The 226,029-nt window shown below is 64.0% G+C and carries 208 protein-coding genes, 1 pseudogene and 1 riboswitch (2 of these 210 only partly in view); of the genes and pseudogenes, 95 read left to right on the top strand and 114 right to left on the bottom strand.

Annotated elements, in window-relative coordinates:
• The 9 genes from AC07PQ_RS17725 to AC07PQ_RS17685 all read right to left on the bottom strand — a co-directional run.
• A protein-coding gene (locus AC07PQ_RS17725; protein ID WP_053262917.1) for a DUF2780 domain-containing protein crosses the window boundary here: on the bottom strand, positions 1–397 show its 5' portion. 176 nt of this gene lie to the left of the window's left edge; only the first 397 of its 573 coding nucleotides appear in the window; the start codon lies at positions 395–397; its stop codon lies off the left edge, out of view.
• A 322-nt stretch (positions 398–719) separates the two neighbouring features.
• Positions 720–1,919, bottom strand: a complete 1,200-nt coding sequence (gene fdhA / locus AC07PQ_RS17720; RefSeq protein ID WP_007931017.1) for a formaldehyde dehydrogenase, glutathione-independent — start codon at positions 1,917–1,919, stop codon at positions 720–722.
• A 205-nt stretch (positions 1,920–2,124) separates the two neighbouring features.
• Positions 2,125–2,982, bottom strand: a complete 858-nt coding sequence (gene purU, locus AC07PQ_RS17715) for a formyltetrahydrofolate deformylase (protein ID WP_007926386.1) — start codon at positions 2,980–2,982, stop codon at positions 2,125–2,127.
• A gap of 114 nt (positions 2,983–3,096) precedes the next feature.
• Complete coding sequence (locus AC07PQ_RS17710) at positions 3,097–3,729, bottom strand: sarcosine oxidase subunit gamma (RefSeq protein ID WP_007926384.1); 633 nt, start codon at positions 3,727–3,729, stop codon at positions 3,097–3,099.
• Between the two features lie 156 nt (positions 3,730–3,885).
• On the bottom strand, positions 3,886–6,903 hold the full coding sequence (locus AC07PQ_RS17705; protein ID WP_493185971.1) for a sarcosine oxidase subunit alpha: 3,018 nt from the start codon (positions 6,901–6,903) through the stop codon (positions 3,886–3,888).
• Complete coding sequence (locus tag AC07PQ_RS17700; protein ID WP_007926380.1) at positions 6,900–7,229, bottom strand: sarcosine oxidase subunit delta; 330 nt, start codon at positions 7,227–7,229, stop codon at positions 6,900–6,902. The genes AC07PQ_RS17705 and AC07PQ_RS17700 overlap by 4 nt, the downstream gene beginning before the upstream one ends.
• A gap of 14 nt (positions 7,230–7,243) precedes the next feature.
• Complete coding sequence (locus AC07PQ_RS17695; RefSeq protein WP_007926378.1) at positions 7,244–8,494, bottom strand: sarcosine oxidase subunit beta family protein; 1,251 nt, start codon at positions 8,492–8,494, stop codon at positions 7,244–7,246.
• A gap of 23 nt (positions 8,495–8,517) precedes the next feature.
• Complete coding sequence (gene glyA / locus AC07PQ_RS17690; RefSeq protein ID WP_007926375.1) at positions 8,518–9,771, bottom strand: serine hydroxymethyltransferase; 1,254 nt, start codon at positions 9,769–9,771, stop codon at positions 8,518–8,520.
• A 446-nt stretch (positions 9,772–10,217) separates the two neighbouring features.
• A complete protein-coding gene (locus tag AC07PQ_RS17685; protein WP_493185970.1) occupies positions 10,218–10,961 on the bottom strand; it encodes a TraX family protein in 744 nt (247 codons plus the stop codon).
• A 224-nt stretch (positions 10,962–11,185) separates the two neighbouring features.
• On the opposite strand from AC07PQ_RS17685, the gene AC07PQ_RS17680 reads away from it, so the two are divergent.
• The 4 genes from AC07PQ_RS17680 to AC07PQ_RS17665 all read left to right on the top strand — a co-directional run bounded on the left by AC07PQ_RS17680 (position 11,186) and on the right by AC07PQ_RS17665 (position 15,622).
• Positions 11,186–12,226: a threonine aldolase family protein gene (locus AC07PQ_RS17680; RefSeq protein WP_007926372.1), complete on the top strand. Its 1,041-nt coding sequence runs from the start codon at positions 11,186–11,188 to the stop codon at positions 12,224–12,226.
• Between the two features lie 167 nt (positions 12,227–12,393).
• A complete protein-coding gene (locus AC07PQ_RS17675; protein ID WP_493185969.1) occupies positions 12,394–13,839 on the top strand; it encodes a purine-cytosine permease family protein in 1,446 nt (481 codons plus the stop codon).
• Positions 13,836–14,660 carry a nitrilase-related carbon-nitrogen hydrolase gene (locus AC07PQ_RS17670; protein ID WP_493185968.1) on the top strand — a complete coding sequence of 275 codons (825 nt, stop codon included), beginning with the start codon at positions 13,836–13,838 and terminating at the stop codon, positions 14,658–14,660. Before AC07PQ_RS17675 ends, AC07PQ_RS17670 begins: the two co-directional genes overlap by 4 nt.
• Positions 14,661–14,797: 137 nt before the next feature.
• On the top strand, positions 14,798–15,622 hold the full coding sequence (locus tag AC07PQ_RS17665; RefSeq protein ID WP_007926369.1) for an SDR family oxidoreductase: 825 nt from the start codon (positions 14,798–14,800) through the stop codon (positions 15,620–15,622).
• Positions 15,623–15,751: 129 nt separating this feature from the next.
• Here AC07PQ_RS17665 and gbcB read toward each other — a convergent pair whose 3' ends face one another.
• A complete protein-coding gene (gene gbcB, locus AC07PQ_RS17660) occupies positions 15,752–16,852 on the bottom strand; it encodes a glycine betaine monooxygenase reductase subunit (protein ID WP_007926368.1) in 1,101 nt (366 codons plus the stop codon).
• A 330-nt stretch (positions 16,853–17,182) separates the two neighbouring features.
• Between gbcB and gbca the strand changes: the two genes are divergently transcribed.
• Entirely contained in the window at positions 17,183–18,478 is a 1,296-nt protein-coding gene (gene gbca, locus AC07PQ_RS17655; protein ID WP_007926366.1) for a glycine betaine monooxygenase oxygenase subunit, read from the top strand.
• A 30-nt stretch (positions 18,479–18,508) separates the two neighbouring features.
• Positions 18,509–18,925, top strand: coding sequence for a hypothetical protein (locus tag AC07PQ_RS17650; RefSeq protein ID WP_493185967.1), 417 nt, complete (start codon positions 18,509–18,511; stop codon positions 18,923–18,925).
• Between the two features lie 439 nt (positions 18,926–19,364).
• Here AC07PQ_RS17650 and etfB read toward each other — a convergent pair whose 3' ends face one another.
• The 6 genes from etfB to AC07PQ_RS17620 all read right to left on the bottom strand — a co-directional run bounded on the left by etfB (position 19,365) and on the right by AC07PQ_RS17620 (position 27,190).
• Positions 19,365–20,135 carry an electron transfer flavoprotein subunit beta gene (gene etfB, locus AC07PQ_RS17645; protein ID WP_007926363.1) on the bottom strand — a complete coding sequence of 257 codons (771 nt, stop codon included), beginning with the start codon at positions 20,133–20,135 and terminating at the stop codon, positions 19,365–19,367.
• A gap of 16 nt (positions 20,136–20,151) precedes the next feature.
• Positions 20,152–21,372 (bottom strand): electron transfer flavoprotein subunit alpha, encoded by a 1,221-nt coding sequence (gene etfA / locus AC07PQ_RS17640; RefSeq protein ID WP_101339320.1) that lies wholly within the window; start codon positions 21,370–21,372, stop codon positions 20,152–20,154.
• Positions 21,372–23,321 carry a dimethylglycine demethylation protein DgcB gene (gene dgcB, locus AC07PQ_RS17635; protein ID WP_007926357.1) on the bottom strand — a complete coding sequence of 650 codons (1,950 nt, stop codon included), beginning with the start codon at positions 23,319–23,321 and terminating at the stop codon, positions 21,372–21,374. The genes etfA and dgcB overlap by 1 nt, the downstream gene beginning before the upstream one ends.
• Positions 23,322–23,461: 140 nt before the next feature.
• A complete protein-coding gene (gene dgcA / locus AC07PQ_RS17630; RefSeq protein ID WP_493185966.1) occupies positions 23,462–25,522 on the bottom strand; it encodes a dimethylglycine demethylation protein DgcA in 2,061 nt (686 codons plus the stop codon).
• A 15-nt stretch (positions 25,523–25,537) separates the two neighbouring features.
• Positions 25,538–26,068, bottom strand: coding sequence for a DUF5943 domain-containing protein (locus AC07PQ_RS17625; protein ID WP_007926354.1), 531 nt, complete (start codon positions 26,066–26,068; stop codon positions 25,538–25,540).
• A gap of 144 nt (positions 26,069–26,212) precedes the next feature.
• Positions 26,213–27,190: a dipeptidase gene (locus tag AC07PQ_RS17620; protein WP_007926352.1), complete on the bottom strand. Its 978-nt coding sequence runs from the start codon at positions 27,188–27,190 to the stop codon at positions 26,213–26,215.
• A gap of 227 nt (positions 27,191–27,417) precedes the next feature.
• On the opposite strand from AC07PQ_RS17620, the gene AC07PQ_RS17615 reads away from it, so the two are divergent.
• The 4 genes from AC07PQ_RS17615 to AC07PQ_RS17600 all read left to right on the top strand — a co-directional run bounded on the left by AC07PQ_RS17615 (position 27,418) and on the right by AC07PQ_RS17600 (position 29,003).
• A complete protein-coding gene (locus tag AC07PQ_RS17615) occupies positions 27,418–27,819 on the top strand; it encodes a lysozyme inhibitor LprI family protein (protein WP_009045953.1) in 402 nt (133 codons plus the stop codon).
• A gap of 172 nt (positions 27,820–27,991) precedes the next feature.
• Positions 27,992–28,246, top strand: a complete 255-nt coding sequence (locus tag AC07PQ_RS17610) for a type II toxin-antitoxin system RelE family toxin (protein WP_009051238.1) — start codon at positions 27,992–27,994, stop codon at positions 28,244–28,246.
• Positions 28,185–28,553 carry a helix-turn-helix domain-containing protein gene (locus AC07PQ_RS17605; RefSeq protein WP_051003931.1) on the top strand — a complete coding sequence of 123 codons (369 nt, stop codon included), beginning with the start codon at positions 28,185–28,187 and terminating at the stop codon, positions 28,551–28,553. The genes AC07PQ_RS17610 and AC07PQ_RS17605 overlap by 62 nt, the downstream gene beginning before the upstream one ends.
• A 33-nt stretch (positions 28,554–28,586) precedes the next feature.
• Complete coding sequence (locus AC07PQ_RS17600) at positions 28,587–29,003, top strand: DUF3010 family protein (protein WP_493185965.1); 417 nt, start codon at positions 28,587–28,589, stop codon at positions 29,001–29,003.
• A 99-nt stretch (positions 29,004–29,102) separates the two neighbouring features.
• Here AC07PQ_RS17600 and AC07PQ_RS17595 read toward each other — a convergent pair whose 3' ends face one another.
• Positions 29,103–30,050 carry a GlxA family transcriptional regulator gene (locus AC07PQ_RS17595; protein ID WP_492570642.1) on the bottom strand — a complete coding sequence of 316 codons (948 nt, stop codon included), beginning with the start codon at positions 30,048–30,050 and terminating at the stop codon, positions 29,103–29,105.
• 193 nt (positions 30,051–30,243) lie between these two features.
• On the opposite strand from AC07PQ_RS17595, the gene AC07PQ_RS17590 reads away from it, so the two are divergent.
• The 7 genes from AC07PQ_RS17590 to aac(6') all read left to right on the top strand — a co-directional run bounded on the left by AC07PQ_RS17590 (position 30,244) and on the right by aac(6') (position 36,217).
• The gene (locus AC07PQ_RS17590) at positions 30,244–31,188 is read left to right on the top strand and encodes a choline ABC transporter substrate-binding protein (RefSeq protein WP_101339326.1); all 945 of its coding nucleotides are present in this window, start codon (positions 30,244–30,246) and stop codon (positions 31,186–31,188) included.
• Between the two features lie 73 nt (positions 31,189–31,261).
• Positions 31,262–32,149 carry a 3-dehydrocarnitine:acetyl-CoA trimethylamine transferase CdhC gene (cdhC, locus tag AC07PQ_RS17585; protein WP_102679137.1) on the top strand — a complete coding sequence of 296 codons (888 nt, stop codon included), beginning with the start codon at positions 31,262–31,264 and terminating at the stop codon, positions 32,147–32,149.
• A 140-nt stretch (positions 32,150–32,289) separates the two neighbouring features.
• Positions 32,290–33,255 carry an L-carnitine dehydrogenase gene (locus AC07PQ_RS17580; protein WP_493185964.1) on the top strand — a complete coding sequence of 322 codons (966 nt, stop codon included), beginning with the start codon at positions 32,290–32,292 and terminating at the stop codon, positions 33,253–33,255.
• A gap of 147 nt (positions 33,256–33,402) precedes the next feature.
• Complete coding sequence (locus tag AC07PQ_RS17575; protein ID WP_493185963.1) at positions 33,403–33,879, top strand: thioesterase family protein; 477 nt, start codon at positions 33,403–33,405, stop codon at positions 33,877–33,879.
• A 23-nt stretch (positions 33,880–33,902) separates the two neighbouring features.
• Entirely contained in the window at positions 33,903–35,066 is a 1,164-nt protein-coding gene (locus tag AC07PQ_RS17570; protein ID WP_493185962.1) for a gamma-butyrobetaine dioxygenase, read from the top strand.
• A 381-nt stretch (positions 35,067–35,447) separates the two neighbouring features.
• Entirely contained in the window at positions 35,448–35,708 is a 261-nt protein-coding gene (locus AC07PQ_RS17565; RefSeq protein ID WP_007925996.1) for a hypothetical protein, read from the top strand.
• Between the two features lie 62 nt (positions 35,709–35,770).
• Positions 35,771–36,217, top strand: coding sequence for an aminoglycoside 6'-N-acetyltransferase (aac(6'), locus tag AC07PQ_RS17560; RefSeq protein ID WP_007925994.1), 447 nt, complete (start codon positions 35,771–35,773; stop codon positions 36,215–36,217).
• Here aac(6') and gbdR read toward each other — a convergent pair whose 3' ends face one another.
• Positions 36,218–37,312 (bottom strand): choline metabolism transcriptional regulator GbdR, encoded by a 1,095-nt coding sequence (gene gbdR / locus AC07PQ_RS17555; RefSeq protein ID WP_007925992.1) that lies wholly within the window; start codon positions 37,310–37,312, stop codon positions 36,218–36,220.
• A gap of 558 nt (positions 37,313–37,870) precedes the next feature.
• On the bottom strand, positions 37,871–39,247 hold the full coding sequence (locus AC07PQ_RS17550; RefSeq protein WP_101339330.1) for an L-serine ammonia-lyase: 1,377 nt from the start codon (positions 39,245–39,247) through the stop codon (positions 37,871–37,873).
• Positions 39,248–39,673: 426 nt separating this feature from the next.
• Here AC07PQ_RS17550 and AC07PQ_RS17545 point away from each other — a divergent pair, with 426 nt between their 5' ends.
• The 3 genes from AC07PQ_RS17545 (at position 39,674) to choV (ending at position 42,708) form a co-directional block, all read left to right on the top strand.
• Positions 39,674–40,621, top strand: a complete 948-nt coding sequence (locus AC07PQ_RS17545; RefSeq protein ID WP_007925988.1) for a choline ABC transporter substrate-binding protein — start codon at positions 39,674–39,676, stop codon at positions 40,619–40,621.
• Between the two features lie 66 nt (positions 40,622–40,687).
• Positions 40,688–41,533: a choline ABC transporter permease subunit gene (gene choW, locus AC07PQ_RS17540; RefSeq protein WP_007925985.1), complete on the top strand. Its 846-nt coding sequence runs from the start codon at positions 40,688–40,690 to the stop codon at positions 41,531–41,533.
• Entirely contained in the window at positions 41,530–42,708 is a 1,179-nt protein-coding gene (gene choV / locus AC07PQ_RS17535) for a choline ABC transporter ATP-binding protein (RefSeq protein ID WP_493185961.1), read from the top strand. Before choW ends, choV begins: the two co-directional genes overlap by 4 nt.
• Before the next feature lie 230 nt (positions 42,709–42,938).
• On the opposite strand, the gene betT is transcribed toward choV, so the two are convergent.
• Positions 42,939–44,936: a choline BCCT transporter BetT gene (gene betT / locus AC07PQ_RS17530; protein WP_007925980.1), complete on the bottom strand. Its 1,998-nt coding sequence runs from the start codon at positions 44,934–44,936 to the stop codon at positions 42,939–42,941.
• 425 nt (positions 44,937–45,361) lie between these two features.
• Here betT and betI point away from each other — a divergent pair, with 425 nt between their 5' ends.
• From betI to yccS, 9 genes are all read left to right on the top strand, one after another.
• Positions 45,362–45,955, top strand: a complete 594-nt coding sequence (gene betI / locus AC07PQ_RS17525; RefSeq protein ID WP_007925978.1) for a transcriptional regulator BetI — start codon at positions 45,362–45,364, stop codon at positions 45,953–45,955.
• Positions 45,956–46,068: 113 nt separating this feature from the next.
• A complete protein-coding gene (gene betB, locus AC07PQ_RS17520) occupies positions 46,069–47,541 on the top strand; it encodes a betaine-aldehyde dehydrogenase (protein ID WP_007925976.1) in 1,473 nt (490 codons plus the stop codon).
• 154 nt (positions 47,542–47,695) lie between these two features.
• Positions 47,696–49,399 carry a choline dehydrogenase gene (gene betA / locus AC07PQ_RS17515; protein WP_493185960.1) on the top strand — a complete coding sequence of 568 codons (1,704 nt, stop codon included), beginning with the start codon at positions 47,696–47,698 and terminating at the stop codon, positions 49,397–49,399.
• 396 nt (positions 49,400–49,795) lie between these two features.
• A complete protein-coding gene (locus tag AC07PQ_RS17510; RefSeq protein ID WP_007925973.1) occupies positions 49,796–51,238 on the top strand; it encodes a TldD/PmbA family protein in 1,443 nt (480 codons plus the stop codon).
• Positions 51,238–52,575, top strand: a complete 1,338-nt coding sequence (locus AC07PQ_RS17505) for a TldD/PmbA family protein (RefSeq protein WP_007925972.1) — start codon at positions 51,238–51,240, stop codon at positions 52,573–52,575. The genes AC07PQ_RS17510 and AC07PQ_RS17505 overlap by 1 nt, the downstream gene beginning before the upstream one ends.
• A gap of 16 nt (positions 52,576–52,591) precedes the next feature.
• On the top strand, positions 52,592–54,112 hold the full coding sequence (gene mdtD, locus AC07PQ_RS17500) for a multidrug transporter subunit MdtD (protein ID WP_337999672.1): 1,521 nt from the start codon (positions 52,592–52,594) through the stop codon (positions 54,110–54,112).
• Between the two features lie 213 nt (positions 54,113–54,325).
• A complete protein-coding gene (gene dbpA, locus AC07PQ_RS17495) occupies positions 54,326–55,663 on the top strand; it encodes an ATP-dependent RNA helicase DbpA (protein WP_238437657.1) in 1,338 nt (445 codons plus the stop codon).
• Between the two features lie 157 nt (positions 55,664–55,820).
• Entirely contained in the window at positions 55,821–56,999 is a 1,179-nt protein-coding gene (locus tag AC07PQ_RS17490) for a BaiN/RdsA family NAD(P)/FAD-dependent oxidoreductase (RefSeq protein ID WP_493185959.1), read from the top strand.
• 375 nt (positions 57,000–57,374) lie between these two features.
• The gene (yccS, locus tag AC07PQ_RS17485) at positions 57,375–59,567 is read left to right on the top strand and encodes a YccS family putative transporter (protein ID WP_007922296.1); all 2,193 of its coding nucleotides are present in this window, start codon (positions 57,375–57,377) and stop codon (positions 59,565–59,567) included.
• Between the two features lie 108 nt (positions 59,568–59,675).
• On the opposite strand, the gene AC07PQ_RS17480 is transcribed toward yccS, so the two are convergent.
• On the bottom strand, positions 59,676–60,413 hold the full coding sequence (locus AC07PQ_RS17480; RefSeq protein ID WP_007922297.1) for a substrate-binding periplasmic protein: 738 nt from the start codon (positions 60,411–60,413) through the stop codon (positions 59,676–59,678).
• Between the two features lie 275 nt (positions 60,414–60,688).
• Here AC07PQ_RS17480 and AC07PQ_RS17475 point away from each other — a divergent pair, with 275 nt between their 5' ends.
• Positions 60,689–61,141 carry a GNAT family N-acetyltransferase gene (locus AC07PQ_RS17475; RefSeq protein WP_007922299.1) on the top strand — a complete coding sequence of 151 codons (453 nt, stop codon included), beginning with the start codon at positions 60,689–60,691 and terminating at the stop codon, positions 61,139–61,141.
• 66 nt (positions 61,142–61,207) lie between these two features.
• On the opposite strand, the gene AC07PQ_RS17470 is transcribed toward AC07PQ_RS17475, so the two are convergent.
• Genes AC07PQ_RS17470 through AC07PQ_RS17460 form a run of 3 tightly spaced genes read right to left on the bottom strand, consistent with a single transcriptional unit; the run spans position 61,208 to position 64,203 of the window.
• On the bottom strand, positions 61,208–61,504 hold the full coding sequence (locus tag AC07PQ_RS17470) for a winged helix-turn-helix domain-containing protein (protein WP_007922307.1): 297 nt from the start codon (positions 61,502–61,504) through the stop codon (positions 61,208–61,210).
• 20 nt (positions 61,505–61,524) lie between these two features.
• Positions 61,525–62,037 carry a M48 metallopeptidase family protein gene (locus AC07PQ_RS17465; protein WP_493185958.1) on the bottom strand — a complete coding sequence of 171 codons (513 nt, stop codon included), beginning with the start codon at positions 62,035–62,037 and terminating at the stop codon, positions 61,525–61,527.
• 42 nt (positions 62,038–62,079) lie between these two features.
• Complete coding sequence (locus AC07PQ_RS17460; RefSeq protein WP_007922311.1) at positions 62,080–64,203, bottom strand: putative bifunctional diguanylate cyclase/phosphodiesterase; 2,124 nt, start codon at positions 64,201–64,203, stop codon at positions 62,080–62,082.
• A 319-nt stretch (positions 64,204–64,522) separates the two neighbouring features.
• Between AC07PQ_RS17460 and AC07PQ_RS17455 the strand changes: the two genes are divergently transcribed.
• On the top strand, positions 64,523–65,194 hold the full coding sequence (locus AC07PQ_RS17455) for a polysaccharide lyase family 7 protein (RefSeq protein WP_007922313.1): 672 nt from the start codon (positions 64,523–64,525) through the stop codon (positions 65,192–65,194).
• Between the two features lie 166 nt (positions 65,195–65,360).
• Here the strand turns inward: AC07PQ_RS17455 and fba are convergent, their stop codons facing one another.
• From fba to tkt, 6 genes are all read right to left on the bottom strand, one after another.
• Complete coding sequence (gene fba / locus AC07PQ_RS17450; RefSeq protein ID WP_003229012.1) at positions 65,361–66,425, bottom strand: class II fructose-bisphosphate aldolase; 1,065 nt, start codon at positions 66,423–66,425, stop codon at positions 65,361–65,363.
• Positions 66,426–66,643: 218 nt separating this feature from the next.
• Entirely contained in the window at positions 66,644–66,973 is a 330-nt protein-coding gene (locus AC07PQ_RS17445) for an MliC family protein (RefSeq protein ID WP_007922315.1), read from the bottom strand.
• Positions 66,974–67,033: 60 nt separating this feature from the next.
• Positions 67,034–67,252 carry a hypothetical protein gene (locus AC07PQ_RS17440; RefSeq protein ID WP_007922316.1) on the bottom strand — a complete coding sequence of 73 codons (219 nt, stop codon included), beginning with the start codon at positions 67,250–67,252 and terminating at the stop codon, positions 67,034–67,036.
• Positions 67,253–67,283: 31 nt separating this feature from the next.
• Positions 67,284–68,447: a phosphoglycerate kinase gene (locus AC07PQ_RS17435; protein ID WP_062824365.1), complete on the bottom strand. Its 1,164-nt coding sequence runs from the start codon at positions 68,445–68,447 to the stop codon at positions 67,284–67,286.
• Positions 68,448–68,489: 42 nt separating this feature from the next.
• Positions 68,490–69,545, bottom strand: coding sequence for an erythrose-4-phosphate dehydrogenase (gene epd, locus AC07PQ_RS17430; protein ID WP_009045982.1), 1,056 nt, complete (start codon positions 69,543–69,545; stop codon positions 68,490–68,492).
• 184 nt (positions 69,546–69,729) lie between these two features.
• Complete coding sequence (tkt, locus tag AC07PQ_RS17425) at positions 69,730–71,727, bottom strand: transketolase (RefSeq protein WP_007922335.1); 1,998 nt, start codon at positions 71,725–71,727, stop codon at positions 69,730–69,732.
• Between the two features lie 273 nt (positions 71,728–72,000).
• Between tkt and AC07PQ_RS17420 the strand changes: the two genes are divergently transcribed.
• The 4 genes from AC07PQ_RS17420 (at position 72,001) to AC07PQ_RS17405 (ending at position 76,630) form a co-directional block, all read left to right on the top strand.
• Positions 72,001–72,996: an ArsR/SmtB family transcription factor gene (locus AC07PQ_RS17420; RefSeq protein WP_037033913.1), complete on the top strand. Its 996-nt coding sequence runs from the start codon at positions 72,001–72,003 to the stop codon at positions 72,994–72,996.
• Between the two features lie 19 nt (positions 72,997–73,015).
• A complete protein-coding gene (gene metK / locus AC07PQ_RS17415) occupies positions 73,016–74,206 on the top strand; it encodes a methionine adenosyltransferase (protein WP_007922339.1) in 1,191 nt (396 codons plus the stop codon).
• A gap of 245 nt (positions 74,207–74,451) precedes the next feature.
• Positions 74,452–76,137: an NAD-dependent DNA ligase LigB gene (ligB, locus tag AC07PQ_RS17410; RefSeq protein WP_493185957.1), complete on the top strand. Its 1,686-nt coding sequence runs from the start codon at positions 74,452–74,454 to the stop codon at positions 76,135–76,137.
• Positions 76,138–76,234: 97 nt separating this feature from the next.
• The gene (locus tag AC07PQ_RS17405; protein ID WP_062824362.1) at positions 76,235–76,630 is read left to right on the top strand and encodes a DUF1090 domain-containing protein; all 396 of its coding nucleotides are present in this window, start codon (positions 76,235–76,237) and stop codon (positions 76,628–76,630) included.
• A 52-nt stretch (positions 76,631–76,682) separates the two neighbouring features.
• Here AC07PQ_RS17405 and AC07PQ_RS17400 read toward each other — a convergent pair whose 3' ends face one another.
• On the bottom strand, positions 76,683–77,132 hold the full coding sequence (locus AC07PQ_RS17400) for a c-type cytochrome (protein ID WP_007922344.1): 450 nt from the start codon (positions 77,130–77,132) through the stop codon (positions 76,683–76,685).
• A gap of 128 nt (positions 77,133–77,260) precedes the next feature.
• Between AC07PQ_RS17400 and mltA the strand changes: the two genes are divergently transcribed.
• The gene (gene mltA, locus AC07PQ_RS17395; protein ID WP_493185956.1) at positions 77,261–78,436 is read left to right on the top strand and encodes a murein transglycosylase A; all 1,176 of its coding nucleotides are present in this window, start codon (positions 77,261–77,263) and stop codon (positions 78,434–78,436) included.
• Positions 78,437–78,488: 52 nt separating this feature from the next.
• Here mltA and AC07PQ_RS17390 read toward each other — a convergent pair whose 3' ends face one another.
• Positions 78,489–78,875, bottom strand: coding sequence for an MAPEG family protein (locus tag AC07PQ_RS17390; RefSeq protein WP_007922347.1), 387 nt, complete (start codon positions 78,873–78,875; stop codon positions 78,489–78,491).
• A 36-nt stretch (positions 78,876–78,911) separates the two neighbouring features.
• Positions 78,912–79,745: an EamA family transporter gene (locus AC07PQ_RS17385; protein ID WP_493185955.1), complete on the bottom strand. Its 834-nt coding sequence runs from the start codon at positions 79,743–79,745 to the stop codon at positions 78,912–78,914.
• Between the two features lie 209 nt (positions 79,746–79,954).
• Between AC07PQ_RS17385 and AC07PQ_RS17380 the strand changes: the two genes are divergently transcribed.
• Positions 79,955–81,124: an MFS transporter gene (locus AC07PQ_RS17380; protein ID WP_009045990.1), complete on the top strand. Its 1,170-nt coding sequence runs from the start codon at positions 79,955–79,957 to the stop codon at positions 81,122–81,124.
• Between the two features lie 181 nt (positions 81,125–81,305).
• A complete protein-coding gene (locus AC07PQ_RS17375; protein WP_007932521.1) occupies positions 81,306–82,565 on the top strand; it encodes a cation:proton antiporter in 1,260 nt (419 codons plus the stop codon).
• Here the strand turns inward: AC07PQ_RS17375 and AC07PQ_RS17370 are convergent.
• Together AC07PQ_RS17370 and AC07PQ_RS17365 are read right to left on the bottom strand one after the other, a co-directional pair.
• Positions 82,559–83,446: a formate/nitrite transporter family protein gene (locus AC07PQ_RS17370; protein WP_037036221.1), complete on the bottom strand. Its 888-nt coding sequence runs from the start codon at positions 83,444–83,446 to the stop codon at positions 82,559–82,561. The two genes, AC07PQ_RS17375 and AC07PQ_RS17370, sit on opposite strands and share 7 nt — an antisense overlap.
• Before the next feature lie 100 nt (positions 83,447–83,546).
• Positions 83,547–83,951 (bottom strand): acyl-CoA thioesterase, encoded by a 405-nt coding sequence (locus tag AC07PQ_RS17365; RefSeq protein ID WP_493185954.1) that lies wholly within the window; start codon positions 83,949–83,951, stop codon positions 83,547–83,549.
• A gap of 197 nt (positions 83,952–84,148) precedes the next feature.
• A riboswitch (S-adenosyl-L-homocysteine riboswitch) is annotated at positions 84,149–84,255 on the top strand.
• 22 nt (positions 84,256–84,277) lie between these two features.
• Here AC07PQ_RS17365 and ahcY point away from each other — a divergent pair.
• The 5 genes from ahcY to rhlE2 all read left to right on the top strand — a co-directional run bounded on the left by ahcY (position 84,278) and on the right by rhlE2 (position 90,840).
• Positions 84,278–85,687 carry an adenosylhomocysteinase gene (gene ahcY / locus AC07PQ_RS17360; protein WP_493185953.1) on the top strand — a complete coding sequence of 470 codons (1,410 nt, stop codon included), beginning with the start codon at positions 84,278–84,280 and terminating at the stop codon, positions 85,685–85,687.
• Positions 85,688–85,876: 189 nt separating this feature from the next.
• Complete coding sequence (gene metF / locus AC07PQ_RS17355; protein WP_007932530.1) at positions 85,877–86,722, top strand: methylenetetrahydrofolate reductase [NAD(P)H]; 846 nt, start codon at positions 85,877–85,879, stop codon at positions 86,720–86,722.
• An 82-nt stretch (positions 86,723–86,804) separates the two neighbouring features.
• Positions 86,805–87,887 carry a hypothetical protein gene (locus AC07PQ_RS17350; protein WP_007932531.1) on the top strand — a complete coding sequence of 361 codons (1,083 nt, stop codon included), beginning with the start codon at positions 86,805–86,807 and terminating at the stop codon, positions 87,885–87,887.
• Between the two features lie 55 nt (positions 87,888–87,942).
• Entirely contained in the window at positions 87,943–88,758 is an 816-nt protein-coding gene (locus AC07PQ_RS17345) for a substrate-binding periplasmic protein (protein ID WP_493185952.1), read from the top strand.
• Between the two features lie 225 nt (positions 88,759–88,983).
• Positions 88,984–90,840 carry an RNA helicase RhlE2 gene (gene rhlE2, locus AC07PQ_RS17340; RefSeq protein WP_007932533.1) on the top strand — a complete coding sequence of 619 codons (1,857 nt, stop codon included), beginning with the start codon at positions 88,984–88,986 and terminating at the stop codon, positions 90,838–90,840.
• Positions 90,841–90,947: 107 nt separating this feature from the next.
• Here rhlE2 and AC07PQ_RS17335 read toward each other — a convergent pair whose 3' ends face one another.
• Complete coding sequence (locus tag AC07PQ_RS17335; protein WP_007932534.1) at positions 90,948–91,547, bottom strand: YceI family protein; 600 nt, start codon at positions 91,545–91,547, stop codon at positions 90,948–90,950.
• A gap of 32 nt (positions 91,548–91,579) precedes the next feature.
• Positions 91,580–92,131 carry a cytochrome b gene (locus AC07PQ_RS17330; RefSeq protein WP_493185951.1) on the bottom strand — a complete coding sequence of 184 codons (552 nt, stop codon included), beginning with the start codon at positions 92,129–92,131 and terminating at the stop codon, positions 91,580–91,582.
• 280 nt (positions 92,132–92,411) lie between these two features.
• On the opposite strand from AC07PQ_RS17330, the gene AC07PQ_RS17325 reads away from it, so the two are divergent.
• Both AC07PQ_RS17325 and AC07PQ_RS17320 read left to right on the top strand, forming a co-directional pair.
• A complete protein-coding gene (locus AC07PQ_RS17325) occupies positions 92,412–93,818 on the top strand; it encodes an adenosylmethionine--8-amino-7-oxononanoate transaminase (RefSeq protein ID WP_493185950.1) in 1,407 nt (468 codons plus the stop codon).
• 94 nt (positions 93,819–93,912) lie between these two features.
• Positions 93,913–94,632: a 16S rRNA (uracil(1498)-N(3))-methyltransferase gene (locus AC07PQ_RS17320; protein ID WP_007932537.1), complete on the top strand. Its 720-nt coding sequence runs from the start codon at positions 93,913–93,915 to the stop codon at positions 94,630–94,632.
• 124 nt (positions 94,633–94,756) lie between these two features.
• Here the strand turns inward: AC07PQ_RS17320 and AC07PQ_RS17315 are convergent, their stop codons facing one another.
• The 3 genes from AC07PQ_RS17315 to AC07PQ_RS17305 are packed head-to-tail and all read right to left on the bottom strand — an operon-like array spanning position 94,757 to position 97,306.
• Positions 94,757–95,659, bottom strand: a complete 903-nt coding sequence (locus AC07PQ_RS17315; RefSeq protein WP_493185949.1) for a transporter substrate-binding domain-containing protein — start codon at positions 95,657–95,659, stop codon at positions 94,757–94,759.
• A 27-nt stretch (positions 95,660–95,686) separates the two neighbouring features.
• Positions 95,687–96,037 carry a RidA family protein gene (locus AC07PQ_RS17310; protein WP_007932539.1) on the bottom strand — a complete coding sequence of 117 codons (351 nt, stop codon included), beginning with the start codon at positions 96,035–96,037 and terminating at the stop codon, positions 95,687–95,689.
• Positions 96,038–96,064: 27 nt separating this feature from the next.
• Complete coding sequence (locus tag AC07PQ_RS17305) at positions 96,065–97,306, bottom strand: D-amino acid dehydrogenase (protein WP_493185948.1); 1,242 nt, start codon at positions 97,304–97,306, stop codon at positions 96,065–96,067.
• 107 nt (positions 97,307–97,413) lie between these two features.
• Here AC07PQ_RS17305 and AC07PQ_RS17300 point away from each other — a divergent pair, with 107 nt between their 5' ends.
• Positions 97,414–98,328 carry a LysR family transcriptional regulator gene (locus AC07PQ_RS17300; RefSeq protein WP_009051293.1) on the top strand — a complete coding sequence of 305 codons (915 nt, stop codon included), beginning with the start codon at positions 97,414–97,416 and terminating at the stop codon, positions 98,326–98,328.
• A 124-nt stretch (positions 98,329–98,452) separates the two neighbouring features.
• Here AC07PQ_RS17300 and trhA read toward each other — a convergent pair whose 3' ends face one another.
• Positions 98,453–99,070: a PAQR family membrane homeostasis protein TrhA gene (gene trhA, locus AC07PQ_RS17295; RefSeq protein WP_493185947.1), complete on the bottom strand. Its 618-nt coding sequence runs from the start codon at positions 99,068–99,070 to the stop codon at positions 98,453–98,455.
• Positions 99,071–99,223: 153 nt separating this feature from the next.
• On the opposite strand from trhA, the gene AC07PQ_RS17290 reads away from it, so the two are divergent.
• A complete protein-coding gene (locus AC07PQ_RS17290) occupies positions 99,224–100,135 on the top strand; it encodes a LysR family transcriptional regulator (RefSeq protein ID WP_087089537.1) in 912 nt (303 codons plus the stop codon).
• An 87-nt stretch (positions 100,136–100,222) separates the two neighbouring features.
• Here AC07PQ_RS17290 and madM read toward each other — a convergent pair whose 3' ends face one another.
• The 16 genes from madM to pilG form a co-directional block, all read right to left on the bottom strand.
• Positions 100,223–100,987 carry a malonate transporter subunit MadM gene (madM, locus tag AC07PQ_RS17285; protein ID WP_007932567.1) on the bottom strand — a complete coding sequence of 255 codons (765 nt, stop codon included), beginning with the start codon at positions 100,985–100,987 and terminating at the stop codon, positions 100,223–100,225.
• Between the two features lies 1 nt (position 100,988).
• Positions 100,989–101,405 carry a malonate transporter subunit MadL gene (gene madL / locus AC07PQ_RS17280; RefSeq protein WP_007932568.1) on the bottom strand — a complete coding sequence of 139 codons (417 nt, stop codon included), beginning with the start codon at positions 101,403–101,405 and terminating at the stop codon, positions 100,989–100,991.
• A gap of 66 nt (positions 101,406–101,471) precedes the next feature.
• A complete protein-coding gene (mdcH, locus tag AC07PQ_RS17275) occupies positions 101,472–102,407 on the bottom strand; it encodes a malonate decarboxylase subunit epsilon (RefSeq protein ID WP_493185946.1) in 936 nt (311 codons plus the stop codon).
• Positions 102,404–103,024, bottom strand: a complete 621-nt coding sequence (locus AC07PQ_RS17270) for a malonate decarboxylase holo-ACP synthase (protein WP_493185945.1) — start codon at positions 103,022–103,024, stop codon at positions 102,404–102,406. The genes mdcH and AC07PQ_RS17270 overlap by 4 nt, the downstream gene beginning before the upstream one ends.
• 5 nt (positions 103,025–103,029) lie before the next feature.
• Positions 103,030–103,833 carry a biotin-independent malonate decarboxylase subunit gamma gene (gene mdcE / locus AC07PQ_RS17265; RefSeq protein ID WP_493185944.1) on the bottom strand — a complete coding sequence of 268 codons (804 nt, stop codon included), beginning with the start codon at positions 103,831–103,833 and terminating at the stop codon, positions 103,030–103,032.
• A complete protein-coding gene (locus tag AC07PQ_RS17260; RefSeq protein ID WP_007932572.1) occupies positions 103,830–104,681 on the bottom strand; it encodes a biotin-independent malonate decarboxylase subunit beta in 852 nt (283 codons plus the stop codon). Before AC07PQ_RS17260 ends, mdcE begins: the two co-directional genes overlap by 4 nt.
• Complete coding sequence (locus tag AC07PQ_RS17255; protein ID WP_007932573.1) at positions 104,674–104,973, bottom strand: malonate decarboxylase subunit delta; 300 nt, start codon at positions 104,971–104,973, stop codon at positions 104,674–104,676. Before AC07PQ_RS17255 ends, AC07PQ_RS17260 begins: the two co-directional genes overlap by 8 nt.
• Positions 104,973–105,848 carry a triphosphoribosyl-dephospho-CoA synthase gene (locus AC07PQ_RS17250; protein ID WP_493185943.1) on the bottom strand — a complete coding sequence of 292 codons (876 nt, stop codon included), beginning with the start codon at positions 105,846–105,848 and terminating at the stop codon, positions 104,973–104,975. Before AC07PQ_RS17250 ends, AC07PQ_RS17255 begins: the two co-directional genes overlap by 1 nt.
• Positions 105,849–107,519: a malonate decarboxylase subunit alpha gene (mdcA, locus tag AC07PQ_RS17245; protein ID WP_493185942.1), complete on the bottom strand. Its 1,671-nt coding sequence runs from the start codon at positions 107,517–107,519 to the stop codon at positions 105,849–105,851.
• 144 nt (positions 107,520–107,663) lie between these two features.
• Positions 107,664–107,969: a hypothetical protein gene (locus AC07PQ_RS17240; protein WP_493186016.1), complete on the bottom strand. Its 306-nt coding sequence runs from the start codon at positions 107,967–107,969 to the stop codon at positions 107,664–107,666.
• A gap of 401 nt (positions 107,970–108,370) precedes the next feature.
• Entirely contained in the window at positions 108,371–108,826 is a 456-nt protein-coding gene (locus AC07PQ_RS17235) for a chemotaxis protein CheW (protein ID WP_009046013.1), read from the bottom strand.
• On the bottom strand, positions 108,819–114,773 hold the full coding sequence (locus AC07PQ_RS17230; RefSeq protein WP_493185941.1) for a hybrid sensor histidine kinase/response regulator: 5,955 nt from the start codon (positions 114,771–114,773) through the stop codon (positions 108,819–108,821). The genes AC07PQ_RS17235 and AC07PQ_RS17230 overlap by 8 nt, the downstream gene beginning before the upstream one ends.
• Before the next feature lie 30 nt (positions 114,774–114,803).
• Positions 114,804–116,867: a methyl-accepting chemotaxis protein gene (locus tag AC07PQ_RS17225; RefSeq protein ID WP_037035562.1), complete on the bottom strand. Its 2,064-nt coding sequence runs from the start codon at positions 116,865–116,867 to the stop codon at positions 114,804–114,806.
• A 97-nt stretch (positions 116,868–116,964) separates the two neighbouring features.
• The gene (locus AC07PQ_RS17220) at positions 116,965–117,504 is read right to left on the bottom strand and encodes a chemotaxis protein CheW (RefSeq protein WP_087089552.1); all 540 of its coding nucleotides are present in this window, start codon (positions 117,502–117,504) and stop codon (positions 116,965–116,967) included.
• An 11-nt stretch (positions 117,505–117,515) separates the two neighbouring features.
• Positions 117,516–117,881: a twitching motility response regulator PilH gene (gene pilH / locus AC07PQ_RS17215; RefSeq protein WP_007929961.1), complete on the bottom strand. Its 366-nt coding sequence runs from the start codon at positions 117,879–117,881 to the stop codon at positions 117,516–117,518.
• Positions 117,882–117,924: 43 nt separating this feature from the next.
• A complete protein-coding gene (pilG, locus tag AC07PQ_RS17210; protein WP_007929962.1) occupies positions 117,925–118,332 on the bottom strand; it encodes a twitching motility response regulator PilG in 408 nt (135 codons plus the stop codon).
• A gap of 236 nt (positions 118,333–118,568) precedes the next feature.
• Between pilG and gshB the strand changes: the two genes are divergently transcribed.
• The 7 genes from gshB (at position 118,569) to AC07PQ_RS17175 (ending at position 124,671) form a co-directional block, all read left to right on the top strand.
• A complete protein-coding gene (gene gshB / locus AC07PQ_RS17205; RefSeq protein ID WP_053262978.1) occupies positions 118,569–119,525 on the top strand; it encodes a glutathione synthase in 957 nt (318 codons plus the stop codon).
• 120 nt (positions 119,526–119,645) lie between these two features.
• Complete coding sequence (locus tag AC07PQ_RS17200) at positions 119,646–120,545, top strand: energy transducer TonB (RefSeq protein WP_007929970.1); 900 nt, start codon at positions 119,646–119,648, stop codon at positions 120,543–120,545.
• Positions 120,546–120,737: 192 nt separating this feature from the next.
• Positions 120,738–121,307, top strand: a complete 570-nt coding sequence (locus AC07PQ_RS17195) for a YqgE/AlgH family protein (RefSeq protein ID WP_053262979.1) — start codon at positions 120,738–120,740, stop codon at positions 121,305–121,307.
• On the top strand, positions 121,307–121,744 hold the full coding sequence (gene ruvX / locus AC07PQ_RS17190) for a Holliday junction resolvase RuvX (protein ID WP_009046019.1): 438 nt from the start codon (positions 121,307–121,309) through the stop codon (positions 121,742–121,744). The genes AC07PQ_RS17195 and ruvX overlap by 1 nt, the downstream gene beginning before the upstream one ends.
• A gap of 121 nt (positions 121,745–121,865) precedes the next feature.
• Positions 121,866–122,372, top strand: a complete 507-nt coding sequence (gene pyrR, locus AC07PQ_RS17185; protein ID WP_493185940.1) for a bifunctional pyr operon transcriptional regulator/uracil phosphoribosyltransferase PyrR — start codon at positions 121,866–121,868, stop codon at positions 122,370–122,372.
• Between the two features lie 26 nt (positions 122,373–122,398).
• Positions 122,399–123,403, top strand: a complete 1,005-nt coding sequence (locus tag AC07PQ_RS17180) for an aspartate carbamoyltransferase catalytic subunit (RefSeq protein ID WP_007929978.1) — start codon at positions 122,399–122,401, stop codon at positions 123,401–123,403.
• Entirely contained in the window at positions 123,400–124,671 is a 1,272-nt protein-coding gene (locus AC07PQ_RS17175; protein WP_007929979.1) for a dihydroorotase, read from the top strand. Before AC07PQ_RS17180 ends, AC07PQ_RS17175 begins: the two co-directional genes overlap by 4 nt.
• A 105-nt stretch (positions 124,672–124,776) precedes the next feature.
• On the opposite strand, the gene AC07PQ_RS17170 is transcribed toward AC07PQ_RS17175, so the two are convergent.
• Positions 124,777–125,196: an NINE protein gene (locus AC07PQ_RS17170; protein WP_493185939.1), complete on the bottom strand. Its 420-nt coding sequence runs from the start codon at positions 125,194–125,196 to the stop codon at positions 124,777–124,779.
• 250 nt (positions 125,197–125,446) lie between these two features.
• Between AC07PQ_RS17170 and AC07PQ_RS17165 the strand changes: the two genes are divergently transcribed.
• Positions 125,447–126,079 (top strand): C40 family peptidase, encoded by a 633-nt coding sequence (locus AC07PQ_RS17165; protein WP_007929981.1) that lies wholly within the window; start codon positions 125,447–125,449, stop codon positions 126,077–126,079.
• 76 nt (positions 126,080–126,155) lie between these two features.
• Here the strand turns inward: AC07PQ_RS17165 and AC07PQ_RS17160 are convergent, their stop codons facing one another.
• Positions 126,156–127,190 carry a type IV pilus twitching motility protein PilT gene (locus AC07PQ_RS17160; RefSeq protein WP_493185938.1) on the bottom strand — a complete coding sequence of 345 codons (1,035 nt, stop codon included), beginning with the start codon at positions 127,188–127,190 and terminating at the stop codon, positions 126,156–126,158.
• Between the two features lie 57 nt (positions 127,191–127,247).
• Here AC07PQ_RS17160 and AC07PQ_RS17155 point away from each other — a divergent pair, with 57 nt between their 5' ends.
• The 10 genes from AC07PQ_RS17155 to AC07PQ_RS17110 all read left to right on the top strand — a co-directional run bounded on the left by AC07PQ_RS17155 (position 127,248) and on the right by AC07PQ_RS17110 (position 134,281).
• Complete coding sequence (locus tag AC07PQ_RS17155) at positions 127,248–127,946, top strand: YggS family pyridoxal phosphate-dependent enzyme (protein WP_493185937.1); 699 nt, start codon at positions 127,248–127,250, stop codon at positions 127,944–127,946.
• Positions 127,947–127,980: 34 nt separating this feature from the next.
• On the top strand, positions 127,981–128,799 hold the full coding sequence (proC, locus tag AC07PQ_RS17150; RefSeq protein ID WP_493185936.1) for a pyrroline-5-carboxylate reductase: 819 nt from the start codon (positions 127,981–127,983) through the stop codon (positions 128,797–128,799).
• A gap of 10 nt (positions 128,800–128,809) precedes the next feature.
• Positions 128,810–129,400 (top strand): YggT family protein, encoded by a 591-nt coding sequence (locus AC07PQ_RS17145; protein ID WP_007929986.1) that lies wholly within the window; start codon positions 128,810–128,812, stop codon positions 129,398–129,400.
• 13 nt (positions 129,401–129,413) lie between these two features.
• On the top strand, positions 129,414–129,707 hold the full coding sequence (locus AC07PQ_RS17140; protein WP_007929988.1) for a DUF167 domain-containing protein: 294 nt from the start codon (positions 129,414–129,416) through the stop codon (positions 129,705–129,707).
• 209 nt (positions 129,708–129,916) lie between these two features.
• On the top strand, positions 129,917–131,056 hold the full coding sequence (gene metX, locus AC07PQ_RS17135; RefSeq protein ID WP_493185935.1) for a homoserine O-succinyltransferase MetX: 1,140 nt from the start codon (positions 129,917–129,919) through the stop codon (positions 131,054–131,056).
• Positions 131,057–131,063: 7 nt separating this feature from the next.
• Entirely contained in the window at positions 131,064–131,684 is a 621-nt protein-coding gene (gene metW / locus AC07PQ_RS17130) for a methionine biosynthesis protein MetW (RefSeq protein WP_007921185.1), read from the top strand.
• 24 nt (positions 131,685–131,708) lie between these two features.
• Complete coding sequence (locus tag AC07PQ_RS17125; RefSeq protein ID WP_007921193.1) at positions 131,709–132,143, top strand: DUF4426 domain-containing protein; 435 nt, start codon at positions 131,709–131,711, stop codon at positions 132,141–132,143.
• Positions 132,140–132,736, top strand: coding sequence for an RdgB/HAM1 family non-canonical purine NTP pyrophosphatase (gene rdgB / locus AC07PQ_RS17120; RefSeq protein ID WP_493185934.1), 597 nt, complete (start codon positions 132,140–132,142; stop codon positions 132,734–132,736). The genes AC07PQ_RS17125 and rdgB overlap by 4 nt, the downstream gene beginning before the upstream one ends.
• A complete protein-coding gene (hemW, locus tag AC07PQ_RS17115; protein ID WP_493185933.1) occupies positions 132,733–133,935 on the top strand; it encodes a radical SAM family heme chaperone HemW in 1,203 nt (400 codons plus the stop codon). Before rdgB ends, hemW begins: the two co-directional genes overlap by 4 nt.
• A gap of 22 nt (positions 133,936–133,957) precedes the next feature.
• The gene (locus AC07PQ_RS17110; protein ID WP_007921199.1) at positions 133,958–134,281 is read left to right on the top strand and encodes a DUF3392 domain-containing protein; all 324 of its coding nucleotides are present in this window, start codon (positions 133,958–133,960) and stop codon (positions 134,279–134,281) included.
• Between the two features lie 121 nt (positions 134,282–134,402).
• Here the strand turns inward: AC07PQ_RS17110 and trmB are convergent, their stop codons facing one another.
• From trmB to AC07PQ_RS17090, 4 genes are all read right to left on the bottom strand, one after another.
• Positions 134,403–135,128, bottom strand: a complete 726-nt coding sequence (gene trmB / locus AC07PQ_RS17105) for a tRNA (guanosine(46)-N7)-methyltransferase TrmB (RefSeq protein ID WP_493185932.1) — start codon at positions 135,126–135,128, stop codon at positions 134,403–134,405.
• Between the two features lie 9 nt (positions 135,129–135,137).
• Positions 135,138–135,932, bottom strand: coding sequence for a thiazole synthase (locus AC07PQ_RS17100; protein WP_007921204.1), 795 nt, complete (start codon positions 135,930–135,932; stop codon positions 135,138–135,140).
• A 209-nt stretch (positions 135,933–136,141) separates the two neighbouring features.
• Entirely contained in the window at positions 136,142–136,342 is a 201-nt protein-coding gene (gene thiS / locus AC07PQ_RS17095) for a sulfur carrier protein ThiS (RefSeq protein ID WP_007921206.1), read from the bottom strand.
• A 90-nt stretch (positions 136,343–136,432) separates the two neighbouring features.
• Entirely contained in the window at positions 136,433–136,804 is a 372-nt protein-coding gene (locus AC07PQ_RS17090; protein WP_101336195.1) for a DUF423 domain-containing protein, read from the bottom strand.
• 73 nt (positions 136,805–136,877) lie between these two features.
• On the opposite strand from AC07PQ_RS17090, the gene mtgA reads away from it, so the two are divergent.
• Positions 136,878–137,600, top strand: coding sequence for a monofunctional biosynthetic peptidoglycan transglycosylase (gene mtgA / locus AC07PQ_RS17085; protein ID WP_493185931.1), 723 nt, complete (start codon positions 136,878–136,880; stop codon positions 137,598–137,600).
• 149 nt (positions 137,601–137,749) lie between these two features.
• On the opposite strand, the gene rpoH is transcribed toward mtgA, so the two are convergent.
• The 4 genes from rpoH to ftsY all read right to left on the bottom strand — a co-directional run bounded on the left by rpoH (position 137,750) and on the right by ftsY (position 141,993).
• On the bottom strand, positions 137,750–138,604 hold the full coding sequence (gene rpoH, locus AC07PQ_RS17080) for an RNA polymerase sigma factor RpoH (protein WP_007921212.1): 855 nt from the start codon (positions 138,602–138,604) through the stop codon (positions 137,750–137,752).
• A gap of 115 nt (positions 138,605–138,719) precedes the next feature.
• Positions 138,720–139,742 carry a permease-like cell division protein FtsX gene (gene ftsX, locus AC07PQ_RS17075; RefSeq protein WP_007921215.1) on the bottom strand — a complete coding sequence of 341 codons (1,023 nt, stop codon included), beginning with the start codon at positions 139,740–139,742 and terminating at the stop codon, positions 138,720–138,722.
• Complete coding sequence (gene ftsE, locus AC07PQ_RS17070; RefSeq protein ID WP_007921216.1) at positions 139,739–140,410, bottom strand: cell division ATP-binding protein FtsE; 672 nt, start codon at positions 140,408–140,410, stop codon at positions 139,739–139,741. Before ftsE ends, ftsX begins: the two co-directional genes overlap by 4 nt.
• A complete protein-coding gene (ftsY, locus tag AC07PQ_RS17065; RefSeq protein ID WP_493185930.1) occupies positions 140,407–141,993 on the bottom strand; it encodes a signal recognition particle-docking protein FtsY in 1,587 nt (528 codons plus the stop codon). Before ftsY ends, ftsE begins: the two co-directional genes overlap by 4 nt.
• Positions 141,994–142,349: 356 nt before the next feature.
• Here ftsY and AC07PQ_RS17060 point away from each other — a divergent pair, with 356 nt between their 5' ends.
• From AC07PQ_RS17060 to AC07PQ_RS17040, 5 genes are all read left to right on the top strand, one after another.
• The gene (locus tag AC07PQ_RS17060) at positions 142,350–143,705 is read left to right on the top strand and encodes a M16 family metallopeptidase (protein WP_493185929.1); all 1,356 of its coding nucleotides are present in this window, start codon (positions 142,350–142,352) and stop codon (positions 143,703–143,705) included.
• The gene (locus AC07PQ_RS17055; RefSeq protein WP_493185928.1) at positions 143,698–145,188 is read left to right on the top strand and encodes a M16 family metallopeptidase; all 1,491 of its coding nucleotides are present in this window, start codon (positions 143,698–143,700) and stop codon (positions 145,186–145,188) included. The genes AC07PQ_RS17060 and AC07PQ_RS17055 overlap by 8 nt, the downstream gene beginning before the upstream one ends.
• A complete protein-coding gene (gene rsmD, locus AC07PQ_RS17050) occupies positions 145,188–145,808 on the top strand; it encodes a 16S rRNA (guanine(966)-N(2))-methyltransferase RsmD (RefSeq protein ID WP_009046042.1) in 621 nt (206 codons plus the stop codon). Before AC07PQ_RS17055 ends, rsmD begins: the two co-directional genes overlap by 1 nt.
• 63 nt (positions 145,809–145,871) lie before the next feature.
• Positions 145,872–146,876 carry a hydrolase gene (locus tag AC07PQ_RS17045; RefSeq protein ID WP_493185927.1) on the top strand — a complete coding sequence of 335 codons (1,005 nt, stop codon included), beginning with the start codon at positions 145,872–145,874 and terminating at the stop codon, positions 146,874–146,876.
• Entirely contained in the window at positions 146,873–147,706 is an 834-nt protein-coding gene (locus AC07PQ_RS17040) for an AraC family transcriptional regulator (RefSeq protein ID WP_007921226.1), read from the top strand. The genes AC07PQ_RS17045 and AC07PQ_RS17040 overlap by 4 nt, the downstream gene beginning before the upstream one ends.
• 120 nt (positions 147,707–147,826) lie before the next feature.
• Here AC07PQ_RS17040 and AC07PQ_RS17035 read toward each other — a convergent pair whose 3' ends face one another.
• Both AC07PQ_RS17035 and AC07PQ_RS17030 read right to left on the bottom strand, forming a co-directional pair.
• Positions 147,827–148,681, bottom strand: a complete 855-nt coding sequence (locus tag AC07PQ_RS17035; RefSeq protein WP_493185926.1) for a sulfurtransferase — start codon at positions 148,679–148,681, stop codon at positions 147,827–147,829.
• A 39-nt stretch (positions 148,682–148,720) separates the two neighbouring features.
• Positions 148,721–149,392: a TetR/AcrR family transcriptional regulator gene (locus AC07PQ_RS17030; RefSeq protein WP_007921228.1), complete on the bottom strand. Its 672-nt coding sequence runs from the start codon at positions 149,390–149,392 to the stop codon at positions 148,721–148,723.
• Positions 149,393–149,537: 145 nt separating this feature from the next.
• Here AC07PQ_RS17030 and AC07PQ_RS17025 point away from each other — a divergent pair, with 145 nt between their 5' ends.
• From AC07PQ_RS17025 to AC07PQ_RS17005, 5 genes are all read left to right on the top strand, one after another.
• Positions 149,538–150,968: a coniferyl aldehyde dehydrogenase gene (locus AC07PQ_RS17025; protein WP_102680472.1), complete on the top strand. Its 1,431-nt coding sequence runs from the start codon at positions 149,538–149,540 to the stop codon at positions 150,966–150,968.
• Between the two features lie 26 nt (positions 150,969–150,994).
• The gene (locus tag AC07PQ_RS17020; protein WP_007921252.1) at positions 150,995–151,540 is read left to right on the top strand and encodes a hypothetical protein; all 546 of its coding nucleotides are present in this window, start codon (positions 150,995–150,997) and stop codon (positions 151,538–151,540) included.
• 156 nt (positions 151,541–151,696) lie between these two features.
• The gene (locus tag AC07PQ_RS17015; protein ID WP_007921255.1) at positions 151,697–153,292 is read left to right on the top strand and encodes a GMC family oxidoreductase; all 1,596 of its coding nucleotides are present in this window, start codon (positions 151,697–151,699) and stop codon (positions 153,290–153,292) included.
• A gap of 115 nt (positions 153,293–153,407) precedes the next feature.
• Positions 153,408–153,887, top strand: coding sequence for a pantetheine-phosphate adenylyltransferase (coaD, locus tag AC07PQ_RS17010; RefSeq protein ID WP_003229157.1), 480 nt, complete (start codon positions 153,408–153,410; stop codon positions 153,885–153,887).
• 157 nt (positions 153,888–154,044) lie between these two features.
• Positions 154,045–154,296, top strand: coding sequence for a YfhL family 4Fe-4S dicluster ferredoxin (locus AC07PQ_RS17005; protein WP_007921257.1), 252 nt, complete (start codon positions 154,045–154,047; stop codon positions 154,294–154,296).
• A 98-nt stretch (positions 154,297–154,394) separates the two neighbouring features.
• Here AC07PQ_RS17005 and mutM read toward each other — a convergent pair whose 3' ends face one another.
• Positions 154,395–155,207: a bifunctional DNA-formamidopyrimidine glycosylase/DNA-(apurinic or apyrimidinic site) lyase gene (gene mutM / locus AC07PQ_RS17000; protein ID WP_053263003.1), complete on the bottom strand. Its 813-nt coding sequence runs from the start codon at positions 155,205–155,207 to the stop codon at positions 154,395–154,397.
• 34 nt (positions 155,208–155,241) lie between these two features.
• Positions 155,242–156,054, bottom strand: a complete 813-nt coding sequence (locus AC07PQ_RS16995; protein WP_164485824.1) for an HDOD domain-containing protein — start codon at positions 156,052–156,054, stop codon at positions 155,242–155,244.
• Positions 156,055–156,329: 275 nt separating this feature from the next.
• On the opposite strand from AC07PQ_RS16995, the gene AC07PQ_RS16990 reads away from it, so the two are divergent.
• Entirely contained in the window at positions 156,330–157,526 is a 1,197-nt protein-coding gene (locus AC07PQ_RS16990) for a class I SAM-dependent rRNA methyltransferase (RefSeq protein ID WP_007921262.1), read from the top strand.
• Between the two features lie 78 nt (positions 157,527–157,604).
• On the opposite strand, the gene AC07PQ_RS16985 is transcribed toward AC07PQ_RS16990, so the two are convergent.
• A complete protein-coding gene (locus AC07PQ_RS16985; protein WP_274304940.1) occupies positions 157,605–158,168 on the bottom strand; it encodes a hypothetical protein in 564 nt (187 codons plus the stop codon).
• 310 nt (positions 158,169–158,478) lie between these two features.
• On the opposite strand from AC07PQ_RS16985, the gene ilvD reads away from it, so the two are divergent.
• A complete protein-coding gene (gene ilvD / locus AC07PQ_RS16980) occupies positions 158,479–160,320 on the top strand; it encodes a dihydroxy-acid dehydratase (protein ID WP_007921265.1) in 1,842 nt (613 codons plus the stop codon).
• Positions 160,321–160,489: 169 nt separating this feature from the next.
• Here the strand turns inward: ilvD and AC07PQ_RS16975 are convergent, their stop codons facing one another.
• Complete coding sequence (locus AC07PQ_RS16975; RefSeq protein WP_493185925.1) at positions 160,490–161,545, bottom strand: HAD family hydrolase; 1,056 nt, start codon at positions 161,543–161,545, stop codon at positions 160,490–160,492.
• A 240-nt stretch (positions 161,546–161,785) separates the two neighbouring features.
• On the opposite strand from AC07PQ_RS16975, the gene AC07PQ_RS16970 reads away from it, so the two are divergent.
• Positions 161,786–163,177 (top strand): L-cystine transporter, encoded by a 1,392-nt coding sequence (locus AC07PQ_RS16970; protein WP_007921267.1) that lies wholly within the window; start codon positions 161,786–161,788, stop codon positions 163,175–163,177.
• A gap of 172 nt (positions 163,178–163,349) precedes the next feature.
• On the opposite strand, the gene AC07PQ_RS16965 is transcribed toward AC07PQ_RS16970, so the two are convergent.
• A complete protein-coding gene (locus AC07PQ_RS16965) occupies positions 163,350–163,862 on the bottom strand; it encodes a dihydrofolate reductase (protein ID WP_101336205.1) in 513 nt (170 codons plus the stop codon).
• Between the two features lie 96 nt (positions 163,863–163,958).
• On the opposite strand from AC07PQ_RS16965, the gene AC07PQ_RS16960 reads away from it, so the two are divergent.
• Together AC07PQ_RS16960 and AC07PQ_RS16955 are read left to right on the top strand one after the other, a co-directional pair.
• On the top strand, positions 163,959–165,338 hold the full coding sequence (locus AC07PQ_RS16960) for a DUF2868 domain-containing protein (protein WP_493185924.1): 1,380 nt from the start codon (positions 163,959–163,961) through the stop codon (positions 165,336–165,338).
• Positions 165,331–166,719, top strand: coding sequence for a GTPase/DUF3482 domain-containing protein (locus tag AC07PQ_RS16955; protein WP_253366247.1), 1,389 nt, complete (start codon positions 165,331–165,333; stop codon positions 166,717–166,719). The genes AC07PQ_RS16960 and AC07PQ_RS16955 overlap by 8 nt, the downstream gene beginning before the upstream one ends.
• A 117-nt stretch (positions 166,720–166,836) precedes the next feature.
• Here AC07PQ_RS16955 and AC07PQ_RS16950 read toward each other — a convergent pair whose 3' ends face one another.
• The 7 genes from AC07PQ_RS16950 to AC07PQ_RS16920 all read right to left on the bottom strand — a co-directional run bounded on the left by AC07PQ_RS16950 (position 166,837) and on the right by AC07PQ_RS16920 (position 176,007).
• Positions 166,837–167,391, bottom strand: a complete 555-nt coding sequence (locus AC07PQ_RS16950) for a phosphonate degradation HD-domain oxygenase (RefSeq protein WP_274335418.1) — start codon at positions 167,389–167,391, stop codon at positions 166,837–166,839.
• Positions 167,391–168,524, bottom strand: a complete 1,134-nt coding sequence (locus AC07PQ_RS16945; RefSeq protein WP_493185923.1) for a TIGR03364 family FAD-dependent oxidoreductase — start codon at positions 168,522–168,524, stop codon at positions 167,391–167,393. The genes AC07PQ_RS16950 and AC07PQ_RS16945 overlap by 1 nt, the downstream gene beginning before the upstream one ends.
• Positions 168,525–168,644: 120 nt before the next feature.
• Positions 168,645–169,670: a putative 2-aminoethylphosphonate ABC transporter substrate-binding protein gene (locus tag AC07PQ_RS16940; RefSeq protein WP_493185922.1), complete on the bottom strand. Its 1,026-nt coding sequence runs from the start codon at positions 169,668–169,670 to the stop codon at positions 168,645–168,647.
• A 50-nt stretch (positions 169,671–169,720) separates the two neighbouring features.
• On the bottom strand, positions 169,721–171,445 hold the full coding sequence (locus AC07PQ_RS16935; RefSeq protein WP_493185921.1) for a putative 2-aminoethylphosphonate ABC transporter permease subunit: 1,725 nt from the start codon (positions 171,443–171,445) through the stop codon (positions 169,721–169,723).
• 1 nt (position 171,446) lies between these two features.
• On the bottom strand, positions 171,447–172,523 hold the full coding sequence (locus AC07PQ_RS16930) for a putative 2-aminoethylphosphonate ABC transporter ATP-binding protein (RefSeq protein WP_007921288.1): 1,077 nt from the start codon (positions 172,521–172,523) through the stop codon (positions 171,447–171,449).
• A gap of 230 nt (positions 172,524–172,753) precedes the next feature.
• Positions 172,754–173,617, bottom strand: a complete 864-nt coding sequence (locus AC07PQ_RS16925; protein WP_053263014.1) for a LysR family transcriptional regulator — start codon at positions 173,615–173,617, stop codon at positions 172,754–172,756.
• 20 nt (positions 173,618–173,637) lie between these two features.
• Positions 173,638–176,007, bottom strand: coding sequence for a heavy metal translocating P-type ATPase (locus AC07PQ_RS16920; RefSeq protein ID WP_493185920.1), 2,370 nt, complete (start codon positions 176,005–176,007; stop codon positions 173,638–173,640).
• An 85-nt stretch (positions 176,008–176,092) separates the two neighbouring features.
• On the opposite strand from AC07PQ_RS16920, the gene cadR reads away from it, so the two are divergent.
• Positions 176,093–176,542: a Cd(II)/Pb(II)-responsive transcriptional regulator gene (gene cadR / locus AC07PQ_RS16915; protein WP_007930346.1), complete on the top strand. Its 450-nt coding sequence runs from the start codon at positions 176,093–176,095 to the stop codon at positions 176,540–176,542.
• Between the two features lie 138 nt (positions 176,543–176,680).
• Here the strand turns inward: cadR and AC07PQ_RS16910 are convergent, their stop codons facing one another.
• From AC07PQ_RS16910 to AC07PQ_RS16900, 3 genes are all read right to left on the bottom strand, one after another.
• Positions 176,681–177,652: a thymidylate synthase gene (locus tag AC07PQ_RS16910; RefSeq protein ID WP_493185919.1), complete on the bottom strand. Its 972-nt coding sequence runs from the start codon at positions 177,650–177,652 to the stop codon at positions 176,681–176,683.
• A gap of 47 nt (positions 177,653–177,699) precedes the next feature.
• Complete coding sequence (gene lgt / locus AC07PQ_RS16905; RefSeq protein WP_007927350.1) at positions 177,700–178,521, bottom strand: prolipoprotein diacylglyceryl transferase; 822 nt, start codon at positions 178,519–178,521, stop codon at positions 177,700–177,702.
• A 79-nt stretch (positions 178,522–178,600) separates the two neighbouring features.
• Positions 178,601–179,383, bottom strand: a complete 783-nt coding sequence (locus tag AC07PQ_RS16900) for a sulfite exporter TauE/SafE family protein (protein WP_493185918.1) — start codon at positions 179,381–179,383, stop codon at positions 178,601–178,603.
• A 123-nt stretch (positions 179,384–179,506) separates the two neighbouring features.
• Between AC07PQ_RS16900 and AC07PQ_RS16895 the strand changes: the two genes are divergently transcribed.
• Positions 179,507–180,253 carry an NRDE family protein gene (locus tag AC07PQ_RS16895; protein WP_493185917.1) on the top strand — a complete coding sequence of 249 codons (747 nt, stop codon included), beginning with the start codon at positions 179,507–179,509 and terminating at the stop codon, positions 180,251–180,253.
• Positions 180,254–180,355: 102 nt separating this feature from the next.
• Here AC07PQ_RS16895 and ptsP read toward each other — a convergent pair whose 3' ends face one another.
• The gene (gene ptsP, locus AC07PQ_RS16890) at positions 180,356–182,635 is read right to left on the bottom strand and encodes a phosphoenolpyruvate--protein phosphotransferase (protein WP_007927345.1); all 2,280 of its coding nucleotides are present in this window, start codon (positions 182,633–182,635) and stop codon (positions 180,356–180,358) included.
• A gap of 22 nt (positions 182,636–182,657) precedes the next feature.
• Positions 182,658–183,137, bottom strand: coding sequence for an RNA pyrophosphohydrolase (locus tag AC07PQ_RS16885; RefSeq protein WP_007927344.1), 480 nt, complete (start codon positions 183,135–183,137; stop codon positions 182,658–182,660).
• Positions 183,138–183,280: 143 nt separating this feature from the next.
• Between AC07PQ_RS16885 and AC07PQ_RS16880 the strand changes: the two genes are divergently transcribed.
• On the top strand, positions 183,281–183,937 hold the full coding sequence (locus AC07PQ_RS16880; RefSeq protein WP_007927343.1) for a histidinol-phosphatase: 657 nt from the start codon (positions 183,281–183,283) through the stop codon (positions 183,935–183,937).
• 50 nt (positions 183,938–183,987) lie between these two features.
• Here AC07PQ_RS16880 and AC07PQ_RS16875 read toward each other — a convergent pair whose 3' ends face one another.
• On the bottom strand, positions 183,988–184,416 hold the full coding sequence (locus tag AC07PQ_RS16875; RefSeq protein WP_087092477.1) for a DUF2269 family protein: 429 nt from the start codon (positions 184,414–184,416) through the stop codon (positions 183,988–183,990).
• Between the two features lie 40 nt (positions 184,417–184,456).
• Positions 184,457–185,971 (bottom strand): threonine ammonia-lyase, biosynthetic, encoded by a 1,515-nt coding sequence (ilvA, locus tag AC07PQ_RS16870; protein WP_007927333.1) that lies wholly within the window; start codon positions 185,969–185,971, stop codon positions 184,457–184,459.
• Positions 185,972–186,257: 286 nt separating this feature from the next.
• On the opposite strand from ilvA, the gene rpiA reads away from it, so the two are divergent.
• Both rpiA and AC07PQ_RS16860 read left to right on the top strand, forming a co-directional pair.
• Positions 186,258–186,929, top strand: coding sequence for a ribose-5-phosphate isomerase RpiA (gene rpiA, locus AC07PQ_RS16865; RefSeq protein WP_007927332.1), 672 nt, complete (start codon positions 186,258–186,260; stop codon positions 186,927–186,929).
• 297 nt (positions 186,930–187,226) lie between these two features.
• Positions 187,227–189,179: an autotransporter domain-containing protein gene (locus AC07PQ_RS16860; RefSeq protein WP_493185916.1), complete on the top strand. Its 1,953-nt coding sequence runs from the start codon at positions 187,227–187,229 to the stop codon at positions 189,177–189,179.
• 182 nt (positions 189,180–189,361) lie between these two features.
• Here the strand turns inward: AC07PQ_RS16860 and AC07PQ_RS16855 are convergent, their stop codons facing one another.
• The 4 genes from AC07PQ_RS16855 to AC07PQ_RS16840 all read right to left on the bottom strand — a co-directional run bounded on the left by AC07PQ_RS16855 (position 189,362) and on the right by AC07PQ_RS16840 (position 193,610).
• Positions 189,362–190,273 (bottom strand): SdiA-regulated domain-containing protein, encoded by a 912-nt coding sequence (locus AC07PQ_RS16855; RefSeq protein WP_009046073.1) that lies wholly within the window; start codon positions 190,271–190,273, stop codon positions 189,362–189,364.
• A gap of 115 nt (positions 190,274–190,388) precedes the next feature.
• Positions 190,389–191,318, bottom strand: coding sequence for an SdiA-regulated domain-containing protein (locus AC07PQ_RS16850; RefSeq protein ID WP_007932844.1), 930 nt, complete (start codon positions 191,316–191,318; stop codon positions 190,389–190,391).
• Between the two features lie 176 nt (positions 191,319–191,494).
• Positions 191,495–192,160: a fumarylacetoacetate hydrolase family protein gene (locus tag AC07PQ_RS16845; RefSeq protein ID WP_493185915.1), complete on the bottom strand. Its 666-nt coding sequence runs from the start codon at positions 192,158–192,160 to the stop codon at positions 191,495–191,497.
• 55 nt (positions 192,161–192,215) lie between these two features.
• Positions 192,216–193,610, bottom strand: a complete 1,395-nt coding sequence (locus AC07PQ_RS16840; RefSeq protein ID WP_037036309.1) for an FAD-binding oxidoreductase — start codon at positions 193,608–193,610, stop codon at positions 192,216–192,218.
• Between the two features lie 204 nt (positions 193,611–193,814).
• Here AC07PQ_RS16840 and serA point away from each other — a divergent pair, with 204 nt between their 5' ends.
• Entirely contained in the window at positions 193,815–195,044 is a 1,230-nt protein-coding gene (gene serA / locus AC07PQ_RS16835) for a phosphoglycerate dehydrogenase (RefSeq protein WP_007932850.1), read from the top strand.
• Positions 195,045–195,117: 73 nt separating this feature from the next.
• On the opposite strand, the gene AC07PQ_RS16830 is transcribed toward serA, so the two are convergent.
• Positions 195,118–195,552 carry a DUF4399 domain-containing protein gene (locus AC07PQ_RS16830; RefSeq protein WP_101336220.1) on the bottom strand — a complete coding sequence of 145 codons (435 nt, stop codon included), beginning with the start codon at positions 195,550–195,552 and terminating at the stop codon, positions 195,118–195,120.
• 133 nt (positions 195,553–195,685) lie between these two features.
• Here AC07PQ_RS16830 and AC07PQ_RS16825 point away from each other — a divergent pair, with 133 nt between their 5' ends.
• Positions 195,686–196,459: a transporter substrate-binding domain-containing protein gene (locus AC07PQ_RS16825; protein WP_493185914.1), complete on the top strand. Its 774-nt coding sequence runs from the start codon at positions 195,686–195,688 to the stop codon at positions 196,457–196,459.
• Positions 196,460–196,566: 107 nt separating this feature from the next.
• On the opposite strand, the gene AC07PQ_RS16820 is transcribed toward AC07PQ_RS16825, so the two are convergent.
• A complete protein-coding gene (locus AC07PQ_RS16820; RefSeq protein ID WP_277589802.1) occupies positions 196,567–197,049 on the bottom strand; it encodes a 2-thiouracil desulfurase family protein in 483 nt (160 codons plus the stop codon).
• A gap of 2 nt (positions 197,050–197,051) precedes the next feature.
• Positions 197,052–197,684, bottom strand: a complete 633-nt coding sequence (locus tag AC07PQ_RS16815; RefSeq protein WP_037034054.1) for a 2OG-Fe(II) oxygenase — start codon at positions 197,682–197,684, stop codon at positions 197,052–197,054.
• A gap of 171 nt (positions 197,685–197,855) precedes the next feature.
• On the opposite strand from AC07PQ_RS16815, the gene AC07PQ_RS16810 reads away from it, so the two are divergent.
• On the top strand, positions 197,856–198,608 hold the full coding sequence (locus AC07PQ_RS16810) for a DUF2059 domain-containing protein (RefSeq protein WP_007923106.1): 753 nt from the start codon (positions 197,856–197,858) through the stop codon (positions 198,606–198,608).
• Positions 198,609–198,731: 123 nt separating this feature from the next.
• Here AC07PQ_RS16810 and bipL read toward each other — a convergent pair whose 3' ends face one another.
• Positions 198,732–199,655, bottom strand: coding sequence for a phospholipase BipL (gene bipL / locus AC07PQ_RS16805; protein ID WP_493185913.1), 924 nt, complete (start codon positions 199,653–199,655; stop codon positions 198,732–198,734).
• Positions 199,656–199,764: 109 nt separating this feature from the next.
• On the opposite strand from bipL, the gene AC07PQ_RS16800 reads away from it, so the two are divergent.
• The 3 genes and pseudogenes from AC07PQ_RS16800 to AC07PQ_RS16790 all read left to right on the top strand — a co-directional run.
• Entirely contained in the window at positions 199,765–200,343 is a 579-nt protein-coding gene (locus AC07PQ_RS16800) for a DUF6436 domain-containing protein (protein ID WP_007932728.1), read from the top strand.
• 106 nt (positions 200,344–200,449) lie between these two features.
• Entirely contained in the window at positions 200,450–202,861 is a 2,412-nt protein-coding gene (locus tag AC07PQ_RS16795) for a penicillin acylase family protein (RefSeq protein ID WP_493185912.1), read from the top strand.
• A gap of 44 nt (positions 202,862–202,905) precedes the next feature.
• Positions 202,906–203,091 (top strand): annotated as a pseudogene (locus AC07PQ_RS16790) (hypothetical protein); the annotation flags it as partial.
• A gap of 143 nt (positions 203,092–203,234) precedes the next feature.
• Here the strand turns inward: AC07PQ_RS16790 and AC07PQ_RS16785 are convergent.
• The 8 genes from AC07PQ_RS16785 to AC07PQ_RS16750 form a co-directional block, all read right to left on the bottom strand.
• Positions 203,235–204,125, bottom strand: coding sequence for an ABC transporter permease subunit (locus tag AC07PQ_RS16785; protein WP_023967929.1), 891 nt, complete (start codon positions 204,123–204,125; stop codon positions 203,235–203,237).
• Positions 204,122–205,003, bottom strand: a complete 882-nt coding sequence (locus tag AC07PQ_RS16780; protein WP_169916015.1) for an ABC transporter permease subunit — start codon at positions 205,001–205,003, stop codon at positions 204,122–204,124. The genes AC07PQ_RS16785 and AC07PQ_RS16780 overlap by 4 nt, the downstream gene beginning before the upstream one ends.
• Before the next feature lie 35 nt (positions 205,004–205,038).
• A complete protein-coding gene (locus AC07PQ_RS16775; protein WP_007928322.1) occupies positions 205,039–206,181 on the bottom strand; it encodes an ABC transporter ATP-binding protein in 1,143 nt (380 codons plus the stop codon).
• Positions 206,182–206,255: 74 nt separating this feature from the next.
• On the bottom strand, positions 206,256–207,350 hold the full coding sequence (locus AC07PQ_RS16770) for a polyamine ABC transporter substrate-binding protein (RefSeq protein WP_009051375.1): 1,095 nt from the start codon (positions 207,348–207,350) through the stop codon (positions 206,256–206,258).
• Positions 207,351–207,536: 186 nt separating this feature from the next.
• Entirely contained in the window at positions 207,537–208,631 is a 1,095-nt protein-coding gene (locus tag AC07PQ_RS16765; protein WP_037035226.1) for a polyamine ABC transporter substrate-binding protein, read from the bottom strand.
• A gap of 186 nt (positions 208,632–208,817) precedes the next feature.
• Complete coding sequence (locus AC07PQ_RS16760; protein ID WP_087092489.1) at positions 208,818–210,182, bottom strand: aspartate aminotransferase family protein; 1,365 nt, start codon at positions 210,180–210,182, stop codon at positions 208,818–208,820.
• Between the two features lie 57 nt (positions 210,183–210,239).
• Positions 210,240–211,598 (bottom strand): glutamine synthetase family protein, encoded by a 1,359-nt coding sequence (locus AC07PQ_RS16755; RefSeq protein ID WP_007928318.1) that lies wholly within the window; start codon positions 211,596–211,598, stop codon positions 210,240–210,242.
• Positions 211,599–211,628: 30 nt separating this feature from the next.
• Positions 211,629–212,426 carry a gamma-glutamyl-gamma-aminobutyrate hydrolase family protein gene (locus AC07PQ_RS16750; RefSeq protein ID WP_274304961.1) on the bottom strand — a complete coding sequence of 266 codons (798 nt, stop codon included), beginning with the start codon at positions 212,424–212,426 and terminating at the stop codon, positions 211,629–211,631.
• Between the two features lie 268 nt (positions 212,427–212,694).
• Between AC07PQ_RS16750 and AC07PQ_RS16745 the strand changes: the two genes are divergently transcribed.
• Positions 212,695–214,071, top strand: coding sequence for a glutamine synthetase family protein (locus AC07PQ_RS16745; RefSeq protein WP_007928314.1), 1,377 nt, complete (start codon positions 212,695–212,697; stop codon positions 214,069–214,071).
• Positions 214,072–214,281: 210 nt separating this feature from the next.
• Positions 214,282–214,917 (top strand): TetR/AcrR family transcriptional regulator, encoded by a 636-nt coding sequence (locus tag AC07PQ_RS16740; protein WP_007928305.1) that lies wholly within the window; start codon positions 214,282–214,284, stop codon positions 214,915–214,917.
• A gap of 65 nt (positions 214,918–214,982) precedes the next feature.
• Here the strand turns inward: AC07PQ_RS16740 and AC07PQ_RS16735 are convergent, their stop codons facing one another.
• The 10 genes from AC07PQ_RS16735 to argE all read right to left on the bottom strand — a co-directional run bounded on the left by AC07PQ_RS16735 (position 214,983) and on the right by argE (position 225,360).
• A complete protein-coding gene (locus AC07PQ_RS16735) occupies positions 214,983–215,198 on the bottom strand; it encodes a TOBE domain-containing protein (RefSeq protein ID WP_007928303.1) in 216 nt (71 codons plus the stop codon).
• A gap of 37 nt (positions 215,199–215,235) precedes the next feature.
• On the bottom strand, positions 215,236–216,042 hold the full coding sequence (gene ssuB, locus AC07PQ_RS16730) for an aliphatic sulfonates ABC transporter ATP-binding protein (RefSeq protein ID WP_007928301.1): 807 nt from the start codon (positions 216,040–216,042) through the stop codon (positions 215,236–215,238).
• Positions 216,039–216,827, bottom strand: coding sequence for an aliphatic sulfonate ABC transporter permease SsuC (gene ssuC / locus AC07PQ_RS16725; protein WP_007928299.1), 789 nt, complete (start codon positions 216,825–216,827; stop codon positions 216,039–216,041). Before ssuC ends, ssuB begins: the two co-directional genes overlap by 4 nt.
• A gap of 9 nt (positions 216,828–216,836) precedes the next feature.
• Positions 216,837–217,985 (bottom strand): FMNH2-dependent alkanesulfonate monooxygenase, encoded by a 1,149-nt coding sequence (ssuD, locus tag AC07PQ_RS16720; protein ID WP_493185911.1) that lies wholly within the window; start codon positions 217,983–217,985, stop codon positions 216,837–216,839.
• A gap of 25 nt (positions 217,986–218,010) precedes the next feature.
• Entirely contained in the window at positions 218,011–218,979 is a 969-nt protein-coding gene (locus AC07PQ_RS16715) for a sulfonate ABC transporter substrate-binding protein (RefSeq protein WP_053281333.1), read from the bottom strand.
• Positions 218,980–219,068: 89 nt separating this feature from the next.
• Positions 219,069–219,662 (bottom strand): NADPH-dependent FMN reductase, encoded by a 594-nt coding sequence (gene ssuE, locus AC07PQ_RS16710; RefSeq protein ID WP_007928287.1) that lies wholly within the window; start codon positions 219,660–219,662, stop codon positions 219,069–219,071.
• Positions 219,663–219,974: 312 nt separating this feature from the next.
• The gene (locus tag AC07PQ_RS16705) at positions 219,975–220,613 is read right to left on the bottom strand and encodes a peroxiredoxin (RefSeq protein WP_007928285.1); all 639 of its coding nucleotides are present in this window, start codon (positions 220,611–220,613) and stop codon (positions 219,975–219,977) included.
• A 272-nt stretch (positions 220,614–220,885) separates the two neighbouring features.
• Positions 220,886–222,259, bottom strand: coding sequence for an OprD family porin (locus AC07PQ_RS16700; RefSeq protein WP_007928274.1), 1,374 nt, complete (start codon positions 222,257–222,259; stop codon positions 220,886–220,888).
• A 507-nt stretch (positions 222,260–222,766) separates the two neighbouring features.
• Entirely contained in the window at positions 222,767–224,065 is a 1,299-nt protein-coding gene (argA, locus tag AC07PQ_RS16695; protein WP_007928273.1) for an amino-acid N-acetyltransferase, read from the bottom strand.
• Positions 224,066–224,211: 146 nt separating this feature from the next.
• Positions 224,212–225,360 (bottom strand): acetylornithine deacetylase, encoded by a 1,149-nt coding sequence (gene argE, locus AC07PQ_RS16690; protein WP_037035237.1) that lies wholly within the window; start codon positions 225,358–225,360, stop codon positions 224,212–224,214.
• A 159-nt stretch (positions 225,361–225,519) separates the two neighbouring features.
• Between argE and AC07PQ_RS16685 the strand changes: the two genes are divergently transcribed.
• A protein-coding gene (locus AC07PQ_RS16685) for a CYTH domain-containing protein (RefSeq protein WP_493185910.1) crosses the window boundary here: on the top strand, positions 225,520–226,029 show its 5' end (the start). It continues 858 nt past the right edge of the window; only the first 510 of its 1,368 coding nucleotides appear in the window; its start codon is at positions 225,520–225,522; the stop codon falls past the right edge of the window.

The following is a 226,029-nucleotide window of genomic DNA, read 5'->3' as shown; positions in this document are numbered from 1 at the left end:
GCGCGCTCTCCAGACCGGCGGTCTTGCTGCCACCGCTCTGCCCGAGCAGGCCACTCAAGGCGCCCAGGCTGCCCAGCGCGTTGCCGCCCGAGAGCTTGTCCAGCCCCGGAACGCTTTTGCTCAGTTGCGAGTAGTCGGTGCTGCTCAGCTGGTTCTTCGCCAGGCCCAGCATCGCGCCGGTACCGCCGATGGCCTGCTCCGGCGTGACATCCAGTTGCGAAAGGGCACTGAGCAGATTGGCGGTCTGCGAGGTTGGAGCGGCAGCGGCGGCCTTGTCGCCACCCTGCATGCTGGACACCGCATTGGCGGCATCGCTCAGGCTGAAGCCTGCGGCAAAGACCGGGCTGGCTCCCAGGGTCAGCAACGTAGCCAGTGCAACACTGCGGGAAATTTTCATCGAGACAACCTCTTGAACCAGAAAGACACCGTGACAACGGCGGGAAAACTGCGGATTTGACCGGGAAAACCGGAGCAATGTTCCGCATCGGCCCATCCATATTTAGCCGGCCCGGATATACCCGGAACCTCGCGGACGGGCAACCGTTATTCCAACGCCGATGTCTGTAGCCGCTGCCGCAGGCTGCGATACCAAGAGCGACGCCCGCTTCGAGGTCGATCGCAGCCTGCGGCAGCGGCTACAGGATGCATGATCGGGTTTTGCTCGAGCCAGGCATAAAAAAGGGCGACCCGAGGGTCGCCCTTTTTACTGCGCCAACACCTTAAGCCGCGCTGAACAGCTTGTGCGGGTCGATGACGAATTTCTTCGGCACGCCGGCGTCGAATTCGCCGTAGCCACGCGGGGCGTCGTCCAGGCTGATGACCTGCACGCCGACCACTTCGGCGATGTTGATGCGGTCCCACATGATGGCTTGCATCAGTTGGCGGTTGTACTTCATCACCGGGGTCTGGCCGGTGTGGAAGCTGTGGGACTTGGCCCAGCCGAGTCCGAAGCGGATGCTCAGGCTGCCCATCTTGGCCGCGGCATCCACCGCGCCCGGGTCTTCGGTGACGTAGAGGCCGGGAATACCGATCTTGCCGGCAACCCGCACCACGCCCATCAACGAGTTGAGCACCGTGGCCGGCGCTTCGTGCTGGGCACCGGCATGGCCATGGCCGCGAGCCTCGAAGCCCACCGCGTCGACCGCGCAATCCACTTCCGGCTCGCCGAGCAGCGCGGCGATCTGTTCGTGCAGCGGGGTGTCCTTGGACAGGTCGGCGATTTCAAAACCCTGGGCCTTGGCGTGGGCCAGGCGCACCGGGTTGACGTCGCCAACGATCACCACCGCCGCGCCCAGCAGGCGGGCGGACGCAGCCGCGGCCAGGCCCACCGGGCCGGCACCGGCGATGTAGACGGTGCTGCCCGGGCCAACGCCGGCCGTCACCGCGCCGTGATAGCCGGTCGGCAGGATGTCGGACAGGCAGGTCAGGTCGCGGATCTTCTCCATGGCCTTGTCGCGGTCCGGCAGTTTCAGCAGGTTGAAGTCAGCGTACGGCACCAGCACGTATTCGGCCTGGCCGCCGGTCCAGTCGCCCATGTCGACGTAGCCGTAGGCACCGCCGGCGCGAGCCGGGTTGACGGTCAGGCAGACCCCGGTGTGTTGCTCCTTGCAGGAACGGCAGCGCCCGCACGCCACGTTGAACGGCACCGAGACCAGGTCGCCGAGCTTCAGGTTCTCGACGTCGCTGCCCTTCTCCACCACCTCGCCAGTGATTTCGTGACCCAGGACCAGGCCGACCTGGGCAGTGGTACGGCCGCGCACCATGTGCTGGTCCGAGCCGCAGATATTGGTGGATACCACGCGCAGGATGACGCCGTGCTCAATCTTCCTGCCGCGCGGGTCCTGCATTTTTGGATAGTCGATTTTCTGTACTTCGACCTTGCCATTGCCGAGATACACGACACCACGATTACCAGACATGCTTTCACCTCGCTGTTGTTTTTATGAAACCGCGTTGCCGGAAAAAGGCAGCGCGTAGAGTGCTCGGGTACAGATGCTGTTTCGTCTTCAAAATTGCTTCGCTGTAGCCGATAAGTCCGGGCCACGTTGGTCGAAGGGCCTTCCAGGGCCCTCAAGAGCGGCGCCCCCTATGGGGTCGATCGCAGCCTGCGGCAGCGGCTACAGGTCATAGAACCACCGTCCGGTTGGCGTTCAAGAACACCCGCCGTTCGATGTGATAACCCACGGCCCGCGCCAGGGTCAGGCCTTCGATATCGCGCCCCTTGGCAATCAGGTCCTCGGGGTAATGACTGTGGTCCACCACTTCCACGCCCTGGGCGATGATCGGGCCCTCGTCCAGGTCGTTGTTGATGTAGTGCGCGGTGGCGCCCACCAGTTTCACGCCCTTGTTGTAGGCCTGGTGATAAGGCTTGGCGCCCTTGAAACCAGGCAGCAGGGAGTGGTGGATGTTGATCGCCTTGCCATCGAGCTTGCGGCACAGCTCCGGCGACAGCACTTGCATGTAGCGCGCAAGGATCACCAGTTCGGCGCCGGAGTCCTCGATCACCTGCCACACCTGGCGTTCCTGGGACGGCTTGTCATTGGGGTCCAGGGGGAAGTGGTAGTACGGGATCTGGTGCCAGTCGGCCAGGGGCTTGAGGTCCGGGTGGTTGGACACCACCGCCACCACGTCCATCGCCAGCTGGCCGATGCGCTGGCGGTAGAGCAGGTCGTTGAGGCAGTGATCGGCCTTGGAGACCATGATCACCACTTTCGGCCGATGCTGCGGTGGGGTCAGCTCGACGTTCATGTCGAAGGCCCGGGCGCGTTCGGCCAGACCGTCACGCAGGCCCTGCTCGTTGAAATTCTCGGGTTGACGGAATTCCACGCGAATGAAGAAGCGCGCCGAAAGCCGGTCATCGAAGGAGTGGTGCTCGGTGACGTAGCAGCCCTGCTCGAACAGAAAGCGGGTCACCGCGTCCACCGTGCCGAGCACGCTGGGGCAGTCGGCGGTGAGAATCCATGTGTCGGGGGCGCGGCTCATAATGCAGTGGCTCCTTTTGTTATGGGTAACCGCTTCGCGGTTGTTCGCGGGCAAGCCTCGCTCCTACAGGTCCGCAACGAACCGTAGGAGCGAGGCTTGCCCGCGAAGGCAATCTCAGGCCTGGACGCTGAGGCCGTATTCGGCGGCGGCATCCTGCAGCCACAACCACCAGTAATCGGAGAAGCTGCGGCGGATCACCAGTTCCCAGGTGTCTTCGCCCATGCGGCGGATCACCAGTTGCGACTTGGCGAACACAGTGCCAACGGCCTTGCCCACCGGGAAGTTGTTGGGGTGCACGTCATAGCTGGTGGACTTCATCAGCACTTGGCGCACGTTCGGGCCGGACAGTTCGAGAATCTGCTGGCCGCCACTGACGTTGACGATCTGGATATGCAGGTCGCCCAGCGCTTCGCGCAGTTTTTTCTCGGCGGCGAATTCTTCGCCGCTCGGCACCACCAGCAGCCATTCGTCCGGGCCCATCCACTGCAGGCTGGTCTCGCCCTTGGCGACCACGGTCAGGGCCACTGGCAGCTCCAGGCCCAGGGCCTTGTGCACGCCGGCAGCAAAGGCCGGATCATGGCCATCGCCACGGAGGGTCAGGTGGCCGAGGAGTTTCTTCTCGCGCAGGGTCACGCCTGCGTTCTTGCGGCCCTTGCCCACCAGGCTGGCGAGGTCGGCATGGTGCAGCGACGACTCGGCTTTGGCGCCAGTGGTCGGGCGCTGTTGGTAAACGTTGACTGCGGTCATAGAGCACCTGTCTTGAAATTCTGTTGTGCGAAAACCACCGATCCTGTAGCCGCTGCCGCAGGCTGCGAACGACTGCGAAGCAGGCGCCGCTCTTGATGGCGCCGGAAGGTTCTTCGAACCTTATCGCAGCCTTCGGCAGCGGCTACAGGACCTTTGTTAAACGTTCTGGCGATCGCCTTTCGGATCGAAGAACACCGAAGAAACGATTTCCGCCTCGATCACCGTGCCGTCGGCCAATGGCGCGAACACCCGCTCGCCCATCCGCTTCAGGCCGCCCTTGACCACACCCATGGCAAACGAATAACCCAGGGAGTTATGGGCATAGCTGGAGGTCACGTGACCGACCATGCTCATCGGGATCGCCTGCTTGGTGTTGAACACCAGTTGCGCGCCTTCCGGCAGCCACTGGTTCGGGTCGATCGGTTTCAGGCCCACCAGTTGCTTGCGCTGGTCACGCACGCAGTCTTCGCGGTTCATGCCACGCCAGCCGATCCACGAGAACGGTTTGGTGCGACCGACACACCAGCCCATGTTCAGGTCGTCCGGGGTCATCGAGCCGTCGGTGTCCTGGCCGACGATGATGAAGCCCTTCTCGGCCCGCAATACGTGCATGGTCTCGGTGCCGTACGGGGTCAGGTTGTACTTCTTGCCGGCCTCGACGATCTGTTCCAGCACGCCCATGGCGTAGTCGGCCTGGACGTTGACTTCGTACGACAGCTCGCCGGTGAAGGAAATGCGGAACACCCGCGCCGGCACACCGCCCACCAGGCCTTCTTTCCAGGTCATGAACGGGAAGCCGTCCTTGTCCAGGTCGATGTCGGTGACTTCGCTGAGCAGCTTGCGGCTGTTCGGCCCGGACAGGGTCATGGTCGCCCAGTGGTCGGTGACCGAGGTGAAGTACACCTTGAGGTCCGGCCATTCGGTCTGCTGATAGATCTCCAGCCATTGCAGGACGCGCGCCGCGCCGCCCGTGGTGGTGGTCATGATGAAGTGGTTTTCGCCGACGCAGGCGGTCACGCCGTCGTCGAAGACCATACCGTCTTCCTTGCACATCAGGCCGTAGCGCGCCTTGCCCACGTCGAGCTTGGTCCAGGCGTTGGTGTAGATGCGGTTGAGGAACTCACGGGCGTCCGGGCCCTGGATATCGATCTTGCCCAGGGTCGAGGCGTCGAGCAGGCCGACGCTGTCGCGCACCGCCTTGCACTCGCGCTTGACCGCGGCGTGCAGGTCTTCGCCATTCTTCGGGAAGTACCAGGGGCGCTTCCACTGGCCGACGTCCTCGAACTCGGCGCCGTTCTTCACGTGCCACGCATGCAGCGCGGTGAAACGCACAGGCTCGAAGATGTGCCCGCAGTGACGACCGGCCACCGCGCCGAAAGTCACCGGCGTGTAGTTCGGACGGAACATGGTGGTGCCCATCTGCGGGATGCTCACGTTCAGCGAACGGGCCGCGATGGCCAGGCCGTTGACGTTGCCGAGCTTGCCCTGATCGGTACCGAAGCCCAGCGCGGTGTAGCGCTTGACGTGCTCGACCGACTCGAAGCCCTCGCGGGTCGCCAGTTCGATGGCGGCGGCGGTGACGTCGTTCTGCAGGTCGACGAATTGCTTGGGTGCCCGCGCGGTGCCTTTCTCATGGGGCACCTGGAACAGCGCCAGGGTCGGTTCTTCCAGACGACTCAGGGCCTTGGGCAGTACCGCTTCCACCGCCTTGAAACCCGCTTCGCTGGCGGCGCGCACGCCCCCTTCGAAACCGTCGGCCAGGGAATCGCCGAGGCCGTAGACCCCATTGATGCCACCGACGCATACGCGTTTCTGCGGTGCTTCGCCCGGTACGAAACCGAGGATGTCTTCACGCCAGATCGGCTTGCCGCCCAGGTGCGAAGCCAGGTGCACCACCGGGCTGTAGCCGCCGGAGCTGGCAATCAGGTCGCACTCCAGCCACTCGCCTGGGCTGGTGACCTTGTGAGCCTTGACGTCGATCGCCGCGACGCGGGCGCCGGTCACATGCTTGCTGCCACGGGCTTCGATCACCGCACTGGAAGTGAGGATGCGAATGCCCTTGGCGCGGGCTTCTTCCACCAGCGCGCCGCGTGGGTTGTGACGGGCATCGGCGATGGCCACCACTTGCAGGCTGGCGTCGAGCCAGTCCAGGGCCACACGGTAGGCGTGGTCGTTGTTGGTGCTCAGCACCAGCTTCTTGCCCGGTGCCACGCCGTAGCGGCGCACGTAGACCGAGACCGCGCCGGCCAGCATGTTGCCCGGCACGTCGTTGTTGCCGTAGACCAGCGGACGCTCGCAGGCGCCGGTGGCCAGCACCACGCGCTTGGCACGCACCCGGTGGATGCGCTGGCGCACCTGGCCGATTGGTGCGCGGTCGCCGAGGTGGTCGGTCAGGCGCTCGTGAATGGTCAGGAAGTTATGGTCGTGGTAGCCGTTCACGGTAGCCCGTGGCAGCAGGGTCACGTCCGGCAGCGACTTCAGCTCGGCGACCACGGTGGCGATCCACTCGGCCGCCGGCTTGCCGTCCAGGCTTTCGCGGCTGTCCAGCAGGCTGCCGCCGAATTCTTCCTGCTCGTCGGCGAGGATCACCCGCGCACCGCTGCGCGCAGCCGCCAGGGCCGCGGCCAGGCCGGCGGGGCCGGCACCGACGATCAGCACGTCGCAGTGCTGGTTCATGTAGTCGTAGGTGTCCGGATCGTTCTCGGTCGGCGAGCGACCCAGGCCCGCGGCCTTGCGGATGTACTTCTCGTAGGTCATCCAGAACGATTGCGGGTACATGAAGGTTTTGTAGTAGAAGCCCGGCGGCATCAGCTTGCCGCCGACCTTGCCGAGAATCCCCATCATGTCGTTGTTGACGCTCGGCCAGCCATTGGTGCTGGTGGCGACCAGCCCCTGGTACAGCGCCTGTTGGGTGGCGCGCACGTTGGGGATCTGGGTGGCTTCGGTGGCGCCGATCTGCAGCACCGCGTTCGGCTCTTCGGCACCGGCGGCGAAAATGCCGCGCGGCCGGGAATACTTGAAGCTGCGACCGATGATGTCCACGCCGTTGGCCAGCAGGGCGGCGGCCAGGGTGTCGCCTTCGAAGCCTTTGTAGGTCTGGCCGTTGAAGGTGAAGCTGAGGACTTTGTTGCGGTCGATGCGTCCGCCGTTGGACAGGCGATTGGACTGGCTCATACTTTCTCTCCCAGAGCCTGCGTGGCCGCTTTCGGGCTATCGGTCTTGTCGGTGAATTGCGGCTTGGTACCGATCTTGTAGGTTTCGAGAATCTCGTAGGTCACGGTGTCGCGGGTGGCGTTGAAGTACTGACGGCAGCCGGCGGCATGGATCCACAGCTCGTGGTGCAGGCCGCGAGGGTTGTCGCGGAAGAACATGTAGTCGCCCCACTCCTCGTCGGTGCAGTTGTTCGGGTCCAGTGGACGCGGGATATGCGCCTGGCCGGACGAATGGAATTCCTCTTCGGAGCGCAGTTCGCCGCAGTGAGGACAGAAGATGTGCAACATAGGGATTTCTCCTGTTAGTGGGCGACGGCAGCAGCGCCGTGTTCGTCGATCAATGCACCGTTGTGGAAACGGTCGATGGAGAAAGGTGCGGCCAGCGGGTGCATTTCACCCTTGGCCAGGCTCGCGGCGAATACGTTGCCCGAGCCAGGTGTTGCCTTGAAGCCACCGGTACCCCAACCGCAGTTGAAGAACATGTTCGGCACCGGGGTCTTGGAGATGATCGGGCAGGCGTCCGGGGTGGTGTCGACGATCCCGCCCCACTGGCGGTTCATGCGCACCCGCGAAAGGATCGGGAACATCTCGACGATGGCCTGGATGGTGTGCTCGATCACCGGGTACGAACCGCGCTGGCCGTAGCCGACCCAGCCGTCGATACCGGCGCCGATCACCAGGTCGCCCTTGTCGGACTGGCTGATGTAACCGTGCACCGCGTTGGACATGATCACGCTGTCGATGATCGGCTTGATCGGCTCGGACACCAGCGCTTGCAGCGGGTGCGATTCGATCGGCAGGCGAAAGCCGGCGAGCTTGGCCATGTGCCCGGAGTTACCGGCGGTGACCACGCCGACGCGCTTGGCGCCGATGAAGCCCTTGTTGGTCTCCACGCCGATGCACACACCGTTTTCCTTGCGGAAGCCGATCACTTCGGTCTGCTGGATCAGGTCCACGCCCAGGGCGTCGGCGGCACGGGCGAAGCCCCAGGCCACGGCGTCGTGACGGGCCACGCCGCCACGGCGCTGGACGGTGGCGCCCAGCACCGGGTAGCGGGTGTTTTTCGAGCAGTCCAGGTACGGAATCTCGTCCGCCACCTGCTTGGCGTTGAGCAGTTCGCCGTCCACGCCGTTGAGGCGGTTGGCGCTGACCCGACGCTCGGAATCACGGATGTCCTGCAGGGTGTGGCACAGGTTGTAGACGCCGCGCTGGGAGAACATCACGTTGTAGTTGAGGTCCTGGGACAGGCCTTCCCACAGTTTCATCGCGTGTTCGTACAGGTGCGCCGACTCGTCCCACAGGTAGTTGGAACGCACGATGGTGGTGTTGCGCGCGGTGTTACCGCCGCCCAGCCAGCCTTTCTCGACCACGGCGACGTTGGTGATGCCGTGCTCCTTGGCCAGGTAGTAGGCGGTCGCCAGGCCATGCCCGCCACCGCCGACGATGACCACGTCGTAGACCTTTTTCGGGGTCGGCGTGCGCCACATGCGCTGCCAGTTTTCATGGTGGCTGAGGGAGTGTTTGAAGAGGCCGAAGCCCGAGTAGCGTTGCATAGTCATTTACTCCAAAACCGCACTCAGCGATAAACCGGGAAGTCCGCGCACAGGGCCGATACCTGACGAGCGACATTGGCCTCGACATCGGCATCGCCGAGGTGGTCGAGGATGTCGCAGATCCAGCCGGCCAGCTCCACGCACTGGGTAACCTTGAAGCCGCGGGTGGTCACCGCCGGGGTGCCGATACGCAGGCCGGAGGTCACGAACGGCGACTGTGGATCGTTCGGCACGGCGTTCTTGTTCACGGTGATGTGGGCGCGACCCAGGGCGGCGTCCGCCTCCTTGCCGGTGAGGCCCTGACGGATCAGGCTGACCAGGAACAGGTGGTTGTCGGTGCCGCCGGACACTACATCGTAGCCGCGTTTGATAAAGACGCCGGCCATGGCCTGGGCGTTGTCGATCACTTGCTGCTGGTAGGCCTTGAAGCCAGGCTCCAGCGCTTCCTTGAAGCACACCGCCTTGCCGGCGATCACATGCATCAGCGGGCCGCCCTGGGCGCCCGGGAAGACCGCGGCGTTGAGCTTCTTCTCGATCTCTTCGTTGGCCTTGGCCAGGATCAGGCCGCCACGCGGACCGCGCAGGGTCTTGTGGGTGGTGGTAGTGACCACGTCGGCGTAAGGCAGCGGGTTCGGGTACAGGCCAGCGGCGACCAGGCCGGCGACGTGGGCCATGTCGACGAACAGCAGCGCGCCGACCTTATCGGCGATCTGGCGGAAGCGTGGGAAGTCGAGGGTCTTGGAGTAGGCCGAGAAGCCGGCGACGATCATCTTCGGCTTGCACTCGACGGCCAGGCGCTCGACTTCGTCGTAGTCGATCAGCCCGGTGTTGGTGTCGATGCCGTACTGCACGGCGTTGTACAGCTTGCCCGAGGACGACACCTTGGCGCCGTGGGTCAGGTGGCCGCCGTGGGCCAGGCTCATGCCCAGGATGGTGTCGCCGGCTTGCAGCAGGGCCAGGTACACGGCGCTGTTGGCCGAGGAACCGGAGTGCGGCTGGACGTTGGCGTAGTCGGCGCCGAACAGTTGCTTGGCGCGTTCGATGGCCAGGGCCTCGACCTTGTCCACGTGCTCGCAGCCACCGTAGTAGCGCTTGCCCGGATAACCTTCGGCGTACTTGTTGGTCAGGCCGCTGCCTTGCGCTTGCATCACGCGCTTGCTGGTGTAGTTCTCCGACGCGATCAGCTCGATGTGATCTTCCTGACGTTGCTCCTCGGCATTCATGGCCGCCAGCAGTGCATCGTCATAACCCTGGATTTGGTCTTGCTTGCTGAACATCGCGTCTCTCCCAGCGGCGGCGGTGCGCCTTTCGTCTCGGTGAGGCACGTACCCTGCGGTAGTGCCCTTTGGATGCGATGGTATGACCGGCGCTGACCGGCCAAATGCCTATGGACGCCACGCAAAGGTGCGTTTACGACATGGCCTGGCGCAGAGAGACAAATGCTTGCGGGCGCCACGCGCCGAAGGCTCTATGTCGGTGGCTTGCCCGCGCCCGCCAGCCCCCGCCACCGACCAGTGGCGCGACGGGTTTCGGGTTGGCGTGTCGCCTCTGTAGCCTCTGCCGAGCTGGCGAGGCTGCGCTCGAGGACGCAGTCCTCGCAAAACCTCAGCACGCGATATGCCTGGAAGAACAGGTTGCCTGGTTTTACGACCGCTTCGCGGCCGAGCGCAGCCTCGCCAGCTCGGCAGCGGCTACAGGGCATTCGCAGCGACAACACTCACCGTCAGGCCAGCAGGTTGCGCAGCATCAGCAGCAGGAGGAAATGCCCGGGGTACAGCAGATAGGCCCAGCGCCGCATCGGCGGCGGCGAAAAACCGCGCATCCGGCGCAGGATCGCCAGCCCTAGCCACGGCGCCAGCACGCAGGCGAGCAGCGCCCAGGCGGCCACCTGATTACCCAGGCGCGCCGCCGGCAGCAGGCTTTGCCACTGGTTGGCCGCCAGGCACAGCAGCCCCGGCAGCAGCGCCCAGTACCAGCAGCGCTGGAGCACCAGCAACATCGCCAGCGGCAGCAAGACGCCGAACAGGCCGAACATCAGGTACCGGTCGAACAGCCCGCCGAGCAAGGCCGCGCCGATCCCCAGCCACAGCGCCAGCCCGCCGCGACGCTGCCAGGCGCGGGCCACCAACAGGCCCAGGGCCAGGGTCGGCAGCACATTCAGGGTGTCGGGGTCGGGAATGTACAGCCGGTATGGCACCTCGCTGAGCAGGCTGAACAACAGCAGCCAGCCCAGGTAACGCCATTGCCCCGCGCCCTCGCGACCCACCGCGCCGGCCCGCGCCACATTGGCCGCCAGCGCCAGGCAGAACCAGGGAAACGCCAGGCGCCCGGGCACATACAGCAGGTCGAGGCTCCAGCCGACGTAGCGCAGGTGATCGAGCACCATGCAAAGCAGCGCCAGCCACTTGAGCAGGTCCAGGACGCCATCGCGCCGGGCGGCCAGCGGGGTCAGCAGCGGGTCTGGCATATATCCTCATGGCCTGTGCATTTTTCACCCATAAACAGAGCGTGTGCTCCCCCCTCAATCTTGGGTAAAGTGGCGCTCCACCGATCTCTGCGGGGCCTGCGCTGTCCTGCCGACCCAGACCTCGGTGCGGACGCTTTACCCAAGGGCTCCTTACCCAGGAGCGCCTTATCCGGAGCCCTTTATCGAAGGACTCCCCTCTCGGACCCTTAGCACGGAAGACGGCCATGACCGACAAGAGCCAACAATTCGCCAGCGACAACTATTCCGGCATTTGCCCCGAGGCCTGGGCGGCCATGGACCAGGCCAACCGCGGCCACGAACGCGCCTATGGCGACGACCAGTGGACCGCGCGCGCCGCCGATTATTTCCGCAAGCTGTTCGAGACCGACTGCGAGGTGTTCTTCGCCTTCAACGGCACCGCCGCCAACTCCCTGGCCCTGTCGTCGTTGTGCCAGAGTTACCACAGCGTCATCTGCTCGGAAACCGCTCACGTCGAAACCGACGAATGCGGCGCGCCGGAATTCTTCTCCAACGGCTCCAAGCTGCTGATCGCCGGCACCGAGAACGGCAAGCTGACCCCGGACTCGATCCGCGACATCGCCCTCAAGCGCCAGGACATCCACTACCCCAAGCCACGGGTGGTGACCCTGACCCAGGCCACCGAGGTCGGCAGCGTCTATACCCCGGAAGAAATCCGCGCCATCAGCGCCACCTGCAAGGAGCTGGGGCTGAACCTGCACATGGACGGCGCGCGCTTCTCCAACGCCTGCGCCTTCCTTGGCTGCTCGCCCGCCGACCTGACCTGGAAAGCCGGGGTCGACGTGCTGTGCTTCGGCGGCACGAAAAACGGCATGGCGGTGGGCGAGGCGATTCTGTTCTTCAACCACAAGCTGGCCGAAGACTTCGACTACCGCTGCAAGCAGGCCGGCCAGCTGGCCTCGAAGATGCGCTTCCTGTCCGCGCCCTGGGTCGGCTTGCTGGAAAACGACGCCTGGCTCAAATACGCCCGCCACGCCAACCATTGCGCGCAATTGCTGGCCGAACTGGTGGCGGACATTCCAGGGGTGGAGCTGATGTTCCCGGTGCAGGCCAACGGCGTGTTCCTGCAACTCTCGGAACCGGCCATCGCCGCGCTGACCGCCAAGGGCTGGCGCTTCTACACCTTCATCGGTAAAGGCGGCGCGCGCTTCATGTGCTCGTGGGACACCGAAGAAGCGCGGGTCCGCGAACTGGCCGCGGACATTCGCCAGGTCATGGCCGGCTGAATGCCCTCGCCGGCCTGCCGCCTCCTGTCGAGATCGGGAGCGGTGGGCCGGCGCTGCGTGACATCAGTTCACAAATTCCTGAACTGATTATTTCCCTCCACTGATTCAACATCACAGGCGTATATCCGAGACTCCGGGGTCAATTTATAAAAACAAGGCACTGCCCCATGACCAGCCTGCCCGCGGCAACGGAAAAAGCCCCGTCCCCCAGCCTCAAGATCGAAACCCGCTCCATCGACTACGTGCCGCGCCACGAGCGCCACGGCAAGGTCTGGCACCAGGGTCCGTTCTGGTTCACCGGCAACTTCGTCCTGACCACCATGGTCACCGGCTTCACCGGCGCCGCCCTCGGCCTGAGCCTGCACTACTCGATCCTGGCCATCGTCATCGGCGTGTGCCTGGGCACCTTCTGCATGGCCTTCCACGCCAACCAGGGACCACGCATGGGCCTGCCGCAGATGATCCAGTCGCGGGCGCAATTCGGCCTGCGCGGGGCCATCGTGCCCTTCACCGCGGTGGTCTTCGTCTACATCGGCTTCAACGTGTTCAACGTGATCCTCGCCACCGACGCCATCAACACCGTGGTGCCCGGCGCGCGGGCGCCCTGGTACAGCCTGATGATCATCCTCGCGGTGATCATCGCCGTGGTCGGGCATGACCTGCTGCACGCCGTGCAGCGCTGGCTGACCTACATCATGATCAGCGTGTTCACCGTGCTGACCATCAGCGCGCTGATGACCCTGCAGGCCGACGCCGCCGTGGCCGACGCGCACTTCTCCTGGTCGGCGTTCCTGATCCAGCTGTCGGCGGCCGCCGGCTACCAGATCAGCTACTCGGTGTATGTCTCGGACTATTCGCGCTACCTGCCGCACAAGACCTCGTCGCGCCAGGTGGTTTTCTGGACCTACCTGGGCGCCGCGGGCTCGGCGCTGTGGCTGATGTCCCTGGGTGCCTTCCTCGCCTCCGCCCTGCCGTCCCCGGACGCCATCGGCAGCGTCCGCGAAGTCGGCAATCAGATGATCCCGGGCTTCGGCACCTTTACCGTGCTGATCGCCGTGCCCGCCCTGGTCGGCATCATGGCGGTCAACTGCTACGGCGCGATGCTCACCGGCATCAGCGCCATCGACGGCTTCCTGCAAATCCAGCCAAACCTCAAGAGCCGGGTGGTGGGCATCGCCCTGGTGGCGGTGGTGATCTTCCTGATCGCCATGAACATTCCCGACAGCTACCTGGCGAGCTTCAACACCTTCGTGCTGCTGATGCTGTATTTCCTGGTGCCCTGGACCGCGGTCAACCTGGCGGACTTCTACGTGGTGCGCAAAGGTCACTACGCCATCAGCGACATCTTCAACCCGGCCGGCATCTATGGCCGTTGGGCCATGCCCGGGCTCATCGCCTATTTCCTCGGCCTGGTCGCGATGATTCCGTTCATGTCCCTGAGCTTCTACCAGGGCCCTGTGGCCCAGGCGCTGGAGGGCGCGGACATTGCCTTTGTCATCGGCCTGGCCGTGGCCGGCGTGGCCTACTGGGCGCTGACCCGGGGCCTGGACCTGGACGCCGAGCGCCTGGCGATCCAGGCCAGCGAACGCCAACTGGAAGGAGCCGGCCAATGACTGGATTGCCCACCCTGAAAGTCGCCTGCCAGCAGATCGCCCCACGGGTGGGCGAGCTCGACTACAACCGCGAGCTGGGCCAGCGGGCCATCCGCGAGGCCGCTGCCCAGGGCGCCCAGGTGGTGGTGCTGCCGGAACTGGTGCAGAGCGGTTATGTGTTCACCGATCGGCAGGAAGCGCTGGCGCTATCCGAGGCCCTCGACGGGCCGACGCTGACCCTGTGGAAGGCCCTGGCCGCAGAGCTGCAGGTGGTGATCGTCGGCGGTTTCTGCGAGCGCCTGAATGCCGGGCAAGTGGCCAACAGCGCCGCGCTGGTCGAGCCCGAGGGGCGGGTGACGGTGTATCGCAAGGCCCATCTGTGGGACCGGGAAAAGCGGGTCTTCACCGTGGGCGAGCAGCCGCCGCCGGTGATCGAAACCCGTTTTGGCGCGATCGCGATGCTGATCTGCTACGACCTGGAGTTCCCGGAATGGGTGCGCCTGCCAGCGCTGGCCGGCGCCGCCCTGCTCTGCGCCCCGGTCAACTGGCCGGACGGGCCGCGTCCGGCGGGCGAACGCCCGGCGGAAATGGTCCGGGTCCAGGCCAACGCCGCGGTCAACCGCATGTTCATCGCTGCTTGCGACCGCTGCGGCGACGAGCGTGGCGTGGCCTGGGTCGGCGGCTCGCTGATCGTCGACGCCGACGGATATCCGCTGGCCGGTAGCGCCCGTCATCCCCAGCAGCAACTGCTGCTGGCGGAGCTGCCCCTGGCGGACGCCCAGCACAAGCACATCAGCGCCCATAACCACGTGCACCTGGACCGCCGCCCGGCGTTGTACTGAGCCCTCCCCGGCCGCGGGCAACGCTCGCGGCCCTTCGCCTTTTCGCCCCTGATCCGCGCGCGCCGCCAGACATGAACTAGATTGTCTGGCGAGCCGCTGTACCCGCTCGGATAACGACAATAATCAGGAGCGCACCTATGTCCTTACAAGGCAAGACCCTGTTCATCACCGGCGCCAGTCGTGGCATCGGCCGTGAAATCGCCCTGCGGGCGGCGCGAGACGGGGCCAATATCGTGATCGCGGCGAAAAGCGCCGACCCCCATCCCAAGCTGCCCGGCACCATCTTCAGCGTGGCCCGCGAAGTCGAGGCGGCGGGCGGCAAAGCCCTGGCGTTGCAGGTGGACGTGCGTGACGAAGAGACAGTGCGTCAGGCCCTGGCCAAGGCCGCCGAGCAGTTCGGCGGCATCGACGCGCTGGTCAACAATGCCGGGGCGATCAAGCTGACCGGGGTGCAGCACATCGAGCTCAAGCGCTTCGACCTGATGCACCAGATCAACACCCGCGCCGTGCTGCTGTGCAGCCAGGCGGCCCTGCCCTACCTGAAAACCAGCGGTGGGCACATCCTCAACCTGTCGCCGCCGCTGAACCTGGCGAGCAAATGGTTCGCCCAGTACAGCCCCTACACCGTGACCAAGTACGGCATGAGCATGCTGACCCTGGGCATGAGCGAGGAATTCAAGAACTACGGCATCAGCGTCAACTCGCTGTGGCCGCAGACCATGATCGCCACCGCCGCCATCGAGTTCCAACTGGGTTCGCGCGAGTCGTTCAAGCATGCGCGCACGCCTGCAATCATGGCCGATGCGGCCCACGCGATCCTCTCCAGCAGCCAGCGCCGCATCACCGGGCGCTTGCTGATCGACGAAGAAATACTGCGCGAACAGGGGGTGAGCGACTTCGCCCATTACCGCTTCGATCCCGACAGCAGCGAAACGCTGATGACGGATCTGTTTATCGATTAAAAAAAGGCGATGCGCCCAATCGCGAGCAAGCTCGCTCCTACAGGTCAGGTGCAGAACCTGTAGGAGCGAGCTTGCTCGCGATGAACGATAACGCGGTCCCAAGCCATGCTCGGGACCGGAAACGTTCGCTCAATACTCGACCCGCACATCCCCCTTCGGCACGCTGCAGCAGGACAGGATGTAGCCTTCGGCTTCGTCTTCCTCGGTGATCCCACCGTTGTGGTCCATCTCCACTTCACCGCCCAGCTTGAGCACCTTGCAGGTGCCGCAGATCCCCATGCCGCAGGCCTTGGGGATCATCAGGCCGAGCTTGGCCGCGGCGGCGTGGACGGTCTCGCCCGGCGCCACGCGGATGCTCTTGCCGGATGCGGTGAACTCCACCTGGTGCAGGTCGGCGACGTCGATTTCCGGCGCCTCGGCGGCCTGCTCGGCCTGTTCCACGGCGTCGGCGCGGGCTTCCGCCGGCGTCGCGCCGAAGGACTCCTCGTGGTAGCGCGACATGTCGAAGCCGCTGGCTTCGAGCAGGCGCTTGACCGCGTTCATGTACGGCGTCGGGCCGCAGCAGAACACCTCGCGCTCGAGGAAGTCTGGCGCCATCAGCTCCAGCATCTTGTGGTTCAGGTAGCCGCGATAACCGGCCCAGGGCTCGCCCAGACCATGTTTCTCGCAGATCAGGTGCAGGCTGAAGTTGTCGATCCGCGACGCCATGTGCTCCAGCTCGCGGTGATAGATGATGTCCTTCGGCGAGCGCGCGCTGTGGATAAACACCATGTCGACATTGCCGTTGGTGTCGTAGAACCAGCGCGCCATGGACATCACCGGGGTGATGCCGACGCCGCCGCTGAGGTAGAGAACTTTCGGGCTCGGGAAGTCGATGGCGTTGAACAGCCCCACCGGCCCGTGCACCGCCAGCTCCTGGCCTTCGTGCAGGGTGTCGTGCAGCCAGTTGGAGACCTTGCCGCCCGGGACGCGCTTGATGGTCACCGAGAAGCTGTACGGCACCGAGGGCGAGCTGGAAATGGTGTAGGAACGCATGATCGGCTGGCCTTCGATCTCCAGCTCCAGGGTGACGAACTGCCCCGGCTTGAAGAAGAACATGATCGGCTGGTCGGCCATGAAACAGAAGGTGCGCACGTCCCAGGTTTCCTGGATGACTTTGACGCAACGGACGATGTGTCGGCCATTGGCCCAGGTCTGGGTGGTTACCGGGTTCAGGAAGTTGTTGGACATGCTGATCTCCACGGCCGACTGCCGGCCTTTATGGTGGCGATTGTGCGCAGGCCCATAAACACCCATTTACCTATCTGCGACATTCACATACTTATCGCGACCAGCCCCCAACCACCGGGGCTTGCGCGTCGGGAACAGATTGGGCCATGTCGCCCATGGATAAGGTTCCGGGCCGCGCCGGCCCCACACTCGCCTCAACTGAGAACCGCTGATTTTTCAGCCTTGCGTCGTAACCGTGGCCGGTGTGACGGGCTTGTGCGGAGCAAGCCCGTTACACCGGCCACACTGCCACTTTCGCCGGCCACACAGATGGCCATGAGGACCAAAACGATGGACGTCACCGCAACCCTGAGCCTGGGCGATCCGCTGGAACCCGCACGCAAGGCCACCGCGCAAATGCTCCAAGAACGCGAGCGGACCTTTTCCCTGCCGCAGCCGTTCTACTGCGACGAGCGCCTGTTCGATATCGACATGCAGGAGATCTTCCAGAAGGAATGGCTGATCGCCGGCATGACCTGCGAGATTCCGACCAAGGGCAACTACATGACCCTGCAGGTCGGCAAGAACCCGATCATCGTGATCCGTGGCGCCGACGGCGTGGTCCATGCCTTCCACAACGTCTGCCGCCACCGCGGTTCGCGCTTGTGCACCAGCGACAAGGGCAAGGTCGCCAAGCTGGTCTGCCACTACCACCAGTGGACCTACGAGCTGGACGGTCGCCTGCTGTTCGCCGGCACCGAGATGGGCGCCGACTTCGACATGAAGCAATACGGCCTCAAGCCAGTGAACGTGAAGACCGCCGGAGGCTACATCTTCATCTCTCTGGCCGAGAACCCGCCGGCCATCGATGACTTCCTGGCGACCCTGACGCACTACATGGAACCCTACGACATGGAGAACACCAAGGTGGCGGTGCAAACCACCTTGATGGAAAAGGCCAACTGGAAGCTGGTGCTGGAAAACAACCGCGAGTGCTACCACTGCGGCGGTTCGCACCCGGAACTGCTGAAGACCCTGCTGGAGTGGGACGACGTCACCGACCCGCGCGCCGACCAGGCGTTCAAGGACCACGTAGCCGCCTCGGCTGCCGCCTGGGAAGCCGAGAAGATCCCCTACGCCCACGCAAGCTTCGGCCTGCGCAACCGCATCGTGCGCATGCCGCTGCTCAAGGGCACCGTGTCCATGACCATGGACGGCAAGCAGGGCTGCGCCAAGCTGATGGGCCGGATCAAGAACCCCGACCTGGGCTCGATGCGCATCCTGCACCTGCCGCACTCGTGGAACCACTGCATGGGCGACCACATCATCGTGTTCACCGTGTGGCCGATCAGCGCCCAGGAAACCATGGTCACCACCAAGTGGCTGGTGCACAAGGACGCGGTCGAAGGCGTGGACTACGACGTCGCGCGCATGCGCCAGGTGTGGGACGCCACCAATGACCAGGACCGTCGCCTGGCCGAGGAGAACCAGCGCGGCATCAACTCCACCGCCTACCAGCCAGGCCCGTACTCCAAGACCTACGAGTTCGGCGTGGTCAACTTCGTGGACTGGTACAGCGAACGCATGCTGAGCAACCTCGGCGCCGAACCGGCTCCGTACCTCAAGGGCGTGCCGGTTCACGGCTGATCCCGGGCTGGGCTTCTGTAGGAGCGAGGCTTGCCCGCGAAGGCCGCGACACGGTGTACCCGAACCACCGCGTTAGCGTTCATCGCGAGCAAGCTTCGCTCCTACGGGGGCAAGCTTGCTGTACGTTTTTTGATCGGAATCCCTCCCGGCCATGGCCGACAAGGCTCCCAGCCTTCCGCGAACAAGTTATCCACACCTCCACCCACAGCAAATGTGGGCAACTCGGCTTTCAGCCGGCGGATTCACTGGCAGAACCTGAAGAAAATCCGTGACTTATCCGGAAAGGCCTTTTCCACAAGACTTTGTTCATTTTTTGAACAGCGCTCTGTAAGCCACGTTTTTAAAGGCCCGCAGATGAAGGCGAACACCTTATCCACAGAAGCGCCAACAGACTTTGGGGGCAACTTTGCGGCCAAGGGCAGCGAGCTGTGGAAAACCGCCGAATAGCGCGAAATATCGAGGCTTGAGTGCCGCCGGCGGGGCAAAACTTCGGATTTGCCTGTTTTTTGATCAGGCCTCTGCAGGCCACTGTTTATAAGGTTCTCAGCGGATAGCGAACATCTTATCCACAAAGAGGCCAACAGACTTTGGGGGCAACTCGGCAGCGGCAGAGGACCGAGGGAATTCCTTATCCACAGAAAAACCTTCGGAAAAACCTCGACTTAGCTTGATCGTTTTTCGTACAACGCGCTGTAGCGCTTGATTGGCGAGGCTTGCAGAGAGGGACGAACATCTTATCCACAGAGGCGCACACAGGGATTGTGGGTAACCGTGGGGTATGTGGCGTTTGGAGGATTTATCGCGAGCAAGCTCGCTCCTACATGGGACTCACACATCCCTGTAGGAGCGAGCTTGCTCGCGATAACGGTACAACGGCGGCCCGACCCTAGCGGACCACACCCTCTTCGATCAGCAGCTTGAGGATGGCCTCGGCCCCGGCTTCGGCGCTGACGCCCTTGAGCACCTGGCCACCACCGCCGCTGGCCTTGGCGGTCGCGGCTTTCATGCGGTCGGCGCCGCTCTTGGCCTTGATCACTTTCAGGCGCTTGGGCCGCGGTTTGGCCGGTTGCAGGGTGGCGCTGGTGAATAACTCATCGTCGAGCACTTCCACCTGCCGCGCCTGCAGCAGCCCACGCCGGGCCGGGCCGTAGGCGCTCTGCCGTGGCTTGGGCGCGGCGTTATCCACAGTGGCGAGGAACGGCAGGCGCACCTTCAGCCGACGGCGCTGGCCGCGCGGCAGGGCTTGCAGCACCAGGGCCACGCCGCCGTCGATGGATTCCACCTGGGCCAGGCCCACCACCAGCGGCCAACCGAGGTTTTCCGCCAGCAGGAACGGCAGCATGCCCGAGCCTTCGCCGGTTTCCGCCTGGCTGCCGGTGAGTACCACTTGCGCTCCGGCATCGCGCAGATAATCGGTCAGCGCCGGCAGCGCATCGGCACCGGCCGACTGCTCCAGCACGTGCATCTGTTCCAGGCCCATGCCCAGGTACGCGCGCAGGGCCGGCTCGGCAATATCGCCGGCGTGCAGCACCTGCAGCCTGTCCCCGGCCAGTTGCAGCCCCAGCTCGACCGCCCGCGCATCCTGCTCGGCGCGCCGGGGCCGGCCGGAAGTCGGGTGGGCGCCGATGGACACCAGGCTGATCACATTGGTACTCATAAGCTCTGTCCTTCCCTTAAGCCGCATCGCGCTTGGCGCCGTTGCGGTAGGCCTCTACCGCCGCGATCAAGGCTTGAAGCAGCTCGGCGCTTTCGCCAATCACCGACAGGTCGGCGCGTTTGATCATGTCGCAGCCCGGATCGAGGTTGATCGCCACCACCTTGTCGCAGGCACCGATGCCCTGCAGGTGCTGGATCGCCCCGGAAATCCCCACCGCCACGTACACCCGGGCTGTGACCCAAGTGCCCGAGGCACCGACCTGACGGTCGCGGGCCATGAAGCCATCGTCCACCGCCACCCGCGACGCGCCTTCGGTGGCGCCCAGGGCCGCGGCGGTTTTGTGGAACAGCTCCCAGTCCTTGACCCCGTTGCCGCCAGAGAAAATGAATTCGGCCTCAGCCATGGGAATCGCCGCCGGGTCCACCGCCACCGCGCCCAGATCCTCGATTCGCGCCAGGCTGCGCGCCACCGTTGTGGATAACTCCACCGGCAGGGCTTCGTGGCGGGTTTCACTGACCGGTTCCGCGCATTCGGCGGCGGCCAGGATCAGCCGCGCCAACGGTCGCGCCAGGTCCTGCAAGCCGGCACCGGCGCGGCCGATGCATTGCTCGTCCTTGACCTGCCAGACCCGCGTGGCCGGGCGTTCGCCCAGGGCCGCGGCAAAACGCCGGCCCAGTTCGCCGCCACCGGTGCGGCTGTCGGGCAGCAACCAGTGGCGTGGGCTGAACTGGTTATCCACAGCCCGCAGGCCCTGGACTCGCTGTTCCGGTGCATAACCGCTGAATTCGTTGCCTTCCAGCACCAGCAGGCGGTCGACGCCGGCCGTGGCGAAGGCGTTTTCCTTGTGCTCGCCGAACACCACCGCCAGCACCGCGCCGTCCTTGCCGGCCAGCTGATGGGCCAGGCCCAGCAGGTCGCGGTCGTGGCTGCTCAGGCGGCCGCCGACCATGTCCGGCACCACGCTGATGTAGAACGCCGGCTGCGCCACCTGATGCAGCGGCAGCTGGACTTCGACCGCGGCGCTGCGCTTGACCGCCCCGCCCTGCTGGGCGCCGCTGCGGTCGATGCGCTTGATACCGTTGGGGCCGATGAAACCGATCCCGTGGGGGTTCTTGCGGAGGATGCCGTTGGGCCCCATCCAGCTGTGCTGCGCCGGCTGCATGGCCGCGTGCAGCGGGTGCAGGCGGTTACGGGCGATCCATTCGGCCCGTGGGTCGCGGCGGATAATGTCGCTCATCAGTGGGCCTCCGCAGGTTCACGTTTGGCCGGGGTCACCGGCTTGCCAGGCGCGGCGTCTTCGAGCAAGGCGTCGGCCACCAGTTCGGCGATGTCCTTGATCAGCGGTCGTGGTTCGACCACACCTTCGAGCATCGCGGTGCATTGTGGACAACCCACGGCCACCAGCTCGGCACCGGTTTCGCGAATGTCGTCCATGCGCATGTCGGGGATCCGCTGCTTGCCCGGAATGTCGGTGATCGGCGCGCCGCCGCCACCGCCGCAGCAGCGCGAGCGGAAACCGGAGCGTTGCATTTCCTTGACCTCGATCCCCAGGGCGCGCAGGACCTCGCGCGGCGCCTCGTACTCGCCGTTGTAGCGGCCCAGGTAGCACGGGTCGTGATAGGTCACGCTGTTGCCTTTGTGCTGGCCCAGGTTGAGGGCACCGGCGCCAATCAGCTCGGCCATGTAGGTGCTGTGGTGCTGCACCACGTACTCGCCGCCGAGGGCGCCGTATTCGTTTTTCAGCACATGGAAACTGTGGGGGTCGCAGGTAACGATGCGCTTGAAGCTGTACTTGGCCAGGGTCTGGATATTGCGCTTGGCCAGCAGCTGGAAGGTCGCCTCGTCGCCCAGGCGCCGGGCCACGTCGCCGCTGTCGCGTTCTTCCAGGCCCAGCACCGCGAAGTCGACCTTGGCCGCCTTCAGCACTTTGACGAAGGCGCGCAGGGTGCGCTGGTTGCGCATGTCGAACGCACCGTCGCCCACCCAGAACAGCACATCGGTGGTCTTCTTCTCGCCGAGCAGCGCCAGGTTGAGGTCCGCCGCCCAGTTCATCCGCCCGCCCGGGGCGAAACCGCCCGGGTTGTCGGTGGCGATCAGGTTTTCCAGGACTTCGGCGCCCTTGTTCGGGGTGGCGCCCTTTTCCAGGGTCAGGTGACGGCGCATGTCGACGATGGCATCGACGTGCTCGATCATCATCGGGCATTCCTCGACGCAGGCGCGGCAGGTGGTGCACGACCACAGGGTCTCGGCGTCCACTAGGCCGTTGACGATCGGCTGGTGCGGATTGCCACTGTGTTCGCCAATGGCTTTGCCGGGATACGGGCTGCCAGCGAACTTGGCGTCAGTACCGCCCGCCAGGCCAACGACCATGTCCTGGATCAGCTTTTTCGGGTTCAGCGGCTGGCCGGCGGCAAAGGCCGGGCACGCGGCTTCGCATTTACCGCACTGCACGCAGGCGTCGAAGCCCAACAGTTGGTTCCAGGTGAAGTCCTTGGGTTTTTCCACGCCCAGCGGCGCGTTCGGGTCTTCCAGGTCCAGCGGCTTGAGGCCGGTGGAGCGGCCGCCACCGAAGCGTTCGGCACGGCGGTGCCAGGCCAGGTGCAGGGCACCGGCGAAGGCGTGTTTCATCGGGCCGCCCCAGGTCATGCCGAAGAACAGCTCGGACACGCCCCACAACACACCGAGGCCGAGGATCGCGGCCAATACCCAGCCACCGAAGTTTTCCGGGAGGATCCCGGCCACCGGCAGGGTCACCAGGAAGAACGACGCCGAGAACGCCAGCAGGCTTTTCGGCAGGCGCATCCACGGGCCTTTCGACAAGCGCGCCGGCGGGTTGCGACGGCGCAGGTAAACGAAGATCGCGCCGACGAACATCACCGCCGACATCAGCAGCAAGGCGTAGCCGAGGATGCGGTTATGCAGGCCGAAACCGTGCACCAGGATCGCCAGCACGATGGACGCCACGGCGCCACCGGCCGTGGCCACGTGGGTGTTGGCGATGTATTTGTCCCGCGCCACCACATGGTGCAGGTCGACCATGTAGCGCTTGGGCATGGCCAGCAGGCCGCCGATCAGGTCGACCTTGGACGCACGGCCCCGGCGCCACATGGCCACCCGCCGCAACGCGCCCAGGACAGCCAGGCCGATGGCTGCGAACAGCAGGATGGGAAGAAGGGTGTTCAACATGGTGGAGCTCCCAAAGACCAGCTCGGTCGTTGTAGCCGTTGCCGCAGGCTGCGATGAAGTCCGCAGGACTTCCCTGCGAACTCAAGAGCACGACTGCTTCGCAGTCGATCGCAGCCTTCGGCAGCGGCTACAGGTATGGCTTAGAAATCCTTGCAGATCCGCAGGGCGTCATAGATGGCCGCGTGGGTGTTGCGCTGCGCCACGCAGTCACCGATGCGGAACAGCAGATAACCGTCGCCCGCCTGGCTCAACGAAGGCTGCGGCTTGATCGCGAACAGCGCTTCGACATCGACCTGGCCCTTGTTGCGCGAGCCTTCCTTGAGCGCGTAGTAGATCGCTTCGTCGGGCCGCACGCCGTTCTCCAGCACCACCTGGTCGACCACCCGCTCCTCCTTGGCGCCGGTGTATTCGTTCTCCAGCACCGCCACCAGCTTGTCGCCTTCGCGGTAGACCTTTTCCAGCATCATGTCGCCGGTCATGATCACTTCTTTGGGGTACATGCTGCGGTAGTAGGTCGGGAACGACGTACCGCCGATGGCCACGCCCGGCTTGATGTCGTCGGTGACGATCTCGACCTGGCTGCCCTTGTCGGCGAGGAAGTCGGCCACCGACATGCCGGTGAACTCGCAGATGGTGTCGTAGACCAGCACGTTCTTGCCCGGCGCGACCTTGCCGTCGAGCACGTCCCAGCTGCTGACCACCAGCCCTTCGGCGGCGCCCCAGTGCTCGTTCTGCTCAAGGAACGGATGCCCGCCGACGGCCAGCACCACGATGTCCGGACGCAGGTCGAGGATAGTCTCGGCATCGGCCGCGGTGCCCAGGCGCAGGTCGACCTTCAGGCGCGCCAGCTCCAGCTGATACCAGCGGGTGATACCGGCGATCTGGTCGCGCTGCGGCGCTTTCGACGCAGTGGTGATCTGTCCGCCGATGGCCTCTTTCTTCTCGAACAGGGTCACGTCGTGGCCACGTTCGGCCGCCACCCGCGCCGATTCCATGCCGGCCGGGCCGGCACCGACCACCACCACCTTGCGTTTCGGCCCGGTGGACTTCTCGATGATGTGCGGCACGCCCATGTATTCACGGGAGGTCGCGGCGTTCTGGATGCACAGCACATCCAGGCCCTGGTACTGGCGGTCGATGCAATAGTTGGCGCCCACGCACTGCTTGATCTGGTCGACCTGGCCCATCTTGATCTTGGCGATCAGGTGCGGGTCGGCGATGTGCGCGCGGGTCATGCCGACCATGTCGACGTAACCACCCTCGAGGATGCGGGTGGCCTGGTTCGGGTCCTTGATGTTCTGCGCATGCAGTACCGGAACCTTGACCACTTCCTTGATCCCGGCGGCCAGGTGCAGGAACGGCTCCGGTGGATAACTCATGTTCGGAATCACGTTGGCCAGGGTGTTGTGGGTGTCGCAACCCGAACCCACGACGCCGATGAAATCGAGCATGCCGGTGTCGTCGTAATACTTGGCGATCTGCTTCATGTCCTCGTGGGACAGGCCGTCCGGGTGGAACTCGTCACCGCAGATACGCATGCCCACGCAGAAATCGTCGCCGACTTCGGCGCGCACCGCCTTGAGCACTTCCAGGCCGAACTTCATCCGGCCTTCGAAGCTGCCGCCCCATTCGTCGGTCCGCTTGTTGACCCGCGGACTCCAGAACTGGTCGATCATGTGCTGGTGCACGGCGGACAGCTCGACGCCGTCCAGGCCGCCGGCCTTGGCCCGGCGCGCGGCCTGGGCGTAGTTGCCAATCACCCGCCAGATCTCCTCCGGCTCGATGGTCTTGCAGGTGGCGCGGTGCACCGGTTCGCGGATGCCCGACGGCGACATCAGGGTCGGCCAGTTGAAACCGTCCCAGCGCGAGCGGCGGCCCATGTGGGTAATCTGGATCATGATCTTGGCGCCGTGCTTGTGCATGGCGTCGGCCAGGTTCTGGAAGTGCGGAATGATGCGGTCGGTGGACAGGTTCACCGAGCTCCACCATTCCTGCGGGCTGTCGATGGCCACCACGGACGAACCGCCACAGATCGCCAGGCCGATACCGCCCTTGGCTTTCTCTTCGTAATACTTCACGTAGCGGTCGGTGGTCATGCCGCCATCGGTGGCGTAGACCTCGGCGTGCGCGGTGCTGAGCACCCGGTTGCGGATGGTCAGTTTGCCGATCTGGATCGGCTGGAACATCGCTTCGAAAGCCATTTTTCTTAACTCCGCTTACAACGGCTTGACGGTGAACAGGCCATCGTCGTGGCCTTCTTCGGAACCGCCGTAGACCTGTTCGGCGACGGTGCGGATCTTGCTACCGCGGGCGGCCAGAATCTGGTCCATGGCGCCGGCGAACCAGCCGGTGAACATGTAGTCGACCTTGCGTCCGACCTTGCCGTACACATAGACGAAGGCCGAGTGTTCGAGCTTGACGCTGGCGGTGCCCTTGTCGAGGTCGATGTCCTGGATCTTGAACAGGCCCCAGCCGCGCTGCGACAGGCGCTTCATGTAGTGCTCGAATACCGCGACGCCTTCCAGGCCGTGGCATTCGGCTTCTTTTTCACACCAGTGCCAGGCGGACTTGTAGCCGGCCTTGTAGAGGATCTCGGCGTAGGCGTCGGCGCCCAGTACTTCCTCGATGCCCATGTGGTTGTTGACGAAGAAGTGACGCGGCACGTACAGCATCGGCAGGGCGTCGGAGGTCCAGACACCGGTTTCGCTGTCGACTTCGATGGGCAGTTGCGGGGCGATCTTGGCCATGTTTCAAAACTCCGGAATTCTTTTGGATTGGTGCATCCGTAGCCGCTGCCGAAGGCTGCGATAAGGCTCGAAGAGCCTTCCGAGGGCCGCAGGAGCGCGTCTCCTTCGGCAGCGGCTACAGGTGTGTGCTGTGGAGGGTTGGCGTTATTCGCCCCAGACGTCCTTGAGGACGTTGACCCAGTTCTCGCCCATGATCTTGCGCACCACACGCTCGGAGTGACCGCGCTTGAGCAGGGTCTCGGTGAGGTTGGGGAACTCGCCCACGGTGCGGATGCCCAGCGGGTTGATGATCTTGCCGAAGTTGGTCAGGCGACGGGCGTAGCCCTTGTCGTGGGTCAGGTATTCGAAGAAGTCCTGGCCATGGCCCTGGGTGAAGTCGGTGCCGATGCCGATGGCGTCTTCGCCGACGATGTTCATGGTGTATTCGATGGCCTCGGCGTAGTCGTCGATGGTCGAATCGATGCCCTTGGCCAGGAACGGCGCAAACATGGTCACGCCGACGAAACCACCGTGGTCGGCGATGAATTTCAGCTCTTCATCGGACTTGTTGCGCGGGTGTTCCTTGAGGCCCGACGGCAGGCAGTGGGAGTAGCAGACCGGCTTTTTCGATTCGAGGATGACTTCCTCGGAGGTCTTGGAGCCGACGTGGGACAGGTCGCACATGACGCCGACGCGGTTCATCTCGGCGACGATCTCGCGACCGAAGCCCGACAGGCCGCCATCGCGCTCGTAGCAGCCGGTGCCCACCAGATTCTGGGTGTTGTAGCACATCTGCACGATACCCACGCCCAGCTGCTTGAACACCTCGACGTAGCCGATCTGGTCCTCGTAGGCATGGGCATTCTGGAAGCCGAACAGAATGCCGGTCTTGCCCAGTTCCTTGGCCTTGCGGATGTCGGCGGTGGTGCGCACCGGCATCACCAGGTCGCTGTTCTCGCGGATCAGCTTCTGGCTGGAGGCGATGTTGTTGACCGTGGCCTGGAAGCCCTCCCACACCGACACGGTGCAGTTGGCTGCGGTCAGGCCGCCCTTGCGCATGTCTTCGAACAGCTCACGGTTCCACTTGGCAATGATCAGCCCGTCGATAACGATGCTGTCGGCGTGCAATTCGGCTGGGCTCATCAGGCAGTCCCCTTATTGGCAATTCATGCGCCGAATCGTCTGCCGGCGCTTTGGGGTCAGCATATGCCTCGGTGCCCGGGCAGCCGGGTGCAAAAACGACAGGGGAATTGCCGAAAGCGTCAATCCGCGACAAAGGGTCTGCCGGGCGTCCCTTGCCCCATCTGTTCTTTGTCATGCGCATGGGCCAGAATCCGCCGCATCACTGGATTAGAGGGGGCTGCGACGCAATGAAATCGATCTTCCTGGCTTTGGCACTGCTGGCGACGGGCGCACAGGCGGCTGAAGAGGCCGACAACTCCCCGTGCGACAGCGTCGAACAGGATCAACAGACTCTGGAATGCGCCACCTTCAACAAAACCACCGCCGAGCAACTGCTGAGCGACAACCTGCAGGGCCTGCTCGAACGCCTGGGCACGCAATACGGCAGCGACAAGGCCCAGCTGGCCGACATCACCGCCAAGGTGCAGAACGCCCAGCAGCTGTGGCAGAAACAGCGCGACGCCGACTGCGCCGTCGATACCTTCCCCGCCAAACCCGGCAGCAAGGCCTACGCCATTGCCCAGGCCGATTGCCTGGCGCGCATGAGCGATGAACGGTCGGAATTTCTTGAGTCGATCGGGCAGGAGTAACGAGTCGGCCGCAAGTTTTTCTACAACAGGAATACCGCAATCGCGGGCAAGGACTGGGCGTCCCCCCTGCTCCTACAGAAGCATGAGCAATACCCGGACAAGGTTCTCGCCTTGGCCCGCGAGCGAATATAAGCAAAGATTGATTAATCTTATAAAAGGCTTATATTCGTTCATGAACAGCATCCTGTGGACCCGTAAGGCCGTCAAACAACTGCTGCGATTGCACAGCGCCCATCAGGTACAGATCCGTGACGCGGTGACCTTGCTCGGCGACATGCCCGACACCGGCAACGTCAAGGCACTCAGCGGTCACACCTATGCCTACCGCCTGCGAGTGGGCAACTATCGAATCCTGTTCGACTGGGATGGCGCTATCAGAGTGGTCAGTATCCAAGAGGTCAAGAAACGTGACGAACGCACCTACTGACATCCAGATCATCAACGGCACGGACGGCAAGCCGGCGTTCGTGGTGATCCCTTATGCGGACTATGTGGCGCAACGCCAGGAGCCGGACCTGATCCCCCATGACGTGGTCAGCCGCATCGTTGACGGCGCCACGCCGATCCGCGCCTGGCGCGAGCACCTGCACCTGACCCAGGACGAGGTCGCCAAGCGCCTGGGCATTTCCCAGCCGGCCTTCGCCCAGCAGGAAAGCGTCGCCAAGCCCCGCCGCGCCACCCGCGAGAAGATCGCCGCGGCCTTTGGCATTCGCGCCGACCAGCTGGAACTGTAAGCTGCACGCCATTCATCGAGAAAAGGTTTTCCCATGAGCATCTGCGGCATCGAAATCAAAGGCAGCGAAGCCATCTTCGCCCTGGCAACCCTGCAAGACGGCACGGCGCAACACCTGGCCAACACCTGCAAGAAAATCGCCCTGGACGACGATGACGAAGCCGCCAACGTCAAAGCCTTCGCGGCCCAGGTGGCCGCCTTCGTCCGCGACAACGGCATCAGCCGCATCGCCATCAAGAAGCGCAGCAAAAAAGGCGAATTCGCCGGCGGCCCGACCACCTTCAAGATCGAAGGCGTGTTCCAGCTGCTGGACAACTGCGAGGTGACCCTGCTGTCGCCGCAGACCATCAACGCGCAGAACAAGAAGCACAGCTTCGACCTGCCGGCGACGCTGAACAAGTATCAGCATGAAGCCTACAAAACTGCCTGTGCGGCCCTGCTGAAGAAATAAACCCTGACTCTGGAGCGAGGCTTGCCCGCGATGGCGGCCCGCCTGACCCAACGCGTTGCCTGCATCGCGAGCAAGCTGCGCTCCTACAGAATCAGCAGCTCAGACCTTCAGGCTTTGGCGCCGGTCTTCCCGCGGGCACTGGGCAAACCGGGCGCGATAGCTGCGGGTGAAATACGAGGGTGATTCGAAGCCGCAGGCGATGCTGACTTCCAGCACGCTCATGTCGGTCTGGCGCAGCAGTTGCCGGGCCTTTTCCAGGCGCAGCCCCAGGTAGAAGTTGCTCGGGGTGTCGTTCAGGTGCAGGCGGAACAGGCGCTCGAGCTGGCGCCGGGTGACCTTGATCGATTCGGCCAGCTGCAGGGTGCTCAGGGGCGGCTCGCTGTGCTGTTCCATCTCGCCGATCACCTGCACCAGCTTCTTGTTGCGGATGCCGTAGCGGGTGGCGACTTCCATGCGCTGGTGGTCCTTGCGCGGGCGGATGCGCCCGAGCACGAACTGTTCGCTGACCTGGATCGCCAGCTCCGGGCCGTGGGCCTGGCCGATCAGGTCGAGCATCATGTCGATGGACGCGGTGCCGCCGGCCGAGGTGATGCGCCGCCGGTCGATCTCGAACAGCTCCTGGGTCACGCTGAGCTGCGGATAGGACTCCTTGAACGCCTCGATCGCTTCCCAGTGCAGGGTCACGCGGTGGCCTTCAAGCAGCCCGGCTTGCGCCAGGACCACGCTGCCGGTGTCGATGCCGCCCAGGGTCACGCCCTCCACATCCAGGCGGCGCAACCAGTGCACCAGCGCCGGGGTGACGAACTTCAACGGTTCGAAGCCGGCCACCACCAACAGGGTCGCGCCCTTCTTCAACGGCTCCAGCGCCGCGTCGGCGTTGACCGACATGCCGTTGCTCGCCAATACCGCGCCGCCATCGGCGCTCAGCACATGCCAGCGATACAGCTCGCCGCGAAAGCGATTGGCCACGCGCAGCGGCTCGATGGCCGAGATGAACCCGATGGCCGAGAAGCCCGGCATCAGCAAGAAATAGAAATCCTGGGACATGGAACGCACTCGGATGACGGGCAGCGTGGCCACTGTGATACGCCGTTTCCACGCCGGGTTCAAGACGAAGGTCGCTGCAGTGCAAGAGCCGGTCGCCGCTGTGCGTTTTCAGCGCCCGCCGGCTGCGTAACGTGGCATCACCGGCGCACATAGACGCCGGAACCGACAATAACGACCTGCCGAGGAAACCTTCATGAAACGACTGATCAGCAGTTGCGTCCTTGCACTCAGCGGTACCGTCTTTCTCAGCTCCGGCGCCATGGCCGCCGACGCCGCCAGCTGCCAGAACGTGCGCCTCGGCGTGGTCAACTGGACCGACGTGATCGCCACCAGCGCCATGGCCCAGGTGCTGCTCGACGGCCTCGGCTACAAGACCAAGCAGACCAGCGCCTCGCAGCAGATCATTTTCGCCGGCATCCGCGACCAGCGCCTGGACCTGTTCCTCGGCTACTGGAACCCGCTGATGACCCAGACCATCACCCCCTTCGTCGACGCCAAGCAGGTCAAGGTGCTGGCCGAGCCCAGCCTCAAGGACGCCCGCGCGACCCTCGCCGTGCCCACCTACCTGGCGGACAAGGGCCTGAAAACCTTCGCCGACATCGCCAAATTCGAGAAGGAACTGGGCGGCAAGATCTACGGCATCGAACCCGGCTCGGGCGCCAATACCCAGATCAAGGCGATGATCACCAAGAACCAGTTCGGCCTGGGCAAATTCCAGCTGGTCGAATCCAGCGAGGCCGGCATGCTCGCGGCGGTGGATCGCGCCGTGCGACGCAAGGAAGCCGTGGTGTTCTTCGGCTGGGCGCCGCACCCGATGAACGTCAATGTGCAGATGACCTACCTCACCGGCAGCGACGACGCCCTGGGCCCGAACGAAGGCATGGCCACGGTGTGGACCGTCACCGCGCCGACCTACGCCGAGCAGTGCCCGAATGTCAGCCGGCTGCTGAGCAACCTGACCTTCAGCGCCGAGGACGAGAGCCGCATGATGCAACCGCTGCTCGACCACAAGGACGCCCTGGAATCGGCCAGGCAATGGCTGGCCGAGCATCCGCAGGACAAGGCGCGCTGGCTCGAAGGGGTCACCACCTTCGACGGCAAGCCGGCCGCCGACAACCTGAAACTGACCAGCCAATAACCACCCCGAACTCCCTCTGCGCAGCGCCAAACGCCTGCGCAGCGACCCACCACGCCTGTAAGGAACCCGCACCATGAACCACGACGTCATCATCACCTGCGCACTCACCGGTGCTGGCGACACGACCGCCAAGAGCCCCCACGTGCCGGTCACCCCGAAACAGATTGCCGCCGCCGCGGTGGAAGCGGCCAAGGCCGGCGCCACCGTGGTCCACTGCCACGTGCGCAACCCGGACACCGGCAAGTTCAGCCGCGATGTCGCGCTGTACCGCGAAGTGATGGAGCGTATCCGCGAGGCGGACGTCGACATCATCGTCAACCTCACCGCCGGGATGGGCGGCGACCTGGAGATCGGCGCCGGCGAAAACCCGATGGAGTTCGGCCCCAATACCGACCTGGTCGGCCCGTTGACCCGCCTGGCCCACGTCGAGGAACTGCTGCCGGAAATCTGTACCCTGGACTGCGGCACCCTGAACTTCGGCGACGGCGACACCATTTACGTGTCCACCCCGGCGCAACTGCGCGCCGGCGCCAAGCGCATCCAGGAGCTGGGGGTGAAGGCCGAGCTGGAAATCTTCGACACCGGCCACCTGTGGTTCGCCAAACAGATGATCAAGGAAGGCCTGCTGGACGACCCGCTGTTCCAGCTGTGCCTGGGCATTCCCTGGGGTGCGCCGGCCGACACCACCACTATGAAGGCCATGGTCGACAACCTGCCGGCCGGCGCGGTCTGGGCCGGCTTCGGTATCGGCCGCATGCAGATGCCGATGGCCGCGCAGGCGGTGCTGCTGGGCGGCAACGTGCGGGTCGGCCTGGAAGACAACCTGTGGCTGGACAAGGGCGTACTGGCGACCAACGGCCAGTTGGTGGAGCGCGCCGGCGAGATCCTCAGCCGCCTCGGCGCCCGCGTCCTGACCCCGGCCGAGGGCCGGGCCAAGATGGGCCTGCGCAAGCGCGGCTGACCCCGATATCCCTTCTTCTGTAGGAGCGAGCTTGCTCGCGAAAAATGGCTGCATCCGATGCAATTTCTGCGTCTGGAAGATTGCCATCGCGAGCAAGCTCGCTCCTACAGGAAGACCGTGAACTCTTTCAGGAAATGACCATGAGCTTTATCACCGAGATCAAAACCTTCGCCGCCCTGGGCAGCGGTGTCATCGGCAGCGGCTGGGTAGCGCGCGCCCTCGCCCACGGCCTGGACGTGGTGGCCTGGGACCCGGCGCCCGGCGCCGAGGCGGCCCTGCGCAAGCGCGTGGCCAATGCCTGGGGCGCCCTGGAGAAGCAGGGCCTGGCACCGGGCGCGTCCCAGGATCGCCTGCGCTTTGTCGCGACCATCGAGGAGTGCGTGAAAGACGCCGACTTTATCCAGGAAAGCGCCCCGGAACGCCTGGAGCTGAAGCTCGAGCTGCACGCCAGGATCAGCGCCGCGGCCAAGCCCAATGCGCTGATCGGCTCCAGCACCTCCGGCCTGCTGCCGAGCGAGTTCTACGAGAGTTCCACCCACCCGGAGCGCTGCGTGGTCGGCCACCCGTTCAACCCGGTGTACCTGCTGCCGCTGGTGGAAGTGGTCGGCGGCAAGAACACCGCGCCAGAAGCCGTGCAGGCCGCGATCAAGGTCTATGAATCCCTCGGCATGCGCCCGCTGCATGTGCGCAAGGAAGTCCCGGGCTTTATCGCCGACCGTCTTTTGGAGGCGCTGTGGCGCGAGGCCCTGCACCTGGTCAACGACGGCGTCGCCACCACCGGCGAAATCGACGACGCGATCCGTTTCGGCGCCGGCCTGCGCTGGTCGTTCATGGGCACTTTCCTGACCTACACCCTGGCCGGGGGCGATGCCGGCATGCGGCACTTCATGGCCCAGTTCGGCCCGGCCCTGCAGCTGCCGTGGACCTACCTGCCGGCCCCGGAACTGACCGACAAGCTGATCGACGACGTGGTCGAAGGCACCGCCGAGCAGCTCGGCACCCACAGCATTTCGGCGCTGGAGCGCTATCGTGATGACTGCCTGCTCGCCGTGCTCGAAGCGGTTAAAACCACCAAGGCCAAACACGGCATGAGCTTCAGCGAGTAACCCTGACGCCCCCTGTAGCCGCTGCCGCAGGCTGCGATAAGGCTCGAAGAGCCTTCCAGGGGCCGCAAGAGCGCGTCTCCTGCGGAGCCGATCGCAGCCTTCGGCAGCGGCTACAGGTTCAGCCCGCCATTTTCGTGAGCCCATGACATGCCCGCACTCACCACCTACACCACCCGCATCAGCCCCGACTGGGTCGATTACAACGGCCACCTGCGGGACGCTTTCTACCTGCTGATTTTCAGCTACGCCACCGACGCCCTGATGGACCAGCTGGGCATGGACAGCAACCACCGCGAAGCCAGCGGCAACTCGCTGTTCACCCTGGAGCTGCACCTCAATTACCTGCATGAAGTGAAGCTCGATACCGAGGTCGAAGTACACACCCAAATCATCGGCCACGACCGCAAGCGCCTGCACCTGTACCACAGCCTGCACAAGGTCGGTGACGACCTGGAACTGGCCGGCAACGAGCAGATGCTGCTCCACGTCGACCTCGCCGGCCCGCGCTCGGCGCCGTTCAGCGAGCCGGTGCTGAACAGACTGCGAGCCATCGCCGCCGAGCAGGCCAACCTCCCCGCCCCCGCCTGGATCGGCCGGGTGATTGCCCTGCCGCCGGAAAAATAACCGCCCATAAACAGGAGCGCACCGTGAATACCTCCACCGTTTTTGCCGACTTCCGCAGTTACCCGTTGATCAGCGCGTTGACCGCCGTACAAGCCCAGGCGGACCGTGTTCAGGTGCAGTGGGCCGACGGTCGCTCGAGCCCCTTTCATCATCAGTGGCTGCGCGACAACTGCCCCTGCGCGCACTGCGTCTACAGCGTGACCCGCGAGCAGGTGCTGGAGATCGTCGACGTCGCCGAAGACCTGGCCCCGGCCGTCAGCCGGATCGACGCCCAGGGCTGCCTGAGCATCGACTGGCAGGACGGCCACCTCAGCCGCTTCGATCCGGGCTGGCTGCGGGCCCACGCCTACGACGATGAAAGCCGCGCCGAGCGCCGCGCGCGTCGCCCGCACAGCCAGTTGTGGGACAGCCGGCTGCACCTGCCGGTGTTCGAGTACCAGGTGCTGATGGAGGACCCGCAGGCGCTGTTGCAATGGCTGCTGGCGGTGCGCGATATCGGCCTGACGCAGGTCCGCGGCGTGCCCACCGAACCGGGGTCGCTGGCCCAGGTCGCCAAGCGCATCGCCTTTATCCGCGAGAGCAATTTCGGCGTGTTGTTCAACGTGCAATCCAAGGCCGACGCCGACAGCAACGCCTACACCGCTTTCAACCTGCCGCTGCACACCGACCTGCCAACCCGCGAGCTGCAACCGGGCCTGCAGTTCCTGCATTGCCTGGTGAACGACGCCGAAGGCGGCGAAAGCATCTTTGTCGACGGTTTTGCCATCGCCGACGCCTTGCGCCGCGAAGACCCCGAGGCGTTTCACGCGCTGTGCGAGATCCCCGTGGAGTTTCGCAACAAGGACCGCCACAGCGACTACCGCTGCCTGGCGCCGGTGATCGCCCTGGATGCGCTGGGTGAGGTCACGGAGATCCGCATGGCCAACTTCCTGCGCGGGCCATTCGAGGCCTCGGTGGACGACATGCCCCGGCTCTACCGCGCTTATCGACGTTTTATCGCCATGACCCGCGAGCCGCGCTTTCGCCTGATCCAGCGCCTCAACCCGGGCGAGCTGTGGTGCTTCGACAACCGCCGCACCCTGCACGCCCGCAACGCCTTCGACCCCGCCACCGGCGCGCGGCATTTCCAGGGTTGCTACATCGACCGCGACGAGTTGCTGTCGCGGATCCTGGTGTTGCAGCGCTAGACCGCGTCGCGTCAATCGCGAGCAAGCTCGCTCCTACAGAGGCGATGTCGTACCCAGCATCGTGCTACGACGCGAACCTGTAGGAGCGAGCTTGCTCGCGAAAAAATGGCCCAGACACCACCTTTCTCCAGGCAAAAAAATCCCCGATCAAGCCGTGACAGGATCGGGGCAGAGGAGGTTTTCTGAGGAGCCGACACGAGGGTGACCAAACCTTCGATGACCGAGCTGGAATCCAGTGTGCCCAGTCGCCTTCAAGCCAAGTTAGCCGAAAACGACCTGTTCATAGGCATCCCGGCCATTGCGACAATTCGCCCTTGCCGACTGTCCGGGTGGCTACCAGAATCGGCTCACGACCACACTCCCTGAACAAGGATAAGAGTCATGATGCACGCGGATCTGATTGACCAGGACGACCTGCTCGGCCAACTGAGGGCCCTGGGTTTTGAAATGCCGGCCGGCGCCACGGCCGACCAGGCCTGCGAGTGTGCGGTGCGCGGCTTGAGCGATGCCCGGGCCAAGGCCCTCAAGGGCATGGTCGAGCAGATGCTCACCGGCAATGCCACCATCCTGCCGGCCGTGCGCCAGGCCATCGACAAACAACTGTTGCCGGCCCTGGCCCAATTCCAGAACAGCCGCGCCTGAGCCTTCGCCGGGAGCGGATCGCGGAGTAGAGTGCGGTGCCTGCACACCAAGGAGCCGCCCCCATGATTCGAATCGAACCCTGCCAGCCAGCCCATCAAGCGGACTGGCTGCCGTTGCGCCAGGCGCTGTGGCCCGACTGTCCGGCCGAGGAACACCGGGACGAAATCGCCAGTTTGCTGGACGACCCGCAGCGCTATATCAACCTGCTCGCTTATACCGCCGATGGGCGGCCAGTAGGGTTGGCCGAGGCTTCGTTACGCCACGACTACGTGAACGGCACCGAGCATTCGCCGGTGGTGTTTCTGGAGGGTTTGTACGTCAGCGCCGAACAGCGGCGCCAGGGCATTGCCGAACGGCTGATCGATGCCGTCGCCCAATGGGGGCGGGATCAGGGCTGCGTGGAAATGGCTTCGGATACCGGCCTGGAAAACCTGGTGAGCCAGACCGTGCACAAGGCGCTCGGTTTCGAGGAAACCGAGCGCGTCGTGTACTTCAGGAAAAGCCTGTGATTACAGCCTGACGCTGGCGAAGGTCGATTCGTTGCGCGCCTGGCTCAGCGAGGACATCGGGCCGGCCAGCACCAGCGCCTGCGGAATCGGCATCATCGCCACCTGTTGGGCGGTGTTGGAGCCCACGCGTTCGTCACGCGGTGGAATGCCGAAGTACTCGCGGTAGCACTTGGAGAAGTGCGGCGTGGAGACAAAACCGCAGACCGAAGCCACTTCGATGATCGACATCGGCGTCTGCTTGAGCAGTTGCCGGGCGCGGATCAGCCGCAGCTTCAGGTAGTAACGCGATGGCGAGCAGTGCAGGTATTTCTGGAACAGCCGCTCCAGCTGGCGACGGGATACCGAAACGTAGACCGCCAGCTCGTCGAGGTCGATCGGCTCTTCCAGGTTGGCTTCCATCAGCGCGACGATTTCCTGCAGTTTCGGCTGGTTGGTGCCGAGCATGTGCTTGAGCGGCACGCGCTGGTGATCCTGCTCGTTGCGGATACGTTCGTAGACGAACATTTCCGAGATCGCCGCCGACAGTTCACGGCCGTGATCGCGGCTGATCAAGTGCAGCATCATGTCCAGCGGCGCAGTGCCGCCGGAACTGGTGAAGCGGTTGCGGTCGAGGGTGAACAGGCGGGTGCTCATGGCCACCCGCGGGAAGGCTTCCTGCATCGAGGCCAGGCATTCCCAGTGCACGCTGCAATCGAAACCGTCGAGCAGGCCGGCGCAGGCCAGGGCCCAGCTGCCGGTGCAGACCGCGCCGAGGCGGCGGGACTGGCGCGCCTGGCTTTGTAGCCACGACACATGTTCGCGGGTCACGGTGCGCTGGATGCCGATGCCGCCGCAGACGATCACGGTGTCCAGGGCGGGGGCTTTGTGCATGGAGGCGTCGGGGGTGATCTGCAGGCCATCACTGGCCCAGACCTGGCCACCGTCGACGCTGAGGGTGGTCCAGCGATACAGCTCGCGACCGGACAACTGGTTGGCCATGCGCAGCGGCTCGACCGCGGACGCCAGGGAAATCAGCGTGAAATTGTCCAGCAGCAAAAAGCCGATGGATTGAGGCGCACGGTTCTGGGGTTGAGCCCCGGAGTTGAACGACGTCATCGCGGTATCTCCTCACACAAAGCAGGTGATGGCCTCAGGCGGAGGCTCTTGTTATTGCCATCGTTCTCACGTGGGAGACGGGCTTTGTGAGGACAGAGCAATTGCCATGCCTAAAATTGAATGGCCATTCAATAACTCCTGAAAACGACGTCGCGATGCGTCTATATAAGCCGTGCGCAATGTGCGGGTTATCAGTGTCGAATCGGCCTGGAAGGGCCCTGGCCCGGTGGCTGTGAGCAAATCGGTAGCACTTGTGGGAACGGCGAGAAACGTCCCGGGAAAAGAGTGTCACCGCAAGCACAGGTGGGCGCTCAGCCGAGGTCAGCGAAAAACCTGACCGATGAGCCTTGGGACTTACCTGTTTGCGACGCTCCAAAAGGTGGCGAGGGCGCCGCGGGGTGTTCAATTTATGAGCAGTAGGCTGGAAACAGGCGGTGGATGATCCGGCGTCATCGCGGGCAAGCCTCGCTCCTACGGAATGCGTTTTGCTGTAGGAGAGAGCGGGCGGCGATCCGACTTGCCTGCGATGGACTGCGCAGCAGTCCCGCTGTTAAAGCATCAACACTCCACAGCGCTGACCGCCAAGCCGCCGCGGGATGTCTCCTTGTATTTGTCGTGCATGTCGGCGCCGGTATCGCGCATGGTGCGGATCACCCGGTCCAGGGAAATGAAGTGCTGGCCGTCGCCGCGCAGGGCCATTTGCGCGGCGTTGATGGCCTTCACCGCGGCAATCGCGTTGCGCTCGATGCACGGCACCTGCACCAGGCCGCCGACCGGGTCGCAGGTCAGGCCGAGGTTATGCTCCAGGCCGATTTCCGCGGCATTGCAAAGCTGCTCCGGCGACGCCCCGAGAATCTCCGCCAGGCCGGCGGCGGCCATGGCGCAGGCGGAACCCACCTCGCCCTGGCAGCCGACTTCGGCGCCGGAGATCGAGGCGTTTTTCTTGCAGAGGATGCCCACCGCCGCCGCGCCGAGGAAAAAGTCCACCACGTTGGCGTCGGTGACGTCCTCGCTGAAGCGCATGAAGTAATGCAGCACCGCCGGGATGATCCCCGCCGCGCCGTTGGTCGGCGCCGTCACCATGCGTCCGCCGGCGGCGTTTTCCTCGTTCACCGCCAGGGCGAACAGGTTGACCCACTCCATGGCGCTCAGGGTCGAGCCGATCACATTGGGTTTGTTCAGTTCCTGCAGGCTGCGATGCAGCTTGGCCGCGCGGCGCCGCACATTGAGCCCGCCGGGCAGGATGCCTTCGTGTTTCAGGCCCTGCTCGACGCAATCCTGCATGGCCTGCCAGAGCTTCATCAGGCCGGCGCGAATCTCCTCCTCCGAACGCCAGACCTTCTCGTTGGCCATCATCAGTTCGGCCACCCGCAGGTTGTGCTTCTGGCACAGGCTCAGCAGCTCCACGGCGCTGGAGAAGTCATAAGGCAATTCGGTGCGATCCAGGTCCACCACGCCGCTGCTGGCCTGGGCCTGGTCGACGACAAAACCGCCGCCCACGGAATAGTAGGTATCGCGGTGCAGCTCCCCGGAGTCGCCTTCGGCCACCAGGGTCATGGCGTTGGGATGGAACGGCAGGTTTTCGTCGATCAGCAGCATGTCGCGCGCCCAGACGAAGGGAATCGGCAGGCGGTTGTCGAGCAGCAGGGTATTGGTTTCGCGCAGGGTCTCGATGCGACAGCCAATCTGCGACGGATCGATCGCATCCGGCCATTCGCCCATCAGCCCCATGATCACCGCGTTGTCGCTGCCGTGGCCGATGCCGGTGGCCGACAGCGAACCGTAGAGCCTTACCTCGACGCGGCGCACCTGGCCCAGCAGGTCTTTCTCGCGCAGGGCCTGGACGAACAGCGCCGCGGCGCGCATGGGCCCGACGGTGTGGGAACTGGAGGGGCCGATGCCGATTTTGAACAGGTCGAAAACACTGATAGCCATGACTGCGAAACTCCTCGATGAGCACACGCCGGGCGCCAAAACGCCCGGTGGCGAAGCTGCTACGCTCAAGCAGTAATCCGCCGAGATACGCGCATCATCAGGCTTTTGCAGTGTCGTTCGACGTCTCACACCGACTCACTCATGCCCACCAACGCCGTGGTCCGCGGACCTGCGGTTCTGGCCGTTTTTTTGCGGTTCAGATGGGCAAAAAGTGCTGAAAAAAGCTGTAAGCGACCTCACCGACACTGGATGCGACCCTCCCTGTACTGGATACGACGCACCCTGTAGGCGTCAGATTTTCACTGGTACATGATCAGTCTCGACTCGATTGCAAGGCACTGTGGTAGAGCTGTCCCACTCGCCCCAACCGCAACACTTATAAGTGCGGTCAGACACACCGCCAGAAAACACCCAGGAGTCCACCCCATGAAAGGTTCCCCGTCGTTGTTGTTGGCCGCCATGCTGAGTCTGCCGCTTCTGGCGCACGCCGCAGAACCGGCGCAATGCAGCACCGTAAACTTCTCCGATGTCGGCTGGACCGACATCACCGTCACCACCGCGACCACCAGCGTCGTGCTCGATGCCCTTGGCTACAAGACCAAGACCACGATGATTTCCGTACCGGTGACCTACAAGTCCCTGGCCGACGGCAAGAACATGGACGTGTTCCTCGGCAACTGGATGCCGACCATGGAAAACGACATCAAGCCCTACCGCGATGCCGGCACCGTGGAAACCATCCGCGCCAACCTGGAGAACGCCAAGTACACCCTGGCGGTCCCGGAAGAGCTGTACAACAAGGGCTTGAAGGATTTCGCCGACATCGCCAAGTTCAAGAAAGAACTGGACGGCAAGATCTACGGCATCGAGCCGGGCAACGACGGCAACCGCATGATCCAGAGCATGATCGACAAGAACGCCTTCGGCCTCAAGGACGCCGGCTTCAAGGTGGTCGAGTCCAGCGAGGCGGGCATGCTGTCCCAGGTCGAGCGCGCGCAACGGCGCAGCACCGCGGTGGTGTTCCTGGGCTGGGAACCGCACCCGATGAACACCCGTTTCAAGATGAAGTACCTGACCGGCGGCGACGAGTTCTTCGGCCCCAACTACGGCCAGGCGACCATCTACACCAATACCCGCAAGGGCTACGCCGAGGAATGCAGCAACGTCGGTCAGTTGCTGAAGAATCTGTCGTTCACCCTGAACATGGAAAGCACCCTGATGGGTAACGTCCTGGACGACAAGATGAAGCCCGAGGCGGCCGCCAAGGCCTGGCTGAAGAAAAACCCCGAGGTACTCGATACCTGGCTCGCTGGCGTGACCACCATTGACGGAAAACCTGGCCTGGAGGCCGTGAAAGCCAAGCTTGCACAGTAAGTCGCTTATGCCGGGCGGGGTCGCCCGCCCGGGCTGTTTATTCCTTGCATGCGGACGTTCAATACCATGCTCATTGATCAGAAAATCCCTTTAGGCCAGTACATCGCTGCCTTCGTCGAATGGTTGACGCAACACGGCGCCAACACATTCGATGCGATCGCATCGACCCTGGAAACGATGATCCACGGCGTGACGTTTGCGCTGACCTGGTTCAACCCACTGGCCTTGATCGGCCTGATTGCCTTGCTGGCGCATATCATTCAACGCAAATGGGGCCTGACCGCCTTCGTCGTGCTGTCCTTCCTGCTGATCCTCAATCTGGGTTACTGGCAGGAAACCATGGAAACCCTGGCCCAGGTGCTGTTCGCCACCCTGGTCTGCGTGCTCATTGGCGTGCCGTTGGGCATCGTCGCCGCGCATAAGCCGATGTTCTACACCATGATGCGTCCGGTGCTCGATCTGATGCAGACCGTACCGACCTTCGTTTACCTCATTCCTACCCTGACCCTGTTCGGTCTGGGCGTGGTACCAGGCCTGATTTCCACGGTGGTGTTCGCCATTGCCGCGCCGATCCGCCTAACCTACCTGGGCATCCGCGATGTACCACAAGAGTTGATGGACGCCGGCAAGGCCTTTGGCTGCTCCCGCCGTCAACTGTTGTCGCGTATCGAGCTGCCCCATGCCATGCCGAGCATCGCCGCCGGCATCACCCAGTGCATCATGCTGTCGTTGTCGATGGTGGTGATCGCGGCCCTGGTGGGCGCCGATGGCCTGGGCAAACCCGTGGTCAACGCACTGAACACCGCCGATATCGCCCTGGGCTTCGAAGCAGGCCTGGCAATCGTACTGCTGGCGATCATGCTCGACCGTATCTGCAAACAACCCGAAGCCAAAGTAGGGGGTGACGCATGAGCATAATCCGCTTCGATAACGTCGACGTTATCTTCTCCAAGGATCCACGCGAGGCGCTCAAGCTGCTGGATCAGGGTATGACCCGCAACGATATCCTGAAAAAGACCGGCCTGATCGTCGGTGTGGAAAAGGCCAGCCTGGACATCGAGAAAGGCGAAATCTGCGTGCTGATGGGCCTCTCCGGTTCCGGCAAGTCGAGCCTGCTGCGCTGCATCAACGGCCTCAACACCGTCAGCCGTGGCAAGCTGTTCGTCGAGCATGAGGGCAAGCAGATCGACATCGCTTCCTGTACCCCGGCGGAACTGAAGATGATGCGCACCAAGCGCATCGCCATGGTGTTCCAGAAGTTCGCCCTGATGCCCTGGCTGACCGTTCGCGAGAACATCAGCTTCGGCCTGGAAATGCAGGGCCGGCCGGAAAAGGAACGGCGCAAGCTGGTGGACGAGAAACTCGAGCTGGTGGGCCTGACCCAGTGGCGCAACAAGAAGCCCGACGAACTGTCCGGCGGTATGCAGCAACGTGTCGGCCTGGCCCGCGCCCTGGCGATGGACGCCGACATCCTGCTGATGGACGAACCCTTCTCCGCCCTCGACCCGCTGATCCGCCAGGGCCTGCAGGACGAACTGCTGGAACTGCAACGCAAGCTGAGCAAGACCATCGTGTTCGTCAGCCATGACCTCGACGAGGCCCTGAAGCTGGGCAGCCGCATCGCCATCATGAAAGACGGGCGGATCATCCAGTACAGCAAGCCGGAAGAAATCGTGCTGAACCCGGCGGACGACTATGTGCGCACCTTCGTCGCCCATACCAACCCGCTCAACGTGCTCTGCGGCCGCAGCCTGATGCGCACCCTGGACAACTGCAAACGCATCAACGGCTCGGTGTGCCTGGACCCGGGTGGCGACTCCTGGCTCGACCTGGCCGAGGGCAACACCATCAAGGGCGCACGCCAGAACGGCGCCAGCCTCGACCTGCAGAACTGGATCCCGGGCCAGGCGGTGGAAGGCCTGGGCCGCAAGCCGACCCTGGTGGACTCCAACATCGGCATGCGCGACGCGCTGCAGATCCGCTACCAGACCGGCAACAAGCTGGTGCTGCATGACAACAACAAGGTGGTGGGGATCCTCGGCGACAGCGAGCTCTACCACGCGCTGCTCGGCAAGAACCTGGGGTAATAGCGACACGCAAACAAAAACGCCGCGACATCGATCGCGGCGTTTTTGTTTTATCGGAAATAAAGGGTGCAGGTTTGCTCCCTGTTGCGGGAGCGGGTGTTGCGCTGGATCAGGGATGGCGCTTCGCGAGCAAGCTCGCTCCTACAGGTCAAATGCAATCCTTGTAGGAGCGAGCTTGCTCGCGATACAGGCGACGCGGTGTAACAGGGCTACACCGCGCCTCTCACGTCTTAGCTGTAGACCCGGCCAAGGAGCTGCCGATGGCTTTCGAACTGATCGAGCACGTCACGGGTGATCTGCTCCTGCGTGAAGCCCATCAAGTCGTATTCCTGGCTGCCGTTGTGCAGGTAGACCTCGGCGCGGTAGTAGCGCGCACGCTCTTCGGGCGCATCGGCCGATTCGCTCGGCGCCGCCAGATAGCCGTCCAGGCTCACTTCATAAACGAAAGGGTTGCCCTCTTCCATCTCGATCCGCACGCCCATGCAACGCTTGGACTTGCCCAGCAGGGTTTGCACATCCAGGCCCTGGTTGCGCAGCTGGGTCGCGGCTTCTTCCAGTGCCGGCGTCACGTGCTTGTCCATGAAACGCTGGACCACCGCCTGGGTCGGCTGCAGGTCCAGCTGGGTCAGGCGCTCGCTGAAACCACGACGACCACGGGCCGCCAGTTCCGCCTGTTCCTGTTCGATCTGCGTGTCCTGGCGCATGGCCTTGTGCAGGCCGAACATGAAGCACACCAGCACCACCGAGAACGGCAGGCCGGCCAGCACCACCATGGTCTGCATGGCTTCGAAGTTACCGGCGAACAGCAGGCCGACGGTCACCAGGGTGATCACCACCGACCAGAAGATCCGCAGCCAGTGCGGGGCGTCTTCGTCGACGTTGCCGCCCTTGCAGGACAGGTTGGCCATCATCACCGCGCCGGAGTCGGCCGGGGTCAGGAACAGCACGAAGCCGACGAAAATCGACACGCCGATGACAATCTTCGACGCCGGGTAATGATCCAGCAGTTGGTAGATCGCCATGGACGGCTGTTCCAGCGCCGTCTTGCCGAGCTCCACCGCGCCATGGTTCATCACCAGGTCCAAGGCCGAGTTACCGAACACCGACAGCCAGGCCAGGGTGAAGCCCAGCGGAATCAGCAGCACGCCCGCCACCAGTTCGCGCACGGTACGGCCGCGGGAAATACGCGCGATGAACATGCCGACGAATGGCGCCCAGGAAATCCACCAGGCCCAGTAGAACAGGGTCCACAGGCCCAGCCAGCGGTCGGACTTGGCGCTGTCGCCTTCGTACACATAGAGGTCGAAGGTCTTGAGCACCACACCGTTGAGGTAATCGCCGACGTTTTGCACGAAACCGTTGAGCAGGTGCAGGGTCGGACCAAACAGCAGCACGAAGATCAGCAGGCCGCTGAACAGCACGATGTTCAGGTTGGACAGGCGGCGAATGCCGTTTTCCACACCGGATACCGCGGCGATGGTGGCCACGGTGCTCATGACGATGATCACGATCAGCAGGTTGGTGTTGCTGTGTTCCATGCCGAACAGGTTTTCCAGGCCGGAAGACACCTGCATCGAGCCGATGCCCAGGTTGGTCACCAGGCCCAGCAGGGTCACGAACATGCCGAAACCGTCCACCGCGTGGCCGGCCGCGCCCTTGACCCAGCGCTCGCCCACCAGCGGGTACAACGCCGAACGCAGCGCCAGCGGCTGGTTGTGGCGGTAGGCAAAGTAGGCCACGGCCAGGCCGACCAGGGCATAGATCGCCCAGCCGTGCAGGCCCCAGTGCAGGAACGTCAGTTGCAGCGCCGAACGCGCGGCCTGGTTGCTGCCCGGTACGCCTTCAGGCGGATTGAAGTAGTGGTCCAGCGGTTCGGAAGCACCGAAGTACAGCAGCGAAATGCCGATACCGGACGAGAACAGCATGCCGGCCCAGGCGCCATAGCTGAAATCCGGAGTGTCTTGCTTGGTCCCCAGCTTGAGCTTGCCGTAGGAGGAAAACGCCAGGCCGACGACGAAGACCAGGTAGGCGGCGATCACCACCATGTAGTACCAGCCGAAGCTGCGGGACAACCAGGCCTGGGCAATGCCGAGCAGTCTGCCGGCCTCTTGCGGGGCGATGATCAGAATGGCGGTCAGCAGCAGGATCAGCGCGGTGGAGGTGTAGAACACCCAACCGTTGACCCGCACCTTTTCCGGTGGGGTCTTTATAAGAGAGGCAGAACTCATGGCACAGATGCTCCAGGCAGTGCGAGAGAAGAACACAAGGCAACACGGCACCCGACCAATCGGTTAGTTGGCAGCCGACCGACGGGTGATATAAAGACACCCCGAAAAAAGCCCGAACCCGCAGGGGTTGCGTTGAGAACCAGCGTCGAAGGCCTTGTGCAAACGTGCAGTTCGTCACCTGGCCTTAAGCGTCTTGCCCATTCAACACATCCGTCCTCGCTGGCTCACGCTATGCCCTGCTTGGGTTTCAGACTTTTTCGGAGGTCGCTTTTCCGCCATCTACACGCAGGAAGGACCTGGAGGCAGCGACGATTTGTCGCAGATCTTATTCTTTGTTGATTGAACGTTCAATCAAAACAAAATAGACTGGCCCTCACGCCGGTAGCCGTTTCACGACTGCCAGCAGGCCTAAGGAGATGTGCAAGATGCCCAAGGTCGGTATGCAACCCATACGCCGCCAGCAGTTGATCGAAGCCACGTTGCTGGCGGTCGATCAGGTCGGGATGGGGGACGCCAGCATTGCGCTGATCGCCCGTTTGGCCGGTGTCTCGAACGGCATCATCAGTCACTACTTTCAGGACAAGAACGGCCTGATCGCCGCCACTGCGCAGTATCTGATGAGTGTCCTCAGCGAGAACGTCACCGCGCGCCGTCAGGCGCTGGAGGACAGCAGCCCGCGGGCGCACCTCCAGGTGATCATCGAAGGCAACTTCGACGCCAGCCAGGTCAATGGCCCGGCAATGAAAACCTGGCTGGCCTTCTGGGCCACCAGCATGCACCACCCGTCTTTGCACAGGTTGCAGCGGATCAACGATCACCGCCTGTATTCCAACCTGTGCTGTCAGTTCCGCCGCGTCCTGCCGCTGGATGATGCACGCAGCGCGGCGCGAGGCCTGGCAGCCCTGATCGACGGTTTGTGGTTGCGCGGCGCGCTGTCGGGAGACGCTTTCGACACCGAGCAGGCGCACCGGATCGCTTACGAATACATGGATTTCCAACTGGCTAAGCAGGAGCGCTAGAGCACATTACAAGACGCTCGGCCCCCTGAACCGCCACTGACCAGCGCGCCCAGGCTACACGGCGCGCCCAGTGGTCAACGCCAACCACTCATGCACTTGCGAGGACTATCAACATGGCCCGTTTCGAACTGCAAAAACTCTACATTGACGGCGGCTACACCGACGCCGGCAGCGACGCCACCTTCGACGCCATCAATCCGGCCAACGGTGAAGTCCTCGCTCAAGTGCAACGTGCGACTAAAGAAGACGTCGAGCGCGCTGTCGTCAGCGCCGAGAAAGGCCAGAAGATCTGGGCCGCGATGACCGCCATGGAGCGTTCGCGCATCCTGCGTCGCGCCGTGGACATCCTGCGCGAGCGCAACGATGAACTGGCTGCCCTGGAAACCCTGGACACCGGCAAGGCCTACTCCGAAACCAAGTATGTCGACATCGTCACCGGCGCCGACGTGCTGGAATACTACGCGGGCCTGGTACCGGCCATCGAAGGCGAGCAGATCCCGCTGCGCACCACTTCGTTCGTCTACACCCGTCGCGAGCCGCTGGGCGTCGTGGCCGGTATCGGCGCGTGGAACTACCCGATCCAGATCGCCCTGTGGAAATCCGCGCCAGCCCTGGCGGCCGGTAACGCGATGATCTTCAAGCCAAGCGAAGTCACTTCGCTGACCACCCTGAAACTGGCCGAGATCTACACCGAAGCCGGCGTTCCGGCTGGCGTGTTCAACGTCCTGACCGGTAGCGGCCGCGAAGTCGGCACCTGGCTGACCGAACACCCGCGCATCGAGAAAGTCTCCTTCACCGGCGGCACCGATACCGGCAAGAAGGTCATGGCCAGCGCTTCCAGCTCCTCGCTGAAAGACGTGACCATGGAACTGGGCGGCAAGTCGCCGCTGATCATCTTCGACGACGCCGACCTGGATCGCGCCGCCGACACCGCGATGATGGCCAACTTCTACAGCTCCGGCCAGGTCTGCACCAACGGTACCCGCGTCTTCGTACCGAGCCACCTGAAAGCCGCTTTCGAAGCCAAGATCGTCGAGCGCGTCGCACGCATTCGCGTTGGCAACCCGGAAGACGAAAACACCAACTTCGGCCCGCTGGTCAGCTTCGCCCACATGGAAAGCGTGCTGGGCTACATCGCCAAGGGCAAGGAAGAAGGCGCCCGCCTGCTGTGCGGCGGCGAACGCCTGACCGACGGCGCATTCGCCAAAGGTGCTTTCGTGGCGCCGACCGTGTTCACCGACTGCACCGACGAGATGACCATCGTTCGCGAAGAAATCTTCGGCCCGGTGATGAGCATCCTGACCTACGAAACCGAAGAAGAAGTGATCCGTCGCGCCAACGACACCGACTTCGGCCTGGCCGCCGGTGTGGTAACCCGTGACCTGAACCGCGCGCACCGCGTGATTCATCAGCTCGAAGCCGGTATCTGCTGGATCAACGCCTGGGGCGAATCCGACGCCAAGATGCCGGTCGGCGGCTACAAGCAGTCGGGTGTTGGCCGTGAGAACGGGATCAGCTCGCTGAACAACTTCACCCGCATCAAATCGGTACAGGTCGAGCTGGGCGACTACGCCTCGGTGTTCTAAGGCGAAATTCGCTTCGCCTGCGAGGCCGCCTTCGCGGGCAAGCCTCGCTCCTACAGAAGCACGCAAATCTCCTGTAGGAGCGGAGCTTGCCCGCGATCGAGTGCTCAGCACTCGCCATGGCCAGACCTGACCAACTCCAAAGAGGGTGCATTCAATGTCCCAAGAATACGATTACATCATCATCGGTGCCGGCTCCGCCGGTAACACCCTGGCGACCCGTCTGACTGAAGACGAAGGCGTCACCGTGCTGCTGCTCGAAGCCGGCGGCCCGGACTACCGTTTCGACTTCCGCACGCAGATGCCGGCCGCCCTGGCGTTCCCGCTGCAAGGCCGTCGCTACAACTGGGCCTACGAGACCGACCCAGAGCCACACATGAACGGTCGCCGGATGGAATGCGGCCGTGGCAAGGGCTTGGGCGGCTCCTCGCTGATCAACGGCATGTGCTACATCCGCGGCAACGCCATGGACTACGACGGCTGGGCAAAACTGCCAGGCCTGGAAGACTGGGCCTACCTGGACTGCCTGCCGTACTTCCGTAAAGCCGAAACCCGCGACATCGGCCCGAACGACTACCACGGCGGCGAAGGCCCGGTCAGCGTGACCACGCCGAAAGCCGGCAACAACCCGCTGTTCCACGCCATGGTCGAAGCCGGCGTGCAGGCCGGTTACCCGCGTACCGAAGACCTCAACGGCTACCAGCAGGAAGGTTTCGGCCCGATGGACCGTACCGTGACGCCTAAAGGCCGTCGCGCCAGTACCGCCCGCGGTTACCTCGACGTGGCGAAAAAACGTTCGACCCTGAGCATCGTCACCCACGCCCTGACCGACAAGATCCTGTTCGAAGGCAAGCGTGCCGTTGGCGTGCGTTACCTGGTCGGCTCCGCCGAAGAGCGCGTCGAAGCCCGTGCCCGCAAGGAAGTGCTGCTGTGCTCCGGCGCCATCGCCTCGCCACAGATCCTGCAACGTTCCGGCGTCGGCCCGGCCAAGCTCCTGGAAAGCCTGGACATCCCGGTAGTCCACGACCTGCCGGGCGTCGGCGAGAACCTGCAAGACCACCTGGAACTGTACCTGCAGTACGCCTGCACCCAGCCGGTCTCGCTGTACCCGTCGCTGCTCTGGTACAACCAGCCGGCCATCGGTGCCGAGTGGCTGTTCAACGGCACCGGTATCGGCGCCAGCAACCAGTTCGAAGCCGGCGGCTTTATCCGCACTCGCGAAGAGTTCGAATGGCCGAACATCCAGTACCACTTCCTGCCGGTGGCGATTAACTACAACGGCAGCAACGGTGTGCAGGAGCACGGTTTCCAGGCGCACATGGGTTCCATGCGTTCGCCAAGCCGCGGCCGGATCCAGCTCAAGTCGAAGAACCCGCGCGACTACCCGAGCATCCTCTTCAACTACATGGCCACCGAGCAGGACTGGCAGGAATTCCGCGACGGCATCCGCCTGACCCGGGAAATCATGCAACAGCCGGCGCTGGACGCCTTCCGCGGCCGCGAAATCAGCCCGGGCATCGAGGTGCAGACCGACGAGCAGCTGGATAAATTCATCCGCGAGCACGCCGAAACCGCGTTCCACCCATCCTGCTCGTGCAAGATGGGCACCGACGAAATGGCCGTGGTCGATGGCCAGGGTCGCGTGCATGGCATGCAGGGTCTGCGCGTGGTCGATGCCTCGATCATGCCGATCATCACCACCGGCAACCTGAACGCGCCGACGATCATGATGGCCGAGAAAATCGCCGACAAGATCCGTGGCCGCCAGCCACTGCCGCGCAGCAAGGCCGCCTACTACGTGGCGGGCGATGCCCCGGTACGTGGCAAGCCGGTACGTGAAGTGAGTGCTACCGCGCAGTAACTTCGAACGGCGCCGATCGCAACGATCGGCGCCTTTTTGCTGTATCCGGCCTGTAGCCGCTGCCGCAGACTGCGATCGGCGGCGCAGCCGACGTAAACCAGCCACCACGGTTCACCAGGCAAGAACCCGATTGCCGAATCACAGCCCTTGGCCACGACTACAGTTCTCCAACATTTCCCTGCGCCTCCCTGCTTGATACCGCCCACCGCACGGGCCTAATCTAGGCGCTCGCAGCATTCCCCAGCACCTTTTCCGACCTGGCTTCAAAGCCCTTCGGGCTTTATCGCGAGCAATCGAGCGTCGACCGGCTGCTCCTACAGAAAAACCCTGGCCCGACGCCCGCTTGCTCTCGATAAGGCCTGCAACAGCCAGACTGTTCACATGGAGGTTCCTCAGATGTTCGATTTCCACCCCCAGCTCAAGCAGCGCTTCGCTGCCTTGCGCACGGGCGCCGAATTCTTTTCCCTGCGCTACGTGCGCGAATCCGGCCAGTACCTGTCGGTGCGCAAGAACGTCGCGGAGCCGCCGAGCCTGAGCCGCGACGAGGGCGCGATGCTCACCGTGCGGGTCAATGGCGTCGAGGCTTACGCCGCCACCAACGACCTGTCGCAAAGCGGTCTGCAGGCCGCGCTGCAACGCGCCGAGCAACAGGCCCGGCTGATCGCCGCCCATGCCCTGCTCGACCTGCGCGAACAAGCGGTGTCCAGCGACCGCGGCGACTACTTCTCGCCCAACCTCGACCAGCCCTTTCCCTCCCTGAGCGACTGCTACCAGTTGCTTGGCGACGAGTCCGCGGCCGTGCCCAGGGACGAGCGCCTGGTGAACTGGCAGGTCAGCCTCGGCCTCACCCACGTCGAGCAGATCTACCTCAACAGCGCCGGCGCCGAACTGCGCCAGGCCCAGCGCTTCGTCTACCCGGGCATGGACGTCACCGCCTACGACGGCAGCGACAGCCAGACCCGCAGCCTGGGTCGCGAGAACTTCGGCCAGCAGGGCGGCGCCGACGTGATCAGCCGCTGCGGGCTGATCGGCGCCGGAGCCCAGGTCGCCGACCAGGCGCTGCAATTGCTGCTGGCGCCCAATACGCCCCAGGGCCCGCGCGACCTGTTACTGATGCCGGACCAGATGATGCTGCAGATCCACGAATCCATCGGCCACCCGCTGGAGCTGGACCGTATCCTCGGCGACGAGCGCAACTACGCCGGCACCAGCTTCGTGAAAAGCAGCGACTTCGGCAGCCTGCAATATGGCTCCAGCCTGCTCAACGTGACCTTCGACCCGGACATTCCCGAGCAGTTGGCCAGCTACGGCCATGACGACGACGGCACGCCCGCCAGCAAGCAGTTTCTGATCAAGCAGGGCCTGCTGCTGCGCCCGCTGGGCGGCGCGCTCTCGCAATTTCGCGCCGGCCTCGACGGCGTGGCCAACAGCCGCGCCTGCAGCTGGAACCGCCCGCCCATCGACCGCATGGCCAACCTCAATATCGAGCCCGGCGACCAGCCGCTGGCGCAACTGATCGGCGGTATCGAGAACGGCATCCTGATGTCCACCAACCGTTCCTGGTCCATCGACGATGCGCGCAACAAGTTCCAGTTCGGCTGTGAGTGGGGCCAGTTGATCGAGAACGGCGAACTCAAGGGCGTGGTGAAAAACCCCAACTACCGGGCGATTTCCGCGCACTTCTGGAAAAACCTCAGCGCCGTCGGCGACGCCAGCACTTTCAAGGTCCTGGGCACGCCGAACTGCGGCAAGGGCGAACCGAACCAGGTGATCCGCGTCGGCCATGCCTCGCCGGCCTGTGTGTTCAGCCATGTCGATGTATTTGGAGGAGATGCCTGATGAGTACGTCCCTGAATCAGGCCGAGCAGTTCCAGGCTTTGGTGGGCTGGCTGCGCGATGCCGTGCGCGGGCCCGAACAGTTCACCCTGAGCTACGCCGCCGAGTCTTCGCAGTTCATCCGTTTCAACCACGCCAAGGTGCGCCAGGCCGGGCAAGTGCAGCAGGCCAGCCTCGGCTTCAAACTGATCGACGACGGGCGCCATGCCGACCTCGAGATCACCCTCGCCGGCGACCCGCAGGTCGATATCCAGCGCCTGGCCGAAGGCCTGCAACAGTTGCGCGAGACCCTGCCGCTGCTGCCCCGGGACCCGTACCTGCTGCTCAACCCCGATGCCTGGAACACCCACAATGTGCAGGAGCACCCGCTGCCCAGCAGCGAGCAGGTGGTGGCCGAAATCGGCCAGGCCGCCGCCGGGCTGGACCTGGTGGGGTTCTATGCGGCAGGTCCCATCAGCCGTGGTTTTGCCAGTTCCTCGGGAGCCTTTGGCTGGCACCAGGCCAACAGCTTCAACTTCGATTTCAGCCTGTTCCACGAAAATGGCCAGGCCGTCAAAGCCAGCTACGCCGGGCACGAATGGAGCAGCCAGGGTTTTGCCCAGCGCTTCCAGCAGGCCCGGGAACAGCTGGCGTTTCTCGGACGACCGTTGCGCACCCTGGCGCCCGGGCAGTATCGCGCCTACCTGGCGCCGGCGGCCCTGGAAGAAATCATGGGCATGCTGAGCTGGGGCGGGTTTTCCGCACAGTCCATCGCCAGCAAGCACAGCCCGCTGCAAAAGCTCTATGCCGGCGATGCCAGCCTGAGCCCCCTGGTGTCGCTGGACGAGCAGGTCAGCGACTCGTTGAGCCCGGCGTTTTCCGACGAAGGCTACCCGCGCAGCGACCTGTCGCTGATCGCCGGCGGCGTCGCCCAAGGGCAACTGATCAACTCGCGCAGCGCCGCCGAATACAGCCTGGCCACCAACGGTGCCGGCAGCGGCGAATACCCCAGCGCGTTGAACATGGCGCCCGGGCAGTTGTCGCAGCAGGAGATTCTCAAGCAACTGGGCACCGGCCTGTACATCAGCAACCTGTGGTACCTGAACTACTCGGACCAGCCGGCGGCGCGCCTGACCGGCATGACCCGCTTCGCTACCTTCTGGGTGGAGAACGGCGAGATCCAGGCTCCGGTCAGCACCATGCGTTTCGATGACAGCGTCTACAGCCTGCTGGGTTCGCACCTGGAAGGCCTGACCCGGGAGCGCGAGCTGCTGCTGTCGGCCAGTACCTACAGCCAGCGCCAGACTGCCTCGGCGCAATTGCCGGGCGCGCTGGTGAGCCGGCTGACGTTGACCTTGTAACCGCTGTCGCACGCAAATCTCGCTCCTACGGGATGGCGTCTGTAGGAGCGAGGCTTGCCCGCGATGCGGTTGCAGGGGGGATAGGTGTTCACAACAAGAAAGAGGTCCCATGCCCAACCGTGCCGAACTTGACGCCACCACCGCCCGCTGGCTGCCGTGGGTGGTGGCCATCGCCTTTTTCATGCAATCCCTCGACGGGACCATCCTCAATACCGCCCTGCCGGCCATGGCCCGCGATCTGGCGGAAGATCCGTTGCGCATGCAGGGCGTGGTCATCGCCTACATGCTCACCGTGGCGCTGCTGATCCCGGCTTCCGGCTGGATCGCCGACCGTTTCGGCACCAAGAAAATCTTCTTCGGCGCCATCCTGCTGTTCAGCATCGGCTCATTGCTCTGTGCCCTGTCCAACTCCCTGAGCATGCTGGTCGGCGCCCGGGTGATCCAGGGCCTGGGCGGCGCCCTGATGCTGCCCGTCGGCCGGCTGGTGGTGCTGCGCGCCTACCCGCGCTCGGAACTGGTGCGGATCATGGGTTTCATCACCATTCCCGGGCTGCTCGGCCCGCTGATCGGCCCGACCATGGGCGGCTGGATGGTGCAGTACCTGACCTGGCACTGGATCTTCCTGATCAACCTGCCGGTGGGCGCGATCGGCTGTTATGCCGTCTGGCGCTTCATTCCCGACCTGCGCGGCAGCGAGCGCACGCGTTTCGACGGCCTGGGCTTTTTGCTGTTCGGCGCGGCGATGGTGCTGATCACCATCGCTATGGAGGGCCTGGGCGAACTGCACCTGCCGCACCTGCGGGTGATGTTGCTGCTGTTCGGCGGCCTGGCCTGCCTCGCGGCCTACTGGCTGCGGGCCGGGCATATCGACAACCCGCTGTTCGCGCCTTCGCTGTTCAAGGTGCGGACCTTTGCCGTAGGCATCCTCGGCAATCTGTTCGCCCGCCTCGGCAGCGGCGCCCTGCCGTTCCTGGTGCCCTTGCTGCTGCAAGTGGCCCTCGGTTATTCACCGTCCCAGGCCGGGATGAGCATGCTGCCGCTGGCCGCCGCGGCGATGCTCGCCAAGTCCATCGCCCGTCCGCTGATCGAACGCCTGGGCTACCGCATCGTCCTCACCGGCAACACCCTGGCGCTGGGGATCATGCTCGCCAGCATGGGTCTAGTGACGGAACAGACGCCCTACCCGCTACTGCTGGGCATGCTGGCGGTGCTGGGGGCGATCAACTCGCTGCAGTTCACGGCGATGAACACCGTGACCCTGATCGACCTCGACGACGCTTCCGCCAGCAGCGGCAACAGCCTGCTGTCGGTGGTGGCGCAACTGTCCCTGAGCCTGGGGGTGGCCTGCGCCGGCGCGCTGCTCGGCGGCTTCACCGCCGAAGTCGGCAACGATGGCGTGAACACCGTGCTCGGCGCCTTCCAGCTGACCTTCCTCACGGTGGGGATCATGGCAATGCTGGCGGCGGCGATCTTCCTGCAGCTGTCGCCCAGGGACGGCCGACGGGCGAAGAAGGTCCAGGAGCATATCGAGCACTGAGCCGCATCGGATAAAACATGCAGCTCGATTGACGTCGGCTGCGCCGCCGATCGCAGCCTTCGGCAGCGACTACAGGAGCGAGCGATGGCTCGCTCGTCCAGAAATTGCAGGTAAAGGGAGCGGGACTGATACACTGCGCGACATTTTGTTTTGCAGGCCCGTCCCGTGACCACCATTGCCACCGCTTTTAATACTTTGCCGCTGTCCGCCGCCATGCTGGCTAACCTCGACTCACTCGGTTATGCCCAGATGACGCCGGTCCAGGCGCAAAGCTTGCCGGTGATCCTCAAGGGGATGGACCTGATCGCCCAGGCCAAGACCGGCAGCGGCAAGACCGCCGCGTTCGGCATCGGCCTGCTGAACCCGATCAATCCGCGCTACTTCGGTTGCCAGGCCCTGGTGATCTGCCCGACCCGCGAGCTGGCCGACCAGGTGGCCAAGGAAATCCGCCGCCTGGCCCGCGCCGAAGACAACATCAAGGTCCTGACCCTGTGCGGCGGCGTGTCCTTCGGCCCGCAGATCGCCTCGCTGGAACACGGCGCGCACATCATCGTCGGCACCCCGGGCCGCCTGTCCCAGCACCTGCGCAAGGGCTCGCTGAAACTCGACGGCCTCAACACCCTGGTCCTCGACGAAGCCGACCGCATGCTGGACATGGGCTTCTACGACCCGATCGAAGAAATCATCGCCTACACCCCTGAGCGCCGGCAGACCCTGCTGTTCTCCGCCACCTACCCGGTGGGCATCAAGCAGCTGGCCTCGAAGTTCATGCGCGACCCGCAGCAGGTGAAGGCCGAAGCCCTGCACGCCGACAGCCAGATCGAACAGCGTTTCTACGAGATCTCGCCGGAAGAACGCATCGACGCGGTGGTCAAGGTGCTGAACCACTTCCGTCCAGAGTCCTGCGTGGCCTTCTGCTTCACCAAGCAGCAGGTCCAGGAAACCGTCGACCACCTGACCGCCAAGGGCATGTCCGCGGTGGGCCTGCACGGCGACCTGGAACAGCGCGACCGCGACCAGGTATTGGCGATGTTCGCCAACCGCAGCACCTCGGTGCTGGTGGCCACCGATGTAGCCGCCCGCGGCCTGGACATCGATGCCCTGGACATGGTGATCAACGTCGAGCTGGCGCGGGATTCGGAAATCCACATCCACCGCGTCGGCCGCACCGGCCGCGCCGGCGAGAAGGGCCTGGCGGTCAGCCTGGTGGCGCCGTCCGAGGCGCACCGCGCCCAGGCCATCGAGCAATTGCAGAAGTCGCCCTTGAACTGGGAACAGATCGACAGCCTGAAATCCCAGGGCGGCGGCCCGCTGCTGCCGGCCATGAGCACCCTGTGTATCGGCGCCGGGCGCAAGGACAAAGTGCGTCCGGGCGACATCCTCGGCGCCCTGACCGGTGAAGCCGGCATCCCCGGCACCCAGGTCGGCAAGATCGCGATCTTCGACTTCCAGGCCTATGTCGCCGTGGACCGCGGCATTGCCAAGCAGGCCCTGCAACGCCTGAACAGCGGCAAGATCAAGGGCCGTTCGCTGCGCGTGCGCATCCTGTAATACCACCGCGGCCAATGCCTGCTCTCCTGTCGGAGCGAGGCTTGCCCGCGATCAAGGCACCGCGGTCTGCCAGGTACAACCGCATCATCGTTCATCGCGGGCAAGCCTCGCTCCTACGGGAACGGGGTTGCCTCGACACTTGTGTGAGGACACCGTTTTGCGCTCTACCGAAGTCGTGATCATTGGCGCTGGCGCCGCAGGGTTGATGTGCGCGCTGACCGCGGCCGGCCGTGGCCGCCAGGTGCTGCTGCTGGACCACGCCAACAAGGCCGGCAAGAAGATCCTCATGTCCGGCGGCGGGCGCTGCAACTTCACCAATATGTACACCGAGCCGGGCAATTTCCTCTCGCACAACCCGCATTTCTGCAAGTCGGCCCTGGCCCGCTACACCCAGTGGGATTTCATCGGCCTGGTGGCCAAGCACGGCGTGCCGTACCACGAGAAAAAACTCGGCCAGCTGTTCTGCGACAACAAGTCCAGCGACATCCTCGGCATGCTGCTCGACGAGTGCGACCAGGTCGGCGTCCAACTGCACCTGGACACCTCGATCCAGCAGATCGAGAAGCTCGACAGCGGCTACCTGCTGGAAACCACCCTCGGCCAGCTCCAGTGCCAATCCCTGGTGATCGCCACCGGCGGCCTGTCGATTCCGACCCTGGGCGCCACCGGCTTCGGCTATCAGGTGGCCAGGCAGTTCGGCCACACGCTGCTGCCGACCCGCGCGGGCCTGGTGCCGTTCACCATCACCGACCAGCTCAAGGAGCTGTGCGGCGAGCTGTCCGGCACCTCGGTGGACTGCCTGGTGAGCTGCAACGACATGAGCTTTCGCGAGAACATCCTGTTCACCCACCGAGGCCTGAGCGGTCCGGCGATCCTGCAGATTTCCTCGTTCTGGGAATCCGGCGACACGGTGGAGATCAACCTGCTGCCGGACCACGACGCCGCAAGCTGGCTGCAACAGCAACAGGCCGAACGCCCGAACAGCGAGCTGAAGACCCTGCTCGGCGAGATCTTCACCAAGAAGATGGCCGGCCTGCTGGCAGACAACTGGTTCATCTCCAAACCGATGAAGCAGTACACCCACGCCGAACTGGCGCAGATCGCCGAGCAACTGGCGTGCTGGAAAGTGGTCCCGGCCGGCACCGAGGGTTATCGCACCGCCGAAGTGACCCTGGGCGGCGTCGACACTCGCGAGGTGTCGTCCAAGACCATGGAGTCGCTGAAGAGCCCGGGGCTGTATTTCATCGGCGAGGTGCTGGACGTCACCGGCCACCTGGGCGGCTTCAACTTCCAGTGGGCCTGGGCCTCCGGCTACGCGGCCGCGCAGTACGTCTGATCCGCCGGCATTCGCCTGGCCTGTAGCCGCTGCCCCAGGAGCCGCAGAACCGGCCACTGCGGTGGGACAGGCCGAACACGGTCGCCTGTTATGCGGCCGCTGCGCGCCCGATCGCAGCCTCGCGGGGCTCGGCAGCGGCTACAAGATTTCCCCATTTCCTGTAGCCGCTGCCGAAGGCTGCGATAGGTCCGCAGGACCTCGGGGGGACGCCAGATCGCTGCGCCCCTTCGGGTCGATCGCAGCCTTCGGCAGCGGCTACAGGTACCGATGAAGATCAGCGGGAACAGAATTTGCTGTCGGATGTGACGACCCCATTGCGCGGTCGTCAATACTGGCTCAATTTAGCGGCATCGCCCCGGAAGGCTTTCTCACTTCATGTCATCGACCAGCTTTCGTCAGTCACTGCGGCGCCTTTGGGCGCTGGATAAATTCAGCTACAGCGTGCGGGTGTTCATCGCTCTGACCGGGAGCATGGCGCTGTGCTGGTACCAGGACGAAATGGCCTTGCTGATCCCCTTGTTCCTGGGGATTATCGCCAGCGCCCTGGCCGAGACCGACGACAGCTGGCAAGGCCGGATCAATGCCCTGGCCGTGACCCTGGTGTGTTTCAGCGTCGCCGCCCTTTCCGTCGAACTGTTGTTCCCCTACCCCTGGATCTTCGTCATCGCCCTGGCGCTGGCCAGCTTTGGCCTGACCATGCTCGGCGCCCTGGGCGAACGTTACGGGGCGATCGCCTCGGCGACCCTGATCCTGTCGGTCTACACCATGATCGGCGTGGACCAGCGCGGCGGCGCCGTCACCGACTTCTGGCACGAACCGCTGCTGTTGGTGGCCGGTGCCGCCTGGTACGGCCTGCTGTCGGTACTCTGGCAGGCGATGTTTTCCAACCAACCGGTGCAGCAGAGCCTGGCGCGCCTGTTCCGCGAGCTGGGCTATTACCTCAAGCTCAAGTCGTCGCTGTTCGAGCCGATCCGCCAACTGGACGTGGAAGCACGCCGGCTGGAACTGGCGCAGCAGAACGGCCGGGTAGTGGCGGCCCTGAACGCCGCCAAGGAAATCATCCTGCACCGGGTCGGCAACGGCCGGCCGGGCTCCAAAGTCAGCCGCTACCTGAAGCTGTACTTCCTCGCCCAGGACATCCACGAACGCGCCAGCTCGTCCCACTACCCCTACAACGCCTTGGCCGATGCGTTCTTCCACAGCGACGTACTGTTCCGCTGCCAGCGCCTGCTGCGCCAGCAGGGCAAGGCTTGCCGGGCCCTGGGCGAATCCATCCAGCTGCGCCAGCCCTTCGTCTACGACGCCAGCTTCGCCGAGGCCCTGAGCGACCTGCACGCCTCCCTGGAACACCTGCGCATCCAGAGCAACCCGGCCTGGCGCGGCCTGCTGCGTTCGCTGCGGGCGCTGGCCGCCAACCTCGGCACCCTCGACCGCCTGCTCAGTGACGCCAGCAACCCCGACGCCCTGGCCGACGCCACCGACAGCAGCCTGCTGGACCGTTCGCCGCGCAACCTCAAGGACGTCTGGACCCGCCTGCGCACCCAGCTGACCCCGACGTCGCTGCTGTTTCGCCACGCCCTGCGCCTGCCCCTGGCCCTGAGCATCGGCTACGGCATGGTGCACCTGATCCACCCCTCCCAGGGTTACTGGATCATCCTCACCACCCTGTTCGTCTGCCAACCGAACTATGGCGCCACGCGGCGCAAGCTGGGCCAGCGAATCATCGGCACCGCCATCGGCCTGGTGGTCGCCTGGGCGCTGTTCGACCTGTTCCCCAGCCCGCTGGTGCAGTCGCTGTTCGCGATTGCCGCCGGGGTGGTGTTCTTTACCAACCGCACTACCCGCTACACCCTGGCCACCGGCGCCATCACCATCATGGTGCTGTTCTGCTTCAACCAGGTGGGCGACGGCTACGGGCTGTTGCTGCCACGTCTGTTCGATACCCTGCTGGGCAGCCTGATCGCCGGCCTGGCGGTGTTCCTGTTCCTGCCGGACTGGCAGGGCCGACGCCTGAACAAGGTGCTGGCCAATACCCTGACCTGCAACAGCATCTACCTGCGGCAGATCATGCAGCAGTACGCGGCCGGCAAGAGCGACGACCTGGCTTACCGCCTGGCCCGGCGCAACGCCCACAACGCCGACGCGGCGCTGTCCACCACCCTGGCCAATATGCTGATGGAGCCTGGGCATTTCCGTAAGGAAGCGGACGTGGGCTTTCGCTTCCTGGTGCTCTCGCACACCCTGCTCAGTTACCTCTCCGGCCTCGGCGCGCATCGGGAAACCCAGCTGCCGGCGGAAGTCCGCGAGCACCTGATCGGCGGGGCCGGGGTCAGCCTGGCCAGCAGCATCGATGAAATCGCCCAGGGCCTGGCGAGCAAGCAGCCGGTGGCGATCCAGAGCGATGCCGAAGAGGCCCTGGCCAATGAGCTGGAGCAGATGCCGGACGAGATCGATGAAGGCCAGCGGCTGGTGCAGACCCAACTGGCGCTGATCTGCCGCCAACTGGGCCCCTTGCGGACCCTGGCGGCGCATCTGATCAAGGACACCGGCGAAGAACAGGCCGCGTAGCCGCTGCCGCAGGCTGCGATCGCCTCCGCAGGAGGCGCAAGCTTTCAAGAACGCCACAGGTTTCGGCCTCGGCGCCCAGCCTGCGGCAGCAGCTTTAATGGCGCCGTTTCACATCCCGTGCTGGCGCAGCAAGCGGTCGTAGCTGCCGTCGGCTTTCATCGCCTCGATCTCTCGATCGAACCCCGCCACGATCTGCGCATGTGCGGGGTTCTTCAGGCTGACCAGGATATGCAGGCCGTTCTCGCTCAGGGAATTGGGCAGGAACTCCACCGCGTTACGCACCCGCGGCGACTCCCGCGCCAGGTAATAGCGGGCAACGTACTCGTCCTCCAGGGTCAGCTTGACCCGGTCGGCTGCCAGCATGCGCACCGCCATCGCGAAGTTGTGCACCAGGACCTTCTGCAGTTCTGGATCGCTGTCGAAATCGGGGGAGTAGGCATAACCGCGCACCACCGCGATGGGGTACTGGTGCAGTTGCTTGAGGTTGGTGTATTCGATGGGGGCATCCTTGCGCCGGATGAAGCGCACCCGATTGACCAGATACTCCGAGGAGAATTGCCCCAACTGGGTGCGGGCCTCATTGAACCAGGCATTCACCAGCACGTCGTAACGCCCCTCGCCGACGCCAAGCAAGGCCCGCGCCCAGGGCACCTGTTCGAACTCGCTGGCATAACCGGCCCGGGCCAGCGCGGTGCTGACGATGTCGGTGGCCAGCCCGCCGTTGACCAGCGTCGCATCCGTGAAGGGCGGCCAGACGTCGGCGACCAATCGCAATTTTTCCGCATAAGCGCTCTGGCCCAGCAACAGCAATCCGATCAAAGCAAAGGCTCGATGCAATCGCGGCATGCTAAAAGATCCTTAGCGGGCGGACAGCCCTGCGTGTTTTTTTGCCCAGACTCGAGGTTCTCCGGCCGGCGGACGGCCACGACCCAGCCCCTAACAGTAGCTTATGGGTGCCACTGCACAGCGCTTCAGCGCAGATTACACAAAGAAGACCACCACGAACCAATGCGATGATGGCATTTTGACCTACCTCACAGAAACGCCACTCCAGCGCCAGACAAGACAAGCCACCCGCCAGGCGCTTAACATCCGGGCACCGCTTTCCAAAGGATGAAACGATGACAATCGAATGGGTCTGCAAACACCACACCGATCTGGGCAAGGAGCAGTTGTACGCGATCCTGCAGTTGCGTACCGAAGTCTTCGTGGTCGAGCAGAAATGCGCCTACCAGGAAGTCGATGGCCAGGACCTGGAAGGCGACACCTGCCACCTGATGGCCTGGGACGATGACCAGCTGGTGGCTTATCTGCGCCTGCTCGACCCGACCTCCCAGGGCGGCGACGTGGTCATCGGCCGCGTGGTGATCGCCCCGCAAGCGCGGGGCAAGGGACTGGGCCATGAACTGATGGAGCACGCCCTGAAACAGGCGCAGAAACGCTGGCCGCAGATGCCGATCTATCTGTCGGCCCAGGCGCATTTGCAGGGGTATTACGGGCGCTACGGCTTCAACGTCGTGGGCGAGGAGTACCTGGAAGACGATATTCCGCATATCGGCATGCGCCGAAGCTGATAGCGTCATCGCGAACCTGCTGGCGCCAGCAGGTTCGCCTTCGCATCGATCGGCTGCCGAGTTCCCTCAGGGATACTCCAACACCGTCTTGATCCGCGACAGGTTCGCCTCGATCCAGCCCTTGTCGATCGCGCCCCAGCTTTTGATCCGATAGCTGCCGGCATGATTGCGCGCGCCGTCCTGCTGCTCGAACTCACAGACGATATCCAGATCCGCCAGGGCGGCGATGGTGTCCTGCGCCGTGCGCCGCGGCATGCCGGTGGCCTCGGTCAGGGCCGGGACATTGCTGGCCAGGCCGCTGTCGATCAGGTACGCCACATACAGCCGGCGGTAAAAGCTGCTCTTGGTCTTGCTCACGTCCATCGCCCGTTCCTTGTACAGGGTTACTCGGGACCACCTGCCCTGGCTTGCAGGTCGCGCCAGGTCAGGTAGACCCGCAGGTCGAATTCCAGTTGGTGATAGCCCGGCAGCATGTGCTCGCAGAGCTTGTAGAACGCCTTGTTGTGCTCGCTTTCCTTGAAGTGCGCCAGCTCGTGGACAACGATCATGCGCAGGAACTCCGGCGCCGCCTCCTTGAACAGCGAAGCGATGCGGATTTCCTTCTTGGCCTTGAGCTTGCCGCCCTGGACCCGCGAGATCGTGGTGTGCAGGCCCAGGGCGCGGTGCGTCAGGTCCAGGCGGTTGTCGAACAGCACCTTGTCGATGGCCGGGGCGTTGCGCAGGTACTCCTGCTTCAACTCCAGGGCATAGCCGTACAGCGCCTTGTCACTCTGCACCCCGTGCTTGCCGGGGTACCGCTGGCTCAGGTAATCGCCCAGCCGCCCTTGCGCAATCAGCTGGCGCACTTGCTCTTGCAGGGTGGCGGGATAGGCCTGGAGGTACTTCAACGCGGTCATGGGACGGCAACGCAATCACGAAAGGCCGCCAGTGTAGCGAATTCAACCCGGCAACGCGCTCCAGTCGAAAGGCTCGGCAAAGCGCTCGGCATCCGCGGCGATCAACGGCCGGGCCACCAGGAAGCCCTGCACGTACTCGCAGCCGTTGGCCTGCAGCCAGCGGTACTGCTCCAGGGTCTCCACGCCCTCGGCGATCACCAGCACGCCGAACGCCTTGCACAGGTCGATCACGCAGCGCGCCAGCGCCGCATCTCGTGCCGAATCCGGCAACCTGGCGATCAGGTGACGGTCGAGCTTGAGGGTATCGAGCTGCAGATCCCGCAGGTGGGCCAGCGAACAGGCGCCCGAACCGAAGTCATCCAGCGCCACCCGCACCCCGAGACTGCGCAACAGGCGCAGCTGCTTGCGCGACTCGTCGAGGTTCTGGGTCAGGGCGTCTTCGGTGATCTCGACCTCCAACTGCCGAGGTTCCAGGCCATGGCGTTCCAGGACCTGGCGCAGTTCGGTGGCGAGGTTCGGCATGGCGAACTGGGTGCCGCTCAAGCTCACGCCCAGCACGGTCTGCTCGGCGAACAGCGTTTTCCAGGACGCCCGCTGGCTCGCACTCTGCTGATAGATCCAGCTCCCCAGGCGGCTGATCAGCCGCGCCTCCTCCAGCAGCGGCAGAAACAACCCCGGCGGCACATCGCCGACACTCGGATGCCGCCAGCGCAACAGGGCTTCGAAACCGCGCAGGCGCCCATCGGCAATCGCCACCTGGGGCTGGTACACCAGGTTGAACTCCTTGTGCTCGACCGCGCTGCGCACGCTTTCCTCGAGCATCAGCCGCGAGCGGGCACGGCCGTTCATTTCGTGGTCGTAATAACGATATTGCTGGCGCCCGGCACGCTTGGACTCGTACATGGCGATGTCCGCCGCGCGCATCAGGCCATCCAGATTGGAACCGCAATCGGGGTAGATGGCGATACCGATACTGGCCCCCAGCGCGACCTCCAGGCCATCGAACTGCTGACAGATCGATATGCGCTCGATGAGCTTCTCGGAAATCTTCGCCGCCTGTTCCGGAAACTCCAGCTCCAGCAAAGCGGTGAACTCATCGCCGCCTATGCGCGCCAGGATGTCGAAGGAGCGCAGGCAGGCCTTTATCTGTTCGGACACCCAGCGCAGCACCCGGTCCCCGGCGTCATGCCCCAGGGAATCGTTGACCCGCTTGAATCCGTCCAGGTCCAGGTACAGCAGCACCAACGACTTGTCGGAGCGCTCGCTGCGCAACAACAGGCTTTCCACGGTCTGGTAGAAGCCACGACGGTTGAGCAGGCCGGTCAGCGGGTCGGTCACTGCCTGGTATTCCAGTTGCTGGTGCAGATGACGGACTTCCGACATGTCGAGCAAGGTCACCACCATCGCCTTCTGCTCGCTCGGCAGCGGCGCACAGGACAACGCCACCGACACCTGCTGGCCCGGAGCCGTACGCAACGTGGCGTCGTGCAGGCGGTAGGTCTCGCCCTTGCGATAGCTGGCATACAGCTCGGATTCGGCCCACTGCGGCACATGGGGCTTTTGCAGATAGTCGAGCAGCCACGCCCCCTCCAGCTCATTCACCGGAGCGTTGAGCAAGCGGGAAATCGCCGGGTTGGCAAAGCGGATGACCCCGCCCTCATCCACCACCAGAATCCCCTCCGCGGCGTTGTCCAGCACCGAGGCATTGAAGGCCCTGGCACTCTCCAGGTCATGGCTCAGGCGCTGCAGTGCGCGGCGATTGCGCTGCTGCTCCAATAGCGCCTGCACCTTGGGTTTGAGGATCTGCGGATCGAACGGCTTGAACAGATAATCCACCGCGCCGCTGGCGTAGCCCTTGATCACCGCGTCCTTGGACTGCTCGTTGGCGGTGAGGAAAATGATCGGGGTCAGCCGGGTTCGCTGGCTGCCGCGCATCAAGCGGGCGACTTCGAAACCGTCCATTTCCGGCATCTGTACATCCAGCAACACCAGATCGATGTCGTGTTCCAGTAACAGACCCAGGGCCTCGACACCCGAGGCGGCGGTCATGACCTGCCAGTCGTGGCGCTGCAGGAGTGCACGCATGCTGAGCAGATTTTCGGGGTAATCATCAACAATCAGTAAGACCGAGCGGGCTTCACCTGGCCGAGTTTGCGCGCATTCCATGCTGCTTCTCTTGTCTGTGTAGGGTCGGCCTGCGAACAAGACCGGACAAATACTGAGACTTCACTCTAGACCTGGATCCAACAAAGCAGAAGCTGTCACAGCGCCATCATTTAGCCAAAGCCCGAGGCACCCGACTAACGGTCAGCCCCATAGCTGCTGAAACCGGTGGATGTGTTTTTTCGACAGATGGTTGACGCCAATTATCCGCCGGACGGGCATTAACAAAAGCCCCTTCTACGCTTATAAAGATCGCCTTCAAAAGCGCAGGCTAAAGCCTTTGTCGGTTTTTTATCCGGCATCAAATCGGGAAGCTTTGACTATGATCGACCTCGCAACCTGGAATCTGAGCATTCCCGAAGGCAGTCCACCGGCGACTATCGACACCCCCCGACTGGTGGATGGCTTCAAGGATCAATATTTCCATTCCGACACCGGCACCCTGTTCTTCTGGTCGCCCGTCACCGGTTCCCGCACCGCCAACGCCATCTACCCGCGCAGCGAGCTGCGGGAAACCTACTCCAACGGCACCCTGAAGAACTGGACCTACCCGGAAGCCGACAACCTGCTCTACGCCACCCTGGCGGTGAACCAGGTGCCGTCCACGGGCAAGATCGTCATCGGCCAGATCCACGCCTACAACAGCACCAAGCCCCTGGTGAAGGTCGAGTACCAGTACAAGACCACCACCCAGAGCGGCAACATAGTCGCCAAGGTCCGCATGCATCCGGACGATACCGATAGCCGGGTGATCATCGTCGCCGAAAACGTGCCGCTGGACCGCGAGTTCTCCTACCTGATCCACCTGAGCCCGGGCGGTGCCCTGGGCGTCAGCGCCGCAGGCTATCAATGGGACACCCAGCTCAGCAGCACCTGGCGCGACAAGCCGCTGTACTTCAAGGCCGGGGTGTACGTGCAGGACAACACCGGCTACACCACCGAAGGCGGCAAGGTGACCTTCTACAAGCTGGATATCGATCACAACGAAACCTGATCTTCTGTAAGAGCGAAGCTTGCCCGCGATAGCGGTCTGCCTGGCGACATCCATGGCGAATGTCAGGCCCTCGTCGCGGGCAAGCCTCGCTCCTGCACGATGAGGTGTTTGCCACAGACACAAAAAAGCCCGCATCGCTGCGGGCTTTTTCGTTCAACACAAAGGCTTAGTTGACCTTGGCGTTCAGCTCACCTTTGAGGTAACGCTGGAACATCGCTTCCAGGGAGATCGGCTTGATCTTCGAGGCGTTGCCAGCGGTGCCGAAGGCTTCGTAACGGGCGATGCACACGTCGCGCATGGCGGTCACGGTGGCGCCGAAGAACTTGCGCGGGTCGAACTCGCTCGGGTTGGTGGCCATCAGGCGACGCATCGCACCGGTGGACGCCAGGCGCAGGTCGGTGTCGATGTTGACCTTGCGCACGCCGTACTTGATGCCTTCGACGATTTCTTCAACCGGCACGCCGTAGGTTTCTTTGATGTCGCCGCCGTACTGGTTGATGATCGCCAGCCACTCTTGCGGAACCGAAGACGAACCGTGCATCACCAGGTGGGTGTTGGGGATGCGCTTGTGGATCTCTTTGATGCGGTCGATAGCCAGTACGTCGCCGGTAGGCGGCTTGGTGAACTTGTAGGCACCGTGGCTGGTACCGATGGCGATGGCCAGGGCGTCGACCTGGGTCTTCTTGACGAAGTCCGCGGCTTCTTCCGGGTCGGTCAGCATCTGGCTGTGGTCCAGCACGCCTTCGGCGCCGATGCCGTCTTCTTCACCAGCCATGCCGGTTTCCAGGGAACCCAGGCAGCCCAGCTCGCCTTCCACCGAAACGCCGCAGGCGTGAGCCATGGCCACGGTCTGCTGGGTCACGCGAACGTTGTACTCGTAGTCGGTCGGGGTCTTGCCGTCTTCGCCGAGAGAGCCGTCCATCATGACCGAGGAGAAGCCCAGCTGGATCGAACGCTGGCAGACGTCAGGGCTGGTGCCGTGGTCCTGGTGCATGCACACCGGGATATGCGGGAATTCTTCGATCGCCGCCAGGATCAGGTGACGCAGGAAAGGCGCGCCGGCGTATTTGCGGGCACCGGCCGAAGCCTGGACGATCACCGGAGAGTCAGTCTTGTCAGCTGCTTCCATGATGGCGCGCATCTGTTCAAGGTTGTTGACGTTGAAGGCTGGAACGCCGTAGCCGAATTCGGCTGCGTGGTCCAGCATCTGGCGCATGCTGATGAGTGCCATTGTGTGTATCTCTCCCGGTCGAGGGTCGTTAATCGTGCAAGCCTGCCGTAGCGGCGGCTGCTATTCAAGTGATTGCAGATCGGGGGTCAACCCGGCCTGCCGGCATTATTACTACTGTAGGAGCGAGCTTGCTCGCGATGGGCTTCGGGACAACGCGATCATCCAGACGGATGGCGTTATCGTTGACGATCATCGCGAGCAAGCTCGCTCCTACAGGCCTACGGCGCTTTACAGCCGCGGCCGATCAAATCGTTGGTGGCGACCCAGTAAACCAGGCCTTCGTCACCTTTTTCGTGAAACGCAAGCATGTCGTTGCTGTACAGCGAACCGGAACCGCTCGGCTCCAGCTTCAGGCGATAGACCTGATCGGCCCCGCCCAACCGCACATCGACTTCCTTGCGGCTGCTGTCGGTGTAGCGCCAGACCACTTGCGCCTGGCTGTCGCATACCCAGGTCGTCCAGTTGTCCGTCTCGGCCGGCTTGAACAGGTCGAAGTTGGCGCAACCTGCCAGCAATCCCAGCGCAGCCACGGCGATAAAGCCTTTCATCGGTGTTCCTCGGCTGACGGCCCACGGCCGCCAGCACAACGCGTTATCGAATCAGACCCGTCAAGGGCAACCATGTTCCTTGGCCTTGGCTGGAGTCTCGTACTTGTCCAGACCATCGGGTCCCATGCGCTTGTTGATCACCGGCGCAGTCTCGGCCTGCCAGTCGGCCTGATAGCAACCTCTCTCAGGCTCTCCCGACTCGGGCTCCGACTGGGCAGGCTGACTACCGCAACCGGCCAGCAAGCCCGCGACGATCAACAGCGGTAACGTCTTGACCATATGAACACTCCTTTGCCTGGCCATCGGGACTTCAGGCTTTGGCCCGGCTTTCCAGGACTTCGACCGCCGGCAGCACCTTGCCCTCGACGAATTCGAGGAAAGCGCCACCGCCGGTAGAAATGTAGGAGATTTGCTCGGCCACGCCATATTTATCGATGGCCGCCAGGGTGTCGCCGCCGCCGGCGATGGAGAACGCCGCGCTCTCCGCGATGGCCTGGGCCAGCACCTTGGTGCCGTTACCGAACTGGTCGAACTCGAACACGCCGACCGGACCGTTCCACAGGATGGTCTTCGACGACTTCAGCAGCTCGGCGAAGTTCGCCGCGGTTTGCGGGCCGATGTCCAGGATCATGTCGTCGGCCGCCACCTCGGCAATCAGCTTGACGGTAGCGGTCGCGCTTTCGGCGAACTCCTTGGCCACCACCACGTCCACCGGCAGCGGCACGCTGACCTTGGCGGCGATGGCGCGCGCGGTATCCAGCAGGTCCGGCTCGTACAGCGACTTGCCGACCGGGTGACCGGCAGCGGCGAGGAAGGTGTTGGCGATGCCGCCGCCGACGATCAGTTGGTCGCAGATCTGGCTCAGGCTATTGAGGACGTCGAGCTTGGTCGACACCTTGGAGCCGGCGACGATGGCCGCCATCGGCTTGGCCGGGGCGCCCAGGGCCTTGCCCAGCGCGTCCAGCTCGGCAGCCAGCAGCGGGCCGGCAGCGGCGACCTTGGCGAACTTGGCCACGCCGTGGGTCGAACCCTCGGCGCGGTGCGCGGTGCCGAAGGCGTCCATCACGAACACGTCGCACAGGGCGGCGTATTGCCGGGCCAGTTCGTCGGCGTTCTTTTTCTCGCCCTTGTTGAAGCGCACGTTCTCGAACAGCACGATGTCGCCGGCCTTGACGTCGACGCCGCCCAGGTAGTCAGCCACCAGCGGCACTTCACGACCCAGGGCACGGCTCAGGTAGTCGGCCACTGGCTTGAGGCTGTTCTCGGCGGAGAACTCGCCTTCGGTCGGACGGCCGAGGTGCGAGCAGACCATCACGGCCGCGCCTTTTTCCAGGGCCAGCTTGATGGTCGGCAGCGAAGCCAGGATACGCGCATCGCTGGTGACAACACCGTCCTTGACTGGGACGTTGAGGTCTTCGCGGATCAGTACGCGCTTACCTTGCAGATCGAGGTCGGACATCTTCAACACGGTCATGGGTCGCAATTCCTGGGTTACTGTTTTTTTGGAAACGGGAAGTTAAGAGACAGCTTTGGGTGCGGCTGTTTGCAGATAGTGTCCTGCAACGTCCAGCATTCGGTTGGCAAAACCCCATTCGTTGTCGAACCAGGCCAGGATGTTCACCAGCCGCGGGCCGGAAACACGGGTCTGGCTGGCATCGACGATCGCCGAATGCGGATCATGGTTGAAATCACAACTGGCGTGCGGCAACTCGGTATAGGCCAACAGGCCCTTGAGCGGGCCGCTGGTGGCGGCCTCGCGCAGGATCCGGTTGACTTCGCCGGTGTCGGTATCGCTCACGGTCTGCATCGTGATGTCGAGGCAGGACACGTTGACGGTCGGCACGCGCACAGCTTTGGCCTGAATTCGCCCGGCAAGTTCCGGCAGCAGCCGCTCGATGCCACGCGCCAGACCGGTGGACACCGGGATCACCGACTGGAACGCCGAACGGGTGCGGCGCAGGTCTTCATGGTGATAGGCGTCGATCACCGGCTGGTCGTTCATCGCCGAGTGGATGGTGGTGATCGACACATATTCCAGACCGATGGCCTGGTCCAGCAGGCGCAACAGCGGCACGCCGCAGTTGGTGGTGCAGGACGCGTTGGACACCAGCAGCTCGTCACCGGTCAGGCAGTCCTGGTTGACGCCGTAGACGATGGTGGCGTCGACATCCGCCTCGCTGGCCATCGGCTGGGAAAACAGCACCCGCGGCGCACCGGCGTCGAGGAAACGCTGGCCGTCTTCACGGGTGTGATAGGCGCCGGAGCATTCGAGCACCAGATCGACGCCCAGGGACGCCCAATCGATGCCTTCGGGGGTGGCACTGCGCAGGACCTTCACGCAGTTGCCATTGATATGCAGACAGTCGCCGTCGACCTTCACTTCGCCGGGAAACCGGCCATGGGTGGAGTCGAAGCGTGTCAGGTATTCCACGCTGGCCATGTCGGCCAGATCGTTGATCGCGACAATCTCGAACCCGGCCGCAGCCCCCCGTTCGAACAGGGCACGCAAGACACAACGACCGATCCGGCCGTAGCCGTTGAGTGCAACTTTATAGGGACGCGGTTGAGGCATGGGGTTCTCGTTAGCCGACAACTTCATGAGCGATACAAAACCATTGTAGGAGCGAGCTTGCTCGCGATGGGCTTCAGGACGACGCGGTTATCCAGATAGCCAGCGTTATCGTTGACGACCATCGCGAGCAAGCTCGCTCCTACAAAGTGATGCGGCGACCAGAGGCCGCCGCATTCGCGCTTTTTTAGTCTTCCAGCAGCTCTTCGGCCTGACCCAGGATGTTTTCCAGGGTGAAACCGAACTCTTCGAACAAGGCCGGCGCAGGCGCCGACTCGCCGTAGGTGGTCATGCCGATGACACGACCTTCCAGGCCGACGTACTTGTACCAGTAGTCCGCGTGCGCGGCCTCGATGGCGATACGGGCGCTGACCTGCAGCGGCAGGACCGACTGCTTGTAGCCGGCGTCCTGGGCATCGAACACGCTGGTGCATGGCATGGACACCACACGCACCTTGCGGCCCTGCTCGGTCAGCTTGTCGAATGCCTGCACCGCCAGGCCGACTTCGGAACCGGTGGCGATCAGGATCAGCTCAGGCTCGCCTGCGCAGTCCTTGAGCACGTAGCCACCGCGGCTGATTTCGGCGATCTGCACGGCATTGCGGGTCTGATGCTGCAGGTTCTGGCGGGAGAAGATCAGCGCCGAAGGACCGTCCTTGCGCTCGATCGCGTTTTTCCAGGCCACCGCCGATTCCACGGCATCGGCTGGACGCCAGGTGTCGAGGTTCGGGGTGCAGCGCAGGCTGGCGATCTGCTCGATCGGCTGGTGCGTCGGGCCGTCTTCGCCCAGACCGATGGAGTCGTGGGTGTAGACATGGATCACGCGCTGCTTCATCAGGGCCGACATGCGTACCGCGTTGCGTGCGTACTCCATGAACATCAGGAAGGTCGCGCCGTAAGGCACCAGGCCGCCGTGCAGGGCCACGCCGTTCATGATGGCGGTCATGCCGAACTCGCGAACGCCGTAGTACATGTAGTTGCCGCTGGCGTCTTCGGCGCTGACGCCCTTGCAGCCTTTCCACAGGGTCAGGTTGGAACCGGCCAGGTCGGCCGAACCGCCGAGGAATTCCGGCAGCAGCGGGCCAAACGCGTTCAGGGCGTTCTGGCTGGCCTTACGGCTGGCGATGGTTTCGCCCTTGGCCGCGACTTCGGCGATGTAGGCATCGGCCTTCTCGGAGAAGTCAGCCGGCAGGTCGCCGCTCAGGCGACGCACCAGCTCGTTGGCCAGCTCGGGGAACTCGGCGGAGTAGGCGGAGAAACGCTGGTCCCACTCGGCTTCGACGGCGCGACCGGCTTCCTTGGCATCCCATTCGGCATAGATGTCGGCCGGGATTTCGAACGGGCCGTGGTTCCACTTCAGCGCGGCGCGGGTCAGGGCGATTTCCTCGGCACCCAGTGGCGCGCCGTGGCAGTCTTCCTTGCCTTGCTTGTTCGGCGAGCCGAAACCGATGGTGGTCTTGCAGCAGATCAGGGTCGGCTGCTCGCTTTTGCGCGCGGTGTCGATCGCGGTCTTGATCTCTTCCGGGTCGTGACCGTCGACGTTGCGGATCACCTGCCAGTTGTAGGCTTCGAAACGCTTTGGCGTGTCGTCGGTGAACCAGCCTTCGACTTCGCCGTCGATGGAAATGCCGTTGTCATCGTAGAAGGCAATCAGCTTGCCCAGGCCCAGGGTGCCGGCCAGGGAAGCGACTTCATGGGAGATGCCTTCCATCATGCAGCCATCGCCCAGGAACACGTAGGTGTGGTGGTCGACGACGTTGTGGCCAGGACGGTTGAACTGCGCCGCCAGGACCTTTTCCGCCAGGGCAAAGCCCACGGCGTTGGCCAGGCCTTGGCCCAGCGGGCCGGTGGTGGTCTCGACGCCCGGGGTATAGCCGAATTCCGGGTGGCCCGGGGTGCGGCTGTGCAGCTGGCGGAAGCTCTTCAGGTCGTCGATGGTGACGTCGTAGCCGGTCAGGTGCAGCAGCGAGTAGATCAGCATCGAGCCGTGGCCGTTGGACAGCACGAAGCGGTCACGGTCGGCGAAGGATGGATTGCTCGGGTTGTGCTTCAGATAGTCACGCCAAAGTACTTCGGCGATATCAGCCATCCCCATAGGGGCGCCGGGATGGCCGCTGTTGGCTTTTTGCACGGCATCCATGCTGAGGGCACGAATGGCGTTGGCACGCTCACGACGGCTTGGCATCGCTGATCTCCTGGGGGTTATCTAAGTCGGGTTGAATAAAAACGAATCGGAAAAAGGCGTGCATTTTCCCTCAGCCGGTAGGCGGGGGCAATGACAGATAATGACTCTGGCGCGTTTTTCCGGTCGATAAAGGGGCAATCGCCTGATGAAACCATTCCGCAGTTCGTTTGTAGAACACAGGGACCTGCGTTAAGTGCCATCTATCGAGCAATATCAAAACTTTTTGATATTGCTCTTGCGAGGTTGGGGGTGCGTCACTAGACTGCTGGCCTTATGAATTTACGCGCGCCCTCCATGAACCATGACGACTGCGACGAGCTGGCGGCCCTGTGCAAGGCCGGCGGCGACCCGCTGCGGCTGAATGTATTGCGCGCGCTGGCCAACGACTCGTTCGGCGTACTGGAACTGGCACAGATCTTCGCCATCGGCCAATCCGGCATGAGCCACCACCTGAAGGTCCTGGCCCAGGCCGACCTGGTGGCAACCCGCCGCGAAGGCAACGCGATCTTCTACCGGCGCGCCCTGCCCCACACCGAACTGCTGGGCGGCAGGCTGCACGCCGCCCTGCTGGATGAAGTGGACAACCTGACGCTGCCCGGCGAAGTGCAATCGCGTATCGGCCTGGTGCACCGCCAGCGGGCGGCCGCCAGCCAGGACTTTTTCTCACGGGTCGCGGAGAAGTTTCGCGCCCAGCAGGACCTGATCGCAGGACTGCCCCAGTACCGCGAAAGCGTGTTGGCGCTGCTCGACAAACTGAACTTCACGGACACCGCCACGGCGATCGAAGTCGGCCCCGGGGATGGCAGTTTCCTGCCGGAACTGGCCCGTCGTTTCGCCCGGGTGACCGCGCTGGACAACAGCCCGGCCATGCTCGAACTGGCACGCCAGGTCTGTGAACGCGAAACGCTGGCTAACGTCAGCCTGCAATTGGCCGATGCACTGAATGGCGTGAGCCTGGCGGCCGATTGCGTGGTGCTGAACATGGTCCTGCACCATTTCGCCGCGCCGGCCGATGCGCTCAAGCGCCTGGCCGGTTTGCTACAACCGGGCGGCAGCCTGTTAGTGACAGAGTTGTGCAGCCACAACCAGAGTTGGGCCAGGGAGGCCTGCGGTGATCTCTGGCTGGGGTTTGACCAGGATGATCTGGCCCGCTGGGCCACCGCTGCGGGACTGGTTCCCGGAGAAAGTCTGTATGTAGGTTTACGTAATGGTTTCCAGATCCAGGTCCGCCACTTTCAGCGACCGGCTGGCGACACTCACCATCGGTAAATTTTAGGAAACCGTCGAGATGAGCGAATACTCCCTTTTCACCTCCGAGTCCGTGTCTGAAGGGCATCCGGACAAAATCGCCGACCAGATTTCCGATGCGGTGCTGGACGCCATCATTGCCCAGGACAAGCACGCCCGCGTAGCGGTGGAAACCCTGGTCAAGACCGGCGTGGCCATCGTCGCCGGCGAAGTCACCACTTCGGCCTGGGTTGACCTGGAGCAGATCGTTCGTGACGTCATCACCGACATCGGCTACACCAGCTCCGACGTCGGTTTCGACGGCGCGACCTGCGGCGTGATGAACATCATCGGCAAGCAGTCCCCCGACATCAACCAGGGTGTCGACCGCGCCAAGCCTGAAGACCAGGGCGCCGGCGACCAGGGCCTGATGTTTGGCTACGCCAGCAACGAAACCGACGTGCTGATGCCGGCCCCGATCACCTTCTCGCACCAACTGGTGCAGCGCCAGGCCGAAGCCCGCAAGTCCGGCCTGCTGCCGTGGCTGCGTCCGGATGCCAAGTCCCAGGTCACCTGCCGCTACGAAGGCGGCAAGGTGGTCGGCATCGACGCCGTGGTCCTGTCGACCCAGCACAACCCTGACGTGTCGTACAAAGACCTGCGCGAAGGCGTGATGGAACTGATCGTCAAGCACGTGCTGCCGGCCGAACTGCTGTCCAAGGACACCCAGTTCCACATCAACCCGACTGGCCAGTTCATCATCGGCGGCCCGGTCGGCGACTGCGGCCTGACCGGTCGCAAGATCATCGTCGACAGCTACGGCGGCATGGCCCGTCACGGCGGCGGCGCGTTCTCCGGCAAGGACCCATCGAAGGTCGACCGTTCGGCCGCCTATGCCGGTCGTTACGTGGCCAAGAACATCGTCGCCGCCGGCCTGGCCGAGCGCTGCGAGATCCAGGTGTCCTACGCCATCGGCGTGGCGCAACCGACTTCGATCTCGCTGAACACCTTCGGCACCGGCAAGATCAGCGACGACAAGATCATCAAGCTGGTGCGCGAAGTGTTCGACCTGCGTCCGTACGCGATCACCACCATGCTCGACCTGCTGCACCCGATGTACCGCGAAACCGCGGCCTACGGCCACTTCGGCCGTACCCCGCAAACCAAGACCGTGGGTGATGACACCTTCACCACCTTCACCTGGGAAAAGACCGACCGCGCCGAAGCCCTGCGCGCCGCTGCCAACCTGTAATCCCGGCAGCGCTTACCCAAGCCCCGCACGGCTCGCCTTGCGGGGCTTTTTTGTGGCTGAAGGTTTCATGATTTGCAGGGCGCTCCTACGGGGTCAGCCTGATTCCTAGGGGTATAAGGCGGCTCGCGAAAAAACTGGCGCATCGTCCAACCAGCCCGCGAAATACCCGGCAATCCATACGCCCTTTCTCCCTCCCGCCCACCCCTCTAGCCTGCAGCCTGACTCCCCGAGCAAGGATGCTCCCCATGCCCTACAGAGCCACGCTATTGGCCGCAGTCCTCCTGAGCGCCATCGCCCTGCCGAGCGCCGCCAGCCCGTGCCCCGACTGGACACCTGCCCAGGCGCAAACCGAAACGGCCACCCTGCAACAGCAAATCAATCGCTGGGACGACAGCTACCACCGTGAAGGCCTGTCGCCGGTGACTGACGAGCTCTATGACCAGTCCCGCGCCCGGCTCGAACATTGGCAAAGCTGTTTCCCCACCGTCAGTGCAGACCGCGCCAACCCGCTACGCACCGCACGCGGTACTGTCCCGCACCCCATTCCCCATACCGGCGTGGAGAAACTGGCCGATGAAAGTGCCGTACGCCAGTGGCTCGCCGGGCGCGAGGAGGTCTGGGTACAGCCCAAGATCGACGGCGTGGCCGTGACCCTGATCTATCGCCAGGGACGCTTTCAGCAAGCCATCAGCCGCGGGGATGGCCTTCAGGGCCAGGACTGGACCGGGCCCGCGCAACTGATAAGCGCCATCCCCAAACGCCTGCCCGAACCGCGGGACCTGCTGCTACAGGGCGAGCTCTATTGGCGCCAGAACGATCACATACAGGCCAAGGCCGGCAGCCTGAATGCCCGCGGCCAGGTCGCCGGCCTCTTGGCGCGCAACCAGCTGGACCCTCGGCAAGCCAGCCGGATCGGCCTGTTCGTCTGGGACTGGCCCCAAGGCCCGAGCACCCTGGCGCAGCGCCTGGCCGGCCTCAAGGCCCTGGGGTTTGCCCACAGCAGCGAATACAGCCAGCGCGTCAGTACGTTCGCCGAGGTCCGGCACTGGCGAGAGCACTGGTATCGCTCGGCCCTGCCCTTCGCCAGCGATGGCATCGTCCTGCGCCAGAGCCGACGTCCAGAGGCGCAACGCTGGCAGGCCAAGGCGCCCTACTGGATCGCCGCGTGGAAGTACCCGTTCGCCCAGGCCCTGGCCAGGGTGCGCAAGGTCGACTTCAAGATCGGCCGCACTGGCCGGATCACCCCGATGCTCGAACTGGAGCCGGTCCTGCTCGACGACCGGCAGATCAGGCGGGTCAGCGTCGGCTCGCTGCCGCGCTGGCAAAAGCTGGATATCCGCCCTGGCGATCAGGTGTCGATCAGCCTCGCCGGCCTGACCGTCCCGCGCCTGAACGCGGTGATACTGCGCACGCCCCAGCGTGTTCCGCTGCAGGTTCCGGATGCCTCGGCCTTCCATGCGCTCAGTTGCTGGCACCCCCTGCCCGGTTGTGAGAGCCAGTTCCTCGCACGCTTGACCTGGCTGAGCGGAAAATCCGGACTGGACCTGCCCCATGTCGGCGCCGGCACCTGGGAGAAGCTGGTGGACGCCGGACTGATCAACGGCTTGGTCGATTGGTTGACCCTTGAGCCTGCAGAGCTTGCTAACATTACCGGCCTTGGCGAACGCAGCATCGCGCGTTTGCTGAGCAGCCTGCACAGCGCCCGCCGGCAGCCGTTTCATCGCTGGCTCAAAGCCCTTGGACTGCCACCGACCGGCGACGCCAGGCTCGAAGATGGCTGGGCGGCGCTGGCGGCCAGAACCACCGAGCAATGGCAGGCCCAAAGCGCTATCGGCCCGGGACGCGCCGCTCAGTTGAGCGCCTTTTTCCGCGATCCGCAGGTCCTGGCCTTGAGTGAAGAATTACGTGCCGCCGGAATCGAAGGCTTCTGAGGCTTTTACAGCCGGCGGCGTTGAACCCCGGGGACGCAGATGGCTCAAACAGCCCGTCGCCCCACTCCTGCTATTCATCTTTTCACATGGAGCCTTTATGAAATTTCTTGCACCGCTCACCCTCTTCGCCGCATTCGCCCTGACAACCCCAGCCCTGATGGCCGCCGAGCAGGCCCCGGAACTCACCGGCTGCGCCGCCAAGCGCCAGGCCATCAGCACCCAGCTCGAACAGGCCAAGGCCCACGGCAACAGCGAACAACAGGCCGGCCTGGAAAAAGCCCTGAGCGAAGCCACCGCGAACTGCACCGACGCCTCGCTGAAAAAGGAACGCGAAAACAAGGTGCTGGACGCCAAGCATGAAGTCAGCCGGCGCCAGACCGACCTGGACAAGGCCATGAAAAAAGGCGACGCCGAGAAGATCAACAAGCGCAAGGACAAGCTGGCCGAGTCCCGCAAGGAATTGCAGGAAGCCCTTGACGAACTGGACAAGTAAGTTCGAGCCGCTGCGGCAGATGTGCCCGCCGCAGACACCTCAGGCGACAGGATCAGTGATCGCGAAACTCTTTATGGCAGGCGCTGCAGGCATCTTCGACTTTCTGTACCGCCGGCCCCAGGTTGCTGGCCTTGTACGGCTGGACCTTGCTGGCGATGACCAGTTCACCGGTGGCCGCCTCGAGAGTGCGGGCCAGTTCCTGGAAACGTGCCTGCTTCTGCCAGACATCGTCAGTCGCGCTACTGTGCTCCTGTTCCTTGACCTGCGGGAAGTGCTTCCAGGGTTCGTGGGACAGGTTGTCCAGCTTGATCGCGCCTTCGGTAAAGCGCGGGCCGTCGAACGGGATACGCCCACGGAGCATGCCGCCCAGGTCTTCACCGGTCTTGAGCATCTGTTTGAAGATCGCCTTGCGCTGACCCAGCGGGGAGTTCGGGTCGACACCGCCGCAGGCGGACAACGTCAGGCAGGCCAGCAATACAACAGAGAGTCTTTTAAGCGTCATGGTGGCTTCGGGTCACAGGAAACGGCCGCCAGTATCCTCGCCTGTCCGGCAAAGACCAATAGCCCTATTAACAATATGGATTGCCTGACGCTGCCATGCGCCCAGGCAAGCCGCAAAGGAAGTACCCAATGAACACCCGTTTCAAGCTGTGGCGTCGACACCTGGCCTGGGCCTTGCCGACCGCGATCCTGCTGGCCGGATGCAATGGCGGCGAAGTCGGCAAGCCACCCCAGCCTCACGCTATCGCCACCTATACCAGCACCAGTTGGGAAGCCTTGCCCACTGTGTCCGACGACGACCTGCTGGCCGGCTTCGGTTCCTGGCGCAGTGCCTGCACCCGGCTGAAAGCCGACCCGGTGTGGGGCCCGACCTGCGCGACGGCGGCCAATGTGCCACTCACCGCCCTCGATGTCCGCAGCTTTCTCAAGCAGCACCTGGACGTCTACGGCCTGCGCTCGGCCAGTGGCAGCAGCAACGGCCTGATCACCGGCTACTACGAGCCGGTCTATCCGGGCAGCCTGACCCAGACCCAGGCCGCGTCAGTACCGGTCTATGGCGTGCCGGAAGACATGATCATCGTCGCCCTCGACAGCATTTATCCCGAACTCAAGGGCAAGCGCCTGCGCGGCCGCCTCGAAGGCCGGGTGCTGAAACCCTACGACGATGCCGCGACCATCGAGACCAAGGGGGTCAAGGCGCCGGTGATCGCCTGGCTGACCGACCCGATGAACCTGCAATTCCTGCAGATCCAGGGCTCGGGTCGTATCCAGCTGGAAGACGGGCGCCAGTTGCGCATCGGTTATGCCGACCAGAACGGCCACCCGTACCGTCCCATCGGCCGCTGGCTGGTGGATCAGGGCGAGCTGAAGAAAGAAGACGTGACCATGGGCACCATCGCGGCCTGGGCCAAGGCCAACCCCAATCGCATCCCGGAACTGCTGGGCAGCAACCCCAGCTACGTGTTCTTCAACCGCAACCCGGACAGCAACGAAGGCCCGCGCGGCTCGCTGAACGTACCGCTGACCTCCGGCTACAGCGTGGCGGTAGACCGCAAGGTGATCCCCCTGGGCAGCCTGTTGTGGCTTTCCACCACCCGGCCGGATGGCAGCAGCCTGATCCGTCCGGTGGCGGCGCAAGACACTGGTGGCGCGATCGCCGGCGAAGTTCGCGCCGACCTGTTCTGGGGCACCGGCGACGCGGCCGGGCAACTGGCGGGAGACATGAAACAGCAGGGCCAGATCTGGATGCTCTGGCCCAAGGGCGCCACGCTGCCGAAAGTGCCTGAAGTCACCGACAGCAAATAGCCCTGGCACCGCTGCCGCCTTCGTCGAGAGGCGGCGGCAGTAGTGACGAAGATCAGATAGAAACGAAAAAGAAGCTGGCAATCAGCGCCATGCCGACGAACCACACCAGCGACCGCAGGATCGCCCAGTCCGCCAGGTAGCAGATGATGTACAGCAGGCGGCTGGTGATGAACAGCACCGCCAGCACATCGATGGTCACCAGTTCGGCGACGTTGGCGATGTGGGCGATGATCACCCCCGCGGCAAAGGCCGGGGTCACTTCAAAGCTGTTGAGCTGCGCCGCTTGCGCCCGCCGGGCGAAACCCTCGAGGGTTTCGAGGTAGGCCCGCGGGTCATGGTTCTGCCGCAGGCCAAAGTTACCCCCGCTGAACTTGGCGATGCTGTTGCACAGGTACGGCAGGAAGATGGCGATCAATACACACCAGAAAGCGACGGTCATGGCAGAGTCCTTTTTAAAGTCATGAGGGGAGCGGGGTCAGAACTTCATCACCAGCATGCCGATCAGCACCAGCCCACAAGCTAAGAGCCGAGGTCGGCCGAAAGGTTCTTTCAGGTAACGCATACCGAACAGCACCACCAGGATCACGCTGATTTCCCGCAGCGCCGCCGCCTCGGCGATCGATCCCAGCTGCATGGCCCACAGCACCAGAGCGTAGCTGAACAATACGCAGAATCCGACGCTCAACCCCAGCCTCCATTGTTCGCGCCAGAACAGGCTGAAGGCCGCACGCTTGCGCAGCAGCGCCAGCAACGGAAAGGACCAGGCGCTGAGCAGTGTCACCCACACCAGGTAATCCAGCGGATGGGACCAGCGGCGCAATGCCTGGCCGTTGATAAAGGTGTAGCAACCGATGCACAGGCCGATCAGCGCCACCACCGGCAACATCGACCATGGCAGGCGGTCGCCGCCACCGCCCTGCCACAGCAGGCACAGCATGCCGAAAGGGATCAACAGGATGCCGAGGATCTGCTGGGGGCTGAGCACCTCGCCCGCGAAGATCAGGGTCAGGGACAGCACCACCAGGGGCGAAAGACCGCGCATCAATGGGTAGACCAGACCCAGGTCGCCGACTCGATAGGCCTGGATCAACAGGTAGCGGTAGAGCAACTCGAAAACCGCCGACGCCAGGATCCACGGCCAGATCTGCAGCGGCGGCCACTCGACGAACCCCAACATCAATGCCACGAACAACAAGGCGACGCTGTCCATGCAGGCCACCACCAATAACCGTTCGCCACTGAATTTGATCAGGGTATTCCACGCCGCATGCAGCAGCGCCGCCACCAGAACCAGAGTTGTCGCCAGCACCTCACACTCCCTGTTTGCGATAAGAGAATCGATTCACCTAAGGGCCTCGGCTGTCTATACTGACGCCGACCACGCCGCACTCAGTTGCGCATATCCATTCCAATAATTCCTGCCGCTGCCCGATCCGCCGGACCCGATCCGATGGAGGAGCAAAGCTGGCATGCGTATGCCTGATCAGGGCGTCAAGACTACAGACAGAGAATCCTCGCATGCCACTCGCCTTGCTCGCACTGGCTGTTGCCGCCTTCGGCATCGGTACCACTGAATTCGTCATCATGGGCCTGCTGCCCGATGTCGCCCGCGACCTGTCCGTCAGCATTCCCCATGCCGGCCTGCTGATTACCGGTTACGCCCTGGGCGTGGTGTTCGGCGCGCCGATCCTCGCCGTCGGCACCGCCAACATGCCGCGCAAGGCCACGCTGCTGGGCATGACCCTGATGTTCATCCTCGGCAACGTGCTCTGCGCGCTGGCGCCGAACTACGCCACGCTGATGGCCGCGCGGGTGATCACCGCGCTGTGCCACGGTGCGTTTTTCGGCATCGGCTCGGTGGTCGCCGCCAGCCTGGTGGCGCCGAACAAACGCGCCCAGGCGATCGCCATGATGTTCACCGGCCTGACCCTGGCCAATGTGCTCGGCGTGCCGCTGGGCACGGCACTGGGGCAATACGCCGGCTGGCGCTCGACCTTCTGGGCGGTGTCGGTGATCGGGGTACTCGCCGCCATTGCCCAGTGGTTCTGGCTGCCCCGGCACATCGCCATGGACAAGGCCAACCTGGCCAGCGAGTTCAAGGTCCTGGGCAAGACCAACGTGCTGCTGGCCCTGGGCATGAGCGTGCTGGCCTCCACCAGCCTGTTCAGCGTCTTCACCTATATCGCGCCGATCCTGCAGGACGTCACCGGCGTCAGCCCCCATGGCGTGACCATCATGTTGCTGCTGTTCGGCGTCGGCTTGACGGCCGGCAGCATGCTCGGCGGCCGCCTGGCCGACAGCCGCCTGCTGCCGTCGCTGGTGGCCATGGCGCTGGCCGTGGTGCTGGTGCTGGCCGCGTTCAGCCAGACCAGCCATCTGCTGATCCCGGCGGCGATCACGTTGCTACTGTGGGGAATCTTCGCCTTCGCCCTGTGCCCGATCCTGCAATTGCTGATCATCGACCAGGCCCATGAAGCGCCCAACCTGGGCTCGACCCTGAACCAGAGCGCCTTTAACCTGGGTAACGCCGCCGGCGCCTGGATCGGCGGGCTGGTCGTCGCCAGCGGCGCCGACCTGGCCGACCTGCCGTGGACCGGCGCACTGGTCGGCGGACTGACGGTGCTGACCGCACTGCTGTTCATTCACCTGCAACGTCGCCAGGCGGCCGCGATCAATGTATCCGGCTGAGCCCCGACGAGCGCGCGACTGACCCACGGTCGCCTGCAGAACCGCGCACTGGCCGACCGGCTCACCGACAGAAGAATCTGAACTTTCCTTGTCGGTGTGCCCCGGGCCGCCAGCGGCCCATCAAACCCTTGCCCGATGGCTTTCGGGCTTTCTTTTCACGTTTCTATCCAAGGGACTCCGGATGCTTGAACTCGTTGCCGCCTTCATCTGCCTGACCACCCTGCTCACCTACGTCAACTTCCGCTTCATCGGCCTGCCGCCGACCATCGGGGTGATGGTCACCGCCCTGCTGTTTTCCCTGCTGCTGCAAGGCTTGAGCTTCCTCGGCTATCCCGGCCTGGAAGAGCATGTGCAACAGCTGATTGGCCAGATCGACTTCGGCGACCTGCTGATGAACTGGATGCTGTCGTTCCTGCTGTTCGCCGGCGCCTTGCACGTCAACCTCAACGACCTGCGTAGCTATCGCTGGCCCATCGGCCTGTTGGCCACGGTCGGCGTACTGATCGCCACGTTCGTCATCGGCAGCCTGGCCTACTGGATCTTCGGCCTGTTCGGCTGGCACGTGAGCTTCCTCTATTGCCTGTTGTTCGGCGCCCTGATCTCGCCGACCGACCCGATCGCGGTGCTTGGCGTGCTGCGTACCGCCAACGCCTCCAAGCCGCTGAAAACCACCATCGTCGGCGAGTCGCTGTTCAACGACGGCACCGCGGTGGTGGTGTTCACCGTGCTGCTGGGAATCGCCCAGCTCGGCGAAACCCCGACCGTCGGCGCCACCGCCCTGCTGTTTGCCCATGAAGCCATCGGCGGCGTGGTGTTCGGCGGGCTGATCGGCTACCTGGTGTACCTGATGATCAAGAGCATCGAGCAACACCAGATCGAGGTGATGCTGACCCTGGCCCTGGTGATCGGCGGCTCGGCGATGGCCAGCGAACTGCACGTCTCGGCACCGATCGCGATGGTGGTGGCGGGCCTGATCATCGGCAACCTGGGGCGCAACCTGGCGATGAACGACATGACCCGGCGTTACCTGGACGGTTTCTGGGAACTGCTCGACGACATGCTCAACGCCCTGCTGTTCGCCCTGATCGGCATGGAGCTGTTGCTGCTGCCGTTCAACTGGCTGCACCTGCTGGCCGCGAGTCTGCTGGCGGTGGCGATCGTGCTGTCGCGCCTGCTCACCGTGGCTCCAGCCATCGTCCTGCTACGCCGCTGGCGCAGCGTGCCGCGCGGCACTATCCGGGTGCTGACCTGGGGTGGCCTGCGCGGCGGGGTTTCGGTGGCGCTGGCCCTGGCCCTGCCATTGGGCCCGGAGCGCGACCTGGTGCTGAGCATCACCTATATCGTGGTGCTGTCGTCGATCCTCCTGCAGGGCCTGACCATCGGCAAACTGGTGCGCCATGTCACCCAGGATGCACCGGCGGTCACCCAGGACGCTCACTGATCGTTTTTTGATCGATCGCGGACCCGCCCAGGGTCCGCAGTCGTTTTTGGCAGGCCACTTTCACTGCGCACCTGGGCATGGCTGATCAGGGCGAAGATGAAGCTGCCGCCGATGATGTTCCCCGCCAGCGTCGGCCCGGCGAACACCCACCAGAAATCCCGCCACGGCAACTCGCCGGCGAACACCAGGTACGAGACCTCCACCGAACCGACCACGATATGGGTGAAGTCCCCCAGGGCCATCAGGTAGGTGATCAGGATGATGATCCACATCTTGGCGCTCTCCATGGACGGGATCATCCAGACCATGGTGGCGATCATCCAGCCGGAGACGATGCCCTTGGCGAACATCTGTCCGGCATCGTTCTCCATGACCTTGCGCCCGATATCGAGGAAGGCCAGGTCGGTCCTGGCGTCGAAAATCGGCAGGTGCAGCATCACATAGGCCACCAGCAGCGTGCCGCACAGGTTGCCCACCAGGACCACGCCCCACAAGCGGCACAGGCGCGCGAAATTGCCCAGGGTGGGTTTGCTCATAATCGGCAGCACGGCCGTCAGGGTGTTTTCGGTGAACAGTTGCTGGCGCGCCAGGATCACCGCCAGGAAGCCCGCGCAGTAACCGAAACTGGCAATCACCTTGAACCCTTCGCCGTCGGGCAGGCGCGAGTCGAGCAGGCCCATGCCCATCAGCGACAGGCCCATGGTCAGGCCGGCGGCCAGGGCCGACCACCAGAGCGCTGCGACGCTGCGCTCCAGCTCCTTGTCGCCCTGGGTACGGATGATCTCGTGCAAGACCGCCGCGCGGGGCGGCTGGTTCTTGTCTACGTCGTGCTGCTCTTCGGGAGAAAGGCCCGGGGTCTTGCCGTCTGTCTGCACGTTAATGGCTCCTGAACCTGTGGGTACCTTGTCAGGTACGACATCCAGGGTTCAGGGCTCGTTCAGTGCCCTCATGCAGGAGCAGGCAGACTCACACCCACAGCGGTCAGGCGATGGGCTCGTCGTCCTTGAACTGGTCTTTCACGTACCGGATCTCGGTACGACCGTGAGGAGCCGGCAAGCCGTTCTCGCCCAGGTTGACGAAGACCATCTTCTCGACGGTGAGGATGCTCTTGCGGGTGATCTTGTTGCGCACTTCACAGGTCAGGGTGATCGAGGTCCTGCCGAACTCGGTGGCGGTGATGCCCAGTTCGATGATGTCGCCCTGGCGCGAGGCGCTGACGAAGTTGATTTCGGAAATGTACTTGGTGACCACGCGCTGGTTGCCCAGCTGGACGATGGCGTAGATCGCCGCTTCTTCGTCGATCCAGCGCAACAGGCTGCCGCCGAACAGCGTGCCGTTGGGGTTGAGGTCTTCGGGTTTTACCCATTTGCGGGTGTGGAAATTCATACTCACTCCTGACCGTCTTGCCGATTGATGCCGGCATCATGGCAGACCCCGGCGCAGAGCTCTATTGAGCTTCTACTATGGTCGCGATAACCGTTCGATCATCGTCCGACAGAAATCCTTGGGAAGTCGCTGGCAGACGGCTATAATCGCCTCCGTTTCAAAACGGTAACGATCACCTGATACCGTTTTCCCGCCACCTGTCCGAGGGGCGCTGCAGCAGGTTCGACCTGTCAGGCTCGGATGGGGCGTTGTCTGGCCGTGATGGTTCGGTCAGTCACTAAACGCACAACGGCGCCCATTCGCATACTTACGAATGGAGGCTCTTCATGAGCGCTGTCATCACGCCTGCAGATTTTACCGACTACAAAGTCGCCGACATATCCCTGGCCGCCTGGGGCCGTCGCGAAACCATCATCGCCGAATCGGAGATGCCGGCCCTGATGGGTCTGCGTCGCAAGTACGCCGCTGAACAACCGCTCAAGGGCGCGAAGATTCTCGGCTGCATCCACATGACCATCCAGACTGCCGTGCTGATCGAAACCCTGGTTGCCCTGGGTGCCGAAGTACGCTGGTCGTCCTGCAACATCTTCTCGACCCAGGACCAGGCCGCAGCCTCCATCGCTGCCGCCGGTATCCCGGTATTCGCCTGGAAAGGCGAGACCGAGCAAGAGTACGAGTGGTGCCTGGAGCAGACCATCCTCAAGGACGGCAAGCCTTGGGACGCCAACATGATCCTCGACGACGGCGGCGACCTGACCGAGCTGCTGCACAAGAAGTACCCGCAGGTGCTGGATCGCGTCCACGGCGTGACCGAAGAAACCACCACTGGCGTGCACCGTCTGCTGGACATGCTGGCCAAGGGCGAGCTGAAGATCCCGGCCATCAACGTCAACGACTCGGTGACCAAGAGCAAGAACGACAACAAGTACGGCTGCCGTCACAGCCTGAACGATGCGATCAAGCGCGGTACCGACCACCTGCTGTCCGGCAAGCAAGCGCTGGTCATCGGCTACGGTGACGTGGGCAAGGGCTCGGCCCAGTCCCTGCGCCAGGAAGGCATGATCGTCAAGGTTTCCGAAGTCGACCCGATCTGCGCCATGCAGGCCTGCATGGACGGTTTCGAACTGGTTTCGCCGTTCATCGACGGCATCAACACCGGCACCGAAGCGAGCATCGACAAGGCCCTGCTGGGCAAGATCGACCTGATCGTGACCACCACCGGTAACGTCAATGTTTGCGACGCAAACATGCTCAAGGCCCTGAAGAAGCGCGCCGTTGTCTGCAACATCGGTCACTTCGACAACGAAATCGACACCGCTTTCATGCGCAAGAACTGGGCATGGGAAGAAGTGAAGCCGCAGGTGCACAAGGTTCACCGCACCGGCCCAGGCGCTTTCGACGCCCAGAACGACGACTACCTGATCCTGCTGGCCGAAGGCCGCCTGGTGAACCTGGGCAACGCCACCGGTCACCCAAGCCGCATCATGGACGGTTCGTTCGCCAACCAGGTTCTGGCGCAGATCTTCCTGTTCGGCCAGAAGTACGCCGACCTGTCGCCAGCCCAGAAAGCCGAGCGCCTGACCGTTGAAGTACTGCCCAAGAAACTCGACGAAGAAGTGGCCCTGGAAATGGTCCGCGGCTTCGGCGGCGTGGTCACCCAACTGACCAAGCAGCAGGCTGACTACATCGGCGTCACCGTCGAAGGCCCGTTCAAGCCGCACGCTTACCGGTACTAAGAGCAGTTGCAAGCCTTGAGCTTCAAGCGGCAAGCAAAGGCCACAAGCCGTGCTTGCCGCTCGAAGCTTTCGGCTTCGTCCCTATTTGCTTAAACAGTTTCAAGCAGCCCGTTCCAGGCACAAGAGCTGAGCGCACCTCCGCTACTCTTGCAGCTTGTGGCTTGCAGCTTGTAGCTGGAGGTTTCCTCCATGTCCCAAGACCGTCGCTACAGCTTCGAGTTCTTCCCGACCAAGACCGATGCTGGGCATGAAAAACTGCTCGCCACTGCCCGCCAGCTGGCCAGCTACAACCCCGACTTCTTCTCCTGCACCTACGGTGCCGGTGGCTCGACCCGCGACCGCACGATGAACACCGTGCTGCAGCTCGAAAGCGAAGTGAAGATCCCCGCCGCACCGCACCTGTCTTGCGTGGGTGACAGCAAGGCCGACCTGCGTGGCCTGTTGACCCAATACAAGGCCGCCGGCATCAACCGTATCGTCGCCCTGCGCGGCGACCTGCCTTCGGGCATGGGCATGGCCAGCGGCGAGTTGCGTCACGCCAACGACCTGGTGAGCTTCATTCGTGAAGAGACTGGCGATCACTTCCACATCGAAGTGGCGGCGTATCCGGAAATGCACCCACAGGCGCGCAATTTCGAAGACGACCTCAACAACTTCGTGCGCAAGGCCAACGCCGGCGCCAACAGTGCGATCACCCAGTACTTCTTCAACGCCGACAGTTATTTCTACTTCGTCGAACGCGTGCAACAAATGGGTGTGAACATCCCGATCGTGCCCGGCATCATGCCGATCACCAACTACAGCAAGCTGGCGCGTTTCTCCGACGCTTGCGGCGCGGAAATCCCGCGCTGGATCCGCAAACAACTGGAAGCCTACGGCGACGACAGCCAAAGCATTCAGGCGTTCGGCGAACAGGTCATCACCGAAATGTGTGAGCGTTTGTTGCAAGGCGGTGCGCCAGGATTGCACTTCTATACTCTGAACCAAGCCGAGCCAAGCCTGGCCGTCTGGAACAACCTGAAGCTGCCGCGTTAACCGCCCGACAGCATCGGAAAAAGGCCTTGGCGAAATCCAGGGCCTTTTTTTTAACCCCCATACATCCGAAGGATCGCCGTAGATGTCCACAGGCAGCACCGCAGCACGCCCACAATTGATCTATCTGGTTTACGGCGCCGCGACCTATCACCAGGAAGCCGCGTTCAGTATTGCCAGCGCTCTGGCCGGGCTGCGCGAAACACCGGGCAAAGCCCTCGATATCCAGGTCTTCACCGACAATCCCGCGCCTTACCGCGACCTGCCTGTGCGCGTGCGCCCCTTGGACGAAAACACCCGCCAGGCCTGGATCGCCCCACACGGCTACCACTTTCGCGCCAAGCACGTGGTGATGCAGCAGGTGCTGCAAGAGTCCGAACTGGCGTTGCTGATCGACACCGATACCTTTTTCCACTGCTCGCCGCTGGAGCTGTTTCGCCGCATCCAGCCCGGCACCCTGCTGTGTAACGCATTCGGCATGTGCTACGGCGCCAACAAGGAGTCCGGCCTCTACCAGACCCTGGCCAGCTTGCTGCAGGAACGCAAACTCGCCGACGACCAGATGCCATTGCTGAACTCCGGCGTGATCGGCCTGCACCGCGCGGACGCCGATGTGCTGGACCGCTCTATCGCCCTGATGGACGAGCTGTACCCGCTGGCCAACGGCGCCTACACCCTCGAAGAGTTCTGCCTGTCGGTGGCGGCCTATCGCACCAAGAAAGTCCGCGAATGCCCCGACCTGATCCACCACTACTGGAGCCGCAAGCAGCTGTTTCGCGCCAAGATCAAGGCCTGGCTGGACAAGCACGGCGCAGCGCCTACCAGCGGCGTCGCCCTGGACGAAACCCGCCTGGTCACCGCGACCCTGCCACGCCCGCCGGCGTTGCAACGCCTGGCCTACAAGATCGTGACCCTGGCCCTGCCCGGGCACCAGCGGCAGTTCATGCGTGAAATCCTCTACGGCTGCTACCGCCACACCAACGAATTCGACCAGGCCTGCGCCCCGGTCTGGTGGGAGAAAGCCCGGGAAAACGCCGAAGGCCGCCTGAGAAAACCGCTCAACAGCCATCAACTCGAGCGCTGGTTCAACCACCCGGTGATTCGCCTGGTACTGGGCCAGCGGCGCAAGGCCATCTACCTGCATCTGATCGAGACAAAGGCTGACTGAGGCTTGAGCTAGACGGCCTCTAGCATTGGACGACCTCCCGTCGTAATCTCCAGCGATGCCCGTCATTGCCCAGCTGCTGACAGCCTTTATCTGCGCTTGCCTGAGCCTCACCGCCCATGGCGAGAAGCTGCGCATTGTCACCGAGCCCTGGGCCCCTTATGTCTATGAGGAACAGGGCAAGGCCCAGGGCCTGGATTACGAAACCACGGCCATCGTCTTCCAGCGCCTGGGGATCGAAGTCGAATGGCAGTTCCTGCCCTGGAAACGTTGCCTGGCCATGCTCGAACAGGGCCAGGCCGACGGTGCCCTGGACATCTTTCACAGCAACGAACGCGAAAGCAGCCTGCTCTACCCCAGCGAGCCGCTGTCGGACGTCGAGTTCGTGATGTTCTATGCCAACGCCCGGCCCTTTCCGTTCCGTACCCTGGAAGACTTGCGCGGGCTGACCGTGGGCACCTCCCCCGGCTACCTGTACAGCCAGGACTTCAGGGAATCCACCCTGTTCAAGCACGAACCGGCGCCGACCCACGAAGCCAACTTCGGCAAGCTGCTGCGCGGCCGTATCGACCTGCTGATCACCGATCGACGGGTCGGCCAGCACCTGCTCGACCAACTGAACATTCGCCAGCAGATCACCGAGAATCCGGTGGTCATCAGCCGCCAGAGCCAGTTTCTGGCCGTGCGGCGCAATGCCGGCATGGACTTGCTGGTGCAGCGTTTCGGCGCCGAACTCAAGCGCTTCAAGCGCGAACCGGCCTACGCCGAACTGAGCGCCCGCTATGGCGCGGCGCCGGCCATCGCCGACTCAAGCGCAATGCCGCCCGGCACACCGCGCAAAACCGTTGAGCAGCAGGAAAGCAGCGCACACTGATTGCTCTGTTATACTCCGGCCTTCCCGCCAGGCTCACGCCCGGACGCTCGATCCTGTTCAAGGCATCTCGATACCGCTACAGCGCAGCCACAAGGCCCGCGCGAGCCCTCGCCGATGAGCCTTCAGGAGCCAGCAGGACCGGACGGGATTGCGTCCTCTTAAACGCCATTCGCGCCAGGCAAGACTATCCCTCTGGGCCAAGCCCTCACTAAAACAGGATTACTCATGTCCTTTGCTTCCCTCGGTCTCTCCGAGGCTTTAGTCGGCGCCATCGAAGCCGCCGGCTACACCCAGCCTACTCCGGTGCAACAGCGGGCCATTCCCGCCGTGTTGCAAGGTCGCGACCTGATGGTCGCGGCACAGACAGGTACTGGTAAAACCGGCGGTTTCGCCCTTCCGATCCTGGAACGGTTGTTTCCCAACGGTCACCCGGACAAATCCCAGCGTCATGGCCCGCGCCAACCGCGCGTACTGGTCCTGACCCCGACCCGCGAACTGGCCGCGCAAGTGCACGAGAGCTTCAAGGTCTATGCCCGCGACCTGAAGTTCGTCAGTGCCTGCATCTTCGGCGGCGTCGGCATGAACCCACAGGTTCAGGCCATGGCCCGTGGCGTCGACGTGCTGGTGGCCTGCCCCGGCCGCCTGCTCGACCTGGCCGGCCAGGGCAGTGTCGACCTGTCCCATGTGGAAATCCTCGTGCTCGACGAAGCCGACCGCATGCTCGACATGGGCTTTGTCCATGACGTGAAGAAAGTCCTCGCGCGCCTGCCCGCCAAGCGCCAGAACCTGCTGTTTTCCGCGACCTTCTCCAAGGACATCACGGACCTGGCCGGCAAACTGCTGCACAACCCCGAGCGCATCGAAGTCACGCCACCGAACACCACGGTCGAGCGTATCGAGCAACGGGTGTTCCGCCTGGCCGCCAGCCACAAGCGCGCCTTGCTGGCCCACCTGATCACCGCCGGCGCCTGGGAACAGGTGCTGGTCTTCACCCGCACCAAGCACGGCGCCAACCGCCTGGCCGAGTACCTGGACAAGCACGGCCTGACCGCCGTCGCCATCCACGGCAACAAGAGCCAGAACGCCCGCACCAAGGCCCTGGCCGACTTCAAGGCCGGTGAAGTGCGGATCCTGGTCGCCACCGATATCGCCGCCCGTGGCCTGGACATCGACCAGCTGCCACACGTGGTCAACTTCGAGCTGCCGAACGTCGACGAAGACTACGTGCACCGTATCGGCCGTACCGGCCGTGCCGGCCGTTCGGGCGAAGCGATCTCGCTGGTCGCGCCGGACGAAGAGAAGCTGCTCAAGAGCATCGAGCGCATGACCAAGCAGAAGATCCCCGACGGCGATCTGATGGGCTTCGATGCCAGCGCCGTGGAAGCCGAGAAACCGGAAGTGCGCGAGCGTCCGGACGTGCGTAACCCACGCAACTCCCGTGGCCCGCGTGGCGACGGTCCGAATGGCGGCGGTGGCGGCGGCGGTCGTAAAGACAAAGGCAAGGACAAGGGCAAGGACAAACCGGCCGCTCGCGGCGACCGCCCGGCCCGTGAGCAGAAGCCTCGCGAAGGCACCCCGGCCCGCGAACAGCGCCAGCCGACGCCACGCGCCGACCGCGCCCCGGATGAGTTCCTGGACGACGACGTGGACAACTTCGGCAATCGCGCCGACTACGTCAGCCCGTACCAGAACAAGAACAACCAGGGCCGCGGCCGTCGTCCTGGCGCGCCAGCCCAGGGTGCAACCAGCAGCAACGCGCCACGCAGCGGCGGCCAGGGTCGCTCCGGCGGTCCGCGCACCAGCAACGGTGCCAGCACCGGCACCCCGCCTGCCAAGCGCAACGGCCCACGCAGCGGCGCTCCACGTGACGGCCAGGCCCGTCGCGAAGAGTCGCGCAATCGTCGTCCGGCCCGTGACGACCAGGCGCGCCAGGAGCCGGCGGTGCAGAACCCGCGCGGCAACCAGCCGAAGATCATGCACAAGGAGTCGAAAGCCGACCGCTTCCCGACACCCGAGCAGCTCGATCAACTGCCAAGCCGTCCACGTGGCGAGAAACCAGCCTTGCTGACCCGCAATCGCTGAAGTTTTCGCGACAATAAAAAACGCCCCTGATCTCGCGATCAGGGGCGTTTTTTTATGTTCTCTGTAGCCGCTGCCGAGCCTGCGAGGCTGCAGCTACAGGCGAAGCATTACTTCGCTTTCACACCTTCGAAGGTGATGTACAGCTGAACGGTGTCGGACTGCGGGCCAACATCCATCCCGTCCTTGTTGAACTCTTTACGGCTAATGCTGGTGGTACCTTCAAAACCGGCACGGTAGCCGCCCCATGGATCCTTGCCTTCACCCAGGAAGGTGGCCTTGACCACGATAGGCTTGGTCACACCGTGGAAAGTCAGGTCGCCAGCCACATCGGCGGTCTGCTTGCCATCAGCATTCTTGCCGGTTGGCTTGACGCTGGTAGAAACGAACTTCGCGTCAGGGAATTTGCCCGACTCCAGGAAGTCCTTGCTGTTGACGTGCTTGTCACGCTCGGCGTGGTTGGTGAACACGCTGGCGGTGCGCACGTTGACTTCGATCTTGGCGTCTTCAGGCTTGGCCGCGTCGAAGCTGAACTTGCCGTCCAGGTCCTTGAAGGTACCGGTGATGAAGCTGTAGCCCAGGTGGCTGATCTTGAAGTCGACGAAGGCGTGCTGGCCTTCCTTGTCGATCACGTAGTCCGCGGCCATCGCCTGACCGGCAGACAGCAGAGCAGAACCGATTGCCAGAGCGGCGAGAGTCTTTTTCAACATGCTTTCTATTCCTTTTGAGTCGAGGTTGAGCATCAGGCTTTGCGCCCCAGCATACGAGCCAGGGTCGCGTCACGATCGATAAAGTGGTGTTTCAAGGCAGCCAGAGCATGCACCCCGGCGAAGATCACCAGGGCCCAGGCCAGGTACAGATGCACCTCGCCGGCCACATCTGCCTGGTCCGGCAGTCCGGAAACCAGGGCAGGAATTTCAAACAGGCCAAACACCGGAATCCCGACACCGTCTGCGGTGGAAATCAGGTAACCGGCAATCATCACAGCGAACAGACTGAAATAAAGGAAGGCATGGCCGAAGGTGGCGCCCAGGCGCGTCAGGCGACCGTGGTTGGCCGGTGCCGGCGGCGGCGGGCTGACAAAGCGCCACAGCACCCGCAGCAACATGATCGCGAACAACGTCAAGCCAATGCTCTTGTGCAGGTCCGGCGCATCTTTGCGCCAGGCACTGTAGTAATCCAGGCCGACCATCCACAGGCCCAGGGCGAACAATCCAAAGACTGCCAGCGCCACGCTCCAGTGCAGAAAAATGCTTACCCAGCCGTAGCGGGAAGAAGAGTTACCTAGCTGCATCACTTGAATCCTGTAAGAACTGCTGCCCAAGACTATCGATTTAACTATCGAATTAAAGCGGAAATTTTCGCTTTGAAATATCGAGAAATACGATGTTGATCCTACGAACACTAAATTAACCAGGCATTAAGGTCTACGGGGGAAAAACGTGACAGACCGTCCTGCGACCGCGACCAATTCGCCCTTCCAGGCATGCAATGGGTTGTGACACGGCCTGGCATTGCATAGGCTTGCGCGATTGTTTGCTCGCGTACTTCGAGCCGCCTCCAGGAGACTGAACATGGGCCTCAACAACCAGTGGATGCAACGCGATCTCGCGGTGTTATGGCATCCCTGCACCCAGATGAAAGACCACGAGCAGCTGCCGCTGATCCCGATCAAGCGCGGCGAAGGTGTGTGGCTGGAGGACTTCGAAGGCAAGCGCTACCTCGACGCGGTCAGCTCCTGGTGGGTCAACGTGTTCGGCCACGCCAACCCGCGCATCAACCAGCGCATCAAGGATCAGGTCGATCAACTGGAGCACGTGATTCTCGCCGGCTTCAGCCATCAGCCGGTGATCGAGCTGTCCGAGCGCCTGGTGCAGATCACCCCGGAAGGCCTGACCCGCTGCTTCTATGCCGACAACGGTTCGTCGTGCATCGAAGTGGCGATGAAGATGAGCTTCCACTACTGGTTCAACCGCGGCCAGAAAGACAAGAAGCGCTTCGTCACCCTGACCAACAGCTACCACGGCGAAACCATCGCCGCGATGTCGGTGGGCGACGTGCCGCTGTTCACCGAGACCTACAAGGCCCTGCTGCTGGACACCCTCAAGGTGCCGAGCCCGGACTGCTACCTGCGCCCCGAAGGCATGAGCTGGGAAGAACACTCGTGCAACATGTTCGCGGCCATGGAGCAGACCCTGGCGGAACACCACGACAGCGTTGCCGCGGTGATAGTCGAACCGCTGATCCAGGGCGCCGGTGGCATGCGCATGTACCACCCGGTGTACCTCAAGCTGCTGCGCGAGGCCTGCGACCGCTACGGCGTGCACCTGATCCATGATGAGATCGCCGTCGGCTTCGGCCGCACCGGCACGATGTTCGCCTGCGAACAGGCCGGCATCCGCCCGGACTTCCTCTGCCTGTCCAAGGCCCTGACCGGCGGCTACCTGCCGCTGGCCGCGTGCCTGACCACCGACGAAGTCTATAGCGCCTTCTACGACGACTACCCGACCCTGCGCGCCTTCCTCCACTCCCACAGCTACACCGGCAACCCGCTGGCCTGTGCGGCGGCGCTGGCGACCCTGGATATCTTCGAGCAGGACAACGTCATCGAGAACAACCAGGCGCTGGCCCAGCGCATGGCCAGCTCGACCGCGCACCTGACGGACCACCCGCACGTTGCCGAAGTACGCCAGACCGGCATGGTGCTGGCCATCGAGATGGTCCAGGACAAGGCCAGCAAGACCGCCTACCCGTGGCAGGAACGCCGTGGCCTGAAAGTCTTCCAGCACGCCCTGGAGCGTGGCGCCCTGCTGCGTCCGCTGGGCAGCGTGGTGTATTTCCTGCCGCCCTACGTGATCACCCCGGAGCAGATCGACTTCCTCGCCATCGTTGCCAGCGAAGGCATCGACATTGCTACCAACGACAAGGTCAGCGTGGCGGTACCCAAGGACTTCCACCCAGGCTTCCGCGATCCGGGTTGAGCCCCTCGCCGGCAAGCCCGCCGTTTTGCAGAAGCGGGCTTGACGCAAAGATCCATTGACCCACCTCGAACCGAATTTTCCCCAGAGAACCACCATGAGACTGTCCCGCTTCTTTATCGACGCCCCCCTGAGCCTCGGCGAGCACGAGCTGCCGGAAGCCCAGGCCCACTACATCGGGCGCGTACTGCGCATGGCCGAGGGCGACGCGCTGCAGCTGTTCGACGGTTCGGGCAACGAATTTCGCGGCACGCTGCTGGAAGTCGGCAAGAAGCGCGTGGTGGTCCGGCTCGATGAAAGCTTCGCCGGGCAGGTCGAGTCGCCGCTGCAGATCCACCTCGGCCAGGGCCTGTCCCGGGGCGAGCGCATGGACTGGGCGATTCAGAAGGCCACCGAGCTGGGGGTGAATGAAATCACCCCGATCTTCAGCGAGCGCTGCGAGGTGCGGCTCAAGGACGAGCGCGCCGACAAGCGCCTGGCCCACTGGCGCCAGGTGGCCGTCAGCGCCTGCGAACAATGCGGGCGCTCGCGGGTGCCGGTGATTCATCCGCCGGTGCTGCTGGCCGACTGGATCAAGCAGACCCAGGCCGACCTCAAGCTGGTGCTGCACCCGGTGGCCGAGCCGCTGGTGAGCCACGCCAAGCCTGCGACCCTGGCATTCCTGATCGGCCCGGAAGGCGGTCTGTCCGATGCCGAAGTGGACCAGGCCCAGGGTGCGGGCTTCCTGCCGGCGCGCCTCGGGCCGCGGGTGCTGCGCACCGAAACCGCGCCAGTAGTGGCGCTGGCCGTGGCACAGCAACTGTGGGGCGACTTCTAACCCGCCCCCGCCTCTGGCCTCTGTAGGAGCGGCCGGTCGACGCTCGATTGCCCGCGAAGCGTTTCACCTGACACACCCTTCGCCGGCAAGCCTGGCTCCTACAGAAGCAAAAGCGGACCGGTGTTTACTCCACCGGATCGCTCACCGGTTTGGCGATGATCGCCTTCAGCTCGCTGGTCATCGGGAATTCCAGGTTCAGGCCCTTGGGCGGAATCGGCTGCTCGAACCAGCGCTGGTAGATGCCGTTGATTTCCCCTGAGCGGTACAGGTCCGCCAGGGTGGCGTTCACCAGTTCCAGGAACTGCGGATCGTCCTTGCGCACCATGCAGCTGTAGATTTCCCGCGACTGCTCCTCGCCGACCACCACCCAGTTGTGTGGATCGCGGGCCTTGGCCCGTTCGCCGTAGAGCAGCGCGTCATCCATGTAGAACGCCGCGGCGCGACCCGATTGCAGCATCTGGAAGGCTTCGCCGTGGTCCTTGGCGCTGATCACGAACATGTCGATCTTGTGCTCGACGTTGTAGCTCTTGAGGAAGCGCTCGTTGGTGGTGCCGGCGGTGGTCACCACGTTCTTGCCGCGCAGGTCGGCAAAACTCTTGATCCCACTGTCCCTGGCCGTCAGCAACTGGCCTTTGACATAGATGAAGCCGTAGGAAAACGCCACCTGCTTCTGCCGTTCGGCGGTCACCCCGGTGGAGCCGCATTCCAGGTCCACGGTGCCGTTCTGCACCAGCGGAATGCGCGTCTGCGACGTCACCAGGTTGTACTTCACCGCCAGTTGCGGCAGCGCCAGCTTGTCGCGGATGCGCTCGACGACCTTGCTCGCCAGGTCCACCGAATAGCCCATGGGTTTGCCACTGTTGTCACCCACGTAGGAAAACGGCACCGACGCATCGCGATAACCCAGGGTAATACTGCCGGCAGTGGCGATCTTGCCCAGGGTGCCGGTCAGCGGCGCCTCGCTGGCGTACAGCGGGGAGCTGAGCAACAGGCCCAGGGTGCAGCCGAGCAACGTGATTTTTTGCATTGTTATTCTCCGTTGTGGGTGAAGGCGTTAGCGGCGAACCGCAATGACAGTGATTTCCACCAGGATGTCCGGGCGCGCCAGGGCGGCCTGCACCGTGGTGCGGCTTGGCGCCTGGCCCGGGGACAGCCAGGCCGACCAGACCTCGTTCATCGCGGCAAAGTCCTGCTGGATGTTTTTCAGGTAGAGGGTCGCACTGAGCAGATGATCCTTGTCGCTGCCGGCCTCGGCCAGCAAGGCGTCGATCTTTGCCAGCACTTCGCGGGTCTGGCCGGCGGCATCGGTGGCCTGGCCCGGCACCTGGCCGGACAGGAACAGCAGATCGGCAAAACCCACGACAGCGCTAAGGCGGTCATTGCTGTGGAGACGCTGGATGGTCATGAGACAGCTCCTTGTACGCGAAAGAAATCAGGCGGCATGGGGCGCGAGCCCCTGCATGTCGATGGAAGTGCGGCGCTGGCCGATCAGCTCGGCCAGCAGGCGCCCGCTGCCACAGGCCAGGGTGAAACCCAGGGCGCCGTGGCCGAGGTTGAGCCACAGGTTGCGGTAGCCGGTGGCACCGATCAGCGGTACGCCGCTAGGGGTCGCCGGGCGCATGCCGGCCCACTCGATGGCGGCATCGTAGTCGCCGGCATTGGCGAAAGTTTCCCGGGCCTGGCGCTGCATCAGGGCCAGGCGCCTGGGGTCCAGGGCCGGGTCGAAACCGACGATATCGACCATGGCCGCCACCCGCAGCTGCGGGCCGATCCGCGCATAGACGATCTTGCGGTTGTAGTCGGTGATGCTGATTTCCGGCGCCCGGTGCCCCGCGCCGATCGGCACGCTGAGGCTGTAGCCCTTGAGCGGGTACAGCGGCAGCTTCAGCCCGGGCAACGCCAGTTCGCCACTGCGATGACCGGCGGCGAGTATCAGTTGGTCCACCGCCAGCACCTCGTCGCCCAGCTCGATGGCCTGCACCTGGCCGCCGGCCTGACGAATACCGGTGACCTGACGCCCGGTCAGCAGCTGGCAGCGGCCGGAAGCCTGCAACCGCGCCACCAGTTGCTGGCAGAAGGCGTGGCAGTCGGCCACTTCTTCGTCCGGGGTGAAGATGCCGCCGACAAAGGGCGCGCCGCCAAGGGTCGGCTCCAGTTCCGTGCATTCACCAGCGGACAGCACCTGCTGCTGGCGCGGATCGGCCAGGCCGTGGCGGGCGTGCTCGAAGCTCGTGGTTTCGCGAAAGGTCACCAGCTTGCCGTTGCGCCGCCAGTGGAAACCGTCGAGCCGGTCCTCCTCGCGCCAGCTCTGCAAGGTGGCCTGGCTCAGCAGCGCCAGGCGCAGCAGATGGGCACCGTTGCGACGGTTGACCGAGCCACGGCAGGCCGCCAGGAACCCGGCCATCCAGCGCCACTGCGCCGGGTCCAGGCGCAGGCGCAGCTTCAGCGGCGAGTCGCCACGCAGCATCCAGCCCAGGGCCTGCCAGGGCACGCCGGCATCGGCCAGCGGCGCCACGTAGCGGTACGACAGTTGGCCGCCGTTGGCGAAGCTGGTCTGGCTGGCGAAGGCCTCGCGCGCCTCCACCAGGCTGACGTCGAACCCCTCGCGAACCAGGGCGTAGGCGCTGGCCAGGCCAATGACCCCGCCGCCGATGATGCAAACCCGCTGTGCCATGTCAGTCCTTAAAGCCTTGTTGAGCGGGCTTCAGGTTAGGACCAGGTGACAGGCCCGGGACAATGAATAAAGATGGGCCACCCATAAACAAAGGTTATGGACTCATCATGCGACTGCGCCATATCGAGATTTTCCAGGCCATCCGCCAGACCGGCTCGATCAGCGGCGCGGCGCAACTGCTGCACGTCTCCCAGCCGGCGGTGACCAAGGTCTTGCAGCACGCCGAGCAGCAGCTGGGCTTCCCGCTGTTCCTGCGGGTCAAGGGCAAGTTGCAGGCCACCCCGGAAGCCCTGGAGCTGGAGCGCGAGGTCGACAAGGTCAGCGAAAGCCTGCAAGGGGTGCGGCGCCTGGCCCAGAGTCTGCGTCGCGAACCGGGCCACAGCCTGCGGATCGGCGCCACGCCGGCGCTGGCCTTGTCCTTGTTGCCGCCGGCCATCAACCAGTGGACCCGGCGCTACCCGGACATCGTCTGCGAGCTGTCCAGCGCCCACAGCCGCGAGCTGGTGCAGAACCTGCTGATGCGCGAGATCGATGTGGCCCTGACCCTGCAACGCCCGGATCATCCGGGACTGACCGCCCAGGCCCTGGCCAGCGGGGTGCTGGTGGCGCTGGCGCCGCTGGATTACTGGCCCCAGGCGGCCAGGGGCACGCCGCTGCCGTTGATGGAGCTGGCGGGGGCGCCCTTGATCGGCCTGTCCAGCGCCGACCCGCTGGCGGCGAAACTCGACGGTTACCTGAAAGCCGTGGAACCGGCGCCGCGGGTCAGCATCGCTGTGCAGACCTACTCCCTGGCCCGGGCCATGGTCGAATCCGGGGCCGGGCTGGCGGTGATCGACCCCTTCACCGCCCTCGGTGCCTCGCCCGCCAGCACCGCGATTCGCCCGCTGACCCCGGCGCTGCCGATCACCCTGTATGCCGTGACCCGCGCGGCGGAGGCGCTGCCGCACACCTTGAGCAGCCTGCTGGAGATCTTCGGCGGCCGGGCGCAGGAGCAGCTGGATCGGTTGATGACCGGGGATTGAAGCGGCCCTGCCGGGCCTTATCGCGAGCAAGCTTCGCTCCTACAGATACGGCGCAGATCCTGAAACTTCGCGTTCTTCTGTAGGAGCGAAGCTTGCTCGCGATGAACGATCACGCGCTCGCCGATCAGAGCACGTAGAACAAGATCGCCACGAAGTGCAGCAGGCTGCCGGCGATCACGAACAGGTGCCAGATCCCGTGGGCATGGCGCAAACGGCTGTCGAGGGCGAAGAAGATGATGCCGACGGTGTAGAGCACCCCGCCCAAGGCCAGCCAGGCGAAGCCGGCGGGGCCCAGGGCCGCCAGCAGCGGCTTGACCGCCACCAGCACGATCCAGCCCATCACCGCGTAGATCACGATGGACAGGATGCGCGCCTCGGAGCGCGGCTTGATCTCCTGCAGGATGCCGATCAGCGCCAGCCCCCAGACGATCCCGAACAGCGTCCAGCCCCAGGGCCCGCGCAGGGTCACCAGGCAGAACGGCGTATAGCTGCCGGCGATCAGCAGGTAGATGGAGAAGTGATCGACCTTCTGCATGATGCTTTTCGCCCGCCCGCGCACGCTGTGGTACAGGGTCGAGGCGCTGTACAGCACCAGCAAGGTGAAGCCGTAGATCGCCACGCTGACGATTTTCCAAGGGCTGCCGTCGAGGCTGGCCAGCACCAGCAGCCAGATCCCCCCGACCAGTGCCGCAATCGCGCCCACCAGATGCGTCCAGGCGTTGAGTCTTTCCCCGTGATACATGTGCCTCTCACCTCCCAAGGCGAAAATCTGCGCAAGGCTCAGGCCTGTAGCCTGAAAGCGCAATGTTTCCAAATAAAGCCATGGACGAAAAAACCTCCAGCCAAGTCATGACCCGGCAGGCACAATCGAAGCATTCGAATAAGAGCGCCCATCATGCTGATCGATGAAGAGTTGACCCTGAAAAAGCTCGAAGTGTTTCTGGCGTTCATGCGCACCGGCAATCTGGCACGCGCCGCCGCCGAGTTGCAGACCAGCAATGTCAGCGTGCACCGGGCTATTCACTCCCTGGAAAGCGCCCTGCGCTGCCCGCTGTTCAAGCATGAAGGACGCAACCTGACACCGCTGGAAAGCGCCTTCGTCCTCGAAGAACGGGCGCAGAAGCTGATCCAGGACGTGGTCGAAAGCGTGCGCCTGACCCGCGAAGCCGCCGGGTTCTCGGCGGAACGCTTCAAGCTCGGCTCGTTGTATTCATTGACGGTGAAGACCGTGCCGCAGCTGATCATGGGCCTGAAGCTACGCCGTAGCGAGCTGAATATCGACCTGATCCTGGGCTCCAACATCGACCTGCTGTACAAGCTGAAGAACATGGAGGTCGACGCGATCCTGGTGTCCCTGGACGACAGCGTCAGCGACCCGGACTGCGAGCAGATCCCGCTGTTTTCCGACGATATCTTCCTCGCCACGCCGGCCGACTCGCCGTTCGCCCGGCAGGCGGAAGTCGACCTCAGCGATGTGCGCGACGCGACCTTCATCACCCTGACCCAGGGCTTCGCCACCCATCAGGACGGGGTGCGGGTGTTCAAGCAGGCGGGGTTCGAGCCGAAGGTGGCGATGCAGGTCAACGACATCTTCACGCTGCTGAGCATGGTCAGTTCGGGGGTGGGCTATGCCCTGCTGCCGGGAAGGATTGCCGCGGTGTACGAAAACCGCGTGAAGTTGATTCCGCTGCAGGCGCGCTACCGGCTGCAACAGCATATCGGCGTGGTGTTCCTCAAGGCCAAGGAGCGCGACCCGAACCTGCTGGCGCTCTTGGCGGAGTGCCGGATGTATTCGCGGGGGTCATAAAGACGCTATCGCGGGCAAGCCTCGCTCCTACAGAGGTATGCAATCACCTGTAGGAGCGAGGCTTGCCCGCGATGAGGCCAGGAGGCCCTACCCCACCAACCCGCGCACGATGAAATACAGCAACGAAGGCCCGAGCAGGCAACCCAGCCCGGTATGGAAGGTCGCGGTCAGCGCGCCGTAGGGCACCAGACGTCGGTCGGTCGCCGCCAGGCCCGCGGTCACCCCGCTGACGGTGCCGGCCAGGCCGCCGAAGACCATCGCCGAACGCGGATTGTCCAGGCCCATCCAGCGCGCCGCCATGGGCGTGCCGACCATCACCAGGATCGCCTTGATCAGCCCCGTGGCGATGGACAGCGCCACCACATCGGAACTGGCGCCGATCGCCGCCCCGGTCACCGGGCCGACAATGTAGGTCACCGCGCCGGCGCCGATGGTGGTCATGCTCACCGCATCGCGATAGCCGAAGGCCCAGGCGATGCTCGCCCCGACAATGAACGGCAGCACCGTGCCGAGAAACAGCGCGATAGCGCCGATCATCCCGGCCTTGCGTGCCTCGGTGGCCTGGACCTCGAAGGCCGTGGCGACAATCGCGAAGTCGCGCAGCATGGCGCCGCCCATCAGGCCGATGCCGGAGAACAGCGCCAGGTCCGCCAGGCCCTTTTGCCCACCGGTGACAGTGCCACCAACCCAGGCCAGCACCAGGCCGATGACGATGGCGATGGCCGAGCCGTGCACCCGGCCGAACGTCAGGCGCTTGGACAGTAGCACCGAGACCCACATGATCACGCCGACGAAGGCGAAAGCGGTGACCAGGCCGTTGTGTTCCAGGCCTTTCTCGATCAGATCCCACATATCAGCGTCCCCCTGCCGCAGCGGCACCAGGGGCGACAGCGTCCGGTTCGTCCGGCAACGGTTCGCCTTTGTTGGTGCGGCTGATCAGGGCGATGGTGCAACCACAGAGCACCACCGAACCAATGGCCGCCAGCACCGCTACCGGGCCGCCGTGCAGGGCGGTGACCACGTTCTGTTGCGCGGCCATGGCCACCACCACCGGGATGTACATGGCGCCCCAGAAGCCGACGCCCATCTCGCAGTCCTTGGTCATGCCGCCGTGCCTGTGCATCCACAGCCGCGCGCAGATCAGCAGGATCATCGCGATGCCGACACCGCCGACGTTGGATTTCACCCCCAGCAGGACGCCGAGCATGTCACCGATAATCACCCCTGCCAGCGTACAGATCGCCAGCAGCGCCACACCGTAAATAATCATTGTTGTAGTCCTCAAAGTGCATCGTCGAAGTTGTTGTTCTTGTGCTTCGCCAGCTTGAGTCGGTGTCTAGGGTTGGTGGTTTCCCTCCTCACGCAACAGCGCTTGCAAGGTGTCGAGCCGGGCCCCGTCGCAGGCCATCACGGTGCCCTGCTCGAACACCCGGCGCGCCAGAGCGGTCAGCACCGCGCCGGGCGGCAGTTCGATCTGTAGCCGCACGCCGCGCTCGTAGGCGCTTTGCACGGTGCCGCGCCAATCCACCACCCGGCACATGTTGAACGCCAGGTCGTCGCGCAACTGCTCTGGCGTGCGCAGCAGCCGCGCCCGGCTGCCGCTCAGGTAACCCAGGCGCGGCGGCTGCAACGCCACCCTGGCGAACGCCTCGGCCAGGGCCTGGGCCGGCTGCTCCAGCAGCGGGCAATGGGACGGCACGCTGACCGCCAGACGCTTGGCCACCCCGACACCACAGCCCCGGGCCAGCTCGGCGACCTGGGCCATGGCGGCATCGCTGCCGGCGATCACCACCTGGCTATCGGCATTGATATTGGCCAGGTACACCGGGTTGTCCGGGCGGTGCACCCGGGCCAGCAAGGCCTCCACCGTCGCCAGTTGCAGGCCGACGATCGCGGTCATGCCATAACCCTGTGGGTAGGCCTGCTGCATCAGCTCGCCGCGCAGGCTGACCAGGCGCAGTGCATCGCCGAAATCCAGGGCGCCGGCCACCACCGCAGCGGGATAGGCGCCAATCGACAGGCCCGCCACGTAATCCGCGCCCGGCCCGTTTTCCAGCAACACCCGGGCATGGGCCACGCCGGCGATCAGCAGGCACAACTGCACCGCCCGGGTAGTCGCCAGGGCCTGGGGCGAATCCAGGGCCAGGGCATCCTCGCCCAGGACCTCGCTCGCCTGTCGCAGGCAGGCCTCGGCCAGGGCGCTGGGCGGCAGCCGATGCAACATCCCCGGCTGCTGCGCGCCCTGGCCCGGAAACACCAGCAGGCTGCTCACGCCACCTGCTCCAGGGCCTGCCACGGATCGCCGACCAGCCGCGCGCCGCTGGCGCTTTTCAGCAGCACCCGCGCCGATGTCCCGGCCCACTCGCGCAGGGCCACGGCGCCATTGGGTGTCTGCAATTGCAGGTCCACCGGGCAGACAGCGGCGTCGAGCAGCGCCAGCAACGCCCGGGCCTGAGCTCGGTCCATGGGCTGCGCAGCGCGCAGGATCAGGTCCAGGTCGCTGTGTCGATGCAGCGCCGACACGCCACTGGCCAGTTCAAAACCGGCGCTGCCGCTGACACCCCAGGCCAGGCCGCGGGCATCCAAAGGTTCACGCAACCGAGCCAGGGCCTGGAGCGCTGGCCAGTCCCGATCCGACTCGGCATAACGCAGCTCTTCCGGCCGTACCCGGCGCTCGATGGCCGCCACCGCCATCAGCGTCCCGTAGCGCTGTTCTCGCAGCCGCCCACGCACGCCCACCGCCACCTGCCCGGGCGCGGTCAAGGCGCGGCGCACCACCACCGGTTGCCCGGCGGCCATGGCCGCCACCGCCCAGGCCGGGGCATCGGCGGGCAGTTGCCGAGGGGACAGGCCCCACAGCAGGTCATGGGGCAGCAAGGCGCTGGTCATGGCGCTCACCATTGCTCGCGCAACAGCTGGCGGACCCGGCTGGAAGCGCCGCGGTTACTGGCGCCCAGGCGTCCCGACAGATCGCGGCCATGGGCCCGTGCATCGGCAATCGCCTGGCCCAGGCATTGCCGTACCAGGGTCAGGTCGTCGGCGCTCGGCTGTTCGATCTGGCTGACCGACAAGGTCTCCCAGAGCAGACCGAGACTGGCATAGCTGTCGATGTCATAGGCCATGGGCGGCACGCTGGCGGCCAGGGCCTCCAGTTCCTCGACGCTGCGCAGGGTGACCCGCGCCGCCGAGACCTTGCCCATGGCGTGCACCATCACCCCCGGATCGCGCAGGGCGATCAGGCGGTTGGCCTGGTAACCGTGGGCCAGGAAGGCCCCGGACATGGCCTTGCCCACCAGCAGGCCGATCACCGGATGCCCGGCCAGCCGGGCCCGGGCATAGCTGTCGGCGGCCGCGGCCAGGGCCTGATGGATGCCCAGGGCCTCTTCGCGACGCCCATAGGCCTGGCTCGGCACATCGACTATGGCGATCAGCGCGCGCTTGACGCTCTGCTCGCGGTCGGCCTCGATCGCGTCGTCCACCGCCTTGGCCAGGCCCCAGCCTTCCAGCAGGCCGACCTCACCATTGCGCACCCGCACAAAAGGGTTGGCCGGGTCGGCGACCACGGCGATAAACCGCACCGGTTGCTGCTCCAGGGTGGCGTCCGCCACCTTCAACGAGGCCGGCAAACCCGCTACCGGGGCGGCGCCCGCGCTCAGGGCCGTGAACCAATGCAGGCCCCGCAGGGAATAAGCACTCATGAGCGGTCTCCTCGATACAGCTGGCGAACCGTCGCCGGGTCGATCTGTGGATGGCTGTCCAGCCGGGCCAGGCGTTGCAGGTACAGCTCGGCCTGCCGGCTGCGTTGCGCGCTGGGCAGGCCCTGGGCCAACAGTTCGCCGACCTGTTGGCGGATCTGCGCCACGTCGTCGGCCACATAGCGGTCCGCCAGGCCGCTGGCGAAACGCTGCTCGCCGCCGGTCAGGCTCCAGATAAAGGGTCGGTCGCGGGAGTCGTATTCCTCGAGGCCGGCTTCCTGTTCGATCACCTGCGGACCGTTGAGGCCCAGGCGCGCCTCCTGAGTCACCAGCAGGTAGCTGCACAGCCCGGCGGCAATCGACATGCCGCCAAAACAGCCGACGCTGCCGGCCACCACACCGATCACCGGCTGGTACTGGCGCAGATCGACGATGGCTGCGTGAATGTCGGCAATCGCCGCCAGCCCGAGGTTGGCTTCCTGCAGGCGCACGCCACCGGTTTCCAGCAGCAGTACGGCGCGGGTAGCAATGCCCTTGCGGTTGTCTTCGGCCGCCAGCTCCAGGGCGCCGGCAATCTTCGCCCCGCCGACCTCGCCGAGGCTGCCGCCCTGGAACGCGCCTTCGATGGCGGCGATCACCACCGGCAGGCCGTCGATGCGGCCCTTGGCGATCACCACCCCGTCATCGGCCTGGGGCACCACGCCCTGGCGCGCCAGCCACGGCGACATGACGCGCTGGAACGGGTCGAGCAACTCGCGAAAGCTGCCGGCGTCGAGCAGGGCCTTGGCGCGCTGCCGGGCACCGAGTTCGACGAAGCTGTGTTTGTTGAGCAAACGGGCGCTGTCAGTCATGGCCGATCTCCTCGAAGCCCTGCTCCAGGCGCAAGCGCACCACGCCCGGGGTGGCGCCAAAATCATGGATATCGATGCTCAGGGCCGGCGGCGTCTGGCCGTCGAACATGCGCTCGAACAGATGCTGCCAGCGCGACGCGCTGCCGTTGACCGAGGTCTGCACCTGAATGCTCAGCTTGCCGGGCTGCCCGGGTTCGAGCAGCACCTCCAGGTCGCCCGAGCCGACACAGCCCACCAGCGCCCGGCCCCGGGCGGGTTGCCCGGCGGGAAATTCGAAAGACAAGGTTTCCATCACACTGCTCCCTGGATAAAGGCGGCGCCGGAGGCGATCCGGTCGATCAGCAGGCAAGCCGCGAGCAAGTCCGCGGCGCCACCGGGCGAGGCGTTCAAGGCCACCAGGCACTGGTCCAGCTCATGCAGGCGGCGACGCCCGGCCAGGCTGGCGCTGCCGCCGGCGTCGAGCACCGCCTGGGCACCCTGTTGCATGGCCCGCAGGCCCGCCTCGCCAGCGCGATAGAGCACGCAGGTGTCGGCCAGGCCAGTCATGATCGCCAGCAGCGCATCGAGCCGGGCGTTCTGTTCGCCATGCCCCTGGGCACGGCTGCGTTCGAGTTGCGGCAGGCCCCGTTGCAGCACCGCCGGAAAGCCCAGCTGGGCTTCTTCGCGGGCGCCGCGCACGCCATAGCGCAGCGCCACTTGCGCGCCGTGGCTGAGGGGCCGCGGCGCGTAACGGTCGTCCAGCAGCGCCAGACGCGCGGCCCGCAGGCACAGGGCGCCGGCGCTGTTGGCCTGAGGTTCCAGCGCGGCGGCGGCCACCAACAGGCCCAGGGCCCAGATCGCACCACGATGAGTGTTCACCCCGTTAGTCGTAGCGAGCATCGCCGCTTCGCCTTCACGGCCGATGCGGCCCAGGGCTTCGCGCAGGGGCAGGCCGACCGCGCCGAACACGCTGGCGGCGTCGGCCATTTCCTTGAAGGCCGGCCACAGCGACAGCGCCGAGGCGTGCATCAGCCCCAGGTGCAGATCGCTATGGGCGCCGTTGCCGCGACGGTCGACCAGGGCCGGTTTCGGCGACAGGTCGGCTTCGTCGATCAGCGCGTCCACTGCCAGGTCCGCCAGGCGCTCGGCCAGGCTCAGGGGTTTGCTTTGCAGGTTGAAGGCGTGCATTTACCAGCTCCTGAACTTGGCGGGCGGGTTGTACAGGCCACCCGACCACTCCACCAGATCGGCGACGCTTTTCGCCGCCAGCAGCTCGCGGCTGGCGTCGGTGCGGCGGATGCCGAGGTCTTCGGGCAAGGCGATCAGGCCTTCGCGGCGCATCCGCGTGGTGTCTTTCGGGTTGTGGCGCAGGCCGATGGCGGTCACCCCGGCCACCGCCGCGATCATCGCCTGGCGCTCTTCCAGGGAACGCGCCTTGTACAGGTAGGCGATGCCCTCTTCCGTCAGCAGGTGGGTGACGTCGTCGCCATAGATCATGATCGGCGCCAGGGGCATGCCGCTTTTCTTCGCCACTTCCACGGCGTCGAGGGTTTCGACGAAGGTCGGTTTGCCGCCTTCCTGGAAGGTCTCGACCATCTGCACCACCAGCTTCTTGCCTCGCTCCAGCATCGGTTGTTGCGAGTCGTCGCGGCGCATATCCAGCCAGGCCGGGGTGCCGTGGCGCCGGCCACGGGGGTCGTGGCCCATGTTCGGCGCACCGCCGAAGCCGGCCAGGCGGCCGCGGGTCACGGTGGAGGAATGGCCGTCGCCATCGACCTGCAGGGTCGCGCCGATAAACAGGTCCACCGCGTACTGCCCGGCCAGCTGGCAGAACATCCGGTTGGAGCGCAACGAGCCGTCGCGCCCGGTGAAGAACACATCCGGCCGCGCGGCGATGTAGTTTTCCATGCCCAGCTCGGTGCCGAAGCAATGCACGCTTTCCACCCAGCCGCTTTCGATGGCCGGGATCAGGGTCGGGTGGGGGTTGAGGGTCCAGTTGCGGCAGATCTTGCCTTTCAGGCCCAGGGATTCGCCGTAGGTCGGCAGGATCAGCTCGATGGCCGCGGTGTTGAAGCCGATGCCGTGGTTCAGCGACTGGACCTTGTGTTTTTCATAGATGCCGCGGATCGCCATCATCGCCATCAGCACGTGCACCGGCTTGATGTGGCGCGGGTCGCGGGTGAACAGAGGTTCGATGTAGAACGGCTTGTCGGCCACCACCACGAAATCGACCCAGGACGCCGGGATATCCACCCGCGGCAGCTCGCTGACGTCGTCCACCAGTTGGTTGACCTGGACGATGACGATGCCATCGCTGAATGCCGCCGGCTCGATCAGTGCCGGGGTGTCCTCGGTGCTCGGCCCGGTGTAGATATTGCCCGCGCGGTCGGCCATGAACCCGGCCGAGAGCACCACGTTGGGGATCAGGTCCACCACCAGCCGCGCATAGAGTTCGATGTAGGTATGGATCGCGCCGATTTCCAGCAGGCCGTCTTCCAGCAACTGGCTGATGCGCAGGCTCTGGGTGCCGGCGAAGGAGAAGTCGAGCTTGCGGGCGATGCCGCGTTCGAACAGGTCCAGGTGCTCCGAGCGGCCGACGCTGGGCATGATCATATGCAGGTCGTGCAGGCGGCCCGGGTCGGCCTTGGCCAGGGAGCGCGACAGAAAGTCCGCCTGCTTCTGGTTGTTGCCCTCCAGCACCACGCGGTCGCCGGGCAGAATCAACGCCTCCAGCGCCGCGACTATCTTGTCGGTGGGCAACACCGCACCATCGGCGAGACCCCGCACCTGCTCGAGACGCCGCTGCTTTTCAGCGCGCCGCCGCGTCCAGCGCGAGTCGGGGGATATTGTTGTTGTCATGCTCACTCCACGGGTTCGCTGTCGTGGCCGCTACCTTAGGAGCGCAGGAGGCATGGCATCAATCAAGCAGAGTGCTGGATCGTTACGGTGAGGGTAATGATCAGGGCGTAGCCATTTCGCCTACGCCCGGAAACAACGCTGCGCTTAACCCACGATCTGCCACTGCAAGGCATCCAGCGCATCGCAGCCATCCTGCAGCAGCAGATGGGCCGCATTGACGATGTGGTGCAAGTCTTGGTCGTGGACGCCTTGAAGCTCAGGCAGTTGAGGCTGCCCGTGAACAGTTTCGACCGACCAAGATCGGCCACCGATGCGTCGGTGGCAAACCCGTAATGTGTTGCCATTGCCTTCAGCAAAACCAGATCTGCCCCACTCTCCCCTGATGCCTCCCCAAACCTGTAGCCGCTGCCGCAGGCTGCGATAGGACCGAAGGTCCTCCAGCGGTTTCAAGATCCTGCGCCTGCTGCGCAGTCGATCGCAGCCTCGCGGGCTCGGCAGCGGCTACAGGGTTTAGCGCCGACCGGTAGGTCGCGCATGGCGCAGCTTTTGATCTTGATCTACCCGCCCCATCGGGACGCCGGAGCGAGGGAACCTGAGCGCAGCGAAGGCCGTACGCCAGGGGCGAGACCTTTTGGTTACTTTTGGCTGGGCCGGCATTCCGGGCGTTTGCCAAAAGTGACCCGCCGTAAGGGCGGAACCATAAGTAGCCGTGACCGCAGGAATGGATATGTACACCGTCCAACATCAGTAGCGAGGCCATCACAGGCAATCGAACGTCAACCGGCCGCTCCTCCAGATCAGTGGCGCCCCATCAGTCCCCAAAAGGGAACGATCAAGCCGCTCGACAGGACCTAGGACAACCCCGCCTTCACCAGCATCTCCTCCAACCCCAACAGATCCGGAATCTTCGCCACCTGCTCCCCCACCTGTACCGCGGCCTTCTCCAGCCGGCACAGCGGCACGTCGACGTAGCTCAGCTGGCTGTCGAGCCGGCAGGAGCGCGGGATGCCCTGGATCACCAAGGCAATGAACTTCAGGCGCTCGCGACCGCCCAGGGTATTGAGCACGACGATGCGGGCGCGCTCGCCAATGGCCAGGGGCTGGCCGCAAGCGGCCTCGAAGCTGATCAGCGGCAACTGGCGGTCGCGCCAGGCAACAGAACGCAGGTACCAGGGCGGCGCGTCGCTGGCCGGCTCGCCGCGTTGATAGTCGATCAATTCGGCCACCGCGACGTTGGGCAGGATCAGAGTGCGGTCGGCCAGGGGCAGCAGCAGTCCGGTGAGGAAGCTGGCGCGGTAGTCATGCATGGGGTCTGCTCCACTGGGCGATGCTCTCCAGCAGCACCGACTCCTGGTAAGGCTTGCCGAGGTAGTCGTTGACGCCGATGGCCATGGCCCGGTCGCGGTGCTTCTGGCCGGTGCGCGAAGTGATCATGATGATCGGCAGCTGGTGCAGGCGCGGGTCGGCGCGCACCTGCATCGCCACCTCGAAGCCGTCCATGCGCGGCATCTCGATGTCCAGCAGCATCAAGTCCGGGGTGTGCTCCTGCAACAGCGCCATGGCGTCGACCCCGTCCTTGGCGGTCAGCACGTTCATGCCGTGGCGTTCCAGCAGGCGGCTGGTGACCTTGCGCACCGTCACCGAATCGTCGACCACCAGCACCAGCCTCGGCCGCAGCGGTTCGACCTCGGCAATCACTTCGTCGCCGGCCGCCATGCGCGGCGCCGGCAAGCGCGTTTGCAGGGCGCGGATATGCGCCAGCAGATCGAGGATCAGCACCACCCGGCCATCGCCGAGGATGGTCGCGCCGGACAGGCCCTGCACCGCCGCGAACTGCGGCCCCAGGCTCTTGACCACAATCTCCCGGGTGCCGGCCATAGCATCCACCTGCACGGCGATCCGGTGTTCGTTGTAATGCACCAGCAACACCGGCAGCGGCAGGCTCTGCCCCAACAGTTTCGGCCGGGCCACGGTGTGCAGCAGCTCGCCGAGGTAACACAGCTCATAACGCTGGCCGGCGTACTGGTAATGGGGCGAGTCGAGTTGGTAGTAGCTTTCCAGTTCGTTGGGCAGCACCCGCACGATGCCTTCGATGGTGTTCAGCGGGATCGCGTACTGCTCCTCCAGGCACTGCACCATCAGCGCGCGGTTGACCGACAGGGTGAACGGCAGGCGGATACGGAAATGCACGCCCTGCCCCGGGATCGAGTCGATGGTCATCGAGCCGCCGAGCTGGCGCACCTCTTCATGGACCACGTCCATGCCCACCCCGCGCCCGGAAATCTGGGTGATTTTCTCCGCCGTGGAAAACCCCGGCTGCATGATGAATTGCAGCACGTCACGGTCGCTGATCTCGGCATTGGGGGCGAGCAGGCCACGCTTGATCGCCTTGCGCCGCACCGCCTCCAGCGGCACCCCGGCACCGTCGTCGCGCATGTCGAAAACGATATCGCCACCTTCGTGGGACAGGTCCAGGGTGATCCGCCCCTGCTCCGGCTTGCCCGAGGCGCGGCGCACCTCGGCGGACTCCAGGCCATGGTCGACGGCGTTGCGCAGCATGTGCTCCAAGGGCGCAACCATGCGCTCCAGCACGTTGCGGTCCATCTCGCCCTCGGCGTTGCCGACGCTGAACGAGACATCCTTGCCCAACTCCTCCGCCACCTGGCGGACGATGCGCTTGAGGCGCGGCACCAGACGCTCGAACGGCACCATGCGCGTGCGCATCAGGCCTTCCTGCAATTCGGTATTGACCCGCCCTTGCTGCTGCAACAGGTTTTCCGCGTCCTGGTTGCGCCGGTCCAGGGTTTCCTTGAGGTCGAGCAGGTCGGACGCCGACTCGAACAGGGCCCGCGACAGTTGCTGCAACTGCGAATGGCGGTCCATCTCCAGCGGGTCGAATTCCTCGTAGCCTAGGCGCTCGGCCTCGACCTGCTGGCGGCTGAGAATCCGCCCCTGGGTTTCGGTGTCCAGGCGGCGCAACTGGTCACGGATACGCTCGATGGTGGTTTCCATTTCGCTCAGGGCCACCCGCGCATCGTTGACCTGTTGCTCGATGCGCCCGCGGAAGATCGAGGTTTCCCCGGCCAGGTTGACCAGGTCGTCCAGCAGCTCGGCCGAGACCTTGACCATATCCCCGGCCACCGCCGCTTCCGCCTGCGCCACCGGCGGTTCGGGCTTGCTCGGCGGGCTAAGGTCGGGCAGCAACAGAGGCAGCGCTTCGGCCTGGGCCGGATGAGTAAAGCCGCGAATCGCCTCGATCAGGCTGTCGGCCGGCTTGATCGGTTGCTCGGCGCGGGCGGCGTCGAGCATCTGCGCCAGGCGGTCCTGGCTTTTCTGCAACAGGCCGAACAGCGCAGGGCTCGGTTGCAGCAGACCCGCGGACAGGCCCTCATAGAGAAACTCCAGTTCATGGGCCAGATCGCCGATCGGCACGATCTCCACCATGCGCGCACCGCCCTTGAGGGTGTGCAGGTCGCGCAGCAGGGTTTCCACTTCCTGGCGGCTGGCCGGCTCGGCCTGCCAGCGCGTCAGCGCCGCGCCGGAACTGTCGAGGATGTCGAAGCCTTCTTCGAGGAAGATCTCCAGCAGCTCCGGATCGTGGGCCGCCGAATCGTCGGTCACCGCGGCCTCGGACACCTCGCTGGTGACCCCGCTGCGCTGGCGAAAACCGCGGATCGCTTCGATCAGCGCCTTGGGGTCGCTCAGCGCTTGCTGTGCCTGCAATTGCTGCAACAGCAGCGCCAGTTGCGCATGGCTGCGTTGCAGCAGATCGACCAAGGCCTCGCCATGCTGGTACCGGCGATCCACCAGGCCTTCGTAGAGATTCTCCAGTTCCTGGGCCAGGTCGCCCACCGGCCCGACTTCGGCCATGCGCGCGCCGCCCTTGAGAGTGTGCAGGTCGCGCTGCAGGGAAGACAGCGGCGCGCCGTTGTCCGGGTCGGCCAGCCAGCGCTGCAAGGCCTGGCCGGCGCTTTCGAGAATATCCATCGCCTCTTCGAGGAAGATCGCCACGATTTCATCGTCCGGCCCCTCCACCTCGATCTGCGCCTCCTGCTCCATCTCGGCGGTGGCACTGGCCAGGTCGGTGATGCTCAGGGTGCGGCTGCCGTCGCTGCGGATCAGGCCCATGGCCGAGGGGTCGAGGCTTTCCTCGAGCAGTTCGCGCAAGGCCCGGACCATGGCCGGTTGCGGGCTGATTTCCTGGCCGGCGGCCAGTTCGTCGAGCATGTTGATCAGGGCTTCGTGGGCGTTTTCTGCCTCATGGAAAAACCGTTCGCCCACCGCCAGGCTGCTTTCTTCCACGGCGCCGTACAGGTCCAGCAGCGCTTCGCACAGCTCATCCATCGGCTGCAGGTCCGCCAGGTGCGCGCCTTCGCCAAGGGTGGTCAACTCGTCCAGCAGGGCGCTGAGCTCCTGGCGCTCGCCGGGGTGCTGTTGCCAGCGGCGCAGCAGGTTTTCGGCATCCAGCAGGATGTCCATGCCCTGGGCCAGGAAACTGCTGATCAACTGCGCATCGCGCTTGACCCGCAGCCCGGTATTGGGGGCGTTGAGCAGGGCTTCCAGGCGCTCGGCGGTCAGTGCCTTGACCCGTTCGATCAGGTCGGCGGCGCCTTCGATGGGTGCCAGCGGATCGCTGCCCAGCTGTTGCAGGCTGCGGCGAAACAGGCCTTCGGCCTCCAGCAGCAGCTCGACCTCGTCCAGGTCCAGGGCCATCAGGTGCGCGCGGTATTCCCGGGCCAGCAGGTCCAGCGGCGCCGCCAGCTCGGCGATCGGCAGCACGCCGGCCATGTAGGCGCTGCCCTTGAGGGTGTGCAAGGCGCGCTGCAATTCGTCGCTGGCCTGCAGCGGCAGGTGCTCGGCAGCCTGCTCGAGAAAGCGCTTGATGCTCTCCAGATGGGTTTCGGCCTCGTTGCGGAAGATCTCCAGCAACTGCGGGTCGAGCTCGTCTGCCAAGCCGTCTAGCGACGCCGTGTCGCCCTTGGCCAGGGCATGCGCCCGGGCAGCCAGGCGGTCGACATCGTCGCGCTGGCGCTGGGCCTGGGCGGCGAACTCGGCGACCAGCTCCGGCAGCAACTGCACGACCTCTTCAAGCAATTGCCGCACCTGCGGCCCAGGCCCCACGCTGTGTTCCAGGACCCGGTTGAGCAGGTTCTCCACGGCCCAGGCCAGTTCGCCCAGCACCAGCGCGCGCACCATCCGCCCGCTGCCCTTGAGGGTGTGGAAGGCCCGGCGCAGTTCGCCCAACGCCGCCTTGCCGTGGGGCTCGGCGGCCCAGCGCGGCAGGTACTCGCGCAGCACGTCGAGCACTTCGTCGGTCTCTTCGAGGAAGACTTCGCGCAGTTCGTCGTCCACCGGCGTTTCATCACCCGGCGGCGGCAACAGGCTGCCCGGTGTGTCCAGCGCTGGCGGGTTGAGCGCCGAGACCGGGCTTGCCAGTACATCGGCCAGGGACTGCGCCACTTCCGGGCTGTCCAGCTCCTGCAGGTCCTGCATCACCAGGGCTTCGTTGGGGCTGAGCACATCGCTGAGCAGCGGCACCTGTTCGTTCGGCAGCCACTCGTCCGGCGCCCGCTTTTGTGGCGCATAGCCCAGCGCGGCCAGGCCCTGCTCGGCCACGTCGAGAATCTTTTCCCCCGGCGCCTGGGGATCGTCGCTCAGGCGCTCCAGGTAATACTCGATGCTGGTGATCACGTCGGCCAGATTGTCCAGCTGCTGCCAGCCGGGCTGGCGCGGGTCCAGCAGCAGGTGTTCGCGCACAAAGCCGATGCAGGCTTGCAGCAGGCCCGCCGCACGGCCCAGGGGAATCATCGCCAGGGCGCCGCGCACCTGGGTCAGCAGCTCCGGCAGCGCCTGCAAGTGTTCGCGGTCCCAACCGGCGTCGATGTAGTCGACGATCAGGTCCTTGGCCTGCTGCAGGCAGATCCGCGCCTCCTTGATCACCAGTTGGTGGATCTGGGTCAGGTCGGTGGTCGGCAGGCGGCTTTCTTCGCGGCTCTCGGGTTCGGCCGGGCCGACCATGCCGGCCAGAGTCGCCTCGACATACAGCAGAGCCCCGGCGACATCCATCAGCACCGCGTCATTCGGTTCGCGCTGGCCCTGGGCCAGGCTCAGCACCACCGCCAGCTGGTCGATGATGACCTTGCGCGGCTGACCGAAACCCAACACCGCCAGGGTGTCGGCGATCTGCCGCAGGGGCGCCAGCAGGCTGTCCAGGTCCGACGCGTGCTGGCGGTCGCTGCGCACGAACAGGTCCAGGCGTTCCTTGACCCGCACCAGCTCTTCGCACAGGGCCGCCAGCACCGAGCGCATGGCGTCGCGGTCGGGACCGGCCATGCGCGCCCGCTCCTGGTCGACCAGCGCATTGTCGGGCAAAGCGTCATCGAGTCCGTAGGTGTCTTTCATGGTCTGCATCTGCGCGGTGGGGTAGCGGGCCTTGGCGATGTAAAACAGCAGGCTTTTCAGCAGTTCGTCGGGGGCCGCCTGGTTGACCCCGGCGATGCCTTGTTCATAGAGACGCTTGAGTTCGCGGTCGGCATCCTTGAGCAGGCTGCGCACCGCCGGGCTGTTGGCGATCGCCCCGCTGCCCATGCCTTCCACCAGGGCCAGGGCGATCTGCCACAAGGGCCCCAGCGGGGCGTTCTGGCACAACACCTGGAGGCGCTCGAAGACCTTGGCCATGTAGCCCAGGCTGTTTTTCACATCCTGTTCGCGCAGCAGGTCGACCAGCGCGGTTTGCAGCATGTGCCGCAACTTGCGCAGCAGGATGGTCAGGTCGGGGGGCGCCAGGCGGTTCAGTGCCGCCTGGTCCAGCGCCGGCAGGTCCGGCAGCTGCGGGCTGAACAGGCTGGTTTCGCTCAGCAGGCCTTCGCCCCGGGCGCTGCGCAGGTCGTTGAGCAGCGGCAACACCACCAGCGGCAGGTCGCGGCGCGCGCTTTGCACCCGGTCGAGGTACTGCGGCAACTGGCTGATGGCTTGGCGCAGCAGATAGATCGCCTCGTCCCGCTGGGCCACGCGGTGCTCGCGCAGGGCCAGGGTCAGGGCTTCCATTTCTTCGGCAAGCAGCGCCGCACCATAGAACTCGACCATCTGCAGGCTGCCGTGGACCTGATGGATGCAGTCCAGGCACTGTTCGAGCGCTTCCACCGCCTGCGGCTCGTCGACCAGATGATCGAGCGCCTGGTGGGCCTGCTTCAGCGTTTCGGCAATTTCGCCCTTGACCCATTCCAGGGCCACATAGTCGTGCCGATCACCCATTACCATTCCCATCAAAGTCGTGCTCCGGCCTCAGCGGTTGTCCCGCGGCGTCTGCTCGCGACCGGCCGGCAAGGTGAAACCGGACACCGAGCGCCGCAGCTGGCTGGCCATTTTCGCCAGGTTGCCGATGCTCTCGGCCGTCGCGGTCGAGCCGGACGAAGTCTGTGAAGTGATCTGCTGGATCACGTTCATGGTCAAGGATATCTGTCCGGCCGACGACGTCTGCTGCTGGGCGGCGTTGGAGATGCTCTGGATCAGCGCCGCCAGGGTCTTGGAGACGCCTTCGATTTCTTCCAGGGCCACCCCGGCATCCTGCGCCAGCCGGGCGCCGCGCACCACTTCCGAGGTGGTCTGCTCCATGGAGATCACCGCCTCGTTGGTGTCGGTCTGGATCGCCCGCACCAGGGTCTCGATCTGCCGGGTCGCCGCCGAAGAACGTTCCGCCAGGCGCTGCACCTCATCGGCCACCACCGCGAAGCCGCGCCCGGCATCCCCGGCCATGGAGGCCTGGATCGCCGCGTTGAGGGCGAGGATATTGGTCTGGTCGGCAATGTCATCGATCAGGCTGACAATGTCGCCAATTTCCTGGGACGACTCGCCCAGGCGCTTGATGCGCTTGGCAGTGTCCTGGATCTGCTCGCGGATGTTGTCCATGCCGTGGATGGTGTTGTGCACCACCTCGTTGCCCTTGTTGGCGATCTCCACCGAACGCTCGGCCACCGCCGAGGACTCGGCGGCGTTGGCCGACACCTGATCGATCGACTGGGCCATTTCGTTGATCGCGGTGGAGGCTTCGGAAATCTGCTGGGCCTGATGCTCCGAGGCTTCGGCCAGTTGCATCGCGGTGGCCTGGGTTTCCTGCACCGCGCCGGCGACCTGGCCGGCGGTGAGGTTGATGGTCGCCACCAGGTCGCGCAGCTGGTCCACGGAATAGTTGATCGAGTCGGCGATGGTGCCGGTGAAGTCCTCGGTCACCGAGGCGGTCACGGTGAGGTCGCCGTCGGCCAGGTCTTCGATCTCGTCCAGCAAACGCATGATCGCGTTCTGGTTGCGCTCGTTCTTCTCCGCGGTCTCGTGCAGCTGGCGATTGGTTTCACGGACCATCACCAGGCCAATGAGGATGATCGAGGCCAGCGCCGCCAGGCCCAGGACATAACCGCCGATGGTGTCCAGCGAACGCCCGCCGGCCAGGTTCTCGAAGCCGATGGCCAGGTGCGAGGCCTCGTCGAGCAGGGTCTGCGACAGGCTGAAGATATTGCTCGCCGATTCGCGAACCTGGAACAGCTCAGGGGAAGTTTCGAGAATTTCGTCCACTGAGCCTGAGACGAACTGGAACAGCTCGCTGATCTCAGTCAGGCGCGCCCGCGCATCGCGGTCCTCGACCTGGCTGATCTTCAGGGTCGGGTTGCCCTGGAGCATGCCGCTCAGCACCTGGCCGAAACGCGCCGCGTCACGGCCGAAGACATCCGCGGCCTGCACCGCGTTTTCGTCGCCGGCCAGCACAGTATTCACCGCGCCGAGAATGCGCTCGGCGAGCAACGACTGGCGTTGCGCCATGGCCACCTGGGCCGCCGGAGCGCCGCGCTGCAGGAGGATTTCCACGACCTTTTCATACTCGACCTGCAACTGCGGCACGGTTTCCGCCAGGGTCGCGGCCACCTGATGCAGGGACAATACGGTCTGTTCGCTGGCCAGGATCGCGTCGGCGTTGTGCAGCAGCTTGTCCCAGTCCTGCTGCACCGCGCGCATTTCCTGACGCACCGCCACCGGCGCGGCGGGCAGCCCGGTGGCCGGGTCGCCTTTTTTCAGGTAGCCCCAGCGCTGGGCGAAATCGTTGCGCGCATCGCCCAGCAGCTTGAATGCCGCGGCCTTGCCCGCCGCGGCTTCCGTTGCGTTCTTGGCGATGCGCTGGGACAGCACCCGCAACTCGCCGGCGTGGCCGATGTACTGCTTGTCGTACGTGGCCTGGGTGTTGAGGTAAGCGAAGTTGGCGAACAGCAGCATGATGAACACGATCAGGGCGATGAACAGCACGATGATCTGCGAGCGGCTGCGCGATCCCTCCATTGGCTTGCCTGGGTTGGCTTTTAGCATCTGCACACCTGAACTCCGGTTGTTCTGTTGCCCGCGCCATGGACGGCGCGGTCCTGCAGGTTCATCGCGCAATATTCATCGCGAGCAGGTCTCGCGCCTACAGCGCCACATCCAGGAACCCCGGCGACTGCGCCAGGGCGAAGGGACTGAATACCCACCAGACCTGCTCGCACGGGAAATACCCCCGCAGGTACGGCGTGATGGCGCCCTGTTCGCTAGCGCTGGCCGCGGTTTCCAGGCTGCTCTGCTCGAAGTGCTGCATGCCGGCCACCTCGTCCACCATCAAGCCGGCGAACACCTCTTTGTGCTCGACCACCAGCACCCGCCGCTGCTTGCGCAGGGCCGACAGCTCATGGCCGAAGAACCCGCACAGGTCCATGATCGGCAGCAGCCGTCCGCGCAGGTTGGCCACGCCTTTCACCCAGGGCTTGACCCCGGGCAGCAGGGTGTAACGGGGCTCGTGCAGGACTTCGCTGACTTCGCCCATCGGCGCCACATACCAATGCTCGCCGATGCGAAAGCCGATACCGCTCCAGCCGTGCTGGCGGGTTTCCTGGGAAGGCAGGTCGGCTGCCAGCAGGCGGCAGCGCTGGTCGATCTCGAGCAGCAGTTCGAAGGCGGTTTGCGACTCGGCCATGGCGCGGGCGGTCAGCCGGCCAGGACGCTGTTCAGGGTCTTGATCAGGGTGTCTTCGTCGACCGGCTTGGTCAGGTAATCCTTGGCGCCCTGGCGAGTGCCCCAGACCTTGTCGGTTTCCTGATCCTTGGTGGTGATGATGATCACCGGGATATGGCTGGTTTCCGCGTCCTTGGTCAACTGACGGGTCGCCTGGAAACCATTGAGGCCGGGCATGACGATGTCCATCAGGACCGCGTCGGGCTTTTCCTGGCGCGCCAGGGCCACGCCGTCGGCGCCGTTTTCGGCCTTCAGGACTTCATGGCCGTGCTTTTCCAGCATGCCGGTCAGTTTGTACATTTCAGTCGGCGAGTCATCGACGATCAGAATACGAGCCATGGTCTTCCCCATACGAATAGGCGTGCGGCCCGCTGGCCGAACCTCAATGTGCTTGTTCTACTGCGGCGAACCCCGGCACATGGGCCTTGATCGCGCTCAGCAGCTCTTCCTTGCTGAAAGGCTTGGTCAAAAACTGGTCAGAGCCGACGATGCGACCCTTGGCCTTGTCGAACAGACCGTCCTTGGAGGACAGCATAATCACCGGCGTGGACTTGAACGCGCTGTTGTTCTTGATCAACGCGCAGGTCTGATAGCCATCGAGCCGCGGCATCATGATGTCGACGAAAATGATGCCCGGGTGGTTGTCGGCGATCTTGGCCAGGGCCTCGAAACCGTCGACCGCGGTGATGACTTCACAGCCCACATTCTTCAGCAGCGTTTCGGCCGTGCGGCGAATCGTCTTCGAATCATCGATCACCATCACCTTGAGGGCGCTGGATTGCTGTTCCATATCTGCTCTACCATCGCCACAGCGAATCGATTTTCTGCCCGTACTGGTGGCCAATGCCTCAAGCCCTTGATGTTCAAGGCCTGAGCACGGCATGCGAGCCTTTTTAGCATACTCTCCCCATGCAATCTATCGGCCGACCGGCGCGGTGGTTTTTCCTTGACCGGGAACCGCCCGGACGCCACTCTGACGCCAATTTTGCAAGCCATTGCGCCCACTAATTTTCGAGGAAACCGCCCATGAGCGTTCGCGTCGGGATTGTCATGGACCCTATCGCCAGCATCTCCTATAAGAAGGACAGCTCGCTGGCCATGCTGCTGGCCGCCCAGGAGCGCGGCTGGACCCTGTTCTATATGGAACAGCGCGACCTGTACCAGGCGACCGGTGGCGTGGCCCGGGCGCGGATGCGTCCGCTGAAGGTGTTCGCCGACCCGCACAAGTGGTTCGAACTGGAAGCCGAGACCGACAGCGCCCTGAGCGAGCTGGACGTGATCCTGATGCGCAAGGACCCACCGTTCGACATGGAGTTCGTCTACTCCACCTACCTGCTGGAGCAGGCCGAGCGCGACGGCGTGCTGGTGGTCAACAAGCCGCAGAGCCTGCGTGACTGCAATGAAAAGCTGTTCGCCACCCTGTTCCCGCAGTGCACGCCGCCGACCATCGTCAGCCGTCGTCCGGACGTGTTGCGCGAATTCGCCGACCATCACGGCGACGTGATCCTCAAGCCGCTGGACGGCATGGGCGGCTCGTCGATCTTCCGTCACACCGCTGGCCACCCGAACCTCTCGGTGATCCTCGAAACCCTGACCCAGCATGGCAAGCAGCAGATCATGATCCAGGAGTACCTGCCGGCCATCGTCGATGGCGACAAACGCATCCTGATGATCGACGGCGAACCTGTGGATTACTGCCTGGCGCGGATTCCCGCCCAGGGTGAAACCCGTGGCAACCTTGCCGCCGGTGGCCGTGGCGAAGCCCGGCCGCTGACCGAGAAAGATCGCTGGATCGCCGCACAGGTCGGCCCGACCCTGCGCGAGAAAGGCCTGCTGTTCGTGGGGCTCGACGTGATCGGCGAGCACCTGACCGAAATCAACGTCACCAGCCCGACCTGCATCCGCGAGATCGACAACGCCTTTGGCACCAACATCGGCGCAATGCTGATGGATGCCATCGATCAGAAGCTCAAGGCTCGTTGATCCAGAACTGCCAAGCACAAACCAACATTGCGTTATCATGCGCCGCCTGTGAAACGCGCGATGTTGGTCTTGTGATGCTTTTTGTGATGTTGAACCGCTGATGACTTTTGTGAACCGCTGATGGCTCTCCCTTCCGATCTGCCCCCCGAGCTGGCTCACAGCGGCGTGCGCCCGGCCGATCGCCTGGGGTTTACCCTGTTCCTGGCCGCCCTGCTGCATATCGCGCTGATTCTCGGCCTGGGTTTCTCCTTCGCCGAACCCAAGCAGATCAGCAAGACCCTGGAAATTACCCTGGCCACTTTCAAGAGCGAGACCAAGCCGAAGAAGGCCGATTTCCTCGCCCAGGAAAACCAGCAAGGCAGCGGCACCCTGGACAAGAAAGCGATCCCGAAGACCACCGAAGTGGCGCCGTTCCAGGAAAACAAAGTCAATAAGGTCACCCCGCCGCCTCCGGCCAAGACCGAGGTCAAGGAAGCCGCGCCCAAGGCCGCGGTCGCCACTACCGCGCCGAAGCCGAAAAAGACCGTCACCAAGCGTGAAGAGGTCAAGACCGAGGCCAAACCCAAGGTTCCCGTGCCGACGTTCGACAGCGAGCAGCTGTCCAGCGACATCGCCAGCCTGGAGGCCGAACTGGCCCAGGAGCAGCAGCTGTACGCCAAGCGCCCGCGCATCCACCGCCTGAGCGCGGCCTCGACCATGCGCGACAAGGGCGCCTGGTACAAGGACGAGTGGCGCAAGAAGGTCGAGCGCATCGGCAACCTCAACTACCCGGAAGAAGCCCGGCGCAAGCAGATCTACGGCAACCTGCGGCTGATGGTCTCGATCAACCGCGACGGTTCTCTGTACGAGGTGCTGGTACTGGAGTCCTCCGGCCAGCCGCTGCTGGACCAGGCGGCGCAACGCATCGTGCGCCTGGCCGCACCGTTCGCGCCCTTTACCGGCGACCTGTCGGATATCGACCGCCTGGAGATCATCCGCACCTGGAAGTTCGCCCGCGGCGACCGACTGTCCAGCAACTGATTCCAGGGCGAAACCGTCCGCCTGGCCTTATCGCGAGCAAGCTCGCTCCTACAGGTCCTGCGCCATCCCTGTAGGAGCGAGCTTGCTCGCGATGGCGCCGACGCCGGCACCGCCGCAAAAGGCCGAGCAAAATGCCCGGAGCCACACATCCCCAGCTTGTCAGTTCGCCCCTCCACCGCCACACTAGCGCTCATGAAAAACGTCAGCCCCAGCTACCTCAAGCATCACTTCCTGATCGCCATGCCGCACATGGCCGACCCGAACTTTGCGCACACCTTGACCTACATCGTCGAGCACAATGCCAATGGCGCCATGGGGTTGGTGGTCAACCGTCCGCAGGACCTGAACCTCGCCGATATCCTCGAGCAATTGCGCCCCGAGATCGACCCGCCAGCGCTCTGCCAGCATGTGCCGATCTTCATCGGCGGCCCGGTGCAGACCGATCGCGGTTTTGTCCTGCACCCCAGCGGCCCGACCTTCCAGGCCACGGTCGAGCTGGACGGCCTGTCGCTGTCGACGTCCCAGGACGTGCTGTTCGCCATCGCCGATGGCGTCGGTCCGGCCAAAAGCCTGATCGCCCTCGGTTATGCCGGCTGGGAAGCCGGGCAGCTGGAAGCCGAGCTGGCGGACAACGCCTGGCTGACCTGCCCGTTCGACGCCGACATCCTGTTCAACACCAGCAGCGAACTGCGCCTGGAAGCGGCAGCCAGGCACCTGGGCATCAACCTCGCCCTGCTGACCAGCCAGGCGGGCCACGCCTGATGGCCCTGCGACTGATCCTCGGGTTCGACTACGGCACCAAGCAGATCGGCGTGGCGGTCGGCCAGGCCATCACCGGCCAGGCCCGCGAGCTGTGCACCCTGAAGGCGCAGAACGGCGTGCCGGACTGGAATCAGGTCGAAGCCCTGATCAAGGAATGGAAGCCGGATGCGGTGGTGGTCGGCCTGCCATTGAACATGGACGGCACCCCGAGCGAGATGTGCGTGCGCGCCGAGAAATTCGCCCGGCGCCTCAATGGCCGCTACAACCTGCCCTTCTATACCCATGACGAACGCCTGACCACCTTCGAGGCCAAGGGCGAACGCCTGGCCCGCGGCGGCCAGAAAGGCAGTTACCGCGACAACCCGGTCGACGCCATCGCCGCCGCCCTGCTGCTGCAAGGCTGGCTCGACGAAAACGCAGCGCTGTTGAACAACTGAAACGCCGAATCCTGAAGATGCGTGGTCAACCCCCGGCCACGCGCCTCCTGGCCACAACACCAGCCGTAAGACCCTGCGCCTTGCTGCATGCAACCAGGCGCGGGCCCACGAAGGAGCAATCATGAGCCTGCCCAATCCCGCCGAACTGATCAGCCAGATAGCCGTGCGTCTCACCGCCCACCTGGAACAACGCGCCATCAGCGAGCCCCGCTATATCGGCATCCGTACCGGCGGCGTCTGGGTCGCCCAGGCCCTGCTCGCCGAACTGGGCAGCGACGCGCCGCTGGGCACCCTGGATGTGTCCTTCTACCGCGACGACTTCAGCCAGAACGGCCTGCATCCGCAAGTTCGCCCTTCCGAGCTGCCGTTCGAGATCGAGGGCCAGCACCTGATCCTGATCGACGACGTGCTGATGAGCGGCCGTACCATCCGCGCTGCCCTCAACGAGCTGTTCGACTACGGCCGCCCGGCCAGCGTGACCCTGGTCTGCCTGCTGGACCTGGACGCCGCCGAGCTGCCGATTCGTCCGAACGTGGTCGGCGCCACCCTGTCGCTGGCCGCCCACGAGCGGGTAAAATTGTCCGGTCCTGCGCCGCTTCAACTCGAGCTTCAAGACCTCGCCCTTTAATTCGCCCCTCTAAAGAGTCCATTGCGATGACGCCTCTAGACGCCAAGCGCCCGCTGCAGCTCAACGATCAGGGCCAGCTGCGCCACTTCCTCTCGCTCGACGGTCTGCGTCGCGAGCTGCTGACGGAAATCCTCGACACCGCCGACTCCTTCCTCGAAGTCGGCGCCCGGGCGGTGAAGAAAGTCCCTTTGCTGCGCGGCAAGACCGTGTGCAACGTGTTCTTCGAGAACTCCACCCGCACCCGTACCACCTTCGAACTGGCGGCCCAGCGCCTGTCGGCGGACGTGATCACGCTCAACGTGTCCACCTCCTCGGCCAGCAAGGGTGAAACCCTGCTCGACACCCTGCGCAACCTCGAAGCCATGGCCGCCGACATGTTCGTCGTGCGCCACGGCGACTCCGGCGCCGCGCACTTCATCGCCGAGCATGTGTGCCCGCAGGTGGCGATCATCAACGGCGGCGACGGCCGCCACGCCCACCCGACCCAGGGCATGCTCGACATGCTCACCATCCGTCGGCACAAGGGCGGTTTCGAAAACCTCTCGGTGGCCATCGTCGGCGACATCCTGCACTCGCGGGTAGCGCGCTCGAACATGCTGGCCCTGAAAACCCTGGGTTGCCCGGACATCCGCGTGATCGCGCCCAAGACCCTGCTGCCGATCGGCATCGAGCAATACGGGGTGAAGGTTTACACCGACATGGCCGAAGGCCTGAAAGATGTCGACGTGGTGATCATGCTGCGCCTGCAGCGCGAGCGCATGCAGGGCGGCCTGCTGCCGAGCGAGGGCGAGTTCTACCGCCTGTTCGGCCTGACCACCGCGCGCCTGGCCGGCGCCAAGCCGGACGCCATCGTCATGCACCCGGGCCCGATCAACCGCGGCGTGGAGATCGAATCGGCAGTGGCCGACGGTCCGCACTCGGTGATCCTCAACCAGGTGACCTACGGCATCGCGGTACGCATGGCCGTACTGTCCATGGCCATGAGCGGGCAGACCGCCCAGCGACAATTCGAGCAGGAGAACGCCCAGTGAAGCTCAGCATTCTCGGCGCCCGTGTCATCGATCCAAGCAGCGGCCTGGATCAAGTCAGCGATATCCATCTGGAAGCCGGCAAGATCGTCGCCATCGGCGCCGCGCCCGCCGGTTTCAGCGCGGTTGAAAGCCTCGACGCCAAGGGCCTGGTGGCCGCGCCCGGGCTGGTGGACCTGAACGTCTCCCTGCGCGAGCCGGGCTACAGCCGCAAAGGCACCATCGCCAGCGAAACCCGCGCCGCCGCGGCCGGTGGCGTCACCAGCCTGTGCTGCCCGCCGCGCACCAAGCCGGTGCTGGACACCTCGGCGGTAGCCGAGCTGATCCTCGATCGCGCCCGCGAGGCCGGCAACACCAAGGTGTTCCCGATCGGCGCCCTGAGCAAAGGCCTGGACGGCGAACAGCTGGCCGAGCTGATCGCCCTGCGCGACGCCGGTTGCGTGGCCTTCGGCAACGGCCTGGATGGCTTTCGCAGCACCCGCACCCTGTGCCGGGCTCTGGAATACGCGGCGACCTTCGACCTGACGGTGATTTTCCACTCCCAGGACCGCGACCTGGCCGAAGGCGGCCTGGCCCACGAAGGCGCCACCGCCAGCTTCCTCGGCCTGCCGGGCATTCCGGAAACCGCGGAAACCGTGGCCCTGGCCCGTGACCTGCTGCTGGTGGAGCAAAGCGGCGTGCGCGCCCACTTCAGCCAGCTGACCAGCGCACGGGGCGTGGCCCTGATCGCCCAGGCCCAGGCCCGCGGCCTGCCGGTGACCGCCGACGTGGCGCTGTACCAGCTGATCCTCACCGACGACGCGCTGATCGACTTCTCCAGCCTCTATCACGTCCAGCCACCGCTGCGCTCGCGCGCCGACCGCGAAGGCCTGCGCGAGGCCGTGAAGTCCGGGGTGGTCCAGGCCATCTCCAGCCATCACCAGCCCCACGAACGCGACGCCAAGCTGGCGCCTTTCGGCGCCACCGAGCCGGGCATCAGCAGCGTCGAGCTGCTGCTGCCGCTGGCCATGACCCTGGTGGAAGACGGTCTGCTCGACCTGCCGACCCTGCTGGCACGCCTGAGCAGCGGCCCGGCCGACGCCCTGCGCCTGCCAGCCGGCAAGCTGGCGGTGGGCGCTCCGGCGGACCTGGTGCTGTTCGACCCGAGCACGTCCACCGTGGCTGGCGAACACTGGTTGTCGAAAGGCGAGAACTGCCCGTTCCTCGGCCATAGCCTGCCGGGCGTGGTGCGTTACACCCTGGTGGATGGGCGGATCAGCCACAAGGGCTGACGGCCATGATCGCGAGCAAGCTCGCTCCTACAGGTACGGCGCAGACCCCATTGGCGCCGCACTTCTTCTGTAGGAGCGAGCTTGCTCGCGATGGCGCTCCTGTATTCAACGCCGCTGCGCGTTACGCAACGACACCTGGTCGTTCAGCGTCCAGAAGTCATACAAGACCCCCAGAAAGAACACCCCGCCAGTCAGCAGGTACAGCAGGCCGCTGATCCATTTGCCCTGATACATGCGGTGCACGCCGAAGATCCCGAGAAAGGTCAGGAGGATCCAGGTGACGCTGTATTCGATGGGTCCCGGAGTAAAACGCAGGTCGGCCTCACGGTCCATGGCCGGGATCAGGAACAGGTCGATCAGCCAGCCGATGCCCAGCAAGCCCAGGGTGAAAAACCAGAGGGTTCCGGTAACCGGCTTGCCGTAATAGAAGCGGTGAGAGCCGGTAAAACCGAAAATCCACAACAGGTAACCGATCACCTTGCTGTGGGTGTCATGGGTCGAACCGTCCGGGCGATAGGTGTTCATTGAGTACCTCGTTCCACGCAATAGATAAATTTTCTTTAATTCTTTGTGACTTTTTTACAGGCAACCGACGTGTGGCAAATGTTAAGGTCGCTGCCATGAAACCCTTGTACTGCCTGACTTCTGTCGGACAATTGCGTCAATTTGCCGCCTCTTCAGCGAATTTGACCTCCAGGTTGAATCGACCAACGGCCTGAGAAGTGACAAAAAAGCTGTTATAAAGTTGCGCGCTAACCCATATGAGCCTTGCCTAATGCGTCCATTTTTCAAGACATGGCTAACCATTTGCCTATTGATGCCACTGGCCGCCCACGCCACCAATCGTGAGCAACGTCTTCCCAACGTGAACGGCTTCACTCCAAAAGCCCACGTCACCCAAATCAGCAAGAACAGCTCCAAGAACAAGCTGTCGGTCAAACGCCCGACTCACCTGAGCAGCGTCAGCAGCAAGCCGGTACCGCAGATGGCGGCCAAGCAGAGCAGCACCGTGCTCAGCCGTGCCGTCAACGTACTGGGTACCCCTTACCGTTGGGGCGGCAGCAGCCCAAGTAAAGGCTTCGACTGCAGCGGCCTGGTGAAATACGCGTTCAACGACGTCGCCGCCGTCGATCTGCCACGCACCTCGAACGCCATGGCCAGCGGTCACGGGCAGAAAGTCGAGCGCAAGGACCTCAAGCCTGGCGACCTGCTGTTCTTCAACCTCAAGAGCCGCCGGGTCAACCACGTCGCCATCTACCTGGGCAACGATCGCTTCATCCACGCGCCGCGCCGCGGCAAGTCGGTGACCATCGATACCCTGAAGAAGCCGTACTGGGACAAGAACTACGTAGTGGCCAAGCGGGTCCTGCCAAAAGAGCAGAACACCCTGCGCATCGTTCAGCGCTGATCGCTCTCCCTGATCGCGAGTCATCGAGCCACCACGCTCAATGGCTCGCGATTGCATTGGCCGCCCCGATACCTCTTCAAATACTGTCCGGCGCCCGCGCCTTTTCCCGGGCGTGCTCCCGGCTGACCAGCCCCGCATCCACCAGCGTCTTCAGGCTCATGTCCAGGGTCTGCATCCCCAGCGCCCCGCCGGTCTGGATCGCCGAGTACATCTGCGCCACCTTGTCCTCGCGGATCAGGTTACGGATCGCCGCGCTGCCCAGCATGATCTCGTGAGCCGCTACCCGGCCTCCGCCGATACGCTTCACCAGCGCCTGGGAAACCACCGCCTGCAGCGACTCCGAGAGCATGGAGCGAACCATCGCCTTCTCCTCGGCCGGAAACACGTCCACCACCCGGTCCACGGTTTTCGCCGCCGACGTGGTGTGCAGGGTGCCGAACACCAGATGCCCGGTCTCCGCGGCGGTCAGCGCCAAGCGGATGGTTTCCAGATCGCGCATTTCCCCCACCAGAATCACATCCGGGTCTTCGCGCAAGGCCGAGCGCAAGGCCGTGGAGAAGCTGCGGGTGTCGCGATGCACCTCGCGCTGGTTGATCAGGCACTTCTTCGATTCGTGGATGAACTCGATGGGGTCCTCGATGGTGAGGATGTGCTGGTGCCGGCTCTGGTTCAGGTGATCGATCATCGCCGCCAGGGTGGTCGACTTGCCCGAACCGGTCGGCCCGGTCACCAGCACCAGGCCGCGGGGCACTTCGCTGATCCGGCGAAACACCTCGCCCATGCCCAGTTCGTCCAGGCTCGGTACCTTGGCCGCAATGCTGCGAAAGACCGCGCCACCGCCGCGCTGATGGTTGAAGGCATTGACCCGAAAACGCGCCAGGCCCGGCACCGAGAAGGAAAAGTCGATCTCCAGCGCGGCCTTGAACTCGGCCCGCTGCGGATCAGTCATGCTGGCCAGGATCAGCTCGTGCACCTGTTGCGCCTCCAGCACCGGCAGGTTGATCCGGCGAATATCGCCGTCGATACGAATCATCGGCGGCAAACCGGCCGAGAGGTGCAGGTCCGAAGCGCCCTGTTTGACGCTGAAGGCCAGCAACTCAGTGATATCCATAGCGTTCCCCAATTCCAGTAGAATGCCGCGAACCCAAGACCCGCTGGCGTACATCGAATGTCCACGATAGCAGACAACATCGCCCTGGTTAGCGCACGGATCCGTGCCGCGGCGCAGGCCTCGCAACGTGACGAAAGCAACATCCATCTGCTGGCCGTGAGCAAGACCAAGCCCGCCGCGGCGCTGCGTGAAGCCTACGCGGCCGGTCTGCGCGACTTCGGCGAGAACTACCTGCAAGAAGCCCTGGGCAAACAGGCGGAACTTGGCGACCTGCCCTTGAGTTGGCACTTCATCGGCCCCATTCAGTCGAACAAGACGCGAGCTATCGCCGAGAACTTCGCCTGGGTGCATTCCGTGGATCGCTTGAAAATCGCTCAACGCCTGTCCGAGCAACGCCCGGCCGACTTGCCGCCGCTGAACATCTGCATTCAGGTCAATGTCAGTGGCGAGGCCAGCAAATCTGGTTGCACGCCGGCCGACCTGCCGGCCCTGGCCAGCGCCATCAGCGCCTTGCCGCGCCTGAAACTGCGCGGGCTGATGGCGATTCCCGAGCCAACCAAAGACCGAGCCGCCCAGGACGCCGCCTTCGCAGCCGTGCGCAGCCTGAACGACAACCTGCGCAAAAGCCTGGACCTGCCAACCGACACACTTTCCATGGGCATGAGCCACGACCTCGAAGCGGCCATTGCCCAGGGCGCCACCTGGGTACGTATCGGTACCGCTTTGTTTGGCGCACGCGATTATGGCCAGCCATGACTGTGGCGGCCTCACCTCTGAATAAGGACCTGTCATGAGCAAGACTCGTATCGCCTTTATCGGCGCCGGCAACATGGCTGCCAGCTTGATCGGCGGCCTGCGCGCCAAGGGCCTGGACGCCAGCCAGATCCGCGCCAGCGACCCGGGCGCCGAAACCCGCGCCAAGGTCCAGGCCGAGCACGGCATTGAACTGTTCGCCGACAACGCCGAAGCCATCGACGGCGTCGACGTGGTGGTGCTGGCGGTCAAGCCACAGGCCATGAAGGCCGTGTGCGAAGCCCTGCGCCCCAGCCTGAAACCGCACCAGTTGATCGTGTCCATCGCCGCCGGCATCACCTGCGCCAGCATGAACAAGTGGCTCGGCGAGCAGCCGATCGTGCGTTGCATGCCCAACACCCCGGCCCTGCTGCGCCAGGGCGCCAGCGGCCTGTACGCCACCGCCGCGGTGAGCGCGGCGCAACGCCAGCAGGCCGAAGAACTGCTGTCGGCCGTGGGCATCGTCCTGTGGCTGGAACAGGAGCAGCAACTGGACGCGGTGACCGCCGTGTCCGGCAGCGGTCCGGCGTATTTCTTCCTGCTGATCGAAGCCATGACCGCCGCCGGCGAGAAACTCGGCCTGCCACGGGAAACCGCCCGCCAACTGACCCTGCAAACCGCGCTGGGCGCGGCGCACATGGCGGCCTCCAGCGACGTGGACGCGGCCGAACTGCGCCGCCGCGTGACCTCGCCGGCCGGGACCACGGAAGCCGCGATCAAGTCGTTCCAGGCCAGTGGCTTCGAAGCCCTGGTGGAAAAAGCATTGGGTGCCGCCGCGCACCGCTCGGCCGAGATGGCCGAACAACTGGGCCAATAAGGAGCCAATGATGATTGGATTGAACACTGCGGCGGTGTACGTGCTGCAAACCCTGGGCAGCCTGTACCTGCTGATCGTGCTGCTGCGCTTCGTGCTGCAACTGGTACGCGCCGACTTCTACAACCCGCTGTGCCAGTTCGCCGTGCGCGCCACCCAGCCGCTGCTCAAGCCGATGCGCCGGGTCATCCCGAGCCTGTTCGGCCTGGACATGTCGTCGCTGATCCTGGCGATCGTCGTGCAACTGCTGCTGATGGCCCTGACCCTGCTGCTGACCTACGGCACCACCGGCAACCCGCTGCAACTGCTGATCTGGTCGATCATTGGCGTGACCGCGCTGTTCATGAAGATTTTCTTCTTCGCCCTGATCATCAGCGTGATCCTTTCCTGGGTCGCCCCGGGCAGCCATAACCCGGGCGCCGAGTTGGTCAACCAGATCTGCGAGCCGGCCCTGGCGCCGTTCCGCCGCATCCTGCCGAGCATGGGCGGCCTGGATATCTCGCCAATCCTGGCGTTCATGGTGCTCAAGCTGATCGACATGCTGGTGATCAACAACCTGGCGGCCATGACCATGATGCCGGAAATCCTGCGTCTGCTGATCTGACCCGGCCTCTGTGATGAGTTACTTTCGCTGGGACGGCGACGACCTGATCCTGGAGTGCCACCTGCAACCTGCGGCCCGTAGCGATGATTTCGCCGGGCTGCATGGTGAGCGCCTGAAGATCCGCCTCACCGCGCCACCGGTGGAGGGCAAGGCCAACGCTTATTTGATGGCGTTCCTGGCCAAGGCCTTCGGCGTGTCCAAGAGCCAGGTCAGCCTGATCAGCGGCGAGCTGAACCGGCAGAAACGGGTGCGGATCAACGCGCCGAAGAAACTGCCGGACCTGCCGGACTTACAGCGTCCGTCCTGATCACTCTCTGTAGCCGCTGCCGCAGGCTGCGATAAGGGCCGAAGGCCCTTCGAGGCCCTCAAGAGCACGTCTCCTGCGGAGCCGATCGCAGCCTGCGGCAGCGGCTACAAGGTTCGTCACAAGTCGCGGGAGAATCAGCCCCGGCCTTTGCTTGCCGCTGGGGGCAGCGGTCTTTAGACTTACGCCTCATTTAAACGAGAGCAGGGTCGATGCCAACTGCCTTTCCCGCCGATTCCGTTGGTCTGGTGACGCCGCAAGTGGCGCATTTCAGCGAGCCCCTGGCCCTGGCCTGCGGCCGCTCCCTGCCAGCCTATGATCTGATCTACGAGACCTACGGCCAGCTGAACGCCACGGCGAGCAATGCCGTGCTGATCTGCCACGCCCTGTCCGGCCATCACCACGCCGCCGGCTACCACAGCCCCGACGACCGCAAGCCGGGCTGGTGGGACAGCTGCATCGGCCCGGGCAAGCCGATCGACACCAACAAGTTCTTCGTCGTCAGCCTGAACAACCTCGGCGGCTGCAACGGCTCCACCGGTCCGAGTAGCGTCAACCCGGACACCGGCAAGCCGTTCGGCGCCGATTTCCCGGTGCTGACCGTGGAAGACTGGGTGCACAGCCAGGCGCGCCTGGCCGACCGCATCGGCATCTCGCAGTGGGCCGCCGTGATCGGCGGCAGCCTGGGCGGCATGCAGGCCCTGCAATGGACCATCACCTACCCGGACCGGGTGCGCCATTGCCTGGCCATCGCCTCGGCGCCCAAGCTGTCGGCACAGAACATCGCCTTCAACGAAGTGGCGCGCCAGGCCATCCTCACCGACCCCGAATTCCACGGCGGTTCGTTCCAGGAACAGGGCGTGATCCCCAAGCGCGGGCTGATGCTGGCGCGGATGGTCGGGCACATCACCTACCTGTCCGACGACTCCATGGGCGAGAAATTCGGCCGTGGCCTGAAGAGCGAAAAGCTCAACTACGACTTCCACAGCGTCGAGTTCCAGGTCGAAAGCTACCTGCGTTATCAGGGCGAGGAGTTCTCCGGGCGGTTCGACGCCAACACCTACCTGCTGATGACCAAGGCCCTGGATTATTTCGATCCGGCGGCGAACTTCGACGATAACCTGGCGAAAACCTTCGAAGGCGCCAAGGCCAAGTTCTGCGTGATGTCCTTCACCACCGACTGGCGCTTCTCCCCGGCCCGCTCGCGGGAGCTGGTGGATGCCCTGATGGCCGCGCGCAAGGACGTCAGCTACCTGGAAATCGATGCCCCACAGGGCCACGACGCCTTCCTGATTCCGATCCCGCGTTACCTGCAGGCGTTCGGCAACTACATGAACCGTATAACGCTGTGAGGACGCCATGAGAGCCGATCTGGAAATCATCCAAGAATGGATCCCCGCCGGCAGCCGCGTGCTCGACCTCGGTTGCGGCAATGGCGAACTGCTGAGCTGGCTGCGCGATCACAAGCAAGTCACCGGCTATGGCCTGGAAAACGACCCGGACAACATCGCCGAGTGCGTGGCCAAGGGCATCAACGTCATCGAGCAGGACCTGGACAAGGGCCTGGGCAACTTCGCCAGCAACAGCTTCGATATCGTGGTCATGACCCAGGCCCTGCAGGCCGTGCACTACCCGGATCGGATCCTCGACGAAATGCTGCGGGTCGGCCGCCAGTGCATCATCACCTTCCCCAACTTCGGCCACTGGCGCTGCCGCTGGTACCTGGCCAGCAAGGGACGGATGCCGGTCTCGGAATTCCTGCCGTACACCTGGTACAACACGCCGAACATCCACTTCTGCACGTTCGAGGACTTTGAAGAGCTTTGCCGCGAACGTGAAGCCAAGGTCATCGATCGCCTTGCGGTGGATCAACAGCACCGGCACGGGTGGGCCAGTAAGCTATGGCCTAATCTGTTAGGTGAGATCGGCATCTACCGCGTCAGCAGCCCCGGCCTGCAGGATCACCAGATCGCGGTATAAACCAGGTTCAAAAGGAGAACGATCATGGGTCGCTTGGTTACTTTTCTATTGGCAGCGTGCCTGAGCGCATCGGCGATGGCCGCCGAGCCCATCAAGGGCGAGCGCCAGGAAGTGTTCGGTGACGTGACCGTGCACTACAACACCTTCAACTCCACCTTCCTGCAACCGGATATCGCCAAGGCTGCGGAGCTGGTGCGCAGCAAGAACCAGGGCGTGATCAACGTTTCCGTGCTCAAGGCCGGCAAACCGCTGGTCGCCCAGGTCACCGGGACCGTCAAGGACCTGACCAGCCAGTCGGTGCCGCTGAAATTCAAGCAGGTCACCGAACAGGGCGCGATCTACTACATCGCCCAGTACCCGGTGGAACAGCAGGAAACCCGCACCTTCGAAATCAAGGTGCAGACCGGTGACGCGATCAACACCATCAACTTCAACCAAGAGCTTTTCCCCGGCGAATGATGACTTTTACCCAACTCGTACTGGCCAGCCATAACGCCGGCAAGCTCAAGGAACTCCAGGCCATGCTCGGCGACTCGGTGCACCTGCGCTCGATCGGCGAGTTCAGCAGCGTCGAACCGGAAGAAACCGGCCTGTCGTTCGTCGAGAACGCCATCCTCAAGGCCCGCAACGCGTCGCGCATTTCCGGCCTGCCGGCGCTGGCGGACGATTCCGGCCTGGCGGTGGATGTCCTCGGCGGCGCGCCGGGTATCTACTCGGCGCGCTACGCCGACGGCCAGGGCGACGCGGCGAACAACGCCAAGCTGCTGGACGCCCTGAAGGACGTTCCCGAGGCCGAGCGCGGCGCGCAGTTCGTCTGCGTCCTGGCGCTGGTGCGACATGCCGAGGATCCGCTGCCGATCCTCTGCGAAGGCCTGTGGCACGGGCGCATCCTCACGGCCGCCAGCGGCGAACACGGTTTCGGCTACGACCCGCTGTTCTGGGTGCCGGAGCGCAACTGCTCCAGCGCCGAGCTGGACCCGATCCAAAAGAACCAACTCAGCCATCGCGCCCGCGCCATGGCCATTCTGCGGCAACGCCTGAGCCTGCAATGACCATTGATTCGTCCGCGCCACCGCTGATTCTCGGCGGTGCGCAAACGCCCCGGGCGGCCCTGCCCCAACTGCCGCCCCTGGCGCTGTACATCCACATCCCGTGGTGTGTACGCAAATGCCCTTACTGCGACTTCAACTCCCACGCCGCCAGCCCGGTGCTGCCGGAAGAAGAGTACGTCGACGCCCTGCTGGCCGACCTCAACCAGGACCTGCCCGCCGTCTACGGCCGCGAGCTGAGTTCGATCTTCTTCGGCGGCGGCACGCCGAGCCTGTTCAGCGCCCAGGCCCTAGGCCGGTTGCTCAAAGGCGTGGAGCAACGCATCCCGTTCGCCCGCGACATCGAGATCACCCTGGAAGCCAACCCCGGGACCTTCGAACAGGAGAAGTTCACCGCCTATCGCGCCCTGGGCATCAATCGCCTGTCGATCGGCATCCAGAGTTTCCAGGAAGACAAGCTCAAGGCCCTGGGCCGCATCCACAATGGCGACGAAGCCGTGCGCGCCGCCGGCATGGCGCGCCAGGCCGGGTTCGACAACTTCAACCTGGACCTGATGCACGGCCTGCCCGACCAGTCCCTGGACGACGCCCTGGGCGACCTGCGCCAAGCCATCGCCATGAAACCGACCCACCTGTCCTGGTACCAGCTGACCCTGGAACCCAATACGGTGTTCTGGAACCAGCCGCCAACGCTGCCGGAAGACGACACCCTGTGGGACATCCAGGAAGCCGGCCAGGCGCTTTTGGCCGAGTACGGCTATGCCCAGTACGAAGTCTCGGCCTATGCCCAGCCCGGCCGGGCGGCCCGGCACAACCTCAATTACTGGAGCTTCGGCGACTTCATCGGCATCGGCGCCGGGGCACACGGCAAGCTCAGCCATCCGGACGGGCGCATCGTGCGCACCTGGAAGACCCGCCTGCCCAAGGACTACCTCAACCCGGCGAAAAACTTCAAGGCCGGCGAAAAGGACCTGAGCAATGAAGAGCTGCCGTTCGAGTTCCTGATGAACGCCCTGCGCCTGACCGAAGGCGTCGAGGCGCGGCTGTATCCGGAGCGTACCGGGCTACCCCTGGAAAGCCTCGCCGAAGGTCGCCGCGACGCCGAACAAAGCGGCCTGTTACAGGTCGAACCGTCACGCCTGGCCGCCACCCCGCGCGGCCAGCTGTTCCTCAATGACTTACTGCAGAAATTTCTGAGCTGATTTCAGCCCTAAGGGAAAACGAATGGATTTGATACTCGACCTGCTCGCTACCGTGTCCCGCTGGAGTCGCAGCAACCTTTCAGAAATCTCCCTGGCCCTCGTCGGCTGCCTGTTGGTGCTGTTCGGCGCCGATATCAAGGGCTGGGTCGAAGCACGCCTGGGTGGCCTCGCCGGCGCCCTGCGCGTACCGATGATGGCGCTGCTGTGCATGATCGGCAGCGGTGCCGCGCTGATCTACGCCACGCCGTGGATCGTCCGCGGCCTGAGCCAGTTCAACAACTACAGCCTGGCGCCGGTGCTGCTGGTGGTGCTGGTGTTGATCGGCGTCGTCGCCGACCGCCGATAAGCCGCGCCCCGTAGGAGCGAAGCTTGCTCGCGATAGCGGACTTCGCAGCGCCGCTATCTTTCAGCCTGGCAGCCGATCGCGAGCAATCGAGCATCGAACGGATGCTCCTACACAGCAGGGCTTACGCCAGCTTTTCGAACTTCAGATCCCACACCCCATGGCCCAGGCGCTCGCCGCGGCGCTCGAACTTGGTGATCGGGCGCTCGGCCGGGCGTGGCACGCACTTGCCGTCTTCGGCCAGGTTGCGGTAACCCGGCGCGACATTCATCACTTCCAGCATGTACTCGGCGTAAGGCTCCCAGTCGGTGGCCATATGCAGGATGCCGCCGACCTTCAGCTTGCTGCGCACCAGCTCGGCGAAGGACGCCTGGACGATACGCCGCTTGTGGTGACGGCTCTTGTGCCACGGATCGGGGAAAAACAGCATCAGGCGATCCAGGCTGTTATCGGCGATGCAGCGGTTGAGCACTTCGATCGCATCGCAATCGTAGACCCGCAGGTTGGTCAGGCCCTGGGTCAGCACGCCGTTGAGCAACGCGCCGACACCCGGACGGTGCACTTCCACACCAATGAAATCCTGCTCCGGCGCGGCCGCGGCCATTTCCAGCAGCGAGTGGCCCATGCCGAAGCCGATTTCCAGGGAGCGTGGCGCCGAGCGACCAAACACCTGATCGAAATCCATCGGCGCGTCGGCCAGCGGCAGCACATACCGCGGCGCGCCCTGCTCCAGGCCGCGCTGCTGGCCTTCGGTCATGCGCCCGGCGCGCATCACGAAACTCTTGATGCGGCGGTGTTGGCGCTCGTCGCCGGCTTCCGGCTGGATTGGCGTGTCGTTTGATTCAGTCATCAATGGCTCTTACTTGATCAGACCATCCAGCGGCGAGGAGGCGCTGGCATAGAGTTTCTTCGGCATGCGGCCGGCGAGGTACGCCAGGCGGCCTGCCACAATGGCGTGCTTCATGGCTTCGGCCATCAGCACCGGTTGTTGCGCATGGGCGATGGCCGAGTTCATCAGCACCGCTTCGCAACCCAGTTCCATGGCGATGGTAGCGTCGGAGGCAGTGCCGACACCGGCATCCACCAGCACCGGGACCTTGGCTTCTTCGAGGATGATCTGCAGGTTGTACGGGTTGCAGATCCCCAGGCCGGTACCGATCAGGCCGGCCAGCGGCATGACCGCGATGCAGCCCATTTCCGCCAGCTGGCGGGCGATGATCGGGTCATCGCTGGTGTACACCATCACGTCGAAACCTTCCTTGACCAGCACTTCGGCGGCCTTGAGGGTTTCCAGCACGTTGGGAAACAGGGTTTTCTGGTCGGCCAGCACTTCCAGCTTCACCAGATTGTGACCGTCGAGCAGCTCACGGGCCAGGCGGCAGGTGCGCACGGCCTCGACCGCGTCATAGCAGCCAGCGGTGTTCGGCAGGATGGTGTAGCGATCCGGCGGCAGGATATCCAGCAGGTTCGGTTCGCCCGGGTTCTGCCCGATATTGGTCCGGCGCACGGCGACGGTGACGATCTCGGCCCCCGAGGCTTCGATGGCCAGGCGGGTTTCTTCCATGTCACGGTACTTGCCGGTGCCTACCAGCAAACGCGACTGGTAAGTACGACCGGCCAGGACGAAAGGCTTGTCGCTACGAACGTTGCTCATCGGAAATCCTCTGTTGGGGTGAGGTTCTTGCAGAATTCTTTATTAGACCAAACGCCGTGAAAACGTAGCGAGCGAAGGCAAGACAAGGCAAAAACAGGCGAGGAACGGTTGGAGTCGCACCCGACTTTACTGGCTGTAAATGAGCATTCCGAGCCTGTTTTTAACGCAGTATTGCGCGCGAAGCCTGCAGTAGTTTTCACGGTGTTTGGCTAGCCGCCGCCGATGGCGTGTACCACTTCGACCTGATCGCCCTCGTTGAGGGTGGTCTCGGCGTGCTGGCTGCGCGGGACGATATCCAGGTTGAGTTCGACCGCGATCCGGCGTCCGGTCAGGTCCAGACGGGTCAGCAGGGCCGCAACGGTTTCGCCGTCGGGCAGTTCAAAGGATTCGCCGTTCAACTGAATGCGCATGCCGAATGCCGCCATCATTTTTAGGGGCCAGCATTCTAGCCCGATCAGTCTGGCCGACCCAAGCCATTCGTCTCGAAATGGACCTGCCGGTCAGCTCAACCGCCAGGCGGCAAGACCCAGGCACAACCAGCCGACCAGGAAGGCCAGGCCACCGAAGGGGGTGACGATGCCCAGCTTGCTGAAACCGGTCAGGGTCAGCAGGTAGAGGCTGCCGGAAAACAGCAGGATGCCGATGGCGAACGAAGCGCCGGCCCAGGTCGCCAGGCGGCCGGGAATCTGCGTGGCCAGCAGCGCCACCCCCAGCAGCGCCAGGGTGTGCACCAGCTGGTAGGTGACGCCGGTATGGAAAATCGCCAGGTATTCCGCGCTCAGGCGATTTTTCAGGCCGTGGGCGGCAAATGCGCCCAGGGCAACGCCGGTAAAGCCGAAAAAGGCGGCCAGCATCAGGAAGCCACGCAGCATGAGGAACTCCAGTCAGAATCGTCGGTCGGGCCTGTATAATGGCGCGCTCAACGGGTTCGGCCAAGCCATCTCTATGCTGCGTTTATTTTTCCGTCGTTTCTCTAAAGCCCTGCTCTGGTTCACCGTCGGCAGCGTTTTGCTGGTGCTGGTGTTCCGCGTCGTGCCGCCTCCGGGCACGGCCTTGATGGTCGAACGCAAGATCGAATCCTGGATCGACGGCGAGCCCATCGACCTGCAACGCAGCTGGAAACCCTGGGACGAAATCTCCGACGACCTGAAGGTGGCGGTGATCGCCGGCGAAGACCAGAAGTTCCCTGAACACTGGGGGTTCGACATTGGCGCGATCCAGGCCGCCTTCGCCCACAACGAGCGCGGCGGCTCGATTCGCGGCGCCAGCACCCTGAGCCAGCAGGTGGCGAAGAACCTGTTCCTGTGGTCTGGGCGCAGTTGGTTGCGCAAAGGGCTGGAAGCCTGGTTCACCGGGCTGATCGAGATCTTCTGGCCCAAGCAACGGATTCTCGAGGTCTACCTCAACAGCGTCGAGTGGGACGAAGGCGTATTTGGCGCCGAGGCCGCGGCGCGGCATCACTTCGGTGTCAGCGCGGGCTCGCTGTCGCGGCAACAGGCCAGCCTGCTGGCCGCGGTCCTGCCCAACCCTCGGGTATGGAGCGCCAGCCATCCGAGCGGCTACGTGGCACAACGGGCCGGCTGGATCCGCCGACAGATGAGCCAGTTGGGTGGCGACAGCTACCTGCTGGGCCTGAACGATTCGCGCAAGGCGCTGTGGGCGCAGTGACGCCCAGGATCTGATCGCGCCACAGGCCCGCGTCTTCTTCTGTAGGAGCGAAGCTTGCTCGCGATAGCATCCCCACAGACACCACCACTCCAACGCCACAAACAAAAACGCCCCGATCGGATCGGGGCGTTTTTTATTGCGTGGCCGTATTACGCGGCAATCGACAGCTTGAGCTTGTTCATCGCGCTCTTCTCGAGCTGACGGATACGCTCGGCCGACACGTTGTACTTCTGCGCCAGGTCGTGCAGCGTGGCTTTCTCTTCCGCCAGCCAGCGCTGGTAGAGAATGTCGCGGCTGCGGTCGTCCAGCACTTCCAGCGCCTCGTGCAGGTTGCTGGTGGAGTTGTCGGTCCAGTCGGCATCTTCCAACTGACGGGCCGGATCGTACCGGTGGTCTTCCAGGTAGTTAGCCGGCGATTGGAAGGCGCTGTCGTCATCCGCTTCGGCGGCTGGGTCGAAGGCCATGTCATGGCCGGTCAGGCGGCTTTCCATCTCGCGCACTTCGCGCGGCTCCACACCGAGGCTTTCCGCCACACGATGGACTTCTTCGTTGTTCAACCAGGCCAGGCGTTTCTTCTGGCTGCGCAGGTTGAAGAACAGCTTGCGCTGGGCCTTGGTGGTCGCGACTTTCACGATGCGCCAGTTGCGCAGGATGAACTCGTGGATTTCCGCCTTGATCCAGTGCACGGCGAACGAAACCAGACGCACACCCATTTCCGGGTTGAAGCGTTTTACAGCCTTCATCAGCCCGACATTGCCTTCCTGAATCAGGTCGGCCTGGGCCAGACCGTAGCCGGAATAGCTACGGGCGATATGTACGACAAAACGCAGGTGGGCGAGCACCATCTGCCGAGCCGCCTCAAGATCCTGCTCATAGTAGAGACTCTCGGCCAGTTCACGCTCCTGCTCGGGCGTCAGCAATGGAATGCTGTTTACCGTGTGCACATAGGCCTCCAGGTTCGCACCCGGGACCAAGGCATAAGCAGGTTGCAAAGAAGTGGTCATACGAAAAAACCTCCGACTCACATAACTCGTGCTTATTCAGCACTGCTGAAAATTGACCGGAAACCGCAAAACAAGTTCCCAAAAATTCTAAAAGGTCAATACAAGCAAAAAGACACTATTTCGGCGCCAGCTCCCGCAAGTGGCGGGCGACCGCAATCCACGCACCGATATACCCCAACAACACCGCACCAAGCAAGAGTGATAGACCATCGGCGACCGGCACGCCAGCCAAGGCAAAATCACTGCCGTACAAACCGGCCAGCCCCACCACCGCGTCGTTCAGCCAATCGAGGCCGAACGCCAGAACACCCCAGGACAGAACCCCCGCACCGAAGCCATACAGGGCGCCCATATAAAGGAAGGGACGCCGCACATAACTGTCCGTGCCGCCGACGAGTTTAATCACTTCTATCTCGGTGCGGCGGTTTTCAATATGAAGACGAATGGTATTGCCTATCACCAAAAGTAATGCAGAAACCAACAACACCGTCAGACCGAAGACAAACCGGTCGCCCAGCTTGAGGATCGCCGCCAGCCGCTCGACCCACACCAGGTCCAGTTGCGCCTGCTGCACCTTGGGCATTTGGGCCAGGCGCTGACGCAAGGCTTCCAGGGTTGCCTTGTCCACTTCGTTCGGCGTGACCAGAACCACGCCCGGCAGCGGGTTCTGCGGCAACTCCTTGAGCGCCTCGCCCAGCCCGGACTGCTGCTGGAACTCGTCCAGGGCCTTGTCCTTGCTGATGAACTCGGCATCCGCCACGCCCGGCATGGCCTTGATCTGCTCGCTCAGGCTTTCGCCCTCGGTGGCGCTGGCGTCGAGTTCCAGGTACAGGGAAATCTGCGCCGCGCGCTGCCAGGAACCGCCCAGGCGCTCGACGTTGTTGAGCAACAACGACAAGCCCATCGGCAGGCTCAGGGCCACGGCCATCACCAGGCAGGTGAAGAAGCTACCGATCGGTTGCTTGCCCAGGCGACGCAGGCTGTCCAGCAGGCTGGCGCGATGACTTTCGATCCAGGCGTGCAGCAGGGTGCCGAAATCCGGACCGTCGTCTTCGTCGCGCTTTTTCTTCTGCGGCGGCTGGTCCGAGGCTTTCGGAGCCACGCGTTCGGCCACTTTGGGGCTGCGGGTCGCACTCATACGCCAGCCTCCCCGTCGCCGATCAATCGGCCGCGTTGCAGGGTCAACATGCGGTGACGCATGCGCGCGATCAGCGCCAGGTCGTGACTGGCGATCAGCACGCTGGTGCCCAGACGGTTGATATCTTCGAATACGCCCATGATTTCCGCCGCCAGACGCGGGTCGAGGTTACCTGTGGGTTCGTCCGCCAGCAGCAAGGCCGGACGGTGCACGATGGCGCGGGCAATGCCGACGCGCTGCTGCTGACCGGTGGACAGGTCGCCCGGGTAGAGATCGGTCTTGTCCGAGAGCGCCACGCGCTCCAGGGCCGAGTCCACGCGCTTGGCGATTTCAGCCTTGGACAGGCCGAGGATCTGCAGCGGCAAGGCGACGTTGTTGAAAACGGTGCGATCGAACAGCAGTTGGTGGTTCTGGAACACTACGCCGATCTGCCGCCGCAGGAACGGAATCTGCGCATTGCTGATGGTGCTCAGGTCCTGACCGGCCAACAGCAGCTTGCCACTGGTTGGGCGCTCCATGGCCAGCAGCAACCGCAGCAGCGTGGACTTGCCGGCGCCGGAGTGGCCGGTGACGAACAGAAACTCGCCGCGACGAACCCGGAAACTCAGCTCGTGCAGGCCGACATGGCCATTCGAGTAACGCTTACCGACCTGTTCGAAACGAATCATGAACGCTCCCGCTCGGCAAACAGTGCCTGGACAAAGGGTTCGGCTTCAAAGGTACGCAGGTCGTCGATGCCCTCACCGACGCCGATGTAGCGGATCGGCAGGCCGAACTGCTTGGCCAGGGCGAAGATCACCCCGCCCTTGGCGGTGCCATCGAGCTTGGTCAGGGCCAGGCCGGTCAGCTCGACCGTCTGGTTGAACTGCTTGGCCTGGTTGATGGCGTTCTGACCAGTACCGGCATCGAGCACCAGCAGCACTTCGTGCGGCGCGTCGGCGTCCAGCTTGCCGATCACCCGGCGAACCTTCTTCAACTCTTCCATCAGGTTGTCTTTGGTGTGCAGGCGACCGGCGGTGTCGGCGATCAGCACATCGATGCCACGAGCCTTGGCAGCCTGCACGGCGTCGAAGATCACCGAAGCCGAATCGGCGCCGGTGTGCTGGGCGATGACCGGGATCTTGTTGCGCTCGCCCCAGACTTGCAGCTGTTCCACCGCCGCGGCGCGGAAGGTGTCGCCCGCGGCGAGCATGACCTTCTTGCCTTCGAGCTGCAGCTTCTTGGCCAGCTTGCCGATGGTGGTGGTCTTGCCGGCGCCGTTGACGCCCACCACCAGAATCACGAACGGCTTGGTTTGCGAAGCGATCCGCAGCGGCTGCTCCACCGGCTTGAGCATGCTCGCCAGTTCGGCCTGCAGCGACTTGTACAGCGCATCGACGTCGGTCAGTTGTTTGCGCGCGACCTTCTGGGTCAGGTTCTGAATGATCACCGCGGTGGCTTCCACGCCCACGTCAGCGGTCAGCAGGCGGGTCTCGATATCTTCCAGCAACTCGTCGTCGATGGTCTTCTTGCCCAGGAACAGGCTGGCCATGCCTTCGCCGATGCTGGCGCTGGTCTTGGACAGGCCCTGCTTGAGGCGGGCGAAGAAGCCGACCTTGTTTTCCTCGGCACGGGGCGGCTCGGCGACAGCGGGCGCTTCGACCGCCGCGACTGGAGCAACTGGAGCAACTGGAGCAACTGGAGCAACTGGAGCAACTGGAGCAACGACAACCGGGGCAGACTCCGGTTCTGGAACAGGTTCGGGTTTCACGAAAGCCGCGATCACCGGTTGTGGCACATCCTCTTCTTCAATCTGCGCCTGGGCTTCAGCTGGCTCGCTGCTGTGTGCCAACTCGGCCACCAACAGCTCGGCGGCTTGCTGCAGATCGGTCGCGGCCGGAATCGGCGGGGTGATGTGCGGCGCCTGCTCGTCTTCCACCAACGCCACCGGTTCTTCCGCCACCGGCAGGGTCAGCCAGGGCTTGTGCTCGGGATCGGGGGTCAGCGGCAGTTCCGGCGCGGGAGCAGGTTCGGCCGCTGGTGCGGGCTGTTCAGGCTGCCGGATCGGCTCGGCGATCGGCGACACCACAGGAGCGGCAACTTCGGCAACCGGGGCTTGCTCTATCACGGGAGCGGGAGCCGGGGCAGGCTCGACAGGGACTTGTGGCTGTTCGACGACGGTTTCCTGCGGCTTTTTGCGCAGCCATCCGAACAGGCCTTTCTTTTCGCCAGCCGCGGCTGGGGTCTTCTTGTCGTCGTTGGAACCAAACATGGAGGACGGCTATCTCAAGGTAGCGACGCGCCATCAAGGCGCACCGGCAAATAAATATTCGATGCAGAACAGACTGCGTTTCCGCCGGCTTGTTCACGCGCAACATTTTGTCGAGGTGCCCAATGGCATCTCAAGGATCGATTTTACTAAAGGACTGAAACGGCAAAATCGGCGAAAAGTCGAAGTTTAGCTGGTAAATCCAGACTTCTTGCCGGAAACCCATACAACCTGATCAAGCACACTCTGATCTGTGAAGGCCTGATAGGCGTGGCCGCCAGTAAAACGGATCAGTATCCTAGCACCTCCTCGCCCGTAGGCTAAGACCAAGCGGGCAGTCCAACAGGTTTAAAAAACGAATGAATGCTCTAGCCCGCCGCGCCGCAGGCCTGCTGCTCAGTACGGTTTGTCTGCCCCTTTCAGCCTTGGCTGCCGATCCACAACCCACCCACGAATTCACCCTCGACAACGGCCTCAAGATCGTGGTCCGCGAAGACCATCGGGCTCCGGTCGTGGTCTCCCAGGTCTGGTACAAAGTCGGCTCCAGCTACGAAACCCCGGGCCAGACCGGTTTGTCCCACGCCCTGGAACACATGATGTTCAAAGGCAGCGAAAAGGTCGGCCCCGGCGAAGCCTCGCTGATCCTGCGCGACCTGGGCGCCGAAGAAAACGCCTTCACCAGCGACGATTTCACCGCCTATTACCAGGTGCTGGCCCGTGACCGCCTGGGCGTGGCCTTCGAGCTGGAAGCCGATCGCATGGCCAGCCTGCGCCTGCCGCCCGACGAGTTCAGCCGCGAAATCGAAGTGATCAAGGAAGAGCGCCGCCTGCGCACCGACGACAAGCCGATGTCCAAGGCCTTCGAGCGCTTCAAGGCGATGGCCTACCCGGCCAGCGGCTACCACACGCCGACCATCGGCTGGATGGCCGACCTCAACCGGATGAAGGTCGAGGAACTGCGCCACTGGTATGAATCCTGGTACGTGCCGAACAACGCCACCCTGGTGGTGGTCGGCGACGTGGCCCCGGACGAAGTCAAAACCCTGGCCCAACGTTATTTCGGCGCCATTCCCAAGCGCGCCGTGCCCGCGGCGAAGATTCCCCTGGAACTGGCCGAGCCCGGCGAGCGGCAGATCACCCTGCGGTTGAAGACCCAACTGCCGAGCGTGATGCTGGCCTTCAACGTGCCGAGCATCGCCACCGCCGAAGACAAGCATTCGGTGCACGCCCTGCGCCTGATCGCCGCGCTGCTCGACGGCGGCTACAGCGCCCGCATCCCGACTCGCCTGGAGCGCGGCGAAGAGCTGGTGTCCGGCGGCTCGTCGAGCTTCGACGCCTACACCCGCGGCGACAGCCTGTTCCTGCTTTCGGCCATGCCCAACAGTCAGAAGAAGAAAACCATCGCCCAGGCCGAAGCCGGGCTGTGGCGCCTGCTCGAAGAGCTGAAAACCACCCCGCCGACCGCCGAAGAACTGGAACGCGTGCGCGCCCAGGTGATCGCCGGCCTGGTCTACGAGCGTGACTCCATCACCAGCCAGGCCACCGCCATCGGCCAAATGGAAACCGTCGGCCTGTCCTGGAAGCTCATGGACACCGAACTCGCCGAACTGCAAAGCGTGACCCCTGAAGACATCCAGAAGGCCGCTCGTACCTATTTCACCCGCGAACGCCTGAGCGTTGCCCACGTATTGCCTGAGGAGTCCGCTCATGAGTAAGCGCAAAAGCGCCAGCCCGGTCCTGCTCGGCCTGGCACTCGTGGCCCTGATCACCGCCGCCGGCCTTTATCTGCTGCGCGCGGACCAATCCGACGCCAGCCAGGCGCTGGACAAGGCCAAGAGCAGCCAGAAGCTGCAATCCTTGACCGAGCTCGACGGCAAGGCCCCAAGCCGCCGCAGCCTCGACATCAAGACCTGGAGTACCGCCGAAGGCGCCAAGGTGCTGTTCGTCGAAGCCCATGAGCTGCCGATGTTCGACATGCGCCTGACCTTCGCCGCCGGCAGCAGCCAGGATGGCGACGCGCCAGGCCTGGCGATGCTGACCAACGCCATGCTCAACGAAGGCGTGGCCGGCAAGGATGTCGGCGCGATCGCCGAAGGTTTCGAGGGCCTGGGTGCCGATTTCGGCAACGGTGCCTACAAGGACATGGCCATCGCGTCCCTGCGCAGCCTCAGCGCACCGGACAAACGCACGCCGGCCCTGCAGCTGTTCGCCGATGTCATCGGCAAGCCGACCTTCCCGGCCGACTCCCTGGCGCGCATCAAGAACCAGATGCTCGCCGGCTTCGAGTACCAGAAGCAGAACCCCGGCAAGCTGGCGAGCCTGGAACTGATGAACCGCCTGTACGGCAGCCATCCGTATGCCCATTCCAGCGATGGCACCGCGCAGAGCGTGCCGCCGATCAGCCTGGCCCAACTGCGGGCGTTCCACGCCAAGGCCTATGCCGCCGGCAACGTGGTGATCGCATTGGTGGGCGACCTGTCGCGCAGCGATGCCGAGGCGATTGCCGCGCAGATCTCCGCCGCCCTGCCCAAAGGCCCGGCGCTGGCGAAAATCCCGCAACCGAGCGAGCCACAAGCCAGCATCGGCCATATCGAATACCCCTCCAGCCAGACCAGCCTGCTGCTGGCGCAACTGGGCATCGATCGTGACGACCCGGACTACGCCGCGTTGTCCCTGGGCAACCAGATCCTTGGCGGTGGCGGTTTTGGCACCCGGCTGATGAGCGAAGTGCGCGAGAAGCGCGGCCTGACCTACGGCGTCTACTCCGGCTTCAGCCCGATGCAGGCCCGTGGCCCGTTCATGATCAACCTGCAAACCCGTGCCGAAATGAGCGAGGGCACCCTCAAGCTGGTGCAGGACGTGCTCGCCGACTACCTCAAGACCGGCCCGACCCAGAAGGAACTCGACGACGCCAAGCGCGAACTGGCCGGCAGCTTCCCGCTGTCCACCGCCAGCAACGCCGACATCGTCGGCCAACTGGGCGCCATCGGCTTCTACAACCTGCCGCTGAGCTATCTTGAAGACTTCATGCAGCAGTCCCAGAGCCTGACCGTGGAGCAGGTCCGGGACGTGCTGAACAAGCACCTGGGCGCCGACAAGATGGTCATCGTCACCGCCGGCCCGACCGTGCCGCAAAAGCCGTTGCCGGCCCCTACTGACAAACCCGCCGAGCAGCCGCTCGGGGTTCCGGAGCACTAATGGCCAGCCCATCGCGTCCCAGCAAGAAACCCGTCCACAACCAGCACAACGGTGTGGGCCAACTGCGCATCATCGGCGGCGAGTGGCGCAGCCGCCGCCTGAGCTTCCCCGATGTGCCGGGCCTGCGCCCGACTCCGGACCGGGTGCGCGAAACCCTGTTCAACTGGCTGGCGCCCTATGTCGCCGGGGCCAAGGTGCTCGACCTGTTCGCCGGCAGCGGCGCGCTGTTTCTCGAAGCCCTGTCCCGTGGCGCCGCCATGGGCCAGGCGCTGGATGCCAGCAACCTGGCCGTGTCGCGCCTGCGCGAACACCTGGGCACCCTGCGCTGCACCGTCGGCCAGGTGCAGACCGCCGACGCCCTGCGTTACCTGGAAACCCAGCCGGCCAGCCGTTTCGACCTGGTGTTCCTCGACCCGCCGTTCCATCAGAACCTGCTGCCGGCCGCCTGTGCCCTGCTGGAAGAACGCGACTGGCTGGCCGACGACGCCTGGGTCTATACCGAAAGTGAAACCGCGCCTTCGACCCTCGGCCTCCCGGCGAACTGGCGCCTGCACCGCGAGCAAAAATCCGGGCAGGTGTACTACGCCTTGTGGCAACGTACGGCAGAGATCGCCGGTTAAACCACTGGCCTGAAAAGGTGCGCAACCCCGCCGGGGACGCGCACCGCTGCTACGAGAATCACCGTGCCTACTCCGTCAGATCGCTTCATTCCCGCCTTCGGCCTCGGCAACCCGCACCTGCAGACCCTGTGGGGCCCGCTATGGCGCAAGACCACTCACCTCGAGCGCCAGCGCGAACGCCTGTGGCTCGACGACGGCGACTTTCTCGATCTCGACTGGCACGGCCCGCACTCCGCCACCGCGCCCCTGGTGCTGGTGCTGCACGGCCTGTCCGGCTCTTCCAACTCGCCTTACGTGGCCGGCCTGCAAAAGGCCCTGGCGGGCCAGGGCTGGGCCAGCGCGGCGTTGAACTGGCGCGGCTGCTCGGGCGAACCCAACCTGCTGCCGCGCAGCTATCACTCGGGGGCCAGCGAAGACCTGGCCGCCGCCATCGACCACCTGCGCAGCAAACGCCCGCAGGCCCCGCTGTTCGCGGTGGGCTACTCGCTGGGCGGCAATGTATTGCTCAAGCACCTGGGGGAAAGCGGCAGCGCCAGCCAGCTGCAAGGCGCCGTCGCGGTGTCGGTGCCGTTTCGCCTGGACCAGTGCGCCGACCGCATCGGCCAGGGGTTTTCCAAGGTCTACCAGGCGCATTTCATGCGCGAGATGCTGGCCTACATCAAGGACAAGCAACGCCAGTTCCAGCACGACGGGCGCCATGAGGGCCTGGCCGTGCTGGAGCGGCTGGGGCCGCTGGAGAAGATGCGCACCTTCTGGGACTTCGACGGCCGGGTCACCGCGCCGCTGAATGGCTTCGCCGATGCCCAGGACTATTACCGGCGCGCCTCCAGCCGTTATTTCCTCGGGGAAATCCGCACGCAAACCCTGATTATCCAGGCCGCGGACGATCCTTTCGTGTTCCCCCACAGCCTGCCGGAAGCCGGCGAGCTGTCCGACAGCACCCACCTCGAGCTGCAGGCCAAGGGTGGGCACGTCGGTTTTGTCGAGGGTTCGGTGAAGACTCCGGGTTACTACCTGGAGCGGCGCATTCCCCAGTGGCTGTCCAACCTGGGGGGCGAGTTGCGATGAATGGCGGCCAGGGCGAGTCGATCCGTTTCTGGCAGACCGCGCCCCTGGCCGGCGTGGAGTTGCTGGCCGCGCGCTACATCGAGCATCGCTTCGTGCCCCATGTGCATGACGGCTATGTGATCGGCATGATCATGGACGGCGCCCAGCGCTACCGTTATCGCGGCGCCGAGCATCTGGCGGGGCGTGGCACCCTGGTGCTGATCAACCCGGACGAGCTGCACACCGGCCACAAAGGCACCGAGGACGGCTGGCTGTACCGGGCGTTTTATCCGGACAACGCGCAGATCCTCGCCATGCTCGGCGAGCTGGAACTACCCACCGACAGCCTGCCGGCCTTCGGCGCTACGCTGTATCGCGACCCCGATCTGGTCAGCGGTTTCTGCCAGTTGCATCAACTGCTGGAAAGCCCGGCCACCGCCCTGCAACAACAGACCCTGTGGCGGGAAATGATGCTCTTGCTACTGCGGCGTCACGCCGGGATCAAGGCGCCGGGCAAACCCGGGCGGGAACACCGGGCGATCGTCCAGGCCAAGGAGTTGCTGCAAGCGCAGCTGGCGGCCCCGCCCTCCCTGGAGGAACTGGCCGCGGCGGTGAATCTCTCGCCGTTCCATTTCGCCCGGGTGTTCCGCCGCGCCACCGGCATGCCGCCGCACACCTGGCTGATGCAACAGCGCATCGCCCAGGCCCGGGCACTGCTGCGCGACGGCTGCCTGCCGCTGGAAGTGGCGACACAATTGGGGTTCGCCGACCAGAGCCATCTGAGCCGGCAGTTCAAGCAGGTCTACGGCGTGGGGCCGGCGGCCTATCGCAGCGCCCGCCAGTCCCTCTGAAACAGCGCCTGCCCCTGTAGGAGCGAAGCTTGCTCGCGAAAACATCTCAGGCGAGGCGGTCCAGCAGAAACAACGCAGCGCCTGGATCGCGAGCAAGCTTCGCTCCTACGGTGAGGGGCCTCAGTCGCCGGTGGCGACCGCGCGCTGCGGATCGGTGATCCATTCGCTCCAGGAGCCGGCATACAGCCTGCCCAGGGGATAACCGGCCAGGCACAGGGCGAACAGGTTGTGACAGGCGGTCACGCCCGAGCCGCAGTACGCCACCAGTTCGCTCGGCGAACGCTCGCCCAGCTTCGCGGCAAAGCGCTTCTTGAGCTGATCGGCCGGCAGAAAACGGCCGTCGCTGTCCAGGTTGTCGGTGAAAGCCGCGCATTGCGCACCGGGGATATGCCCGGCCACCGGGTCGATCGGCTCCACCTCGCCGCGAAAACGTGGCTGGCCGCGGGCGTCGAGCAGGGTCAGGGTCGGCTGGCCGAGGCGCTTTTGCAGTTGCTCGGCACTCAACAACAGGGTTTTGTCGGGCAGGCCAGTGAAGTGGCCGAGGACATTGGTCGGTAGATCCAGGCTCAATGGCAGGCCCGCGGCGTGCCAGGCTTTCAAGCCGCCGTCGAGAATGAATACGCCGTCGCGCTTGCCCAACCAGGCCAGCAGCCACCAGGCGCGGGCGGCATAGGCACCGGGGCCGTCGTCGTAAAGCACGATGTCACTGTCGGCGTCGATGCCCCAGGCTTGCAGGCGCGCGACCAGCGTCGCCGGTTCGGGCAACGGATGGCGCCCGGTCACGCCCTTGACCACCCGGCCACTGAGGTCGCGTTCCAGATCGGCAAAATGCGCGCCGGCCAGATGCCCCCCGGCATAACTGCGCTGGCCGTAATCCGGGTCTTCCAGGGCAAAACGACAATCGAGAATCACCAGCCCGGGCTGCTCCAGGCGAGCGGCCAATTGCTGTGGACTGATCAGTTGCGCGATGGGCATGACGGGCTCCAGTAATTGAACGATGACTTGATCCAGATCCTACTGCACTTCTTCCAGGGCTTGCCCCAGGGGCACGTAAAACTCGTCGTATAGCGCGTCGACCGCCTCCCGGGCGTGGTCGGTGACAAATCCGGCCTCCAGCACCAGCACCTGGTACACACCGCGCTTGATGGCTTCTTCGCTCAGGTGCGCGGAGTTTTCCCGGGTGGTGCACAAAAAACGCACCCAGGAGGTAAGGATGATCCAGGCATTGAGGGTCAGGGATTCGATCTGCACCTTGTCCATCCGCAGGATGCCGGCCTCGACGAAACCTTCGTAGATCACCATGCCGTGGATCAGGCAGCGCTGGGAGAAGCGCCGATAACGGGCGGCCAGTTCGGCGTCGCTGTCGAGCAGGTGTTCCAGGTCACGGTGCAAGAAGCGATAGCGCCACATGGCGGCCAGCAGCTCCTGCAGGTAATAGCGCTTGTCCTCGACGGTCACGGTACGGCCCTGGGGCAGGCGCAGGAAGCTGTCGACCAGGGCTTCGTACTCGCAGAACAGCACGGCGATGATCGCCTGCTTGTTGGGGAAGTGGTAATACAGGTTGCCCGGCGAAATCTCCATGTGGGCCGCAATGTGATTGGTGCTGACACTGCGTTCGCCTTGCTGGTTGAACAGCTCCAGGCTGTTCTGGACGATACGTTCGCGGGTTTTTATGCGTGGGGCCATGAGCGTGGGCTTTAATCGAGAAGGCGTTGCCCGGCATCTTACGACCTATCCCCAACGGGATAAATCAAAGCCGGCCCGGGATGTCATTTGACACTTTAGAGTATAAACTCTAAAAACCTTCAACCCACAAAAACCGGAGCCGCCCATGTCTGCCGAAATCGCCTACTTGCCGGAAGCCCACCAGCAGCTGGATGAGCTCCACCGTCTGTTCGCCGCCCAGCGCCAGGCCTTCGCGGCCAACCCCATGCCGCCCGCCGCCCAGCGCCAGCAATGGCTCAAGAGCCTGCGCGAACTGCTCGACAGCGAACGCCAGGCCCTGATCGATGCCATCAGCGAAGATTTCAGCCATCGCAGCGCCGACGAAACCCTGCTCGCCGAAATCATGCCCAGCCTGCATGGCATCCACTACGCCAGCAAACACCTCAAGGGCTGGATGAAACCTTCGCGGCGCAAGGTCGGCGTGGCCTTCCAGCCGGCCTCGGCCAAGGTCGTCTACCAGCCATTGGGCGTGGTGGGGGTGATCGTGCCGTGGAACTACCCCCTGTACCTGGCCATCGGCCCGCTGGTGGGCGCGCTCGCCGCCGGCAACCGGGTGCTGCTCAAGCTCAGCGAATCGACCCCCGCCACCGGCCTGCTGCTCAAGCGCCTGCTGGCCAAGGCGTTCCCCGAGGACCTGGTCGCCGTGGTGCTGGGCGAAGCCGACGTGGGCGTGGCCTTCTCCCGGCTGCCCTTCGATCACCTGCTGTTCACCGGCGCCACCAGCATCGGCAAGCATGTGATGCGCGCCGCGGCGGAAAACCTGACCCCGGTGACCCTGGAGCTGGGCGGCAAGTCTCCGGCCATCGTGTCCGACGACGTACCGCTCAAGGACGCCGCCGAACGCATCGCCTTCGGCAAGACCATGAACGCCGGCCAGACCTGCGTCGCCCCGGACTACGTGCTGGTCCCGGAACACCGCGTCGGCGCCTTCGTCGACGTCTATCGCCAGGTGGTCCGTGGTTTCTTCCCGACCCTGGTCGACAACCCCGACTACACCGCGATCATCAACCCACGGCAGCTGGCGCGCCTGAACAGCTACATCAGCGACGCCACCAGCAAGGGCGCGCTGCTGATCCCGCTGTTCGAAGAGAACCAGGAACGGCGCATGGGCCACAGCCTGATGCTGAATGTCAGCGACGACATGACGGTGATGCAGGATGAGATCTTCGGCCCGATCCTGCCGATCGTGCCCTACACCGGCCTGGACCAGGCCTTCGCCTACATCAACCAGCGCCCTCGCCCGCTGGCGCTCTATTACTTCGGCTACGACAAGGCCGAGCAGGACCGGGTACTCAACGAAACCCACTCGGGCGGGGTCTGCCTCAACGACACCCTGCTGCACGTCGCCCAGGACGACATGCCGTTCGGCGGCATCGGCCACTCGGGCATGGGCCATTACCACGGTCACGAGGGTTTCCTGACCTTCAGCAAGGCCAAGGGAGTGCTGAGCAAGCAGCGCCTGAATGCCGCGCGGCTGATCTACCCGCCCTATGGCAAACCGATCCAGAAGCTGATCCAGAAGCTGTTCATCCGTTAACCAGACCATTGCGGGTAATAACAATAATGACTCCCAGCCTGCCTGCCGCCCCCGTACTGTCGCGCCGTGGCCTGTTGAAAATCGGCCTGTGCGCCAGCGCGTTCCTGACCACCGCCGGCCTCGGCGCCAGCCTCAGCGGTTGCTCGTCCAGCACCCCTGCCAGCGGCTTTGCCGCATTGCGCAGCAGCGACCTGCCGATTCTGCGGGCGCTGCTCCCGGTCATGCTCGACGGTGCCGTGGCCGCCGAGAAGTTGCCGGCGGCGCTCGACGCCACCCTGAAAAGCCTGGATTACAGCCTCGACCACCTGTCGCCGGAAATGCTCAAGCTCACCCAGCAGCTGTTCGACGTGCTGGGCATGGGCATCACGCGCGGCCCCCTGACCGGCATCTGGGGCAGTTGGGAAAACGCCAGCGCCGAAGACATCCGCCAGTTTCTCAAGCGCTGGGAAAACAGCTCCCTCAGCCTGCTGCGCATGGGCCACGCGTCCCTGCTGCAACTGGTGATGATGGCCTGGTACAGCCGTCCCGAATCCTGGGCCCATTGCGGTTATCCCGGGCCACCCAGGATCTGAAGACTGCTCGCTCTGTAGCCGTTGCCGAAGGCTGCGATCGGCTCCGCAGGAGACGCGCTCCTGAAGCCCTAGAAAGGTCCTACGGACCTTGTCGCAGCCTTCGGCAGCGGCTACACAAGCACCCAGAAGCCCCAGAACAACTAGAGAGTGCCTGATATGCCTGTACCCGATCTGTTTCGCGAAGGCCTGGCCCGCGGCTGGAAAACCTACAACGGCGCGCAATTGCAGGAGGACCTGACCCTCGAAGCGGATGTCGCCATCATCGGCAGCGGCGCGGGCGGCGGCACCACCGCCGAGATCCTCAGCGCCGCCGGCTACAAGGTGCTGCTGATCGAGGAAGGGCCACTCAAGACCAGCGACGACTTCAAGATGCTCGAGGACCAGGCCTACGCCAGCCTCTATCAGGAAGGCATCGGCCGCATGAGCAAGGATGGCGCCATCACCATCCTGCAAGGCCGGGCGGTCGGCGGCACCACCCTGATCAACTGGACGTCCAGCTTCCGTACCCCTGAGCCGACCCTGGAGCACTGGGCCAAGGAGCACGACGTCAAGGGCCACAGCCCGGCCGAGATGGCCCCCTGGTTCGCGAAGATGGAGCAACGCCTGGGGATCGCCCCGTGGATCATGCCGCCCAACGCCAACAACGACGTGATCAGGATCGGCTGCGAGAAACTCGGCTACAGCTGGCACGTGATCCCGCGCAACGTGCGCGGCTGCTGGAACCTCGGCTATTGCGGCATGGGCTGCCCGACCAACGCCAAGCAGTCGATGATGGTCACCACCATTCCCGCGACCCTGGAGAAAGGCGGCGAGCTGCTGTACCTGGCCCGCGCCGAGCGCCTGCAGATCAAGGGCGACCAGGTCGAAAGCCTGCTCTGCCTGGCCATGGACGAGCGCTGCGTGGCGCCCACCGGGCGTACCATCAAGGTCAAGGCCCGGCACTACGTACTGGCCGGTGGCGGGATCAACAGCCCGGCCCTGCTGCTGCGCTCCGACGCGGCCGACCCGCACAAGCGCCTGGGCAAACGCACCTTCCTGCACCTGGTGAATTTTTCCGCCGGGCAGTTCGACCAGGTGATCAACCCCTTTTACGGGGCGCCGCAGTCGATCTACTCCGACCATTTCCAGTGGCTGGACGGCACCACCGGCAAAATGTCCTACAAACTCGAGGTGCCGCCGCTGCAACCGGCGCTGGCCGCCACCCTGCTCGGCGGTTTCGGCCCGCAGAGCGCCCTGAACATGCAGCAGTTGCCCCATACCCATGCCATGCTCGCGCTGCTGCGCGACGGTTTTCACCCGGACAGCAGCGGCGGCAGCGTGGAACTGCGCGGCGACGGCTCACCGGTGCTCGACTATCAGGTCTCGGACTACGCCTGGGATGGCGTGCGCCGGGCCTTTCACAGCATGGCGCAGATCCAGTTCGCCGGCGGCGCCAAGGCGGTCATGCCGATGCACAGCGATGCCCGCTACGTGAAGACCCTGGCCGAGGCCAAGACACTGATCGACGGCCTGAACCTTGCGCTGTACCGCACCCGCCTGGGCAGCGCCCATGTGATGGGCGGTTGCGCCATGGGCGAAGACCCGAAAAACGCCGTCGCCGACAGCCTGGGCCGGCATCACCAGCTGGCCAATCTGTCGATCCACGACGGTTCGCTGTTCCCCACCAGCATCGGCGCCAATCCGCAATTGTCGGTCTACGGCCTGACCGCGCAACTGGCCACGGCCTTGGCCGAACGGCTGAAAAGCGGGTGAAAACGCCGCTTATTTTCGTCGTCTATAGTGCTTTCTTCCGTTACAGGCGACTTGGCCGACCGGAAAGGCTGCGATACCATCCGACTCCCCAACGGACTCCCGCCAGGACGACGCGATGAACCGAGTGTTGTACCCAGGTACCTTCGACCCTATTACCAAGGGCCATGGCGATCTGGTCGAACGCGCCTCGCGCCTGTTCGATCATGTGATCATCGCCGTCGCCGCCAGCCCGAAGAAAAACCCGCTTTTCCCCCTGGAACAGCGTGTGGAACTGGCTCGCGAGGTCACCAAGCATCTGCCGAACGTTGAAGTCGTCGGTTTTTCCACGCTGCTGGCGCATTTCGCCAAGGAGCAGAACGCCAATGTCTTCCTGCGGGGGCTGCGGGCGGTTTCGGACTTCGAATACGAATTCCAGCTGGCCAACATGAACCGCCAACTGGCGCCGGACGTGGAAAGCCTGTTCCTCACGCCGTCGGAGCGTTATTCGTTCATTTCCTCGACCCTGGTCCGGGAAATCGCGGCATTGGGCGGCGATATCAGCAAGTTCGTGCATCCGGCCGTGGCCGACGCCCTGACCCTGCGCTTCAAGAAATAACCCCCGTGGGAGCTGGCGCAGCCCGCGCCAGCTCCCACGCAGTCGACCTGCAAACGCCCCTCCCATCGCGCCCGCGTGCACTGCGCTCGCCAATGCGGCACAATTGCGCCATTGGTTTTTCAAATGCCTGGGCCCGCCGCCCCGGCCGGAGTGCCCCATGTCCCTGATCATCACCGACGATTGCATCAACTGCGACGTCTGCGAACCCGAGTGCCCGAACGCCGCGATCTCTCAAGGCGAAGAGATCTACGTGATCGACCCGAACCTGTGCACCCAATGCGTCGGCCACTATGACGAGCCGCAATGCCAGCAGGTCTGCCCGGTGGATTGCATCCCGCTGGACGAGGCCCACCCGGAAACCGAAGAAGAGTTGATGGCCAAGTACCGGAAGATCACCGGCAAGGCATAAATCGGTCGTGTTGCCGCGTCAGAACAACAGCTATCGCGGGCAAGCCTCGCTCCTACAGGTTTTGCCTGTGCAGGAGCGAGGCTTGCCCGCGATGCTTTTCAGCTCTGGCATTTAGGGCAATACACGCTCGCACGCTGCCCCAGCTTGATCTCCCGCAGCCCCGTGCCACAGACCTTGCAGTGTTCCCCGCCGCGCCCGTAGACGAATAGTTCCTGCTGGAAATAGCCCGGCTGCCCGTCGCCGCCGATAAAGTCGCGCAGGGTGGTGCCGCCGCGCTCGATGGCCGCGGCCAGGATGCGCTTGATCTCGATCGCCAGCTTCAGGTAGCGCGCCCGGGAAATCCCCTTGGCTTCGCGACGCGGGTCGATGCCGGCGGCGAACAGCGCTTCGGTCGCGTAGATATTGCCCACCCCCACCACCACCGCGTTGTCCATGATGAACGGTTTGACCGCCATCGAACGTCCCCGCGACAACTGATACAGGCGCTCGCCGTCGAACAGGTCGGTCAGCGGCTCCGGCCCCAGGCGGATCAGCAGCTCGTGGTTGAGCGGGTCCAGGCTCCAGAGCATCGCGCCAAAGCGCCGCGGGTCGGTGTAGCGCAGGGCCAGGCCGGACTCCAGCTCGATGTCGACGTGCTCGTGCTTGGCCGCCGGCAAGCCGACCTCCACCAGGCGCAGGTTGCCCGACATGCCCAGGTGACTGATCAGGGTGCCGACTTCGGCATTGATCAGCAGGTACTTGGCGCGGCGCTCGACCTTGACGATCTGCTGGCCGGACAGGCGCACATCGAGGTCCTCCGGAATCGGCCAGCGCAGGCGCCGCTCACGCACGATCACGCGGCTGACGCGCTGCCCTTCCAGGTGCGGCGCGATACCGCGCCGGGTGGTTTCGACTTCCGGTAATTCAGGCATGTGCGCCTCGTGTTCTCTATAACGTGGTCGGGAATCAGTGCGCGCCCAGTTCGCGCACGGTTTCCTTGAGGTTCTCGAAGTCGTAGTCGGACAGACCGACGTAATCGAGGATCAGATGGCCGATGCTGTTCCATTCATGATCATCGACCTGATTGCCCAGCACCCGGTAGGACGCGCAGATATGCTCGGCCATTTTCAGGATCGCCAGCAGGTTCTTCAGCTGGCTGTTGCGCGACGACTCGTCGCTGAAGATCGCCAAGGCGTTGTGGTGATTGGCGATGGCATTGGTCACGTGTTCCGGCAAGCGCCAGGACTTGGCCGTGTAGTAACCGACCACCGCGTGGTTGGTATTGAACGCACGGTTTTCCGTATCCACCACGCGGTTCTCGGGGCCTGCGCTGGCGTAGGCCTCTTCCAGCACCGTCATGTAGTCGGGGAAGCGCTTGAGCATCAGCGGCACGCCGCAATCGTGGAACAGACCCAGGGCATAAGCCTCGTCGACCGCTTGCGAGCCGGTGCGCTTGGCCAGGGTCAGGCAGGTCATCGCCACATCCTGGGCGGTGTCCCAGAAGCGGTTGAGGGTGACGATGGTTTCGTCGCTCATCTCGCCCTTGATCGACTGCGCGTTGATCAGGTTGATGATCGAACGGCTGCCCAGCAGGTTCACCGCGCGCTGGATCGAGGCGATCTTGTTGCTCAGCCCGTAATACGGCGAGTTGACGATTTTCAGCAGGGCGCCGGAAAGGCCCGGGTCCTGGGAGATCAGCCGCGCGATCACTTCCAGGTCAGGGTCGGGCATGTACTGCTCCATCTGCAAATCCACCATGATCTGCGGTTGGGGCGGCACGCTGATGCCTTGCAGGGCCTGTTGAATCTGTTCGGCGGAAAGCTCTTGGGACATCGCTTGGGACATAGGTACGCACTCTGGGCTAGGCGGCGATTCTAACCCTTTAGATGGCGCCCATGGCCAGCCGAAAGGAACTTTACAACCGGCGCCTCAGGGCAATGCCGGGCCGGCGCGGGATATCCACGGCGGGTTTGCCCTGTCACCGCATATCCACTCGCCAGCCTCTCGGCGAGCGCAACACGTTATACTCCCGCTCTTTTTTCCGGAGCGACGTCATGTCCCTGCCAAGCCTGCGCCTCAAAGCCAACGCCGATCGCCGCCTGCGCGCCGGCCACCTGTGGGTCTACAGCAACGAAATCGATGTAGCCGCCACCCCACTCCACGGCTTCAAGGCAGGCGACCAGGCAGTGCTGGAAGCCGCCGGCGGCAAGCCGCTGGGCGTCGTCGCCATGAGCCCGAACAACCTGATCTGCGCCCGCCTGCTGTCGCGCGACGCCAAGCTGGCGCTGGACAAGTCGCTGCTGGTACACCGTCTGAACGTGGCCCTGTCGCTGCGCGAACGCCTGTTCGACAAGCCGTTCTACCGCCTGGTCTACGGCGACTCCGACCTGCTGCCGGGCCTGGTGGTCGACCGTTTCGGCGACATCCTCGTCGTGCAACTGGCTTCGGCGACCATGGAACAGCACAAGGACGACGTGATCGCCGCCCTGGTCCAGGTCCTCAAGCCAAGCGGCATCCTGTTCAAGAACGACTCCGCCGCGCGTGATGCCGAAGGCCTCAACCGCTACGTGGAAACCGTGTTCGGCCTGGTGCCGGAGTGGGTCGCCCTGGAAGAGAACGGCGTGAAGTTCGAGGCCCCGGTGATGGAAGGCCAGAAGACCGGCTGGTTCTACGACCACCGCATGAACCGAGCCCGCCTGGCGCCTTACGCCAAGGGCAAGCGCGTACTGGACCTGTTCAGCTACATCGGCGGCTGGGGCGTGCAGGCCGGCGCCTTCGGTGCCAGCGAAGTGTTCTGCGTCGATGCCTCGGGTTTCGCCCTTGACGGTGTCGAGCGCAACGCCGCGCTCAACGGCATCGCCGAGAAAGTCACCTGCATTGAAGGCGACGTGTTCGAAGCCCTGAAAGAACTCAAGGCCGCCGAAGAGCGTTTCGACGTGATCGTCGCCGACCCGCCTGCCTTCATCAAACGCAAGAAAGACCTGAAGAACGGCGAAGGCGCCTACCGCCGCCTGAACGAACAGGCCATGCGCCTGCTCAGCAAGGACGGCATCCTGGTCAGCGCGTCGTGCTCGATGCACCTGCCCGAAGACGACCTGCAGAACATCCTGCTCACCAGCGCCCGCCACCTGGACCGCAATATCCAACTGCTGGAACGCGGCGGCCAAGGCCCGGACCACCCGGTGCACCCGGCCATCCCGGAAACCCGCTACATCAAGAGCATCACCTGCCGCCTGCTGCCTAACAGCTGAGCCTGACTGGACGCCCCTTGCCCCACGCGGCAAGGGGCGCCCAAGCCGATTGCCCCCTCCTCACCCAAGACTCAGCGCTCAGGCGACCTGTGCCCGACGGCGCGCGCACCATAAATTGCCGAGGAACATGGCGCCGGAGAACGCAAGGGTCGGTGCGGCAAAAAACGCCAGGGACAGCAACCCGCTCTTGAACGGGTCGAGGTGGCGGTGCTGGATCCATAGCTTGAACAGCCACTGCACCAGCCAGGGCATCGGTAAAGCCAGCAGCACCCAGGCACCGTTAGCCAGCAGGCGCCGCCACAGGTCAGCACGCCCCCGCAGCAGCGTGGCACTGAGCAGGGTCATCAGCAGCAGGCCGGCCATCACACCCAACCCCACGCCAAGGGTGAAGGGCAGGCCACGACAGGCCCACACCAGCCCCGCCGCACCCAGCGCCACCAGCAGCATCGCGATCCAGATCCGCGGCTGGCGTCGCTGCTCGGCCAGCAGCTGCAGCAGCCCGCCGCCCGCCAACAGGGCAGCCGCCAGCGCAGCCATGGCGACACCGGACAAGTCGCTGTAGAGGACGGTCCACATCAGCAGCAGGCCCTGCGCCAGGCCGATGGCAAGGTAGAACCTCAGGGATCGCAGCGTCGCGGACATTCCAGCTCCATTGGAAGGTAATCGAAGGCCGGCGAGTCTAAACCAGTCCCTGATCGCCGGCTGCCCATTTCCATATCCAGGCATTCGACGCCGTAGAGCGGCCACGGCATTCCTTCCTGGCGCCAGCGGTGTAGAATCGCGAGATTCATCGCCAGTCATCCCCCGGCGGGTTTATGAGCTCAGGCTGAGGCGCGCGGCGATCCCGCGGCGTCATCGGCAGCTTCAGGACACACGGCCATTTCTGAGTGTTCCAGGGGTCAATAGAAGCTCACTCCCCATTTGTTACCTGATTAGCCGCCCGGAGTGCTCCATGCCTGATTACCGCTCGAAAACATCCACCCACGGCCGCAACATGGCCGGCGCCCGCGCACTGTGGCGCGCCACGGGGATGAAAGATGACGACTTCAAGAAGCCGATCATCGCCATTGCCAACTCCTTCACCCAGTTCGTCCCGGGCCACGTGCACCTCAAGGACCTGGGCCAGCTGGTCGCCCGCGAAATCGAACGCGCCGGCGGCGTGGCCAAGGAATTCAATACCATCGCCGTGGATGACGGCATCGCCATGGGCCACGACGGCATGCTGTATTCGCTGCCGAGCCGCGAGATCATCGCCGACTCCGTGGAGTACATGGTCAACGCCCACTGCGCCGACGCCATCGTCTGCATCTCCAACTGCGACAAGATCACCCCCGGCATGCTGATGGCCGCCCTGCGCCTGAACATCCCGGTGATCTTCGTCTCCGGCGGCCCGATGGAAGCCGGCAAGACCAAGCTCGCCGCCCACGGCCTCGACCTGGTCGACGCCATGGTGATCGCCGCCGACTCCAGCGCTTCTGACGAGAAGGTCGCCGAGTACGAGCGCAGCGCCTGCCCGACCTGCGGCTCCTGCTCCGGCATGTTCACCGCCAACTCGATGAACTGCCTGACCGAGGCCCTGGGCCTGGCCCTGCCGGGCAATGGTTCGACCCTGGCCACCCACAGCGACCGCGAACAGCTGTTCCTGCAGGCCGGCCGCACCATCGTCGAGCTGTGCAAGCGCTACTACGGCGACAACGACGAGTCGGTGCTGCCGCGCAACATCGCCAACTTCAAGGCGTTCGAGAACGCCATGATGCTCGACATCGCCATGGGCGGTTCGACCAACACCATCCTGCACCTGCTCGCCGCCGCCCAGGAAGCCGAGATCGATTTTGACCTGCGCGACATCGACCGCCTGTCCCGCAGCGTGCCGCAACTGTGCAAAGTGGCGCCGAACATCCAGAAGTACCACATGGAAGACGTGCACCGTGCCGGCGGCATCTTCAGCATCCTCGGCTCCCTGGCGCGCGGCGGCCTGCTGCACACCGACCTGCCGACCGTGCACAGCCGCAGCATGGAAGAAGCCATCGCCAAGTGGGACATTACCCAGACCAACGACGAAGCGGTGCATCACTTCTTCAAGGCGGGCCCGGCCGGTATCCCGACCCAGACCGCGTTCAGCCAGTCGACCCGTTGGGAAACCCTCGACGACGACCGTGAAAACGGCTGCATCCGCAGCGTCGAACATGCCTACTCGAAAGAAGGCGGCCTGGCCGTGCTGTACGGCAACATCGCCCTGGACGGCTGCGTGGTGAAGACCGCCGGCGTCGACGAGTCGATCCACGTCTTCGAAGGCAACGCGAAGATCTTCGAAAGCCAGGACAGCGCGGTGCGCGGCATCCTCGCCGACGAAGTGAAGGAAGGCGACATCGTCATCATTCGCTACGAAGGTCCGAAAGGCGGCCCGGGCATGCAGGAAATGCTCTACCCGACCTCTTACCTGAAGTCCAAGGGCCTGGGCAAAGCCTGCGCCCTGCTGACCGACGGCCGCTTCTCCGGCGGCACCTCGGGCCTGTCCATCGGCCATGCTTCGCCAGAGGCCGCCGCCGGCGGCGCCATCGGCCTGGTACAGGACGGCGACAAGGTGCTGATCGACATTCCGAACCGCTCGATCAACCTGTTGGTCAGCGACGAAGAACTGGCTGCCCGCCGCGTCGAGCAGGACAAGAAAGGCTGGAAGCCGGTGGAAAAACGCCCACGCAAGGTGACCACCGCCCTGAAAGCCTATGCCCTGCTGGCCACCAGCGCCGACAAGGGCGCGGTGCGCAACAAGGCGATGCTCGACGGTCTGTGATTGCCAGCCACTGAATGAAAATGCCCCGCCAAGTGCGGGGCATTTTTTTGTCTGGAGATCGGCCTCTGCGAGGCCTGTCGCGGGTAAGTCGGATCGCCGCCCGCTCGCTCCTACAGGCGGCACTGATCCTGTAGGAGCGAGGCTTGCCCGCGATGGATTCAACCCGTTCTTACTGAATGTCCTCCGGCTTGACGATCACCCAGTTCTTGTCCGCCGTCACCGGCAGCCCTTCCTTGGCCTGGGCCGCGGCGTGCTTGGCCATCATGCCGTTGATCTGGGCCATGTACTTGTCCTTGCGGTTGACCCACAGGTGGATGCCGCCCTTGGCCACGTCGACACCGTGGAACAGCATGTAGCCATCGCTGGTCGGGGTGTCGCCGCCCACCAGCACCGGTTTTTTCCACTCGTCGATGTAAGTCAGGATCGCGGCGTGCTTGCCGGCCATCCAGGTCGCCGGGGTCCACAGGTAAGGGGTCAGTTCCAGGCCGAGGTTGGCCTTCTCGTCATACTTGCCGGCGGTGATCTGCTTGCGCGCGGTGGTCAGCTCGCCGGTCTTGCGGTCCTTGAGCAAGGTGGTCACGCCGATGACGTTCTGCGGCTTGACGTTGTAGCCGTACTTCGGATCGGACGCGACCATGCGCACCAGTTCCTCGGAGGCGGCGGTCATCACGTAGACCTCGATGCCGTTCTCCATCAGCTTGTTGTACAGCTCTTTCTGGCCGGTGAAGATTTTCGGCGGATTGATCTCGGTGTTCTTGACCACGTCGCCTTCGAAATAGGTGGCCGGCACCGGCTTGCCCGAGGCCATCAATTCGTCGACATAGCCCTTGAGTTCCTTGAGGGTGAAGCCGGAGAACACCTGCGCCACCCAGGGGTAGCAGACCATGTCGTCGATTTCACAGAGGCGGTAGTAATAGCTGAACAGGCTTTCCTTGTGCTCGGCGGTGTCCTTGAACGGCATCAGCTTCAGGGAGGGGTCGAGGGTCTCGCGGGTGATCAGGCCCTTGTTCTCCATGAACGGCAGCAGCGACTCTTCCAGGTCGTAGCGGTAACTGGTGTTGTCCATGTCGAACACCGCGTAGTTACCCTTGTTGGCATTGGCCGCGATCATCGCGTCCAGTTGCTTGGCCTGGTCCGCGGGCCAGTGCTGCAAGTCGGTGGCGAGAGCCTGGCCGGCAAGGCCCAGGCAGAGTGCGGCAACCAGAAATTTCGGAGCGAGTTTCATCGGCGTTTTCTCCCTGATTTAAAGAGATCGACGCTAACAAATCGCTGTGACAATCCTCGCCTGTGGGCGACCGCCCGCGTCCTGATCCCGTCATCGGCATGTGCCTGAACGTCAGCGGCTTATTCCAAAAACGACAGTCCCAATGCGTTTTTGATATTAATTCATTAGATATCAAGCTGTTAGGCTTGCCGGTTCGCAATCGCAGTCATAAGCGATTGGCACAAGTCTTATGGAGCCTTAATGAACCTGCCGCTGATCCTCAACCTGCTGGTGTTCCTCGCCTTGCTGCTGGGCCTGGCACAAACCCGTCACACCACCTGGAGCCTGGCCAAGAAAGTCCTGCTGGCGCTGGTGCTGGGCGTGGTTTTCGGTGTTGCCCTGCACGGCATCTACGGTGCCGGCAACCCTGTCCTGAAAACCTCCATCGGCTGGTTCGACCTGGTGGGCAACGGTTATGTGCAACTGTTGCAGATGATCGTGATCCCGCTGGTGTTCGCCTCGATCCTCAGTGCCGTGGCGCGCCTGCACAACGCCTCGTCCCTGGGCCGGATCAGCTTCCTGACCATCGGCACCCTGCTGTTCACCACCGCCATCGCCGCGCTGATCGGCATCGCCCTGACCAACCTGTTCGGCCTGACCGCCGAAGGGCTGGTGGCCGGGACCCAGGAAATGGCCCGCCTGCAGGTGATCCAGAGCGATTACGCGGGCAAGGTCGCCGACCTGAATATCCCGCAACTGCTGCTGTCGTTCATTCCGCAGAACCCCTTCGCCGACCTGGCCCGGGCCAAGCCGACCTCGATCATCAGCGTGGTGATCTTCGCCGCCTTCCTCGGCGTCGCCGCCCTGCAGTTGCTCAAGGACGACGCCGACAAGGGCCAGAAAGTGGTCAACGCCATCGACACCCTGCAAGCCTGGGTCACCCGCCTGGTACGCCTGGTGATGAAGTTGACCCCTTACGGCGTGCTGGCGCTGATGACCAAGGTGGTCGCCAGTTCCAACCTGCAGGACATCATCAAGCTCGGCAGTTTCGTGGTGGTGTCGTACATCGGCCTGGGCCTGATGTTCGTGGTCCACGGCCTGCTCGTTTCGCTGGCCGGGATCAACCCGCTGCGCTTCTTCCGCAAGGTCTGGCCGGTGCTGACCTTCGCCTTCACCAGCCGCTCCAGCGCCGCGAGCATCCCGCTGAGCATCGAGGCGCAGACCAGCCGCCTGGGCATTCCGCAGTCCATCGCCAGCTTCGCCGCCTCGTTCGGCGCGACCATCGGCCAGAATGGCTGCGCCGGCCTGTACCCGGCCATGCTGGCGGTCATGGTGGCCCCGACCGTGGGCATCGACCCGCTGGACCCGCTGTGGATCGCGACCCTGGTGGCGATAGTGACCTTGAGTTCGGCCGGTGTGGCCGGGGTAGGCGGTGGCGCGACGTTCGCCGCGCTGATCGTGCTGCCGGCCATGGGCTTGCCGGTGTCCCTGGTGGCGCTGCTGATTTCCGTGGAGCCGCTGATCGACATGGGCCGCACCGCACTGAACGTCAGCGGTTCGATGACCGCCGGGGCGATCACCAGCCAGATCATGCAGCAGACCGACAAGCAAAAGCTCGATGCCGATGAGCATGCGGAGCTGGCGCAGGCTTGATCCTTCCAGCCCCGTTCCGGGTTCACGCCTGGAACGGGACTGCGATCGACTGCGAAGCAGTCGTAAAACCAGACAACCTGTTCTTCCTGAAACACCCCGTGCTCGGGTTTTGCGAGGACTTCGTCCTCGATCGCAGCCTCGCAGGCTCGGCAGCGGCTACAGGGCTACGGGGTTAAACCCTTTCCCAGACTTCGAAGCTGTAGGCCGGCTTGTCCCCTTCCGCTGGATTCGGCACGTTCGACACCAGTTGCCACTGGTTCAGGTCGAACTCCGGAAACCATGCATCGCCCTCCGGGCTCAGCGCCACGCGCGTCAGGTACAGGCGATCGGCCTGCTCCAGGCCCTGGGCATACAGCTGCGCACCGCCGATCAGCATCAGCTCGGTAACGCCCTGCTCCAGCGCCCACTCCTCGGCACGCGCCACCGCGGCTTCCAGCGACGGGTACACCTCGGCGCCTTCGAGCCGCAGGTCGGCCTGGCGACTGACCACGATATTCAGCCGCCCCGGCAGCGGACGCCCCAGCGAATCCCAGGTCTTGCGACCCATGATGATCGGCTTGCCCAGGGTGGTGGCCTTGAAGTATTTGAAATCCCCCGGCAAGTGCCAGGGCATGCTGTTGTCGACGCCGATCACGCGATTTTCACCGAGGGCCGCGATCAGGCTGAGAGGGAGAGATTTTTTCATGCCGGCGAGGATACCAGAGGCTCGGTGCCCCGCAACGTACCCCGACAGGCGTGACAGCGGTTATGCTCACCCCTCATTTGAGCAACGGAATGACGCGTGACAGCACTGACCCCACTGGAAAAACTCTGGCTCACCGAAGCCGTACGCCTGCGCGAGGAACACGCCGGCGCCCTGGAGGACCAGGAAGCCAATCGCCTGGCGCGCACCGCAGGCGGCGACCTGGCAAGCCGCCTCCAATACCGCGCGCTGTGGCTGGCCGAACGCGACGGCCTGGCCGCCGCCCTGCGCCACTGGGTCCAGGGCGCGCGCCTGGCGCTGTTGCTGATGGTCGTGTTGGCCATGGTCAGCGGTGCCGGCCTGGCCTTCGCCGCCCTGGGTAACGGGCAGGCGCCGGTCAACGTGTTCTGGGCCCTGGGCAGCCTGCTCGGCCTCAACCTGCTTCTGCTGCTGAGCTGGGCCATCGGCCTGCTGTTCGCCGGCGAACACGGCGCCAGCCTCGGCCGCCTGTGGCTGTGGCTCAGCGCCAAGCTCGCCCGCGACGCCAAGGCCGCGCAGCTGGCGCCCGCCCTGCTGCTGTTGCTGCAACGGCGCAAACTCAATCGCTGGGCCATCGGCACCCTGGTCAACGGCCTGTGGCTGCTGGCCCTGCTCAGCGCCGTGGCGATCCTGCTGATGCTGCTGATCACCAAGCGCTACGGGTTCTACTGGGAAAGCACCCTGCTCGGCGCGGATGCCTTCGTGGCGATCACCAACGCCCTCAGCGCCATACCCCGGGCCATAGGTTTCGGGGTACCGACCGTAGAGATGATTCACGCCAGCACCCGGGATGTTTACAACACTGAACTGGTGCGCCAGATGTGGGCCGTCTGGCTGGTGGCCTCGCTGATCATTTACGGCGTGCTGCCGCGCCTGCTGTTGATGCTGTTCTGTCGCTGGCGCTGGAGGCACGGGCAGGCGCGCCTGCGACTGGACCTCAACCTCCCCGGCTACAGCCAGCTGCGCGAAGCGCTGATGCCCAGCAGCGAACGCCTGGGGATCAACGATGCCGCCCCCGAACTGCTGCACCGCATCGAAGGCGGCGTCAGCGCACAGGACAGCGATGGCGCCCTGCTGGTGGCCATCGAACTGGACGACCAGCGCCCCTGGCCACCGCAATTGCCGGCCTCGGTGAAGGACGCCGGCATCCTCGACAGCCGCGAATCCCGGCACAAGCTGCTGGAACAGATGAGCCGCTTTCCGCCGGCGCGCCTGGCCATCGCCTGCGATCCACGGCGCTCGCCGGACCGTGGCAGCCTGGCGCTGATCGCCGAGCTGGCCCGCAGCGCGACCGCCACCCGGGTCTGGCTGTTGCAGGCGCCGCCCGGCGAAGCGCTGGACGCCGAACGCCTGGGCGACTGGCACGTGGCGCTGCAACAGCTGGAGCTGCCATTCGCCGATTGCGCACCGCTGAACTGGCTGGAGACCGGGCATGACTGATCCTCGCAAACCGCCGTTGAAGCTGGCGGTGGTCGGCCACACCAACGTCGGCAAGACCTCCCTGCTGCGTACCCTGACCCGGGACGTGGGGTTCGGCGAGGTCTCCCATCGCCCCAGTACCACCCGCCATGTCGAGGGCGCGCGGCTGTCGGTCGACGGCGAACCGCTGCTCGACCTGTACGACACCCCCGGCCTGGAAGACGCCATCGCCCTGCTCGACTACCTGGAACGCCTGGAGCACCCCGGCGAGCGCCTGGACGGCCCGGCCCGCCTGGCGCGGTTTCTCGAAGGCAGCGAGGCGCGCCAGCGTTTCGAACAGGAAGCCAAGGTGCTGCGCCAACTGCTGGACTCCGACGCCGGGCTGTATGTGATCGACGCTCGCGAGCCGGTACTGGCCAAGTACCGCGACGAGCTGGAAGTCCTCGCCAGCTGCGGCAAGCCGTTGCTGCCGGTGCTGAACTTCGTCAGCAGCGCCAGCCACCGCGAGCCGGACTGGCGCGAAGCCCTGGCCCGCCTGGGCCTGCACGCGCTGGTGCGCTTCGACAGCGTGGCACCACCGGAGGATGGCGAGCGGCGGCTGTATGAAAGCCTGGCGTTGCTTTTGGAAAGCTCGCGGCCGCAGCTGGAACGCCTGATCGCCGACCAGCAGGCGCAGCGCGCGGCTCGCCAGCAAAGCGCCGCGCGACTGATCGCCGAACTGCTGATCGATTGCGCCGCCTGCCGGCGCAGCGTGGTCAGCGAGGTCGAGCAGGAACAACAGGCGATCGGCGAGCTGCGCAAGGCCGTGCGCCAGCGCGAACAACGCTGCGTCGAGGCGCTGCTCAAGCTCTACGCCTTCCGCCCGCAGGATGCCGCCGCCAGCGATGTACCGCTGCTCGACGGACGCTGGGGCGATGACCTGTTCAACCCGGAAACCCTCAAGCAACTCGGGGTCCGGGTCGGTGGCGGGATCGCCGCCGGCGCGGCGGCCGGGGCCGGCGTCGATCTGCTGGTGGGCGGCCTGACCCTGGGCGCGGCGGCCCTGGCCGGGGCGATTGCCGGTGGCGCGCTGCAAACCGCCCGCAGCTACGGCGGCCGCCTGCTGGGCAAGCTCAAGGGCCAGCGCGAACTGACCGTGGACGACAGCGTGCTGCGCCTCTTGGCCCTGCGCCAACGGCAACTGGTGCAGGCGTTGAATGTGCGCGGGCATGCAGCGCTGGGCAGCATCCAGCTGGCCACGCCCCAGGACCAGAGCTGGCGCGAGGGCAAGCTGCCGGAGGCGCTGAACAAGGCCCGCGCCCATCCGCAGTGGTCGTCGCTGAACCCGGCGCCGCGCCTGAGCCAGGCCGAGCGCCAAGAGCAGATCGAGGTATTGGCGCAGAAGCTGGTGGTCGACAGTTAAGCCTGCGGCGCCCCCGCCTACGTCATCGCGAGCAAGCTCGCTCCTACAGAACATACGTTCCCCTGTAGGAGCGAGCTTGCTCGCGATAGCTGTCCCCCGGGCACCGCAGGACTCGGATCAGACAGCCAACAACCGCACCGCCTTGTCCTTGAGCACCTGCAAATCCATCACCGGCACCCACAGCTCCTTGGCCTGTTCGTCCCAATGGCGCAGGCGCAGGCTGACCGCACATAGCGGGTCCTGCTCGAAGGCCCGGGCCTCCTCGGCGCTCATCACCCCGCCCTGGTATTCCAGGGTGCGCCGGCTGGCTTCGCTGAGCCGCTCGTAGTAACCCGGCTCCTTGCAGGTCAGGTAACGCTTGGCCTGCACGTGGTACTCCACCAGCCGCGCCAGGCGCTCGCTGAAACCGGCGCGGCGCAGGTAGTCGGCGCCCAGCCGCTCATGGCCGGCCACGCCGAAACCGCCCATGTTCTCGGCATCCTGCCCACAGATATGCCCGATATCGTGGAAGAACGCCGCCAGCACCACTTCGTCGTCGAAGCCCTCGGCCATGGCCAGCTGTGCGGCCTGGGACATATGTTCGATCTGCGACACCGGCTCGCCGATGTAGTCGCTGTCGCCAAAGCGCTCGTACAGGCCGAACACCTCGGCGATCCGCTGCTCAGGCCCCATCAGGCTTCCTCCAGCAAACGGGCGATATTGCCCTCGGCCATGGCCGGGCCGACGCTCATGCCCACGCCGGTATGCATCAGCGCCACGCTGACCCCGACGGCCGGGCGCAGGAACGAAAACGGCCCCGGGCCACGGGCGCCATAGACACCCTGCCAGCGCTCGATCACCTGCACCTTGCAACCCAGGGTGTGCTCGGCCAGCTCGAGCATCCAGGTGTCCACCTGCTCGGCATTGAACGGCGACGGGTCGCTGCCGTAATGGTGGGAGTCACCGATGATCAGCTCGCCATAGGGCGTCGGGCTGATCAGCAGGTGGATGCCGTTTTCGTGCAGGTGCGGCGCATCCCGCAGGATCTGCGCCTGCACCGCCGCCGCTTCAGGCAGGTCGGCAAAGGCGCCGTAATGCACGCAGCTCAGGCCGGTGAGCAACGCGTGTTGCAGGTTCAGTGGCACCTCGGGCCGGGCGCGGAGCATTTGCAGGCGGCAGACCTGCGGCGCCAGCGCAGCAATCGGTTCGGCCAGCAGGGTCTGGTAGTCATGCCCGGAACAGACCAGGATCTGCCCCGCGCGAAAGCTGCCGGCGGTGCTGTGCAGTTGGCCGGGCTCGATGTCGCGCACCAGGGTGGAAAAATGAAACTCCACCCCGAGGTCGCGGCGCAGGTAGTCGATCAGCATCGGGATGGCTTCCCGGGAATACAGCTGCTGGTCATCCAGGCCATGCAGCGCCGCGCGATGATGGCGGAAGCGGCCGCCGTACAGATCGTTCAACGCCGCGCCGCGCAGCAGTTCGACCCGGTAGCCGTGTTCCTGCGCACGTCCGGCGCAGAAGGCCTGCAGCAATTGCTCCTCGGCCTCGGTGCGGGCGAACAGGTAAGAGCCGTTGCGCTTGAGCGGCAGGCCGGCCAATTGTGCCCAGTCGCCCCAGATGCCGCGGCTGGCCCTGGCCAGGTCGAGCATCACGCCCGGCGGCTGGCCGGTCACCAGGGCCTGGCCGAAATTGCGCACCGACGCGCCCAGGGGCGTGGCGCTGCGCTCGAAAACCTTGACCCGCAAACCGCGCTTGGCCGCGGCATAGGCATGGGACAGCCCGAGGATGCCGGCGCCGACGATCAGCAGGTCGTTGTGGTTGCTCATGGGTGTGGTCCTTGGGAAATGACCCTACGAGGTCAATCGCGAGCAAGCTCGCTCCTACAAAGGCCAACCCTGTAGGAGCAGCCGGTCGACGCTCGATTGCTCGCGATAGCGGTCTATTGGTTACTGGGCGGCGACCTTCTCGGACTTGCCGTCATAACGCTTGCGCCACTCGGCGAGGATCTCGTCGCGGTTCTTCGAGGCCCAGGCGAAGTCGTTCTTGATCAGGCGCTGCTCGTAGTCGGCCGGCAGTTCGGTCTGCGGCTTGGCGATCCCCGGCTGGGCCAGCACGGCGAAGTTTTCCTTGTACAGCTCCATGGCCGCGGGACTGGCGGAGAAGTCGGCGAGCTTCTTCGCCGCTTCTTCATGAGGGGTGCCCTTGATCACCGCGGTGGCTTCGATTTCCCAGCCCAGGCCTTCCTTGGGCAGCACGATGTCCAGCGGCGCGCCCTGGCGCTTGAGCTGCACGGCCGGGTATTCGAAGGAGATGCCGATCGGGAATTCGCCGGCCGCCGCCAGCTTGCACGGCTTGGAACCGGAGTGAACGTACTGGCCGATGTTCTGATGCAGGTCGTCCATGTACTGCCAGCCCTGCTTCTCGCCAAAGGTCTGCAACCAGGCGCTGACGTCGAGGAAGCCGGTGCCGGACGAGGCCGGGTTGGGCATGACGATCTTGCCCTTGTACTCAGGCTTGGTCAGGTCCTGCCAGCTCACTGGCTTGGTCAGGCCCTGCTTTTGTGCCTCGACGGTGTTGAAGCAGATGGTCGCGGCCCAGACGTCCATGCCGACCCAGGCCGGCGGGTTGGCGGCGTCACGGTAGTTGCCGCCGATCTTGCCCAGATCCTTCGGTGCATAGCTTTGCAGCATGCCCTGCTGATCGAGGATCGCCAGGCTGGAAGCGGCCAGGCCCCACACCGCGTCCGCCTGCGGCCGGGCTTTTTCCGCCAGCAGCTTGGCGGTGATGATCCCGGTGGAATCGCGCACCCATTTGATTTTCACATCCGGGTTGGCGGCTTCGAAGGCTTGCTTGTAGCTCTTGAGCTGTTCGGCTTCGAGGGCGGTATAGACCGTCAGTTCGGTCTTCGCGGCAAAGGCGTTCATGCTGAAGGCAGTGAGGACAGCAGCGGCAACAGCCAGGGGCTTGAACATGGTGCGGTTCCTTTCTGGAGTGGGGGCTTGTTAGTGGGGGTTGGGCAGATTCAATGGCCGGGCGCGGTCTGCCGCCAGGCCTGGGAGCGGCGCAGCAAACCGCGCGAAGCCCAGGCCAGGAGCAGGGACACGCCCGCCGAGGTAAAGAGGATCAGGGTCGACATCGCGGCCGCGCCGCCGACGTTGCCGGCGTCGTCCATATTCAGCACCGCCACCGCCGCGAGGATGGTGTCGGGGCTGTAGAGGAAGATCGCCGCCGAGACGGTGGTCATGGCCGAGACGAACAGGTAGCGCAGGATGTCCAGCAGCGCCGGCAGGCAGATCGGCACCGTGACCCGCAGGTAATGGCGGTACAGCGGGGCCTTGAGCGACAGCGCCGCGGCCTCGAACTCGGCGTCGAGCTGGCGCAGCGCGGTGGTGGCGGTCATCTGCGCGGTGGTCAGGTAGTGAGCAATGGTGCACACCACCAGCAGGGTCATGCTGCCGTAGAACACATGCAGCGGGTTGCCGCTGAGGTTGAAGAAGAAGACGTAGCCCAGGCCCAGCACCAGGCCCGGCACTGCCATCGGCACGAAGCTGAGCATGCGCAGCGCCAGGTTGAGGCCGCGCTGGGTGTGGGTCTTCTCCATCAGGTAGGCGCCGGTGAAGATCAGCGCGCTGCCGATCAGCGCCGTGCACAGGGCCATGGTCAGGCTGTTGCGGTAGGCCAGCCAGCCGCCACCGGCGGTGTCGTTGAACTGGTAGTGATTGAGCGACAGCGAAAGGTTATAGGGCCAGAACTTCACCAGCGACGAGAACACCGCCATGCCGAACACCAGCAGCAGCGCCGCGCAGATCAGCAGGACGATCGCCAGGTAGCAGCCGTCCCGCAGCCGGGAAGGCGCCGGCTGGAACACCTGGGCCCGGCCGCTCATGGAATCGCCATGGCGACGGCGCAGCCAGGCATCGACACCGAAGCTGAACAGTGCCGGCAGCAACAGCACCATGCCGATCAAGGCGCCACGGCCAAACTGTTGCTGGCCGACGACCGCCTTGTAGGCTTCCAGCGCCAGCACCTGATAGTCGCCACCGACCACCACCGGCACGCCGAAATCGGTGATGGTCAGGGTGAATACCAGGCAGAACGCGGCGAACACCGCCTGCCGGGTGGCCGGCCAGGTGATGCTGCGAAAGGCCTTGGCCGGGCTGGCGCCCATGCTCGACGCGGCATCGAACAGCCGCGCATCGGCCAGGGACAGGGCCGACAGCAGGATCATCAGGGCGTGGGGAAAGGTGTAGATCACCTCGCCGAGAACGATGCCCCAGAAGCCGTAGATATTGTCCGAGAGCAGGCCACGGAGCAGGCCCTGGTTGCCGAACAGATAGACCAGGGCGATCCCCGGCAGCATCGACGGCGCCATCAGCGGCAGCAGCGACAGGCCGCGCCAGATCGCCTTGCCGGGAATCAGCGTGCGTTGCAGGGCATAGGCAAACAGGTAGGCCAGCGGCACCACGATGGCGGCGACGCTAAGGGAGACTTTCAGGCTGTTGCCCAACAGCCAGTGGAAGTTGGCGCTGGTTACCAGCTCACGGGCCGCAACCAGGCCACCGCCCTGCCCGGCTTCGCCGCTGAAACCGCGCCAGAAGATCGCCAGCAACGGCAGCAGCACCGCCAGGCCCAGCAGCACCAGCAGCACCAGCTTGCCGCCGAGCACGAAGAGGCGGTCGCCGATTTGCGCACGGGCCGCCTGGCGCGCCCGTTTTGCGGGTAGCGGCAGGCTCAGTTCAACGGCCATCTCAGGCAAACACCTGCAGGCTGCGCGGTGGCAAGGCGACCCAGATGTCCTGGGCACCGAGGCGCGGCATGGCTTCCGGGGCCAGCTCGGCCAGCAGCGGATGGCCGGGCAATTGGTTGAGTTCGAAGCTCATGCGGCAGCGGTTGCCGAGGAAGGTGATCTCCCGGACCTTGGCCGGGAACAGGTTCTCCTCGTGCACCGGCGGATTGACGCTGATCGCCTCCGGGCGGCAGAACAACCGGCCCGAAGCGGCCTTGCCGGAGTCGGCCGCCAGCCGCACATTCATCCCACCAACCTGGGCGTGGCTGTCGCTGCTGCGGCGGAACGGCAGCCAGTTGCCCTGGCCGACGAACTCGGCGACGAACGGGGTGGCCGGGCGATCGTAGATTTCCTGCGGCGTGGCGTATTGCTCGACCTTGCCGTTGTTCATCACCGCGATGCGGTCGGCCATCAACATGGCCTCGTCCTGGTTGTGGGTGACCATCAGGGTGGTGATGCCCAGGCGCCGCTGCAACTGGCGCAGCTCGGTGCACAGGTGCTCGCGCACCCGGGCATCCAGCGCCGACATCGGTTCATCCAGCAACAACAACGAAGGCGCCGGGGCCAGGGCGCGCGCCAGGGCCACCCGCTGCTGCTGGCCGCCCGACAGCTGGCCGGGGTATTTCTTTTCGCTGCCGGTCAGGCCCACCAGTTCCAGCATCTGCGCCACGCGCTTGCGCACCTCGTCGCGACCGCTGCCGGCCAGGCCATAGGCGATGTTGGCTTCGACGCTGAGGTTGGGGAACAGCGCATAGGACTGGAACAGAATGCCGTAGTCCCGGGCCTGGGGCGCCAGGTGCGAGACGTCGCGGCTGCCCAGGTACAACTCGCCCCGGTCTTGGCGCTCGAGGCCGGCGATGCAGCGCAGCAAGGTGGTCTTGCCGCAGCCCGACGGACCGAGCAGGCACACCAGCTCGCCGGCCGCCACGTCCAGGGAGACGTTATCCAGGGCGGTGAAAGCGCCAAAGCGTTTCTGCATGCCGCGCACTTTCATCGGCGCGCCGGGGTTGCTCAGGGCAGTTGCGATCGGGTTGTTCATGGACGGACCTCATCAAGCAGATGCAGGCCATCCTAGGGAACGAATGCGTAGTTACTGTGGCAGTGAGGCAAAAGCTGCCGATAGTGGTATTGGCGGATTTGGGTTCAAGAGAACGCAGAGCCTTGTAGCCGCTGCCGAGCCCGCGAGGCTGCGAACGGTTGCGCAGCAACCGCAGGGCGCCTTTTGCGGGCGCTGCGCTCGGCAGCGGCTACGGATGAGGTGTGGGCGGATCAGGCCGGCGCCATTTCCTGTGCCAGCCCGAGGAAGGCCGCCGGCAGGCGCGCGCCCTTGCGCTCCTTGAGGCAGTACAGGTATTCGGCGATCTGCGGCGCGTTCTCGATGGTCAGCACCCGCAACTGCGGATCGTGGGGGACTTCCTGACGGGCAATGATGCTGATGCCGATATTGCGCAGCACCGCCTCGCGGATCGACTCGCGGCTGCCGATCTCCAGCAGCGGCCCGAAGCTGACCCGGGCGCCGTCGAGCAGCTCTTCGGTCAGGCGCCGGGTGGTGGAGCCCGGCTCGCGCATCAGCAGGGTATGCCCGACCAGGGCGTTCAAGGGCACGTGATCGAGGGCCGCCAACGGATGATTGCGGTGCACCGCCAGCACCAGCGGGTCGCTGCCGAGCACCCGGCGGATCAAGCGCGAATCTTCCAGCAGCTGCGACGACGCGGCGATGTCGACCCGGTATTCCTCCAGCGATTCCAGGACCTGCTGCGAGTTGCCGATTTCCACCGACACTTCCACCTGGGGCAGGCGCTCCCGGAAGGTCTTCACCAGATCGAGGATGTAATACGGCGCCGTGGCGGCAATCCGCAGGGTGCCTTGCAGCTGGCCGCTATTGCGCAGGAAAAATTCGATATCGGCTTCCTGCTGCAACAGCGCCTTGACCATCGGCAACAGCCGGGCACCCTCTTCGCTGACGCTGAGGCGGCGGCCGCCGCGATAGAACAGCTCGACCGCATACTGGCTTTCCAGATGACGGATCTGGGTGGTCACCGTGGGCTGGCTCAGGCCGAGCTTTTTCGCCGCCAGGGTGATGCTGCCCAGGCGGGCCACCAGGTAAAACGCCTTCAGCTCGGCACTCAGCACTGCACGCTCTCGTTATCCCTTTATTTGCGCAACAGGCGCAAACCGTTGAAGACCACCAACAGGCTGACGCCCATGTCGGCGAACACGGCCATCCACATGGTGGCCAACCCGAAGAAGGTTACCCCAAGAAAGATCGCCTTGATGACCAGGGCCAGGGCGATATTTTGTACGAGGATGTTCGAGGTCTGCCGGGACAGCCGGACAAAGGCCGGAACCTTGCGCAGATCGTCGTCCATCAGGGCGACATCGGCGGTCTCGATGGCGGTGTCGGTGCCTGCCGCGGCCATGGCGAAACCGATCTCCGCGCGGGCCAGGGCCGGGGCGTCGTTGATGCCGTCGCCGACCATGCCGACCCGGTGCCCTTGGGCGTACAGGTCTTCGATAGCTTGCAGTTTATCGGTGGGCAGCAGGTCGCCGCGGGCCTGATCGATGCCCACCTGGGCGGCGATGGCTTCGGCGGTGTGCGGGTTGTCGCCAGTCAGCATCAGGGTCTTGATGCCCAGTTCGTGCAACTGCTGGATCGCTTCGCGGCTGGACTCCTTGACCGTGTCCGCCACGGCGAACAGGGCCAGGGGGCCGGCGCTGTCGAGCAACAGCACCACAGTCTTGCCTTGTTTCTCCAGGGCGAACAACTTCTCTTCCAGCTCCGGCGAGCACAGCCCCAGCTCCTCCACCAGGCGGTGATTGCCCAGGTGGTAGAGCTGGCCGTTGATTTCGCCACGTACACCGCGGCCGGCCAGGGCTTCGAAGTTATCCACAAGGTGCAGGCTCAGCTGTTTATCCACAGCCGCATTGGCAATGGCCAAAGACACCGGGTGGTCGGAGCGGGATGCCAGGCTGGCGGCGATGGCCGGGGCGCTGCTGTCCGCCAGCGGGTCGAGGGACAGGAAATCGGTCTGTACCGGCTTGCCATGGGTGATGGTGCCGGTCTTGTCCAGCGCCAGGTAGTCGAGCTTGTAGCCGCCCTCCAGATAGACCCCGCCCTTGATCAGGATGCCTTTGCGCGCTGCCGCGGCCAGGCCGCTGACGATGGTCACCGGGGTGGAAATCACCAGCGCGCACGGGCACGCCACCACCAACAGCACCAGGGCGCGGTAGATCCAGTCGAACCAGGCGGCGCCCATGAACAGCGGCGGAATCACCGCCACGGCCAGGGCAAAGGCAAACACTGCGGGGGTGTAGATTTTCGAGAAGCTGTCGACAAAGCGCTGAGTCGGCGCGCGCGCGCCCTGAGCTTGTTCCACGGCATGGATGATCCGCGCCAGGGTCGAGTTGTTGGCCGCCGCGGTCACCTTGTATTCCAGCGAGCCGGCCTGGTTGATGGTGCCGGCAAAGACCTTGTCGCCCAGGGTCTTTTCCACCGGCAGGCTTTCGCCGGTGATCGGTGCCTGGTCGATGGTCGAGCTGCCGGCCACCACCTCGCCGTCGAGGCCGATGCGTTCACCCGGACGTACCCGTACCAGCGCGCCCAGCTCGATGCTTTTCGCTTCCCGTTCGACCCAACTGCCGTCCGCCTCCTGCACCGTGACCCGTTCCGGGGTCATCTGCATCAGGCCACTGATGGCATTGCGCGCGCGGTCCAGGGATCGGGCCTCGATCAACTCGGCCACGGTGAACAGGAACATCACCATCGCCGCTTCCGGCCATTGGCCGATCAGCACGGCGCCGGTCACGGCGATGCTCATCAAGGCGTTGATGTTGAGGTTGCGGTTCTTCAGGGCGATCCAGCCCTTCTTGTAAGTGCCGAGGCCACCACTGAGGATCGATACCAGGGCGATCACCGCCACCACCCAGGTCGGCGCGGCGCTGGTGAAGTGGATCACCTCCGCAGCCAACGCGCCGACGCCGGACAGCGCCAGCGGCCACCAGTGCTTTTTCACCGGCGCCGCGGCCGGGGCATCGGATTCGCCGCCCAGGCCGATGGGCTCGGCTTCCATGCCCAGGGACTTGATGGCGGCGATGATCGGGGCGACGTCCTGCAGGTCGTGGGTCACGCCCAGCACCCGGTTGATCAGGTTGAACTCCAGTTGCTGCACGCCCGCCAGCTTGCCCAGCTTGTTCTGGATCAGCGTCTGCTCGGTCGGGCAGTCCATGGCCTCGATGCGGAAACTGCTCAGGCGCGCATTGGCGCTCGACGCCGCGCCGAGCACAACCCGCGACGGCGCGGCGGCCGACGAACAGCAGGAATCGCCGTGACTGGCAGCCTGGGGCTCGCTCAACTGGACCAGCGACGGCGACGAGCAGCAGGAAGCGCCGTGGCCAGCATGGTCGTGTTTTTTCAGCGGATGCAGTTTTGCGCCATGGCCGTGATCGTGATCGTGATCGTGATCGTGGTCAGCATGCTTGGAGTCAGCGCCGGGCTTGCCGTGGGTGTGCAGGGAATCGCTCATAAGGTCGCGTCCGAAAAGGTGCCTGTTGCCAAGTGAACACCCTATAGCCACTATAGGGTCAAGCCCCCTTTCGGAGATTGTCGCGATGAAAATTGGCGAGCTGGCGAAACTGACCGACTGTCAGGTCGAAACCATCCGTTACTACGAGCGCGAAGGCCTGCTGCCGGAACCGGCCCGCAGCGAGGGCAATTACCGCCTGTATACCCAGGCCCACACCGAACGCCTGACCTTCATCCGCAACTGCCGCAGCCTGGACATGACCCTCGAGGAAATCCGCAGCCTGCTGAACCTGCGCGACAGCCCCCAGGATCAGTGCCAGAACGTGAACGCGCTGATCGACGAACACATCCACCACGTCAAGGCGCGGATCGACGGACTCTTGGCCTTGCAGACACAGCTGCTCGACCTGCGCCAACGCTGCAGCGAAGGGCCGGACCTGGATCAGTGCGGGATTTTGCAGCGCCTGGAAGTCAGCGGCTCGGTGGCCCCCAGCGAAGCCGAAGACTCTCATGTGGGCCGTAGCCACGGGCATTGAAACCATCAACCCCCTACAGAGAGGCAGATGCCCCGTATCGACCACGTGTAGGCGTGGTCTCCGGGATTGCTAGAAGGCCCTGCGGGCCTTATCGCAGCCTGCGACAGCGGCTACAGGAGCCGCCGCCGGGTATCTCGCTCAGACCGCCATCGGCGCGGTCATCGGCGCGTGGTGCTCGTAGCCTTCCAGCGAGAAGTCGCTCGGTTCGACCTTTTCCAGCCACTCCGGCTGGTACACGCCGGTCTTGGCGAACTCCGGTACACGTTCGGAAATCACCAGCTTCGGCATCGGGAACGGCTCGCGCTTGAGCTGCTCGTTGAGCATGTCCAGGTGGTTTTCGTAGACGTGGGCATCACCGATGAAATAGGTGAACCAGCGCGGGGTGTAGCCGGTCAGGCGACCGATCAGGCTCAGCAGCGCCGCGCCTTCGGTGAGGTTGAACGGTGTGCCCAGGCCCAGGTCGTTGGAGCGGATGTAGAGGGTCAGGGAAATCTCCCGGGTCTCGACGTTCGGGTGGAACTGGTACAGCAGGTGGCACGGCGGCAGGGCCATTTCATCCAGCTGGGCGCAGTTCCAGCCGTGGAACAGGATACGGCGGCTGCCCGGGTCCTTGATGATGGTGTCCACGCACTGGCGCACCTGGTCGATGGCCTTGTACAGCACCACATAGGCCTGGCCGTTTTCCTCGCCTTCGGCGATCTGCCGGTAGCCCTGTTTCAGGGTCTGCTCGATGGCGGCCGGGTTGCTCAGGGGGATCTGCTTGTACGCCGGCCACTTGCGCCATTGCACGCCGTAGATCTCACCCAGGTCGTCCTCGCCCTGGCGGAAGGGGTTGGCCAGCCACTGGGCGTTTTCATTGGCGTTCTGGTCCCAGACCTTGCAGCCCAGGGCACGGAATTCGGCGGCGTTGTTCACCCCACGAAGGAAACCGCACATCTCGCCGATGGCCGACTTGAAGGCCATCTTGCGGGTGGTGATCGCCGGGAAACCGTCTTTCAGGTCGTAACGCAGCATCGCGCCGGGGAAGCTGATGGTGTTCACGCCCGTGCGGTTGGCCTGCTTGGTGCCGTTCTTGATGACGTGGGCGACCAGATCGAGATATTGCTTCATGTATTACCTGTGTCCTTGAAGGCAGGGCTCGCGCCCTGCGATCCGAATTAGAGCGCGGCGTCTTTCGCCGCCGGTGCCGCTGGAGCGCGGTGATAGGCCAGCCAGATCAGGAACAGGCCGCCAATGATCATCGGCAGGCACAGCACCTGGCCCATGGTCAGCCAGTTCCACGCCAGATAACCCAGTTGCGCATCCGGGACCCGGACGAACTCGACGATAAAACGGAAAATACCGTAAAACAGGGCGAACATCCCGGAAACCGCCATGGTTGGACGGGGTTTGCGCGAGAACAGCCAAAGGATGAGGAACAGCGCCACGCCTTCCAGGGCGAACTGATACAGCTGCGAAGGGTGGCGTGGCAGCTGGGCCGGGTCGCTGAACGGCGGGAAGATCATCGCCCACGGCAGGTCGGTCGGCTTGCCCCACAGCTCGGCGTTGATGAAGTTGCCGATGCGCCCGGCGCCCAGACCGATCGGCACCATCGGCGCAACGAAGTCCATCAGCTGGAAGAACGACTTGCCGTTCTTCTTGCCGAACCACAAAGCCGCGAGCATCACCCCGATGAAACCGCCGTGGAACGACATGCCGCCTTTCCAGACCTCGAAGATCAGCGTCGGGTTGGCCAGGTAGGCGCTCAGGTCATAGAACAGCACATAGCCCAGGCGCCCACCGACAATGACCCCCATCGACATCCAGAACACCATGTCGGAGAGCTTCTCCTTGGTCCAGGTCGGGTCGAAGCGGTTCAACCGGCGCGACGCCAGCAGCCAGGCGCCACCGATGCCGATCAGGTACATCAGGCCGTACCAGTGAATTTTCAGCGGGCCGATGGCCAGGGCCACCGGGTCGATCTGCGGGTAAGGCAGCATTGCGACTCCTCGTTAGAGTGAAACTCGATTTGCGCCGTGACCATGTCACGCGCGGATTAAGCCAGGATTGCGGAACCTGTCAGAGCAGGAACGTCAGGCCGACCACAAACAGCAGGCAGGCGAACAAGCGCTTCAACAGGCGCGCCGACAGCCGATGGGCCAGGCGCGCGCCGAACCGGGCAAAGACCATGCTGGTCAGGGCGATGCCCAGCAGCGCCGGCAAATACACAAAACCCAGACTATGAGCCGGCAGCAACGGATCATGCCAGCCCAGAATCATGAAACTTATTGCACTGGCCACGGCAATCGGCAAACCGCAGGCCGAGGACGTGGCCACCGCCTGCTGCATCGGCACGCTGCGCCAGGTCAGGAACGGCACGGTCAGCGAGCCGCCGCCGATGCCGAAAATCGCCGAGGCCCAGCCGATCACACTGCCGGCCAGGGTCAGCCCGAGCTTGCCGGGAACATCGCGGCTGGCCTTGGGCCGCAGGTCCAGGGTCATCTGCAGGGCCACCACCAGGGCGAAGACGCCGATGATTTTCTGCAGGTTCGGCCCGGAGATCGCTTCGGCCGTCAGCGCCCCGACTCCGGCGCCGAGCAGGATGCCCAGGGTCATCCAGGCAAAGATAGGCCAGCGCACCGCGCCCCTGCGCTGGTGTTCGCGAACCGCGTTGACCGAGGTAAAAATGATGGTCGCCAGCGACGTGCCAACGGCCAGGTGGGTCAGGATCGACGGATCGAAACCTTGCAGGGTGAAGCTGAACACCAGCACGGGAACGATGATGATGCCGCCACCTACGCCAAACAGACCGGCCAATATGCCCGCGCAGGCCCCCAGCAGCAGATAGAGCAGAAATTCCATGGAGGCATCCCGAAAAGAGAGCGGCATGGTAACGGATGCACGGCCCTTGGCTCCACTGGATGGCGATGGATACCCAGTCGTTCTGTGCGTAAAGTGAGCAAAAAACACAAAAGGGACAACCTGATGTGCTTGATCGTATTCGCCTGGCGGCCGGGCCACGCCCTGCCCCTGATCGTCGCGGCCAACCGTGACGAGTTCTACGCCCGCCCCAGCCTGCCGTTGGCGCAATGGCCCGAAGCCCCCGATATCTATGCCGGACGCGACCTGGAAGCGGGCGGTACCTGGCTCGGCCTGGGTGCCGACGGACGCTTCGCCGCCCTGACCAATATCCGCAATCCCCATCAGCCCCCCGCGCGCCGCTCCCGAGGCGAACTGGTAGCGCGTTTTCTCAGCAGCAGGATGTCGATAAACGACTATTTCAGCGACGTTGTCGGCCGATCGCTGGAATATGCCGGCTTCAACCTGCTGGTGGGTACCCCCGATCAGCTCTGGCACTACAACGCCCAGGCCCGTGAGCCGCAGCAACTGGGCAGCGGCGTGTATGGCCTGTCGAATGCCGGCCTCGACACGCCCTGGCCCAAGCTGCTCAAGGCCAAGGCAGCATTACAGGAAGTACTGCATGACCCGCAGCCCCAGGCTCTGCTCGCCCTGCTCAGCGATACGCAGACCGCGCCGTTTGCCGACCTTCCCGATACCGGGGTCGGCCTGGCCACCGAGAGCCTGCTGTCGAGCGTGTTTATCGCCAGCCCCAGCTACGGCACGCGGGCCAGCACGGCGCTGATCGTCCGGGCCGATGGTTCCAGGCACATAGTCGAGCGCAGCTTCGGGCCCTATGGCGGGCATCTGGGGGAAGTGGAGCTGAGGGTTTAGCGGCGTCTGAAAGTACGCTATCGCGAGCAATCGAGCGTCGACCGGCTGCTCCTACAGGGTTTGGCAGCGTCTCTGTAGGAGCGAGCTTGCTCGCGATCGCCTTTAAAGGGTCTTGGCCGACGCCGGATTGATCATCCGCGCCAGTCCCAGGTTCTTCAGCGCCAGTTGCAGCGAGCTGTGGATAACTTGCGGATTGTCGATGGTCATCAGCTCGGCCAGCAGTTCCCTGGCCTTGCTGAGATTGATCTGACGCAGCATCCACTTCACTTTCGGCAGGTTGGTGGCGTTCATCGACAGGCTGTCGAAGCCCATCGCCATCAGCAACACCGCCGCCGCCGGATCGCCGGCCATCTCGCCGCAGATACTCACCGGCTTGCCTTCGGCATGGGCGTCGCGCACCACGGTCTGCAAGGCTTGCAGCACCGCCGGATGCAGGTAGTCGTAGAGGTCCGCCACCCGCGGGTTGTTGCGGTCCACGGCCAGCAGGTACTGGGTCAGGTCGTTGGAACCGACCGACAGGAAGTCCACCTGGCGCGCCAGCTCCTTGGTCTGGTACACCGCGGCCGGGATCTCGATCATCACCCCGATCGGCGGCATCGGCACGTCGGTGCCTTCGTCGCGCACTTCGCCCCAGGCGCGGTGGATCAGGTGCAATGCTTCTTCCAGCTCATGGGTGCCGGAAATCATCGGCAGGAGAATGCGCAGGTTGTTCAGGCCTTCGCTGGCCTTGAGCATGGCGCGGGTCTGGACGAGGAAAATCTCGGGATGGTCGAGGGTGACGCGAATGCCGCGCCAGCCGAGGAAGGGGTTGTCTTCCTTGATCGGGAAATACGACAGTGACTTGTCGCCGCCGATGTCCAGGCTGCGCATCGTCACCGGTTGCGGGTGGAAGGCGGAAAGTTGCTCGCGATAGATCGCCAGCTGCTCCTTTTCGCTCGGGAAGCGTTGGTTGATCATGAACGGCACTTCGGTGCGGTACAGGCCCACGCCCTCCGCGCCACGCTTCTGCGCCCGCGCCACGTCCGCCAGCAGGCCGGTGTTGACCCACAGTGGCATGCGGTGGCCGTCCAGGGTCACGCATGGCAGGTCGCGCAGTGCATCCAGGCCCTGGGCCAGTTGCCGCTCTTCCTCGACCACATCGGCGAACTGCTTGCGTAGCACGTCGCTGGGGTTGGTGTAGACCTCGCCGTGGTAGCCGTCGACGATCATCTGGATGCCGTCGACTTTCGAGTACGGCAGATCGACCAGGCCCATCACTGTCGGAATGCCCATGGCCCGGGCCAGGATCGCCACGTGGGAGTTGCCCGAACCCAATACCGAGACCAGGCCGACCAGCTTGCCTTCGGGCACCTCGCCGAGCATGGCCGGCGTCAGTTCTTCGCTGACCAGGATGGTGTTGTCGGGGTAGACCAGGGTCTGCTGGCGCTCTTCCTGCAGGTAGGCCAGCAGGCGCCGGCCCAGGTCCTTGACGTCCGACGCCCGCTCGCGCAGGTAGGCATCGTCCATCAGCTCGAAACGGTTGACGTGATCGGTGACCACCTGGCGCAACGCGCCCTGGGCCCATTGGCCGGTCTTGATCACGGTGGTCACTTCGCTGCCCAGGGAGGCATCGTCGAGCATCATCAGGTAGACGTCGAACAGCGCCCGCTCTTCGGGACGCAGCTGGGTGGCGAGTTTTTCCGAGAGGGTGCGCATGTCGGCGCGCACGCCTTCGATGGCGGTCTTGAACAACGCCAGCTCGGCGTCGATATCGGTAATGCTCTTGTCAGGCACCACGTCCAGGTCGGCCGGCGGCAGCATGACCACCGCGGTACCGACCGCCGCGCCAGGCGAGCCGGGCACGCCGACGAACTTGGCTTCCTGGATGCCCTTGCCCTGGCGGCCCAGGCCACGGATCGAACCGGTGGCTTCGGCGTGGGCGATAACCCCCGCCAACTGCGCGCTCATGGTCACCAGGAAGGCTTCTTCGCCCTCGTCGAACTGACGACGCTCCTTTTGCTGGATGACCAGGACGCCGACGACCCGGCGGTGGTGAATGATCGGTGCACCGAGGAAGGAGGCATAACGCTCCTCGCCGGTCTCGGCGAAGTAGCGATAACGCGGGTGATCGGCGGCGTTTTCGAGGTTCAGCGGTTCTTCGCGCGTACCGACCAGGCCGACCAGACCTTCGTTGGGTGCCATGCTGACTTTGCCGATCGAGCGTTTGTTCAAGCCCTCGGTGGCCATCAGGACAAAACGGTTGGTCTCCGGATCCAGCAGATAGACCGAGCAGACCTGGCTGCCCATGGCCTCTTTGACGCGCAACACAATAATCCCCAACGCCGCCTTGAGATCCTTGGCGGAGTTAACTTCCTGGACGATCTTGCGCAGCGTATTGAGCATGGCTCGGGGTCGAACTCCGTCGTCAGTCGCGCGCTAGAAGGCGCGGGGCAAGCTCTTTGAGAGCGCGGCGGTAAACCTCGCGCTTGAATGTCACCACCTGGCCCAACGGATACCAATAACTGACCCAGCGCCAGCCATCGAACTCCGGTTTACCGGTCAAATCCATCCGCACCCGCTGCTCGTTGGAGATCAGGCGCAGGAGAAACCATTTCTGCTTCTGGCCGATGCACAGCGGTTGGCTGTGGGTACGGACCAGGCGTTGCGGCAAACGATAGCGCAACCAGCCCCGGGTGCAGGCGAGAATTTGCACATCTTCGCGTTCCAGGCCTACTTCTTCGTTCAACTCGCGGTACAAAGCGTCTTCCGGCGTCTCTTCGGGGTTGATCCCCCCTTGCGGAAACTGCCAGGCATCTTGATTGATACGGCGAGCCCATAGCACCTGGCCGGCATCATTCGTCAGAATGATCCCGACATTGGGGCGGAAACCATCGGGGTCGATCACGGCAACAACCTCGCAAACGCATGTCGCCGCATTGTTCCACAAAGGTTGTGAAAGCAGCAACGAGGCTTCCTACCTTATGTGCACTCTTGTGAAAAGACCGTATTCTGATCGCCTTTTTTCAGACTTATCAGCGAGTAACCGTGATGCGCCTGGCTTTATTCGACTTGGACAACACCCTTCTGGGCGGCGACAGTGACCACGCCTGGGGCGATTACCTGTGCGAACGAGGCTTCCTCGACGCCGTCACCTACAAGGCCCGCAACGACGAGTTCTACCAGGACTACCTGGCCGGCAAGCTCGACAATGCCGCCTACCTGAACTTCTGCCTGGAGGTTCTCGGCCGCACCGAGATGGACGTGCTCGACCAATGGCATCGCGACTACATGCGCGACTGCATTGAGCCGCTGCTGCTGCCCAAGGCCGCGCAACTGCTGGCCAAGCACAAGGCCGCCGGCGACAAGCTGGTGATCATCACCGCCACCAACCGCTTCGTCACCGCGCCGATCGCCGAACGCCTGGGCGTGGAAACCCTGATCGCCACCGAGTGCGAGATGCAGGATGGCCGCTACACCGGTCGCAGTACCGACGTCCCGTGCTTTCGCGAAGGCAAGGTCACCCGCCTGACGCGCTGGCTTGAGGAAACCGGCCATAGCCTGGAAGACAGCTACTTCTATAGCGATTCGATGAATGACTTGCCGTTGCTGGATCTGGTGGCGAACCCGATCGCCGTGGACCCGGACCCGAACCTGCGGGCCCTGGCCCAGCAGCGTGGCTGGCCGGTGATCAGCCTGCGCGACTGAGAAAGCTAGCGCGAGCTCGCCCCTATAGGAGCAAGCTCGCGATCAGGCCGTCAAACAGGCTTGGCGCCCATCAACCCGGCAATGGCGAAGAAACACACGAAGCTGAACACCGCCAGCGCCAGGGTGAACTTCGGACTTCCTACTCCCGAGGCGATCCGCACGCGATTGAGCCGCGCCAGCAGCCAGAAACAGCTCAGGGCACCCACGGTGTAGATCACGCTGGAGGCCAGGATCCAGGTCTGCCCCAGCGACCAGCCCAGCAGATGCACCAGCCACCAGCCACTGAACGGCAGGCTGGCCAGGCAGATCACCAGCAACAGCCAGACGAACACCAGCGGCCGGCGCAACAGCCGGCTGTAGATGCTTGCGTCACCCTTGCTACGAGCGCGCCAGACCCAGATCGCCAGCCCCAGCGCGCTGCCCAGCAGCAACACGGTGGCCAGGATATGGACGGTTTTTAGGACGGTCAGCGTTTCCATGTCATTAACTCCTTGAGGCCTTGCCCACCAGCGTAGCCGTTCAGCCGAGGAACAGCTGATACGCCGGGTTATCACTCTCGTCCCAGTACGGGTAACCGATCTGCGCCAGCGCCGCCGGTACCAGGTGGCGTTCGCTCGCCGGTACTTGCAGGCCGGCGACTACCCGGCCATCGGCCGCGCCATGGTTGCGGTAGTGGAACATCGAGATGTTCCAGCGCCCGCCGAGCTTGTTGAGGAAGTTGAACAGCGCGCCCGGGCGTTCCGGGAACTCGAAGCGGAACACCACTTCATCACTGACCCGCGCCGCATGCCCGCCGACCATATGACGGATATGCAGCTTGGCCAGTTCGTTGTCGGTCAGGTCGGTCACCGGGAAGCCCTGTTCGGACAGGCTGGCGATCAGCGCGCTACGCGGATCGTTTTCCGGGTGGGTCTGCACACCCACGAAGATGTGCGCTTCGCTACCGGTGTTGTAGCGGTAGTTGAATTCGGTGATCTGGCGCTTGCCGATCGCTTCGCAGAAGGCCTTGAAGCTGCCCGGCTTCTCCGGAATGGTCACGGCGATGATGGCCTCGCGGCCCTCGCCCAGCTCGGCGCGCTCGGCGACATGGCGCAGGCGGTCGAAGTTGACGTTGGCGCCGGAATCGATGGCCACCAGGGTCTGCCCGCTGACGCCGCGCTGCTCGACGTATTTCTTGATCCCGGCCACGCCCAGGGCGCCAGCCGGCTCGGTGATGGAGCGGGTGTCGTCGTAGATGTCCTTGATCGCCGCGCAGATCTCGTCGGTGCTGACGGTGATCACTTCATCCACGTAGTCCTTGCAGATATCGAAGGTGTGCTGGCCGATCTGTGCCACCGCGACACCGTCGGCGAAGATGCCCACGGTTGGCAGTACCACGCGTTCGCCGGCGGCCATGGCCGCTTGCAGGCAGTTGGAGTCGTCCGGCTCGACGCCGATGATCTTGATTTCCGGCCGCAGGTATTTGACGTAGGCCGCGATTCCGGCAATCAGGCCGCCACCGCCGACCGGCACGAAGATCGCGTCCAGGCGCCCCGGATGCTGGCGCAAAATTTCCATCGCCACGGTGCCCTGCCCGGCAATGGTGTGTGGATCGTCGTACGGGTGGATATAGACGTAGCCTTTTTCGTCCACCAGCTTCAGCGAGTAGGCCAGGGCTTCCGGGAAAGTATCACCGTGCAGCACTACTTTGCCGCCGCGCGAACGCACGCCTTCGACCTTGATCTCCGGGGTGGTCTTGGGCATCACGATGGTCGCCTTCACCCCCAGCACCTTGGCCGCCAGGGCCAGGCCCTGGGCATGGTTGCCGGCCGAGGCGGTGACCACGCCACGGGCGCGCTCGGCATCGCTGAGCTGGGTCAGCTTGTTGTAGGCGCCGCGAATCTTGAACGAGAACACCGGCTGCAAGTCTTCGCGCTTGAGCCAGATCTGATTGCCCAGCCGCTCGGAGAGCTGGCGGGCAGTCTGCAACGGGGTTTCTACGGCAACGTCGTAAACGCGCGAGGTGAGGATCTTTTTGACGTACTGTTCGAGCATCGGAAAGCATCACTGAGCGGGTTGGGCAGGGCCAGCGAGTCTAACCCAGCGTTTACCCGGGCGACCACACGAATCCAGAGGTTTTAAAAGCCCCCTAGCCCCTGCCGGTGGCTGCGATAGGTCTGCAGGTCCTCCGGCCACTCTCGTCTGTCACGACCTGACGGTCGATCGCAGCCTTCGGCAGCGGCTACAAAAAGCGGTTCGCCAAACGGGCAATGACCTGCCCAGGACACCGGCCTATAATGCCGGCCTTTCCGTTCCCTCCTTGCCCGCTTCCGGAGCCCGCATGACCCAGGATCAACTCAAACAGGCCGTGGCCCAGGCTGCCGTCGACCTCATCCTGCCGAAACTCGATGACAAGAGCATCGTCGGGGTCGGCACCGGCTCCACCGCCAACTGCTTCATCGACGCCCTGGCCCAGCACAAGGCCGCCTTCGACGGCGCGGTCGCCAGCTCCGAAGCCACCGCGGCGCGCCTCAAGGGCCACGGCATCCCGGTGTACGAACTGAACACCGTCAGCGATCTGGAGTTCTACATCGACGGCGCCGACGAAAGCGACGAACACCTGAACCTGATCAAGGGCGGCGGCGCGGCCCTGACCCGCGAGAAAATCGTCGCGGCGGTAGCCAAGACCTTTATCTGCATCGCCGACGCCAGCAAGCTGGTGCCGGTGCTGGGCGCCTTCCCCCTGCCGGTGGAAGTGATCCCCATGGCCCGCAGCCACGTGGCCCGCGAGCTGGTGAAGCTCGGTGGCGACCCGGTCTACCGCGAAGGCGTGATCACCGACAACGGCAACATCATTCTTGACGTGCACAACATGCAGATCACCAATCCGGTGGAGCTGGAAGCGCAGATCAACGCGATTGTCGGCGTGGTCACCAACGGCCTGTTCGCCGCCCGCCCGGCCGACGTGCTGCTGCTGGGCACCCGCGACGGCGTGAAGACCCTCACCGCCTGATGCCGCCGATTTCGCCCCTGCCGCAAGGGCGGGGGCGAAAGCTCTCCCATCCAGCCCCGCCCTGCCCTCCCGCACCAACCTCGCCACTACTGCTACTTTTCGCTGCATTTAGCCGCAGAAATATCCAGATTCGCGCACCAGATCTCAGTGCGGCCCACGACTTCCGGTATCAAATCCGTTACAAATTAACGCCAGGCGACGTTCGGTTTAAGCAATGCGCCAATACAAGGTCGCCCAAGGAATGAGGCGCGCATTGTGCAACTGCCCCCGTTTTTTCATCCCTCAAGGAAGATCACCGTGCTCAAGCCCCTCACGCTTGCCGTCAGTCTCGCCAGCGTTCTGCTGTCCACCCAGGCCTTCGCCTATGAATACGGCGAACACGCCGCCACCACCCTCGACAAACTGATCAACGACTACCCCGGCCGCTACCGTGGCACCGCCAACTTCGCCGGTGCCGCCGACTGGATGCAGAGCCAGATGGGCAGCGCCTATGACATCAGCCGCCAGGACTTTTCCTGGACCGCCGGCGGCAACAGCCGCAGCTCGCAAAACGTGGTGGCCTACGCCGCCGGGACCAAGCCGCAATACGTGGTGGTCGGCGCGCACTTCGATACCTATTTCGGCCGCCCGACCCTGCAAGGCCTGGACGACAACGGCTCCGGCGCCAGCGTGCTGACCGAAATCGCCCGCAACCTCGGCGGGCTGCCGCTGGAAAACGGCTTGCAGGTGGTCGGCTTCGGCGCCGAGGAGGAAGGCCTGCGCGGCTCCAGGGCGTTCGTCGATTCCCTCAGCGCCAGCCAGCGCGCCAACATGCTGGCCATGATCAACCTCGACAGCCTGATCACCGGCGACATGATGTATGCCCACGCCGGACAGAACAGCAGCGCCAACCCGGCCCTGGCCTCGTTGCGCGAACATACCCTGCAGATCGCCAGGGAACTGCAGATCAATCTGTTCACCAACCCCGGCCTCGACCCGGCATACCCCGCGGGCACCGGCTGCTGCAGCGACGGTGAAGCCTTCGAAGGGCTGAACATCCCGATTCTCTACATCGAGGCCACCAACTGGGAAATCGGCGACCTGGACGGCTACACCCAGACCACCAACCCGGCCATCCCCGGCGGCTCCACCTGGCACGATCCCGCCGAGGACAATAAGGCGGTGCTGACCAACGCCTTCGGCCAGGAACGCATCGACCAGCGCCTGCGCGATTACTCGCGCCTGCTCAGCCGCCTGGTCCTGGAGCTGACCAACGCCGACCTGCTGGCCTCCACCGCTTCCGGCGGCGCTGTGGCGCGCAACCAGCAGGATCATCTGCAACGCCAGCATCAGGCCATGGTCCGGCTGCACGACCGGCGCTGGCTGACCTTGCAGGCGATGGGCCGGGAAGTCGGCAATTTCGATGGCGAGATCGGCATCGACGGCGAATACAGCCCCGACAGCGGTTTCGACAGCGCGCCCAATCCCGAGGCGCGTCGGCTGGGGGTGCATGCCTTGGGCGACTACCAGCTCAATTCGAGCCTGAATATCGGCGCCAGCCTCAGCTACCAGAACGGTCGCGACAAACTCGAGCACCGCGGCAAGCTCGACAGCGACACCTGGCAGGCGGCGGTCTACGCCTTGCTCAACGACGGCGGCCCGCAATGGCTGGCCGGCGACCTGAGCATCGGTCGCACCCGCTTCGAATCCAAGCGCAACCTGGTGATCCAGGCCAACGGCGGCCCGGTGCTGCTGAACCAGAAACTGACGGGCGATACCGACGCCCTGACCCTGGGCGCCCGCGTGCTCGGCGGTTACGACCTGGACTTCGGTGCGATCAAGAGCGGCCCCTTCGCCGGCCTGGATTACACCCACTACCGCATCGACCGCTTCCACGAGAAGCAGGACCTGCGCACGGCGCTGAGTTATGAGGAGCAGTCATTCGATTCGCTGGAAGCCAGCCTCGGCTGGCGTATTCGCGGCGCCATGGCCCTGCCTTACGGCATGAACCTGCTGCCTTATGGCGACCTGGCCTGGGTCAAGGAGTTGGCGGATGGCCGCCTGGACGACCTGGACCTGACCAGCCGCGCCGATGGTCAAGTGCGCGTGGCTCGCCTGGGCGGCGTGGACAAGAGCTTCGGCCGCGCCCAACTCGGCAGCCAGCTGGCGATCACCCCGCAGCTGGGGCTGTACGCCGAGGTCAACGGCCGGATCGGCCACGCCGAAGGCAGCCAGACCGGCTACTCCCTCGGCGTGCAGTGGCAGTTTTGAACGCGCTTTGGTAGCCGCTGGCGAGCCTGCGAGGCCGCGTACGAGGTGGGCGGTATTGCGACGCGGTCCTCGCAGGTTCGGGGGTATACGAATTGCCGGAACAGAAAGGTCGCCTGGTTTTACGGCCGCTGCGCGCCCGGGCGCAGCCTCGCGGGCTCGGCAGCGGCTACAGGGCTACAGGGTTACTGGGCGGGCTTCTTGAAGACGTAGAACAGGTTCGGCTCACTGACCAGGTACAGGGTACCGTCGTCGTCCATGGCAATACCTTCGGCCTGCGGCACCGTGGCCTGCAAGCCTTGCCGGCCCTTGCGCAGCGACATGGTGCTCAGGGGCCGACCATCCACGTCCAGTTCCAGCACCAGCCACGACTCATCCGACAGCGCCAGCAGATGCCCGGTGCGCTCGTCGTATTGCAGGCTGGACAGGTCACGCACAAACAACCCGGCATCGCGCTTGGGGTTGTTGACCACATGCACCGCGTAGGACTTCTCCGGGTCGTAATGCGGGAACCCCTTGACCTCGTAGATCAGCATCGGGTCGCGTTCCTTGGCGACGAACAGGCGCTTGCCCACCGAATCGTAGGCCAGGCCCTCGAAGCCCTTGTTGCCGCTCATGTGCACACCCAGGGTCATCTGCTCGGCGTCCGCCGCGTCGAGGAACACCGTGTCCTCCTCCAGATGGATCTTGATCAGCCGCTGCTGGCGCTCGTCGGTGATCACATAGGTGTCGGCGCTGATGAACTCGACCGCTTCCGGGTCGCCAAACCCGGTCAGGGCAATGCGCCGCAGGATGCGCCCGTCGAGCGACAGCTCGATCAGCTCGGCATTCTTGTTGGTCACGGTGAACAGGCTTTTGCGCACCGGATCGTAGGTCAGCGCCGAGACGTCATCCAGGCCTTCGATCTTTTGTGCTTCGAGAGTCACCCGATAGCCATCAAGGCCAATGGCATCGGTGTTGGCCGGCTGCGACATGACCCGCCAGTTGAACCACAGGCGCTCGAAGTAGCGGTGGTGCTGCCCGGCAATGCCCAGCAGCACCAGCACGATAAAACACAGGAGGAGGAACAGCGGTTTGGGATAGGCGAGTCGACGCATGCTGGCAAGCTCAAATACAAATCAGGCGGATGAAATATCACAGCCGGATGAATTTAAACTTAATCGCAGCGGGCGTATGCCGGATTATGGCCTTTTGCCGCCAGAAACCTCTGAATCAGTGCTTCTCAAAGCGATAGAACAGATTGGGTTCGCTGACCATGTACAGGTTGCCCTGCTCATCCATGGCCACGCCCTCGGCCCGCGGAATGGTGTCTTTGAGGCCATTGAAACCGCCCAGCAAGGTCATGAAGCTGACTTGCTCGCCGGTTTCGTCCAGTTCCAGCAACATGTGCGAATCGGCGGACAGCACCAGGGTATGACCGGTGCGTGGGTCGATGCTCAGGGCGGACAGGTTGCGCAGGTCCAGCTCATCGCTTTCCAGTTTCTGCTTGTCACCCTTGAGGGTCTGGCTGCCGTCGCTGTTCCAGGTGAACAGCGCCGGCGGACGCTCCTCGCCCAGCAGCAACTGCTGCTTGCGCGCATCCCAGGCCACGGCTTCGAATGCCTTGTTCTGGTCCTGCGAAGGCCCCAGGTCGTATTTCGGGAAGTCGGAAATATTCAGCTCGCGGGTATTGGCATCCACCTTGACGATGGTCAGCAGGTGATCGCGCTCGTCGACAATCCCCAGCAGGCCGTTCCCCATGACCGTCACCCCTTCCGGGTTGCTCCAGCCCACCAGCGGCATCTTGCGCAGCACATCGCCCTGCAGGTTCAGTTCGACCAGGAACGGGTTCTTGCCCATCACCGCAAACAGGGTCTTGGTCTGCGGGTTGTAGGCCAGGTCGGAGGCCTCGTCCTTCTCCATGCCCGGCAGTACCTTGGCGTCGATGACCGCGCGGTAATCCGGCAGCCAGACACTTTCCTGGCGCTCGGCCGGGGTTTCGAAACGCTCCAGCACCCAGAGCAGGCCACGGTCGTCCCAGTGCATGGCAATCGCGACGCCATAGCTCACGATGCCCGCCAGCAACAGCCAGGAATACCAGCGCATGTGGAACAAACCGCGACGACGAACCGTTTGAAGCTCGGGGGTGTGAGGCATGGACATGGGGAGCGCGTTCCAAAAAGTCAGCTATTGGTAATAGCACATCGGGGCAGACTCAGACGCCTGGACGCGGAAAATTATCCAGACCGGATGTGAAAAATTCGGAAAAAGTCAGAAATATCCTGGATTTCCGCGCTTTCTTAGGAGAGGCCCGCCCATTGCAGGCGGGCCCCGCTGAGTCAGCTAACGCGACTTTCGAAGCGGCTGACGCCCGGCAGTTCCAGCACCAGCTCGTCGTCCACGTTCAGCGGACCCACACCCACCGGCGTACCGGTCAGGATCACGTCGCCCGCCTGCAAGGAGAAGCAGCCGGCCATGTACTGGATCATCGGTACGATCGGGTTGAGCATGATGCTGCTGTTGCCGTCCTGGCGGACCTCGCCGTTGATGGTCAGGCGAATATTGATGTCGGTCAGGTCCGGGAACGTACTGCCGACCACAAAGGGCGCCAGCACGCAGGCGCCGTCGAAGCACTTGGAGATTTCCCAGGGCAGGCCCTTGGCCTTGAGCTCGGCCTGCTTGTCGCGCAGGGTCAGGTCCAGGGCCGGGGCGAAACCGGAGATAGCATCCAGCACTTCTTCGCGGCTGGGTTGGGTCGACAGTGGCTTGCCGATCAATACCGCGATTTCCGCCTCGTAATGCACGGAGCCACGCTCGGTGGGGATGGCAAAACCGCCTTCCAGCGGCACCACGCAACTGCCCGGCTTGATAAACAGCAGCGGCTCAGTCGGCACCGGATTGTCCAGTTCCTTGGCGTGCTCGGCATAGTTGCGCCCGATGCACACGATCTTGCCGACCGGGAAATGAATACGGGTACCGTCGACATACTGGTGCTGATAGCTCATTACCGACTCCTGCTCGTTTGGTTCATCTGGTACCGCTGCTTGAGTGACCCTTAGGTCAAACAGCGAAAATCTTGCCCGGGTTCATGATGCCGTTCGGGTCGAACACCGCCTTGACCGCCTTCATGTAGTCGATTTCCACCGGCGAACGGCTGTAGGTCAGGTAATCGCGCTTGGTCATGCCCACCCCGTGCTCGGCGGAAATCGAGCCGTTGTACTTCTCGACAGTCTCGAACACCCACTTGTTGACGGTGGCGCACTTGGCGAAGAACTCGTCCTTGCTCAGGTCGTCCGGCTTGAGGATGTTCAGGTGCAGGTTGCCGTCGCCGATGTGGCCATACCAGACCACTTCGAAGTCCGGGTAGTTTTGCGCGACGATCGCATCAATATCCTTCAGGAAAGCCGGCACCTTCGACACCGTGACCGAAATGTCGTTCTTGTACGGGGTCCAGTGCGAGATGGTCTCGGAGATGTACTCGCGCAATTTCCACAGGTTCTGCAGTTGCTGCTCGCTCTGGCTCATCACGCCGTCCAGCACCCAGCCCTGCTCCACGCAATGCTCGAAGGTGGCCAGGGCGTCGTTGGCCACGTCCTCGTTGCTGGCTTCGAACTCCAGCAACACATAGAACGGGCAGTCGGTCTCGAACGGCGCCGGGACGTCGCCGCGGCCGAGGATCTTGGCCAGGGCCTTGTCGGAGAAAAATTCGAAGGCGGTCAGGTCGAGCTTGCCCTGGAAGGCATGCAGCACCGGCATGATCGAGTCGAAATCCGGCGTACCGAGCACCATCGCCGTAAGGTTGTTCGGCGCGCGCTCCAGGCGCATGGTGGCCTCGACCACGAAGCCCAGGGTGCCCTCGGCGCCGATGAACAGCTGGCGCAGGTCGTAGCCGGTGGCGTTCTTGACCAGGTCCTTGTTCAGCTCCAGCAGGTCGCCCTTGCCGGTGACCACTTTCAGGCCGGCCACCCAGTTGCGGGTCATGCCGTAGCGAATCACCTTGATCCCGCCGGCATTGGTGGCGATATTGCCGCCAATCTGGCTGGAACCGGCGGAAGCGAAATCCACCGGGTAATACAGGCCGCTTTCTTCGGCGCGGTTCTGCAACTGCTCGGTCACCACACCCGGCTGGCAGACCGCGGTGCGGTCGGTCAGGTTCAGGTCGAGGATCTGGTTCATGTAGTCGAAAGACACCACCACTTCGCCATTGGCCGCCACGGCGGCAGCCGACAGGCCGGTACGGCCGCCGGACGGCACCAGCGCGACCTGGTGCCGGTTGGCCCAGCGCACGATGGCCTGGACCTGCTCGATGCTCTTGGGAAAGACGATGGCGCTCGGCGCCGGGGCGAAGTGTTTGGTCCAATCCTTGCCGTAAGCATTCAGGGAGTCGGCATCGGTCAGGACCTTGCCAGCCTCGACCAGGGTCTTCAGCTCATCAATCAGCGCAGGATTGGTCATCGACAGAACTCTCGAACAATTCATGGTCATCCTGAGAACGCTTCACGTCGCAGGAACGAGTGTTTCGCGGGGTCCGTATGCTAGCATACGACCCCCCGCAGAATAGTGCCGAAGGGCGTTCTGCGGCGACGGCTTTCCTGCCGTCCGGGTCAGCATCTGTTGACCATTTCCTGCCATTTTTCTCCGGGACACAGGTTTACGCAGATGAGCAAGACTTCTCTCGATAAGAGCAAGATCAAGTTCCTTCTTCTCGAAGGCGTCCACCAATCGGCTGTCGACGTCCTCAAGGCCGCGGGCTACACCAGTATCGAGTACCTCACCGGTTCTCTGCCGGAAGCCCAACTGAAGGAAAAGATCGCCGATGCGCACTTCATCGGCATTCGCTCCCGCACCCAACTGACTGAAGAAATCTTCGATCACGCGAAGAAGCTCGTCGCTGTTGGCTGCTTCTGCATCGGCACCAACCAGGTCGACCTCGACGCGGCTCGCGAGCGCGGTATCGCGGTGTTCAACGCACCGTACTCCAACACCCGTTCCGTAGCCGAACTGGTGCTGGCCGAAGCGATCCTGCTGCTGCGCGGTATCCCAGAGAAGAACGCCTCCTGCCACCGTGGCGGCTGGATCAAGAGCGCGGCCAACTCCTTCGAGATCCGTGGCAAGAAACTGGGCATCGTCGGCTACGGCTCGATCGGCACCCAACTGTCGGTCCTGGCCGAAGGCCTGGGCATGCAGGTGTTCTTCTACGACACCGTGACCAAGCTGCCACTGGGTAACGCCACCCAGGTCGGCAACCTGCACGAGCTGCTGGGCATGTCCGACATCGTCACCCTGCACGTTCCGGAAACCGCTGCCACCCAGTGGATGATCGGCGAGAAGGAAATCCGCGCCATCAAGAAAGGCGGCATCCTGATCAACGCCGCCCGCGGCACCGTGGTCGAACTGGACCACCTGGCCGCAGCGATCAAGGACAAGCACCTGATCGGCGCCGCCATCGACGTGTTCCCGGTGGAGCCACGCTCCAACGACGAAGAGTTCGAAAGCCCGCTGCGCGGCCTGGACAACGTGATCCTGACCCCGCACATCGGCGGCTCGACCGCCGAAGCCCAGGCCAACATCGGCCTGGAAGTGGCGGAGAAGCTGGTCAAGTACAGCGACAACGGTACTTCGGTATCGTCCGTGAACTTCCCGGAAGTGGCCCTGCCGGCTCACCCTGGCAAGCACCGTCTGCTGCACATCCACGAGAACATCCCGGGTGTGATGAGCGAGATCAACAAGGTCTTCGCCGAAAACGGCATCAACATCTCCGGTCAGTTCCTGCAGACCAACGAGAAGGTTGGCTACGTGGTGATCGACGTCGACGCCGAATACTCGGAGCTGGCGCAAGAGAAGCTGCAACACGTCAACGGCACCATCCGCAGCCGCGTGCTGTTCTAAGCACTCGCTGGCAATAAAAAGGGAGGCCCTGGGGCCTCCCTTTTTGTTTACAGGCAGTTTTTACCGTCCGCGCTTACTTGACGGTGATGGTGATCTTTTCCGAAACGATTGGCGGGTCGAACGGCACGTGGTTCTTGTCGCCCAGCTCCAGCTGCAGGGTGTGCTTGCCCGGGGCCAGGGTCAGCTCGGTTTCGGTCTGGGCCTTGCCGAAGTGGATATGCTGGGCGTCGGCCGGGATCGGCATGTTTTCGGCTGGCAGCTTGTCGACGTCGACCAGCAGGTGGTGGTGCCCGGTGTGCGGAGTCTGGTCGCCGGCGGGCGCCAGGGAGATGTCGCTGACGCCGAACTTGACCTTGAAGGTCTTGGCCACGGTATCGCCATTGACCGGGGTGACGATAAATACAGAAGCGCCTTCCGGCGCCTTGGTGCGAGGCATATCCGCAGAAGCCAGCATCGAGGCCCCCAGCAGCAGGCCGGTCAACGCAGCACGAGATATAAAGGTTTTCATTCTATTCTCCAGTTTTTCCGCAAAATCGGTACGGTTATGACAACTTCGTGGCATATCGTTGTCGAAGGGCAATCAACACCATAGCAAAGCGAGCCTGAACAGCGCATCGCACATATAAATTCAAGGAGTGACCATGCGTTTCCTGCCTGGCCTGATACTTTTGCTACCTCTTGTGAGCACTTACGCTCAAGCCGAACTGATCGACGATGTGAACGATCGCGGGGAACTGCGTATCGCGCTGGAGGCCAATACCCCGCCCTTCAACTTCAAGGACGACGGCAAACTCACCGGTTTCGAAGTCGAGCTGGGCCAACTGCTCGCCCGGGAACTGGATGTGCGGGCGGACTTCGTGGTCGCCGACGCTGCCGACCTGCTACCTGGCGTCGAAAGCGGCCGCTACGACATCGCCATCAATCACGTAGCAATGACCCCGGAACTCAAGGATCGTTTCGACTTCAGCGAGCCTTACAGTTATTCCAGCGCACAATTGATCGTACGCAAGGAAGAAGAGCGCACGCTGGGCAGCCTGCAAGCGCTCCAGGGCCGAGCCCTCGGCGTGGCCCAGGGCAGCCAGTTCGCCGAGCAGGCACGCACCGTTGAAGGCATCGACCTGCGCAGCTACCCGAACGCCCAGCAACCCATCAAGGATGTGGCCGACAAGCAGCTCGACGCGGCCATCAGCGACCGCCTGCTGATCCCCTACGCCATTCGCGACAGCCGCTTGCCGGTGAAGGAAGGCGCCAAGGTCGGGCCGACCCTGAGCCTGGCGATCCCGTTCCAGAAAGGTAACCCGGCGTTCCAGGCGAGCCTCGATGGCGCGCTGCAGCGCATCAAGGCCGATGGCCGGTTGATGGCGTTGTCGGAAAAATGGTTCGGCATGGATGCGAGCAAGCCGCCCAAGCCTTGATGCTGTAGCCGCTGCCGCAGGCTGCGAAAGACCCGCAGGACCTCAGCGATATCACGTTCGCCACGGCCGTACCGGCCGATCGCAGCCTTCGGCAGCGGCTACAGGGGCTAGAGGGCGGCCAGGGCTGCGGCGGCCTCGGCCAGTTCCAGCTCGCTGAACACTTGCACCCCGGCGCGCTTGAGCAAGGCGGCGGTGACGCCCTCGCCGCTGACCTTGACCCCGCTGAAGCTGCCGTCATAGGTCAGCAGGTTGCCGCAGGACGGGCTGTTGGCCTTGAGCACGGCGATGCGAATCCCATGCTCGCGTACCAGCTCCAGCGCCTGCCGGGCGCCGCTGAGGAACTCGGCGCTGACATCCTCGCCCTCGGTGGTGATGACCCGCGCCAGGCCATCGAGCACTTCACCGCCCTGCCCGCCGGGTATTTCCGCGGCCGCCCGTGGCGTCGGCAAGCCGCCGGCGACTTCCGGACACAGTGCGACCACCCGGCCTTCGGCCTGCCAGTTCGCTAGTTGATCGAACGGCCCGCTGGCGCCACCGTCGTAACGCACGCGGTGGCCCAACAGGCAGCGACTGACCAGGATCTTGTGCATGATCAGAACGGCTCGTTGCCGCGCCGGCGGAACCAGCCCGTCAAGGACAGGCGCTCCCGGGTCGCGGGCAGGACTTCGTGGGGCACCTCGCCGGAGAGGAACACCACCAGCCGGCCGCCGGCGGGATCCACGTCGTATTCGGTCTCGCCATCGAAGTACATGCGCAGTTGCCCGCCCTGCTCCGGCAGCCAGTCCTGATTGAGGTAGATCACCGCCGACACCATGCGCCGGTCATCGTCGCGGAAACGGTCGACGTGCTTGAGGTAGAACGCCCCTGGCGGGTACAGCGCGAAATGGCTTTCGAAGTCTTCCAGGCCGAGGAACAGCCCGCGGTTCAGCGCCTCGCGCAGGCTGTCCATCAAGCCCAGGTAGGTATCGCAGCAGTCGGCCTGGCCGGGCTCGAGCCACTGGATATGATCGCCACGGATCCCCTCGCGAATCTCCTGCGCCGGGCCACGGCCAACCGCCGCTGGCGCCAGCTCGCCTTCGGCCGCGCGCTTACGGCACTCGGCCGCCAGCTCCAGGGTCAGGGCTTCTGGCAGGAAGATGTTCTGCTGCGACCAGCCACGGGTGGCCAGGTCATCGACAATGCGTAACAGCAGGGGGTGATCAGAGGGTATTTGCATGGCGCGCATAGTATCCACACCCAGATGAATCCGACAGATCCGCGAGATAATTCTGACCAAGCAGCCTGGCGCTGCCTCTGTTCGTCGTTCGATCGGACAGTTTGCGTACTGAACCTGATACGAATTCTCGACAACCATCGCCTCGCCCCGGAGAATAGTGGGCTGCCGACAGGAGTCCTTATGCGCCGTTTGCTTTTTTCACTGTTGATGTTCTGTGTGTTGCCCGCCTGGGCAGACGGCCACGACCAGTTGTACAAGGTCGCCGGCTGGCCGGAACAACGCGCGCATTTCAACGATGCCCTTACCGCCGCCCAGCAGCGTTACCAGAATAGCCTGCCGCCAGCGGTCTATCAGGCCCTGGTCAATAACAGCAACCAGCGCTTCGCGCCGCAGGCCATGGACCGCCGCGCCCAGGCGCAGCTGCGGCAGAACCTCGCCGATCCGAAACCGGCCCTGGCGTTTTTCCAGTCGCCGCTGGGGCGCAAGATCGTTGCCGCCGAACTGCTGGCGACCCGCCGCGACCAACTGGCGAAGAATGCCCAGGGCCTGCCGAAGATGCAGGCCAGCGATACCCGTCAATTGATTATCGGCCACCTGGCCCAGGCGCTGCCGGCCCGTGAAGCCGGCGCGGAAGTCAGCCTGGCCATCGCCGGGGTGGCTGCCGACAGCCTGAGCCAGATGATCCCCGGCCTGCTGGGGGCCGGCCAGGCGCAGAACATGCTCAACGGCCAGCGCCAGCGGCTGATGGTGCAGATCGGCAACGACCTGAACAACACCCTGCTGTACGTCTATCGCGACCTGTCCGACCCCGAGCTGGAAGAGTTCGCCAACTTCGCCGAGTCCGCCGAAGGCAAGGCCTACTATCAAGCCGCCCTCGCCGCGATCCGCGCCGGGCTGGCCGTCGGCCAAAGCACTTCCAGCCTCACGCCCTAAACACCTCTTGTAGCCGCTGCCGCAGGCTGCGATAGGTCCGTAGGACCTCAGTGGTCGCAAGATCGGCGCGACCGTGCCGGTCGATCGCAGCCTGCGGCAGCGGCTACAGGTGCGTGAATACCGTCAAAGATGCTGGTTCAGGAAAGCGAAGTATTCCTGGCGAATGCGCGCCGCCTCGTTCGCCAGGTGATGCCGCGCCTCGGGCAGCATCAGCACCTGGGGCTGCTGGAACTTCTGCCGGATCACCTGCAGGTTGTGCTGCCAATCCACTGTCATGTCCGCTTGCCCCTGAACGATCAGCGGCTGCCGGCTGCTGCGCGGGGCCAGCTCGATGCGCTTGATCCACTGCGCCAGCGCGCCGACCCAGGCAGTCGGCAGGCGCAGGGGTTGCAACGGGTCGCGCTGCAGGAACGGCAGGAAATCGGGGTCGGTGGAGTTCTCGCTGAAGCGCCGGGCGATGCCTTTGACAAAAGGCCGGAGCATGTAATAGCTGAGCTTCGACCAGCCCCAGGCACGCGGGCGCACCAGCGGCGAGAGCAGGATCACCTGGCCCTGGGCCGGGCTCTGCATGCCCTGGTTGAGCAAGTGATCGATCACGATCGCACCGCCCGTGCTTTGCCCGCACAGGTGCCAGGGCTGGGGCAGATCGAGGGAGCGGGCTTCGTCGAACAGGCCTTGCAGCACCGCCTGGTACACCGCGAAATCATCGATGCTGGCGCGCTCGCCGCTGGACAGGCCATGACCCGGCAGGTCGCAGGCAATCACCGCCCACTGCCGCTGCAGCGCCCACTCGATCACATGCCGGTACAAGCCCATGTGATCGTAGAAACCGTGCAACAGAAACAAGGTCGCCACCGGCTGCTCGGGCCACCAGACCTGGCCGACCACCTCAAAACCACCGACCGAAAAACGCCCCAGCCCACGCTTGACCGGCAGATCCAGCCCATAGAAACGCTGATAGGCCTGCGCCTGGGCCGAGAGCGGCTGTGCCTCGGCCAGGGGCCGCAGGCTGGCGCGCAGAAGGTCGGGGTCGAAGGTCGCAGGCATAAGGGTTTTCCCAGGGTGGCGCGGAACGCGAAACAGGCTTTATCGGCCTGCGATATTCATCTGTCGGGGCAAGCATGGCAAGCTACGCGACCTTCGAGGAATGATCCGTATGCGTCTGCCCTACCGCACGACCCTGCTTGCCAGCCTGCTCGCCCTCCTGTGCGCCGGGGTGCTGTGGGTCGCCTACGACTGGTTCCAGGGACGTTTTCTGCGCACCTTCAGCGAACACACCGCGGTGTTTTCCGGCGACCCGCTGCAACTGCCTCCTGGCCTCGCCGGCGAAGGTGCCATCCGCCTGGTGCATTTCTGGGACCCGGCCTGCCCGTGCAATGTCGGTAACCAGCAGCATCTGGCCGAGCTGATCGAACACTACGGCCCGCAGGGCGTGGAGTTCTACTCGGTGCAGAAGGCCGGCAGCCACGGCCAGTTGCCCGCCACCCTGAGCCGCCTGAAAATCCTCGACGGCCTGCCCGGCTCGGAGCAGATCCCCGCCAGCCCGGCCGTGGCGATCTGGGACCGCAACGGCACCCTGGCCTATTTCGGCCCCTACAGCGAAGGCCTGACCTGCAATTCCAGCAACAGCTTTATCGAACCTATCCTCCAGGCCCTGCACGAAGGCCGCGCGGTCAGCGCCACCCACACCTTGGCGGTGGGCTGTTATTGTCCATGGCCGAAACAGACGGATTAAGGCATTCCTGACTTTTCGCAGACAACGGATGCCCGGCACAGAAGGCCTGTGCTAAATGTTTGCCTTCCCCACGGCAGGCAAATCGCAGAAAGAACAAGGAGTCGCCATGAAACGCAGCCTGACCGTACTCGTCGTCCTGATCCTTGCCCTTGCCGCGGGAGGGGGCTGGTACCTGTACAGCAAGCAGCCGTCGCGCCAGGGCCAGGTCGAGCTGGAGCGCCTGCAGGGCTCGGTCACGGTGCGCTACGACGAACGCGGTGTGCCGCATATCCGCGCGGAAAACGAAACCGACCTGTACCGCGCGCTGGGTTATGTCCACGCCCAGGACCGGCTGTTCCAGATGGAAGTCATGCGGCGCCTGGCCCGCGGTGAGCTGGCCGAGATATTCGGCCCCAAACTGCTCGACACCGACAAACTGTTCCGCAGCCTGCGCATCCGCGAGCGCGCCGACAGCTACGTCGCCGGGCTGGATCGCCAGTCCCCTGCCTGGAAGGGCCTGCAAGCCTACCTGGACGGGGTCAACCAGTATCAGAACAGCCATCCGCAACCGATCGAATTTGATGTCCTGGGGCTTCCCAAGCGTTCCTTCACCGCCGAAGACAGCATCAGCGTCGCCGGCTACATGGCCTACAGCTTCGCCGCGGCCTTCCGCACCGAACCGCTGCTGACCTACGTGCGCGACCAGCTCGGCAGCGACTACCTGAAAGTCTTCGACCTCGAGTGGCAGCCCAAGGGCGCCCTGACCAAGGGCCGTGGCCCGCTGGCGCCAAGCCTGGCCGCCAGCGACTGGCAGGACCTGGGCGCCATCGCCCGGCTGAGCGAGCAGGCCCTGGCCGACGCCGGCCTGCCGCAATTCGAGGGCAGCAACGCCTGGGCGGTGTCCGGCACCCGCACCAAGAGCGGCAAACCGTTGCTGGCCGGCGACCCGCACATCCGCTTCGCGGTGCCGTCGGTGTGGTACGAGGCCCAGCTGTCGGCACCGGGCTTCGAACTCTACGGTCATCACCAGGCGCTGGTGCCCTTCGCCTTTCTCGGCCACAACCTGGACTTCGGCTGGAGCCTGACCATGTTCCAGAACGACGATCTGGACCTGATCGCCGAGAAGGTCAACCCGAACAACGCCAACCAGGTCTGGTACCGCGGCAAGTGGGTCGACCTGGTCAACAGCGAGCAGCAGATCGCGGTGAAGGGCCAGCCGCCGGTCACCCAGATCCTGCGCCAGTCGCCCCACGGGCCGATCGTCAACGACGTGCTCGGGGCCAATGCCGGCAAGACGCCGATCGCCATGTGGTGGGCCTTCCTCGAAACGCCGAATCCGATCCTCGACGGCTTCTACCAGCTCAACCGCGCCGACACCCTGGCCAAGGCCCGCAGTGCCGCGTCCAAGGTCCAGGCGCCGGGCTTGAACATCGTCTGGGCCAATGCCAAGGGCGACATCGGCTGGTGGGCCGCGGCGCTGTTGCCGAAACGCCCGATCGGCGCCAAGGGCACGTTCATCCTCGACGGCAGCACTTCGCTGGCGGACAAAGAGGGCTTCTACCCATTCAGCGCCAACCCCCAGGAAGAAAACCCGGCGCGCGGCTATATCGTTTCGGCCAACTTCCAGCCGGTCTCACCCACCGGCATGGAGATTCCCGGCTACTACAACCTCGCCGACCGTGGCCAGCAACTGGACCGCCAGCTCAGCGACAAGAGCGTGAAATGGGATATCGACGCCAGCCAGAAACTCCAGCTGGGCACCACCACCGCCTATGGCCCGCGCCTGCTGGCGCCGCTGCTGCCAGTCCTGCGCGAAGTAGTGAGCGACCCGCAGGAGCTCAAGCTGGTGGAGCAACTGGCGCAGTGGAAAGGCGACTACCCGCTGGACTCCACCAGCGCCACCCTGTTCAACCAGTTCCTGTTCAACCTCACCGATGCCGCTTTCCATGACGAGCTGGGCGACGCCTTCTTCGACACCCTGCTGTCCACCCGGGTGATCGACGCCGCGCTGCCACGCCTGGCTGCCTCCGCCGACTCGCCGTGGTGGGACAACCGCAACACCCTGGGCCAGGAAAGCCGCGCCGACACCGTCAGGGTCGCCTGGCGCGCCAGCCTCGCTCATCTCAAGGCGACCTTTGGCGACGACTCGACGAAGTGGCTGTGGGGCCAGGCGCATACTCTGACCCACGGTCATCCGCTGGGCCTGCAGAAGCCCCTGGACCGGGTGTTCAACGTCGGCCCGTTCGCCGCGCCCGGCACCCACGAAGTGCCGAACAATCAATCGGCCAAGATCGGCCCCGCGCCCTGGCCAGTGACCTATGGTCCGTCCACCCGGCGCCTGATCGACTTCGCCGATCCGGCCCACAGCCTGAGCATCAACCCGGTCGGGCAAAGCGGCGTGCTGTTCGACAAGCACTATCAGGATCAGGCCGAGGCTTATATCGAAGGGGTGTACCAGCAGGCGCACTTCAACGAAGAAGAGGTCACGGCCAATACCCACAGCACCCTGAAGCTGTTGCCGGCGCGGACGGCGCAGTAACCCCTGTGGTGAACGACGCCTGACCCGCAGCAGCCAGCTTGGCTGGCGATCCAGTCGACGCGGCACTCAAGGCCGGGGCCACCCGTGAAGAGATTGCCGCCACCCTGGCCACCGCCATCTCACTGAATGCCGGAACGGCCTATGTCTATTCACTGCACGCCCTGGCGGCATACGACTCGCTGAAGAGCCGAGGCGTTTTCTGCTGTAGCCGCTGCCGCAGGCTGCGATAGGTCCGAAGGACCTCGGCGACCTTGAGACCGCTGCGACCGTTCCGGTCGATCGCAGCCTGCGGCAGCGGCCACCCCCGAAAACGACATCGCCCCTGAACAGGGGCGATGTCTTGTCGCGGTCAACGCCTTGCGGCTGTCGCGTATCAGGCCGCTTCCGGGGCCTGTGCGCGGCGCACGTCCGGCTGCTTCCAGGAATCGGCCGCGGCCTCTTCGATGGCTTGCTGGATGGCGCGCTTGCGCCGCTCTTCGGCCTGGCGACTGAAGTACCAGACCAGGAAGGTCACCAGCGACACCGCCAGCAGGATCAGGCTGGCCACGGCGTTGATCTCCGGTTTCACCCCCAGGCGCACCGCCGAGAACACTTCCATCGGCAAGGTGGTGGAGCCCGGGCCGGAGACGAAGCTCGCCAGCACCAGGTCGTCCAGGGACAGGGCGAAGGACATCATGCCGCCCGCCGCCAGCGACGGCGCGATCATCGGGATGGTGATCAGGAAGAACACCTTCCACGGCCGCGCGCCGAGGTCCATGGCCGCCTCTTCGATGGACAGGTCCAGCTCGCGCAGACGCGCCGACACCACCACCGCCACATAGGCCGCGCAGAACGTGGTGTGGGCGATCCAGATGGTGACGATGCCGCGTTCCTGCGGCCAGCCGATCATCTGCGCCATGGCCACGAACAGCAGCAACAGCGACAGGCCGGTAATCACTTCCGGCATCACCAGCGGCGCGGTGACCAGGCCGCCGAACAGGGTGCGGCCCTTGAAGTGGGTGATACGGGTCAGCACGAAGGCCGCCAGGGTACCCAGGGCCACCGCGGCGATCGCGGTGTAGCAGGCGATTTCCAGGGAGCGCACCACCGAGCCCATCAGTTGCGAGTTGTCCAGCAGCCCGACGTACCACTTCACCGACCAGCCGCCCCAGACCGTCACCAGCTTGGAGGCGTTGAACGAGTAGATCACCAGGATCAGCATCGGCAGGTAGATGAACAGCAGACCCACCACCAGCATCAGGTTCGAGAAACTGAAGCGCTTCATTCCTTGCCCTCCATTTCTTTGGCCTGACTGCGGTTGAAGAGGATGATCGGCACAATCAGGATCGCCAGCATCACCACTGCCAGGGCCGATGCCACCGGCCAGTCACGGTTGTTGAAGAACTCTTGCCAGAGCACTTTACCGATCATCAGGGTTTCCGGACCGCCGAGCAGTTCCGGGATCACGAACTCGCCCACCACCGGGATGAACACCAGCATGCAGCCGGCGATGATGCCGTTCTTCGACAGCGGCACGGTGATTTTCCAGAAGCTGTTGAAAGTGCTCGAACCCAGGTCCGAAGCAGCTTCCAGCAGGCTGGTATCATGCTTCACCAGGTTGGCGTAGAGCGGCAGGATCATGAACGGCAGGTACGAATAGACCACGCCGATATACACCGCCAGGTTGGTGTTGAGGATCTGCAGCGGCTCGTCGATCAAGCCCATGCTCATCAGGAAGCCGTTGAGCAGGCCGTTGTTGCTGAGGATGCCCATCCAGGCATAGACGCGGATCAGGATCGCGGTCCAGGTCGGCATCATGATCAGCAGCACCAGCACGGTCTGCAGCTCTTTGCGGGCGCTGGCGATGGCATAGGCCATCGGGTAGCCGATCAACAGGCACAGCAGGGTGCTGAAGAACGCCATCTTCAACGAGCCGAGGTAGGCGGCGATATACAGCTCGTCATCGCCGAGCATCGCGTAGTTGCCCAGGTTGAGCAGCACCTGCAGCTTCTGGTCGATGAAGCTGTAGATCTCGGTGTACGGCGGAATGGCTACGTCCGCTTCGGCGAAGCTGATCTTCAGGACGATGAAGAACGGCAGCATGAAGAACAGGAACAGCCAGAGGAACGGAACCCCGATGACCATCTGACGGCCACCGGGAATTATTCGATTGAGGCGGCGCTTGAGCTTTCGCATGTTCATGAGCGCAGTACCACGCCGCTGTCGTCTTCCCACCAGACGTACACCTGGTCGCCCCAGGTCGGACGCGCGCCGCGACGCTCGGCGTTGGCTACGAACGACTGCACCAGCTTGCCGCTCGGCAGCTCGACGTAGAACACCGAGTGGCCGCCCAGGTAGGCGATGTCGTGCACCTTGCCGCTCGACCAGTTGTATTCGCAGGTCGGCATGTCCGGGGTCACCAGGAGTTTTTCCGGGCGGATGGCGTAGGTCACCGACTTGTCCTGCACCGAGGTGCTGATGCCGTGGCCCACGTAGATGTTGCGGTCCAGGTCCTTGCAGGTGATGGTCGCGTGGCCTTCGGCGTCGTCGATCACTTCGCCCTCGAAGATGTTGACGTTGCCGATGAACTCGCAGACCAGGCGGCTGGTCGGGGTTTCGTAGATGTCGATCGGGCTGCCGATCTGGGCGATCCAGCCCAGGTGCATGATCGCGATGCGCTCGGCCATGGTCATGGCTTCTTCCTGGTCGTGGGTCACCATCACGCAGGTCACGCCGACCCGCTCGATGATCTCCACCAGTTCCAGTTGCATCTGCGAGCGCAGCTTTTTATCCAGGGCGCCCATGGGTTCATCAAGCAGCAGCAGCTTCGGCCGCTTGGCCAGGGAGCGGGCCAGGGCCACGCGCTGGCGCTGGCCGCCGGAGAGCTGGTGCGGCTTGCGCTTGGCGTACTGGCTCATCTGCACCAGCTTGAGCATCTCGGCCACGCGGGCATCGATCTCGGCCTTGGGAATCTTGTCCTGCTGCAGGCCGAAAGCGATGTTCTGCGCCACGGTCATGTGCGGGAACAAGGCATAGGACTGGAACATCATGTTGATCGGCCGCTCGTAGGGCGGCATGTCGGTGATGTCCACACCGTCCAGGTAGATGCGCCCCTCCGTGGGCCGTTCGAACCCCGCTAGCATCCGCAGCAGGGTGGACTTACCCGAGCCAGAACCGCCGAGCAGGGCGAAGATCTCGCCTTTCTTGATTTCCAGGGACACATCGTCCACGGCAATCGTCTCGTCGAACTTCTTCGTGACCCGGTCGATTTTGACCAACACCTGCTTCGGTGTCTGGTCGCCCTCGAGGGCTTTCTTGTAGGCGCCGGAGGCAACTGCCATTTACGAAACTCCCAGAAAAAAAGAGTGCAGTTCGCCCAAGGCGGGCGAACCCAGGATAGTTTGAGCGGTTGACGCTATTTGCCCGACTTGACCTTGGTCCAGCTGCGGGTCATGAGTCGTTGGATCTTGGGTGGCAACTCTGAGTTGACGTACAGCTTGTCGACAATCTCCTGCGCCGGGTAAACGGCTTCGTCCTTGCGGACCGACTGGTCCATCAGCTCGCCCGCCTTGGGGTTCGGGTTGGCATAACCGACGGAATCGCTGACCTGGGCGATCACCTCAGGCTTGAGCAGGTAATTGATGAAGGCATGGGCCTGCTTGACGTTACCGGCGTCCTTGGGAATGGCCAGCATGTCGAACCAGAGGTTGCCGCCTTCCTTGGGAATCACATAGGCGATTTCGATGCCCTTGCCGGCTTCGGCGGCGCGCGCCTTGGCCTGGAACACATCGCCGGAGAAGCCCGCGGCCACGCAGATTTCGCCATTGGCCAGGTCGGAGATGTATTTCGAGGAGTTGAAGTAGGTCACGTAAGGCCGCACCGCCAGCAACTTGGCTTCGGCCTTCTTGTAGTCGTCGGGGTTCTGGCTGTTGGGGTCCAGGCCCATGTAGTTGAGCACCGCCGGGAGCATTTCATCGGCGGAGTCGAGGAAGGCCACGCCGCAGCTCGACAGCTTCTTGATGTTTTCCGGCTCGAACAGCATGGCCCAGGAGTCGATCTTGTCCACGCCCAGCGCGGCCTTGACCTTCTCGACGTTGTAGCCGATGCCGTTGGTGCCCCACAGGTAAGGCACGGCGTACTGGTTGCCCGGGTCGTTCTTCTCCAGGCGCTTGAGCAGCACCGGATCGAGATTGGAATAGTTGGGCAGCTGCGCCTTGTCGAGCTTCTGGAACGCCCCGGCCTTGATCTGCTTGCCCAGGAAGTGGTTGGACGGCACGACCACGTCATAACCGGTACGACCGGCGAGCAACTTGCCTTCCAGGGTTTCGTTGGAATCGAACACGTCGTACAGCGGCTTGATGCCGGTGGCCTTTTCGAAGTCCGCCAATGTGCTCTGACCGATATAGTCAGACCAGTTATAAATATGCACGGTCGGCGCGGCATAAGCGCTGACGGCCAGCGTCAGCCCGGCGCCCACCAGCATGGCTTTGCGAAATAAAGAAATAGGCAAGTGGAGGTCCTCTCAACAATTGGGCCTGAGTTGCCCGCACTACATGACAGCCAAGAGCTGCCCAGCAACAAAACCGGCGCGCAACTTACCTTCGATAAACCGATCCAGCAAAACTTTCTGTCATTTAATTGCACCGCTGACCGCCCTCGCGGGGACGACAGCCAGCGGTTGCTGCCTCAAACCGGCTTATTTGCCAGATTTGATCTTGGTCCAGCTGCGGGTCAACTCACGCTGGGTGGCGGCCGGCAGATCGGCGATCGCATACAGCTTGGCCTGCACGTCTGCTGGTGGGTAGATGCCCGGATCGCTGGTGATGTCTTTTTCTACCAGTGCCGTTGCGGCGGCGTTACCGTTCGGGAAACGCACGGCGTTGGTGATGCTGGCCATGACTTCAGGCTTCTGCAGGTAGCTCATGAACTTGTAGGCGCCCGCGACGTTTTCAGCATCCTTCGGAATGGCGACCATGTCGAAGAAGCTGCCGGCGCCTTCTTTCGGAATGGCGTAGCTGACTTTCACCTTGTCGCCGGCTTCGGCGGCACGGGACTTGGCCTGCTGCACGTCACCCGAGTAGCCGACCGCTACGCAGATGTTGCCGTTGGCCAGGTCCGAGATGTACTTGGAGGAGTGGAAGTAGGTGATCGAAGGACGGATCTTGAGGAACAGCTCTTCGGCTTTCTTGATGTCGTCTTTCTTCTGGCTGTCGGTCGGCAGGCCCAGGTAATGCAGCGCGACCGGGATCATTTCGGTTGGCGAGTCGAGGAAGCTCACGCCGCAGCCCTTGAGTTTGGCGATGTTCTCGGGCTTGAGCAGGGTGTCCCAGGAATCGATCTTGTCGACGCCCAGCGCAGCCTTGACCTTCTCCGGGTTGTAGCCGATGCCGATGGAACCCCACATGTATGGGAAAGCGTGCTTGTTGCCCGGGTCACTGACCGAAACCGCCTTGAGCAGATCCTGGTTCAGGTTTTTCCAGTTGGGCAACTTGGAGACGTCCAGCTCCTGATAAACGCCGGCCTTGATCTGCTTGGCCAGGAAGTTGTTCGACGGCACGACCACGTCGTAACCGGACTTGCCTGCCAGCAGTTTCGCTTCCAGGGTCTCGTTGCTATCGAAAACGTCGTAGACCACCTTGATCCCGGACTCTTTTTCGAAGTTCGCGATGGTGTCAGGTGCGATGTAGTCGGACCAGTTGTAAACGTGCAGCACTTTGTCGTCTGCCTGGGCCACTGCCGCCATCGCGCCCATCAGGGACATGGCGAGGAGGGTCTTGCCAGCTTTCTTCATACCTATTGCCTTCATGCGTCATGCTCCAATTATTCTTTTTAACCTTGTGTTCAGCGACCGGTTGCCAGGCAACTAAAAACAGGCGGTAGTCTGGCAAGTTCCAAGGCGGGCTTTCAACAGAAGACCCCATCCTTTATGGCCGCCCCGAGCGAAGTACCGCGGGATACTCCGCTCAGAGCCTAGCACTTAGCCCTGTAACGCACTCAAGGTCAGGTCCAGGCACTTGCGGGCCTTGCTCACCAGCTCATCGATCTCCTCCTTGGTGATCACCAGGGGCGGAGCGATGATCATGGTGTCGCCCACGGCGCGCATGATCAGGCCATTGTCGAAGCAGAACTGCCGACAGATCATGCCGACGCCTCTTCCGACATACCGCGCACGGGTGGCCTTGTCCTGAACCAGCTCGATGGCGCCCAACAGGCCGACTCCGCGAACCTCACCCACCAGCGGGTGATCGTTCAGTTCCCGCAGGCGTTTCTGCAAATACGGTGCCGTTTCTGCCTTGACGCGCTCGATAATTTTTTCGTCGCGCATGATGCGGATGTTTTCCAGGGCCACGGCGGCGGCCACCGGGTGCCCGGAATAGGTGAAACCGTGGTTGAAATCGCCGCCCTCGTTGAGCACCGCCACCACTTCGTCGCGCACGATCAGGCCACCCATGGGGATGTAGCCGGAGGTCAGGCCCTTGGCGATGGTCATCATGTCCGGCTTGAGGTCGTAGAAATCGCTACCGAACCACTCACCGGTCCGCCCGAACCCACAGATCACCTCGTCGGCGACGAACAGGATGTCGTACTTGGCGAGGATTTCCTTGATCCGCGGCCAGTAGCTTTCTGGCGGCACGATCACGCCGCCCGCGCCCTGGATCGGCTCGGCGATGAAGGCACCGACGTTATCGACGCCGACTTCGAGAATCTTCTCTTCCAGCTGGTTGGCCGCCCAGATCCCGAACTCGTCCGGGGTCATGTCGCCGCCTTCGCCGAACCAGTAAGGCTGCGGGATATGCACGATGCCCGGGATCGGCAAGTCGCCCTGTTCGTGCATATAGGTCATGCCGCCCAGGCTCGCGCCGGCCACGGTGGAGCCGTGATAGCCGTTGACGCGGCTGATGATGGTTTTCTTCTTCGGCTGGCCCTTGATCGCCCAGTAGTGGCGAACCATGCGCAGCATGGTGTCGTTGCCTTCGGAGCCCGAGCCGGTGAAAAACACATGGTTCATGCCCTTGGGGGCCACATCGGAGATGGCCTTGGCCAGTTCCAGCGCCGGCGGGTGGGCGGTCTGGAAGAACAGGTTGTAGTACGGCAGCTCGCGCATCTGCTTGCTGGCGGCGTCGGCCAGTTCTTCGCGGCCATAACCAATGGCCACGCACCACAGCCCGGCCATGCCGTCGAGGATCTTGTTGCCCTCGCTGTCCCAGAGATAAACGCCCTCGGCGTTGGTGATGATCCGCGGGCCCTTCTCCTTCAATTGCTTGAAGTCGCTGAACGGGGCCAGGTGGTGCTCGCTGCTGAGGGTTTGCCACTCACGGGTTTGCGGGTTGTTGCTGGTCATTGGAACTCTCCTGATTTTCCGGTGAGGGCGCCGCCGGTGACGACGGCGCCCCGCGCATCAGACGGCGAAGAGCAGGAACTCCCGCTCCCACGAACTGATGACGCGCTTGAAGTTTTCATGCTCGGCTCGCTTGACCGCGACGTAGCCAGTGATGAATTTCTTGCCCAGGTACTTCTCGATGGTCTTGCTGTTTTCCATGCGTTCCAGGGCGTCCTCGATGGTCAACGGCAGGCGCAGGTTGCGGCGCTCGTAACCGCGGCCGACCACCGGCGCGCTCGGGTTGTGGCCTTCGACCATGCCGATGAACCCGCACAGCAGGCTGGCGGCGATGGCCAGGTAAGGGTTGGCGTCGGCGCCCGGCAGGCGGTTTTCCACCCGGCGGTTCTGCGGCCCGGCATCCGGCACGCGCAGGCCCACGGTGCGGTTCTCTTCGCCCCACTCCACGTTCACCGGTGCCGAGGTGTCCGGCAGGAAGCGGCGGAACGAGTTGACGTTGGGCGCGAACAGCGGCAGCAGCTCGGGGATGAACTTCTGCAGGCCGCCGATGTGGTTGAGGAACAGCTGGCTCATGGTCCCGTCTTCATTGGAGAAGACGTTCTTGCCGGTCTCGATGTCGATGATGCTCTGGTGCAGGTGCATGGCACTGCCCGGCTCGCCGGTCATCGGCTTGGCCATGAAGGTGGCGGCCACCTCGTGCTTGAGCGCGGCTTCGCGCATGGTGCGCTTGAACACCAGGATCTGGTCGGCCAGGGACAGGGCGTCGCCGTGACGGAAGTTGATCTCCATCTGCGCCGTGCCGTCTTCGTGGATCAGCGTGTCGAGGTCCAGCTCCTGCAGTTCGCACCAGTCGTAGACGTCCTCGAACAGCGGGTCGAATTCGTTGGCCGCTTCAATGGAGAACGACTGGCGACCGGTTTCCGGGCGCCCGGAGCGGCCAACCGGTGGCTGCAACGGGTAGTCCGGGTCGTCGCTGCGCTTGGTCAGGTAGAACTCCATCTCCGGCGCCACGATCGGCTGCCAGCCGTGGTCGGCGTAGAGTTTCAGGACCTTCTTGAGCACGTTGCGCGGCGACAGCTCGATCGGGTTGCCCTGCTTGTCGTAGGTGTCGTGGATCACCTGGGCGGTCGGCTCGATGGCCCAGGGCACGAGGAATACCGCGTTCTGGTCCGGACGGCAGACCATGTCGATGTCGGCCGGGTCCAGCAGTTCGTAATAGATGTCGTCTTCGACATAGTCGCCGGTCACCGTCTGCAACAGCACGCTCTCGGGCAGGCGCATGCCTTTTTCGGCGATGAACTTGTTGGTCGGCGAGATCTTGCCCCGGGTAATCCCGGTCAGGTCGCCAATCATGCATTCGACTTCTGTGATCTTGTGGTCTTTCAACCAATCGGTGAGCTGGTCGAGGTTGTTACTCATAAATGCCTCTAGGCGTGAGTTTCCTGGCTCTTATAAGCCAGGTTTTTGTGACGCATTGGCGTCGCGTTGAATGACCCGCTTGCGACAGGCATCGCCAAATGCCTGGAAGATGGCGAGGTAGTGAGGGTTAGAGCTTACCTGCCATTCGGGGTGCCATTGCACCCCCAAAGCAAAAGCCTTGCCTCCCTCGATCGGCGCCCCCTCGACGGAGAAGGCTTCGATCAACCCATCGGGTGCCAGGGCCTCTATCTTCAGGCCCGGCGCCAGACGTTCAACGCCTTGGCCATGAATCGAATTGACTTCAATCTGCGCCGGCAGGCCGAGGCCGGCCAGCACCCCGCCCGGCTGCACATGCAGCGCATGGGCCGGAGCGTATTGCACTTCCACCGGCTGGCTATCGTCCTCACGGTGGTCCATGAACGGACCGGCTTCGTGGACCCGCTGATGCAGGCTGCCGCCGAAGGCCACGTTCATTTCCTGAAAACCGCGGCAGATCCCCAGTACCGGAACCCCGGCCGCCACCGCGGCGCGGATCAGCGGCAGGGTGCTGGCATCACGGGCAGGGTCGTGCGCGGTTCCCGGCGCGCTGGCTGGACCGCTATAGTGAAAAGGTTCGATATTGGAGGGTGAACCGGTAAAGAGGAGGCCATCCAGACCGTCCAGAATATCGGACGGGCTCAGAATATCGGCCAGGGACGGGAGGATCATGGGCACGCCCTTGGCTGCTACTGCCACTGCGCGGACGTACTTGTCGCCACTGATGTGATAAGCATGCAGACCGATCTGCCTGGAGCAGGCGGTGACGCCGATTAACGGCAGGCGAGACATGAAACACCCCGGTATTATTGCTGTTATGGGTTTAAATCGAGCTTAGCCTTGTTCATTTTTTTACACAACACCCCCGTAAAAAATACAACACGGCCCGCTCAAGGCTGCGGCGGCCAAGCCCTCCGAAGCCAGAAAAGCGCCCCAAAAATGCCCCGCAGGCGCTTTTTTAGGGCAAAAAAGGCCTCGCTTGACTTCGGCATGCCGTTCGGGTTGACTGAAACCTGAAAAGATCAATGATTGATATTTTTAACAACAAAGGTGTTGCATCATGTCGGTACCCCCGCGTGCCGTTCAGCTTAACGAAGCGAACGCGTTCCTTAAGGAACATCCTGAGGTTCTGTACGTTGACCTTCTGATTGCGGATATGAATGGTGTGGTGCGCGGCAAGCGCATCGAACGCACCAGCCTCCACAAGGTTTACGAGAAAGGCATCAACCTGCCGGCCTCTTTATTTGCTCTGGATATCAATGGCTCGACGGTGGAAAGCACCGGCCTGGGCCTGGACATCGGCGACGCCGATCGAATCTGCTATCCAATCCCCGATACCCTGTGCAATGAACCCTGGCAGAAGCGCCCCACCGCGCAACTGCTGATGACCATGCACGAACTCGAAGGCGACCCTTTCTTCGCCGACCCGCGCGAAGTGCTGCGTCAAGTCGTTGCCAAGTTCGACGAGCTGGGCCTGACCATCTGCGCGGCTTTCGAGCTGGAGTTCTACCTGATCGACCAGGAGAACGTGAATGGCCGGCCACAGCCGCCACGCTCGCCAATCTCCGGCAAGCGCCCGCATTCGACCCAGGTCTACCTGATCGACGACCTCGACGAGTACGTCGACTGCCTGCAGGACATTCTCGAAGGCGCGAAAGAACAAGGCATCCCGGCCGACGCCATCGTCAAGGAAAGTGCTCCGGCGCAGTTCGAAGTGAACCTGCACCACGTCGCCGACCCGATCAAGGCTTGCGACTATGCGGTACTGCTCAAGCGTCTGATCAAGAACATCGCCTACGACCATGAGATGGACACCACCTTCATGGCCAAGCCTTACCCAGGCCAGGCGGGTAATGGTCTGCACGTCCACATTTCGGTCCTGGACAAGGACGGCAAGAATATTTTTGCCAGCGAGGATCCCGAGCAGAACGCCGCACTGCGTCACGCGATCGGCGGTGTGCTCGAGACCCTACCGGCGCAGATGGCTTTCCTCTGCCCGAACGTCAACTCCTACCGCCGTTTCGGCGCGCAGTTCTACGTGCCGAACTCGCCGAGCTGGGGCCTGGACAACCGTACCGTGGCCATCCGCGTACCGACCGGTTCTTCCGATGCCGTGCGCATCGAACACCGTGTCGCCGGTGCCGATGCCAACCCGTACCTGCTGATGGCTTCGGTGCTGGCGGGCGTGCACCACGGTCTGGTCAACAAGGTCGAACCGGGCGCGCCAACCGAAGGCAACTCCTACGAGCAGAACGAGCAGAGCCTGCCGAACAACCTGCGCGATGCATTGCGCGAGCTGGACGACAGCGAAGTCATGGCCAAGTACATCGATCCGAAATACATCGATATCTTCGTGGCCTGTAAAGAAAGCGAGCTGGAGGAGTTCGAGCACTCAATCTCCGACCTCGAGTACAACTGGTACCTGCACACCGTGTAAGCGGCTGCAGCAAAAAAACGCCACCGGCCGCAAAGGCCCGTGGCGTTTTTTATGGCCGCCTTGCGGCGGATCGCGGGCAAGCCTCGCTCCTACAGGATCGGAGCGTATGCCATTTCCACCTTGTAGGAGCGAGGCTTGCCCGCGAAGGCGTCCTGGCAGACAACACCCGACACGCCTCGTACAATGCCCGCTGCCCCGCAGGAGACTCCCATGACACGCGTAGCCACCCCCCGCAAACCCCGCGCACGCAGCCAGGCCCGGATCGACTCGATACTCGATGCCGCCCGCACCCTGCTTGCCGCCGAGGGCGTGGCCAGCCTGTCGATCTACAGCGTGGCCGAGCGCGCGGAGATTCCACCCTCCTCGGTCTACCACTTCTTCGCCAGCGTTCCCGCCCTGCTCGAAGCCCTGACCGCCGACGTCCACGCCGCGTTCCGCGCCTGCCTGCAAGAGCCCATCGACCACACCGCCCTCGGCAGCTGGCACGACCTGTCGCGCCTGGTCGAACAGCGCATGCTCGCCATCTACAGCGCCGACGCCGCGGCCCGCCAGTTGATCCTGGCCCAGCATGGCCTCACCGAGGTCACCCAGGCCGACCGCCAGCACGACATCGAACTGGGCGACCTGATGCACAAGCTGTTCGACCAGCACTTCCAGCTGCCGGTACTGCCCGCGGACGTCGATGTGTTCGCCCTGGCCATGGAGCTGGGCGACCGCGTCTACGCGCGCTCGGTCCAGCAGCATGGGCAGATCACTGAGCGCATGGCCGAGGAAGGCATGCGGGTGTTCGATGCCTACCTGGGGCTGTACCTGCCGCCTTACCTGCCAAAGCGCCCTGCCCTGTAGCCGTCAGCGCCCACAAAAAAGCCCCGAAGGGCTCACGCCATCCGGGGCCGGTTGTCGCGCACCGATCACAACTTGGCGATCGATACCTCGGTGGATTTCACGAACGCGATCACTTCGCTGCCGATCGCCAGTTCCAACTCCCGGACCGAACGGGTGGTGATCACCGACGTGACGATGCCGGAGGCGGTCTGCACGTCGATTTCCGAGAGCACGTCGCCTTCGACGATTTCCTTGATGGTGCCTTTGAACTGGTTGCGAACGTTGATGGCCTTGATAGTCATGATGTTGATTCCTGTCGTGGTAGAAGGTGTGAGGTTGTTACTGAGCCCAACGCAATTGCGTGGGCAAGGGTGAAACGGGTTCCGGCTCGGGCGGCGACCCGGGCAGCGACAACACGCGGTTGAGTACTTCGGCTTCCAGCGCCGCCAATCGATGGGAGCCACGCACCCGTGGGCGCGGCAGCTCCACCAGCAGGTCGAGACCGACCTCGCCTTCTTCGATCAGGATCACCCGGTCGGCCACCGCCACCGCTTCGCTGACATCGTGGGTCACCAGCAGGACAGTGAAGCCATGCTGCTGCCACAGGCGCTCGATCAGTTGCTGCATCTCGATCCGGGTCAGGGCATCCAGCGCGCCCAGAGGCTCGTCCAGCAGCAACAGGCGTGGCTGGTGAATCAGCGCCCGGGCCAGGGCCACCCGCTGCTTCTGGCCACCGGACAAGGCGGCCGGCCACTCGTTGGCGCGATCGGCCAGGCCCACCGCCTCCAGGGCTTCCAGGGCCTGGGGGCGCCAATCGCCCTTGAGGCCCAGGCCGACGTTGTCGATGACCTTCTTCCAGGGCAGCAGGCGCGCCTCCTGGAACATCAGGCGGGTGTCCTCGATGGCCTGGCTCAGCGGCGCGGCACCGGCCAGCAGTTCACCGCCGGTGGGTTTGTCGAGGCCGGCCAGCAAGCGCAGCAAGGTGCTCTTGCCGCAACCGCTACGGCCGACCACCGCGACGAATTGCCCGGCCGGAATATGCAGGTCGATCTCGCGCAGCACCTGGCGCGAACCGAAGGTCTTTTGCAGCTTGCGCACCGCCAGCGGAATACCGCGCAGCAGGCGTGGAGGTTGTTGAGCCGTCATTGCGCACCTCCCCTGGCCACTTGATAGGCCGGATGCCAACGCAGCCAGGCACGCTCCAGGCCGCGCGCGGCGAGGTCCGCCAGTTTGCCGAGCACGGCATACAGGACGATGGCCAGCACCACCACGTCGGTCTGCAGGAACTCCCGGGCGTTCATCGCCAGATAACCGATGCCGGAGCTGGCGGAGATGGTTTCCGCGACGATCAGCGTCAGCCACATAAAGCCCAGGGCAAACCGCACGCCTACCAGGATCGAAGGCAAGGCGCCCGGCAGGATCACCTGACGGAACAGGGCGAAGCCGGACAGGCCATAGCTGCGCGCCATTTCCACCAGCGCCGGATCGACGTTGCGGATGCCGTGGTAGGTGTTCAGGTAGATCGGGAACAGGGTGCCCAGGGCCACCAGGAAAATCTTCGCCGACTCATCGATGCCGAACCACAGGATCACCAGGGGAATCAGCGCCAGGTGCGGCACGTTGCGGATCATCTGCACCGAGCTGTCCAGCAGGCGCTCGCCCCACTTCGACAGGCCGGTGATAAAGCCCAAGGCCAGGCCGATGCCGCCGCCGATCAGGAAACCGATCGCCGCGCGCCAGCCGCTGATAGCCAGGTGGGTCCAGATTTCGCCGCTGCGCACCAGGCCGACCCCGGCTTCGATCACCGCGCTGGGTGCCGGCAGGATTCGCGTCGACAGCCAGCCGGCCGAGACCGACAACTGCCACACCGCCAGTAACAGCAGCGGCAGGGCCCAGGGTGCCAGGCGATGGAACAAGGTTTGTCTGTTCATGGCCGCGCCTCAGCTCTGGGACGCAGCTTTGGGGATGATGTCGTTGGCGACCATTTCGCCGAACGGGCTGATGTAGCCGGCGCCCTTGGGCAGCTCGGGACGTTCGATATCCAGGTGCGGGAACAGCAGCTCGGCCACCCGGTACGACTCTTCCAGGTGGGGGTAACCGGAGAAGATAAAGGTATCGATACCAAGGTCCGCGTACTCCTGCATCCGCGCCGCCACGGTCGGGCCATCGCCGACCAGCGCGGTGCCCGCGCCGCCCCGTACCAGGCCGACGCCGGCCCAGAGGTTGGGGCTGACTTCCAGCTTGTCGCGACGCCCGCCGTGCAGGGCCGCCATGCGTTGCTGGCCGACCGAGTCGAAACGCGCCAGTGACGCCTGGGCGCGGGCGATGGTGTCGTCGTCCAGATGGGAGATCAGGCGCTCGGCCGCCTGCCAGGCCTCGGCGTTGGTTTCACGCACGATCACATGCAGGCGAATGCCGAAGCGCACGCTGCGCCCCTGCTTGGCGGCCTTGGCCCGGACCTGCTCGATCTTCTCGGCCACCGCGGCCGGTGGTTCGCCCCAGGTCAGGACCATGTCCACCTGCTCGGCGGCCAGGTCCTGCGCAGCTTCCGAAGAGCCGCCGAAGTACAGCGGTGGACGCGGTTGCTGGATCGGCGGATAGAGCAGCTTGGCGCCCTTCACGCTGATGTGCTGGCCGTCGTAATCGACGGTTTCGCCTTCCAGCACCCGGCGCCAGATGCGGGTGAACTCCACCGAAGCCTGGTAGCGCTCTTCATGGCTGAGGAACAGGCCGTCGCCGGCCAGTTCGTCCGGATCGCCGCCGGTCACCAGGTTGAACAGCGCCCGGCCGCCAGACAGGCGATCCAGGGTTGCCGCCTGGCGTGCCGCCACCGTCGGGGAAATGATCCCGGGACGCAGGGCGACCAGGAACTTCAGGCGCTGGGTCACCGGGATCAGCGAGGCCGCCACCAGCCAGGAGTCCTCGCAGGAACGTCCGGTGGGAATCAGCACGCCGCCGAAACCGAGGCGGTCGGCCGCCTGGGCGATCTGCTGCAGATAGCCGTGGTCGACGGCGCGAGCGCCTTCGGCGGTGCCAAGGTAATGGCCGTCGCCGTGGGTAGGCAGGAACCAGAAAATATTGAGGCTCATGGAGTTGTCTCCTAATAGGATCGAGTTACGGCGCTTTGGCAACGGCGGCTGGAGGCGTCCAGATCACGTCTTTGATGCTCAGGGGTTTGGGAATCAGCTTGAGCTGGTGGAAGCTGTCGGCGATTTTCTGCTGGGCCGCCACCACGTCCGGGGTCAGGAAGTGCGCGCCATAGCCCTGGCGTTTCACCGAGGTCAGGGTGATGTCCGCCGGCAGGCCGAGCAGTGGCGCCACCTGCTGGGTCACCTCGTCCGGGTTGGCCTTGGACCATTCGCCCACCGCGCGCACTTCTTCCACCAGGGTCTTGATCACTTCGGGGTGCTGCTGCGCGTAGGGTTTGGTCGCCAGGTAGAACTGGTGGTTGTCGACGATGCCGCTGCCGTCACGCAGGGTGCGGGCTTGCAGCTGCTGCTCGGCCGCCGCCTGATAGGGGTCCCAGATCACCCAGGCATCGACGCTGCCACGCTCGAAGGCGGCGCGGGCATCGGCGGGCGGCAGGAATACGGTCTGGATGTCGCTGTACTTGAGGCCGGCGTCTTCGAGGGCGCGGACCAGCAGGTAGTGCACGTTGGAGCCCTTGTTGAGGACCACCTTCTTGCCCTTGAGCTCCGCCACCGACTTGATCGGCGAATCCTTGGGGACCAGGATCGCTTCGCTGGTTGGCGCCGGTGGCTCGTAGGCCACGTACAACAGGTCGGCACCGGCGGCCTGGGCGAATACGGGCGGGGTCTCGCCGGTGACGCCGAAGTCGATGGAGCCGACGTTCAGCCCTTCCAGCAGCTGCGGGCCACCGGGGAACTCAGTCCATTGCACCTGCACGCCCTGCTCCGCCAGGCGCTTCTCCAGCGAGCCCTTGGCCTTGAGCAGCACCAGGGTGCCGTATTTCTGATAGCCGATACGCAGGGTTTCGGCCGCTTGGGCTTGAACGATGGCGCCGAAGGACACAGCCGCAGCAAACAGAGCGACCAGACCACGACGCAAAATCACAGGGCGCATGGCGCTCTCCTTTTTGCTGTTGGGTTTTGGCTGCACCTGCTAGGCCGTTGGCGGCTAAGTAAGGCCAGTACTTCAGATTCGGGTAGGACTCAAATGCTCCAGCGAGCACTCAACAAACGGTCATTCAACAGATTCGGGTCCAGCGGCTTGGGACGCCGCGCCATGGCGCTGTGGAACTGTTCCAGGGCTTCGCGCAGACGCTGCTCCAGCGCCGGCGCCAGCTGCGCCTGGGCGCTGCCTTCGCCGTAGGCGATCTGGCTGTCTTCGGCGAAGATGCCCTGGAGCATCTCCTGGGCCTTCAGGGCCGACAGCACCGGCTTGAGTGCGTAGTCCACCGCCAGCATGTGGGCGATGCTGCCGCCCGTGGCCATCGGCAGCACCACCTTGTGGTTCAGGGCGCGCTCCGGCAGCAGGTCGAGCACGGTTTTCAGCGCACCGGAAAACGATGCCTTGTAGACCGGGGTGGCGATCAGCAGGCCGTCGGCCTGTTCGATCTGTTGCAACAGGTCGATCACCATCGGGCTGTCGAAGCGCGCATGGAGCAGGTCCTCGGCCGGGAAATCCCGCACCTGATAGTCGACCACTTCCACACCTTGTTGCTGCAACCAGCGTTTGGCGTGTTCCAGCAGCACCCCGGAGCGGGAGCGTTGGCTGGGACTGCCACCGAGTGAGACGACCAGCATGCAGAGGTTTCCTTTAGCGGTAATGGGCGATTCGCGGTTTGCGATCTCGCTGAGCTGAGCAGACCTTAACAGTCTATTTATATATCCATAAATCTTATTTTTTCATTTATTTATTCCTTAAATGAATATAAGAAAAGCCATTTTCCAGGCAAAAAAATAGGCCGTCGAAACGGCCTTAAAACCCCTGCTTTGTGAATACGGCCCCGTAGGAGCGAGGCTTGCCCGCGATAGCGTCATCCCTGACCCAGCGCGCCGAATCGCGCTTTTCGCGGGCAAGTCGGATCGCCGCCCGCTCGCTCCTACGGTCTTGGGTCAGCGATTCGGCTGTGGAGTCAGGCGCAGGTAGGGTTTGACCGCGCGATAACCTTTGGGGAAGCGTTTCTTGATTTCCTCTTCGTCCTTGAGCGACGGCACGATCACCACTTCATCACCGTCCTGCCAGTTGGCCGGGGTGGCCACCTTGTAGTTGTCGGTGAGTTGCAGCGAGTCGATCACCCGCAGGATCTCGTGGAAGTTGCGCCCGGTGCTGGCCGGATAAGTGATGGTCAGGCGCACCTTCTTGTTCGGGTCGATGACGAACAGCGAACGCACGGTCAGGGTGTCGTTGGCATTCGGGTGGATCAGGTCGTACAGGTCCGAGACCTTGCGGTCGGCGTCAGCCAGGATCGGGAAGTTGACGAGGGTGTTCTGGGTTTCGTTGATGTCCTCGATCCACTTGTGGTGCGAGTCCACCGGGTCCACCGACAGGGCAATGGCTTTCACGCCGCGCTGGGCGAACTGCTCCTTGAGCTTGGCGGTGAATCCCAGTTCGGTGGTGCACACCGGGGTGAAGTCCGCCGGATGGGAAAACAGCACGCCCCAACTGTCGCCGAGCCACTCATGGAAGCGAATCTTGCCGGCACTGGAATCCTGTTCGAAGTCGGGGGCGATGTCGCCAAGTCTGAGGCTCATGTTGCTGCTCCTGTGAGTGCGTTATGAACCCTACTGTGCCTGCGCCTGGGAATATTTAAAAAGAATAAATATCGATTTATTTAGACTATAAAGGAATATTAAAAATCTCTTCACTGGATTCGCGCACGCCCAGGGCACACCATCCTCGACAAGGTTCGAGAAGGCCTTGAGTAGCTGTAAAGAGGGGTTTCGGGGAGGACCTACGGGGGTGGGTCCGACCTGGATGACAACACCTCGCCCGGCATTGCGCCGGGCGAGGTTTTAACGTCGGATTACAACAGCGGGATCGAGTAGCTGACGATCAGGCGGTTTTCGTCCTGCGAGCGCTGGCCCGGAATGTCGTTACGCCACATGGCGTTTTTCCAGGTCAGGCCGAGGTTTTTCAGTGGACCTTCCGGAATCACGTAGGCCACGGTCAGGTCGCGTTCCCACTCGCTGGCGTTGGTCGCCGAAACAGTCCGCTGAGGGGTAACGGAACCCTCTTTGCCGGAAGTGTCGATGTTATCGCCACGCAGATAGATCACACCAGCGGTCAAGCCGGGCACGCCTACCTTGGCGAAATCGTAGGAGTAGCGAGCTTGCCAGGTACGTTCGCCAGCACGGGCGAACTTGGCGATCTGCATGTCGGTAGTCAGGTAAGCCGACGAACCGTCACCCTGGTTCAGCCAAGGGAAATCGCTGTCACCGTTACTGACCTGGTAGCCACCACCGAAGGTATGACCGGCAACCGAGTACAGGAACAGGCCGCTGATCAGGTTGTTATCAACCTTGCCCTTGGTGATGCCGGTACCGTAGTCACCGGTGGTGTAGTAGGCCGAGTCATGGCCGTTGGCACCGTCGTCGCGGCTGTTGAAGTAGCGCAGGTCAGACTTCAATACGCCCGGGCCGATAGCCCAGTTGTGCAGCAGGCCAACGAAGTGCTGCTTGTAGAAGTCTTTCAGGTTGCCGTAGTAGTACTGAGCGGTCAGATCTTTAGTGATCTTGTAGTCACCACCACCGTAGATGAACTTGTTGCTGTCGCGACCAGCAGCAGTGTGCGCGTTGGCGCCGGCAATCGACAGTTCTTCGTTGTTGCTGGAGTTACGACCCTTGGCATGCTCGATCTGACCGCCAACCAGTGTCAGGTCCTTGATGTCGTTCGAGGTGATCTGACCGCCCTGGAAGGTTTGCGGCAGCATACGGCCATCGTTGGTCACGATGACTGGCAGTTTTGGCTGCAGGGTACCGAGCTTCAGCTCAGTCTGAGAGATCTTGGCTTTGGCAGTCAGGCCCAGGCTGGAGTAGTTATCGACTGCTTTGCCGTTGGACTCGCTCGGGAAGACGGTGCCGCCGTAAGAAGTAGCAGAGGCGCCGTTGGTGCCGCCGCCCGAGTCCAGCTTGATACCCAGCAGGCCGATGGCGTCGAGACCGAAACCAACGGTGCCTTCGGTGTAACCGGAAATGAAGTTGAGCTGAAAGCCTTGGCCCCACTCTTCCTGCTTGTTCTGTGCGCCGGACGCCTTGGTATCGGCATCACGGTTATCAGTATTGATATAGAAGTTACGCAGACCCAGAGTGGCCTTGCTGTCTTCGATGAAACCGGCGGCGCCTGCCTGCTGCGCCAGAACCCCAACGGCCACAGCCAGGGCCAAGGTGGACTTGTTCATGTTTCGCTCCTCTCGTTTCTAATTCTTGTGTACTCAGGCCCAAGGTCTGATGCCCCGGGTCCATCGGTGGGCGATTAGCGCCAGACCGTGACTCATAAGTCAATCGTAACCAACTGTGTCTACGACCAAGGTCTAATCGCGATGATTTGCTCCTTGCAGGGTAATGAGTTTTCCATAATCCCAAAAAGAATTATTTCATTCTTTTTCATACCGTTCTGGAATATCAGTAGATATGCCTGCTTAAGCCGTGGCACAAGGTATCGGCGTACCGTCTGATTCCTGAATGGTATTTCCCCGCTGATCTTTAGATCGATCAGTTAAAACATAAGCCAGATACGTCAACCAGTATCAAAAAGGCGACGCAATAATGGCTTCGCGCCGATGGTCGCGTCAATTTGTTACAGTTTTTGTGTCACGCGAATTTATTTTTCTGAAACACAAATCGCTTGCAGCGGGTGCAGCAAAAACCCGCTCCTGTCAAGAGCGGGTTGCCGAAGGGAGTGATGCTCAGAGGGCTTTTTCGAAGATCTTCGAGTTGCGCTGGTAGTTGTACAGCGAGGCCCGCGCAGAAGGCAGGCGCTCGACACTGCTAGGTGCGAAACCGCGTTCGCGGAACCAGTGGGCGGTACGGGTGGTGAGGACAAACAGGGTTTTCAGGCCCTGGGCCCGGGCCCGGGTTTCGATCCTTTCCAACAGTTCGTCGCCGCGACCGCCGTGGCGGTATTCCGGGTTCACCGCCAGGCAGGCCAGCTCCCCGGCGTCGGAGTCGGCGATCTGGTAGAGCGCGGCACAGGCGATGATCATCCCCTCGCGCTCAACCACGCTGAACTGCTCGATCTCACGCTCCAGCACCTCGCGGGAACGCCGCACCAGAATCCCCTGCTCTTCCAGCGGGCTGATCAGATCCAGCAGACCGCCGACGTCCTCGATGGCCGCCTCGCGGACCAGTTCAAACTGCTCCTGGGCCACCAGCGTACCGCCACCGTCACGGGTGAACAGCTCGGTCAGCAGCGCGCCGTCTTCGGCGTAGCTGACGATATGGCTGCGCCCTACTCCGCCCCGACAGGCTTCGGCCGCGGCATCCAGCAGTTCCGCCTGATAGTTGCCGCCCAGACGCTGCAAATGCGCCGGCACCTGCTGCGGACGCAGTTCGCGCACCAGGTTGCCGCTTTCATCCAGCAGGCCACGCTCGGCGCCGAACAGCAGCAGTTTGTCGGCAGCCAGGTCGATGGCCGCGCGGGTGGCGACGTCTTCGCAGGCGAGGTTGAAGATTTCCCCGGTCGGCGAGTAGCCCAAGGGCGACAGCAGTACGATCGAGCGCTCGTCCAGCAGGCGGTTGATGCCCTTGCGATCGACCCGGCGCACTTCGCCGGTGTGGTGATAGTCGACACCTTCGAGCACGCCGATCGGCCGGGCGGTCACCAGGTTGCCGCTGGCGACCCGCAGCCGCGAACCCTGCATCGGCGAGGACGCCATGTCCATGGACAGCCGCGCTTCGATGGCGATGCGCAACTGGCCGACGGCGTCGATCACGCATTCCAGGGTCGCCGCATCGGTGATGCGCATGCCGTGGTGGTAATGCGGGGTCAGGCCGCGCGCGGCCAGGCGGGTTTCGATCTGTGGACGCGAGCCATGCACCAGCACCAGGCGCACACCCATGCTGTGCAGCAGCACCAGGTCGTGGACGATGTTGCCGAAGTTCGGATGTTCTACGCCGTCGCCGGGCAGCATGACCACGAAGGTGCAGTCGCGGTGGGCATTGATATAAGGAGAAGCGTGACGAAGCCAATTGACGTAATCGGGCATAACCTGAGCCTGTAAATAAGAAGCAGCCTATTAAAAGGACGAAACGGGAAAACGCACAGCGGGCTGGTGGTTATCGTCGGAACAGGCTTGGCGACACGCTCGCTCTCCTTGAGGTACGGGCTTGGCCGTCGGTGATTTAGTAGAAATCAGGCCGGCGTCAGGCAGTAATGGTTAATCAGTTCACGTAGTAGATGCACGGTAGGCTGCAAGCGTGACATTTCGAGGTATTCCCCCGGCTGGTGAGCACAGGCGATGTCGCCCGGGCCCAGCACCACTGTCTCGCAGCCAAGGCGCTGAAGATAAGGCGCTTCGGTGCCGAACGCCACTGCTTCGGCGCGATGGCCGGTCAGGCGTTCGGCCACCCGCACCAGTTCGCAGTCTTCGGCCTGCTCGAAGGCCGGCGCTTCGGGGAACAGCGGCGCATAGTCGATCTTCACCTGATGCCGCTCGGCCACGGGCACCAGCTTCTGCCGAATGGCCGCGCGCAGCGCCTGCGGGTCCATGCCCGGCAACGGCCGCAGGTCGAACTCCAGCGAGCACTGACCGCAGATCCGGTTCGGGTTGTCGCCACCGTGGATACACCCAAGGTTCAGGGTCGGCTGCGGCACGCTGAACTGCGGGTTACGAAATTCGCGCTGCCACGCCAGGCGCAGGCCGCGTAGTTCGCCGATGGCATCGTGCATGGCTTCCAGGGCGCTATGGCCCAGGCTCGGGTCGGAGGAATGGCCGCTGCGCCCGAGAATATCGATGCGCTCCATCATCACGCCTTTGTGCATGCGGATCGGCCGCAGCCCGGTCGGCTCGCCGATCACCGCGGCGCGCCCCAGTGGCCGGCCGGCTTCGGCCAGGGCCCGGGCGCCGGCCATGGAGCTTTCCTCGTCACAGGTGGCGAGGATCAGCAATGGCTGCTTGAAAGGCTGGTCCAGCAGCGGCCGGACCGCCTCGATGACCAGGGCGAAAAAGCCTTTCATGTCGCAGCTGCCGAGGCCGACCCAGCGTCCGTCGACCTCGGTGAGCTTCAGCGGGTCGGTCTGCCACAACGCGCCGTCGTAGGGCACGGTGTCGCTGTGTCCGGCCAGCACCAGGCCGCCGGGGCCGCTGCCGAAACTGGCGAGCAGATTGAACTTGCCGGGGCTGACCTGCTGGATGTCGCAGGCAAAACCCAGGTCGCCGAGCCAGCTCGCCAACAGGTCTATGACCGCACGATTGGACTGATCCAGCGCCGGCTGGGTACAGCTGACCGAAGGTGTGGCAATCAGCGCAGCGAACTGCTCTTTCATGGACGGCAATGGCATGCGCTGGCTCCCGGGCTCCAAGATGAAGTCCATCATAGAGCCATCCTGCGACAGGAATAAACCGCCACGGCACCTCGACGCGGCGAGTCCTGTACACTGCACGGCCTTGGCAGCCACACATTTCCCCCGGCTGCGCTCCCGATCCTGGATTTTCCGGCCATGCAGAAAGAAACCGAAATCAAACTCCGCGTCAGCCGCGAAACCCTCGCCGCCCTGCGTGAGCACCCGCTCCTGAAAAAACGCAACAAAAGTGGCTGGGAACACCGCGAACTGATGAACCAGTACTTCGACACGCCCGAGCGCGACCTGGCCCGCGCCAAGGTCGCCCTGCGCCTGCGCCGCGACGGCGAAGAAGTGATCCAGACCCTCAAGACCCGCGGCCAGAGCGTCGCCGGCCTGTCGGAACGCAACGAGTACGACTGGCACCTGGCCAAAGCCAAGCTCGACCTTAAGAAACTCGACGGCGAATGCTGGCCCGAGCAACTGGCCGAGCTGGACAAGAAAACCCTCAAGCCGATCTTCACCACCGACTTCGTCCGCGAACGCGCAGAAATCGCCTGGGGCCGCGGCAAGGCCAAGGTGGTGATCGAAGCCGCCCTGGACCTGGGCCACGTGATCGCCGGCAAGCAGAAGGAAGAGATCTGCGAGCTGGAACTGGAACTGCGCGAA

It is taken from the genome of Pseudomonas sp. GW821-FHT09E12 (assembly GCF_059416085.1).
The sequence above is the reverse complement of the archived record's forward strand: the minus strand, read 5'-3'. Positions and strand labels throughout refer to the sequence as shown.

What these genes read in the sequence shown, in the direction of transcription:
- fdhA (WP_007931017.1), bottom strand. Translation starts at nt 1,919, where the DNA reads ATGTCTGGTAATCGTGGTGTCGTGTATCTCGGCAATGGCAAGGTCGAA.
- purU (WP_007926386.1), bottom strand. Translation starts at nt 2,982, where the DNA reads ATGAGCCGCGCCCCCGACACATGGATTCTCACCGCCGACTGCCCCAGC.
- AC07PQ_RS17710 (WP_007926384.1), bottom strand. Translation starts at nt 3,729, where the DNA reads ATGACCGCAGTCAACGTTTACCAACAGCGCCCGACCACTGGCGCCAAA.
- AC07PQ_RS17705 (WP_493185971.1), bottom strand. Translation starts at nt 6,903, where the DNA reads ATGAGCCAGTCCAATCGCCTGTCCAACGGCGGACGCATCGACCGCAAC.
- AC07PQ_RS17700 (WP_007926380.1), bottom strand. Translation starts at nt 7,229, where the DNA reads ATGTTGCACATCTTCTGTCCTCACTGCGGCGAACTGCGCTCCGAAGAG.
- AC07PQ_RS17695 (WP_007926378.1), bottom strand. Translation starts at nt 8,494, where the DNA reads ATGCAACGCTACTCGGGCTTCGGCCTCTTCAAACACTCCCTCAGCCAC.
- glyA (WP_007926375.1), bottom strand. Translation starts at nt 9,771, where the DNA reads ATGTTCAGCAAGCAAGACCAAATCCAGGGTTATGACGATGCACTGCTG.
- AC07PQ_RS17685 (WP_493185970.1), bottom strand. Translation starts at nt 10,961, where the DNA reads ATGCCAGACCCGCTGCTGACCCCGCTGGCCGCCCGGCGCGATGGCGTC.
- AC07PQ_RS17680 (WP_007926372.1), top strand. Translation starts at nt 11,186, where the DNA reads ATGACCGACAAGAGCCAACAATTCGCCAGCGACAACTATTCCGGCATT.
- AC07PQ_RS17675 (WP_493185969.1), top strand. Translation starts at nt 12,394, where the DNA reads ATGACCAGCCTGCCCGCGGCAACGGAAAAAGCCCCGTCCCCCAGCCTC.
- AC07PQ_RS17670 (WP_493185968.1), top strand. Translation starts at nt 13,836, where the DNA reads ATGACTGGATTGCCCACCCTGAAAGTCGCCTGCCAGCAGATCGCCCCA.
- AC07PQ_RS17665 (WP_007926369.1), top strand. Translation starts at nt 14,798, where the DNA reads ATGTCCTTACAAGGCAAGACCCTGTTCATCACCGGCGCCAGTCGTGGC.
- gbcB (WP_007926368.1), bottom strand. Translation starts at nt 16,852, where the DNA reads ATGTCCAACAACTTCCTGAACCCGGTAACCACCCAGACCTGGGCCAAT.
- gbca (WP_007926366.1), top strand. Translation starts at nt 17,183, where the DNA reads ATGGACGTCACCGCAACCCTGAGCCTGGGCGATCCGCTGGAACCCGCA.
- etfB (WP_007926363.1), bottom strand. Translation starts at nt 20,135, where the DNA reads ATGAGTACCAATGTGATCAGCCTGGTGTCCATCGGCGCCCACCCGACT.
- etfA (WP_101339320.1), bottom strand. Translation starts at nt 21,372, where the DNA reads ATGAGCGACATTATCCGCCGCGACCCACGGGCCGAATGGATCGCCCGT.
- dgcB (WP_007926357.1), bottom strand. Translation starts at nt 23,321, where the DNA reads ATGTTGAACACCCTTCTTCCCATCCTGCTGTTCGCAGCCATCGGCCTG.
- dgcA (WP_493185966.1), bottom strand. Translation starts at nt 25,522, where the DNA reads ATGGCTTTCGAAGCGATGTTCCAGCCGATCCAGATCGGCAAACTGACC.
- AC07PQ_RS17625 (WP_007926354.1), bottom strand. Translation starts at nt 26,068, where the DNA reads ATGGCCAAGATCGCCCCGCAACTGCCCATCGAAGTCGACAGCGAAACC.
- AC07PQ_RS17620 (WP_007926352.1), bottom strand. Translation starts at nt 27,190, where the DNA reads ATGAGCCCAGCCGAATTGCACGCCGACAGCATCGTTATCGACGGGCTG.
- AC07PQ_RS17615 (WP_009045953.1), top strand. Translation starts at nt 27,418, where the DNA reads ATGAAATCGATCTTCCTGGCTTTGGCACTGCTGGCGACGGGCGCACAG.
- AC07PQ_RS17610 (WP_009051238.1), top strand. Translation starts at nt 27,992, where the DNA reads ATGAACAGCATCCTGTGGACCCGTAAGGCCGTCAAACAACTGCTGCGA.
- AC07PQ_RS17605 (WP_051003931.1), top strand. Translation starts at nt 28,185, where the DNA reads ATGGCGCTATCAGAGTGGTCAGTATCCAAGAGGTCAAGAAACGTGACG.
- AC07PQ_RS17600 (WP_493185965.1), top strand. Translation starts at nt 28,587, where the DNA reads ATGAGCATCTGCGGCATCGAAATCAAAGGCAGCGAAGCCATCTTCGCC.
- AC07PQ_RS17595 (WP_492570642.1), bottom strand. Translation starts at nt 30,050, where the DNA reads ATGTCCCAGGATTTCTATTTCTTGCTGATGCCGGGCTTCTCGGCCATC.
- AC07PQ_RS17590 (WP_101339326.1), top strand. Translation starts at nt 30,244, where the DNA reads ATGAAACGACTGATCAGCAGTTGCGTCCTTGCACTCAGCGGTACCGTC.
- cdhC (WP_102679137.1), top strand. Translation starts at nt 31,262, where the DNA reads ATGAACCACGACGTCATCATCACCTGCGCACTCACCGGTGCTGGCGAC.
- AC07PQ_RS17580 (WP_493185964.1), top strand. Translation starts at nt 32,290, where the DNA reads ATGAGCTTTATCACCGAGATCAAAACCTTCGCCGCCCTGGGCAGCGGT.
- AC07PQ_RS17575 (WP_493185963.1), top strand. Translation starts at nt 33,403, where the DNA reads ATGCCCGCACTCACCACCTACACCACCCGCATCAGCCCCGACTGGGTC.
- AC07PQ_RS17565 (WP_007925996.1), top strand. Translation starts at nt 35,448, where the DNA reads ATGATGCACGCGGATCTGATTGACCAGGACGACCTGCTCGGCCAACTG.
- gbdR (WP_007925992.1), bottom strand. Translation starts at nt 37,312, where the DNA reads ATGACGTCGTTCAACTCCGGGGCTCAACCCCAGAACCGTGCGCCTCAA.
- AC07PQ_RS17550 (WP_101339330.1), bottom strand. Translation starts at nt 39,247, where the DNA reads ATGGCTATCAGTGTTTTCGACCTGTTCAAAATCGGCATCGGCCCCTCC.
- AC07PQ_RS17545 (WP_007925988.1), top strand. Translation starts at nt 39,674, where the DNA reads ATGAAAGGTTCCCCGTCGTTGTTGTTGGCCGCCATGCTGAGTCTGCCG.
- choW (WP_007925985.1), top strand. Translation starts at nt 40,688, where the DNA reads ATGCTCATTGATCAGAAAATCCCTTTAGGCCAGTACATCGCTGCCTTC.
- choV (WP_493185961.1), top strand. Translation starts at nt 41,530, where the DNA reads ATGAGCATAATCCGCTTCGATAACGTCGACGTTATCTTCTCCAAGGAT.
- betT (WP_007925980.1), bottom strand. Translation starts at nt 44,936, where the DNA reads ATGAGTTCTGCCTCTCTTATAAAGACCCCACCGGAAAAGGTGCGGGTC.
- betI (WP_007925978.1), top strand. Translation starts at nt 45,362, where the DNA reads ATGCCCAAGGTCGGTATGCAACCCATACGCCGCCAGCAGTTGATCGAA.
- betB (WP_007925976.1), top strand. Translation starts at nt 46,069, where the DNA reads ATGGCCCGTTTCGAACTGCAAAAACTCTACATTGACGGCGGCTACACC.
- betA (WP_493185960.1), top strand. Translation starts at nt 47,696, where the DNA reads ATGTCCCAAGAATACGATTACATCATCATCGGTGCCGGCTCCGCCGGT.
- AC07PQ_RS17510 (WP_007925973.1), top strand. Translation starts at nt 49,796, where the DNA reads ATGTTCGATTTCCACCCCCAGCTCAAGCAGCGCTTCGCTGCCTTGCGC.
- AC07PQ_RS17505 (WP_007925972.1), top strand. Translation starts at nt 51,238, where the DNA reads ATGAGTACGTCCCTGAATCAGGCCGAGCAGTTCCAGGCTTTGGTGGGC.
- dbpA (WP_238437657.1), top strand. Translation starts at nt 54,326, where the DNA reads ATGCTGGCTAACCTCGACTCACTCGGTTATGCCCAGATGACGCCGGTC.
- yccS (WP_007922296.1), top strand. Translation starts at nt 57,375, where the DNA reads ATGTCATCGACCAGCTTTCGTCAGTCACTGCGGCGCCTTTGGGCGCTG.
- AC07PQ_RS17480 (WP_007922297.1), bottom strand. Translation starts at nt 60,413, where the DNA reads ATGCCGCGATTGCATCGAGCCTTTGCTTTGATCGGATTGCTGTTGCTG.
- AC07PQ_RS17475 (WP_007922299.1), top strand. Translation starts at nt 60,689, where the DNA reads ATGACAATCGAATGGGTCTGCAAACACCACACCGATCTGGGCAAGGAG.
- AC07PQ_RS17470 (WP_007922307.1), bottom strand. Translation starts at nt 61,504, where the DNA reads ATGGACGTGAGCAAGACCAAGAGCAGCTTTTACCGCCGGCTGTATGTG.
- AC07PQ_RS17465 (WP_493185958.1), bottom strand. Translation starts at nt 62,037, where the DNA reads ATGACCGCGTTGAAGTACCTCCAGGCCTATCCCGCCACCCTGCAAGAG.
- AC07PQ_RS17460 (WP_007922311.1), bottom strand. Translation starts at nt 64,203, where the DNA reads ATGGAATGCGCGCAAACTCGGCCAGGTGAAGCCCGCTCGGTCTTACTG.
- AC07PQ_RS17455 (WP_007922313.1), top strand. Translation starts at nt 64,523, where the DNA reads ATGATCGACCTCGCAACCTGGAATCTGAGCATTCCCGAAGGCAGTCCA.
- fba (WP_003229012.1), bottom strand. Translation starts at nt 66,425, where the DNA reads ATGGCACTCATCAGCATGCGCCAGATGCTGGACCACGCAGCCGAATTC.
- AC07PQ_RS17445 (WP_007922315.1), bottom strand. Translation starts at nt 66,973, where the DNA reads ATGAAAGGCTTTATCGCCGTGGCTGCGCTGGGATTGCTGGCAGGTTGC.
- AC07PQ_RS17440 (WP_007922316.1), bottom strand. Translation starts at nt 67,252, where the DNA reads ATGGTCAAGACGTTACCGCTGTTGATCGTCGCGGGCTTGCTGGCCGGT.
- AC07PQ_RS17435 (WP_062824365.1), bottom strand. Translation starts at nt 68,447, where the DNA reads ATGACCGTGTTGAAGATGTCCGACCTCGATCTGCAAGGTAAGCGCGTA.
- epd (WP_009045982.1), bottom strand. Translation starts at nt 69,545, where the DNA reads ATGCCTCAACCGCGTCCCTATAAAGTTGCACTCAACGGCTACGGCCGG.
- tkt (WP_007922335.1), bottom strand. Translation starts at nt 71,727, where the DNA reads ATGCCAAGCCGTCGTGAGCGTGCCAACGCCATTCGTGCCCTCAGCATG.
- AC07PQ_RS17420 (WP_037033913.1), top strand. Translation starts at nt 72,001, where the DNA reads ATGAATTTACGCGCGCCCTCCATGAACCATGACGACTGCGACGAGCTG.
- metK (WP_007922339.1), top strand. Translation starts at nt 73,016, where the DNA reads ATGAGCGAATACTCCCTTTTCACCTCCGAGTCCGTGTCTGAAGGGCAT.
- ligB (WP_493185957.1), top strand. Translation starts at nt 74,452, where the DNA reads ATGCCCTACAGAGCCACGCTATTGGCCGCAGTCCTCCTGAGCGCCATC.
- AC07PQ_RS17405 (WP_062824362.1), top strand. Translation starts at nt 76,235, where the DNA reads ATGAAATTTCTTGCACCGCTCACCCTCTTCGCCGCATTCGCCCTGACA.
- AC07PQ_RS17400 (WP_007922344.1), bottom strand. Translation starts at nt 77,132, where the DNA reads ATGACGCTTAAAAGACTCTCTGTTGTATTGCTGGCCTGCCTGACGTTG.
- mltA (WP_493185956.1), top strand. Translation starts at nt 77,261, where the DNA reads ATGAACACCCGTTTCAAGCTGTGGCGTCGACACCTGGCCTGGGCCTTG.
- AC07PQ_RS17390 (WP_007922347.1), bottom strand. Translation starts at nt 78,875, where the DNA reads ATGACCGTCGCTTTCTGGTGTGTATTGATCGCCATCTTCCTGCCGTAC.
- AC07PQ_RS17380 (WP_009045990.1), top strand. Translation starts at nt 79,955, where the DNA reads ATGCCACTCGCCTTGCTCGCACTGGCTGTTGCCGCCTTCGGCATCGGT.
- AC07PQ_RS17375 (WP_007932521.1), top strand. Translation starts at nt 81,306, where the DNA reads ATGCTTGAACTCGTTGCCGCCTTCATCTGCCTGACCACCCTGCTCACC.
- AC07PQ_RS17365 (WP_493185954.1), bottom strand. Translation starts at nt 83,951, where the DNA reads ATGAATTTCCACACCCGCAAATGGGTAAAACCCGAAGACCTCAACCCC.
- ahcY (WP_493185953.1), top strand. Translation starts at nt 84,278, where the DNA reads ATGAGCGCTGTCATCACGCCTGCAGATTTTACCGACTACAAAGTCGCC.
- metF (WP_007932530.1), top strand. Translation starts at nt 85,877, where the DNA reads ATGTCCCAAGACCGTCGCTACAGCTTCGAGTTCTTCCCGACCAAGACC.
- AC07PQ_RS17350 (WP_007932531.1), top strand. Translation starts at nt 86,805, where the DNA reads ATGTCCACAGGCAGCACCGCAGCACGCCCACAATTGATCTATCTGGTT.
- AC07PQ_RS17345 (WP_493185952.1), top strand. Translation starts at nt 87,943, where the DNA reads ATGCCCGTCATTGCCCAGCTGCTGACAGCCTTTATCTGCGCTTGCCTG.
- rhlE2 (WP_007932533.1), top strand. Translation starts at nt 88,984, where the DNA reads ATGTCCTTTGCTTCCCTCGGTCTCTCCGAGGCTTTAGTCGGCGCCATC.
- AC07PQ_RS17335 (WP_007932534.1), bottom strand. Translation starts at nt 91,547, where the DNA reads ATGTTGAAAAAGACTCTCGCCGCTCTGGCAATCGGTTCTGCTCTGCTG.
- AC07PQ_RS17330 (WP_493185951.1), bottom strand. Translation starts at nt 92,131, where the DNA reads ATGCAGCTAGGTAACTCTTCTTCCCGCTACGGCTGGGTAAGCATTTTT.
- AC07PQ_RS17325 (WP_493185950.1), top strand. Translation starts at nt 92,412, where the DNA reads ATGGGCCTCAACAACCAGTGGATGCAACGCGATCTCGCGGTGTTATGG.
- AC07PQ_RS17320 (WP_007932537.1), top strand. Translation starts at nt 93,913, where the DNA reads ATGAGACTGTCCCGCTTCTTTATCGACGCCCCCCTGAGCCTCGGCGAG.
- AC07PQ_RS17315 (WP_493185949.1), bottom strand. Translation starts at nt 95,659, where the DNA reads ATGCAAAAAATCACGTTGCTCGGCTGCACCCTGGGCCTGTTGCTCAGC.
- AC07PQ_RS17310 (WP_007932539.1), bottom strand. Translation starts at nt 96,037, where the DNA reads ATGACCATCCAGCGTCTCCACAGCAATGACCGCCTTAGCGCTGTCGTG.
- AC07PQ_RS17305 (WP_493185948.1), bottom strand. Translation starts at nt 97,306, where the DNA reads ATGGCACAGCGGGTTTGCATCATCGGCGGCGGGGTCATTGGCCTGGCC.
- AC07PQ_RS17300 (WP_009051293.1), top strand. Translation starts at nt 97,414, where the DNA reads ATGCGACTGCGCCATATCGAGATTTTCCAGGCCATCCGCCAGACCGGC.
- trhA (WP_493185947.1), bottom strand. Translation starts at nt 99,070, where the DNA reads ATGTATCACGGGGAAAGACTCAACGCCTGGACGCATCTGGTGGGCGCG.
- AC07PQ_RS17290 (WP_087089537.1), top strand. Translation starts at nt 99,224, where the DNA reads ATGCTGATCGATGAAGAGTTGACCCTGAAAAAGCTCGAAGTGTTTCTG.
- madM (WP_007932567.1), bottom strand. Translation starts at nt 100,987, where the DNA reads ATGTGGGATCTGATCGAGAAAGGCCTGGAACACAACGGCCTGGTCACC.
- madL (WP_007932568.1), bottom strand. Translation starts at nt 101,405, where the DNA reads ATGATTATTTACGGTGTGGCGCTGCTGGCGATCTGTACGCTGGCAGGG.
- AC07PQ_RS17270 (WP_493185945.1), bottom strand. Translation starts at nt 103,024, where the DNA reads ATGACCAGCGCCTTGCTGCCCCATGACCTGCTGTGGGGCCTGTCCCCT.
- mdcE (WP_493185944.1), bottom strand. Translation starts at nt 103,833, where the DNA reads ATGAGTGCTTATTCCCTGCGGGGCCTGCATTGGTTCACGGCCCTGAGC.
- AC07PQ_RS17260 (WP_007932572.1), bottom strand. Translation starts at nt 104,681, where the DNA reads ATGACTGACAGCGCCCGTTTGCTCAACAAACACAGCTTCGTCGAACTC.
- AC07PQ_RS17255 (WP_007932573.1), bottom strand. Translation starts at nt 104,973, where the DNA reads ATGGAAACCTTGTCTTTCGAATTTCCCGCCGGGCAACCCGCCCGGGGC.
- AC07PQ_RS17250 (WP_493185943.1), bottom strand. Translation starts at nt 105,848, where the DNA reads ATGCACGCCTTCAACCTGCAAAGCAAACCCCTGAGCCTGGCCGAGCGC.
- mdcA (WP_493185942.1), bottom strand. Translation starts at nt 107,519, where the DNA reads ATGACAACAACAATATCCCCCGACTCGCGCTGGACGCGGCGGCGCGCT.
- AC07PQ_RS17235 (WP_009046013.1), bottom strand. Translation starts at nt 108,826, where the DNA reads ATGCATGACTACCGCGCCAGCTTCCTCACCGGACTGCTGCTGCCCCTG.
- AC07PQ_RS17230 (WP_493185941.1), bottom strand. Translation starts at nt 114,773, where the DNA reads ATGGGTGATCGGCACGACTATGTGGCCCTGGAATGGGTCAAGGGCGAA.
- AC07PQ_RS17225 (WP_037035562.1), bottom strand. Translation starts at nt 116,867, where the DNA reads ATGCTAAAAGCCAACCCAGGCAAGCCAATGGAGGGATCGCGCAGCCGC.
- AC07PQ_RS17220 (WP_087089552.1), bottom strand. Translation starts at nt 117,504, where the DNA reads ATGGCCGAGTCGCAAACCGCCTTCGAACTGCTGCTCGAGATCGACCAG.
- pilH (WP_007929961.1), bottom strand. Translation starts at nt 117,881, where the DNA reads ATGGCTCGTATTCTGATCGTCGATGACTCGCCGACTGAAATGTACAAA.
- pilG (WP_007929962.1), bottom strand. Translation starts at nt 118,332, where the DNA reads ATGGAACAGCAATCCAGCGCCCTCAAGGTGATGGTGATCGATGATTCG.
- gshB (WP_053262978.1), top strand. Translation starts at nt 118,569, where the DNA reads ATGAGCGTTCGCGTCGGGATTGTCATGGACCCTATCGCCAGCATCTCC.
- AC07PQ_RS17200 (WP_007929970.1), top strand. Translation starts at nt 119,646, where the DNA reads ATGGCTCTCCCTTCCGATCTGCCCCCCGAGCTGGCTCACAGCGGCGTG.
- AC07PQ_RS17195 (WP_053262979.1), top strand. Translation starts at nt 120,738, where the DNA reads ATGAAAAACGTCAGCCCCAGCTACCTCAAGCATCACTTCCTGATCGCC.
- ruvX (WP_009046019.1), top strand. Translation starts at nt 121,307, where the DNA reads ATGGCCCTGCGACTGATCCTCGGGTTCGACTACGGCACCAAGCAGATC.
- pyrR (WP_493185940.1), top strand. Translation starts at nt 121,866, where the DNA reads ATGAGCCTGCCCAATCCCGCCGAACTGATCAGCCAGATAGCCGTGCGT.
- AC07PQ_RS17180 (WP_007929978.1), top strand. Translation starts at nt 122,399, where the DNA reads ATGACGCCTCTAGACGCCAAGCGCCCGCTGCAGCTCAACGATCAGGGC.
- AC07PQ_RS17170 (WP_493185939.1), bottom strand. Translation starts at nt 125,196, where the DNA reads ATGAACACCTATCGCCCGGACGGTTCGACCCATGACACCCACAGCAAG.
- AC07PQ_RS17165 (WP_007929981.1), top strand. Translation starts at nt 125,447, where the DNA reads ATGCGTCCATTTTTCAAGACATGGCTAACCATTTGCCTATTGATGCCA.
- AC07PQ_RS17160 (WP_493185938.1), bottom strand. Translation starts at nt 127,190, where the DNA reads ATGGATATCACTGAGTTGCTGGCCTTCAGCGTCAAACAGGGCGCTTCG.
- AC07PQ_RS17155 (WP_493185937.1), top strand. Translation starts at nt 127,248, where the DNA reads ATGTCCACGATAGCAGACAACATCGCCCTGGTTAGCGCACGGATCCGT.
- proC (WP_493185936.1), top strand. Translation starts at nt 127,981, where the DNA reads ATGAGCAAGACTCGTATCGCCTTTATCGGCGCCGGCAACATGGCTGCC.
- AC07PQ_RS17145 (WP_007929986.1), top strand. Translation starts at nt 128,810, where the DNA reads ATGATTGGATTGAACACTGCGGCGGTGTACGTGCTGCAAACCCTGGGC.
- AC07PQ_RS17140 (WP_007929988.1), top strand. Translation starts at nt 129,414, where the DNA reads ATGAGTTACTTTCGCTGGGACGGCGACGACCTGATCCTGGAGTGCCAC.
- metX (WP_493185935.1), top strand. Translation starts at nt 129,917, where the DNA reads ATGCCAACTGCCTTTCCCGCCGATTCCGTTGGTCTGGTGACGCCGCAA.
- metW (WP_007921185.1), top strand. Translation starts at nt 131,064, where the DNA reads ATGAGAGCCGATCTGGAAATCATCCAAGAATGGATCCCCGCCGGCAGC.
- AC07PQ_RS17125 (WP_007921193.1), top strand. Translation starts at nt 131,709, where the DNA reads ATGGGTCGCTTGGTTACTTTTCTATTGGCAGCGTGCCTGAGCGCATCG.
- rdgB (WP_493185934.1), top strand. Translation starts at nt 132,140, where the DNA reads ATGATGACTTTTACCCAACTCGTACTGGCCAGCCATAACGCCGGCAAG.
- hemW (WP_493185933.1), top strand. Translation starts at nt 132,733, where the DNA reads ATGACCATTGATTCGTCCGCGCCACCGCTGATTCTCGGCGGTGCGCAA.
- AC07PQ_RS17110 (WP_007921199.1), top strand. Translation starts at nt 133,958, where the DNA reads ATGGATTTGATACTCGACCTGCTCGCTACCGTGTCCCGCTGGAGTCGC.
- trmB (WP_493185932.1), bottom strand. Translation starts at nt 135,128, where the DNA reads ATGACTGAATCAAACGACACGCCAATCCAGCCGGAAGCCGGCGACGAG.
- AC07PQ_RS17100 (WP_007921204.1), bottom strand. Translation starts at nt 135,932, where the DNA reads ATGAGCAACGTTCGTAGCGACAAGCCTTTCGTCCTGGCCGGTCGTACT.
- thiS (WP_007921206.1), bottom strand. Translation starts at nt 136,342, where the DNA reads ATGCGCATTCAGTTGAACGGCGAATCCTTTGAACTGCCCGACGGCGAA.
- AC07PQ_RS17090 (WP_101336195.1), bottom strand. Translation starts at nt 136,804, where the DNA reads ATGCTGCGTGGCTTCCTGATGCTGGCCGCCTTTTTCGGCTTTACCGGC.
- mtgA (WP_493185931.1), top strand. Translation starts at nt 136,878, where the DNA reads ATGCTGCGTTTATTTTTCCGTCGTTTCTCTAAAGCCCTGCTCTGGTTC.
- rpoH (WP_007921212.1), bottom strand. Translation starts at nt 138,604, where the DNA reads ATGACCACTTCTTTGCAACCTGCTTATGCCTTGGTCCCGGGTGCGAAC.
- ftsX (WP_007921215.1), bottom strand. Translation starts at nt 139,742, where the DNA reads ATGAGTGCGACCCGCAGCCCCAAAGTGGCCGAACGCGTGGCTCCGAAA.
- ftsE (WP_007921216.1), bottom strand. Translation starts at nt 140,410, where the DNA reads ATGATTCGTTTCGAACAGGTCGGTAAGCGTTACTCGAATGGCCATGTC.
- ftsY (WP_493185930.1), bottom strand. Translation starts at nt 141,993, where the DNA reads ATGTTTGGTTCCAACGACGACAAGAAGACCCCAGCCGCGGCTGGCGAA.
- AC07PQ_RS17060 (WP_493185929.1), top strand. Translation starts at nt 142,350, where the DNA reads ATGAATGCTCTAGCCCGCCGCGCCGCAGGCCTGCTGCTCAGTACGGTT.
- AC07PQ_RS17055 (WP_493185928.1), top strand. Translation starts at nt 143,698, where the DNA reads ATGAGTAAGCGCAAAAGCGCCAGCCCGGTCCTGCTCGGCCTGGCACTC.
- rsmD (WP_009046042.1), top strand. Translation starts at nt 145,188, where the DNA reads ATGGCCAGCCCATCGCGTCCCAGCAAGAAACCCGTCCACAACCAGCAC.
- AC07PQ_RS17040 (WP_007921226.1), top strand. Translation starts at nt 146,873, where the DNA reads ATGAATGGCGGCCAGGGCGAGTCGATCCGTTTCTGGCAGACCGCGCCC.
- AC07PQ_RS17035 (WP_493185926.1), bottom strand. Translation starts at nt 148,681, where the DNA reads ATGCCCATCGCGCAACTGATCAGTCCACAGCAATTGGCCGCTCGCCTG.
- AC07PQ_RS17030 (WP_007921228.1), bottom strand. Translation starts at nt 149,392, where the DNA reads ATGGCCCCACGCATAAAAACCCGCGAACGTATCGTCCAGAACAGCCTG.
- AC07PQ_RS17025 (WP_102680472.1), top strand. Translation starts at nt 149,538, where the DNA reads ATGTCTGCCGAAATCGCCTACTTGCCGGAAGCCCACCAGCAGCTGGAT.
- AC07PQ_RS17020 (WP_007921252.1), top strand. Translation starts at nt 150,995, where the DNA reads ATGACTCCCAGCCTGCCTGCCGCCCCCGTACTGTCGCGCCGTGGCCTG.
- AC07PQ_RS17015 (WP_007921255.1), top strand. Translation starts at nt 151,697, where the DNA reads ATGCCTGTACCCGATCTGTTTCGCGAAGGCCTGGCCCGCGGCTGGAAA.
- coaD (WP_003229157.1), top strand. Translation starts at nt 153,408, where the DNA reads ATGAACCGAGTGTTGTACCCAGGTACCTTCGACCCTATTACCAAGGGC.
- AC07PQ_RS17005 (WP_007921257.1), top strand. Translation starts at nt 154,045, where the DNA reads ATGTCCCTGATCATCACCGACGATTGCATCAACTGCGACGTCTGCGAA.
- mutM (WP_053263003.1), bottom strand. Translation starts at nt 155,207, where the DNA reads ATGCCTGAATTACCGGAAGTCGAAACCACCCGGCGCGGTATCGCGCCG.
- AC07PQ_RS16990 (WP_007921262.1), top strand. Translation starts at nt 156,330, where the DNA reads ATGTCCCTGCCAAGCCTGCGCCTCAAAGCCAACGCCGATCGCCGCCTG.
- AC07PQ_RS16985 (WP_274304940.1), bottom strand. Translation starts at nt 158,168, where the DNA reads ATGTCCGCGACGCTGCGATCCCTGAGGTTCTACCTTGCCATCGGCCTG.
- ilvD (WP_007921265.1), top strand. Translation starts at nt 158,479, where the DNA reads ATGCCTGATTACCGCTCGAAAACATCCACCCACGGCCGCAACATGGCC.
- AC07PQ_RS16975 (WP_493185925.1), bottom strand. Translation starts at nt 161,545, where the DNA reads ATGAAACTCGCTCCGAAATTTCTGGTTGCCGCACTCTGCCTGGGCCTT.
- AC07PQ_RS16970 (WP_007921267.1), top strand. Translation starts at nt 161,786, where the DNA reads ATGAACCTGCCGCTGATCCTCAACCTGCTGGTGTTCCTCGCCTTGCTG.
- AC07PQ_RS16965 (WP_101336205.1), bottom strand. Translation starts at nt 163,862, where the DNA reads ATGAAAAAATCTCTCCCTCTCAGCCTGATCGCGGCCCTCGGTGAAAAT.
- AC07PQ_RS16955 (WP_253366247.1), top strand. Translation starts at nt 165,331, where the DNA reads ATGACTGATCCTCGCAAACCGCCGTTGAAGCTGGCGGTGGTCGGCCAC.
- AC07PQ_RS16950 (WP_274335418.1), bottom strand. Translation starts at nt 167,391, where the DNA reads ATGGGGCCTGAGCAGCGGATCGCCGAGGTGTTCGGCCTGTACGAGCGC.
- AC07PQ_RS16945 (WP_493185923.1), bottom strand. Translation starts at nt 168,524, where the DNA reads ATGAGCAACCACAACGACCTGCTGATCGTCGGCGCCGGCATCCTCGGG.
- AC07PQ_RS16940 (WP_493185922.1), bottom strand. Translation starts at nt 169,670, where the DNA reads ATGTTCAAGCCCCTGGCTGTTGCCGCTGCTGTCCTCACTGCCTTCAGC.
- AC07PQ_RS16935 (WP_493185921.1), bottom strand. Translation starts at nt 171,445, where the DNA reads ATGGCCGTTGAACTGAGCCTGCCGCTACCCGCAAAACGGGCGCGCCAG.
- AC07PQ_RS16930 (WP_007921288.1), bottom strand. Translation starts at nt 172,523, where the DNA reads ATGAACAACCCGATCGCAACTGCCCTGAGCAACCCCGGCGCGCCGATG.
- AC07PQ_RS16920 (WP_493185920.1), bottom strand. Translation starts at nt 176,007, where the DNA reads ATGAGCGATTCCCTGCACACCCACGGCAAGCCCGGCGCTGACTCCAAG.
- cadR (WP_007930346.1), top strand. Translation starts at nt 176,093, where the DNA reads ATGAAAATTGGCGAGCTGGCGAAACTGACCGACTGTCAGGTCGAAACC.
- AC07PQ_RS16910 (WP_493185919.1), bottom strand. Translation starts at nt 177,652, where the DNA reads ATGAAGCAATATCTCGATCTGGTCGCCCACGTCATCAAGAACGGCACC.
- lgt (WP_007927350.1), bottom strand. Translation starts at nt 178,521, where the DNA reads ATGCTGCCTTACCCGCAGATCGACCCGGTGGCCCTGGCCATCGGCCCG.
- AC07PQ_RS16900 (WP_493185918.1), bottom strand. Translation starts at nt 179,383, where the DNA reads ATGGAATTTCTGCTCTATCTGCTGCTGGGGGCCTGCGCGGGCATATTG.
- AC07PQ_RS16895 (WP_493185917.1), top strand. Translation starts at nt 179,507, where the DNA reads ATGTGCTTGATCGTATTCGCCTGGCGGCCGGGCCACGCCCTGCCCCTG.
- ptsP (WP_007927345.1), bottom strand. Translation starts at nt 182,635, where the DNA reads ATGCTCAATACGCTGCGCAAGATCGTCCAGGAAGTTAACTCCGCCAAG.
- AC07PQ_RS16880 (WP_007927343.1), top strand. Translation starts at nt 183,281, where the DNA reads ATGCGCCTGGCTTTATTCGACTTGGACAACACCCTTCTGGGCGGCGAC.
- AC07PQ_RS16875 (WP_087092477.1), bottom strand. Translation starts at nt 184,416, where the DNA reads ATGGAAACGCTGACCGTCCTAAAAACCGTCCATATCCTGGCCACCGTG.
- ilvA (WP_007927333.1), bottom strand. Translation starts at nt 185,971, where the DNA reads ATGCTCGAACAGTACGTCAAAAAGATCCTCACCTCGCGCGTTTACGAC.
- rpiA (WP_007927332.1), top strand. Translation starts at nt 186,258, where the DNA reads ATGACCCAGGATCAACTCAAACAGGCCGTGGCCCAGGCTGCCGTCGAC.
- AC07PQ_RS16855 (WP_009046073.1), bottom strand. Translation starts at nt 190,273, where the DNA reads ATGCGTCGACTCGCCTATCCCAAACCGCTGTTCCTCCTCCTGTGTTTT.
- AC07PQ_RS16850 (WP_007932844.1), bottom strand. Translation starts at nt 191,318, where the DNA reads ATGTCCATGCCTCACACCCCCGAGCTTCAAACGGTTCGTCGTCGCGGT.
- AC07PQ_RS16845 (WP_493185915.1), bottom strand. Translation starts at nt 192,160, where the DNA reads ATGAGCTATCAGCACCAGTATGTCGACGGTACCCGTATTCATTTCCCG.
- AC07PQ_RS16840 (WP_037036309.1), bottom strand. Translation starts at nt 193,610, where the DNA reads ATGACCAATCCTGCGCTGATTGATGAGCTGAAGACCCTGGTCGAGGCT.
- serA (WP_007932850.1), top strand. Translation starts at nt 193,815, where the DNA reads ATGAGCAAGACTTCTCTCGATAAGAGCAAGATCAAGTTCCTTCTTCTC.
- AC07PQ_RS16830 (WP_101336220.1), bottom strand. Translation starts at nt 195,552, where the DNA reads ATGAAAACCTTTATATCTCGTGCTGCGTTGACCGGCCTGCTGCTGGGG.
- AC07PQ_RS16825 (WP_493185914.1), top strand. Translation starts at nt 195,686, where the DNA reads ATGCGTTTCCTGCCTGGCCTGATACTTTTGCTACCTCTTGTGAGCACT.
- AC07PQ_RS16820 (WP_277589802.1), bottom strand. Translation starts at nt 197,049, where the DNA reads ATGCACAAGATCCTGGTCAGTCGCTGCCTGTTGGGCCACCGCGTGCGT.
- AC07PQ_RS16815 (WP_037034054.1), bottom strand. Translation starts at nt 197,684, where the DNA reads ATGCGCGCCATGCAAATACCCTCTGATCACCCCCTGCTGTTACGCATT.
- AC07PQ_RS16810 (WP_007923106.1), top strand. Translation starts at nt 197,856, where the DNA reads ATGCGCCGTTTGCTTTTTTCACTGTTGATGTTCTGTGTGTTGCCCGCC.
- bipL (WP_493185913.1), bottom strand. Translation starts at nt 199,655, where the DNA reads ATGCCTGCGACCTTCGACCCCGACCTTCTGCGCGCCAGCCTGCGGCCC.
- AC07PQ_RS16800 (WP_007932728.1), top strand. Translation starts at nt 199,765, where the DNA reads ATGCGTCTGCCCTACCGCACGACCCTGCTTGCCAGCCTGCTCGCCCTC.
- AC07PQ_RS16795 (WP_493185912.1), top strand. Translation starts at nt 200,450, where the DNA reads ATGAAACGCAGCCTGACCGTACTCGTCGTCCTGATCCTTGCCCTTGCC.
- AC07PQ_RS16785 (WP_023967929.1), bottom strand. Translation starts at nt 204,125, where the DNA reads ATGAAGCGCTTCAGTTTCTCGAACCTGATGCTGGTGGTGGGTCTGCTG.
- AC07PQ_RS16775 (WP_007928322.1), bottom strand. Translation starts at nt 206,181, where the DNA reads ATGGCAGTTGCCTCCGGCGCCTACAAGAAAGCCCTCGAGGGCGACCAG.
- AC07PQ_RS16765 (WP_037035226.1), bottom strand. Translation starts at nt 208,631, where the DNA reads ATGAAGAAAGCTGGCAAGACCCTCCTCGCCATGTCCCTGATGGGCGCG.
- AC07PQ_RS16760 (WP_087092489.1), bottom strand. Translation starts at nt 210,182, where the DNA reads ATGACCAGCAACAACCCGCAAACCCGTGAGTGGCAAACCCTCAGCAGC.
- AC07PQ_RS16755 (WP_007928318.1), bottom strand. Translation starts at nt 211,598, where the DNA reads ATGAGTAACAACCTCGACCAGCTCACCGATTGGTTGAAAGACCACAAG.
- AC07PQ_RS16750 (WP_274304961.1), bottom strand. Translation starts at nt 212,426, where the DNA reads ATGTCTCGCCTGCCGTTAATCGGCGTCACCGCCTGCTCCAGGCAGATC.
- AC07PQ_RS16745 (WP_007928314.1), top strand. Translation starts at nt 212,695, where the DNA reads ATGTCGGTACCCCCGCGTGCCGTTCAGCTTAACGAAGCGAACGCGTTC.
- AC07PQ_RS16740 (WP_007928305.1), top strand. Translation starts at nt 214,282, where the DNA reads ATGACACGCGTAGCCACCCCCCGCAAACCCCGCGCACGCAGCCAGGCC.
- AC07PQ_RS16735 (WP_007928303.1), bottom strand. Translation starts at nt 215,198, where the DNA reads ATGACTATCAAGGCCATCAACGTTCGCAACCAGTTCAAAGGCACCATC.
- ssuB (WP_007928301.1), bottom strand. Translation starts at nt 216,042, where the DNA reads ATGACGGCTCAACAACCTCCACGCCTGCTGCGCGGTATTCCGCTGGCG.
- ssuC (WP_007928299.1), bottom strand. Translation starts at nt 216,827, where the DNA reads ATGAACAGACAAACCTTGTTCCATCGCCTGGCACCCTGGGCCCTGCCG.
- ssuD (WP_493185911.1), bottom strand. Translation starts at nt 217,985, where the DNA reads ATGAGCCTCAATATTTTCTGGTTCCTGCCTACCCACGGCGACGGCCAT.
- AC07PQ_RS16715 (WP_053281333.1), bottom strand. Translation starts at nt 218,979, where the DNA reads ATGCGCCCTGTGATTTTGCGTCGTGGTCTGGTCGCTCTGTTTGCTGCG.
- ssuE (WP_007928287.1), bottom strand. Translation starts at nt 219,662, where the DNA reads ATGCTGGTCGTCTCACTCGGTGGCAGTCCCAGCCAACGCTCCCGCTCC.
- AC07PQ_RS16705 (WP_007928285.1), bottom strand. Translation starts at nt 220,613, where the DNA reads ATGAGCCTCAGACTTGGCGACATCGCCCCCGACTTCGAACAGGATTCC.
- AC07PQ_RS16700 (WP_007928274.1), bottom strand. Translation starts at nt 222,259, where the DNA reads ATGAACAAGTCCACCTTGGCCCTGGCTGTGGCCGTTGGGGTTCTGGCG.
- argA (WP_007928273.1), bottom strand. Translation starts at nt 224,065, where the DNA reads ATGCCCGATTACGTCAATTGGCTTCGTCACGCTTCTCCTTATATCAAT.
- argE (WP_037035237.1), bottom strand. Translation starts at nt 225,360, where the DNA reads ATGCCATTGCCGTCCATGAAAGAGCAGTTCGCTGCGCTGATTGCCACA.